Below are 204,250 nucleotides of genomic sequence, written 5' to 3' on the forward strand. Positions count from 1 at the left end.
TCGTCTTCAGCAGTTTCCTGATCGGCTACATGACGGTGCGCATGTCGACCACCGTGCCGTGGCCCGACCCGTCCAAGGTCTTCGGGCTGTCGGTGGGCGGTGTGGAAGTGCCGTTATTGCTGATCGCCATCATGACCTTCGTGCTCATCAGCAGCAGCGGCACGATGGCCATGGCCGTCAACTTCGGCTACCGGCGAGAAGCCAAACGGGCCGCGCTGCTGATGTTGGCCACGGCCTTGCTGGGCGCGGCGTTCGTGTCGATGCAGGCGTTTGAATGGACCAAGCTGATCGTGCACGAAGGCATCCGCCCGTGGGGCAACCCGCTGGGCGCGGCGCAGTTTGGCGCGTGCTTTTTCATGATCACCGGCTTCCACGGCTTTCACGTGACCTGCGGCGTGATCTACCTGCTGGTGATCGCGCGCAAGATCCTGCAGCCGGGCTTTGCCGAGCACGGCAACTTCCAGATCGTGGAGATCGCGGGCCTGTACTGGCACTTCGTCGATCTCGTCTGGGTGTTCATCTTTGCGCTGTTCTATTTGTGGTGAGGCACGTCATGGACCACACCGACCTATCGCCCGCGTCCGGCACACCCGGCTCTCATGGGCAAACGCACCCCATCGGCATCTACCTGAAGATCTGGGGCCTGCTGTTCGTGCTCTCTACGATGTCGTATCTCGTGGATTACTTCCACGTGCAGGGCATGCTGCGCTGGACGCTGATCATCGTGTTCATGATCGCCAAGGCAGGCCTCATCGTGTCGGTGTTCATGCACATGATGTGGGAGCGGCTGGCGCTGGTGTACGCCATCCTCATGCCGCCCCTAGCCTTGCTGGTGCTGATGGTACTGATGGCCGCAGAGGCGCATCACACCTTCGGGATGCGCACCCTCTTCTTTCACTGAGCGCGGCTCGGCCCGCCGTCAGGCGACGGACGTGGCGTCCAGCGCCTGCGTAAAGTCTTCCAGCAGGTCTGCCTCGTCTTCAATGCCGACCGACACGCGCACGAGCGAATCCGCGATGCCCATGGAGGCGCGGCGCTCGGCGCCCATTTCCCAGTAGATGGTCGGTGCGACCGGGATCACCAGCGTGCGCGTATCACCCAGGTGCGTGGCGCGCACGGCGTAGCGCAGGTGGTCGAGCATGTCGACGTAATCTGCGCCCTCCACCAGTTCGAAGCTCAGCAGGCCGCCGTAGCGGCGGAACAGCTCGGTCGCGCGGGCATGCTCGGGGTGCTCCGGCAGGCCGGGGTAGTACACGCGTGCCACCTTCGGGTGTGCGGCCAGGGTACGGGCCAGTGCCAGGGCGTTGCTGCAGGTGCGGTCCACACGCAGGGCCATCGTTTCGGCACCCACGGCAATGCGGTGCGCGGCATCGGCGATGAGCGTGGCGCCCTGGTCGCGCAGGCCCTTTTTGCGGATCTGCTGGATGCCCTGCATTTCCGGCTTGGCCTTGCGATAGGCCGGGAAGATGTTCGGATACGCCGTCCAGTCGAACAGGCCCGTATCCACCACCGCGCCGCCCAGCGCGTTGCCGTGCCCGCCGATGTACTTCGACAGCGAATGCACCACCAGGCTGGCCTGCGCATCGCGCCCGCGGAACAGCCACGGCGAGGTCATCGTGCTGTCGATCACGTAGATCAGGCCGCGCGCCTTGCAAATCTCGCCAATGCCCTTCAGGTCCGCCACCTGCGTGCGCGGGTTGGCGATGGTTTCCACGAAGACGAGGCGCGTGTTGGGTTGCACGGCATCGGCCACGGCCTGCGCCGACGTGGCATCGACAAACGTCACTTCCACGCCCATGTTCCGCAGCGTTTCGAACACGCTGTTGGTGTTGCCGAACAGGAAGGCGCTCGAGACCACGTGGTCGCCCGCGCGCAGCATGGTCGAAAACACTGCCACGATGGCGGCCATGCCGGTGGCGAAGCACGCGGTGGCCACGCCGTCTTCCATCATGGTGATCTTGGTTTCCAGCGCGGCCGTGGTCGGGTTGCCCTGGCGCGCGTAGGTGTAGCCGGGCTTGCCCTGGAATACGTCGATCAGCTCACGCGTCTCGGCATAGCCGTACGTGGTGGACGTGTGCAGCGGCTTGTGCACGGCGTAGTGCTCGACGCCGGCTTCGCGGTCGGCGTGCAGGAGGGCGGTGGTCAGTCCGGTCATGGCGGGGGCAGCAAAAAGGGCGGGAAAGTCCAGCATTATCGCGCGATTCCGGGGCCACCTGGGTGGGAAGGCCTGGCCGGCGTGGAACGTGCCTTGCGTCGCACCCCCGCGTTGCAAGACTGTCCGGAGCCCACGCCTGGTGACGAGCGCATCTCCTCCTCCCCCGCAGGTTGCCAGCCTGCAGCAACGCATTTTCGCGGCGCTATGGCGCGCGATCTGGCGCTACCGCAAGCGTGTGCTGGCGGCCGTGGCGCTGCTGGTGCTGGCCAAGCTGTGCGCGGTGGGGGTGCCGATCGTCCTCAAGTGGATCGTCGACGGCTTTGGCGATGCTGCCCGCGTGCGGGTGTTTCCGGCCTTCCTGCTGCTGGCCTACGCGGTGCTGCGCTTTGGGGGGACGCTGTTTGGCGAACTGCGCGACATGGTGTTCTCGCGCGTGTCGCAGCCGACCGTGGCGGCCTTCATGGCGCAGGCGTTCGAGCACCTGCACCAGTTGGGGCCGCGCTTTCATGCGAGCCGTCAGACCGGTGGGCTGATCCGCGATGTGGAGCGCGGCACCACCGGCATCGAGTTCCTGCTGGGCGTGGCGCTGTTCACGATCCTGCCGACGATGGTGGAAATCGGCTCGGTGCTCGTCATCATGATGAGCCGCTACAGCGGGTGGTACCTCGTCACCATCCTGCTGACGTTCGCGGCCTACTGCACGGCCACCGTACTGCTCACCCGCCGCCGCGTGCGGCTGCAGCGGCAGATGAACGAGTTCGACTCGCTGGCCGGCAACCGCCTGCTCGACAGCATGCTCAACCATGAAGCCGTGAAGGTCTACACCAGCGAGCGCTTCGAGGCCCAGCGCTACCGCGACATCCTGCGCCAACGCATTGAAACCGCCGTGGCCAATCAGCGTGCGCTGTCGCTGCTGCACGTGTCGCAAAGCGGCGTGATCGCGGGCGGCGTGGCCACCGTCATGCTGCTGGCGGGGCAGGACGTGACGCGCGGCGTGCTCTCGGTGGGCGACCTCGTGCTGATCAACGCGTACATCATCCAGGTGTGCCTGCCACTCAATGCGCTGGGCTTCATGTTCCGCGAGGCCAAGGACGCCGCCATCAACGCCGAGCGCCTCTTCCACCTGCTCGAACAGCGCCCCGACGTGGCGGACCTGCCCCACGGCGCGCCGCTGCACGTGACCCAGGGCGACGTGCAGTTCGACCACGTGGATTTCGGCTACGAGGCCACGCGCCCCATCCTGCACGACCTGTCACTGCATGTTCCGGCGGGGCGGACGGTGGCCGTGGTGGGCGGCAGCGGATCGGGCAAGTCGACGCTGGCGCGGCTGCTGCTGCGCTTCTACGACCCCTGGGCGGGCCGTGTGTCCATCGACGGGCAGGACCTGCGCGTGGTCTCGCAAGACAGCGTGCGCCGCGCCATCGGCATCGTCCCGCAGGACACCATCCTCTTCAACGACACCATCGCCTACAACATCGCCTACGGGCGCGAAGGCGCCACCATGGCCGAGGTGATCGAAGCAGCGCGCGCGGCCTATGTGCACGACTTCATCGCCGCACTGCCCGAGGGCTACCAGACCATGGTGGGCGAGCGTGGACTCAAGCTCTCGGGCGGCGAGAAGCAGCGCATTGCCATCGCGCGGGCGCTGCTGAAGAACCCGTCGATCCTGATCTTCGATGAGGCGACTTCGGCGCTGGACACACGCTCCGAGCGCGCCATCCAGCGCGAGCTGGACCGGCTCTCGGCGCACCGCACGACGTTGGTGATCGCGCATCGGCTCTCCACGGTGGTTGATGCCCACGAGATCGTCGTGCTGGAAAAAGGCCGCATTGTCGAGCGGGGCCGGCATACCGACCTGCTGGCCGCGGGCGGTGTCTACGCCCAACTCTGGACGCTGCAGCGCCAGCAGTCCGACCTGGAACAGGCGCAGCACCGGTTGGCGCAACAGCCGATCAACCTGGTGGCGCTGGTGGTGAGCGTGCTCGACGGCCTGCGCGAGGCGATCGAGGCGCGGCGCATCACCGTGTATTCCGTCATCCGGTCTGAGACGCCGAGCATCACCGGCGACCCGAGCCGCCTGCAGGGCATCGTGGGCGATGTGCTCAGCCACGCTGTGCTGTCCAGCCACACAGGCAGCCGCATCGAGATCGTGCTGGAACGCGTGGAAGGCATGGCGCAATTGCGCGTGACCGACACGATTGCCGTGCCGGCGGTGGCGGGTGCCGCCATTCCCACCCCGCCGCGCGCACCGGCCGCCATGGACGCCATGGAAGCAAACTCGGCGCGCTCCAACGGGGGCCTCGCAGCGGCCGCACCCGCGCCCGAACCATTCGACGTGCTGGACCCGGCCGAACCGCCCGCCACCCTGCGGCAAGAGCCGAGTCCTTTCGATACCGAGCTGCCCGACACCGCGCAGGACGTGGTGCATACCCCTGCGGCAACGCTCGACCCGCTGTGGATTCGCTCCGTGGTGGAACAGCATGGCGGGCGCTTTGCCGTCGTACCGCTGCCGCATGGCGAGGGCACGACCTACGTGATGGACTTCCCGATCCGGGCCGTCGCGCCGCTTGCGGCGGCACTGGGCGAAGCGGCTTCGGCAACGCCGCAACGGCAACCGGCGGCGGCAGACGCGGCGCTTGCGCCGCCCGACGCGCTGGCCGGGGTGCACGTGCTCATCGTCGACGACCAGGAAGACGCGCGCGAGATGCTGCAACTGCTGCTGGAAGCCTACGGCGCCAACGTCACCGCCTATGGGGCGGCCAAGCCTGCACTGGCGGCATTGCGCGCGGCGCCCGGCAACTCGTGGCCCGACGTGCTCGTCTCCGACATTGCGCTGGGCGACGACGAAGACGGCTACGCCCTGTTGCGCGCGGTGCGCATGCTGGAGAGCGAGCGCGACATGCCGCTCGATGCCCGCCTGCCTGCCGTGGCACTGTCCGGCTATGACCGGCCGGAAGACCGCACGCGCGCGTTGCTGGCGGGCTTCCAGTTGCACCTCGCCAAGCCCACCGAGCGCGGTGAACTCGTCACCGCCATCCAGAGCGTCATCCGTGTACGGCGCGCGCCCGCGCACGAATCGCACGTCTCCGCGTCTTTCCACTCAGCCCGGGAGTCTCCATGACCATGCTGGCCGATTTCGATCCTTCCCTCACCATGCAAGAACCGACCACATCCCACTTTGCCGGCGCCGATGCCGCACGCCGTGCAGTGGAGATGGCGCTGCAGCTCATCACGCAAGCCATGACCCGCCCGCAGGAGGTGGGCGACAGCGGCTTCCTGCACATCGTGGTGATGGACCCCGCACGCTCGCCGGCCGACTGCGTCTTTGATGAAGCCGTGCTGTATGAACACTCGGTCGGCGATCACACGCAATGGGATGCGGACTACGCCGCTTACGCCCGCGCCAAGGCCCGGCTGGCGTGGCAGCACGGCATGAGCACGCATGCGCTGCAGACGCTGCGCCCGCACGTGCTGCGCGCGGGCGACACCAACCTGTGGGGCAGTGCCGTGCTCGACGGCATCGTCGTCGGGGTGAGCGGCGCGCTGCCGTTCTATGACGAAGCCTTCGCGCATGTGGTGGCGGCATGCCTGCGCGCCGTTGCCAAGCAGGCCGCCGCTGCCACCGCCGGCACGCTGCGGCTGGCCTGAACGCCCAGCGGCGCACGATGAGCGTGATGCCATCGCCGCGCCGTTTCTCCTTGGGCCCCACGTAAGAATTACGCAGCGCCGCCGGCGCCATACGGTGCCGCGCGCGATGCCGCGACGGGCCTCCCCCTCGCACCACTTGCACCGCTCGCACGCTGCACGCACGCGCCGCCGTGCCGCTAACGCTTGTCCCGACAAGCGAGAAACGTCGCCTGTATCCGGATTCCAACACCGCTCGCGGAGCCCTGTCGTGCAAGGCCGCGCGCGGTGGCACGCCGGCTGCTGAGGGTGCTCGCACGTGGCTTCGACCTATCCAGCTCGCGACAGGCCACGACGATAACGAGGAGATCAGCATGCGCATCGCCATGGTCAGTGAACACGCATCGCCACTCGCCGACCTGGGCGGTGTCGACTGCGGCGGACAGAACGTCTACGTGCGCCATGTCGCGCGCCAGCTTGCGCGGCTGGGCCACCGCGTCGATGTCTTCACCCGCCGCGAGCGCCCGTGGGAGCCAGAGATCGTGCCGTTCGATGACGGATGCCGCGTCATTCACGTGCCCGCTGGGCCGGCCGCCGTGCTGCCCAAGGAAGCCCTGCTGCCGCACATGCACGCCTTCGGCCGCCACCTGCTGAACCAGTGCGCGCAGGCCCACGCCAGCGGCGACGGCTATAACGTGATCCATGCCAACTTCTTCATGTCGGGGCTGGCATCGCTCGCAGCGGCGGCACGCCTGCAACTACCGCTGGTGATGACGTTCCACGCGCTGGGCCGCGTACGCCGGTTGCACCAGGGCAGCGCGGACGGTTTTCCCGATGCGCGTTTCGCGATCGAAGACACCCTGGTGCAGCGCGCTGACCGCCTCATTGCCGAATGCCCGCAAGACCAGGCCGACCTGGAAACGCTGTACCACGCCCGCGCTGAGCAGATCGATGTGGTGCCCTGCGGCTTTGATGCAACGGAGTTTGCGCCCATCGACCGCGCCGAAGCCCGCCGCCGCCTGGGCGTGCCAGCCGACGCGTTTGTGGTGCTGCAGCTCGGCCGCATGGTGGCGCGCAAGGGGGTCGACAACGTCATCGAGGCCATCGGCAAGCTGCCGCCCGATGCACGCAAGCGCGTGCGCCTGTACGTGGTGGGCGGCAACACGGTAACGCCCGATGTGGCCGCCACACCGGAGCTTGGCCGCCTGCAGCGCATTGCGGCCGATGCCGGTGTCACGCAACAGACGGTCTTTGTCGGCAAGCGCGGACGCGCCGACCTGCGCGCGTGGTACAGCGCCTGCGATGTTTTCGTCAGCACACCGTGGTACGAGCCCTTCGGCATCACGCCCGTGGAGGCGATGGCCTGCGGGCGCGCAGTGATCGGCGCGGACGTGGGTGGCATCCGCTCGACCGTGCGCCACGGACGCACCGGCTTTCTTGTCCCGCCCAAAGACCCGCAAGCCCTCGCAGCACGTCTGCTGGAACTGATGCTGCAACCCGAGCTGTGCCGCGAGCTGGGCCAGGCCGGACTGGTGCGCGCCCGCATGCTCTACACGTGGCGGGGCGTGGCGGGGCAGCTGGAGCGCGCCTACCTCAAAGCCATCGATGCGCATGCGCGCGCCATGGCCCGCATGAACGGCTCGGCGCCCAGCGCCAACGCTTCGGCGGTTGCGGGGCTGGCCGCCTGATCTCCCGACTGATCCTCTTTCCATTGTCCAACCCCGACGCTGCCATGACCCAAACCGATTCGAACGCCCACCCCAACACTCCACCCACGCTGCGCGACCAGGTCATCGTCGTGACCGGTGCCGGGCGCGGGCTCGGTGCCGCCATCAGCCGCGTGCTGTCGGCCGAAAGCGCCACGGTGGTCGCCACCGACCACGATGCCGACACCGCCGACCGCACCGCCGCCGAGCTGATCGCCGAGGGTGGCCAATCCCACGCCATTGCGCTGGACGTGGGTGACGAAGCCGCCGTGCGCGGCGCACTCGACGAGGTGGTCGACCGCTTTGGCCGGGTGGACGCCGTCATCAACAACGCGGCCATCGACATCACGCTGCCCATCGACGAACTCAACGTGGAAGACTGGGACCGCGTGGTACGCACCAACCTGCGCGGCCCCTTCCTGCTGGCCAAGCACGCCAGCGTGCTGATGCGCAAGCGCGCGGGCGGCGCCATCGTCAACATTGCGTCCACCGCATCGCGCCGCGCGTGGCCGAATGCGTCGGTCTACCACGCCACCAAGTGGGGGTTGCTGGGGTTGTCGCACGCATTGCATGCCGAGCTGCGCCCGCATGGGATCAAGGTCTCCGCCGTGATTGCCGGCGGCATGCGCACGCCGTTCCTGCTGGACCGTTTTCCCGATATCGACGTGGGCAACCTGCAGGACCCGGCCAACGTGGCGGCCGCCGTGCGCTTCGTGCTGCTGCAGCCGGCCGAGACGGTCATCCCCGAAGTGATGGTGCTGCCGATGCGGGAGACGTCATGGCCCTGATGCATGCGCCATCGCGGCTGCCGACTTCGCCCGCGCGCGCCGCCATCTTTCTCGACAAGGACGGCACGCTGCTGCAGGACGTGCCCTACAACGTCGACCCTGCGCGCATTGCCCTCGCACCCGGCGCCGGCGACGGCCTGCGCCTGCTGGGCCGCACCGGCTTGCCGCTGATCGTGGTGAGCAACCAGCCCGGCGTGGCGCTGGGCTATTTCCAGATCGAGGCGCTGGAGGCCGTCGCGCGGCGCTTGCGCGAATTGTTCGCGGCGCACGGCGCGGTGCTCGGCGGGTTTCATTTCTGCCCGCATGCCCCCGCGCCCGACGGCGGTGCGGGCTGCTCGTGCCGCAAGCCGCACGACGGTCTGCTGCGGCAGGCCGCCACTTCGCACAACGTCGATCTGGATCGCTCGTGGATGATCGGTGACATCCTCAACGACGTGGAGGCCGGCCGGCGCGCGGGCTGCAGCACCATCCTCATCGCCAACGGCAACGAGACCCGCTGGGACCCCGGACGCCTGCGCGTGCCCGATTACATCGTCGGCCGCTTTGACGAGGCGGCGGCCATCGTCATCGCGCAGCACGCCGCCCGCATGGAGGCCGTGGCATGAGCGCAGCCGCCATCCCCGAGCGCCGCGCGGTGTGGGCCCATGCCGCGCGCATCCTGTGCGTGCGCCCGGACAACCTGGGCGATGTGGTGATGACCACGCCCGCCTTTCACGCGCTCAAGGCCAACGGCCCGGGTGGCCCCGACCGCCACCTGACGCTGCTGACCTCGCGCGCGGGCGCCTCGGCCATGCCGCACCTGACCGACATCGACGACGCGATCGCGTGCGACGTGCCGTGGGCCAAGCATGCCAATGCGGCCGACGCCGACCAGACCCGCGCGCTGGTCGACACCCTGCGCAAAGGCGCGTTCGACGCGGCGGTCATCTTTACTGTGCACACGCAGAACCCCTTGCCGGCCGCTCTGCTGTGTTTCCTGGCGGGCATTCCGCTGCGCCTCGCGCATTGCCGCGAGAATCCGTATGCGCTGCTGTCCGACTGGATTGCCGACCCGGATGCGCGCATTGCCGCCACCGCACCCGGCGACGTGCGCCACGAAGTGCGCCGCCAGCTCGACCTGGTGCGCCACGTGACCGATGTGCCGGCGCACCTGCCGCACCGTCTGCGCTTCAATGTTCGCCCGGCCGACCGCGATGCCGCGCGCAACAAGCTCGCCATGCGCGGCATCGGCCTGGACGCGCCCTGGATCGTGCTGCATCCGGGCGCGACCGCCGCCTCAAGGCGCTATCCGCCGGACCGTTTTGCGCACATCGCCCGCTCGCTGGCGCAGCGCTACGGTTGCCCGGTACTGGTGACGGGTGCGCCGGCGGAGGCCGAGCTTGTGCAGCAGGTCTGCATGCCGGGGCACGTGGCCGGGCAACGCGTGCTGAACCTGGCCGGCGCGCTCACGCTGGGCGAGCTGGCCGCGCTCATTGAAGGCGCGGCGCTGCTGGTGTCCAACAACAGCGGCCCCGTGCACCTAGCGGCGGCCACGCAGACCCCGGTGGTGGATCTCTACGCGCTCACCAACCCGCAACACACGCCTTGGGCCGTGCCGCACGCGGTGCTCTCGCACCAGGTGCCGTGCCGCTATTGCTATCGCAGCGTCTGCCCACTCGGGCACCAGGCCTGCCTGACCGGCGTGACGGAAGACGAGGTCATCGCGGCGGCGCACGCGCTTTGGCAGCCGACGCGCGTGGCGCAAGCATTGTGGCCGCCTGATGCGAGGCCCACCACCCGGGCCGTCACTCCGGTTGCCTAAGCCCCGCCTCCGCCCTATCCACCAATCGATCGATGGAGCCCTGCATGGAAGCCAAACCGCTCTATACCCTCGGCATCAACGCGGCGTATCACGATTCTTCCGCCACGCTGGTGCGTGACGGCGTGGTGATTGCCGCTGCGGAAGACGAGCGCTTCACGCACGTCAAGCATGCCAAGCGGCCGGTGCCGTTCTCCACCTGGCAGTTGCCGTATCACGCCATCGACTACTGCCTGGCCGAAGCCGGCATCGACCTGGCCCGGGTGGACCAGGTGGCCTACTCGCTGGACCCGGCACTGCTGACCGACCTGCAGGCGCAGACCCACATCGCCCTGCCGCTGCAGCCTTCCGCGCAGATGGAGTTGCCGCCCGGCGCGGCGCCGTGGGACCCGCTGTTCCTCTCGTACGTGCTGAACGCCCCGCGCCAGTTGGCGGGCGGCGCCCCGCACCACCTGCAGGCGCGCTTCGCCAACGTGAAGCACAACGGGCCGTTCCGCTGGTCGTTCGTCGAACACCACCTGGCACACGAGGCCAGCGCATTCCTGGCCGCACCGTTCGACGACTGTGCCGTGCTCACCATGGATGGCCGTGGCGAACGCGCCACCACCTCCTACGGCCTTTTTCGCAACGGCGAATACACGCGCCTGCAGCAGGTGGATCTACCGCACTCGCTGGGCCTGCTCTATGAAGAGGTGACGGAGTACCTCGGCTTTCTGCGCTCATCCGACGAATACAAAGTGATGGCGCTGGCGTCGTACGGACAGCCGCGCTACGTCGATGCCTTCCACGAGATGGTGCGGGTCGACACGGACGGCCGCTACACCGTGGCGCCGCTGCGGCTGGAAGAACGCTTCGGCCCACCGCGTCAACGTGGCGGCCCCATGGAAGCACGGCACTTCGATATCGCCCGTTCATTGCAGCAGGTGCTGGAGGAAACCGTGCTGACGATGAGCCAGTGGCTGCATCAGGCCACCGGCGCGCGCAACCTGGCCATGGCCGGCGGCGTGGCACTCAACTGCGTGATGAACGCCCGCGTGCGCGATCGTGGCCCGTTCGAACAGGTGTGGGTGCAGCCAGCCGCCGGGGATGCAGGCACGTCGCTCGGCGCCGCACTGTGGACGGACTACCACGCGCGCGGCAACAAGCAACGCCTATGGAAGATGGACCACGCCTACCTGGGCCCGGCCTACAGCGACGAAGAGATCGAGCAGTTCCTCACGTGGTCCAAGCTGCCGTTCGAGCGGCTGGACAACATTGCCGAGCAGACGGCCGAGTTGCTGGCGCAGGGCCAGGTGATCGGCTGGTTCCAGGGGCGCATGGAGTTCGGCCCGCGTGCGCTTGGGGCGCGGTCCATCCTCGCCTCGCCCATTCCGGCCGACATGCAGGCGCGCCTGAACGAGATCAAGGACCGCGAAGACTTTCGCCCCGTGGCCCCGGTGGTGATGGAGGAGCGCGCCGCCGACTGGTTTGTGGGCGCGCAGTCTGCTCCGTTCATGTTGTTCATCTTTGACGTGCGGGAAGACCGCGCCGCGCAGATTCCGGCCGTGCGCCACGTCGACGGCACCGCCCGCGTGCAGACGGTCAACCGGCGCCAGCACGCGCTCTATTTCGACCTGCTCGCTGCCTTTGAGCGGCGCACCGGCGTGCCGATCCTGGTCAATACGTCGTTCAACACGCGCGGAGAACCCATGGTATGCAGCCCGCGCGATGCGGTGGAATCGTTCTGGACGTCGCCGCTCGATGCGCTGGTGATCGGTCCGTTCCTGCTGCGCAAGACGGCCGCTCGCCGTGACGCTGTACAAGAGGACAGCGCCGTGCGCAGCGTGGGCGGCCTACGGCGTGTTCCCGGCCTGGCGGGGGTCGCATGAACCAGCCGATGCCGTTTGACGTGTCGGTACTCACACCCGTGCAGGGGGTGCCGGCCATGTCGGTGGTCATTGCCACGTGGCGGCGGCCGCAGATGCTGCAGCGCTGCCTCGATGGCCTGCTCATGCAGACGTTCGACGCGCACCGGCTGGAGCTGGTGGTAGCCGACGACGGCCCTGACGATGCCACACATGCCGTGGTGAACGCCTTTGCCGCCGTTGCCCCCGGCTGGCGCGTGCGCTACGTGCCCGTGCGCGACACGCAGGGCCCCGCCGCCGCACGCAACCGCGGCTGGCAGGCCGCCACCGGCGACATCATCGCCTTCACCGACGACGACACCATCCCCGCACCCACGTGGCTGGCCGAAGGCTGGCGCACCATGACCAGCCCCGACGAGGCTGGCGGCATGCCGCCCGACGCAGCCACCGGCGCCGTCCGCATGCCGCTGCCCATGCGGCCAACCGACTACGAGCGCGATGCCAGCGGCCTCACGCGCGCGGAGTTCGTCACCGCCAACTGCTTCGTGCGGCGCGCGATGCTGGAGCACATCGGCGGCTTTGACGAGCGCTTTCGACTCGCGTGGCGCGAAGACTCCGACCTGCAGTTCCGCATCCTCGATGCCGGTGGGCGCATCGCCCGTGCACCGCACGCGCTGATGCATCACCCGGTGCGGCCCGCACCGTGGGGCGTGAGCGTGTCGCAGCAGCGCAAGGTGTTCTACGACGCGCTGCTCTACAAGAAGCATCCGCAGCGCTATCGCGCCCGCATCCGCCCGGTGCCGCCGTGGCACTACTACGGCATGGGCGCCGCCGTTGCGGTGGCGCTGATCGCGCTCGCAACGCACCTGCCATGGCTCGCCGGAGTGGCTGCCATGGTCTGGCTGGCGCTCACGCTGCGCTTCACGGCCATGCGCCTGCAAGGCACCACGCATACCGCACGGCACGTGCTCGAAATGCTGTGGACGTCCATCGCCATTCCCCCCTTGGCGCTGTATTGGCGCCTGCGCGGGGCCTGGCACTTCCGGGTCTGGTTCCTATGACGCCGTCTGCTGAACTCCTGCGCGGCGCACGCCGCATTGCCGTCTTCCGCGCCTTGCAACTGGGCGACATGCTGTGCGCCGTGCCGGCCTTGCGCGCGTTGCGGGCTGCTGCGCCGCAGGCGCATATCACGCTGGTCGGCCTGCCCTGGGCGCGGCAGTTCCAGCAGCGCTATGCCGATCTGCTGGACGATTTTGTCGCCTTTCCCGGCGGCGAGGGTTTTCCGGAGGCCGGACCGGCTGACGCGCAAACCACGCATGCGTTCTATGCCGAGATGCGTGCGCGCTGCCTCGATGTGGCCATCCAATTGCACGGCAGCGGACCGCAGTCGACCGAGGTGGTCCGGCAATTTGGCGCGCACCAGGTCTTCGGCTTTCAGCCGGACGGCGGGATCGTGCGGCAGGGCAATACAGCGCTGTTGCCATGGCCCACGCAACTGCCGGAAGCGCAGCGCCTGCTTGCCCTGCTCGACCACCTCGGCGCGCCCGCGGTGCCTGCCGCGCCGGACTTTCCACTCACGCGCGACGACTACGCTGAAGCCCTTGCCCTGCTGCGCCGTCACGCGCTGGACCGCGATCGCCTCGTCTGCCTGCATCCCGGGGCGCGCATGCCCACGCGGCGCTGGTGGCCCGAACGCTTTGCGGCCGTGGCCGACACGCTGATCGTCAGCGGCTTTCATGTGGCGATCACCGGAGCGCCGTCGGAAGGGGAGCTGGTCGAGCAAGTCCGCCGCCGGATGCGCCAGCGCGCGACGTCGGTGGCGGGGCAGACTTCGCTCGGCGGGCTGGCCGCGCTGCTGCGGCTGTCGCGGCTGCTCATCTGCAACGACACCGGCGTGTCGCACGTGGCGGCAGCGGTGCGCGCGCCCAGTCTTGTGATTGCCTGCGGCAGCGACGTGGCGCGTTGGGCACCGGCTGATCGCACGCTGCATCGCGTGCTGGCTGCCTACCCGCCATGCCGCCCCTGCATGCATTGGACGTGTCCCACGGGGCACGAGTGTGCTGGCGATGTGACCGTGCGGCAGGCACTCGACGCCGCCTATGCCGCGCTGTTCGACCCCGACGTGCAATTGCGCGCATCGCACACCGACACGGCCACCGTACCCGCTACCCTGGAGCACCCCACGCCATGACGCACCCGACGCATCGTCCGACGCGGCGCCTGCGCATCCTGACGTGGCATGTGCATGGCAACTACCTGTACTACCTGTCGCAGGTGCCGCACGACTTCCACCTCGTGACGCGCCCGCCCGATGCTGCCGGCCGCGTGCCGCCCGGCTATGCAGGCAAGGTGGGCGCACTGCCCTGGGGCGACAACGTGCATGAAGTGCCGTTTGACGCGGTAGCGGGGCAAGCCTTCGATGCGGTGCTGTTCCAATCCCGCGCGCAGTGGGAAGACGATCGGTTCACGGTACTCAGTGCCGCCCAGCGTGCGCTGCCGACGATCTACCTCGAGCACGATCCCCCGCAGGAACATCCCACCAACACGCGCCACTGGGTGCAAGACCCGAACGTTCTGCTCGTGCATGTGACGCCCTTCAACGCGCTGATGTGGGACAGCGGCATCACGCCCACGCGTGTGATCGAGCACGGCGTGCATCTGCCCGCGCCGGCGCATTACACGGGCGAGGTCGAGCGCGGCATCGTGGTTGTCAACCATCTGCGCAAGCGGGGGCGGCGGTTGGGCGCCGACGTGTTCGACACGCTGCGCCAGCGCGTTCCTCTCGATCTGGTCGGCATGGGTGCGGAAGCCGCAGGCGGCATTGGCGAAATCGGCAACCTCGACCTGCCCGCCTTCTGCGCGCGCTACCGCTTCTTCTTCAACCCGATCCGCTACACCAGCCTGGGGCTGGCCGTGGTGGAAGCCATGATGATCGGCATGCCCGTCATAGGCCTGGCCACCACCGAGATGAGCACCGTCATCCGCAACGGCCACAACGGCTATGTCGACACGCGCCCCGAAGCGCTGGCCGGCGTCATGCAGACGCTGCTGCGCGATCCGGTGCTGGCGCGCCGCTGGGGCGACGCCGCGCGTGAGACGGCACGCACGCGCTTCGGCATCGACCGCTTTGTCGCGGATTGGCTGGACGCGCTCAGCGCCGTCATGGAAAACCGTCAGGAGGCTGCATGAGACACCACGGCGATGCGCATCACCCCGGCCACCCCCACCCGTACTCCCACCCGCACCCCCACTGGCGCGACCAGCGGCGCGTGCTGGTGACCGGCGGCGCGGGCTTTCTCGGCTCGCACCTGTGCGACCGGCTGCTGCGCGATGGGCACGATGTACTGTGTGTCGATAATTTCTACACCGGCACCAAGCGCAACATCGCTCACCTGCTCGGGCATCCGCGCTTCGAGGTGCTGCGCCACGACGTGACCTTCCCGCTGTACGTGGAGGTGGACGATATCTACAACCTCGCCTGCCCTGCCTCGCCCATCCACTACCAGCACGACCCCGTGCAGACCACCAAGACCAGTGTGCACGGCGCCATCAACATGCTGGGACTGGCCAAGCGCGTGGGTGCGCGCATCCTGCAGGCCTCCACCAGCGAGGTGTATGGCGACCCGCACGAGCACCCGCAAACCGAAGCGTACTGGGGCAATGTCAACCCGATCGGCGTGCGCTCGTGCTACGACGAGGGCAAGCGCTGCGCCGAAACGCTGTTCATGGACTACCGCCGCCAGCACAGGCTGGACGTGAAGGTCGCCCGCATCTTCAACACCTACGGCCCGCGCATGCACCCGAACGACGGGCGCGTGGTGTCCAACTTCATCATGCAGGCCCTGGCTGGCGAGCCCATCACGCTCTATGGCGATGGCCGCCAGACCCGCGCCTTCTGCTACGTGGACGACCTGATCGATGCACTGGTGCGCCTGATGCACACGCCGGCGGAGTTCGCGGGCCCGGTCAACCTCGGCAACCCGCAGGAGATGAGCATGCTCGACATCGCCCGGCAGATCGTGGCGTGCACGCGTTCGAACTCCGAGCTGGTATTCCACCCGCTGCCGCAGGACGACCCCACCCAACGCTGCCCCGACATCACGCAGGCCCGCGAAGTGCTCGGCTGGGAGCCCCATACCGCGTTGGAGGTGGGGCTGGCGCGCACGGTGGAGTATTTCCGCCAGCAGTTCTTCCTGGCCCCGATGCCGGCGTTGGCCTAACCCACCGACAGCGTGGGGATGGCGCGCTGGCGCTGGCGGTCGGCATCCATCTGGCGCCAGAGCGCCACGGTGGACGGCTGCACGGTATGCCGGCGCAGCAGTATGCGCGGCAGGCGCACCAGCGCGGCGGGCAACGCCTCGGCCAACACACCCTGCTCGGCCATCGCTCGCAGCGCACGGCCTGTGACGCGCCAGGCGAGATCCGATGGCAAACGCAGCCATGCACTGAGCACCTCATTGCGCGCCAGCAGTGCACGCCGCTGCATCACATCGCGCACCGGCGATGGGTTGTGGTGGGTGACCACCTCGCGGCAGTAGACGATGCGCCAGCCCGCATCAACGAGATCCAGCGCAAGCACGGTCTCCTCCCCACCGATGAAGAGGTCGCGCCGATAGCCGCCCACTTCGGTGAACGCGCGTGTGCGTACCACGCAGGCACCGGCCATGAAGCCCAGCAATGCGGGACCGGGCAGCCCTTCGGCGGGCAGCGTGCTGGTGGCCATCGGCTCGCAGGCCGGGTCATCGCGGCGGGTGGGGCCCACCACGACATGGGCCGCCACCACGCCCACCGACGGATAGCGCTGCAGCACGTCCACCGCCCGCCCGATCGAGCCCGGCAGCCACGCGGTGTCGTCATCGCAGAAGGCCACAAACGGGGTGTCGACCGAGGCCACACCAAAGTTGCGTCCGGCGGCGCCGTAGTTACGCGGCGCGCGCACCAGGGTGATGCCGGGGAAGCGCGCGGCGATCTGGTCGGCGGTGCCGTCGGTCGAACCGTTGTCGACCACGACGATGGGCCAGGGCTCGCCAAGCGCAGCCAGCTTGCTCAACGTGTCGAGCACCGTGGCGGCGCGGTTGTGCGTGAGCACGACGATGGAACACGGCGCCTGGGCCCGCTGAGCGTCATCCAGTGGTTGCATGGTCGGGTTCTCCTTGTTGGGTTTCGAGCAGCCAGTACCGTTCAGGCTGGTGAAGGTCTTCCACCCCGCCCGGGCCGAAGGCGCGCAACTGGCTGGCGTAACACGCCACAGCACGGCGCTTCTGCCGGCCATCGATGGCGGATGCCGGCGACACGGGCGTGGCCACGATGCCCTGCTCCGCCAGCGTGACGATGCGCTGCTGTACGGCACCGCGCCCGCGCCGATACAGCGCGTCCTCGTAACCGATCCATAGGCGGTCGGGCATCCTGCGCAGCAGCCTCAGCGCGGCCTCGTGCACCAGCACGTGATCGCTGTGAAACAGCCCGAGCGGCACGAAAACACCCTCCGCCGTGTACCGCGCCAGCAACCGTTGCAGCGCGCGCTCCAGTTCATCGGCGGTGGGCGATTGGTCGTACTGGCTGTCGCAGAAACCCAGGTGGTGCACGGTGGCGCTCACCTGCGCGTGCGCCTGCGCATCTTCTTGCCGGCGCGCGGCGACGGCGGCGTCGGAATCGGCAAAGCCGGCCTTATGGTCCCACTCGGTCTGCATGGCGGCCGTGGGTGCGCCGCCAAACACCGTGATGGTGTGGCTGCCATGGTGCGCGGCCAGCACGTTGCCGCACGAGAAGACCGCGTCGTCAAAGTGCGGCGAGATCACCAGCACGGGCCCAAGCCGGGCGACGCGATCGTGCAGCGCGCGGCTCATACACCAGCGGCGTCAGGCACGCTTGCGCCGTCCTTGGCTTGCGGGTCGCGTCTGGCCTTCCAGCGCCGCTCGCGCAGTGTCGGCTCGGGCACGTCTTCCAGACGGATGTCGCCGATGCCGTGAAATACGACAGCTTTCATAGTGGACCCCTGGTTGGATGGACAGGACCGCCGTTTTTGTGCGGCGTCGCCCCTGACACGCAACCACGGTGCCAGCCACCCGCCCGTCACGACCCGCGCACCGCCAGCACGAAGAACAGCAGCATGCTCGCGCACATGCACAGCGTGGCCGCCCACGCGGTGCCGTGCAGCAGCGGTGAACTGCGGAAGCGCCCCATCACCGCCTTGCGGCGCGACATCAGCTGCAGCATCACCATGACCGGCGTGGCCGCGACACCGTTGAGCACGGCGGCCCAGTAGAGCAGCTTGAACGGCTCGATCGGTAGAAACACCATGGCGGTGGCCGCCGCCATCACCAGCGTGAGGAACAGGTAGAACTTCGGCGCGTGATGCACCTTAGCCTCAAGGCTGCTGTGCCAGCGGAAGGCCTCGGCGGCGGCGTAGGCAGCCGAACCCGCCAGCACCGGCACGGCCAGCAGCCCCGTGCCGACCACGCCCAACGCAAACAGGGTCTGTGCGAACCGCCCCGCCACCGGCTTGAGCGCCTCGGCAGCCTGTGCGCAGGTTTCGATGTGCGTAACACCGTGGGTGTGCAGCGCATAGGCGGCCGTCAGCATGATGCAGAACGCAATGAGCGCCGACGCCACCATCCCGACCGTGGTGTCCATGCGGATGCGTGCGAGTTGCTCCGGGGCCTGCCACGGCGCCGTCTTGAGCGGCTCGTCGCCCTCCGTGAGCCGGGTTTCTTCCACTTCGCCCGCAGCCTGCCAGACGAACAGGTACGGGCTGATGGTGGTGCCGAACACGGCAATCAGCGTCATCACGTAGTCGCGCGACCACTGCAGCCTGGGCACTACCGTGTCATGCAGCGCATGCGCCCAATCCACCTTCACAACAAACGCGGTGGCCACATAGGCCAGCAGCGACAGCGCCGTCCATTGCAGATAGCGCGCATAACGCCGGTACGGCAGCCACACCTGCAGCACAAGCGACACCACGGCAAACACGCACGCGTACCACGCCGTCGAGCCGCCCGCGAGCAGGCGCACGCTGTCACCCATGGCCGCAATGTCGGCGCCGACATTGATGATGTTGGCGAGCGTGACCAGCACCACAAACGCATACGCGAGCCACGGCGAGTGATGCCGCCGGATGTTGGCCACCACCCCCGCGCCCGATACCCGCCCCAGCCGCGCGCTCACGAGCTGGATAGCGATCATCAACGGCAGCGTGAGCAACAGCGTCCACAGCATGCCGGTGCCCGCTTGCGCGCCGGCCTGGGCGTAAGTGGCAATGCCGCTCGGGTCGTCATCGGCGGCCCCGGTGATGAAGCCGGGCCCCAGCCGGCGGTACCACGGGGCGTCGTCCGCTACGGGCACGTCGGGTCAGCGATCAGCTGCGGTTGTCGGTGGGCGGTGCGTCCGGCGTCTGCTGGCCGGGGTCGTGCAGCTTGTCGCGCGTAATGCCCGGCGGCACCTCGCCCTGGCGCATGCGGCGGCCGGTGTCGTGCGGGTTCTGCGGTATGGGCGCCGTACTGCCCGGGCGGCCCACTTCAGCGTTGGCGGGGCGGTCGCCCGGCTTGCGGTGCGACTCGGCCTGCTCCCAATCGGCGTGGCGCTTTTCGGCGCCCTGGTTTTCCTTCTGCTGCTTGTCTCGCACGATCGGCTCCGGTGTGGTTTGCGCGGGGTCAGTGGCGCTTGCGGATCAGGCTCACCTGCCCGTTGCGCTCCAGGATGGCGGCCTCCACGTGGTCCAGCGTGCGCGTGCCAAGCGTCTGGCGCACGCTCTCTTTCAGGTCGCCCATGGTGAGGAGCGCTGCGTCCATCTGGGCCTGATCGATGCGGCCGTCACGGTAGACCTCGCGCTCACGGCCGGCGATCAGGCGATCGAGCCGCGGGAGCCGCACGCATGCCCAGCCCAGCAGCCGATGCACCGCCACCAGGGCGAATGACGCCGACACCGTCGCCATGAACGGCGATGCACCGACGATCGCGCGGCTCAACGTCGCGCCCAGCAGCACGGCGACCACGAAATCAAACGGCGCACGCTGCCCGAACGAGCGCCGGCCCGACAGGCGCACCAGGGCCAGCCCGATGGCGAACACCACCACGGCACGCACTGCGGTCTGTAACGGGTTGAGGTCCTTGCCTTCGCCAAACAGAAACAGCAGCGTGTCCATGGCGGCGCCTCCTGTCGCTGTGGAATCTCCTGTTCACCAGCAGAGCAAACGGCGTGCCGCGTCACATGGGTCCCCCAGGCAACATCGGCCGCAACATCCGCCCGCAGTGGCATGCCGTGTGCTGAAAGTCGGTATCTACACCCTCACAGCGAGCCTTGCCATGTCTGATCAACCCCAACAGCAACCGCCCCAGCACCAGGACCGCCAGCCCGGTACCGAAGACGAAATGACGCCGCGCCCCCGCGCCGAGATGGAGGGCTACATCGGCAGCGGCAAGCTCGCAGACAAGGTCGCCATCGTGACCGGCGGCGACAGCGGCATCGGCCGCGCCGTGGCCATCGGCTTCGCCAAGGAAGGGGCCGACGTGCTGATCGCCTACCTGGACGAACACGACGACGCCAACCAGACTTGCCGTCTCGTGCGCGCCACCGGCCGCCGCTGCGAAGCCATTGCGGGCGATCTGGGTGACGAGGCGCATGCGCTTGCAGTGGTCACGCAAGCCGTGGCCATGTTCGGCAAGATCGACATCGTGGTGAGCAACGCGGCAGAGCAGCACCCGCAATCGAGCCTGGCCGACATCGATGCCATGCAGCTCGAGCGCACGTTCCGCACCAACGTCTTCGCCATGTTCTTTCTGCTGCGCGCGGCGCTGCCGCACCTGCACGAGGGCGCGCGCATCATCACGACCACGTCGGTTACGGCGTTTCGCGGCAGCGGGCACCTGGTGGACTACGCGGCCACCAAGGGCGCGATCCTGGCGTTCACGCGTTCGCTCGCCCAGCAGCTGGCCGAGAAGGGCATCCTGGTGAATGCGGTCGCGCCGGGGCCGATCTGGACCCCGCTGATCCCCTCCACCTTCGACGCCGAGCACGTCGCCAAATTCGGCAGCAAGGAACCGCTGGGCCGCGCCGGGCAGCCCGATGAAGTGGCGCCTTGCTACATCTTTCTGGCGTCTTCCGATGCGAGCTATATGACGGGGCAGACGTTGCACCCCAACGGCGGGGAGGTGGTGAACGGGTGACCCGGCGCGCTGCGTCGGCGCCACCCGCCGTGCATCAGAAGGCGGTGCGCATGCCGATCATGGCGCCGAGCTGGCCCACGCCCTTGGCCGGCGTCGTGCCGCCCCCTCCGCCGCTCACAGAGTATTGGGCGTTGGCACTGTTCCACAGGTAGCCCGTCTGCGCGTAAAGCGCCGTGCGCTTGGACAAGGCATACACACCGCGCAGCACCGCCATGGTGGCGCTGCGGCCCTGGTCTGCGTTGACGATGCGGATGAGGCCCGCATCGAGCGTGAGCGCACCGGTGAGCGGATAGCTGCCGTTGACGAAGTAGAGGTTGGAGCGCACGTTGCCCGCCGCTGCCAGCAGATGGCGGCCGATCCATCCCACCCCGAGCTTGCCGCTGCCCAGCTTCACATAACCGTTGGCGACGATGCGGCGGTCCTTGTCTGCCGCATCGGTGAACGCAACCGGCGCACTGCCGTTGAAGAACGACGCCGTGGCACCGGCACCGCCGCGCTGCTCTTCATACGCGCCGGCCACGCCAAAGGTGGCCGCGTCGTACTTCACCATCGCCGACATGGCCCGGCATGACGATGCGTTGCCTGCCACCTCGCCCGCGCATGTGCCCGAGGCCGGCACGCCGCCCGCTGCATCGCGGCCAGACGAGTACGTGGCGCCGACCGTCAAACCGCTGAAGGTGCCCTTGTAGGCGATGGTGTTGTCGGTGCGCGCGTTGGGGATGTAGGCATCCAGCGAGCCGATCGCGTACTGGCTGGGGCCGAGGATGTCTGCGTCGGCCAGCGACAGGAAGACCATGCTGTACTGCCGGCCCAGCGTCACCGTGCCGTAGTCGCTCGCCAGCCCAACCCACGCCTGGCGACCGAACAGGCGGCCGCCCTGCCCGGACGTGCCCGTATCGGTATTGAAGCCACTTTCCAGCGTGAACACGGCTTTCATGCCGTTGCCCAGGTCTTCGGCGCCGCGCAAGCCCCAGCGCGAAGGCAGCGTGCCCGTGACGGACGGCATGCGCGTGAGGCCGTTGCCGTTGGCATTGGCGTGGCTGACGTATTCGATGCCAGTGTCGATCAGGCCGTACAGCGTCACGCTGCCCTGGGTGCTATCGGCGCGGGCCGCGCCGCTGGCAAGTGCGAGTGCTGCTGCCGCCAGACAGCACAGGCGCATGGTGGTTTTCTGCATGGGTGGCCCCCTCCTAGGGTCGAGCTGGGTCCGCCCCCCTGTTGTCTTGGCGGGCCAGCGGTTTGGAATGGTGGGAAGCGCCATCCGCAACGGGACGGCGCGACAGTGAAACGCGCTAGTCCTGCGCACGCGGCTGCTTGAGCAGCAGCAATGCCGCAAGCGCCGCGATGATGGTGACGGGGATGCTGGCCCCGATGATGGTGGTCGACTGCTGCCCCATCGCCAGCAACTGCCCGGCGAGCATCGGCCCGGCAATCGATCCCAGCCGGCCCACCGCCACGGCCGCGCCCACACCCGTGCCGCGTACTGCGGTCGGGTAATAGGCGGCCGCCAATGCGTAGAGCACCGATTGCGCGCCGATCACGAACAGCCCCGCCATGAACGCGCCCGCCGACATGGAGGCCACGCCACCCGCCCCGGCCAGCAACGACAGCGCCGCGATGATGCCGACATACATGCCCGACACCACCCAGCGCGGGCGTGCCGCATCCATCAACATGCCGATCCCCAGCGCACCCGCGCCGCCACCGATGTTGAACAGGATCTGCACCATGCCCACCTGCGGACGGCTGAGCCCCTGTGCAGCCATCAAGGAAGGCAGCCAGTTGAGCAGGAAATACAGCACGATCAACGTAAAGAAATAGCTGATCCACAGGAGCAGCGTGGCCACCAGGCGCCGCTCCTTGAACAGCGCCCACGACACCGGCGGCGGCTGGATGGCCCGGCCATCGCGCTGTGCGGCGCTGTCGAAGCGGCGCGACTCCTGCAGCGTCAGCAGCAGCGGCACGATCAGCAGCGGGCCGAAGCCGCCCACATAGAAGATATGGCGCCAGCCGGTATCGCCCGCGCTCAGCATGCCCACCACCGCCGCGATGGCCCCGCCGAAGGGGATGCCGCAATACATGATGCTGACCGCCGTGTTGCGCAGGCGTGTGGGCACCGCCTCTGCGCACAGGGCGATCAGGTTGGGCATGGCCGCGCCCAGACCCAGGCCGGTGGCCACACGGATCATCAGCAGGCTGTTGAAATCCCACACATGGGCGGTGGCCACCGAGAACACGCCGAACAGCGCCGTGGCCAGGATCAGCACGCGCTTGCGGCCGATGCGATCAGCCAGCCGGCCACCCAGCATGGCCCCGGGCAGCAGGCCGAACGTACCGGCACTGAAGGCCAGGCCCATCTGCGCAACCGACAGGCCGAACTCGCGTGCCATGCGCGGTGCGGCCACGCCGATGGATTGCAGGTCGAGCCCTTCGAGCAGCGCGACGATGAAGCACAGGCCCAGCGTCATGGCGACCCCGGGCATGGCCGTGTCCCGGGTGAGCGTGGTGGTTTGCATGGCGTCTCCTTCCCGATGTTGGGGATGTTGGAAAGCGGACGTCATTCGCAGCGGAAGCTGGATGCGTCGTTGATATTGCCGGTGCCCGTGTAGCGTGCGTTCTTGGGGTAGGCGCACAGCGGTCGGGTGCGGTCGTGGCCGGCGGCGTTCCAGTCGGCGGGCACCTCGGCGTTGGGCACAGCGTTGGACGGGCCGCGCGCGGTGGCCACCACGCTATCGGGCGCCACACCCTGCTCGACCCACGCCACCAGCGGCGTCAGCATGTCGAACTGGTCGGCCGTCGGGCCGCCCGAGCAATGGTTCATGCCGGGCACCGGGTAGAAGCGCGCGAAGTTGCCGGCATCTCCACCGTTGGCGGCGGCCAGGCGCTGGTACCAGTCCGTTGTGTCGTCAGACGAGAAGACCGGGTCGCTCGTGCCGTGGTAGACCATCAACTTGGCGCCGCGCTGCTTGAGCGTGGCCAGGTTGGTCTCATCGGGCGGCGTCATGAACGACCATGCCGACTCGGTGTACGTGGCGTCGGTGGCGAAGATCTTCGGCGCGTCGGTATCCATGTTGAACGCCAGCCCGTACGCCGTGAGCGTGGTGATGGCCGATGCCGGCTGTGGCGTGGTCGTAAAGACGAACGCCAGCGCGGCGGGATCCAGCTGGATGGAGTTGCCCTGCTTCCACGCCGCCCAGTTGCTGCCGCTGATGCCGGCATCAAACGGGAAACCCGAATACAGCGCCTGCCCTGCACTGTTGCGTGCACCGGCAAACAGGTTGGCCAGCACGGTCTTCTGCGCCGACGTCAGGCACGTGCCATCCCGAGCGCCCGTGCATGTGGGCACATCGTTGGCAAGGCTGAAGGCGGACTGGCATGCCTTGAGGTTGTTCACCATGCCGTCGGTCGCGCCGTCCAGGGCATCGCACTTGGCGAGGACGCGGCTGGCCACCATGGCGCGCTCTGTTGCGCTCAGTGCGGTAGTGATGTCGGGGAAGCCGGCCGCGGTGTTGGCCGTGGCCACCGTCGCCAGTTGCTGCGCGCTGTACACCTCGTTGATGGCCGCCTTGGGCAGGTGGAAGCCGGGGTCGCCGGCCAGGATGCCGTCATACGCGTTGGCCGAGCGCGCGGCGGCCACCATCGCATGGCGCCCGCCGTTGGAGCAGCCGCCAAGGTAGCTGCGATCCGGCGCCTTGCCGTATACCTGCGCGATCATCGACTTGGCCATCGGCGTGAGCACCGCCACGGCGTTGTAGCCGTAGTCGAGCCGCGCCTTCGGGTCCAGCCCGAAGAGCGGGTTCTGGCTGCCACTGTGCCCCGCGTCGGAGCTGATGACGGCAAAGCCCGACCCAAGGGCACTCGTGATGGGGCCGCCGCCCAGCGCGCCGAGCGCAGTCAACACCGAACCATCCAGCCCGCCGTTGGCCTGGTAGAAGAAGCGGCCGTTCCAGGCCTTGGGCAGGCGCATCTGGAAGCCGATGGCGTAGGTTTTTCCGTCCACCGGACTCACGCGGCTGTTCATCGTGCCGGTGATCAGGCAATGCTCCGGGACGGCATTGCCGCCCACGGTCAGCGTACCGGCGGCGACCGTTGAGACGGCCGTGATGCTGGTGTTGGCAAAGGCCAGCTTGCCGGCAAAGCTCTCGCACGTGGCGGCGAGATTCATGCCGGTGGCCGGGCTGAGTTGCGGAAGCGTGCTGGCCGAACTGCTGGTGGCACTGTCGTCGTTGCAACCGGCGCAGGCCAGCGCGAGGGCGAACGCCCCCAGCGCCATGCCGCGTGACATGACGGTCTTCATGAGTCTCCTCCTGGATGGATAAACCGGTCTGTGCCGGTTCGGTCTGATGCGTTGTGGGTGGGTCAGCCTGCGCGGATCACGGTCGGATCGCCTTCGCGGTACAGCGCATCGACCTGCGCCGCACGATGCGTGAGCACGGCGCGCTGGTTGAGCGAGCCCTTGTCGGTCATCTCGCCACGGTCCAGCGATGGCGGCGTGTCCAGTAACAGCAGCCGCGCCACGCGCGTCGCGCTGCCGGTGGCCGTGGCGTTCAGTTCATGCAGGAGCGCGGCAAACGCGGCACGCACGGCGGGCGTGGCCAGTACATCGGCAAGGCTCGCCGTGCCCGGCAAGCCGGACAGGCGCCGGCAGTGCTCCACCTGCGGAAACACCAGCAGGCCGATGTCGTCGCGGTTCATGCCGGCAATCACCACGTCCTGCACGTAGGGTGCACCGGCCGCGATCACGCGCGCGCGCAGGGGGCCCACACTCACGAACGTGCCGGAACTGAGCTTGAAATCCTCCGCGATGCGGCCGTCGAAGACGACCCCTTTTTCCGGCTGCGCAGGATCGAAGAAGCGCAGCGCATCGCCGCTACAGTAGTAGCCCTCGTCATCGAAGACCGGCGTGGCGGGCGTTTCGCCCAGGCGCCAGTAGCCGCGCATGACATGCGGCCCACGAAAGCGCGCCTCCAGCTTGCCGCCCACGGGCACGAGCTTGAGCTCGCAGCCTGGCGCCGGCGTGCCGACATAGCCCGAGCGCATGATCGGCCCGGTGGTGAACAGGCAGCACGGCGAGGTCTCCGTCATGCCCAGGCCCGCCATGATGCGGATGCGCTCACCGCAGTGCTGGCCCGTCACGCGTTCGAGCCGGTCCCAGGCCTCTTGCGAGAGGCCCGCGCCGCCGAAGAAGTACAGCTTCACCCGCGAGAAGAAGGTTTCGCGCAGCGCGGCGTCCCGTTCCAGCGCCAGTGCGAGTTCTTCCCACCCTTTGGGCACGTTGAAGTACGCCGTGGGCGCAATCTCGTGCAGGTTGCGCAGGGTTTCGTCGAATTTGCCGGGCACGGGCCGTCCGTCATCGATATAGAGCGTGCCGCCGTTGTAGAGCACGATGCCCACGTTGTGGCTGCCGCCGAACGTGTGGTTCCACGGCAGCCAGTCGACCAGCACCGGCGGCGCCTTGGCAAACTCGGGAATGGTCTGGCGCAGCATCTGCTGGTTGCTGCACAGCATGCGGTGCGTGGTCGGCACGGCCTTCGGTTGCCGCGTGGAGCCCGAGGTAAAGAGAATCTTCACCAGCGTGTCGGGGCCGACTGCAGCCTGTGCGGCATCGGCCGTTGTGATGGGCGTTTGCAGCAGTACATCGAATGCCGTTGCGGTGCGGCCGGGCAGCGCGCCATCGCGCGTGATGACCTCGATGCCCGCAGGCACGACGGCATCGATCGCCTTGCCAAAGGCCGCGCCATCCGCCGCATACACCAACCCCGGCGTGAGCACATCGAACACGTGCCGCAGCTTGCCGAAATCCGCCGACACCAGCGCATACGGCGGCGACACCGGCGCATAGGGCACGCCGGCCCACATGGCGCCGAAGGCCAGTTGCAGATGCTCGAGGTCGTTGCCGGACAGGATGGCCAGCGGGCGTTCAGCCGATACGCCACGGTCGATCAGCGCCTGGCCGATGGCGCGGGCGCGGTCGAGCGTCTCCTGGTAGGTCAGCTTGATCCACGCGCCATCGGGCCCGCGACGCGCCACCAGCACGCGCTCCGGATGGCGCTGCGCGCCCGCCACGAGGCAATCGGTCATGCGCTGTGGGTGGTCAGCCAGCAGCTCGGTATTGCGCACGTGCCAGACCGTGCCGTCGGTCTCGCAGCGCACGGGCGCATCGTTGATGGCAACCTCGCGATAGGGCACGCCTGCCGGGGGCGGCATGGCGTGACCGGTGTGCGCGGTCTGGGCCTGCATCTCGACGTGATTCACGTCTTGTCTCCTGAATGCGCCGCCCGTGTTGTCGTTATCGGTGGGCGGCGGTCCTGCTTCAGATGGGATAGTGACGCGGCGTGTTCTGCAGCGTGATCCAGCGCAGCTCGGTGAACTCCGCAATCGACGCCTTGCCGCCAAAGCGGCCATAGCCGCTGCTCTTCACGCCGCCAAACGGCATCTGCGCTTCGTCATGAACGGTCGGGCCATTGATGTGGCAGATGCCCGATTCGATGCGCTGCGCGACCCGCATGGCGCGCGAGACATCGCGGCTGAACACCGCCGCCGACAATCCGTACTCACTGTCGTTGGCCAGGCGGACGGCCTCGTCATCGCCGTCCACACGGGCCACCGTCACCACGGGGCCGAACGATTCTTCGCGGTACAGGCGCATGGCGGTCGTCACGCCATCAACGATGCACGGCTGCACGATGGCGCCATCCATGTGCAGGCCAACGGGAAGCGCTGCGCCCTGCGCGCGGGCGTCTTCCACCAGCGCTTGCACGCGTCTGGCGGCATCCGCACTCACCATGGCGCCAAGCACGGCTGTAGCGTCGGCCGGGTCCCCTGCCCGCAGCGTACGCGCCTTGGCGGCCAGCCTGTCGACCAGTGCATCGGCAATCTTGCGATCGACGATCACGCGCTCGGTCGACATGCAAATCTGGCCCTGGTTGAAGAACGCGCCAAAGGCAATCGCGTCCACTGCCGCATCGAGGTCGGCATCGTCCAGCACCAGCACGGGGGCCTTGCCGCCCAACTCCAGCAGCGCGGGCTTCAGGTGCCGTGCGGCATGCTGGGCAATGATGCGCCCGACATGCGTGGAACCCGTGAAGTTCACGCGCCGCACGGCCGGGTGGGCAATCAGGCGTTCGACCACCTGCGCCGCATCCGCCGGGGCATTGGTCACCACGTTGACCACGCCATCGCCCAGTCCGGCCTCATGCAGCACCGTGCCGATCAACCGGTGCAGCCCGGGGCATAGCTCCGACGCCTTGAGCACGACCGTGTTGCCACACGCCAGCGGCATCGCCAGCGCGCGCGTGCCCAGGATTACCGGCGCATTCCACGGCGCAATGCCGAGCACCACGCCGCACGGCTGGCGTACCGCCATCGCAAAGTTGCCCGGCACGTCCGACGGAATGATGCTGCCGTCGATCTGCGTGGTCATGGAGGCGGCTTCACGCAGCATGTTGGCGGCCAGCATGACGTTGAAGCCGATCCAGTTGGGCATGGCACCCGTTTCTCCGGCCCCGATGCGGATGAAGTCTGCGGTGCGCTGGTCCATCAGGTCGGCCGCCTTGAGCAGGCGCTTGCGGCGCTCGCCGGGCGGCAGCGCTGCCCACGCGGGAAACGCATCGGCCGCGGCCTGCACGGCGGCATCGGCATCGCCCAGCGTGGCGGCGGCGGCGTGCGACACCGGGGCATCGTTCACGGGGTTGCGGCGCTCGAAGGTGGCACCGTTCGCGGCCGGCCGGCTTTGTCCGCCAATCAGCAGGGTCACGTCATGCATGCGTTCGTCTCCGTAGCAGTGGCGTGGGCGGTTCAGGCGCGCTTGTACGCCTGCAGGCCCGGCTTGATGGACTTCTCATCCAGGAACTGCTTCAAACCCTGCTCACGGCCGCCTTCCGGGTCGCGCAGCGTGGCCTGATCGAGCTTGGCGTACAGGTAGTCCTCGTTCTGCTCCCAGGTCAGCTCCCGGCTGCGCTTGAAGCCGTGCTTGGCGGCGCGCAGCACCACGGGGTTCTTCTCCAGCAGCTTCTCGGCCAGCGCCACGGTGCGGGCACGCAGGTGGGCACGCGGCACGCTCTCGTTGACGAGGCCCATGGCTGCGGCCTGCTGGCCGGTGAACGTGTCGCCAGTCATGATGTAGTACAGCGCCTGGCGGTGGCCCACGGTGTCGGCCATGGCCTTGCTGACGAGGTTGCCCGGCGGGATGCCCCAGTTGATTTCCGACAGGCCGAAGGTGGCCTCGTCGGCGGCAATCGCCAGATCGCACGCCACCAGCGGCGAGAACCCGCCACCGAAGCACCAGCCGTTGACCATGGCGATGGTCGGCTTGGCATACATGCGCAGCAGCTTCCATTGCCACTGGCACGCGTCGCGGCGGATCTTCTCCTGCAGGATCTCGGGACCGGCGTCGACTTCGCGGAAGTATTCCTTCAGATCCATGCCGGCCGTCCATGCATCGCCGGCGCCGGTCAGCACGAGCACCTTGGCGTCGGCATCCAGCTCCAGCGCTTCGAGCACCTGGATCATCTCCGAATTGAGCGTCGGGCTCATGGCGTTGCGCTTTTCCGGGCGGTTGAACGTCACCCACGCGATGCCCTGGTCCACCTTCACGCCCACGGTTTGCCAGCGCCCTTGGTAATCAGCCATTTCCATCTCCTTGATCTGTCGGCTTGCTTGAGACCTGCACCGTCTGGTGTGCGATGCGTGTCAGCTTGGTGCCCATTTAATATCAGGTAGCCTGATATAACAAGGAGATTATCATTGCCGTAAACCCTAGTTCGAACGACACGTAGCAAAATGTGCGCATCTGCATGCATGCACATCACCCACATCCATGGCGGCCACAAAAACGAAGCGCAACCCAACGCAGCCCACACCGGACGCTGCACCGGCAACCTCCGCCCGACTGCCCTACCTGATTGGCCGTACCGACCGCATCGTCAAGCGCCGCCTGGGCGAGGCGCTGGCCCCGCACGGCCTGACGGTGCCCCAGTTCACGGCGCTGTCGGTGCTGCATGCGCGCGGCAGCCTGTCGAATGCGCAGTTGGCGGAGCGCTCGTTCATGTCGCCGCAATCGGCCAACGAGGTGGTCAAGACGATGGAAGCGCGCGGCTGGGTCACCCGCACGCCGGACCCGACGCATGGCCGCATCGTCATGCTGGGTCTGACCGATGACGCGCTCGCGCTGCTCAAGCTCTGCGACGAGGCCGTCAGCAAGCTCGAGACGGAAATGCTGCAGGGGATCGATGCCGCGCATGCCGAATTGCTGCACGACCTGCTGCTGCAATGTGGGCGAAACCTGCGCTGAGCACGGCCCTTCAGTTGCCATGACAATCGCCGTTATGCAATGTAATAAAGACAGATCAAAGGAACATGTTGATCGACCGGCCCCGGCGATAGAATGATTGGCCGCTATCGTCGAGCTTCGGTTCGAGCGGCTTGCACTCCCCCAAACGCCTCGCGGTTCTGAAACGCCTCCATGTGGATTGTCCAACTCGCGCTGCGACGGCCGCTGACGTTCATCGTCCTCGCCCTGCTGATCCTGCTGGCCACGCCGTTTACGCTCATGCGTACGCCAACGGACATCTTTCCGGAAATCGACATTCCGGTCGCCAGCATCATCTGGAACTACAACGGCCTGCCTGCCAAGGAGATGGCCGACCGCATCGTCTCTGTGACGGAGCGCAGCCTGACGACCACCGTCAACGACATCGAGCACATCGAGTCGCAATCGCTGGGCGGCATCTCGATCATCAAGGTCTTCTTCCAGCCCAACGCCAACATCCAGACCGCGCTGGCGCAGATCGTGGCGAGCACGCAGGCGCAAGTGCGGCAGCTGCCGCCGGGCACCACGCCGCCGCTGGTGATCAAGTATTCGGCGTCGAGCATTCCGATCCTGCAACTGGGGCTGTCGTCCAACACACTGTCGGAGCAGGAGCTCAATGACGCGGCGCTGAACTTCCTGCGGCCGCGCCTGATTACCGTGCCGGGCATCGCCGTGCCGTTTCCGTACGGCGGCAAGAGCCGGCAGATCACGGTGGACCTCGATACGCAGAAGCTGCTGGCGCAGGGCCTGACGCCCGTGGACATCGTCAACGCGGTCGGCGCGCAGAACCTGATCCTGCCGGCCGGCACGCAAAAGATCGACGCCACCGAATACGGTGTCACGCTCAACGGCACGCCCGGCAGCATCGCTGCGCTCAATGCGATTCCGGTCAAGACAAGCAACGGCGCCACGCTCTACCTGGGCGATGTGGCCAACGTCCGCGACGGCTTCTCGCCGCAGACCAACGTGGTGCGCCAGGACGGCCAGCGCGGCGTGTTGCTGTCCATCCTCAAGAACGGCGGCGCGTCTACGCTCGATATCGTCAACGACATCTACAAGCTGCTGCCGACCGCCGCCGCCGCGTTGCCGCAAGACCTGAAGATCACGCCCCTGTTCGACCAGTCGCTGTTCGTCAAGGCCGCCATTGAAGGCGTGATCCGCGAGGCGCTCATCGCCGCGTGCCTGACCGCCGCCATGATCCTGCTGTTCCTCGGCAACTGGCGCAGCACGGCCATCATTGCCGTGTCGATTCCCTTGTCGATCCTGTCGTCGATCATCGTGCTGCACCTGCTGGGCGAGACCATCAACCTGATGACGCTCGGCGGCCTGGCGCTGGCGGTGGGGATTCTGGTGGACGACGCCACCGTCACCATCGAAAACATCGAGCGCCACCTGCACGAGGGCAAGGAACCCATCACGGCCATCCTGGATGGCGCGGCCGAGATTGCCGTGCCGGCCTTCGTGTCCACGCTGTGTATCTGCATCGTGTTCGTGCCGATGTTCTTCCTCACGGGCGTGGCGCGCTACCTGTTCGTGCCGATGGCCGAGGCGGTGATCTTCGCGATGCTGGCGTCGTACGTGCTCTCGCGCACGCTGGTGCCGACGCTGGTGATGATGCTGATGACCGGCCACGCCGAGGACACCAAAAAGCCGGGCCCCATGCGCCGTATCTACGAGCGCTTCAACACGCAGTTCGAGCACATGCGCGGCAACTACGCCGCCATTCTGGGCGGGCTGCTGGAGCACCGCCGCGTGTTTGCGCTGTCGTTCCTGGGTTTTTGTGTGGCGTCGTGCGCGCTGTACTTTGCGCTCGGCCGCGACTTCTTCCCCGATGTCGATGCCGGCCAGATCCGCCTGCACATGCGCGCGCCTTCTGGCCTGCGCATTGAAGAAACCGCGCGTCTGGCGGATGAAGTGGAAACAGCCATCCGCGAGATCATCCCCAAGAAAGAGCTGTCGACCATCCTCGACAACCTGGGCGTGCCGAACTCGGGCATCAACCTGTCGTACAGCAATGCCGGCACGATCGGCACGCTCGATGGCGAAATCCTCATCGCCCTGCACGAAGGCGAGCGCAAACCCAGCGCCGAGTACATCCGCCGCCTGCGCGAAGAGCTGCCCAAGCGCTTTCCCGGTGTGGAGTTCGCCTTCCAGCCGGCAGACATCGTCAGCCAGATCCTGAACTTCGGTTTGCCCTCGGCGATTGACGTGCAGTTCTCCGGCGCCGATGTGGCAACCAACCAGCAGTTGGCCGGCATCCTGGCCAACCGTATCAAGCAGATTCCGGGCGCGGTGGATACGCATGTGCACCAGCGCTTCGACCAGCCGACGCTGGCGCTCAACATGGACCGCACACGCATCCAGCAGGTCGGCCTGGAAGGGCGCGACGTGGCGCAGAACCTGCTCGTGTCGCTCAGCTCCAGCTTTCAGACCTCGCCCACGTTCTGGCTGAACCCGCTCAACGGCGTGGTGTACCAGGTGGCGGTCACGAGCCCGCAATACCGCGTCGATTCGCTGGATGCGCTGCTGCGAACGCCCGTGGCCAGCTCGCGTGGCGGCGCTGCGCAGGCCGGCGGCCCGCAACTGCTGGGCAACCTCGTGCAGGTGAGCCCCGGCGTCCAGCCCCAGGTGGTCTCGCATTACGACATCACGCCGGTGGTGGATGTGTACGCGTCCGTGCAGGGGCGCGACCTGGGGGCCGTCGCCCGCGAAGTGCAGAAGGCCGTTGACGACATCCGTCCCAAGCTGCCGCGCGGCGCGCAGGTGACGGTGCGCGGTCAGGTAAAGACGATGGAATCGTCCTTCCTCGGCCTGGGGCTGGGCTTGGTGATGGCGATCGTGCTGGTGTACCTGCTGATCGTCGTGAACTTCCAGTCGTGGGTGGACCCGCTCATCATCGTGACGGCCCTGCCGGCGGCGCTGGCGGGCATCGCGTGGATGCTGTTCGTGACGGGGACGACGCTGTCGGTGCCATCGCTCACGGGCGCGATCATGACGATGGGGGTGGCGACGGCCAACTCGATCCTGCTGATCTCATTTGCGCGTGAGCGGCTGGCCGAAGGCATTGCACCGGTGCAGGCCGCGCTGGAAGCCGGTGCCACCCGCCTGCGCCCGGTGCTGATGACGGCGCTGGCGATGATCATCGGCATGGTGCCCATGGCACTGGGCCTGGGCGAAGGTGCCGAACAGAATGCGCCGCTGGGGCGCGCGGTGATCGGCGGTCTGCTGTTTGCGACCGTCTCGACCCTCTTCTTTGTTCCGGTGGTGTTTGCCAGCGTGCACAACCGATTGCAGCGGCGCGCCGCCCGACGCGGTAACGACTTGCGGGGAAGCGAAGGACATGTCTGAACCAACATCCGGCGCCCAGCCTGGGCACCATTCGGCACACATGGCGGACGGCCCGCCGCACCACGTCGTCACGGTGGACCCGATCGAGCAGGTGGACCGCGGCCCTGCCATGCGCCGCGCCCGCTGGGTCGTCATCGTCGTGGCCGTGCTGCTCGCGCTGGGCGCGGCACGCACGCTGATCAACCGCTACACCAACGCGCATGCGCTGGAGCGCCAGGTGAGCGCGCAGACCAGTCGCTACGTCAACACCACCGCGCCCAAACCCGCCAAGGCCAACCGCGAGCTGACGCTGCCGGGCACGCTGCAGGGCTATGTCGAATCACCCATCTACGCACGCACCAGCGGCTACGTGCTGCGCTGGTACAAGGACATCGGCGCGCATGTGGACAAGGGCGAAGTGCTGGCGCTGCTCGACACGCCCGAAGTCGACCAGGAACTGAACCAGGCCCAGGCTGCGCGCAACCAGGCGGCCGCTCGCCGCGCGCTGGCGCAGACATCCCTCACGCGCTGGCAGAACCTGCGCCAGAAAGATGCGGTCTCGCAGCAGGAGCTGGACGAGCGCACCAGTGCCGCCAACCAGTCACAGGCCGACCTGGCCGCTGCCGAAGCGAATGTGCGCCGCCTGCAGGAACTGCAGGGTTTCCGCCGCGTGGTCGCGCCGTTTGCGGGCGTGGTCACCAAGCGCAACGTCGACGTGGGCGCACTGGTCAACGCCGGAAATGCGGGCGCCAATCGCGAGCTGTTCACGCTGGCGCAGACCGATCCGCTGCGCATCTATCTGTACGTCCCGCAGGCGTATTCGCAGCAGGTGAAGGTGGGGCAGGACGTGGCCGTCACGCTGGCCGAGCTGCCGGGACAGACCTTCCACGGCACCATCGCCCGCGCTTCGGGCGCCATCGATGCCGCCACACGCACCATGCAGGTGGAAGTGCAACTGCCGAACAAGGAGGGCCGCCTGCTGCCGGGCGCGTATGTGCAGGTCGCCATCAAGGGCAAGACTACCGGTGCCGACGTTGATACCAACGCTGACGCCAGCGCATCCACCGCCTTCATCGTGCCGACCAACACGCTGCTGTTCCGCAAGGAAGGTCCGCGCATTGCCATCGCACAAAACGGCCGCGTCGACCTGCGCCCCGTCACCATCGGGCGTGACTACGGCCGCACGGTCGAGATCGTCTCCGGTCTCAAGGCGACCGATGCGCTGATCCTCAACCCGGCCGATTCCATCGAGCAGGGCGAAGCGGTGACCATCGTCGCGCCCGCACCGGCTTCGGTACCCGCGGCATCGGCGCCGCACGCATCATGAGCCGGCAACCCCGGCTGCACGCCACCGCGCTGGCGGCCTCGTTGATCGTCTCGCTGTCGGGCTGCTCGCTGGCGCCAACGTACGAGCGCCCGGCCATGGACGTGCCCGCGCACTGGCAGACCGAGGCGCCATGGCGCGCCGCGCAGCCCGCCGACGCCGCGCCCAAGGGCCCATGGTGGCAGCGCTTCAATGATCCGCAGCTCGACAAGCTGATCGCCCAGGCGCTGCAGCAAAACCAATCGCTGAAGGTGGCGCTGTCAAACCTGGAGCAGGCGCAGGCGCAAACGCGCGTGGCACGCGCCAGCCTGTTGCCGACCATCACGGCCAGCAGCAATGACGGCCGCACGCACACTTCGGCGGAACGCCCGCTGGCGTCATACACCAGCCCGACCATGTCGACCGTGCAGAACGACTTCGTGGTGCGCGCCGACGTGAGCTACGAAGCCGACCTCTTCGGCCGCGTGCGCAACACCGTCGCCAACGCCGCCGCCAGCGAAGAACAGGCCGGCGCCAACTACGAGAACTTCCGCCTGCTGCTTGCCGCCCAGGTGGCCACCACCTGGTACAACCTGCGCGAAACCGATGCGGAAATCGCCGTGGTGCAGGAGGGCCTGGCCCTGCAGCGCAAGGCACTCGACTTCGTCAACTCGCGGCACCAGGACGGCGTGGCCTCGGGGCTGGACCTCGCGCAGCAGCAAACACTCGTCGACAGCACTGCCACACAGGCCGAGCTGCTGACCAAGCAACGCGCGCAGTACGAGCACGCGCTGGCCACGCTGGTGGGCACGCCCGCGCCCGCCTTCCATATCGATCCGGCGCCGCTCCAGGGCACGGCGCCGCAGATTCCGGTGGCGCTGCCCTCCGATGTGATCGAACGCCGCCCAGACGTAGCCGCCGCCGAGCGGGGTGCCGCCGCCGCCAACGCGCAAGTGGGTGTGGCGCGCGCGGCGTTCTTCCCGAGCGTCATGCTGAACGGCGGCGCCGGTTGGGAAAGCCGCGATCTGGCCCTGCTGCTCTCGGCGCCCACGCTGCTGTGGTCGTTCGGTACGCAGATTGCGCAGACGGTGTTCGACGCCGGCCGCACGCGGGCGCGTGTGGACGTTGCCAATGCGGCCTACCAGGGCGCGATCGCCAACTACCGGCAGACCGTGCTCGGTGCGTTGCAGGAAGTGGAGGATGGTCTGGCGGGGCTGCAATCGCTCGACCGCGCCGCAAGCCAGGCCCGCTCGGCCGTGGCCAGCGCCCGCAAGGTCTACGACATTGCCAGCGTGCGCTACGAGGGCGGGCTTGCAACGTCGCTGGACGTGATCACCGCGCAGCAATCTCTACTGAACAACCAGCGCACAGCGGTGCAGATTCTCGGCCAGCAGATGACGACGAGCGTGTTCCTCGTCAAGGCAGTGGGCGGCGACTGGAACCACGCCGCCACGCCGCCGACGGCACAGCGTTAAGCGTTAGGCAATGCGGCGCAGGAAGCGCGCGCCCACAAACAGGCCGGCAAGCCAGCTCAGCGTCAGCGCCACCACAGCTAGCGCGTGAAGAAGCACCGTGGCCTGGCCACCGGGCGCGCGCAACGCCAGCGCCAGCACTGCAGCCATGAGCATACCCGCCGTGATCAGGCTGACCAGCAGCGCACCCAGCGCCGATGCCACCGTGCGCACCAGAGGCGGATGCACATGCGCCGGCGGACACAGCACCGACATGCGGGCACGCACATAGGCGGCCGTCCGGGCGCGGTCGGTGTCATCGGCGTGATGGCGCATCACGTGCACCCAGGTTTGCGTATCGAGCACCCCCGAGCTCAGCTCCTGCGTCACGCGACGCAGCGCGGCGCGTTCGCGCGCATGGTCGGTGGCATCGGTGGGCGTTTCATTGAGATTAGGCCGGTCGAACACGGCCGGCACTGCCGCCGGGTCATTGGCCCGCACGGCGTGCCCATAAGTCGCCCGCACGCGGCGCGAGCGCACGATGTACACCATCGACACCACGGGCGTCAGCAGCTGCAGCGCCAGCAGCACCGCGATCCCGGCGTCGGCGGGCGTATAGCCGAACGCGTACACGTTCCAGTGCCGCATCCAGAACGCCGTCACCAGCGCTATCGGAAGCTGCAGCGCGCAATACGCGAACCAGAGCATCGGAAACCACCGCACGAGCATGAACGCCACCGTCACCAGCCCGAGCGGGACGAGGAGCCACAACAACCCCAGCGGCAACCTGCCCAACAGGCCGCCGCTAGAAAGCGTTGCGACCAACGCAAGGATGATCGCCACAACAGGCAGCGTGTTGAGCCAAAGCAGCGTCAGCAGCCAGCCGCGCACGCCATAGAGCCGATGCGCCCGCGCGCGCGCCGCTGATATCGCAATCCAACTTCCGTGCATGAAGCTCCCCATCCGGGCCCGCCATGCTTCGCGCGTTGGCGGCACATGGCATTTCACTTTCGGCGATTGTGTCATCGGGGCAAAGCGGATGCTCCCCTCAAGAGTGGGGACAGAACCACATTGTCGTGAATGTCTTGCCGAAGCCAACGCTGGCAACGGGTTGCGAGTAATTAGCCGGTCTTAATTCTGATGTTGAAATTGCTGACTGTTGTTTCGATGCCTGAAAACTGCCCCGGGACAACGGAGCGTCTGCATGTCTGCCCCGCATACCGGCCCCAACCATTTGCATGCGATCGGAAGTGCCGATGTCCTTACACTCGCGGCATGCTGGTGGACCGCGCTACCATCGGCACTCCGTTCCCTCACGTTTCCGAATTCCCATGTCCGACATCCAACGCCTGCACACCAACGCCCGCATGAGCCAGATCGTGATCGCCAACGGCATCGTGCATCTGGCGGGCCAGGTGCCTGACGTCGATTTCAAGTCAGTCACCGAGCAGACCAACAACATCCTCGCGCGCATCGACACACTGCTGGCCGAAGCCGGCGTCGACAAGACGCGCCTGATCTCCGCCAACATCTGGCTGACCGACGCCAAGCACTTCGCCGAGCTGAATGCCGCGTGGGAGGCCTGGGTGCCGGCCGGCCACGCCCCCACGCGCGCGTGCGTGCAGTCCGGCCTGATGCGCCCGGGCATCGACGTGGAGATCGCCGTCACTGCGCTGGCCAAGGGCTAAGGAGCCACCGGCCATGCGCTTCGACACCCTTGTGCTGGGCGCCGGCATTGTCGGCGTATCGGTGGCGGTGCATCTGCAGAAACGCGGGCGTGCCGTTGCCCTCGTGGATCGCCGTGCGCCGGGCTTGGAGACGTCGTTCGGCAATGCGGGGCTGATCCAGCGCGAGGGGGTGTATCCGTATGCGTTCCCGCGTGACCTGCCGACGCTGCTGCGCTATGCCACCAATACGTCGGCGGACGTGCATTACCACCCGGGCGATCTGCCCCGGCTGCTGCCCTTCCTGTGGCAGTACTGGCGCAACTCGCACCCGGCGCGGCATGCCGCCATTGCACGGGCGTATGCACCGCTCATCGCGCACAGCGTGAGCGAGCACCGTGCGCTGGCGGAAGCGGCCGGCGCGATGCATCTGATCCGCCCGAGCGGCTGGATCAAAGTCTTCCGCAATGCGGCCACGCAGGACGAAGAAACCCGCGCCGTGGAGCGCTGGCAGCGCGAATACGGCGTCGCGTTCGAGGCGCTCGACCCCGCGCGCCTGCGCACCGTCGAGCCGCATCTGGACCCGTCGCTACTGGGCGGCCTGCGCTACACAGAAGCCGATTCGGTGAGCGACCCCAACGCGCTGGTGACAGCCTACGCAACGTATTTCCAGCAGCTCGGCGGCCAGCTCATTGAGGCCGATGCCAACACGCTGACACCCAACGCGCCGTGGCTACTGCAAACCAAGGCGGGCGAGCTGCGTGCCGACGACGTCGTCATCGCCATGGGCCCGTGGGCGGATGTATTCACCACACGCCTGGGCTACAGCCTGCCGCTGGCCGTCAAGCGCGGCTATCACATGCACTACGCGCCGGCGCAGGGTGCGCAGTTGAACCACCCCGTGCTCGATGCCGACGGCGGCTACGTGCTGGCCCCGATGGCGCGCGGCATCCGCCTGACCACCGGCGCCGAACTCGCGCACCGCGATGCGCCGAAGACGCCGGTGCAGCTGGAAGCCGTCGAACCCGTCGCGCGCAAGCTCTTCCCGCTGGCCGAGCGCGTAGATGCCGAACCGTGGATGGGCGCCCGCCCCTGCACGCCGGACATGCTGCCGATCATTGGGCAAGCACCGCACCACCCGAGCCTGTGGTTCGCATTCGGCCACGCACACCACGGCCTGACGCTGGGCCCGATCACCGGGCGCTTAATTGCAGAAATGATGACGGGCGAGACCCCCTCTGTGGATACTCGCCCGTTCCGTGCCCAACGCTTCTGGGATTCAGCGCGCTAGTCCGGCAAGGCCCGCCCTAGAACTCCATATCCAGCTCATCAATATCCTCCTTCTCGGCCTTTGCCCCGGCAATCCATTCGGCGACATGCGGGTGCGCAAGCACGCGCATGCAGTACTCGGCGATCTCCGGGTCCAGCTTGACGTCGTAGGTCAGGAATCGCATGACGACGGGCGCGTACATCGCGTCGGCCATGCTGATCTCGCCAAACAGCCAGGGGCCGCCGTACTGTGCGAGGCATTCGCGCCAGATGAGCGTGATCCGCTCGATATCGTGCTGCGCGCGCGACCAGATGCGGAAGTTCGGAAAATGTGCGCGCAAGTTCATCGGCAGTGCGGAGCGTAGAGCGCTGAAGCCCGAATGCATCTCGCCGCAGATCGAGCGGCAATGTGCGCGGGCATGCCGATCGGCGGGCAGCAGTTTGGCCTTGGGCGAGAGTTCGTTGAGGTATTCGGCAATCGCCAGCACGTCCCATACCTTGCGGCCCTCGTGCGTGAGGCACGGCACCAGAATCGACGGCGATAGCAGCAGCAATTCCGCGCGCGATGAGGCATCGATCGGCACGCTCACCGTCTCGAACGGCAAGCCGCTCAGCTTGGCGAGCAGCCAGCCGCGCATCGACCACGACGAATAATTGCGGCTGCTGATGGTGAGCGTGGTCAGGTCGGCGGATTTCATCTCGGTCCCCTGGTTATCTCGTTTTCCACCCCGTTTTCCAATCCGGTGCATGGCCGGCGCCAGGCACCTTGTCGGTGCGCCGTCTGCACCCGTGCGCTGCAAGAGCGCAGGCCACGCCGCGCCCGCATGGACGCCGCGCAAGGCCTATGCCAGTCAGCGACAACGCGACGGCGGCGCAACGACAGCACGCATGCGGGTTCACGCCCACGGGCACCTGAGTTGGCACACGTATTGCCTGCTTCGCTCGACTGCCTTGACGTGTCCTGCGACGCAATCGCCATGAACCTGCTCGCGTATCCCCTCTACCAGTGGCTCTCCGAATGCGTGCGGCCCGCGCGGGCATGGGCCTCGTTTGCACGGCTGGCGATGGCGCACTGGCCGCCATCGACCGAGCACCCGACTGGCCGCGCACTCGATGCCTGGCTCGAACTGCTGGAATGCAGCGCGATCACGCACCGCCGCCCGTCGTTCGGCATCGACAGCGTTGAGGTCGATGGTCAGACGGTGCCGGTGGTGGAAGACACCGCCATGCAAACGCCGTTCGGCACCCTCGTGCATTTCCGCAAGGCCACGCCCACCCCGCAACCGCGCGTGCTGGTTGCCGCGCCCTTGTCTGGGCACTTCGCCACGCTGCTGCGCGGCACGCTGCGCACGATGCTGGCCGATCACGACGTGTATGTGACGGACTGGCACAACGCACGCGACATTCCGGTGTCAGCCGGGCGCTTCGGCTTTGATGAATACGTCGGCCACCTGATCGACTTCATCCGCCACATCGGCCCGGACGCACACGTGCTGGCCATCTGCCAGCCGACCGTGGCCGCGCTGTCGGCGGTCTCGCTCATGGCCGCCGACAACGACCCCGCGCAGCCCGCCAGCCTCACGCTCATGGCCGGCCCCATCGATTGCCGCGTGGGCCCAACCGCGGTGAACGAACTGGCCAACAGCAAGCCGATCGAATGGTTCGAGAAAAACCTGATCGGCGTCGTGCCGCCCGGCTTTGTGGGCGAGCAGCGCCGCGTGTATCCCGGCTTCGTGCAGTTGAGCGCGTTCATGTCAATGAATTCGGATCGCCACGCGCAGTCGTTTGAAGAGATGTACTACCAGCGCGCCAAGGGCGACCCTGCCAAGGCAGACACGATCCGCGCCTTCTACGACGAGTACCTCGCCACGTGCGACCTCACCGCCGAGTTCTATCTGGAAACGGTCGAGAAGGTGTTTCAGCAATACGCACTCCCGCGCGGCGAGTTGATGGTCGGCGGCCGGCTGGTTGAACCGGCGGCAATCCATCGCACGGCGCTGCTGACGGTCGAGGGCGAGAAGGACGACATCTGCGCGGTCGGGCAAACCGTGGCCGCGCAAGACCTGTGCTCCGGGCTGCCGCCGTATCTGAAGACACACCATGTGCAAGCCGGTGTGGGGCACTACGGCGTGTTCAACGGCAGCAAATGGGAAAAGCAGATCTACCCGATCGTGCGCGCCACCATCCACGACAACGAGCCCTTCGACGCTAGCACCACCGCCAGCGGCGACGCAGACAGCGCCCACCGCGTCACGCTATGGGCGCTGCTCAATGCACAAACGCCGAGCCAGGCCGTCACGCGCGGGCGCTCGCGCAAGATGGCGGTCACACACTGACGCCCGGGTCGGTGTCAGCGAGACGTAATTTCGAAGGGCGAGTATCGAACCACGAGCGGGTCATGCTCCATCGACGTTGATCGATTCATGGAGGGTTGCGATGAACACTCACACCACGGAGTCCCAACGCGCTTCGGGCCTGTTGCATCCGGGCGGCAACCCCATCCGCCTTAATACGGGCGACTTCGTTGCCATCGATCGCCGCCAGAATGCCAAGTACGAGGCGACCTATCGGCCGCAGGCGCTGTACAGCCGCGCCGACGAAGGCTTTGCCGCCAACAACGAAGCGTTCCTGCTGCATGAAGTCGCCACCAACCGGCCGATCTACCTGGAAGACACGGGCCCGACCGATTTCCACACACATCTGCCGCCGGGCGCCTTTCAGTTCGTGCTGGTGACATCGGGCGTGTTTACGTTCGACTACGATGGCCGGCTGCATTACGTCGGCCCCGGCTCGGTGATCCTGCAAAGCGCGATCGTGCATCGGCAGCTTTTCTACACGTGGTCGGGCCTGTCCACGGAAGACAACTTGAGCACGCCGCAAACCGTGGTGCCCGACGCGCTTTCCATGGGTTGCTCGGGCAAGTTTCTCGAAGCGTTCATCACCGATCCGACCACGTTTCCCAACCCCACGATTGTGCCGCCGCCACTGATCAACGAAGCCGAAACGCCGCGCATCGCCTGGAGCCACCCGGTGCATGATCGGCCGGCAGGTGCAGGCTTCTGGGTGCAAGACCCGCTGGAGTTGAACGCGCTCTACAGGCCGTTGGCCGGCGGTTCCATCCGATCGCCCGAACCGGTGTACGTGCGTGATACCGGCATCGAAGCGCCAAGCGGCCAGCTTGTGACAGGACACCTCATCGCCACCGACCCGCGCGGCCAGTCGAGCCTGCCCAAGAGCCAGGCGGGCGCGGTGGACGCGGCTTCCTTCTCGAAGGGCGAGGTGGTCATCTATCGCGTCATTCGCGGCACGGCCGAATTCAAGGACGGCGCGGGCAAGGTGTTTGAGCTGACCGCCGGCGACGTGCTGACGGCAGGCCAGCATTCGGCCGCGCTCGTGGGCATGGGCGAAGACACGCAGATTCTCCGGCTCGGCCTGCTGCAGAACATCGAGCAGTTGCGTAGCTGGACGCGTGCGCAATGCGAAGAGATCGACGGTTTGGCGAGCCGCATCATTACCAGGACCGAGACGCGCCCGCAGCGGACCGAAGGTAAGCCGGTCGGGTATCTCTACGAAGCGGTCTCCGCATCCAACGGAAACACGGGCCGCATCAACGTGGCAAACGGAAAGCGGCTGTAGTCCGAACTCGTCACGCCACCGCCGTCGCACTCCACCACGGCCTTGGCAATCGGCACGAACACGGGCCGGCAATACATGCGCGACTTCAAAAGCACGAAGCGCGCGGCATGCGGATCCACGCCGATGTGCGTGAAGATGCCGAGATCCCAATGTTCCTGCGGCGTTTCGGTGACAACCACCTGCGCTGCGCCGATGTCGAGCAACGCGGTGCGGCCCATGCGAATGCGCTGGCCGGTGTAGGTGGGCCCGGTGATGGTGTATTCGCCATCGCTGATGGCGGCGACCTTGCCCGTCAATACACGTGAGACCGGGTACACGCCCAATTGCGTGAGCGGTACCTTGTCACCCACCGGCAGCGTGACGGTGGCGCCGACACCTGCGTCGATCATCGCGGCGACGGCCTCGGGGTCGCACACGGGCCCGACGGCGATGCCGGTCAACCCCTGCTTCAACGCTTCGTGCAGAACGTGCATGTCGTCGCACGTGCCGCCAGACATGCAGTTGTCGCCGTGGTCGAGCAGCAGCACGGGGCCTTTGCCAGGTTTGTCGGCCAGTGCAGCTGCGCGTGCGATCGATTCGGCCAGAGGTTCCGAGCGGTAGACGAAGCCTTCGCGGTCAGCCCAGATGGCATCGGCAATGCGCTGGGCGGCGGCGTCAGCGGCTTGTGCATCGCCATTGCCAACCACCACGATGGACAGGCACGGCGCGGCAATGTCCGCCAGCCCGAAGCCGGCCAGGATCGACACGGCCAGCATGCCGTCCTGCTCGGCCTGCCGGGCCAACGCCACGGCGCGGTGCATGGCCCCTTCGTCGGTACGACTGCGCAGCGTGTGCGTGACCATCGGCAGGCGGCGCCATGCGAGCACGGGGTTGGCGCGGCCGGACAGTTTGTCGAACAGCAGGCGCCCTGCGTGCTCGCCCGTCTCGTACATGTCGACGTGCGGATACGTCTTGAAGCTGACGGCAATGTCCGCCAGGTCGATGAACTTCTGCGTGAGGTTGCCGTGCAGATCGAGCGCCACGGTGATCGGCACATCGGGCACCACGGCGCGCAGGCGTTCGAGCAGATCGCCTTCGCCGTCGTCACTGTTCTCAGCGACCATCGCGCCGTGCAGGTCCAGCATCAGCGCATCACACCCCGGCGCAGCCGCGACGATGGCATCGCACAGCGTGGTGTATGCCTCGGCGGCCACGCGCCCGCTCGGGTTGGCGCCGGCGATGACGGGCACGACGATTTCCGCGCCCGCCGCCTCGGCCAGGTCGATGAAGGCACCGGCCGCCGTGCGCGTGCCCTTGGCGGCACGGTAGGCGTCGGCACCGTAGTGCGGGTGGAACGATGCCAGCGGCGTCGGCACTGGCGAGAACGTGTTGGTCTCGTGATTGAAGCGGGCGATCAGGATGCGCATGGGCGTGTGCCGGTTATGAGCGGCCGGCGGCTTGCAGCATGGCGTGCAGGAGCACGTTGCAGCCGGCTTCCAGGTGTTCGGGGCGGGCGTCTTCGATCTCGTTGTGGCTGATGCCGTCCTTGCACGGCACGAAGATCATCGCGGTGGGCGCCACGCGGGCGAGGTAGACGGCGTCATGGCCTGCGCCGCTGATCACATCCATCTCTGACAACCCGAGCTGCCGTGCGCCGTTGCGCACGGCGCTCACCAGCGCCGCATCAAACGGTTGCGGCGGGAAGTACACGACCTGCTTGAGTGCGATGTCGATGCCGCTGCGTACGCGTAGTTCCGCCACGGCGGCGTGCAGCGCGGCATCCATGTCGGAGAGCACGGCATCGTCCGCTGCACGCAAGTCAATCGTCATCGACACGCGGCCCGGAATCACGTTGCGCGAATCCGGATGCACGCTGAGGCAGCCCACGGTCGCCCGGGCGTGCGGCGGCCGCTCCAGCGCGATGCGGTTGGCAATGCCGACGAGTTCTGCGGCGGGCAGCAGCGCATCGCGGCGCAGCTCCATGGGCGTGGGACCGGCGTGGGCTTCCATGCCGGTCAGGACCACGTCGTACCAGCGCTGGCCAAGCGCGCCCGTCACCACGCCGATGGTGGTGGCGTGCGCCTCCAGCACAGGCCCTTGCTCGATATGCGCTTCGAAGTACGCGCCGACCTCCCGGCCGCCGACCGCTTCGGTGCCCGCATAGCCGATGCTGCGCAGCGCATCACCCACGGCCACGCCGTCGCGATCCTGTGCAGCCAACACCATGTCTAACGCAAATTCACCGATGAAGGCGCCGGAGCCCATCATCACCGGCACGAAGCGCGAGCCTTCTTCGTTGGTCCACACGGCCACTTCGATGGGCGCTTCGGTTTCGATGCCCGCGTCGTTGAGCGTGCGCACGACCTCGATGCCCGCGAACACGCCGTAGTTGCCGTCGAACTTGCCGCCGGTGGGCTGCGTGTCGATGTGGCTGCCGGTCATCACCGGCGGCAGTGCATTGTTGCGTCCCGGGCGGCGCGCGAAGAGGTTGCCGATGGCATCCACGTGCACGGTGCAGCCGGCGGCTTCGGCCTGTGCGACAAAGAAGTCGCGGCCCTGGCGGTCGAGATCGGTCAGCGCCAGGCGGCGCACTCCGCCCTTGGGCGTGGCGCCGATGCTGGCCTGCTGCATGAGCGTGTCCCACAGGCGCGCGCCATTGATGCGCAAGGTGGTGTCGAGAGTCGTTGTTGTCATGAGAGTTCCACTCAAGCGGCCAGGCCGACGCCGAGGTAGCGGTCCTTGATCGCATCGTCGGCGCGGAAGGCGTCGTTGCTGCCGGTGTAGACCACGCGGCCCTGTTCGATGATCACGTGGCGATCGGCCAGTTGCGTGCAGACCTCCAGGTTCTGCTCGACCAGCAGGATGGACACGCCCGCCTGCTTGATCACCTTCAACTGCGCGACGATCTCTTCCACGATGACGGGCGCGAGGCCCTCCACCGGCTCGTCGAGCATCAGCAGGCGCGGGTGATTCATCAGCGCGCGGCCGATGGCGAGCATCTGCTGCTCGCCGCCGGAGAGATTCGCGCCACCATTGCGCCGCCGTTCGTGCAGGCGCGGAAAGATGCGGTAGATGTCGGTCAGCTGCCACGGCGAATCGCGCCGCGCACCGAGCTTCAGGTTTTCTTCCACCGTCAGCAGCTTGAAGATGCCGCGATGCTCGGGCACCAGGCACAAGCCCTGCGCGGCAATGCGGTGCGCGGGCTGCCCGGCAATGTCCTTGCCGCGGAAGCGCACGTGCCCACGCGGCGTCACCACGCCGGCAATCGCCTTGAGCGTGGTCGACTTGCCCGCGCCGTTGCGGCCGAGCAGCGTCACCAGTTCGCCCTCGCCCACCGACAGCGCCACACCTTGCAGCACGTGGCTTTTGCCGTAGTAGCCGTGCAGGTCTTCAACGTCGAGGATCGTCGTCACTTCTTGCCTCCCGTGATCATGTTGCCGAGGTAGGCGGCACGCACGCGTGGGTCGGCACGCACGGCATCGGGTGTGCCCTCCATCAACACCTTGCCCTGCTGCATGACGGTGATGGTGTCGGAGATGTCCATGACGATGTCCATGTTGTGCTCGATCAGGACGACAGTGTGGTCCTGCGCCAGGCCACGGATGAGTGCCTTCATAGCGGGCAGGTCGTCCACGCCCATGCCGGAGGTCGGCTCGTCGAGGAAGATCGCGCGCGGCTTGGCGGCCAATGCCATACCCACTTCCAGCCGGCGCTGCTGGCCATGCGAAAGCGCGGCAGCCGGTGTGTCGGCCAGGCGCGGCAGTTCGAGCCGGTCGAGCACGCTGTCCACCGTATCGGTGCAGGCCAGATCGCCTTGCGGCAAACGCCAGCCATGCATGGCCCGGCGCGGTGTGGTGCCAAGCGCCGCCAGCCGCAGGTTCTCGCGCACGGACAGGCTTGGGAACAGGCTCGTCACCTGGAACGAACGGGCGATGCCGCGCTGCACGCGCTGGTAGTCGGCTTCGCGCGTCACGTCATGGCCATCGAAGACGATGGTGCCGCTGGTGATCATGCGCGTGCCCGTGAGCATGTGGAACAGCGTCGTCTTGCCCGCGCCGTTGGGGCCGATAACGGAGTGCACCGTGCCGGGCAGTACGCGCAAATCCACGCCGCCCAGCGCGGTGAACTTGCCGTACTGCTTGACGATGCCGGTGGCCTGCAGGATGGGCGTGGTGCTCATGCGCGTTCCTCCTGAACTGCCGTTGCGCTGCGCGGCGCGCGCACGCGTTGCCACAGCTTCTGCCCGAGCCCGAACAGCCCGCGCTGCATGAACAGGCTCACCGCAATCAGCAGGAAGCCCAGCAGCATCAGCCAGCGCGGCCACAGGCCGGAGAGCCAGTCCGACAGCAGCACATAGAACGCCGCGCCCAGCACTGAGGCAAACACGTTGCCCGTGCCGCCGATCACGGTCATCACCAGGATCATCTCGCTGACGTGGTAGTCGATGTTCGCCAGCGGCGCGATGCCCGTGAGCATCGCGTGCAGCGCGCCCGCCAGCCCCGTGACTGCGCCCGAGATGACGAACGCCAGCAGCTTGAAGGCCTTGATGTTGTAGCCGACGGCGAGTGCGCGCTCTTCGTTGTCGCGAATCGCCAGCAGCGTGCGGCCGAACACCGATTCCGTCACCCGCTGCACGAGAAAGAACACGACGAGGAACAGCACCGCCACGAACGCGTAGAACGCCCACGGCGAGCCCGCAAACGCAGGGCGCGGAATGTCGAGCAGCCCGTTGTCCCCGCCCGTGAGCGAGGGCGTTGTGTACGCCAGGAAGTAGAACATCTGCGAAAACGCCAGCGTGAGCATGACGAAGTACGTGCCGCGCTGGCGGATGGCAAACCACCCCACCGCTGCCGCGACGACCGCGCCCACAACCACGGCCAAGATGATCGCCACCGGCATCGGCAAGGCGAGCTGTGTGAGCCCGATCCCCACCGCATAGCTGCCCAACCCGAAGAAGATGCCCTGCCCGAACGACAGCAGCCCCGTGTAGCCGAGCAGCAGATTGCAGGCCATCACGGCCATGGCGTAGACCAGCACTTCCGTCGCCAATGTGCCGGAGGTCAGCACCAGCGGCAGCAGCAGCGTCACGCCCAGCGAGAGCCACCAGAAGCGGTAGCGCGAAAACCCTTGTAGCGTGGCTTGCATCATCCCCTCCCCAGCAGGCCGTGCGGGCGCAGCAGCAGCACGGCCGCCATCGCCACATAGATCATCAGCCGCGCGCCTTCGGGCCACAGCGTGCTCATCAGGCTCTGCACGATGCCCACCAGCAGGCCACCGACCAGCGCCCCCGCAAAGCTGCCCATGCCGCCCACCACCACCACGACGAAGGCAATACCGAGAGCCTCCACGCCCATGAAGGGCTCCGCGCCGCGAATGGGTGCAGCCAACACACCGGCCACTGCTGCGGTGGCCGCGCCGAGCGCAAACATCAGGCTGAACAGGCGGAACACGTTGATGCCCAGCAGCGACACCATCTCGGTCGATTCGCTGCCGGCACGCACCGCGCTGCCCAGCCGCGTGCCTTCCAGCAGCCACCACAGCGCCACCGCCAGCACGGCAGTAAAGCCGATCACGAACAGGCGGTACTTGGGGTAGACGAAATCGCCCCACATCACCACGCCCTGCAGCGCATCGGGCGGCGGCACATCCACGCCCAGCGGGCCCCACGCCACAATGATCAGTTCCTGCACCGCCAGCGCCAGCCCCACCGTGATGAGGATGTGGAACTCATGCGCCTGCGCATACACGTGGCGCAGCAGCACCTTCTCCGTCACCCACGCCAGCGCGCCGATAACGACGGGCGCCAGTACCAGCGCCATCCAGAAGTTCATGCCCAGTTGCAGGGCCTGGAAACAGAGATACGCACCCAGCGCATAGAACGCGCCATGGGCGAAATTGACGAAGCGCAACAGCCCGAAGATGATCGACAGCCCTACCGCCAGCAGGAAGTAGAGCATGCCGATCCCCACGCCGTTGACGACCTGGAGCAGGTAGACGTTCATTGGAGTCGCATGCGGGAAGACAACTGCAAGACAACTACGTCGCGGTTGCCCCGCGACGCGCGTAGCGCATCAAGCCAGCTTGCACTGCGTCTGTTCGACCGGTAGGAACGCCTTGCCGACTGACACCACCTCGGCAAAGTCGTCCTTGTCCTTCATGCGGCTCTTGGGCTTGCCCTTGAGCAGGTAGTAGTTCTTGAGCACCTGGTGGTCGGCCGCGCGAATCTCTTCGGGGCCGGTCAGGCCGTCGTACTTCATGCCCTGCAGCGCGGCAATCACGGCCTTCGGGTCGGCAGTGCCGGCCTTGGCCATCGCGTCGAGCAGGATCTTGGTGCAGGTGTACGAACCCGCCAGGCTGTAGTTCGGGTTGGTCTTGAACGCCGCCTGCGTGCGCTTGACCAAGTCACGGTTGGCGGGCGTATCGACGTCGTGCCAGTACTGCGCGCCGAAGTACACGCCATCGCACAGGTCCGCGCCGAGCGATTCGAACTGCTCCAGCCCCGACGCCCACGCCACCAGGATCGTCACGTTCTTCTTCATGCCGAAGCTCACCGCCTGGCGCAGCGTGTCGGACGATTGCGAGCCGAAGTTCAGGATCAGCAGCACGTCGGGCTTGGCAGCCATCGCGTTGGTCAGGTAGCCGCTGAATTCCTTCTCGGTGAGCGCGTGGTAGCTGTTGCCCACGTGCTCGATGCCCTTTTCCTTGAAGATGTTCTTGGCCGCCGAGAGCAGCCCGTCGCCAAACACGTACTGCGGCGTGATGGTGTACCAGCGCTTGGCTTTCGGCATCGATTCGATCAGCGGGCGCACGGTGCGCTCGATGGCGCCGTAGGTCGGCACCGACCAGCGGAAGGTCGCGCGGTTGCAGTCCTTGCCAGTAATCTCATCGGCCCCGGCGGTGGTGATGAACACGCCGCCGAACTTCTCCGCCTCCTTGCCCATCGCCAGCGATTCGGAAGAGAGAATGCCGCCCGCAAAGTAGCGCGCGTTCTTCTGCTGCGCGAGTTCCTGAACCTTGCGCACCGCCGTGGCAGGCTTGCCCTCGGTGTCGAGCACGCTGTAGGCCAACGGCCGGCCCAACACCTTGCCGTATTGCTCCACGGCCAGCTTCATGCCCAGGTCGGCAAACTTGCCGTTGGCGGCAAACGGGCCGGACATCGGCACCGGGCAGCCCAGCTCGATGGCATCGGCAGCAAACGCGGAACGGGCCTGCAGCACCGACGCGGGCACGGCGGACAGCGCCGCCAGTTTGAGCAAGTCTCGACGATTCAAAGCGCACTCCTTGGGTTCGTGTGAATACAGAACAGCGCTTGAGGCAATCTCCAGCGATTCCCTCCGCCATCACCGGCGATGGTTGTCGCCGACCATCACGTCGAGCAAGAACCAGACCAGTTTCTTATATTTGTTATGATAAATAGGCGAAATCATCATAGAAGCCGCATCCGCGCCACGTCAACGACGAAGCCGTCGGTGTTTACGCCAAGGTGTGTACGGGTGAGGTACCGGGCGACGATGCGGAAATGCAGTGCGTGCGCACGATCCAAGGGCATGCATGCACCACGCCGGGCAGCCCCGGGCTGCACAAGCCCGCAGTTAGAATGCGCGCAACAAGGAACGGACATCCATGGCCACACTCGGAGCAGGCAAAACGGCGTCGATCGGTATCCGCAAGCAAAAGCGCGCCGACCTCGTTGCCGAAGAACTCAAGCGGCTGATCACGCAGCGCAACCTCAAGCCCGGAGACAAGCTCCCGCAGGAGGTCAAGCTGCAGGAGACCTTCGGCGTGAGCAAGGGCACCATCCGCGAGGCGCTCAAGTCGTTAGAGGTGCAAGGCCTGGTGAGCGTGAGCACGGGGCCCGCCGGCGGCGGCACCATCGTCGAGGTGCCGCTGGACCGCACCTTCCAGCTCATGCAGAACTACTTGTTCTTCAAGGACATCGGCATTGCCGACGTCTACACCGTGCGTCGGCTGCTCGAGCCGGAGCTGGCGGCCGGCGCCGTGCCGCACCTGACCGAAGACGATTTCCACGCGCTCGAGCACACGATCGATCTGTGCGACCCGGCGTCGGCCAAAGCTGCCGCGCCGCTGGACCAGCGCCAGGAAGACCTGAGCTTTCACGACATCCTGGCCGCCGCCAACCCCAACCCGATGCTGCGGTTCTGCTGCGAGCTGATCAACGAAATGCTGCGGCAGCTGGTGGTGTTCGGCAACGAGACCTCGGCCAAGGACCACGCCAAATTTGGTGCGTCAACCGTCAAGTTCCATCGGCAGATTTACGACGCCGCGCGTGCGCGCGATGCCGAGCGTGTGCGTGAGCTCATGGCCGCGCACATGGAAGACTGCACGCACCACGTCACGCGCATGAACGGCCGCGTGCATGGCCGTCTGGTGCTCGATTCCGAGATGCCGCGCCGCAGTCGTCCGCTCATCGACGAGCATGACCACGAGCACGACGACAGCGACGACAGCGACGACGAGGCGTAACGCGTCAGTAGGTCTTGTAGGGCAGGAACTTGCCGCTCATCACGATGCGCACGCGGTCGCCCTTCGGGTCGGGCTCGCGCGTGAGGTCCATGTTGAAGTCGATCGCGCTCATGATGCCGTCGCCAAACTCCTCGTGGATCAGCGCCTTGAACGTCGTGCCATACACGCTGATGAGTTCATAGAAACGGTAGATGAGCGGGTCCGTCGGCACGGCGCTCGGCAGTGAGCCCTTGTAGGGCGTCACCTGCAGCAGGGCGATGGCCTCTGCCGGCAGCTCCAGCGCAGCACCCACGGCGTTCGCCTGCGCTTCGGTCAACGTCATCTGGCCGAGCAGTGCAGCGGTGCTCCACTCCTTGCTGTGGCCGATCACTTCAGCCAGTTGCGCCCACGTCAGCCGCTTCTTGATCTTCTGCAGGACGATCAGGTCGGTCACATCTTCGCGTTGCATATCGGCTCCTTGGTTGAGAGAAAGAAAGCGCCGCGCAGCATGAGCAAGGTCGATGCCATGCACATAGCGCCGCGCCCATCGCAGGGCTTGCCTGTCCGCCTGCGATTTCCGCATCGCAGCATCCATTCCGTTTTCCTGGCAACGCATTGCAGAGGCGCTTCGGACTAGGGCAAACCCCGAGATTGACAGCGCTGTCAATTGTGGCCATTCTTGCGTCCGTCGGCCCGCCACACTATTCAGAAGAGAACGCCGACACCGCTGTCACGCATGACAGACGGTCCAATATCAGGAGACAGTCCATGGAGCTTGAAGCCGCTCGTCCGGCCGCACGTCGTCAATTCCGCAGCAAGCGCCTTGGCGCATCGGCCATCGCTGCCGCTGTGCTGGCACTCGGTGCTGCCAGCGCCCACGCATATGACGTCACCACCAGCCCCTACCTGCTGGGCGACTGGGGCGGCCTGCGCGCCCGCCTGGCTGAACAAGGCGTGACCTTCAACCTCGGCTACGGCAGCGAAGTCGCGCACAACTTCAGCGGCGGCACCGAGCACCTCACGCGCTACACCGATCAATGGGTGATCGGCACGGCGCTGGACCTGCAGAAACTCTGGGGCTGGAAGGGCGGCACGTTCCAGGCCACCATCACCGACCGCAACGGCCGCAACCTCGGCTCCGACGCAAACATCGGCAACAACATGCTGATCCAGGAAGTCTATGGCCGCGGCCAGACCTGGCACCTGACGCAGTTCTGGCTGAACCAGAAGCTGCTCAATGACCGCCTGGAGATCAAGGCCGGCCGCGTGACGGTGGGCGAAGACTTCTTCTCGTTCTCGTGCGACTTCCAGAACCTGACGTTTTGCGGCTCGCAGCCGGGCAACCTGGTGGGTGGCTACTGGGTGAACTGGCCGACCAGCCAGTGGGGCGCCCGCGCCAAGGTGCACACCTCGGCCGAAACCTACGCGCAGATCGGCGTCTACCAGGTCAACCCGAACTATGTAGATGACGGCTGGGCGCGCCGCAACGGCTGGAAGCTGAACAACCCGGGCGGCACCACCGGCGCGCTGATCCCGCTGGAATTCGGCTGGATGCCCACCATCGAAGGCCGCCCCGGCACATACCGCGTCGGCATCTGGTACAACACGTCCAACGGCAAGGATTTGTACGAAGACGTCAACGGCAACCCGCGCGGCATCACCGGGCTGGATGCCCGCCAGCGCAGCGGCCAGTACGGCGCTTACCTGAACCTGCAACAGCAGATCACCGGCACGCCGGACGGACGCGGCGCCACGGTGTTCCTGAACTTCTCGCAAGCCGATCGCAATACCGCGCAGACCGACCACCAGCTCTCGGTGGGCGTGCAGTACAAGGGCCCGTTCGATCGCCTGCAGGACACCATCGGCTTTGCGGTGGGCGCCACGCACAACAACGGCCGCTTCGCCGATTTCGTGCGCCAGAACAATGCGCGCACCGGCTCGAATGCCGTTGCCGGTGACGGCTACGAGTACGTGAGCGAGCTGTATTACAGCTGGTCGCCGGTGAAGTCTGTGTACTTCCGGCCCAATCTGCAGTACATCCTCCATCCGGGCGGCACCACGCAAAACAAGAATGCGTTCGTGGTCGGCCTGAAGACCGGCGTCACCTTCTAAGAACACCCCTACGCACCCCAGGAGACCTTTCATGATTTCCCGCGTACTGAACACCCTGGCCGCTGCGGCGGTCCTCACCTTCGCAGCCACCTCCGCACACGCCAGCAAGGAAGCGCCGGTGATCGGCTTCTCGATCGACGACCTGCGCGTCGAGCGCTGGACGCACGACCGCGACTACTTTGTCGAAGCGGCCAAGAAGCTGGGCGCGACCGTGAACGTGCAGTCGGCCAACGCCAACGAGGCCAAACAAATCGCGCAGATCGAAAACCTGATCGCGCAGAACGTCGACGTGCTCGTGATCGTGCCGTTCAACTCCAAGGTGCTGGGCAACGCCATTGCCAGCGCCAAAAAGAAGGGCATCAAGGTGGTGTCGTATGACCGCCTGATCCTGAACGCCGACATCGACGGCTACGTGACCTTCGACAACGTGAAGGTGGGCGAGCTGCAGGCACAGGGCGTGGTCAAGCTCGCGCCCAAGGGCAACTACTTCCTGCTGGGCGGCGCCGCCACCGACAACAACGCGCGCCTGCTGCGCGAAGGCCAGATGAAGGTGCTCAAGCCGCTGGTCGACAAGGGCGACATCAAGATCGTCGGCGAGCAATGGACGCCCGAGTGGGACCCTTCAAAGGCGCAGAACATCGTTGAAAACGCGCTGACGGCAAACAGCAACAACATCCAGGGCATCGTCGCCTCGAACGACGGCACGGCAGGCGGCGCGATCCAGGCGCTGGCACGCCAGAAGCTGGCGGGCAAGGTGCCGGTGTCGGGCCAGGATGCCGATCTGGCCGCCGTGCGCCGCGTGGCCGAAGGCACGCAGGCCATGACGGTGTACAAGCCGATCAAGCAGATTGCCGGCACGGCCGCTGAAATGGCCGTGGACTTCGTCAAGGGCACCGCGCCCAAGTTCAACACGAAGCTCAACAACGGCAAGAAGGATGTCGACACCGTGCTGCTGACCCCGACGCTGCTGACCAAGGACAACCTGGAAAGCACGGTCGTCAAGGACGGCTTCTATACGCACCAGCAAATCTTCGGCAAGTAACACCGTCGAACGCAGTCGATTCATCGCAGCAGTAGGAGGCAGCCATGAGCAGCAACGGCACCCTGTTCGAGATGCGCAACATCGTGAAGTCGTTCTCCGGTGTGCGCGCGCTCGACGGCGTGAGCCTGGCAGTACAGCCGGGCGAATGCGTCGGGCTATGCGGGGAGAACGGCGCTGGGAAATCCACCCTCATGAAGGTGCTGTCGGGGGTCTACCCCTACGGCACCTTCGAGGGCGAGATCCTGTGGGAAGGTGAGCCGCTGCGCGCGCATTCTGTACGCGACAGCGAGCGCGCAGGCATCGTCATCATCCATCAGGAATTGATGCTGGTGCAGCAGCTCTCCGTGACGGAGAACATCTTCCTCGGCAACGAGATCACCAAGCCCGGGGGCCGCATGGACTACGACGCCATGCACGCCAAGGCCGAGCAGCTCCTGGCCCGCCTGCGCCTGACCGACGTGAACGTGGCCGCGCCCGTGATGAACTACGGCAGCGGCCACCAGCAGCTCTTCGAGATTGCCAAGGCGCTGGCCAAGAACGCGCGCCTTTTGATCCTGGACGAACCGACATCGTCGCTGTCCGCCAAGGAGATCGAGGTGCTGCTGTCCATCATCGAAGACCTGAAGCGCAGCGGCGTGGCGTGCGTCTACATCTCGCACAAGCTCGATGAAGTGAAGCGCGTGTGCGACACCGTCACCGTCATCCGCGATGGCAAGCACATCGGCACGCGCCCCGCTGCGGATATGAGCATCGACGACATCATCACGATGATGGTCGGTCGCGAGATGACCTCGCTCTTCCCCAAGGTGGAACACACCGTGGGCGATGTTGTGATGGAAGCGCGCAACGTCACCTGCTGGGATGTCACCAACCCGAGCCGCAAACGCGCCGACAACGTGAGCTTTGCCGTGCGCCGCGGTGAAATTCTCGGCATTGCCGGCTTGGTGGGCGCGGGACGCACGGAGATGGTGTCCGCCTTGTTCGGCGCCTATCCCGGCCGCTCCAGCGCGGAGATCACAATGGAAGGCAAGCCCGTCAAGGTGGGCTCGCCGGCAGAAGCGATTGCCAACGGCATCTGCCTGGTACCCGAAGACCGCAAGCGCCACGGCATCGTGCCGCTGATGGCCGTGGGCGAGAACATCACGCTCGCCACGCTGGCCCAGTACGCACGCGGCCTGCGCGTCGACAAGGGCGCGGAGCTCTCCACCGTCGACCGCGAAATCAAGCGCTTGCGCATCAAGACCGCCAGCCCCGCGCTGTCGATCGCCAGCCTCTCGGGCGGCAACCAGCAGAAGGCCGTCGTCACGAAGATGGTGCTGGCGATGCCGAAGGTGCTGATCCTCGACGAGCCCACGCGCGGTGTGGACGTCGGCTCCAAGTACGACATCTACAAGATGATTGCCGACTTGGCCACGGCCGGCATGGCAATCATCATGGTCTCTTCCGAGATGCCGGAAATCCTGGGCATGAGCGATCGTGTCCTGGTCATGGGCGAAGGCCAGTTGCGTGGCGACTTCGTCAACCAAGGTCTGACCCAGGAGCGCATCCTGGCCGCAGCGATCAATGCCGAACCGCAGCCCCAAGCTGCCTGAATTGCCATGTCGAACATCCTGCAATCCCAACTCGCCCGCGAGAGCCACAACGGTGGCAACGGCAGCCCGCGTCTGGACGGCCGCGCCATCCAGCAACTGTTCGTGCGCTACAAGGTCCTGGCCCTGCTGCTGGCCGTAGCGCTCATCTGGATCTTCTTCTACTTCCAGACCGGCGGCACGTTCCTCAAGCCCAACAGCATTTCCAACCTGTTCCTGCAGATGTCGGTGACAGGCATGCTGGCCTGCGGCATGGTGTTCGTCATCATCGCCGGAGAGATCGACCTGTCGGTCGGCTCGCTGCTTGGGCTGCTGGGCGGGCTGGTCGCCATCCTCACCGTCAACCTCGGGTGGAATACGTGGCTGGCGGTGGGCACGGTGCTGGTGGCCGGTGCGGCCATCGGCGTGGTCAACGGCTTCATCACGACCAAGCTGCGCGTGCCGTCGTTCATCGTCGGGCTGGGCGGCATGCTGGCCTTCCGCGGCCTGCTGCAGTGGAGCACCGACAGCGTGACCATCGCCCCGGTGCCTGACGACCTCGTCAACATCGCGCAGAGCTTTGTGCCGGCGTGGATGGCGTGGTCGCTGGCGGCCTTCATCGTCGCCATGTCGGTCGTGCTGACCGTACGCCGCCGCAGCGAGCGCGCCCGCCTGCAACTGGCGCTCACGCCGCTGTGGGCCGATGGCCTGAAGCTGCTGGCCATTGCAGCGGCCGCGTTCGGCTTCGTCGCCGTGCTCAACCAGGCCAACGGCGTGCCGCTGCCGGTGCTGATCCTGCTGGTGCTGCTGGCGGTGTTCTCGTACGTGGCCACGCAAACCGTGTTCGGCCGTCACGTCTACGCAGTGGGCGGCAACATGGAAGCCACGCGCCTCTCTGGCGTGAACGTCGGCCGCGTCAAGCTGCTGGTGTTTGTGCTGATGGGCGTGATGTGCGCCTTCGCGGGCATCATCACCACGGCCCGCTCGGCAGCGGGTTCGCCCTCGGCCGGCGTCGGCGGCGAGCTCGATGCCATCTCCGCCTGCTTCATCGGCGGCACCTCGATGCGCGGCGGGTCCGGCACGGTGTACGGCGCGCTGATCGGCGCACTCGTCATGGCTAGCCTCGACAACGGCATGCAGCAGATGAACGTCGACGCCTCGTGGCAGATGATCGTCAAAGGCGTGGTGCTGGTCCTGGCGGTGTGGATCGACGTGCTATCGGGCTCCAACCGAGGTTAAGCACCCACCGCAGCGCCAACGCAAGCACTCAGACGGTTTGGCCGTTGACGTTCCTGCCCTAGATGGCGCCTTGAATTTCTGTTGCAGGGAGGAAAAAGAAGGGAGGCCTGTCTGAGCGAAGCGAGTTTGCCTCCCTTCCCTCCCTGCGACAGAAATTCAAGGGGAAGTCGCCATCTCGGGCGCGCCTTTCTTTTGCTTACTTTTCTTTGGCAAGACAAAGAAAAGTGAGTCGGCCCCGGCAGGGGACGATACCGGGGATGGACCACCAACGCCAAACCCCGACCTCACATCTCACACACACAATCCAACACCGTGGCTGACTACCCAACCCCCGCTCGCGTTCTCGTCACCGGCGTAGCCGGCAACCTGGGCCGCAAGGTCGTCGAAGCGCTCGCCACCACCGCGTGGTGCAGCTCCATCATCGGCGTCGACTGGGTCGACCAGAACGTCACGTTTTCTCCGCAAGCCGCCCAACGCTTCCAATGGGTCAAGGCCGACCTCACCCAAGCGGATGGCGCTTGGACCGACCTGCTGAGCAACGTCGACGCCGTCATCCACCTGGCCGCGATCCACTCCACGCCAGATGCCACATGGGAACAGGCACTCGCCTCCTACGGCATGACGCTCAACGTGCTGCAGGCTGCTGCCACGCACGGGGTGAGGCGCTTCGTGTTTGCGTCATCCAACCATGCGATGGGCGCCTACAAAGACCAACCGCTGGCCGGCACCATCGGCCCGGGCCAACTCACCGCCGAACTGGCCCCGGCGCCGGGCACGCGCTGGCACAACGGCATCGAAGAGGTCTACTCGCTGGCCTACGGCACATCCAAGGCAATGGGCGAGCGGCTTTGCAAAGCGGTCGGCGCGGTGTCCGCAGCCAACGGCGGCCCGTTGTCGATCGTGTCACTGCGCATCGGCTGGGCACTGCCCGACGAGAACGACCCGAACAACATCAACCACTCCGGCACCGCCGACACGCCCGTGCCCGGCGAGGTGGCCGACGAAGCCAGCCGCATCGCACTGCGCTGGTTCCGCAACATGTGGCTGTCGAATGACGATCTGCGCCAGCTGTTCCTCTGCGCCGTCACGGCCGACCCAGCACGCTGGCCCGCACCGGCCATCGTCGTGAATGGCGTGTCGAACAACCATGGAATGGACTGGGGTCTGGAGACCGGGCGCGAACTGATCGGCTATAACCCGCAGGATGATTTGTACGAACGGATCAACGTCGCACCTTAATGCCCAAAGAAAAAGGCCCGGCATGGTAGCCGGGCCCTTTCGGTCAATGCAGGAAGATCAGGCTGCGCGAATCGGCCGCACACTCTCGTCCGGGCCAGCCTCTTCGTCGTGCGCGACAATCCCACGCCCACCCTTAGCGGCGCTAAGCTGGTCACCCAGCAGCACGATCGCGCTTCCAAGCATCACACCACCGATCAATGACAGCAGCACCAGCGCCAGCGAACCCGGGCCCGAACGGCGGTCCGGCAACGTGGGGCCCGAGACAAACCGAGCTTCCGTGATGTGCTTGGTGCGCATTTTCTCGGCAATCAACGTGATCTGGTTATAGACCTCCCGGATCTTGTCGTCCTGAAGGTCTTTGCCCGCGAAAACAGCCTGACCCGCCTTCACAAATTCAGCCAGCAATGCATGACCGGTTTTGGTCCGGCGGCTACTCTCGTCCATGCGCTCAAAAAATGCACTGCGCAGCGCATTCTGCTCCGCATCACGCTCGAGCAAGACAAGTTGCGATTTCAGATCGGCAATTTCGCTTTCAATCCCGACCAGCTGCGCCATGGGCGACAGGTAGCGCGACGCATTGCTGTCGCTGGCAGTCGACAGCAGTTGGCGGGCTTCCATCTTTGATGCTTCAGGGTACTTGCCCGCGATCGCCCGGGCGGCTTCGAGCCGGCTGGAGGCCTGGGTCAAGGCCAACTTCTTCTGGATAATCAGGTTGTCGATCTGCTGCTTCTTTTCCTTGGCTTCACCCGCCTTGGTGTAGATCGTGTCCTGCAGATCTTCACTCAGCATGGTGTCCTTGATGTAGTCGCCCAGCAGCTGGACACGGGCTTGCGCGTTTTGTGCCGACTGATCCTTGAACGTAATCGAGAAACCCAGGATGCCGACAGCGTCGAGCACCCCTTTTGCGTCGGTCATGAAGCGCAGATCGTCTTTCGACAACGGCAGGACCGCCTGCAGATGCTGCTGTACGAAAGGTTCGCTCAATTTGGCCAGCAAATACTGGCCGTTCACGTCGTCGAGCTTCTTGTTCTCATCGAGGTAGTGGCGCAGCGTTTCGCGATCCCAGAATGCCGCTCTTTCAGCGTTGTATTCTGCAAACTTGCGCGGAGCGCGCATAAACCCTTCACTGGAATATTGCCGCCCCATCCAGAAAGCGAATACGAAGATCAGCACGGCAAAACCAACAGAAAATAAAATAATCTGCCGCCGCAACTCCCAGCAGCGCGCCATCAGCGCTTGCCAATCAATATCAGCGTGGCCGCGTTCCTCATCCATCGCCGCACTACCGTTCTTCATCACGTTTTCCGTCCAAAAAAATTCATCATCGGCGGCAAGCCGCCTAACCGCATTTGTGCCTTTGTTTTCAATTCCGCCAGATTTACCCGGATACCGCTGATATCCCGGTTCTCTTGGTCGAGGGCGCACGCAACCCCCACCATGAGGCCGTGGAGACGTTACAGCTTGGTGACGCGTCGCACCTATGGAATTGAAGGACCAGCAGAAACAGACGTTGACATTTCCGCCATCATTCTGAGATTGCCCAGCCGGCCACCGGAATTCAATATGGGAGGGTACCGATCCGTTGTGCTAATAACCCAGATCGCAACATAACGTAACAGGGTGGCGTGTCACCACCCCACTGCAGGGGGACAAGTCTCCAGCGTACAAGCGGGCGTGGCCTGTACGCTTGCCCGCCCCGCGCGGTGGCCGCCTTTTAAACGGGCGGCGGGCAGGTTGATTCCCGAATCACGAGCTCGTACTGCAAGTTCTCGTGCACCGAGTGCGGCTTCAAACCCGGCAGATGCGGGCGATGAATCGCAACCAGTTGTTCCACCGCCGCATGCGCCATCGCCTGGATCGGCTGACGCACGGTGGTAAGCGCCGGCCAGAGCTGGCGTGAGAGCGGCGTGTCGTCATAGCCGCAGATCGAAAGTTCTTCCGGCACCTTGATGCCGCGCGCCTGCGCCACGCGCAGCACACCGGCGGCCATGTCGTCGTTGCCGGCAAAGATGGCGGTGGGGCGTGGCTCGCAAGAGAGCAAACGCTCCGCACATGCGACACCTGATTCGAACGAGTGCTCGCCCTGCTCCACCAGGCGCTCGTCGACTTCAATGCCAGCCTGCGCCATCGCATCCCGATAACCGAACACACGCTGGTACGCCGCGCCATGGTGTGGGTCGCACACCACAAAGCCAATGCGGCGGTGGCCCAGACCGATCAGGTGCAGCGTCATGTCCCGCGCGGCGGCGCGGTCTTCGGTATTGACGGACAAACCCTTGTGCTCGCGATCGGCCGGAGCGAGGCGCACGTAGTCAATGCCCGCTTCATCCAGCGCTGCAATCAACGATGTCACATCCGACACCGGCGGCGTCAGGATGATGCCAGCCAGCGCCCGCTGACGCGCGCTCTGGATGATCTGCTCGGCGAGGTCCGGATCGCGGTAGTTGCAGGGCGTGAGCAGCAGGCTGTAATCGAGCGCCTGGCAGGCCTCCAGCGCGCCGTGCTGGATGTTGACGATGTAGTTGTCGGACGGGTTGTCGTAGACCAGCGCGATGATGTCGGCGCGCTTGCTGGCCAGGCGCCGAGCAGCGGGATTGGGCCGGTAGTCGAGCGTCTGCATCGCCTCGACCACCTTGGCGCGCGTCTTCTCGCTGATGTTGGGCTCGTGGTTCAGCACGCGCGAGACGGTCTTGATCGACACGCCAGCATGCGCGGCCACATCATCAACGGTGACAGCTCCGGCGTTGCGCTTCATGGTCTGACGATGGTCTGGCGAGGGTGGTTCTGGAACACGGAACGGGCGCAACAACGCGCCCACCAATATGTCCGATTTTACCGCCAACCCCCATGTCGCACGGTGCAAAAAAGCTAGCGGGCGCTCAGTCCAAAACAGGGGATCGGCAGCCGCACGAGGCCCTGCGCGAGGCTGACGCGCAGCAGCACGAGGCCGGTGTGGCGGTCCCAACTTAAACCAACTGGCCTCCTCGAAAGCCGGGGCGATTCATTCGTCGACCAGACTCGCCAATAACCAGCTTGCCGTGGTCATCTGCGAAGCCAACGCAGATCCAACGCCATTCTCACAAGCTGCTTGCTGAGCTTGGCGAAGCCTTGTCCGACGCATTGTATGGGTGCCATACGCGGTATCGTCGAGTTCAATAACCGCCGTTGCAAGAGCCGTCGGACCCTAGGCGTTCCCGGCATGAGGCGCCTTCGACAGGCATTGCCCACCGCATCGCACCCTGCGGAAGATATTCCCCCTTGCCAAGGGTGAAGCGCGTATGCTGGGGATTGCCACCTGGCAAGCAATGCAACAGGAGTATCACCATGGCCAAGAGTCAATTGCGCGGCAACCGCGAAGCGAAGAAGCCTAAGCAGCCGAAGAAGCCCGCGGTGCCCGCGACTCCGTTCAGCACGGTTCAATCGCGGGTCGGGAACGACGGTGCCACCAAGAAAAAGACGTAATCGGGTTGGCCGCAGACTGCCATGCAGGACTGACGCGTAAAGCGTGACGTTCTCTATTGCGAATCCAAGCATCCGTATTGAGAGTCGAAAGCGCAGACCAATTTGGGAGGCGCATCATGATCCACCGCGACGCACATCAGACATTCCGGGGGCTTCCGCTAACGCCCGAGCAAGAGGCGGAAGTCCGTCATTACTTGAACAGGCTTCGCCGGCTGGGCAAACCATGGAATACCCCGGAGTTGCGGGCGATGCTGAAAGACATGCTTCTGCCGCCAAGCACCGAGGACGACGGCCGCAGCGACGACACTCAGGAGGCATCAGCCGCCGCGGAGCGCGCAACGACGCTCGTGGATGAAGCCATGGAGCCAATTGAGGCGCACGAGGAATGGATCGCCGCCATGGAAACCGAGAACATGAAAAATGGCGCGCACTAGGCGCAATCGGCCGACGAGTTTCGGGCCAAGAGCGATAGCTTTGTGATGGCGCGGGTACATCCGCGTCGTGCAAAGCCTGATGGCTTGCTATCAGGCAATGGATAGTTCGATGGCGTGGATGGAAAGAGCGTACAGTGGGCTACCCCTTTCAACGGAGATCGCTGTGGATGCCTATCCAACTTGCCGCTACAAGGGGTTCGATGTTTATCCCCTGATCTACCTGTTTGACGCGCCCCGTGAGTGGCATAAGCGGCGCCCTGACCGGTCTTACAGCGCCTCCGTGTTGATCTGCCTGGCAGGCGAGTCGCCAAATGCCGAGCATTCCCGCATCTTCCCGCTGCAGGCGATTCAATGGGAGAACGTCGGAACAGCCAAACGCGCGGCTGCGAAGATGGCCGAAGACATCATCGATGGATTTGTGCCCGGCCAATCCATGATTTCCCAGTAGCTGCATGAGACCTGCGGCCAGTGCCGGCGCTGCGTCGCCCTTGACTTGCCTTGGCCGACGACTGACCGGTGCTGGAGGCAGACAGCAGGAGGTCGTATGGTCCGCATGCGCTATGCGGTCGGCTTGGCTTATGAGGTGCACGACCCGACCGCCGATTTCATCTTCAATTTCCACGCCGCGCAGACGGCGCGACAGGTGGTCGTCGCCGAGTCACTGCAGTTGACCCCGGCGTTACCCGTTGAGCCCCACACGGAAGCCACGCTGCTCAATCGACGCCTACGTGTGCGGGCACCCAAGGGGCACTTCTCCGTCAACTACGCCGCAACCGTCGACATCGACCATCTGCTGACACCGCCTGAACAGCTGTTCGAAGTCCCCATCGCCGATCTTCCTCTGGATGTCATCAGCTATCTGGCCCCCAGTCGCTACTGCGAGTCGGATCGCCTCATGGAATTTGCGCTGCGGGAGTTCGGCGGCTCTCAACGTGGCTACCCGCTTGCCATCGCGATCCGGGACTGGGTCTGCGGCTATGTACGATTTGCCCCGCAATCGACGAACGAGCGCACGTCTGCTGTCAGCACGCTGGTTGAGCGAACGGGGGTGTGTCGTGACTATGCGCACCTCATGATCGCCTTGTGCCGCGCACTGAGTATTCCGGCCCGCTTCTCAAGCAGCCTCGACTACGGTGCGGATCCGCTGTTGGGTCCGCCGGATTTTCACGCGTTTGTGGAAGTGTTCCTGGGGCAGCGATGGTATCTGGTCGATCCATCGAATGCGTCGGTACCCATGGGGCTTCTGCGCATCGGTACGGGGCGGGACGCGGCGGATGTCCCCATTGCCATGGTCTTCGGCAATGTCAAATCGTCGCGACCACGGGTGGAAATTCAGGCCATTGCAGGCAGTGCATCGGGATCGAGCATGCCAATCGACACCGCGCAGGGGATCAGCACGTGGTGAGAAGTGATCGTAGCTCACCACTCGTCCGTTGCCGGCGGCTCCTCCTCAACACCAAGGATCACGTCGATCGCAGCCCGCCCAGCCAGTTCGCCAATCAAGTGCGCCCAACGTCGAGAGAAGGGGCCGCCATGGACTTTGATGCGTTTGCCGATTGCCGCGACGCCGGGGGGCTGTATTGGGCCTTCGATACAAAACCACAAATCGAACATGTCCTCGGATGTGCCTACAAGCTCCATGTGAATTTCGTAACCCCGGTATTCGGTCGTACGAGTCATTGCGCTACTCCCGTTGCTGGTCGCGATCGCATCTGGAAGAGTAGGAGCCAGAATTTTTTGCCGCAATGACTTTTGCGATGCAAACCATGAGAGCTCTGGTACGTCGAGACTGATGCCTTCGTATGCCGGACAATCCACAGCACCTAGTCCAATTGCGCAGCACCTTTTCGGACGCAAGCATGCTCGAGCAGCCGTTTCTGGCCGGCAAGTGCCCGCTCGCCGGCCAGAAGTTTGTCACCCTTCGGCCTGCTCCGCCGAGGTAGCGAACCGTGCTCTCCAGCTTCGCGTGGCCTAGCAGCAATTGCGCTGCGCGCAGGTTTGTGGTTCTTCGATACATGAGCGATGCCTTGGTCCGCCGCATAGTGTGGATGCCGCATGCCGTGTCGTTCAGGCCAATGGACGCGATCCAGCGATGCACGAGCCGGGCGTACTGACGGGTGGGCCGAGATCGCTCCGGACGGCCCGCTCCGCTGCAATCAGCGACTCGATACCGTGGGTTAGCGATACGACACCCACCTCATGAAAGACGGCGCACGGTACTATCTTCGTCGGCCCTGTCCCGTATATCCCCGTCGTATGGAACTGAAGCAGATCCAGTACTTCATCGCGCTTTTCGAAGAAGGCACCGTCACGCGCGCCGCCAGACGGCTCAACATCGCGCAACCGGCGCTCAGCATGCAAATCGCCAAGCTCGAAACGGAGATTCGGCAGAAGCTCTTCGAGCGAGGGCCGCACGGCATGGCGCCGACCGAAGCCGCACGGTTGATGTACCGCCTTTACACGCCGATCATGCGCGACATCGATCACGCACGGGAGCACCTGAGTCGTCGCGATGTCATCGTGACGGGCCGCGTGTCGCTGGGGATGGTGTCGTCGGAGGCGCAGAGCGTATTGCCCGAATCGCTCGCCCGATTCGATGCGCTTTTCCCGCAAGTCGAAGTCTCCGTTGCCGATGGCTTCAGCGCGCAACTGATCGACGCTGTCGAATCTGGCCGGCTCGATGCCGCCATCATCAACAAACCGCGCGGACGGCTGACGCTTCACGTAGAGCCTTTGCTCGTCGAAGAAATGGTGCTGGTGACGAGCGTGGTGCACGGCCCAGAACTGCCCGATGCGATCAATCTCACGCAGCAGTCGGGCATCGAATTCGTGTTGCCCACGCGCCGCAACGGCCTGCGCGGCGCGCTCGATGCCGCGCTGATGGCGGCCGACGTCGTCATCCAACCGAAGTTCGAGATCGATCTGCTCAGCACCATCGTGCAGTTCGTTGAGCAGAGCAGTGTCGCCACAATCCTGCCGCGCGTCGTGGTGCAGGCGAAAGTGGACGAAGGGCGCTTGCGCGCACGCACGATCGCGTCGCCGCCGATTGTGCGACACATCATTCAGGTGACGCATCCGAAGCGGCCGATCGGGCCTGCCGCGCAGGCATTGATCGCGATCATCACCGAGGAAATCCGGCGCGTGACGGCGGGCGCGCCGGCGCTCTCGCCGTAACGATGCGAGCGTGGATCAACCGCGGCGCGGGGTCGTCCGCTCGTGCGACGTGCGCGACGCATCGCTGCGCGTGCCAAAGAGCGTATCGCAGATCGGAAACGTGAGATTGAAATTCTGCGTCGCCATCTGCTCGGGATCGTGATGCGTCACGTGCAGGCGACGCACGGTGTTGATGAACGGCACACGGTCGAGAAACGGACTGTCCGTGACATGCGAGAGCGTGTGCAACCCTTCGTACATCAGGTAGTACGCGGCCATGGTCAAAAGCGCGATATAGCCTGCATTGCGCGAAAACACGAAGCCGATCAACAAGGCGAGCGGCGTGGCGGCGAGCACGAAAGCGACAGGCGCAAACGGCGGAAACAGTAGCGCACGCCAGTGCCTCTGTCCCTTGTACTCGAGCGTCACATGCGTGAAAAAGCGATGATGCACGGCGCAGTGACGCTTGTAGACCATGCTGAAGTATTTGGTCGGCCGATGCAGCACGTACCGGTGCGCGGCCCATTCCGCCCAGTTGCCGAACAGGAAGAGCGGCACGACCGCGAGCCATTCCGCGAACGTCGGCGCGTGGATCTGCGCGGCGCAATACAGGATCACTGCCGTCGTGAACACGAGCGTGAAGCCCAGATGCATCTCTCCGCGATACCACCACGGCGTCGCCTCGACATATTCGTCGCGGAACTTGTAGGATCGCGTGCGAACGTCCTCGTCGTATTTCATGATGAGCGTCTCCTGTTTTTTCTACCGGAAGATGCGGGCGCGTTCTTCGCGCGCCCGGTCGTGACTGCACGCTTCAGGACGGATTGCGCGCCGCGCTGTTCTCGAGCTTGCCGAGCGTCTCGGGCACGACAAACGCGCCCACGAGGAAGATCACGCTGATTGCGCCGACGAAGATGGCGAGCGTCGACGGCAGCTGGCTGGCGTCCTTGGCGACCAGTGAAACGAAGGTCGGCATCATCCCGCCGATGGCAAAGCCGATGTTCCATGAAAGGCCGGTGCCGGTCGCGCGGATCGCAGTCGGGAATCGCTCGTTCAGGAAAATCAGGATCGGCGCGTAGCCCGCGCTGCCGAGCGCGGAAAGCAGCACCGCGTACACGCCGATCATCGTGATGCTCTGCGCGGTGGGCAGCAGCAGGAACAGCCCGGGCAGTGCGATCAACCGGATGATGCCGATCCACACGAAAGTGCTTTTGCGCCCAATGAACGTGCTCAAATGCCCGGCCGCAACCGATGCGGCCACCACCGCGATGCTGCAGATCATCAGGATCGCTGCGGCCGCGCCGTTCGGCGCATGGCTCACGACCTTGAGGAACGTCGGCAGATAGCCTGACGTGAGGTAGTAGCCGCTGCCGCCGCCCACGGTGAGCAGCAGGTTCACGAACAGCACGCCCCGATAGTCGCGCGAAAAGAGCGTGCGAATGGGCGAGCGCACGACTTCGACCGGCGCGGTTTTGATCTGTGCGGCGGCTTTGGCGGCTTTTTCCGCGGCGAGCTTCTTCCACAGCGGCGATTCTTCAAGGCCGTTGAACACGAACAGACCGAGCACCGAACTCAAGATTCCGGTGAAGAACATGCAGCGCCAGCCCCATGCGTCGAAGAGCTCGCCGGGAAAGAGCGACGACATCGCGAGATACGTGAGCGACGCGAGCAACGCGCCAAGGCCTGCGCCGCCGCCCCCGATCAGCCCGGACACCGCGCCGCGATACTTCGGCGCGACAGATTCGGTACCGATCGTATGCGTCGATGCCACCACGCCGCCGACGAACACGCCCTGCACGAGACGCAGCAGCAAGAAGAGAATCGGCGCGACGAGACCCACCTGCGCGACGGTCGGCAGCACGCCGAACGCCGCCGTCGAAAGCCCGACGCCGACGACCGCGACGATCATCGCACCCTTGCGGCCATGACGGTCGGCATAAGAGCCGAACAGCGCGGAACCGAGCGGGCGCATCAGCAGCGTCACCGCGAAGGACGCGTACACCGCCGCTAGCGAGAGCATCGCGTGTTCGGACGGAAAGAACAGACGCCCGACAACCGGCGCCACATACAACAATACGAACAGGTCGAACAGGTCGAGGGCCCAGCCGAGGCACGAAGCCATCACGGCGCCCATAATCTGGCGCTGATTAACCGGAAGCACGGCGGTCGCGTCTTGCGTTGCTACGGACATTTGCATCTCCTTGTGTGTCACCGGGCATCTCTCGATCGCCCTGTGTCGCAGGCACGCTTTTCATGCGCGCTCTTGTCGAGGTTGAAAAATCGTCAGTGCGCGGCGGCGAACAGCGGTGCCACGCTCGCCCGTCGCTGGGCAACCATCGCATCGGCGATTTTCTCGGCGATCATGATGGTGGGTATGTTCGTATTCGCCGATGGCAGTCGCGGCATCAGCGATGCATCCACGACGCGCAGCCCGCGCGTGCCTCGCACGCGGCCTTCGGTGTCGGTGACGGCGTCGCGGTCCTGCGCGCCACCCATGCGGCAAGTGCCGCTCGCATGCCACACACCGAACACGTTCGCGCGAATGAAATCGGCGAGCGCGCGGTCGTCGTGGAGCAGCGAAGCCATCTTCAGACCGCGCGTAAAGAAGCGTTCGATCAGCAGACGCCGTAGCGGCGCCGGTGTGTCGAGCAGCGCGCCGAGGATCGAAGTCAAAAGCGCATTGCCTTCGCCGACCTTGCTCAGCGCCTTCACGCGCGGCGAGAAAGCCGCCGGAAAAAAGTCGCGCGCATCGCGTCCCAGACCCGATGCATCGACAATGCCCGCCAGCACGCGCACGCCCGCGGCGAGCCGTTGCAGATCGCGTTCGTCATCGAGCAGATTCAGATCGACGCGCGGTGCGGCGGCCGCATCGGGCGAGGTCAACTGCACGCGGCCACGCGAGTAAGGCCGGTTGCACCACAGGAAGAAGAGGCCGAGCCGGTTGCCGAGCGCATGCCACGCGGCGCGCGTCGCGCTCGACAGATACAGGTCCGACTCGTCGCAGCCCGTGACGCCCGAACTCATGCGGGCGGCCATCATGCTGGCGCGGCGTCGCGCGAGCGGCATGCGAAAGCGCGGCTCGAGAAAATGACAGAACGTGAGCGACGGATGATCCTGCAGATTGCGCCCGACGCCCGGCAAATCCACCGTACATGCGATACCCATCGCCCCGAGTTGGCCCGCATCGCCGATGCCGGCGCGCATCAGCATCGCCGGGGACTGCAGTGCGCCCGCGCTCAGCACGACTTCGCTCGCATCGAAACGCACGCGCTCGCCGTTCGCCGCAATCGCGACGACACCGCTCGCCGTCGTGCCTTCCATCACGATGCGTTCGACGCGCAGATTCGAATGGATACTGAGATTCGGGCGTTGGCGCGTGGCTGCATCGAGGTAGGCGATGGCCGTCGATACCCGCTTATCGTCGATGTTGGAGAACGCGCCCGGAAAAAAGCCGTCGCCGAATTCGCCGTTCTGATCCTGCAATTCAGGAAAGCCATTGGCGCGCAAACCCTTGGCGAACGCATGACAGAAGGCGGGCCAGTCTTTCGGCATGATGCGGCGGATTGGGACGGGACCATCGCTGCCGTGCAGTTCGCCGCCGGGAAAGTCGACGTCGCGTTCGAGCTTTCGGAAGTACGGCAGCACGTCGCGCCATGACCAGCCATCGGCGCCGCTGGCGGCCCATTCGTCGTAATCGCGCGGCAGGCCACGATTGCCTGACTGCACGTTGATGCTCGACCCGCCGCCCATCACGCGGCCCTGTTCGTAGACGCGCGGTGCGGCGCCCCGGGTGGCCTTCGCCTTGAGATCGGGCCAGATGTACGTGTCGCCGCAGAAGACCGGGATCGGATAGCTGTCGAGGATGGCCGCAGGCACTGCACCAGGCGGCGTGTCGGCGCCGGCCTCGATCAGCGCGACGCGCACAGTCGGCGTCGCCGACAGCCGATTCGCGAGCACGCATCCCGCCGAGCCGCCGCCCACGATCACATAGTCGAAGCGATCCGTCACCTGTCTCCCCCTTATGTTCGCCGCGCGGCGTATCAGGAACCGCGAAACACCGGCTTGCGCTTTCCGTGGAACGCTTCCACGCCCTCGCGGAAATCGTCAGACGCGCGCAGCCGGCTATAGCAATGCCCTTCGAGTTCGATCGCAATCGAGAGCGGCGAGTCTTCCGTATCGTTCAGCAGCTTCTTCGCGGTGCGCTGTGCGAGCGGCGAGAACGCGCGCAGTTCGTCGACGAGCGCATCGGTTGCCGATTCGAGTTCCGCGTCCGCGACGTAATCGACCGCGATGCCCCACTCGTACGCCTGCTTGCCCGGAATGCGGCGCGAGCGCATCACAATGTCCTTCGTGCGGCCGATGCCGACCATCGACTGCAGACGCGCCGAGCCGCCTGAGCCGGGAATCTGGCCGAGCTTCTGCTCCGGCAGCGCATAGAAGGTCGTATCGGTGACGATGCGGAAATCGCATGCCAGCGACAACTCGAAGCCCACGCCGAAGCAGAAGCCGCGATTTGCCGCGATCACCGGCTTCGAGCACCGTGCGGGCGCCGCGATGTTCCACGCGAGCTTCGATACGTGCTCCGGCGAGGCTTCCAGAAAGCCCTTGATGTCACCGCCGCTCGAAAAATGCTCGCCCTTCGCGCGCACGACGACCACGCGCACGCGGTCGTCCTCGTCGAGGGCTTCGAACACGGCGCGCAACTGCTCGCGTGCGTGCATCGAAATGACGTTGAACGGCGGCCGATGCAGGATGATGTCGGCACGCTCGCGCTGCGCGTCGATTTCGACCGAGAAGCCGTCGAGGTCTTGCAGCAGCGTCTGGCCGCGATGGTTGAGATCGCTCATTGTGGGTTACTCCTTGGTGGTTTCTGTAGGTTGCGCGACCTGCGCTTTCGAATCGGGCGTGTACTCGCCCGCTTGCAGCTTGCGGCGCAGGATCTTGCCGACCGGCGACTTCGGGATGTCGTCGACGAAGACGTAATCGCGCGGGCGCTTGAAGTTGACGAGGTCGGACTGGCGGCACCATGCATCGAGCGAGTCGGAATCGACGTACTCGCGGCGCTTGATGAATGCAACCACGCGCTGACCCCAGCGCTCGTCCTTGACGCCCGCGACCGCGACTTCATCGACGGCGGGATGCAGCGACAACACCGATTCGATATCCACCGGCGAGATGTTTTCTCCGCCGCTGACGATCATGTCGTCGACGCGGCCCGTCACGTACAGATCGCCGTCGCGGTCGAGATAGCCCGTGTCCCCGGTGAAGTACCAGCCATCGCGCAGGCACTTCGCATTCGCGTCCGGGCGATTCCAGTAGCCTTCGAAGGCTTCGTCGCCGAGCAGGTCGACGACGATCTGTCCTTCTTCGCCGACTTCGGCGATCTCATCGGGCGAGAGCGTATCGAGCTTCACGACGCGCAGCCGCGTATTGATGCCCGCACGGCCCGCGCTGCCGGGTTTCTTTGTCGCGTCCTGGTCGATGCTGAACGTGTAGACCTCGGACGAGCCGTAGTGATTGACGAAGAGCTCCGGTTCGAACGCGGCCGAGAGGCGCTTGAGCAGGCCATCGTTCATCGGTGCGCCCGCGAAGCCGAGCTTTCTGACCGACGACGTGTCCGTACTCGCGAACGCGCTGTCGGCGAGCAGATCGTGATAGAGCGTCGGCACGAGGTAGAGGCAGGTGAGCGCGTGCTTCGAGATGCAATCGAGCGCGTGCTTCGCGTTCCAGCGCCGCACGCAGACGAAAAGGCCATCGACGAGCGCCATCGCGAGCAGCGAGCGCACGCCCATCGTGTGATAGAGCGGCATCACGCCGAGCGTCCGTTCGCCGCGTCTGTACAGGTTCTGCGCGACGTGCGCTAGCGCACCCGCGCGTTCATGCCGATGCCGGCGCGGCACGCCCTTACCTTTTCCCGTCGTGCCGGACGTGTAAAGGATCAGCGAGATGTCATCGGCGGTGGCGTGCGTCGTGTCGGCCACGTCGCTGCTGCGCGTTCGTTCGACGATGAGCGCGTCGAAGGTGGTTGTGCGACCGGGCGCATCGTCGAGTCCGACGCGCGGCACTTTTTGCGCGGCGGCGCTCTGCGCGACGGAATCTGCGCTGACGGGTTCGTAGACGATCGCCGTCGCCCCCGCATCGGTCACGCAGTAGTCGACTTCTTCCGGCTTCGCGCGCCAGTTGAGCGGCACGATCACGATGCCCGCAAACTGTCCGGCCCAATGCAGCGTCGCCATTTCCCAGCGGTTTTGCAGCACAACGAGCAGCCGGTTGCCGCGTTGCAGGCCGAGCTCGCGCAGGCCATCGGCGACATTCAGGATCATGCGATGCCACTGCGCGTACGTCAGTTGCACATCGCCATCGACGAGCGCGAGCGCGTTCGGACTGCGCTCGACGCTTTGCAGGAACGTGCGTCCGAGATCAAGCATGTTCGACCTCCTTCGTGCTTGCCTCGGCCCGGCGGCGCGCCGCCACGTCGAGCACCGCGGCCACGATGGGCGTGTAGCCTGTACAGCGGCAGATATGCCCCGAGAGCATCTCGCGCACTTGCTCTTCGGACGGATCCGGCACGCGCCGCAGATAATCCGCGCACGACATCAAAATCCCCGCCGTGCAGAAGCCGCATTGCAGCGCGTGATGCCGCTGGAACGCCTGCTGCAGGTCGCCAAGCGTCTGATCGGGCGCAAGGCCTTCGACGGTATCGATACGCCGCCCATCGGCCTGCACCGCGAGCATCAGGCACGAGCGCGCCGCGACGCCATCGACATGCACGGTACATGCGCCGCACACGCCATGTTCGCAGCCGACGTGCGTGCCCGTCGCGCCGAGTTCGTGCCGGATGAAGTCCGACAGCAGTTCGCGCGGCTCGCAATCGCCGCTTCGTTCGCGGCCGTTCAGCGTCAGCGCGATGCGCCGCACTTCGCCTTGCCGCATGATGGTGCTCGACATCTTGCTCACTTTGCCTCCTCGATCACGCGCCATCCGAGTTGCCGGACCAGATTCCGGCGATATTTCGCGCTGATGTGTGCATCGTCCTGCGCGTTCAGTTTCCAGCTCAAATCGTTCAGTGCGCCGCGTAGGTCGTCGCCCCGCAGACGCGGCCATTGCTCCGTCACCGGCCGGTCCGCGACGCCGCCGACTGCAATACGGATCGACTCGGCCGTGACCACAGCCGCGCATGCGACGATCGCGAAATCGCCGTGTCGCGCAGAAAATTCCGCGAACGCGTAGCGCTCGCCCGGCTTGCGCAGCGGAAAGCGCACCGCTTCGACGAGTTCATCGGGCTCGCGCGCGGTCATCAGCATTCCCTGAAAGAAGTCCTGCGCCGCGAGCGTTCGGCGCTTTTTTCGCGAGCGCAGCATCACGTCGCCGCCGAGCGCCGCAAGCACGAGCGGCAACTCCGCGCTCGGGTCCGCATGCGCGATCGATCCGCACACGGTTCCGCGATTGCGAATCTGAAAGTGCGAGATATGCGGGAAGGCCAGCGCGAGCAGCGGCGCTTCGTCGGTGAGCGTGCTGCGCCATTCGACGCTGCCTTGCGTCGCCGCGGCATTCACGACGAGATGCCGCGCCTGCTTGTCCACGCGCACGGCATCGAGTTCAGCCGTGCGCGAGATATCGACGAGTACCTTTGGCTGCGCGAGCCGCATATTGAGCACGGCCATCAGCGACTGGCCGCCCGCCAGCACGCGGGCGTCTTCGCCGTATTGCGCGAGCGCGTCGAGCGCGTCTTGCGCGGTCATCGCGCGCACGTAATCGAAGGGTGCGGGCTTCATGCGTGTCTCCTGAAACGTGCGAGGAGTCTTGCGATCCACGATCCGTGCGCTTGCACGGGCTTGCCCGCCGCCTGCCGCCCAAGCGATTCGAACAACTGCTTCAGCACGACCTTCGCCGCGCCTTCGAGCATGCGGCCGCCGACCGCCGCCACCTTCCCTGACACCTGCGCTTCGTAGTCGTATGTAAGCCGCGTACCGGTGCCTTGCGGCGTCAGTTCGACGAGACCGCTGCCGCGCGCGCTGCCCAGCGGCGAGATTCCCGCGCCAGCGAGCCGAAGGCGGCGCGGCGCATCGATCTCCGACAAGCCGATACGCGCCTCGAAACGCGCCTTGATCATGCCGACACCGACGGTCACGTCCGCGCGATACTGGTTTGGCGCCGTCTCTTCGAGTGCGTGACAGCCGGGAATGACGTTCGCGAGTGCCTTCGGATCGAGCAGCACGGCGAACACGGCTTCCGGTGTGGCGGGCAGGTCGACCGCGCCCTGCGCCGTCAGTGCGCGACCGCCGCCTGGCGTCGCGGGCTTCGTGGTGGGCGCTTCGCGATATTCCGGGCGCGACGGTTCGGGATCGTCCATGCCGATCATCGCCATCACGCTGGGCGGCGTGAGCGGCAGACGAATGTCTTCGACGCCGATCATCGCGTCCGCCACCGCATTTGCGATGCACGGCGGCGTGCTCATGTTGTTGCCTTCGCCCAGACCCTTCGCGCCAAGCGGCGTGAAAGGCGAAGGTGTCTCCAGATGCACGATCAGCGGATCGGGCACTTCGCAGGTCGTCGGCATCAGATAGTCGGCCAGCGTGCCGGACTGGAAGCTGCCGTCCGCGCCGTAGCGGAACTCTTCCATCAGCGCCGCGCCGACGCCTTGCGCGAACGCGCCTCGAATCTGGCCATCGGCGAGTGCGGGATTGAGGATCGTGCCGGCGTCGTGCACGGTCACATATCGGTCGATGCGTACGCTCCCCGTCGCGCGATCCACTTCGACGCCGCACATGTCGAACGCGAAGCCATACGCCGCCGATGTATTGATGCGGTCCTGTTCGTCGGGCGCATCCATGTGCGGTGGCGACCAGAAGACGGTTTCGCGCAGGCCTGGCTCTTCGCCTTCGGGCAAGAGCGCGGGCGCCCAGTGCGGCGCATTGCTTGCGGCACGCGCGAACGGCAGCGCGCGGTCTTCGGCATCGTGCGGAAAGACGCGCGCGCCTTCGAAGCGCACGTCGCCTGGCGCACAGTTGAACTGCTTCGCGAGCACGCGCGCGAGCTTGTCGCGCACGCGGGTCGCGGCCAGATGCACCGTGCCCGCCACCGCGCCCGCGAAGCGGCTCGAATAATTGCCCGCCGCGACGGACCACGCGTCCTTGTGCGTATCGAATTCGACGTTGACGACGATGTCCTTCGGATCGAGCCCCAGCACATCGGCGACGACTTGCGCGCACACCGTCATGTGGCCTTGGCCCGCGGGTGTCGATGCGATCGTGACGATCACACCACCGAGCAGATCGACGCTGACGGTTGCGCTCGCGATCGCGCCGTTCTTGGGCCCGGCTTTTTTGCGTGCGTCGGCGGGCATCACGGTCGTGATGTAGCCCATGTTCGACACCGACGGCTCGACGATCGCCGCGAAGCCGATGCCATACAGCCGCCCCTCGTTGCGCGCGGCATCGCGGCGCGCAACGAGTTCCCTGTATCCGCCTTCGTCGAGTGAGCTGCGCAGCGCTTCCTGATAATTGCCCGAATCGAGCAGCGCGCCTGCCGCCGCGCGATACGGAAATGCATCGGCGGGAACAAAGTTGCGGCGATACACATCGAGCACATCGAGCTTCAGTTCGATCGCGATGCGCTGGATCAGCCGCTCTAGCGCGAAGTACACCTGCGGCCCGCCGAAGCCGCGCACGAGCCCCGTCGGCGTCTTGTTCGTCAGCACGACGCGATTGCGCACGAGCAGATTCGGGATCGCGTAAGCGCCCGTCAGGCAGCCGTGCATCCGGTAGAACGTCGCGGGCTCGGGCGCGCGCACGTAGCCGCCCACGTCTTCCATTTGATCGTAGGACAGCGCAACGATCCGGCCATCGGCTTCGACGGCCGCTTCTATCGTTGAAACACGCGCCGTCGCCGATGTGGCCGCGCTCAGGTGTTCGAGCCGATCCTCGACCCACTTCACCGGCGCGCCCGCCTTGCGCGACGCGAGGCACATCAGCACTACATACGGAAACACCGCCTGCTTCACGCCGAAGCTACCGCCGGAATCGCGCGGCGCCTTGTGACGCAGGCGATTGGCAGGCACGTTCAACGCCATTGCCATGACGGCATGCAGCGAGAACGGCCCCATGAAGTTCGACGTAACGTCGTAGCCTTCATCGCCTGACAGATACTCGGCGATGACCACACCGCACTCAATAGGCGCGCAGGTGTTGCGCGGATAATGCGCAACCAGCTTCACGCGATGCGGCGCGCACTCGAAGGCCGCTTCAGGCTCGCCGTAGCGGAAATGCCGGTCGCTGATGACGTTGCTGCCGACGCGTTCGTGCAGCACCGGCGCGTCGTCCTTCGCGGCTTGTTCAATCGACCTCACCGGATCGAGCACCGCGTAGTCGACCTTGATCAGATCGAGCGCGTCTTCCGCGAGCGCACGCGATTCGGCCATCACGACCGCGACCGGCTCGCCGACGTAGCGCACACGGTCCATCGCGAGCGCCCACTGTTCCATCGGTGATTTCACGCCGACGACGAACGGTCGCGACCACGGACGCAAATCGTCGCGCGTAAGCACGGCGCGCACGCCCGGGAGTTTCGAAGCAGCTTGCGTATCGATCGACAGGATCTCCGCATGCGCATGCGGCGAACGCAGAATCGCGGCGTGCAGCGTGCCCGGCTTGACAGCGATGTCGTCGCCATAGCGGCCACGGCCTGTCAGGATCGCCGGGTCTTCGAGGCGCTGCATCGGGCGTCCGATGTGACGCTGCGGTGCGCTCGCTTCGCGCGCCTGGTTGTCGGCGACGCGCGCATCCATGTCGGCGAATACGGTTTCGCGCTGATTCATGACGTTACTCCTCACGTGCGGCGCGGCCGCCGAATTCATCGGCGAGACCGCTCCAGCGGCGCGTAATTTCGTGGTGCTCGATGCCGAACAGATCGAGAATGCGACCGACCGTGTGATCGACCACGTCGTCGATGGTCTGCGGATGCGCGTAAAACGCGGGCACCGGCGGCATCACGATCGCGCCCATTTCCGTGGCGAGCGTCATGTTGCGCAGATGCGCGAGATTGAGCGGTGTTTCGCGCGCGACCAGCACGAGGCGGCGGCGCTCCTTGAGCATCACATCGGCGGCGCGCGTCAGCAGGTTGTCCGCGAAGCCGTTCGCGACGCCCGCGAGCGTTTTCATCGAGCATGGAGCGATTACCATGCCTTCGGTCAGAAACGATCCGCTCGCCACGGCCGCGCCGATATCACGCACGTTGTGCACGACATCGGCAACGGCCTCGAGATCACCCCGCGCGAGGCCGAGTTCCTGTGCGGCCGTCACCGCGCCCGACAACGACACGATGAGATGCGTCTCGTGGGTGCCGAGCCGGCGCAATGCGGCGAGCAAACGCACGCCGATCCTCGCGCCGCTTGCGCCCGAAATGCCGACGACGATGCGCTTCTTTCGTTCAGCCATGATCGCGCGACAGATAGGCGTCGAACGCGCTGTTGTCAGCGGCGACGAGTGCATGAAGGTCGACCGTGTCTTGCCCCGGTATGTGCACACGCGTGAACACATGCGCGGGATACACGACAGGGCGCGTCGCATCGAGACCCATCTTCGCGCTGACGCCTTGCAGGTGCGACGGCGCATCGTCGGGCTGACCGACCGTCGTGGACGGATCGAGCGGCGAACCTTGCGCGCCTGCTATCACGACCAGATCGCGGTCTGCCTGGAAGCGCGTCGCGATCGCCCATTCGATTTCGGCGGGATCGTGCACGTTCACATCGGTATCGACGACGACGACCTGCTTGATGTCGTAATGCGCGCCGAACGCGCACAGGATGACGTTCTTCGCTTCGCCTTCGCGCTTCTTGTCGAATTGCACCCACAGGTGATAGCGGCACACGCCGCCCACCGACAGATGCACGTCCTTCACGGCGGGATGACTACGCTGAAGATGCGCGAGCAACGTGGCTTCACGCGGAATCGCGCCGAGCAGCAGATGCTCCATTTCGGCGGGCACGATCGTATGAAAGATCGGATTGCGCCGATGCGTGACGGCCGTCACTTCGATGACTTCGCGTGCTTCCTTCGCGCTGTAGTACTTGGGAAATTCGCCGAACGGGCCTTCCGGCTCGCGCACGTTGGGCAGAATGCGCCCTTCGATGACGATCTCCGCAAACGCCGGCGCGTGCACGCCGTTCGTCACGCATCGCGCGACAGGCAGCGGCGCACCGTGCAGCGCGCCCGCGATTTCGAGTTCGTCGTGATCAATTGGCGTAATCGCTTGCGACGCGAGCATCGTCAGGGGATCGACACCAATCACGATGGCGACGTCGAGCGCATCGCCCGCGGCTTCCGCGTCTCGCTGGAACGCGTAGAGATGACGCGGCAGCAGCAGGATCGCCATGCGATCGGGGCCGTGCACCTGAATTCGGTTGATCGAGACGTTCTGCACGCCGGTGCGCGGATTGCGGGCGATCACGAGACCAGCGGTGATGTACGGGCCGTTGTCGTGTTCGCTGTGCGTGGGAATGGGCAGCAGCGCGTGGAGATCGATACCGCTCGTATGCAGCACTTGCTGACAGGGCGCGTCTTCACGTTGAATCAGTTTCGATGCGATCGGCGCTGCGGCCGCAGCGGAAAAATGCGCGAGCAGCGCTGATTCATCGACGCCCATCGCTTCCGCGATCCACGCGCGCTTCGACATGAAGCCGCTCACGACGGGCATCGCATGTCCGCGCGGCTGCGTAAAAAATGCAGCTTGTTCGCCGTCGAGGCGCTTTGCAATGGCGGCGAGTTCGTGCTCGAGCGCGACGGGCTTGTCGATCGTCGCGACACGGCCGGTTTTCGCGAGATGCGCGAGCCAGTCGCGCAGCGACAGCGAGCCGGTGTCAGCGTGGTCCCGTGCCCAGGTGAATGAGGGAATGCCGTGCGTTGCGGCATCGCGAGTGTTCATCAGCGTCTCCATCTATGCGCGGCACTGTAGCGAGCGCATGGGATGGAGCGTAGCCAGATCACCCCATAAGATCTAATACTGTTTTCTGATGCGCTGAATCATTTCTGCTTATATCGGTGTTCCCCCGGATGACAGCGCTCGTGTCGTTTCGTATCAATGTATCGCTCTACATGCTTAGAAAGCAGGAGCATGAAGAATCTGCGCCCTGCCTGCATGCGGGTAGCGGGATGATAATGGCGACACACATTATTAGTGTCTCTGATGCCCCGGAAAAATGGACCTCAAGCAAATCCAGTACTTCATCGCGCTGTTCGAGGACGGCTCGGTCACCCGTGCCGCGAAGCGCCTGAACATCGTGCAACCGGCCTTGAGTATGCAGATCGCCAAGCTCGAGGACGAACTGCATCAACAGCTGTTCGAGCGCGGCGCACACGGCATGGCGCCGACCGCCGCGGGACGGCTGATGTACCGTCTGTTTTTACCGATCGTACGTGACCTTGCGCACGCGCGGCAGCAACTCGTGCAGCGCGACGAAGTGGTTACGGGGCATGTCCGCATCGGGCTGATCGCATCGGTGACGGAAAGCGTGCTCGCGGATTCGCTGTCGCGCTTTCACGCGCGTTACCCCGATGTCGAAGTCACCGTCGCCGATGGCTACAGCGCGACCTTCATCGACTGGGTGGCGGGCGGGCAGCTCGATGCCGCCCTCATCAACAAGCCGCGCGCGCGTCTTTCGCTCGACTCGCGCCCGCTGCTCGACGAGGAGATGGTGCTTGCCACCAGCGCCGCGCATGGCCCCGACTTGCCGCATGCAATCGAACTCGCGCAATTGCCCCAACTGGAGCTCGTGCTGCCCACCAAACGTCATGGCCTGCGCGGCGTGCTCGACAGCGCTGCGCAACACGAGGACGTTCTGCTCGCGCCGCGCTTCGAGATCGACGTGCTGTCGACGATTCTCAAGCTCGTCGAGCACACGCGCTTTGCGACGATCCTACCGCGCATCGTCGTCGAGCGCGCCGCGCGGCACGGCACATTGCGCGCTTGCCCGATTCTGGCGCCTCGCATCGTGCGGCACATTGTCTGCGTGAGCCATCCGCGCCGCCCGCTGAGCGCGGCGGCAGAAGCCCTGATCGAGATCATCGGCGACGAGTTGCACCGCGCGTCGAACATGTCGGGCGACGAGCCCTCACACACCACCAAGGAACGTTCAGCATGAACGCACGACACTGGATTGCCGGCGAATGGACCGGCACGCCCAACATCGACAGCATCGATCCCGCAACGGGCGAGGCCATCGGCCGGTTCGCCGACGGCGGATCGTGCGAAGCCGATGCCGCCATCGCCGCCGCGCGCCGCGCGTTCGATCGCACGACATGGGCGCAGGACGCGCGTTTGCGCCAGGACGTGCTGCTCGGCTGGGCGTCGGCGCTCGAAGCCGAACACGACACCCTCGCAACGCTGCTCACGCGCGAGAACGGCAAGGCGATCGCACAATCGCGCGGCGAGATTGCAAGCGCGATATCGGAGGTACGCTATTACGCCGGGCTCGCGCGGCATATTGCCGGGCACGTGCTCGAAGCGGAACCGGGCACGATATCGACGATGCTCCGCGAAGCGGCCGGCGTTGCGGCGATCATCGTGCCGTGGAATGCGCCCGCCGTGCTGCTCGTGCGCTCGCTCGCACCCGCACTGGCGGCCGGCTGCACGGCGATCGTCAAACCGGCGGCGCAGACGTCACTGCTCACAGCCGCGATGGTGCGCTGCTTCGAACACACGGCGTTGCCAGAAGGCGCGGTGAACCTCGTCAATGAACGGGGATACGCGGCCAGCCAGCGGCTCGTCGATTCGCACGGCGTCGATGTGGTGAGCTTCACGGGATCGACGGCGACGGGCAAGAAGATCATGGCCGCCGCCGCCGACAGCATGAAGAAGCTGTCGCTCGAACTTGGCGGCAAGTCATGCTGCGTCGTCTTCGACGATGCCGATATTGCAGCGATAGCGCCCCGTCTCGCGCGCGCCGCGACGATCATCTCCGGGCAGCAATGTACAGCGGCACGCCGGGTGCTGGTTCATGCATCCCGCGCTGCGCAAATGCGCGAGCACCTCGCGTCGGCGCTTGCGTCGCTGAGGGTCGGACCGGGCATCGATCGGGCAACAGATATCGGCGCGCTCATCGACGGCACGACGCGCGATGCGGTGGCTCGGACGATCGAGCGCGCGTGCGGGATGGCCGAACGCGTGCTGCTGCGAGGCACTTGCTCGGGGCACGCGTTTCTGTCGCCGACGCTTGTCGAACATAGCGATCCGAAAGCGTTCTTTTGTCAGGACGAGATCTTTGGCCCGTTCGTCACGCTGGAAGTCTTTGAGAACGAAATGGAAGCGATCGAGAAAGCGAACGACACGGTCTTCGGGCTCTCGGCAAGCGTATGGACGCACGACGTAGCGCGCGCATTCCGCGTCGCGCGCGCGCTGCGTAACGGCACTGTGTGGATCAATGACCACAACAAGCTTTTCGCGGAAGCCGAAACGGGCGGGTATCGCCAAAGCGGACTGGGTCGGCTGCACGGCTACGAGGCGCTTGCGGACTTCACCGAGTTGAAGCATATCTGCATGTCGGCTGGCGTTGCGGAAGGCATCGCACCGTTGCGGTGAATGGCAGGGAGGCGAGGCAATGGACAGCGTGGGTCTCGAAGTCCTGAAAGGCAGCGCGCGGTGGCTGGCAGACGGGCATCGCGTGCTGCTGGGGACCGTGATGAAGACAACGCGTGGACACCGTGATGGAGATGAAGCTCGACGAACGCTGTGCGGTGATCACGTTGACGCACGATCAGAAGCTCGACGATCTCGCGCTGATGGAAGCGCTGAAAATGCCTGCGTTCTATGTGGGTGCGCTCCGATCGCGTCGCAATAACGCGGCGCGGCGCAAGCGCTTGAAGGAGTTCGATCTCAACGATGAAGAACTCGCGCACCTGCAAGGCAGCAATGTGCATTCGTCACAGTCGATCAATGTTAGTGACTGAAACTAAAGTGCCTTCTTCCTTGAGGCTAGCTTCGGATTTACATTCAACTCTCATTCTGTAAGCAACATACCAAAGGGAGCAAAGAGCCTGGCATGTCGAAATCGAAATATGCTGTCTACGGGGCCGCCGCCCCTTACTTCAACCTGGTTCGAGGAGCGCTCGATAACCTTGTCGATGGGGAGCACTTCTTTGACATCGTCGCCGACGACGTCATTTACGAAGTTCTCTATGAGCTGGGTTGGCCCCGCATCATCAAAGGACGAACCGACCTGATGGCTGCGTTCAGAGGCTACGTCGACAACATCGCGCTTCAGTCTGCCGACAAGTTAATTAGCCACAAGACAGATGACGGCCTCGTCATCGAATACGAGATCCATGGAACTATCCTCGCGACAGGCGTGAAATACGACAATCGGTTCTGCTCAATCATCAAGATCAAAAACCGAAAGATCACGCATTGGAGAGACTACATGGACTCCCATGCAGCCTGGAATGCAATGAGCGGGAAGAAATAGAACCGAACAATATGAAGCAAATTTTGATGATGGAGGTGCGCCCGAGAGGGAAGAACTCGGCTATGCATAAGCGAACGATGAGTGGTGCCGGATTACCTCATTCGCAGAGCGCTCCCGGTTGACGGGTCGCCAGTTCGCGCCGGACGACAAGCTCAGTTCACAGGCCGCTTCGTAGTGCGGATTCTCGGCTTCTGACAGTGTATCGACACGAAGGCTCACCACTTCCTCTCTTCGCATGGCACTACGTAATGCCGTCTCAGACATCAGTCCAAGTGTCGGACCAAAATTTTCTCGCTTGCACGCTTGAGCCAGTGGTGCATTTAGACATCGTTTGACATGCGCAGTACTTTCCTCTCTACGTGCCGTTTGCGCTTGCGCGAGCGGCTTCGTTTTCCCAGAGATGCGACAGAGGTTTTAGCGGATCCAATACGGATCGTCTTGTCGTTATAAGGCACCTGAAACGCTCCGCGCTCTCCTGGCACACCGTCGGCGTTCATCGCGATGTTCCGCAAGCAGGTCAGATTCTTGCCCGAGCGCTACCGCCGGGAGATGTGCGGCGAGGCTGAGCGGTGACACGCAAGGCCCGCCGCATCGGGCTTTGCGCGGCGCAACACCGCGCAAAGCCGCGCTGACACTCAAAACAATTGTGGAAATCCGCGCCACAGGCTCGTTTCGGGCCCGCCGACTGCCGTAAAATCCGCTCTGTTGCAGATTCGGAAGTCCTGCCATGCGCACACCGTGGTTCGCATCCGCCCGGATGCTGGGCAGCGCGCTGGCCCTGAGCGCGTTCGCACTCAGCGGCTGCAGTTCGCTGATGTCGGAAGGCACAACGGCCGCGGCCGGTATCGGCGGTGCGGCCATCGCCGCCAAAGTGACGGACAACGCCGCAGTGGCCACCGGCATCGGCCTGGGCGTGCAGGCCGGTGCACGGGCCGCACTGCAGGCAAGCCAGCGCGCCATCCACACCGACACACAAGATCAGATTGCCCAGGTGGCGGGCGCCCTCGCCGACAACACCGTTGGCAACTGGCAGATCCAGCACCGCATTCCACTGGAGCCCAACGAACATGGGCGCGTGGTCGTCACGCGCTCGATCAACGGGCCGCTCGTCAACTGCAAGGAAATCCTCTTCACCGTCGATGGGGCTGACGGCGCCAAAGGCGAGGCCGCGCAGGTCGACTTCTTCATCGCCTCGATCTGCCACGACGGCAAGCAGTGGAAGTGGGCCACCGCAGAACCTGCCACGGCGCGATGGGGTTCGCTGCAATGAGCGGGGCGCGCTGGCTTCTGGCAGCGTGCGCCGGCCTCGTGGCGGGATGCTCGTCGGTCGGGCCGTTGACCGGCGCAGCAGCCGGCGTGGCCACCGGCACCGTCACCGGCAACCCGGCGGTGGCCTATGGCGTGGCTGTCTCCGTCAATGCGGCGACGGACGCGTCCATCAAGTACGCAACGCGCAAATGGGCCGCCAGCGAACAGGATGCGCTCGCCACGGCAGTCGGCCGGTTAAGCGAGGGCACACCATCGCTAAACTGGTCGCTCGAGCGCGCGATGGGCTTTACCAAGTCGCACGGCCAGGTCGTGCTGGTGCGCACGTTCACCACGCCGCTGGCCACCTGCCGCGAAGCGATTCTCACCGTGCAGGAAGCGCAGGCACCCAAGAACGCACCCGGCGCCGGCTACACGATCTACGCCTGCCAGAACGGCAACACCTGGCAATGGGCCAACGCCGAGCCCGCCGTGCCGCGCTGGGGCAACCTGCAATAGCGCAGTCGTGCGCTAAGGCTTGGTCGCGAGGCGCGTCACCGCGTCCTGCAGGAACCGCTTGCTCGCTTCGACGATGGTTCGCTGCATGGCTTCGTCCGGCATGGCCCGCGCGATGTGGATGGCCCCCACCAGTTGCGCAATCATTGCCCACGCGGCATCGTCATCTCCCAGGCGCTGCGCGAGGATCGCGTGGCCCTTGCGCATCTCCTCCTGATACAGCGCGCGCACGGAAACTTCAGCACGGGCAATCTCGGCAGCAAGGCCAGGCACGGCACACCCCGCCTCGGGATGCTTCACGTGGGCGAGGCAGAGGTAGCGGTCCAGCTCGAAGCGCAGCCAGTTTGCCGCCGTGTCGTGCGGATTGCCGGCCCACATCTCGCGACTGGCGGCCAGTTCGGCCTCGATCAGCGCCTTGAGCCAATCGGACTTGGAACCGAAGTGGCTATAGAACGCGCCGCTGGTCATGCCGGCGGCCTGCGCGAGCGCGTCCACACCCGTCGCGGCAAAGCCGTTGGTCTTGACCTTGCGGCCGGTGGCTTTGAGCAGCGCCTTGCGCTTTTCTTCCTTGTGACCCGGTTGGTATCGCATCGCTTCCCCCGTACTTCCCTGCTTGACACTATGCAACCAGTAGCATAACGTTCGATGAAATAACGATCGTTATTCTATAAACGAGGTGGACATGGAGACAAGCAACAAGAAGGCAGCGCTCGTCGTGGGCGCAGGAGACGCAACCGGCGGCGCGATTGCCAGGCGCTTTGCGCGCGAGGGCTACATCGCCTGCGTGACGCGCCGTTCGGCCGACAAGCTGCAGCCGCTGGTCGAATCCATCGTTGCGGAAGGCGGCCAGGCGCAGGCTTTCGCATCCGACGCGCGCAAGGAGGACGACGTCATCAAGCTCGTCGATGACATCGAGCGCGACGTCGCGCCCATCGAGGTGATGGTGTTCAACATCGGCGCCAACGTGCCGAGCAGCATCCTGGAAGAGACGGCGCGCAAGTACTTCAAGATCTGGGAGATGGCGTGCTTCTCGGGCTTCCTGGCGGGGCGCGAAGTGGCCAAGCGCATGGTCGCGCGCGGGCGCGGCACGATTCTCTTCACGGGCGCGACGGCCGGGATGCGCGGGGCGGCCAACTTCGCGGCCTTTGCCGGCGCCAAGCACGCGCTGCGGGCACTGGCGCAGAGCATGGCGCGCGAACTCGGCCCCAAGGGAATTCACGTGGCGCACGTGGTGGTCGACGGCGCGATCGACACCGAGTTCATCCGCGAAAACTTTCCCGAGCGCTACGCGCTAAAAGACCAGGACGGCATCCTCAACCCCGAGCACATCGCCGAGAACTACTGGTACCTGCACACGCAACCGCGCGACGCGTGGACGCACGAGCTGGATCTGCGCCCATGGATCGAGCGCTGGTAACACCATCACAACACCAGGAGACATACGCATGAAGCAGGTCGAATTCTTTTTCGACGTGGGCAGCCCGTACAGCTACCTCGCCTATCACCAGTTGCCGAAGATCGCGCAGGCCAAGGGCGCGGAGATCGTCTGGCGGCCGATGCTGCTGGGCGGCGTGTTCCAGGCGACCGGCAACAGCAGCCCAGCGACTGTTCCCGCCAAGGGCCACTACTCCAACATCGATCTGGAACGCTGGGCGAAGCAGTTCGGCGTGCCAATCCAGCAGAACCCGCACTTCCCGATCAACACGCTGCAACTGATGCGCGGCGCGGTCGGCATGCAACTGCGCAGCGACGCCGAATTCCACCGCTACCTCGCAGCCATCTTCAGCGCGATGTTCGAACACCCGCGCAATCTCGGGGATCTGCAGGAATTGGCCGCCGTGCTGGAAGCCGCCGGCATCTCGCCCGCGCTGATGCTGGAGCTGGTGCAGGACGACCGCGTCAAGCAGACGCTGCGCAAAACGACCGAAGACGCCGTTGCGCGCGGCGTGTTCGGCGCCCCGACGTTCTTTGTCGGTGACGACATGTTCTGGGGCCAGGACCGCCTGCACTTCGTCGAAGCAGCGCTCTCCTGACGCCACTGCATGCGCCGGCAGGGGCCGATACCGGGGATGGACCAACAACAAAGCAAAAACAAGTTGCATATCTAACCATAACCAACTACCATCCAACTCACCATGTTCGACCACTGCCTCTACTTCAACACCACTGCGCTAGCCCGCAAGCTCGACCGAGTCTGGGCAGATGCCTTCGCGCCCTTCGACCTGACGCCCCCGCAGGGCTTCATGTTGAGGGCGATCGTGGACCGCGCGGGCATGCTGCAAAGCGAGTTGTCGGAAGCCATGTCGGTCACCCGCCCCACGGCAACCCGCGCGCTGGACGGCCTGGAAGCCAAAGGCCTGATCGAACGCCGCAAGACAGAAGCCGACGGCCGCGAGATCGCAGTCTTCCCAACGCGCGAAGCCGTCAAGATCGGGGCAGCGCTGAACGAAGCCAGCGGCGCCGTCACCGCACGGTTGAAGCGTGTGCTGGGTAGTGCCGAGTTCACCGATACGGTGACAAAGATCCGGGGTGTGCGCTCAACCCTGACCTGAGCGTCAAATTTTTTTGACTCAAATAGTTGCATTGCTAATTAATAAGGAGAACGATCATGCCTATCCTCAACGTCAAAGTCAGTGCCCAACGTTCTGCGGAGATGACGCAGAAGATCTCTGCCACGCTGCTGGAGCTCACCTCCCGCATCCTCGGCAAAGACCCGAAGGTGACCGCCATCGCCATCGACTATGTCGACCCGGCGGACTGGGTGGTCGGCGGGCAGACGCTCGCGGCGCAAGGCAAGAACAGCGTCTATTTCGACATCAAGGTGACGGACGAAACCAACACCAAGGCGGAGAAGGCACAGTACATCGCCGAGGCGTTCGCGGCGTTTGCTGAACTGCTCGGCAACCTGCATGAGGAGAGCTATATCTATGTGCAGGACGTCCGCGCTGCCGCCTATGGGTATGGCGGCAAGACGCAGGAGTATCGCTATCAGCACGCGTAATGTGCTGGCCCGGCCCCTCCACCACAGAGCAAGGTGTGACCATGAACCGCATGAGTGCATTCTTCGCGGCCAGTTGGCTGGCCGCCGCGTTGCTGTATTTCGGCCAACACTCGTTGCCGCTGACGGCGCTGGCGGGGGTGGTGTTGCTGGCGGGCTTCGATCTGTCGCGCCCGTGACGCATTCAGCCCGCGGGGTATTGCAGCGGGGTAAGCCTGGACCGCGGCAAAGCGAGGCCGGGCGGCCGTCTGTGGCGCCATTCCTGGACAACGTTGCGCCCAAACGCCAAGCCTGAGGGTAAGCCCGATGCACGCAAACGATTGCGAGGCCTCAACCTCCCCCCGCCGTTCGGCTTAAGACACAGCGCATCCGCTCCGATATAGAGTGGGAGACACATGGAATCGGCAACACCTGGGGCACGCCTCAGGCCTCGGCGCCGACTGGACACGCAAAACGCTGGAGAGGGGATGGCCGCAGGGCAATCGAGGGCTTCTGATGGCACACCTGGCACAACGCCAGGGCTATGGTCGCGGCTGCGGGGGCTGCTGTCGCCGCTCAACCTCGGGGCGGCGGCGTGCCTGCTCTTCATCTGGTCTTTCACGTCCCACCAGCTCACCCAGGAGCGCGATCGGCTGGCCCGCACCGCCCAGGCGCGCACCGAAGTCGAAGCCCGGGCCTTTGGTGAATACTCGCTTGGCAGCGCGCGTCGCGTGTCCGAGTTCCTGCTCGACCTGCGTGCAAGCTGGCTGGCCGGGCGCGAGGTGTTCGAGCAAGTCATCCACGAGCGGCAGGAAGTCGTGCGTGACCTGACCTTCCAGGTGGCCGTGATCGATGAAAACGGCATGCTGGTCTACTCCAGCATCGACCCCGTCACGCAACGCCTGGACCTGAGCCAACGCGAGCACTTTCGTGTGCACAAGGAATCGGGCGGCCGCGACGTGCTGTTCATCAGCGACCCGGTGCAGGGCAAGGTGTCAAAAAAGTGGTCGATCCAGTTCACGCGGCCGATCCTCAAGGCGGGGCAGTTTGCAGGCGTGGTGGTGGTCTCGGTCAGCCCCGAGCAGTTCGCCAGCTTTGCGAACACGCTCACCGTCGGCAGGGACGGCGTGGCCACCATCATCAAGGATTCGGGGCAGATCGTCGCCCGGGTGCCCAACCCCACCGCCGGTATCGAGAAGCCGCCGCGCCGGCGCCAGTTCAACGAAGCGGGCGCGCCGGAAACGGGCAGCTACCGTGTGGTCTCGGGCACCGATGGCGTAGACCGCATCCTGGGCTATCACCACGTGCCCGAGATCGGGATGTTCTTCCTGGTGGGGGAATCGGTGGCCTCGGTGATGGCGCCGTACGACAGCTACCGCCATACCACCCTTGTCGAGGCCGCGGCGTCCACACTGTTGATCGCGCTGCTGTATTTCACGCTGCGGCATCAGGGGGCCGAGCGCAAGCGGCATATCGAAGAAATGCGCCTCGCTTCGATGGTGTATGCGTCGAGCAGCGAAGCGATGATGGTGACCACGCTCGACGGGCAGGTAGTCGACGTCAACCCGGCATTCAGCATCACGACGGGCTATACCGCGCAGGAGTTCAAGGGTCAATCCAGCGATGCCATCCGCTCGGAGTGCAATGACAGCGTGGTGATCGACGGCATGCGCGAAGCGGTGTCCACCAAGGGCACGTGGAGCGGCGAATTCCTGATCCGCCGCAAGGACGGCAGCGAATTCCCGGCGCTGCTCACCATCGACACGTTCGCGGGCAGCGCGCAAGGCGAGCCGCGCCGCGTCGCGCTCATCCACGACATGACGGAGAAGAAGCGCGCCGAAGAAGTCATCTGGCGCCAGGCCAATTTCGATACGCTCACCGATCTGCCGAACAGGCACATGTTCTACAACCGCCTGCGCCACGAGATCGCGCGGGCCAAGCAGTCGTCCACGCAACTGGCGCTGCTGTTCATCGACCTGGACCGCTTCAAGGAAGTGAACGACACGCTTGGTCACGACCAGGGCGACATCCTGCTCAAGGAGATCGCGCGGCGCATCTCGGCCATCGTGCGGGGCACCGACACGGTGGCACGGCTGGGCGGCGACGAGTTCACCATCATCCTGTCCGACCTGACCGACCCCGGCGCGGCTGCGCCCATCATCCGCAGCCTGCTCACGCGCATCGCCACACCACTGCAGCTGGGCGAGGAGAACGTGGAAGTCTCCGCCAGCATCGGGGTGGCGATGTACCCGCGCGATGCCGACAGCGCGGAGTCCTTGCTGGTACGCGCCGATCAGGCGATGTTCGCGGCCAAGAGCGCGGGACGCAATCAATGGGCCGTCTTCACCCCGGCGCTCCAGCGCGCCGAGCAGGAGCGCCTGCGCGTCACCAGCGACTTGCGTGTGGCGCTGGCCGAGCAGCAGCTCGCCGTGCACTACCAGCCCATCGTCGACCTGCGCACCGGCAAGGTCCGCAAGGCCGAGGCGCTGATCCGCTGGACGCACCCTGCCCGCGGCGAAATCGATCCGGCAGATTTCATTCCGGTGGCCGAAGACAGCGGCCTGATCGTCGAAATCGGCAAGTGGGTCCTGAACGAAGCGCTGGACCAGCTCATGCGCTGGCATGCCACGCTCGACAGCACGCTGCAGATGTCGGTCAACAAATCGCCGGTGGAGTTCCGTGCCCACCAGTCGGGCATCGAATCGTGGACCACGGTGGTCGAGCGCCGCGGGATTCCGCCGCATAGCCTGGTCGTCGAGATTACCGAAGGCTCGTTGATGGCCGACAGCATCGAAGTGATCGAGCATCTTCGCGCTTTCCGGCGCGCCGGGATCGACGTTGCGCTGGACGATTTCGGCACGGGGTATTCATCGCTGTCGTACCTCAAGCGCTTCGACATCGACTACATCAAGATCGACAAGTCGTTCGTGCGCAGCCTCGCTCATGACCCGAAAGACATCGCGCTGTGCAGCGCCATCGTCAGCATGGCGCACGCGCTGCGCATCAAGGTCATTGCCGAGGGCATCGAGACCGAGGAGCAGAAGATGATCCTCGTGGCCGCGGGCTGCGACTACGGGCAGGGCCATTTCTTCTGCCCGCCGGTGCCGGCCGCGGCGTTCGAGTCGTTCGTGGTCGAACGCTCGCTCACGGAAACCTGAACCACAGCGCGTTCAGTTGCCGCGCACGGCGCGCTCGAATGCCTGCACCACGTCGGCCGAAGCATCCGTGATGGCCCAGTAGCCCATGCCGGCGCTACGCCAGTGCATCAGCTGATAGCCGCGCTCGGTGCGCAGGGCGGGGTCGGTATCGCCGCCGGCCTCGGGGCGCACGTACAGGTCCACCGGATGCTGCGCGGAGCGATAGACCAGCACCGCCACCGGTCGGCCGTCGATGTAGTCCAGCCGCCCGCCGATGAGCGGAAAGCCGCGCGCCGCCAGGTCCGTCACGGGTGGCGCGTAGTCGATGCGGCCGTTGAACCACGGTTTGACTGTGTGGCGATCGGATGAAAGCACGTCGGTCTCGCGCGCACCCAGCAGCGCCCGCACGTGGCTGGCGGTGATGTCGTGCGCGGTGAGCGCCACGGTGTCGGGCCGGCCCACGAACACCCCCACGCCGAGCGCCACGGCGGCCAGCGCACCGGCCCCCAAGCCCAGGCCAAGCCCCCGCGATGGCGTGATCAGCCAGCCCAGCAATCGTTGCCAGGGAGACCCGGCAGCGCTTCGCCCCCGAGTCGCTGATGGCAATGCGGGGCGCATCCCCGCTTCCGCCTGCACGGCTAGCCGCACGCGTGCAGCCAGATCGGCTGGCGCCTTTGCGTACAGTCCGGGCGCCCGCAGGCCCTGACGCAGCGCGTGCACGGTGGCATCGTGTTGCACGGCGGCATCCGTGCAGGCACTGCACGTTGCCAGATGCGCATCCATGCGCAGGCTGTCGGCCGCTCCGAGTTCGCCATCGGCGCGTGCGGCCAGCAGTGCGCGGATGTCGTCACAGCTCATGGCGGATCTCCTTGGTCGTGCTCCCCATGCTGCCCGATGCGCCAGCCGACGAACGAATCGGCGTGACGTTGGTGCGCGGCGGCGCGGTGTCTTCGGTCAACAGGCGCGCGAGCTGCTGCCGCGCCCGCGCCAGCCGCGACATGACCGTGCCGATGGGAGCCTCGACCACGGCCGCAATGTCACGGTACGGAAGGTCCTCCAGCTCGCGCAGCACGAGCACCTCGCGGTACGGCACCGGCAGTCGCTCCAGTGCGGCGTGCACGCGGCGCACGTCATCCACGCGGGCGAGCAATGCGGCAGGGTCCACGCCGTAGCTGGCGCCGTCATCCTCGGTGGCGCTGGTGGCAGCGGCGTCATCCCACGGCTGGGCGGGCGTCTGCTTGCGGCGCGCGCATTCCGAAAACCACGTGTTGCGCACGATGGCCAGCAGCCACGGGCGGCCGTCCCCACCGCGAAATCCGCCAAACAGCCGGAACGCGCGCAGGCAGGCTTCCTGGACGATGTCGTCGGCGTCCTGTGTGCTGCCCGAGAGCCAGCGCGCCAGGTTATAGGCGGCATCCACATGCGGCAGCACCGCCTGGGCAAATCGCTGCGCGTCGGTGGGCATGTCGAGGGCGGAATCTGGCAGGTCGGGCATGGCGGCCTGGAGGCGGTTGACCCCTGCAATACCGGGGGGCGATCCAGTTTATTCCCGCACCGAAGAAATGTTGTTGAAACACGCGTTTCGTGGAATACGGTGCCGGCCCCGCCGGTATGACAGACAGGACCGGCGCGCCCACCCGCCTCATCGCGCTGGAGCAACGATGCATCCACCACCCAATGCGAGGGACACCCCATGAGCAAGCAACCCGGACGACGCCAGTTCCTGCAGCTGGCCGCAGTCGGCGGCCTGGTCTACGCCTCCGGCCTGCGCGGCTGGCAGGCAATGGCGGCCGGCACCCGGCAGGACGACTTCTATTTCGTGCAGCTATCCGACACCCACTGGGGCTTCAAGGGTGCGCCCAACCCCGACGCGCGCGGTACGCTGCCCAAGGCAATTGCCGCCGTGAATGCGCTGTCGCCCGCGCCGGATTTCGTCATCTTCACGGGCGACCTGTCCCACATCAGCGACGACCCTGCCGAGCGCCGCAAGCGGCTGGCCGAGTTTCGCGACATGGCTGCCGGGATCAAGGTGCCCGTGGTGCACTACATGCCTGGCGAGCACGACGCTTCGCTCGACAACGGCGAGGCCTACTCCGAATTCTTCGGCCGCACGCATTATGCGTTCGACCACAAAGGCGTGCACTTCATCACCGTCGACAACGTGTCGGACCCCTCGGCCCGTGTGGGTGAGGCCCAGCTCGCCTGGCTGGCGGCGGATCTCCGCTCGGTGCCGCAGCACACGCCCATCGTCGTGTTCACGCACCGGCCGCTGTTCGATCTGTATCCGCAATGGGACTGGGCCACGCGCGATGGCCAGCAGGTCATCGACCTGCTCATGCCGCACCCCAACGTGACGGTGTTCTACGGCCACATCCACCAGGAGCACCACCACATGACCGGGCATATCGCGCACCACTCCGCACGCTCGCTGATGTTTCCGCTGCCCGCACCGCCGGCGCCCGGTTCGCAAGCCAAGCGCAACCCGGTTCCGTGGGATGCTGCCGCCCCCTATCGCGGCCTGGGCTGGCGCAGCATTACCGAACACGGCAAGCAGGACACCGCCACCTGGGCGCTGGCCGAACAGCCGATCCAGGCCGATGCCACCACCAAGACCCCGGAGACCACCTGACATGCGCCCACTCAATGCTTACAACCCCAAGCGGCGCCTCGCGCTGCGCCAGTTCACGGTGCTCGCGGCCGGTGCCGCACTCGCCTGCGTGGCCCACGGCGAAGGCCCGCAGGTCATACGCGTGCACGCGCGCAAGTTCACCTTCACGCCCGACAAGATCACGCTCAAGCGCGGCGTGCCCGTGGTGTTCGAGCTGACCGGGCAAGACATCCTGATGGGCTTCTCGATTCCGGATTTCAACGTGCGGGCCGATGTGGTGCCGGGGCAAACGGTGCGCCTGGCGCTCACGCCGGACAAGACCGGCACGTTCGATTTCCTGTGCGACATCTTCTGCGGCTCGGGGCACGAGACGATGAATGGGACGTTGACGGTCACCTGAAGCCCTAAAACAACCATGAAACGCCCCGACCTGTTCGGGGCGTTTTCATTTACAGATTGAGCACGCGTAACGCGTGTGCGCGGTGGCGTACAAATTCTTTGCGGCGCACGGAATAAACGGCCGACCTACTCTGTTTACTCCGCTAACACGCACGAACCCCTGTCTTGGAGGGCCCACATGTCGTCACGTTTGAAGCATCGTCCACGCACGTTGCTGTTCGCTGCACTCGCGCTCATGTCGGGCATCGTGTTTGCCCAGGAGATCACGCCACCTGCCAATCGCGAGCAAGCGTTCCTTGCCGAGAACGATGTCGCCATGACAAAGATGATGGATGGCATGGCTCCCAAACCCACCGGCAGCATCGACCAGGATTTCGTCGCGATGATGACGCCGCACCACCAGGGCGCCATCGACATGGCCGTGGCCTATCTGCGTTACGGCCAGAACGAACAACTGCGCCGCATCGCGCAGGAAATCGTCATCGAGCAGCAGCAAGAGATTGCAGCGATGCGCATGGCGCTCGGCCAGCCGCTGCCCCCTTCGGCACCTGCACCAACACAGCCAGGCCCTGCCTCCTTGACGACTGCGCCCGCATCACGTGCGGCGCATCACGCTCACACAACCCGCCAACAGGAAGATTGATGAAACACCGATTGCTTGTTGCCACGACGCTTGCAGCAGCGGCCATCACGTGCACCACGGGCGCCAAAGCTGGACAAGCCCCCAACGCGCTCGCATCACCGGACATACCCATCAGCCACAAGGATCGTGTCTATGCGGCGGAGCAGTTCTCGAACACAGTGTCTGTCACAGACCCGGCCAGCAACAAGCTGCTGGGCGTGATCAAACTGGGCGACCCCGCACCCGGCAATTTCAGCCCGCTCTATCGCGGGCAAGTGCTGGTGCACGGCATGGGGTTCTCGCCGGACCACCGGACGCTGGCCGTGGTCTCGATCGGCTCCAACTCCGTCACGTTCATCGATACGCAGACCAACGCGGTTAAGCACACCACGTATGTGGGTCGCTCCCCGCATGAAGCGTTTTACACGCCCGATGGCGGCGAGGTCTGGGTCACCGTGCGTGGCGAAAACTACATTGCCGTGCTCGACGCCAAGACGTATGAAGAGAAGACGCGCGTGACCGTGCCAGCCGGCCCAGGCATGCAGATCTTCTCGCCCGACGGCAAGTACGGTTATGTGTGCTCGTCGTTCAATCCAGAGATGGTCGTGATTGCGACGAGGGACCACAAGATCGTTGGGCACATCAAACAAGAGTCCCCGTTCTGCCCCAACATTGCTGCAACGCCCGACGGCAAGCAGGTGTGGTTCACGTTGAAGGACATCGGCAAGGTGCAGGTGTTTGATGCCAAGCCGCCGTTCAACGCAATCACCGCGTTCGAGACCGGCCCCATCACCAATCACGTCAACTTCGCGCAGAACGCCAAGGGCGCGTTTGCCTACGTGACGATTGGCGGCACGAACCAGGTCAAGGTGTTCCGGACGGACAACTTCAAACCCGTCGCGACGATTCCCGTCGGCAAACTCCCGCATGGTCTGTGGCCCTCCGGTGACGGCACGCGCATGTATGTCGGCCTGGAGAACGACGATGCGCTGGCCGTGATCGACACGTTGACGAACAAGGTCGTATCTACCATTCCGATTGGCCAGGCGCCGCAAGCGCTGGCGTACGTGCCGAACGCCGTACCGGAAGGCGAAGGCACAGAGAATCTGCAGCCGCTTGGTCTTGCTGGGCAAGTCAGCCATCTCGCACTGATGCCAGTCGCCACAGACAAGTCCGGCGCATCTGCTGCCCCCACCAGCATCGCGCTGTTCGATCAAGGACTCGTGCAGGTACTGCAGGCATCCGTGACCGGACTGCAACCGAAGCAGCCTTATGCGATTGCCTTGTCCGCACATGCAGATGGCAGCGGCCCGCTTGAAAGCCTGGCGAACTTCATGACCAATCCGGCTGGCGCTGCCATCGTGAACTCGATCGGGCAAGTTCAGCAGATCGTTGTGCCCGGCAACGCTGCCACCGACAGCACGCGCAGATATCTCGTGATTGCACCGGTTGTGTCCGGCAAGCTGGGGGCCGCCGTGCAAGTTCAAACCCCTTAGGGAATCAGCAAACGTGACCACATCAGGAAACGCCCTGATGTCTCAGGGCGCTTTCTTTGGTGATTCGGCGTCTAGGTCGATTCCGTTTCCCCGCGGGTCGCTCAGCGCCTCGGCCTCGATTTCCGGGTTGAGTTCGCCATCCCGGGTCGCAATCAACGCCTTTGGCGTCAGCGCGATCAAGGGCAGGATCAGCGCATACACCACGGTGGTGGCAATCACGCAGTACGTGAACCCGTGCGTCTGGCTGCTGTTGTAGATATGCGAACCCAGCAGATCGCCGGCACGCGCCGAGAGCGCGAGCACGCCGTCCACCAGCATCATCAACGTACCTTGCAACCCTCGCGGGCAAGACCGCATGGCAAGGTCGAAATACGCGGCCGTGGCGACACCGCCCATCAGCCCGATCGGTGCCGCCAGCACCAGCGCGAGGTCGGCGGAGTGGATGAAAGCCAGCGGCACCATCTGCGGTACGGCAATGATGGTTCCCCACCACAGCAGCCTGTTCAGCGCGACCTTCTTGCACAGCGCTCCGTATAGCAGGAAGGTCGGGATAAATGCGGCGGCAAAGATCCCGTTGTAGTAGGAATAAACGGAATCCGACGCATGCAGCGTATTGGTCAGATAAAACTGCAGCGGCGTGGCCGCACCTGGCGCGAAATTCCACAGAAAGCAGATGAGCACCGCCGGATACACGGCCCGATGCCTCACCAGCCGTCGAATGTTTCCGGCGAAATGCGTGACCTGGGCCTGCGGCTTCTCATAGGCCTGGCCGAAGACGGAAACGGGCTTCCAGAGTCCCAGCATCGCCACCACGAGCATGAGCGCCGCTGCCAGGAAAAAGGCCTGTTTGGGGGCAAGATGGTCAGAGATGATTCCCGAGGCGAACGCACTCGCAACGACCGGGACCGAACTGACCACGTTCAACAATACACTCAGGCGCCCCGACATGCGCCGCTCCTGGCCCACCAGCGCGATCAGACCTTGATAAGCTGCGGCGACAAACCGGGACGACAGCATGGCCAACAGCATCCCGAACAGCAACGCCGGGTACGACAGGCCCGCGAACGCCATCCCCATGAGCGCCAGCGCCGTGACCGGCGCAAACATCAGGAAGAAACCCCGATCCCGCAAGCCCAGCGGGTTCCATTGGTCACGCGCGAGACCAAACGCAAAGGCCACATACACCGGGACGCCCGTGACTAACCGGAACATCGCAATCTGCGTCGCACTCGCATGCAACTGATTCTTCAGCAGGTACGACGTCTGGATATCCACCAGATAGCCGGCCGGCGTGGCCAGCGTGATAAACAGTGTGATGCAGCCAAAATACAGCAGCGTCTGGTCGCGGCGCTCGAAGCAAGCATGACCGCAACGGGCAACCGCTTTAGACAGGCCGGATGATTTCGTTGCCAAGGCACGCACCCCCCATGGCGACAACCACATAGCAGGATGCGCCGCGCGGCGGGCGGGGGTCAACACGACTCGTTCGAAGAGATGAGCGTGCACGATCGAAAACACGGCCGCATGAACCATTGGCCATCAGGCGTCAACAACCGCATGCTAGGATAACTGCTCCCCCCGGCAGCCTCCCTCTTCCCCCCATGACGACCATCTACGCGACCCTCGGCGTGCAGCCAGACGCGACCCTGGACGAAATCAAGCGCGCCTACCGCCGCGCCACGATGAAGTGGCACCCTGACCGCAACCTGGGCCGCGAAGCCGAGGCACAGGCGGCGTTCCAGGAAGTCCGCGAGGCCTACGCCATCCTCTCCGACGCCGAGCAGCGCCGTGTCTACGACGAGGTCTTCGCGCAGGAAACGCAGCGCTGGCAGGCCGAGCGCGAGGCGCAGGAAGCGCAGGAGCGTGCCGCGCAACACGAGCGGGAGCGCCTGGCGCAGGAACACTACGAAAAGATGGTCGCCATCGCGATGCGCTTTGCAGGCGACGGGCACAACCGGGACGTCCTCTTCGGCGTGCTGCTCGGCCGCGACTGCGAAGCCGAACTGGCGGCACGCATCGCGAACAGCGTGTGGGCCCTGGAGGAAGCGCGACAGGCCAGCGTGCTTGCCGCGGAATCCACCAACGCGGAAGCGACCCAGGCACCCGAAGCAACGCAGGCGCCCAAACCCGACGACTCGACATCAAACCAGCGTCACCCCAGCGCCTTCGAGTCGTTCTGGCACGGCTTGTTTGGGCTGCGGCAGTAACGCCTTTCTAGGGGCGACGCGAGTCATCTCGTGCCCAACAACCGACACTCCGCGGACAGCGCCAACAGGTTCGGATCGCGCTCCCGATTGCGCTGCATCACCAGTACGATGTGCTGGCTGATCGCATAGCGCGCCGCCAGCGGAATCAACTGCACCTTGGGGCTGAAATCCGCCACGCGGCGGGGCAGCAGCGCATAGCCGATACCACCGCTCACCAGGTTCATCAGCGAGAAGATGTCGCCCACGCGCAGCGCGATCTGCGGTGCGTAACCGGCCTTGTCGAACGCCGCCATGAAGTCGTGATACGTGGCGAAGTCATCGCCGAGTGCGACAAACTTTTCACTGCGCACGGCCTGCAGGTCGATCTCCGCCGACGCGGCATACGGCGAGCCGAGCGGCGCGGCAAACAGGATCTCGTCGTCAAACATGGGCACCGTCAGCAGATCGGGATTGCGCAGCGGCTCGCCCAGCGCGATGACGATGGCGTCGAGCTGGCCGTCTTCCAGCTTGGCCAGCAGGCTGCGGTTCGAGCCCAGCGTAAGTTCGATGTCGAGTGCGGAGCGCCGCGTCTTCAGGCCGGCAAAGATGCGCGGCAGCGTACCCACCGTCATCGAATACAGGCCACCGATTTTCAGCGTCGTCGACGAAAACCCGGCCGCCTCGCGCGTGCGGCGTACGCCCGCTTCGCATTCGGCGAGGATGCGCTCGACGTGCTCGGCAAACACATAGGCGGTGGACAGAGGAATCAACTTGCGCCCGTCACGCTTGAAGAGCGGGCAGCGCAACCCCTCCTCCAAGGAATGCAGCGCGCGATGCACGCTCACCGTGCTCTGCCCGAGCGCCTCCGACACGCGCGCCATGTTGCCCAGCGTCATGAAGGACTGGAAGACCTCCAGCTTCTTCAATGTGATGTCTTCATCAATTGCCATGGTTCTGTCTCCGCCGGGCATGGGCTTGTTGCGCCGCGCTTTGCCGTGATTTTTGGTCACCTTGCCCATTGTTTCATTAACTTCAGGTTAATGAAACCGCGCCAAGGTTGATTGAAGTGCAGGGGCTTCCGGCATACGGTACAGCCCATCGAGTTCACGGTTGGAGCTGCCCACTCATGCAAGCGATGTCCACCCAAGCCATCCCGCCCCAGTGGCGCAAGCGGCGCGACGAGAAGGAACGCCGCCTGGCCGCTGCCCGCCGGATCGCCAACGGCAAGGTCATTCCCACCGGCGATATCGTCGCCGCGCTCGAAGCGCTGCTCGCCCCGGGCGACCGCGTCGTGCTGGAAGGCAACAACCAGAAGCAGGCCGATTTCCTGTCGCGCTCGCTGGCCAAGGTGAACCCCAAGCGCCTGCACGATCTGCACATGATCATGCCGAGCGTGAGCCGCGCCGAGCACCTCGATATTTTCGAAGCCGGCATCGCACACAAGCTTGACTTCTCGTTTGCCGGCCCGCAGAGCCTGCGCATCAGCCAGCTGCTGGCCGACGGTCTGCTGGAAGTAGGCGCCATCCACACCTACATCGAGCTGTATGCGCGGCTGGTGGTGGACCTGATTCCCAACGTCTCGCTGGTGGCCGGCTTCAAGGCCGACCGCCAGGGCAACATCTACACCGGCCCCAGCACCGAAGACACACCTGCGCTGGTCGAGCCCACCGCGTTTTCCGACGGCATCGTCATCGTCCAGGTCAACGAGATCGTCGATGACCCGACGGACCTGCCGCGCGTCGACATCCCCGGCTCGTGGGTCGACTTCATCGTGCAGGCTGACAAGCCGTTCTACATCGAGCCGCTGTTCACGCGCGACCCGCGCCTCATCAAGCCCGTGCACGTGCTGATGGCGATGATGGCCATTCGCGGCATCTACCAGCGACACAACGTGCAGTCGCTCAACCACGGCATCGGCTTCAACACCGCCGCCATCGAGCTGATCCTGCCGACCTACGGCGAGCGCCTGGGCCTCAAGGGCAAGATCTGCCGCAACTGGACGCTCAACCCGCACCCGACGCTGATCCCCGCCATTGAATCGGGCTGGGTGGAAAGCGTGCATTGCTTCGGCACCGAACTCGGCATGGAGCGCTACGTGGCCGCGCGCCCGGATGTGTTCTTCACCGGCCGTGATGGCTCGCTGCGTTCGAACCGCATGCTGTGCCAGTTGGCGGGGCAATACGCGGTGGACCTGTTCATCGGCGCGACGCTGCAGGTGGATGGCGATGGGCATTCGTCCACCGTCACGCGCGGTCGTCTGGCCGGTTTTGGTGGCGCGCCCAACATGGGCCACGACCCGCGCGGCCGCCGCCATGCCACGCCTGCGTGGCTCGACATGACCGAACCCGTGACGATGCTAGAGCGCGGCAAGAAGCTCGTCGTGCAGATGGTCGAAACGTTCCAGGAGGGCGGCAAACCGACGTTTGTCGATACGCTCGACGCAGTGTCTGTCGCCAAGCAAAGCGGCATGCCGCTCGCGCCCATCATGATCTACGGCGACGATGTCACCCACCTGCTGACCGAAGATGGCATCGCCTATCTCTACAAGGCCCAGTCGCTGGAAGAGCGGCGCGCGATGATTGCGGCGGTGGCGGGCGTCACGTCCATCGGCCTGCGCCACGATCCGTCCAAGACCGAGCAGATGCGCCGTGATGGCCTGATCGCCCTGCCCGAAGACCTCGACGTGCGCCGCAGCGATGCCAGCCGCGAGCTGCTCGCCGCCAAGAGCATCGCCGACCTGGTGGAATGGTCCGGCGGCCTGTACGACCCGCCTGCACGCTTCCGGAGCTGGTAATGGAAAAAACCCTGAACCGGCCCCTGCCCGCCAGCCCGAAAGCGCGTGCGAAGCGTCTGGGTGCGCTGGTGGAGTCCGCCCTCATCGACGAGGTAACGCTGTCGCCCAAACCCGGTCTCGTGGATGTGCGTGGCAACGGCGCGCATCACGATCTCGACTGGACGCTGATGGTGCATTCCGCACAGGCCCTGCGCCCCGCGTTTGAAGCGATGGCGTTGTCTGGTGCACAGATTGACTCGCCCCTTGCGCTGCGCGAGCGCATCGGCCGCCTGGGCCGCGAAGGGGAAGCGGCCATGCTCGATGCCACCGGCGGCATCAACACGCACCGTGGCGCCATCTGGGCGCTCGGACTGCTGGTGACAGCGGCCGCGCAGGCACCGCATGCATTGGCCGCCGCCGCTGTAGCGAGCCGCGCAGCACACCTGGCCAACATCCCCGACCGCTTTGCACCCGTCTCGACCGGCCACAAGGGCGAACGCGCGTGCAACGACTACGGCGTCGGCGGTGCCAAGGGCCAGGCGTGCGCAGGCTTTCCGCACGTGGTCAAGGTGGCGCTGCCGGCGTTGCGCCAAGCACGCGCCGCAGGCATCCGCGAAGACCACGCACGCGTGGACGCCCTGCTCGCCATCATAGCCACGCTGGACGACACCTGCGTGCTCGCACGCGGTGGCGCCAATGCTTTGCGCACCGTGCAAACCGGTGCAGCAACGGTACGCGCCGAAGGCGGTCTCGCCACAGCGCAGGGGCGTCGCGCCTTCCGCCTGTTGGAAAAAGACATGCTGGCGCGGCACGTGTCGCCCGGCGGCGCGGCCGATCTGCTGGCTGCCGCCCTGTTCCTCGACCGCCTGCCCGCGCATGTACACGAACATGCGCACGCATCCGACCTCGAATCCGCTCATCAGGAAACCGAACATGGAGCATCTTGATTTCCAATTCACCGGCGGCGCCCCCGCTGAGCGCCGTGCGTATGCCGGCGTGGTCGGCTCGGGCGACCTGGAGGTGCTGGTCACGCCCGGCAACACCGGCCAGATCGACGTGGCCATCACCACCTCCGTCAACGGCATGAGCGCGACGTGGCAGGCGCAGCTTGCGCGCGTGTTCGGCTCGCACGCGTGGCCGGCAACCAAGATCACGATCAACGACTTCGGCGCGACACCAGCCGTGGTGCGGTTGCGGCTTGAGCAGGCGCTCGAAGCGCTCGCACAGCCTTAAGGAGACGGACATGTCACGCAACCCGATTGAACGCGACAGCTTTATCGAACGCGATGCACGCCGCCGCGCCATCGCCCTGCTCGACCCCGGCACCTTCCGCGAGCTGCTCGACCCGTTCGAGCAATTGACCTCGCCGTGGCTGCCGCGCCAGGGCATCGTCACGCAGGCCGACGATGGCGTGGTGGTGGCGCGCGGCACGCTGGGCGGGCAGCCCGCCGTGGCGCTCGCCATTGAAGGCGCGTTCCAGGGCGGCAGCATGGGCGAGGTGTCCGGCGCCAAGATCGCAGGCGCACTGGAGCTGGCGGCGGAAGACAACCGCAACGGCATCCCGACGCGCGCCGTCATCGTCTTCGAGACCGGCGGTGTGCGATTGCAGGAAGCCAACCTCGGCCTCGCCGCTATTGCGGAGATCCACGCTGCGATCCGTGCGCTGCGCGAGTACGGGCCCGTCATCGGTATCACAGCGGGCGTGGTCGGCTGCTTCGGCGGCATGAGCATCGCCGCCGGGCTGTGCAGCTACCTGCTGATGACGCGCGAAGCGCGCCTGGGCCTGAACGGCCCGCAGGTGATCGAACAGGAAGCCGGTATCGAGGAATACGACTCGCGCGACCGCCCCTTCATCTGGAGCCTGACCGGCGGCGAGCAACGCGCCGCCACGGGCCTGGCCGATGTCTGCATCGAAGACGATTCCATCAGCATCCGCGCGCAGGTGATCGAGTGGCTGCGCGCAGGCGCACCGAAGCACCAGCGCAGCGAACAGATCGACCTGTACCTCGATCGCCTCGCCGCCGTCGACACCACGCGCCAAGTCACGGCCGACGATGTGCGCACGCTCTACGCAAAGGACCCGGCATGAGCCAGAACCCCCTTTCCACACGCGGCACCACCTGGATGCGCGCGCTCGCTGGCGGCACGCCCGTCGCCGGTTACGGAAGCACGCTGCAAGTCGTGGATGGCACGCTCGCCGGCCAACCCGCACGCTACATCGCTGTCGTGCCCGATGCGGACAACCGATTCCCGCGCGCACGCAACGGTGAAGTCGGCCTGGTCGAAGGCTGGCAACTCGCCCGCGCTGTGCGCGACGTGATGACCGAAGACGCCGGACGCGAGAACAAGCGCGCCATCGTCGCCGTCATCGACGTCGCCAGCCAGGCCTATGGCCGCCGCGAAGAGGCTTACGGCATCCACCTCGCCCTGGCTGCTGCAGCCGATGCTTATGCCGCTGCACGTCTGGCCGGACACCCGGTGATCGGCCTGATCGTCGGCCGCGCCATGTCGGGCGCATTGCTGGCACACGGCTACCAGGCCAATCGACTGCTCGCACTCGACGATGCCGAGGTGATGGTGCACGCCATGGGCAAAGCCGCAGCCGCGCGCGTGACGCTGCGCTCCGTGGCCGACCTCGAACGCCTCGCGCAGGAGATTCCGCCCATGGCTTACGACATTGCCAGCTTCGCGTCGCTCGGGCTGCTGTGGAAGCTGCTGAAGGTCAAGTCGGCCGACGCACCGGATGCAGGCGACGTCGATACCGTGCAGACGGCACTCGCAGCGGCACTGGCCGACATTGCGGCCGACCCCTCGCGCGGGCTGGAGAGCCGGCTGGGCGCACCACTGCGCAAGGCGTCATCGGAAGTGCGTGAGCGCCTGCGCGCGCAATGGAATGCCTAACCAACAGGAGATGACACCAGCGCCGACGCAAGCGCCAAGACGGTTTGGCCGTTGACGTTGATGCCCTTGATGGCGCCTTGAATTTTTGTAAGCGGGCGGAAAAAAGACGGGGAACTGTCTGAGCGAAGCGAGTTTTCCCCGTCTCCGCCCGGTTACGGAAATTCAAGGGATGGGTCGCCATCTCGGGCGCGCCTTTCTTTGCTTACTTTCTTTGGCAAGACAAAGAAAGTGAGTCGCCCCCGGCAGGGGGTGAAACAAGAATGCACCACCAACAAAAAAAGACGGCAAAAAAAAACGCCGCAAGTCCACCAAGAACAGGAGACAAAACCATGATCATCTACGGCACAACCCTGCTGGCGCTCTGTCATATCGCCGGCCTCTTCCTGGGCGACCTGCTCGGCCAGGCCATCGGCGTCAAAGCCAACGTAGGCGGCGTGGGCATTGCCATGCTGCTGCTGATCTTCGCGCGCCTCTACCTCCACAAGCGCGGCCTGATGCCCGCCGCAACCGAAGCCGGCGTCTCGTTCTGGGGTGCGATGTACATCCCCGTGGTCGTGGCCATGGCCGCCACACAAAACGTGGTGACCGCACTGCGCGGCGGCCCCGTCGCACTACTCGGTGCGATCGGCGCGGTGGTGGTGTGCGGTGCATGCATCGCCCTCATCAACCGCACCGGCAAGGTAGAGGACCGGCAACCACTGCCGCCGCTGCCCGAGTCCGAACAAGCCACCGCCTGAGGAGCCCCACCATGCTGTCAATGTTCGAAAAAGTCCTGCAGCACAACGGGCTGGTGGCCGCCTTTGCACTGGTCGGCATCGTCATGGGCCTGTCGATGTGGTTGTCCAAGAAGCTGACGTTTGGGCGTGTGCACGGCTCCGCCATCGCCATCATGATCGGGCTGGTGCTCGCCTACTGGGGCGGCGTGCAGACGGGCGGCGAGCGCGGCCTGGCTGATCTGAAGCTGTTCGGCGGTATCGGCCTGATGGGCGGTGCCATGCTGCGCGACTTCGCCATCGTGGCGACCGCCTTCGAGGTGCAGGTGACCGAGGCCCGCAAGGCGGGCCTGATCGGCGCCATCTCGCTGCTGCTGGGGACGGTGCTGCCGTTCATCGTCGGCGCCTGCGTTGCCTACGCCTTCGGGTACACCGACGCGGTGAGCGTCACCACCATCGGCGCGGGCGCGGTCACGTACATCGTCGGGCCGGTGACGGGCGCTGCCCTGGGTGCCAGCTCGGATGTGATGGCGCTGTCAATCGCCACGGGCCTTGTCAAGGCGATCCTTGTGATGGTCGGCACACCGTTCGCGGCGAAAGCATTGGGGCTGAACAACCCGCGCGCGGCCATGGTGTTCGGTGGGCTGGCCGGTACGGTCAGCGGCGTATCGGCGGGTCTCGCGGCTACCGATCGGCGCCTGGTGCCCTATGGCTCGCTGGTAGCGACGTTCCACACGGGCATCGGTTGCCTGCTCGGGCCGTCGATCTTGTTCCTGGCGACGCAAGCGCTGCTGCGATGACACAGCCGATGCTGCGCGCGCACGATCTGCTGTGGGTGTCTGAGATGCCCACGGCAGCAAGCGGCACCCCCCTGCCGGATTGGGCTGTTGCAGCGTGCAAGCATGGCGCACCGGTGGTCGTGCGACGGGCGCCGCGCGGCGCCGATGGCTCGATCCCGGTGGGCCTGCGCGGCAGTGCACGAAGCGAACGCTGCGCGGCCACTGTGGCCGTCAACACCATCACGCGCATCGTCACGCCTGAGACCCTGGCGACCACGATCATCACCATGGCCGACGATGCGCCATTCGCGGCGCTGCGTACCTTGCGTGCGTTGGCGCCTGAACTCGACGCACTTGGCTGGGCTTGGGGCCCGACCGGCGGTGCGGGCTTCGCACTCGCCAGCGGGTTGCCCGTGCTCCACACCGACAGCGATCTCGACCTCGTCGTGCGCATGCCGCATGCGCCTTCGACCGCGCAACGCGATCACCTCGTGCAGCTGCTGAACGACACCGAATGCCGCGTCGATCTGCAGATCGACACCGGCCACGGTGGCTTCGCGCTACAGGATTGGCGAAACTCGTGGCTGGCCACCCCATGCCAGACACTGCTCAAGACCGATCACGGTCCCCGCCTCGTCGCAGACCCATGGAGCGATGCCGCATGAGCATCGTTTTCATGTTCCCGGGCCAGGGCAGCCAGCGTGCGGGCATGCTTCACACGCTGCCCGCAGATCCGGCCGTCACGCAAACCCTCGCCGAAGCGGGCGACGTGCTGGGCGTGGATCCGCTCACGCTCGATACCGCGGAGGCATTGCAGTCGACCGTGGCGGTTCAACTCTGTCTGCTGATTGCCGGTGTCGCGGTGGCGCGCACGCTCGTTCAGCAGGACGCCGCACCCGATATGGTGGCCGGCCTGTCGATTGGCGCGTGGCCCGCTGCCGTCGTAGCCGGCGTGTTGGATTTCAGCGATGCCCTGCGTCTGGTCCGCCTGCGCGGCCGGCTCATGGAAGGTGCGTATCCGAGCGGTTACGGCATGGCGGCCATCGTTGGCCTGGCCGAGCCCGAAGTGGGTGCCATCGTTGCGCAAGTTCACTCGGCTGCCACGCCTGCTTACGTGGCGAACCTCAATGCTGAGCGGCAGATCGTCGTGGCAGGCAGCGATGCCGCACTCGCGCAGGTCATGGCGCGCGCGCAAGCACAAGGCGCGTCGTCGGTGGCCCGGCTGTGCATGGCGGTACCGTCGCATTGCCCGCTGCTCGATGCGCAGGCCGCCGAGCTTGCTGCAGCCGCTGCAAAAGTCACAGCGCACGCGCCGCAACGCACGTACATCAGCAGCAGCCGCGCGCGGGCGCTGTTCCGCGCCAACCTCATCGTCGAAGACCTGGCCTGGAACATGGCGCGGCCGGTGCTGTGGCATGACACGCTGCGGCATGCGTTTGAGCGTGGGGCACGCATGGCGGTGGAAGTGCTGGGCGGCGGCGCGCTGACGCGCCTGGCGCAAGGCGTGTTTGCCGACGATGCGGTGCTGAACGCCGGTGGCGAACTGGATGCGGTGCGGGTACGGATGCAGCGCCTGCGACGCTTGGACAGTCGATAACGCAAAAAAACGGGGCACTTAGCCCCGTTTCTTTTAGCCCATCGCCGCTTAGACGATCTCCCGCGTTTCCATGAACTGAATGTCCGGAAACCGCTCCTGCGTCAGCCGCAGGTTCACCTGGCTCGGCGCCAGGTAGACGTAATCGCCTGCACCGTCCAGCGCCACATTGTGGCCGGCCTTGTCGATCAGCTTGTCGATGTCTTCCTGCTTGCCGCGCAGCCAGCGGGCCGTGGAGCACTCGTGCGGCTCGAAGATGGCATCGACGCCGTATTCGTGCTCCAGGCGGTGTGCAACCACGTCGAACTGCAGGATACCGACCGCACCCAGCACCAGGTCGTTCGACGCCAGCGGACGGAACATCTGCGTGGCACCTTCTTCGGCCAGCTGCTGCAACCCCTTCTGCAACTGCTTGAGACGCAGCGGGTTGTTCAGGCGTGCGCGGCGGAAGAATTCCGGCGCAAACGACGGAATGCCCGTGAACTTGAGCGGCTCACCTTCGGTAAACGCATCGCCCAGGCGGATCGTGCCGTGGTTGGGCACACCAATGATGTCGCCGGCAAACGCCTCTTCGGTGGTGTTGCGGTCCTGCGCCATGAAGGTGATGGCGTTGTTGATGGCCACCGTCTTGCCGGTCGACACCTGCAGCAGCTTCATGCCGCGCTCGAAGCGGCCCGAGCACACGCGCACGAAGGCGATGCGGTCTCGGTGCTTCGGATCCATGTTGGCCTGAATCTTGAAGACGAAGCCGGTGAACTTCTCTTCCATCGGCTTGACTTCACGTGTTTCAGTGGGGCGCGCGAGCGGCTCCGGCGACTGGCCGACCAATGCGTCGAGCAGCGACTGCACACCGAAGTTGTTCACCGCCGAGCCGAAGTACACCGGGCACTGCTTGCCGGCCAGAAACGCCTCTTTGTCGAACGTGTGCGATGCGCCGCGCACGAGCTCGATGTCGATACGCAGCTCTTCGGCTTGCGCGCCGAGCACGCGATCGAGCTCGGGGTTGTCGAGCCCTTGGATCAAACCGGCGGTTGCACCCTTCTCGCTGTCGGCGTTCGGGTCGAACAGCTGCACCGTGTCGTTGACGAGGTGATACACGCCCTTGAACGACTTGCCCATGCCGATCGGCCACGTCATCGGCGCGCACTGGATCTGCAGCACGCTTTCGATTTCATCCAGCAGTTCGATAGGCGCGCGGCCCTCGCGGTCGAGCTTGTTGATGAACGTAAGGATGGGCGTGCTGCGCAGGCGGCAGACGTTGAGCAGCTTGATGGTCTGCGCTTCCACACCGTTCACGGAATCGATCACCATCACGGCGGAGTCGACGGCGGTGAGCGTACGGTACGTGTCTTCCGAGAAGTCTTCGTGGCCCGGGGTGTCGAGCAGGTTGACGATGTAGTCGCCGCCCTCGTTCTGGTACGGAAACTGCATCACCGAAGACGTGACCGAGATGCCGCGCTGCTTTTCCATCTCCATCCAGTCGGACGTGGCATGGCGGTTGGCCTTGCGCGCGCGCACGGCGCCAGCCATCTGGATGGCGCCGCCGAACCAGAGCAGCTTTTCGGTCAGCGTGGTTTTACCCGCGTCAGGGTGGGCAATGATGGCGAACGTCCGGCGGCGCCGGATCTCCTGTTGCAGCGTACTCACGGGCAAAAACCAAAGGGAGAAGTGATGAATTCGCCCAGGGCGTGGGCGCTGGCTGGCGGGTCATCCCGGCGGCCGATGGGTGCCCGATCGGAGTTGTCAATCCGGGGCAGCCGAGATTGTACGCGATCGGCGCCATTGCTTAGGATCAACTGACCCGAGCCACAAGCGGGGGAAACTCCCTAGGAACCGTCATCCGGACGGGGGAGACCAACCCGTTGTGGGAATGCACTGACAACCCTTTCGGAGACGGTGTTATCGAAGTTGTCATGAAGCTCCCGTATTGTGGAGGCCGTCGCGAAACCCGCTTCTGGGTACGCCGCGACGTTCAAAGAAGCAAAGAAGCAAGGAGTCCAACATCGTGCGTAGTCGAACCCCTGTCGATCCGGCAGTGCAACGCATCATCGAGACCACGCGCCGCGCGTGGCAACTCGACGAGCAAAGCGTGCGCGCGGCGCGTCAGCAGCGTGCCGCCAATCGCCGCAAACGGATCAAAGCCCTGCCGCAGGACAGCCTGCAGGCACTCGCGGCACTCGCCCTGCAAGCTGAAATCTGGGCAGCCCGCAAGACCGTGGTAACGGTCGGCTAGACAGCAATCCTCACCGTGTCGAGGGCCACAGTCGTGGCCCTTTTCTTTTGGGCGCGGCGCGCGCGTTTCAGGGCATGCCGGTTGCTTGTGATTGGGTAAAGCATGACCCAGCTCAGGAGGCACGCATGACCGAACTGACCCCCAAGCCGCCCACGAACGGCAGCAACGGTGCCACCGTCACCACGCTGCATCCGCAGATTGATCACACCGCGCAGCGCGTCAAAGATGCCACGGCCGAAGGCATCGACCGGCTGGCGAGCGTCATCTCCACCGCGCTCACGCAATTCGACAAACGCACCGAGCAATTGAAGAACCTGCACGCGAATGTGTCCGAGCAGGCCAGCGACTCCGTGCGTCAGCACCCGGTCATCACGATCGGCCTGGCATTTGTGGCAGGGATGCTGCTGGAGCAGTTGACCCGCGACTGAGCAGCAACTAAGCGGCAACCGAGCGCGCGGCTCAGCGGCTTGCACGCGTGGTGCTGGCGCTCTGGTCTGCCTCGCCGCTTGCGCGGTTCGCTGCCAGCGAGGGATTGAGCAACGCGGCCTGGGCGGCCTGCCCCGCTGCCTCGTGCTGGCGGCTGCCCAGCTGCAGCGCGTACTGGCGTGTGACCAGCGCGCCGAAGAAGAAAATCTGCGCCGAGTAATAGATCCACAGCATCAGCGCCACCACCGAGCCTGCGGCGCCGTACGACGACGCCACCGCGCTGTTGCCCAGATACAGGCCGATGAGGTGCTTGCCGAGCGTGAACAACAACGCGGTGACGATGGCGCCCAGGGCCACGTCACGCCACGCCACGCGCGTCTCCGGCAGCATCTTGAAGATGGTGCCGAACAGCAGTGACACGACGGCAAACGAGAACGCCGACGACAGCACCTCGGCCACCACCAACGCGATCCCCGAGGTCGAGCCCGACCACAGGGCGCCCCAGAAGCGTTCCACCACCGCCAGCGCCGCATTGATGGTGAGCGACACCAGCAGCAGAAACGCAAGCACCAGGATCAGGCTGAACGACAGCAGCCGCGAACGCAGCAAGCCCCACAGCCCCGGCTGCTGGCGCGGTGGCACATCCCAGAGTTCGTCCAGGCTGTCCTTGAGTTCGGAAAAGGCGGTAGTGGCGCCCACCAGCAACAGGGCAACAGCGGTCGCGGCGGCAAACGCGCCGTGCCCCGAGCGTTTGGTGGCGGCCAGCACGGCTTCCACGGCGGCAGCGCCCTGCGCGCCCACCAGGCCCTGGATCTGGCCAAAGATTTCACCGCGCGCGGCCTGTTCGCCAAAGAACAAACCCGCGATGGAAATCACCAGCACCAGCACCGGCGCCATCGAGAACAAGGTATAGAACGACAGCGCCGCGCCCTTGCTGGCGGCACGGTGCGCCGACCATTGGCGCACCGCCCCGGTCAGCACCTGGGTGGAGCGCTTGAGCAGGTTGCGGTCGAAACAGGCAGCCAAGCGCATGAGGCTTCCTCACAAGGCAACGCGGGCCGGCCCCATGCCGACCCCGAGCTTGAGCCTAGTCAGCATGCGGCACACGCGCAAGCGCCCGCGGCGCAGGGGCGCGGCGGACCGGCAGTTGGGGTAGAACGGTCTCAGTCGCGCCCGCCGCCCAGCAAGCGGCTGATGAGAAAACCGGCCCCGAAGGCCAGGCCAATCGACGCGAGCGGATGCGTGCGCATGCACTCTGCCGCACTGCTCATCAGGCGCTCTTGCGACGCGCGCCACTGCTCCCGCTTCGCAGCCGCCTCGTCGAGTGCAGTGGCGGCCGCGTCTGCGGTGCGGTCGATGGCCTGTGCAGTGGTGGCCTTGACGCGCTCCGCGGCTTCGGACACATCGCCGCGGATGAGGTTGCCATTGGCGTCGGATTTGGGAAACGGGTTGGTTTGGGACGGTTCCATCAGTCAGCGCTCCTGGGGTTCGGTGGGGTGGTTGGCATTGGCATTGTGGGAAAGAGGAGCGACGTCATCCTCTGCCGGCCACGAGGCCCCAGATGAGGCTGACAACGAACAACACCACGAAAATCATGAAGAGGATCTTGGCAATGCTTGCGGCACCGGCGGCGATACCGCCGAAACCGAGCACGGCCGCAATCAGGGCGATGACGAAAAAGACAACTGCATAGCGCAGCATGGCAACCTCCTTGTGCGGTAGGGTGGGCTTACCGCCGGTGGGGCGGATACCCCACGGTCAGCAAGCCGCGTACCGCGCGAGGAAGAGGCCGAGAGGCCGAGAGGCCAAGAGGCCAAGAGGCCGGCGTTATGCCTCGGTGGCATGCGTGCGGCCCGAGCGGCCGCTGTTGTCGTCACCGCCGTCGCCGCCATCGCCGGCATTGCTGTTGCCGTATTCCTCCAGCCGGTTGTAGAGCGTCTTGAGGCTGATGCCGAGCAGCTCGGCCGCACGCTTCTTCACACCGCCGCATTGCTCCAGCGTGGCCAGGATGAGCTTCTTGTCTGCGCTGGCAAGCGACGTGCCCACCGAGATCGTCAGCGTGGAACCCGATGACACCTGCGTGCTCGACACCTGCAACGGCACGTTGGCGGTGTCGATGCCGGCGTCGTCAGACAGGATGTACGCGCGCTGCACGTAATTGCGCAGTTCGCGCACATTGCCGGGCCAGTTGTAGGCGCGCAGCGTATCCATGGCCGGGGGCAGGAATGCCTTCTTGGTGTTGCTCTGCGCGTTGAGCTGATCGAGGAAATGCTGTGCGAGCAACTCGACGTCCTTGCCACGCTCGCGCAGCGGCGGCAGCTGCAGCGGAAACACGTTCAACCGGTGGTACAGGTCGGCACGCAGCTTGCCCTCGGCGACGGCCTCTTCCGGGTCGCGGTTGGTGGCGGCAATCACGCGCACGTCCGAGTCGATCTCGCGGTTGGTGCCCACGCGCATAAACACGCCGGTTTCCAGCACGCGCAGCAGTTTCACCTGCAGCTCGATCGGCATCTCCGTAATTTCATCGAGGAACAACGTGCCGCCGTTGGCGCGCTCGAAGTAGCCCTTGTGCTGGCGGTCGGCGCCGGTAAAGCTGCCCCGCTCGTGGCCGAACATTTCCGACTCGATCAGGTTGGGCGAAATGGCGCCGCAGTTGACGGGCAGGAACGGTTGCTTGCGGCGCAGGCTCAGGTCGTGGATGGTCTGCGCGGCCAGCTCCTTGCCGGTGCCGGACTCGCCGATGAGCAGCACGGTCGCCTCGGTAGGCGCCACGCGGCTGACTTGGTCGTACAGCGTCTGCATGACCGGCGAGTTGCCGAGCATCTGCCCGAAGAGGCCCAGCCGGCGCAGTTCGCCGCGCAGGTTGCCGATCTCCGCCTTCAGGTCACCCGCGCGCGGAATGCGCGCCAGCACGGATTTGAGCCGCTGGAAGTTGACCGGCTTGACCAGATAGTCGGCCGCGCCCATGCGCAGCGCTTCGACGGCGGTTTCCACGCTGGCGTGGCCGGTCATGACGATGATCTCGGTGCCGGAGTGCGGCGGAATGTCTTCCATCAGATCCATGCCGTTGCCGTCGGGCAGGACGAGGTCGATCAGCACGGCATCGGGGCTGTGACGCGACATCTGAATGCGCGCATCGCGCAGCGACCCGGCCAGCGCAGTGGTGAAGCCTTCCGCACCGACCAGCTCACCGAGCGCGGCGCGTGCGTTGGCATCGTCTTCGACAATCAGGATATGTGGCATCTCAATTCGAGTTGGATACGCCGGCGCGAGGTCGGCAATCAGGCGATACGTGCGTGGCGCTACCGCGCGGGCCTATGAGGATGGGTGGCAGGTGCAAAAAGTATTCCAGCGAATACCCCTTCGGCAACGCATGGCCAAACCCACGTTGCGCATGCGGAGATGTGTAACTTTTACACGTCCCTGTGCAAGAAAAGGATTGCATGCGTCACTCGCGCCGCCGGTCGTCTGGACCTGCGGTGCAGTCAGCATAGTTGAGAAGGACAACGCTGCGCCACCCGCCCGCCGAAATAGGCAGGCAACGAGACACGCCATGCCACATAAGGATGTGAAACCCGCGCTGCATCTTCGTTTTGGGCGCGTTTCTTGTCAGCGTTTGGCCGACAGGATGGCCGAAACGTCAGCGCATGCCCGACATACAACCCGCTCGGGCGGCGCTGATAATGGCTCAACTTTTCAACACAATGTGACGGGATGACGACGTACCAAGCCTTCCGGACGCGGCATCGCTAGGGCGATGCGGCCGCTCGCCAGGACGTCGCCCGTCGCGACCGACCACGAGGGAGCCATGTCCTTGAGCGAAGCCTTCGCCGACGACCGCGCAGTCACAGTCGGGCGCACGCCCTACCCCCCTGCCCTGGCGGATTTTGACGACACCGAACGCGTGCCGTCCGACGCCGAAACCTCCCCTGCCCAGCCGATTGCCAAGCCGGATTTTGGGCACCTCTACGGGCGCTCGCCGGTGATGCGTGCGCTGTACGATCAGATCGGCAAGGTCTCCGGCACGCTGGCCACCGTGCTCATCATGGGCGAATCCGGTACCGGCAAGGAACTGATTGCCCGCACCGTGCACGACATGAGCCCGCGCGCCGACCAGGCCTTCATCGCCGTGAACTGCGGCGCCATTTCGCCCAACCTGATCGAGTCGGAGCTGTTCGGCCACGAGAAGGGCAGCTTCACGGGTGCGGGCCAGCGGCATATCGGCTATTTCGAGCATGCCTGCGGCGGCACGATCTTCCTGGACGAGATCACCGAGATGCCGGTGGAAATGCAGGTCAAGCTGCTGCGTGTGCTGGAGACCGGCGTGTTCATGCGCGTGGGCGGCACCGAGCCGATCCAGACCCGGGCACGCATCATTGCCGCCACCAACCGCAACCTGCACGAAGCGGTAGCCGATGGCGCCTTTCGCGAAGATCTCATGTATCGCCTGGCGGTGGTACCCCTGCAGGTGCCGCCGCTGCGGGATCGCGATGACGACATCGAAGAACTGGCCCTGCACTTCCTTGCGCAGTTCAACGCCGCGCACCAGACCGACAAGGTCTTCTCGCGCGCCGCGCTGGGCGCGCTGCGCGGCCATGCGTGGCCCGGCAACGTGCGCGAATTGCGCAATGCCGTCCAGCGCGGCTACATCCTCGGTGAGAAGACGGTGGAATTGGCGATGCCGCTGGCGCCGGCACGTGGCCCTGCGCGGCCGAGCGTGAAGGAAGGCATGCTGAGCCTCTCAGTGGGGGTGACGCTGGCAGAGGCGCAGCGCGCGATGATCCTCGCCACGCTGGAACACTTCCAGGGCGACAAGCGGCAGGCCGCCAAGACGCTGGGCGTGAGCCTCAAGACGCTGTACAACCGGCTCGATCTCTACCAAAGCGCCGCGGCCGCTGCCATGGCGGCCTGACGGCACACGGCACCGCGCCTCCCGGCGCAAGCCTTCCTTCATTCCATGCTCGCTACATCCGCGCTGAGGTTCTAGCGCGGATGCGCGTGCGTGCGCTCGCCCGGATGTTCATGGCGGCGGCGCTCTAGCGGTGCGGGCGCGGGCCGGCGCGGCGCGGGTTCGGTCTCGGCGCGGGCCTGCGGGCCCGTGTGCGCCACGGTCGTGGGTGTCATGGGCATGGCGGGACTCCTTCTGCGTTACTGCCCCTGCTTCGAGCTGCCCGGCATCGAATTGCCGGTGCTCGTCGCAGCGTCGTTGCCACCGGACTGCACGCCCGAGTGCGACATGTCGCCCGCGCTGCTGGTGCCGCCTGGCTCGGTCGACTTCGCCTTCTTGTGGTGGCGATGCTTCTTGTGCATCGGCTTGGTGGTGTCGCTGCTGTCCATGGCGGGCGCCGCCTGGTCGCCCGCCGCTGCATTGGCGCTGCGGTCGGGGCTCGATGACGGCGGGTCGGTGCGCTTGCCCGGCGCCTTGGTGGGGTTGGTGTTGGGCGTCTGCTCGTTGTCGGCGGGGGCGGGGGTGGTCTGGGCAACGGCCGAACCGACGCCCAGGCAGAGGATCGCGCTGGCAAGGGCGGCAGTCAGTAAACGTGTTCGCATGGTGATGTCTCCGAGGATGTGACGGTGTATGCCGAAGGGTCGACAGGCGTGCAATGGAAGCGCACCGCGACGCATCTTCCATTGCCGTCCACCGCAGCAACGCATGTACCTGCGGTGCCACCTGCCCGCATGTGCTGCTGCAGCAGGCGTGCGCCGGGGTGCTGTCATGTGCCGGCAACACTGCGCATATAAAAACGACATGACCATGTAGAAACGGCGTGCCAGCCACCCGTAAAGCCTTGTGGCGATTGGCTTGGTTGACATGGCATAGCCTTTGCATCGATGCGGTGAGTAGTCGACGGAAGTGTCGACGCCCACTCACCAAAGGAGGCAAGGCGAATGGTCAAGGCCGCTCTGGAAATGCGTGCGAAGCAGCATCTCGCGCTGACGCCGCGGCTGCAGCAGTCCGTCAAGCTGCTGCAGTTGTCTGCAACCGAATTTGCGCAGGAAATGCAAGAAGCGCTCGCAAGCAACCCCTTCCTGGAAGAAGTCGAGCAAGAAGCCGGTGCGCAACCGGCAGACGACACCCTCGTGCGCACGGGTGACGTGGCCGCTTCTGCCGATCTGGACGGGGCTGCGGCTGACCACACGCCCGTTGACGAAGCCCCGCTGGAAACCACCACCAGCGCCATCGAGACCGACCCGACCCTGGCCGCCTCGGAAGATTTTCCAGGCGACTTCAGCACGTACTACAGCCACAGCGGCGGCCACCACGGCGATGGCGAAGACAGCGATATCGGCGAATGGGTGCACGCGACCCCGACCCTGCGCGAGCACCTGCGCCAGGAACTGAGCAGCTATCGGCTCTCCGACCGCGACAGCCTGCTCGCGCAGACGCTGATCGAAGCGCTGGACGACGACGGCTACCTGCGCCAGCTGCTCTCTGAACTGATACCGCTCGCACCCGTGGAGCCCGCACCCAGCGAGAAGGAGATGCAGATTGCGCTGGCGCTGGTGCAGAGCCTGGACCCGCCGGGCGTGGCCGCGCGCGACTTGTCGGAATGCCTGCGCCTGCAGATCGAAGCCCGCCCCGCCGACACCGAAGCCGAAGAGCGCATTCAGGAGATTGCCCACGACATCGTCCGCAGCCACCTGCCACGGCTGGCCAAGCGCGAGCTCATGCAGATGCGCCGCGCGCTGGGCTGCACGGAAGACGAACTGCGCGATGCCTGCGCGTTGATCCGCATGCTGGATCCGCGCCCCGGGCTGCGGTTCTCACAGGCGCATGCGGGCTACATCGTGCCGGACGTGATCGTTGCCAAGATCAAGGGCAAGTGGGTGGCCGTCACCAACCCGGCGGTGGCGCCCTGCGCGCGCATCAACAAGGTCTACGCCGAACTGTTTGCGCAGACGCGCGGCCACCACCGCACGCCGCTGGCGCATCAGTTGCAGGAAGCGCGCTGGTTGATCCGCAACGCGCAGCAGCGCTTTGCCACCATCCAGCGCGTAGCCGAGGCCATCGTTGCGCACCAGAAGCACTTCCTGGAATACGGCGAAGTGGCGATGAAGCCGCTGGTGCTGCGCGATGTGGCTGAAGAGCTCGGCCTGCACGAATCCACCATCTCGCGCGCGACGGGCAACAAGTACATGGCCACACCGCGCGGCATCTTTGAGTTCAAGTATTTCTTCTCGCGCCAGCTCGCCACCGACACGGGCGGCGCATGCTCGGCCGCTTCGGTGCGGGCGCTGCTCAAGGAGATGATCGAAGCCGAAGATGCCGACGCACCGCTCTCCGATGTGTCGCTGGCCAAGATGCTGGCCGAGCAGGGCGTGATCGTCGCGCGCCGCACGGTGGCCAAGTACCGCGGGCTGATGCGCATTGCGCCGGCGGAAATGCGGCGCCAGGTTTAAGGCGCCCGCCACCCACGGAACAACGGGACACCCGTGCGCAAGCTGCCGACCCACTCCACGTTCTCGCACCCGTCGCACCACGCCGACGACGCCACGATGGCGTCACTGCACCTGGCCGACGTGACGATGTTCTGGGCGGCGGAGAGCGGCGGCGTCAAGCGTTACCTGCGTGCGAAGCACGATTTTCTGCGCTCCACCCACTGGCGCCACACGCTGGTAGTGCCGGGTACGGCAGACGATGCAACGAACGAGATCGCTGTGGTGCCCGGCGTGCCGTTGCCCCTCTCGCACGGCTACCGCATTCCGCTGCGCAGCGGGCCTGCCGAGCAGGCGCTGTGTGCGCTGTCGCCGGACCTGATCGAAGCAGGCGACCCGTACCGGCTGTCGTGGGCAGCGCTGCGTGGCGGTGCGCGGCTGCAGGTGCCGGTCGTGGCGTTCTATCACTCCGATCTACCGGCGTTCTTCCGTCGCCTGGGCGGGCCGCCCGCTGAACTGGCGGCAGCGGCCTATGCGCGCAAGCTGTATCCGCACTTCGATACCGTGTTCGTGCCCAGCCGCTACATCGCAGAGAAGGTGGCGGATCTGGGCGTGCAGCGCATCGAACTGCAGCCGCTGGGCGTGGACACCCGCCTGTTCCACCCCGCGCGGCGTTCGCTGCGCTGGCGCGAACAGCTCGGCCTGCCGCGCGATGCGCGCGTGCTGCTCTATGTCGGCCGCTATGCGCCAGAGAAAAACCTGCGCGTGCTCTGCGATGCGGTGGACAAACTGGACGACGGCAGCGTGCTCGTCACCATCGGCTCGGGCCCGACGCCACCGCACGGCAAGCACGTGCGCGCGCTCCCTTACGAAGGCGATGCGCAGCACCTCGCCGCCGCCATGGCCAGCGCCGACGTGTTCGTGCACGCGGGCGACCAGGAAACCTTTGGCCTGGTCGCACTGGAAGCCATGGCCAGCGGCGTGCCCGTGGTGACCTGCTCCGCCGGGGGCCTGGGCGAGTTGGTGAACGAGCACGTCGGCTACGCCGTCCCGCATTGCCGTGCGGACGATTTTGCCGACGGCCTGCACGCGTTGCGCCAGCGCGATCCGGTGGCGCTGGCTCACGCCGCGCGCCGCCACGCCATGCAATACGACTGGCGCGTCGTGCTGCCCCAACTGCTGCGCCGCTACCTGACGCTGCTCGGCCGCCAAGCCAGCGCGCGCCCCGAAACCTTTCCACCGGCCCATGAACGCTCGCGTGCAGCGCGCGGCCGATAACCCCGCTCCATCATGTCGCGCTACCTCATTCTTGCCATGCACGATGTCACGCCCGCCACGTGGCCGGCGTGCAAGGTCCTCCTCTCTGCGTTGGACGAGGTGGCGCGCGTGCCGAAGTCGCTGCTGGTCATTCCGAACTTCTATCGCGGGCCGACGGCGCGCAACAGCGAGCGCTTCTGCCGCCTGATGACCGAATGCCTGGCCGAAGGCGATGAGCTCGTGCTGCACGGCTATGCGCACCTGGACGACCAACCGCCCGGCGGCGTGATCGACCAGTTGATCCGCACCCGTTATACCGCCGGCGAGGGCGAGTTCTCGGCGATTCCGCTGTCGACGGCGCGTGCGCGCATCGCAGCCGGCGCCGCCTGGTTTGCCGCCAACGGCTGGCCGCTGCACGGCTTTGTCGCGCCGGCCTGGCTGATGAACCCCGCAACGTGGCAGGCGCTCGACAGCCTGCCGCTACGCTACACGACCACGCTGCGGCGCTTCTATCTGCTGCACCCGCGGCGTGCGCTGAAAGCGCCCTGTCTGACATACAGCGTGCGCACGCCGGCACGCCGGCTGCTCTCGCGCTACTACCTGCGCTGGCTGGCGCAGCAGCATGCCGAGACACCGCTGCTGCGCCTGGGCCTGCATCCGGCCGATGCCGCCCATCCGGACGTCATCCGCCATTGGCAGAACCTGCTCGCGGCCTGCCTGGAAACACGCACGCCCGTCACCAAGAACGGCTTTGCACAGGTGCTGGCCCAGGCGTGGATGGGCAGCCCGGACACCACCACTGGGCAGGCGCAAACGTCTTACTGAACCGAGGCGCCCGTCGCCAAGCCGAGGGCGCCCTCCGCAGCACCGCGCCTGAAGCGATCGTTCTCCTCCATGCGGCGGCACATCACTCCACCACCGCGTCGTCCTCCGACGTCTTCCTGCCGCGGCTGAAGCGCGCCGCCAACGCCTTGCGCGCCGCATCCAACCCCTCGCCGTGGCCGGCGACCTTCAACAGGGCATAGCCCTCCATCGCGCCGCTCATCACATCGCTGCCCAGCGCCAGTTGCGAATCCGACATCCGCTCATGGAGCCGCGTCAGGCGCACCAGGCGGCTGCGCAGCAGATCAAAGCCCGCCAGGTCGCGGCGCAGTTCAGCAAGGTCGAAGTTGCCGGGCAACACCTTGGGGTTGGCGTTCAGCACGTCCACGGCCAGGCGGGCAAACGCTTCGGACTTGTCGCCCATCTTCACCAGCGTCCGGCGTTGGTCGGGCGACAGGTCGATCAGGCTCGCGAGCCGGTCTTCCAGCATCTTGAGCGCGGTATCCACGGCGGCCAAGTCGGCGGGGGTGAGTTGAAACGAGATCAGGTTCTGGGGCATGACATTCCTCACGAGCGGTTGCAGGGCCGTACCGACAGGACGGCCGCGCGAGCTTGGCCGCTACGTCATCGGCCCGCAATATCGGAGGCGCGCTTTGCGTGAAGAATCAGAAAGGTCCGACGTCCGGGTTCACAACTCGAAACATCCGGCTTTTTGCTCGGCGGCCCGAGCTCGACGCTCGACACGCGGAGCCTTTTGCTCGGCGGCCCGAGCTCGACGCTCGACACGCGGAGCCTTTTGCTCGACGGCCCGGGCTCGACGCTCGACGTGCGGAGTTTTTTGCTCGGCGGCCCGGGCTCGAAGCTCGACGTGCCGAGCTTTTTACTCGGCGGCCCGAGCTCGGAGCTCGACACGCGGAGCTTTTTGCTCGACGGCCCGAGCTCGGAGCTCGACACGCGGAGCTTTTTGCTCGACGGCCCGAGCTCGGAGCTCGACGCGCAGAGCTTTTTGCTCGACGGCCCGAACAAGGCGGACCAGCGCGGACACCCTGGGTCAGAACAACCACACCGACAGCCCACCGATCAGCATCCCCAGCCCCGCCCCCGCCAGCACATCGCTCGGATAGTGCAGGCCGAGCACCACGCGCGAGACCGCCACCATGAGCGTGAACGGCACCAGCGCGAGCGCCATGCGCGGGTAGTACGCCGCCATCACGATGCTGAACGACACGGCATGCAGCGTGTGGCCGGACGGAAAGCTGAACTGGTCGAGCACGCGCCCGCACAAGTGGATCTCCTGGCACGACAGATACGGCCGTGGCCGGCACACGCCGCGCTTGAGCAGGATGTAGATGACGAGCGACAGCAGCCCGGTCAGGCCCATCTGCTTGGCGCATTCCCAGCCGGTGTCGCCGCCCACCACGGGCAGCGCCGCCATGAGCGCGTACCAGAGCATGCCGTCGCCCAGGCGGCTGACGCCGCGATAAAAGCGGATGGACGACGCATCGCCCGCCACGTGGTTCAGCGCGACGGCCAGTTGGCGGTCGCGCTCGCGCCAGCGCTTCCAGTCAGGCCAGACGTGGGTCGCCATGGTAGGCCTCCCCGGTGGTGGCGGCGTGGTGCACGGCGACGAGCGCAGCCTCGAAACGTTCGAGCACGCGCGGCCAGTCCAGGCTCTGCGCGGTCAGCCGTGCGGCGTGGCCGAGGCGTTGCTGCAAGCCTGCATCTGCGGCGAGCGCGACGGCGGCGCGGGTGAACGCAGCGGCATCGCCGAGCGGGGCAAGGCAACCGTTCTCGTTGCTGCGCACATGCATGCCCGCGGCGGCGGTATTGAACGCGACCACGGGCAAGCCGCTGGCCATGGCTTCGACCACCACGTTGCCGAAGGTCTCTGTCAGGCTGGGAAAGAGAAACAGGTCCGCCGACGCATAGTGCGCGGCCAATGCCTCGCCGTACTGCGTGCCGGCAAACACGGCATCGGGACAGCGCCGGTGCAGCGCGCTGCGTTGCGGGCCATCGCCCACCATGACGAGCCGCGCGCCGGGCATGCGCGCACGCACCGCATCGAACGTATCGAGCACGACGCCCAGGTTCTTCTCCACCGCCAGACGGCCGACTGTCAGCACCACGGGGGATTCGGCATCAGCACCCCACTGGGCGCGCAGCGCCTCGCTGCGGTAGTGCGGTGCGAACTGGCCGGCATCCACGCCGCGCGTGCTGACGGTGAGGCGTTCGAAGCCGAGTTCGCTCAGTTGCCTCTGCAGCTCGCGCGTAGGCACGAAGGTGCGATCGGTGCGGTTGTGAAAGGCGCGCAGGTAGGCGCGTACCAGCGTCGCGGCGCCATCCCATGCGTAGTGTCGGCCGTACTCGTCAAAGCGCGTACGGACGTCCGAGGTGACAGGCACGCCCAGTTGCCGTGCCGCGCGGATGGCCGACCAGCCCAGCGGCCCTTCGGTGGCCACGTGCACGAGATCGGGCCGATGTGCGTACCACGCGCGCAGCAGCCGGCGGCGCACGGGCAGGCCCATGCGCAGGTCCGGATACAGCGGAATCGGTACGCCGGGCACCCGGAGCGTGTCGTCCGCCAGCCCGGGCTTGCCGGCATCGATGGCTTGCTGGCGTGGGCGCACGAGCATCACGTCGTGCCCCTGCGCATTCAGGAAGGCCGCGGTGCGCGCGGCAGTGAGCGACACACCGTTGAGTTCCGGCGGCCAGGTCTCGGTCACGTAGGCGATGCGCATGGCCGATCAACCTTGACGCTCGTCGCGGTGACGCGATGGCGTGGCCGATGGCCCGACCGTTTGGCCGCGCTTGTCGGCAAGATCGTCCGCGCTGCGGTTGGCGACCTGGCGATCGCTGTCTTGCGTGTTGGCGGCATGGCGTTCGCGCACGACGCGCTCGACGCCGGGCGTGTTGTGCAGGTCGGTATCGAGTTGCCCGCTTTCGATATCGCGCGCGGCCTGCTCGACATTGCTGCGCGGCTCGGAACGCTGCTCTTCGAGGTTCTGGTCGCGTTCGTGCGGCAGCCTGTCCCGCTCACCTGGAAGCGGCTTGCCTTGCGGCTCGGGCTTGCCGAGTACGGCATCCACCTGTTCGGCGGCCTTGCCGGCATCGGGCGCGCGCGGAGGCGCAGCACCCGAGGTTCGCTCATCACGCTGGTCGGGGCCGCACACGATGGCACGTGGCTGCGCGTTCATGGTGCCCTCCTGCGGACATGGTCTGGATGCCTTGCGCACCGCAACCGGCGTGCCCAACGCGCAGGCATACACCGCACGGCAGACAAGAGCTGCACGGCCACTGCGCCACCGCGCCACCGGTATGCGACTGCCTGCCGATGCAGGTATCGGGTTGGTTGCGTAATGGTTGCGTAATGGTTGCGTAAGGGTTACATGCGCGCTTGTAACGCTTGCTGTGCAAGGTGATTCAGCGCCGGCGCGCCCGGTCCGGGTTCCGTATAGACCAACGTGCGGGCCAACGTGTGGGGCGACGTGTGGGGCGGCCGCGCAGGCGGTCCAGCAAGCGCTGTGACACGCCGGCTGGCGCGTCGGTGGTGCCCAGCAGCGTACCCAGCGGGCGCAACCGTTCAACGTGGTCGCACACCACCTTGATCATTGCCGTGACGGAGGTGCCGAGCAGCAGCCCCCACACACCCCACAGCCAGCCCCACAGCAGCAGGCCGATGTAGACGACGCAGGGGTCGAGCTTGGACGCTCGGCTCTGCAGCCACGTCACCAGCAGCGTGCCGATCAGGGTCGCCAGCAGCAGCGTGGTGCCGGCCACGACAAGCGCGTCCGACCACGTGCCCATCTGCAGGTACGCGCCGATACCGCTGGCCACGGCAATCACCACCGAGCCCAGGTAGGGCACGAAATGCAGGACGGCGCTGGCCAGCCCCCAGACTGCGGCGTCCTCCATGCCGAGCAGCACAAAGGCCACCGTGGTGAGTAAGCCCAGGACGATGTTGGTCACGAACAGCACCAGCAGCGAATACTGGATCTGCGTGCCGATGACCGCCATCATGCGCACCGCGCGCTTCTTCTCGCTGAGGGTGGTGCCCACCGCGCGCACCCATTTGCGCTTGAGTGCCTGGCCCGATGCGAGCAGGAAATAGACGAGGAACGACACCACCACGAGTTGTCCCGCGAGGGCGAACAGATTGGCGGAGCCCGTCCACAGAAACTCGCGCAGCGGCAGCACCGGCTGCGCAGGCGGCTCGGCGGAAGCTGCGGGCGCGCGCTTGGCGGGTGGGGGCGCCGGTTTGCCCTGTACGCCTTCAGCGGCGTGCTCCAGCGCGACGGTGACCTCGCGCATCTTGTCGAATGCGCCGCCCACGTGGCCGCGCATGTGGTCGACCGATTCCGCCATGCGCTCGGCCGCAATCGGAAGGCGCGCGGCCATGGCCGACACGCCGTCCTGCATGCCGAAGACGAGCGCCGCGCCACCGACCCACAGGCTAAGCACGACGATGGCCGCTGCAATCGGCCGCGGCACGTAGCCGCGCTGCAGCCACACCACCAGCGGATTCAACGCAAACGCCAGCACCACGCCAATCGTGAACGGCACCAGAAACGCCCGCGCCCACTGCAGAAAGACCAGCGTGCCGCCAATGGCCACCAGCACCATCGCGACGCGCCACGCCGGCTGCCGCAGGCCGTCGAGCAAATGCATCTGCGGCGGTGCGGGTTCGCTGTGGGACAGCAGGGTCGGCGGGGTAGTGGGGTCGTCCGGCATGGCAGGGAAAGTGGTGCAGTCTTCTCTGCGCAAGCGCCGTGCCTTGGCGCGCTAAAACGGCGCTATATCGCCACCCCGAGCTTGGCGAGCGTGCGCAATGTGCGCACCAGGTCGTATGGCGAGACCGGCTTGATCAGATGCTCATGAAAGCCGCTCGCCAGCGCACGTGCGCGATCGTGGGGCTGCGCGAAGGCGGTCAGGGCAATCGCGGCCATCGGCTCCCCGTCGGCTTGCGGGTGCGCACGTTCCCACGCACGGATGTTCTGCAGGATGGCGTAGCCGTCTTCATCGGGCAGCGCAATGTCGCACACCAGGGCGTGCGGGCGGCCCAATTCGCCCCAGGCATCCAACTGCGACAGTGCCTCGCGGCCGGAGCCCACACTGCCCACGTCCGCACCCACCTGGGTCAACAGCGTCGCCAGGGCATCGCGCGCGTCCGCCTGGTCGTCCACCAACAGCACGCGCAGGCCCGACAGCGAGGGCAGCGGCCCGCTGCGTGCCGGGTCTTCGGTCAGCGGAGCAGTCAATTCGGCACCGGCATGCAACGGCAGGTACACGGTGAACGCGGCGCCCTGCTGCTCGCCATCGCTGCGCGCATAGATGCGCCCGCCGTGCAGTTCGGTCAGCCGCTTGACCAGCGCCAGCCCGAGCCCGAGCCCGCCGGTGCGCCGAGTGTGCGCGCCCTCGGCCTGCCGGAACGGGTCAAACAGATAAGGCAGGAACGCGGGCGCAATGCCCCGGCCGTTGTCGCGCACCACAATGCGCGCCACTTCGCCCACCAGTTCGGCCGACAGCCAGACGTCGCCACCTTCCTGCGTGAACTTGATGGCATTGGTCAGCAGGTTCCAAAGGATCTGCTGAACGCGGTCGGCATCGCCGTCGATCTCGTGTTCATTGAGGGCACTCTCCACATGCAGCGTGATGCCGCGTTCGGCCGCCAGGGCGCGGACGCTGTTGAGCGCGCTCTCGAGCGCGGTACGCAGCACGAACGGTTTGCGCGTCAGACGCAGCTTGCCGCTCATCACGCGCGTCGCGTCGAGCAGGTCTTCGATCAGCCGCACCTGCTGTTCCACACCGGTTTTGATACCAGCCAGCGCGCGCTGCATGAGCGGCGCGCCGCCCGCGACCTGGCTCTCCAACACATAGGCCCAGTTCTGAATGCCGTTGAGCGGCGAGCGCAATTCATGCGACACCACGGCTAGGAACTGGTCGCGCGCGGCCGCGGCTGCTTCGGCCTGGGCACGCGCGGCCTGCTCGCGCAGCAGCAACGCATCGCGTTCGCGCTCGGCTTCGGTGCGCTCGGTCACGTCATAGACGATCAGCAGTGCCGATTCCGTCGCGCCCGACCGGTCGGCCTCTGGAATCACGCGTGCGTTGTAGTGCACAACGCGCGGGCGCCCCGTGCTCTCCAAATGCAGCGTGAGCGTCTGTTCCGCACCTGAAGCAAAGGCGCGGCGCGCGGCGTCCTCCAGCGGGCCGGTCACGTCAGCCGACAGCGGCGACGCCGTCAGCGCGCTCCCGATCAGCGCGGCCGGTGTCACGCCAAAGGCTTCGGTCACGGCGCGGTTGACATACACGCAACGCAGTTCGCGATCGAGCCGCGCGATCACGTCGGGTGCGTTCTCCACCAGCGTGACGAACTCGCGCTGATGCCGAAAGCGCTCGCGCTCGGCGTCCTTGCGTTCGGTGATGTCGTCTTCCACGCAGACGAGCGCCTGCACGCTGCCGTCCGCCCCGCGCTGCGGCGAATACGCGGCATGCATGAAGCGGCGGCCAATCGCGCCGGGGTACGTCAGTTCCATCTCGAAATCGACGCGCCGGCCCGCGAAGGCCTCTTCAAGATGCGAAAGCACGCGCGCATACGCAGCATCGCCCATGAGTTCACGCACATGGCGGCCGAGCACCTCTTCCAGCGCAAGGCCAAAGCGCTGCGCGTACGCGTGATTGGCGAAGCGCACGCGATGCCCGGCGTCGATCTGCACGAGCGGGAATGGCACGCTCTCGGTCAGCCATTGCAACTGGAATTCCGATTCGGTGAGGTCGGCCAGGGTCTGCTGGCGCTGCGTCACGTCTTCGACCATGCCCACGGCATGGGCGGGCGCGCCGTGGGTACACGGCATCAGGAAGCCGCGTTCGCGCACGCGGCGCTCGGCAAGGTCGGCACCGATCCAGCGGTATTCGAGGCTGAAGTCCTGCCCGCGCGCCAAGCCATCCCACGCGGCGCGCAGCGCGGCATGGTCGTCCGGGTGCACGTGGACGAGCCAGTGCTCGCGCACGCCACATAGCGCGTCGGCCCGCACCCCCCACGTTTGCGCGACAGCGCTCACGTGCAGGCGGGTTCCCGTCAATGGATCATCTACCCAGAACACATCCACGGCCTTTCGGGCAGCCGGCTCGATGCGCGCTGGGCGCACAGGTGCCGACCCGATTGTTGCGAATTCACTCATTGCGCCCTTGCGTAGCAGTTTTCGTTCCCACGGCCATGGTCGAAAAAGAAGCGGTGCCGCAGCACCGCATCACGAGGGATGGTGCCGATTTACTGCGCGGGCAATTCGCTCGCTGTCTGCGAGGCGCCGTTGGCTTGGGCCACCAACACGCGAATGGCGTTGGGCGTCACCGCGCCCACGCCGCCGGCGGGCAGCGTGGTGATCAGCCAGTCCGCGTTGTTGGCCAGGTTGAATGGCTGCGAAGCAAAGATGACCGTCTTCGTGCCCGCGGTCGTCACGCGTATCTGATACGTGCCGCCATCGACGTAGATCGAGTCCTGCGTGCTGACCGGAGACGCCGCACCATATGCAGCACCGCCCATGGTCGGCCCGGTGGTCGAGATATCCGCGTTGGGCGCCGTCACATAGACATCGACATTGGGAGCGTTATACGAGGCGTTGAAGGTACGCACGCGCGCCTTGTCCGAGAGGATCGACTTGTTGTACGGATCGTCGATAAGCGCGAGGCTGGTGGCCGAACCGTTGGCCCCCACGATGGCCAGCCCGGTGTAGCGGTGGCCGTTGACGGGGCTGAAGTTGGCCGAAGCCAGCGGCGTGGTGCTGCCCGAATTCGACACCGTGGCCTTGGTGGCGGTCGAGTCGATGCCGAAATAGTTGCTGACGTTCTTGAAGCCGACGTTGGTGACCTTCACGGTACCGTTCACCGCAAAGTCGACGTTCGAAATGAACGGATTGGCGTGCACCGTTCGGTACTGTGGCGAGCTGGTGCCGATGATCTGCCCGATGTCGTCGCTACCGCCGCCGCACCCGGCAAGCACGGCCAACGAACCCAGCGCCAGCACGGCGGCGATCTTCCTGATCTGTATCTTCATCTTCCACCTCAGAGGGAGAGTCGTGTCATGTACCGGGCCACACGCTTGCCGTGCCCGTGTACGTTGTTGTCGACATGTTGGACCGACGATAGCCATGCATTTGCGACGCGCCTATCGAGCCGATTCCGATCGCCTTGTCGGAGCGCTCCGACACACGAAGCGACGTACCGCAATGAGCATGGCGCGTGCCCACGCCGCTTGAATGCCTGTTCCAATCCTGCAGGAGCGACGTTGCGCGGACGTGGCTCGCTATACTTGCGCGATCCGCTTTTTCCTTGTGCGCCACGCGCTTTCCGCATGTTCGAACCGCGCCCGGCAAATGCCGCGCTCCCGCCCCCGCCTCCACCCGACAACGCCGCCTCCCAGGCCGATCTGCAGGCATTCGCCCATGAGCGCGAACGCGTGCAGGCATGGCTCGATGCGCGGGCTTCGGGCGCGCGCGCGGTGAGTGCCTCCACGCTGTCGCAATACCGCGTGGAAGCCGAACGTGTGTGCTGGTACGCGCGCACGTTCGGTAAGCCAATCGCAAGTTGGCAACGCGACGACGCGTCGGCCTATCTGCGCTTTTTGCAAGAACCGCCCGTCTGGGCGGTCAGCGCGCGCGGCATTGGCCGCGACGATGCCAACTGGACGCCGCTGCGCGGTCCGCTCTCGGCACGCTCGACACGGCAGAGCAGCATCATCGCGGCCAACCTGTGCGGTTGGCTGCAACGCACCGGCTACCTGCGTGCGAACCCGTTTCTTGACGACGACGCCATCGTCATCACCGTGCCCGGTGCGCAAACACCGGCATCGCAGACCGCAACGTCGGAACCCGACAGCGCGTTGGGCGCGGCGGACATGGCGCTGGTAGTCGACGCCGTGCGCGTGCGGGTTGCCCTCGGCCGCGAAGCGCGCCTGCGCCAGGCACGCGATCACTTCCTCGCCGTGCTGCTCGCGCATGCGGGCATGCGTGTGGCGGAGCTTGTCGGCGCGCGCATGGGCGATGTGGCACTGCATGCGGTACCGGCTTCGCAGTTGGCATCCGATCCATCGCTGCCGGCATCGGTCTGGCTGCTGGCGATCGGCAGCGGGCACACACAGCGCTGGCTGCCATGCGAGGCGCTGATGACCGCATTGCGGGAATACCGCACGGCGTTCGGCTTGTCGCCGCTGCCGCTGCCGGATGAAGCGACGCCGCTGCTGCTGTCGGTGCGCAAGCGTTCGCCACGACGTGCGGACGGCAGCATCATCGACTCCCCCGCCCTGCGCCGCGATTTTGGCGAACGCAAGGGCATCGCCTCACGTTCGCAGCTGCTGCTCATTGTCAAGGCCATGCTGGACGAGGCCGCTGAGTACGCGCGCGCCATCGGCCATGCCGACGCCGCTGCACGGCTCTCGCATGCCTCATTGCGCGGCGTGCGGGGCGCCCATATGCGAGAGCGGCTCGCTGCCGGCGAAGCTGCAGCCGACGTGGCACATGCACTGGGCTTGGCCGCCCTGCCCACCGTGGCCGTGCGCGCGCGCGAGGCCGATCTGGCCGCCAGCATTGCGCAAGCCGCACGCCAATTGGCCACGCCGTCGGCCTGACATTCCTCCACACATCGCGCAGAAACGGGTACGCATCGCTTATCTGAGCGGTGCGCTGGCGTCTTGTCGGCATCGATAATCGCGGCGCTTGCAGCAACAGTTGCCGCTCACATCGTCCGCAGAATTGGGTACGCACCTGTGGCGGGATCGTTCACGATGGCACGCAGAAACGGGTACGCCCGCTCCCGCAATCGCACGCAGAAATGGGTACGCTTTCATGCAAATGCAAAAAAAAAACGCGGACTCGAAAGTCCGCGTTTGCGATTGGGCACCGTGCGTTCAGTGTCCGCCCGACAGATAGAAGAAGCGGAACAGGAACACCGCCGAGATGATCCACACGATGATCGGCACCTCGCGCATGCGGCCCGTGAACAGCTTCAGGCCCGAGTACGTAATGAAGCCGAATGCGACGCCGTTGGCGATCGAGTACGTGAAGGGCATCATCAGCGCCGTCAGCACAGCCGGTACGGCTTCGGTGGTGTCTTCCCAGTTCAGTTCGACGAGCTCGCGCAACATCAGGCATGACACGTACAGCAGCGCGGGCGCTGTCGCATAGGCCGGCACGACACCCGCCAGCGGCGAGAAGAACAGGCACAGCAGGAACAGCACCGCCACCGTCAGCGCGGTCAGGCCCGTGCGGCCGCCAGCCTGCACGCCGGAAGCGCTCTCGATATACGCGGTGGTCGACGACGTGCCCAGTAGCGAGCCCGCCATGATGGCCGTGCTGTCGGCCAGCAGCGCCTTGTTCAGGCGGTCCATCTTGCCTTGCTTGAGCAGGCCCGCGCGGTTGGCCACGCCCATCAGCGTACCGGTCGCATCAAACAGCTCCACCAGGAAGAACACCAGCACCACGTTCAGAATGCCCACCGACAGCGCGCCCATGATGTCGAGCTGCAGCAGGGTAGGCGCCAGCGACGGCGGCATCGACACCACGCCGTGGAAGGTGTTGCCGGCAAAGAAGAAGCTCGCCGCCGTCACGACCAGGATCCCGATCAGGATGGCGCCCTTCACACGCAGGTGGTCCAGCGCCACGATCACGAAAAAGCCGATCACCGCGAGGATGACCGACGGCTGATGCACATCGCCCAGCGACACCAGCGTCGCCGGATTGCCGACGATCAGCCCCGCGCCACGCAGCGACACAATGCCCAGGAACAGCCCGATGCCCGCCGTGATTGCCACGCGGATGGAATGCGGAATCCCGTTGACGATCATCTCGCGGATGCGGAACACGCTGACCAGCAAGAACAAGCAGCCCGAGATGAACACCGCGCCCAGCGCCGCCTGCCACGTAAAGCCCATGCCCTTGACCACGGCGTACGCAAAGTACGCGTTCAGGCCCATGCCCGGCGCCATCGCGATGGGGTAGTTGGCGTACATCCCCATGATGATCGTGCCGATCGCCGCCGCAATGCAGGTGGCGACAAACACCGCGTCATGTGGCATGCCCGCGTCGGCCAGGATGTTCGGGTTGACGAAGATGATGTACGCCATCGTCAGGAACGTCGTCAGCCCGGCGAGCACCTCGGTGCGGACATCGGTCTGGTGCTCCTCGAGCTTGAAGGTGCGCGCGAGCCAGGTCATGCGGATTCTCTCCTCTTGGTGTGAAGTGCCATCGCCGGCCAGCCCTGCGGATGGCACGGCTCCCCAGGCACGCCACCACCAAGCGCCGCGACGCCGGGCAGAACGCCGGCGCCAGGAGGCTGCGCGGCCAACATAGGGGCATGCGAATGCCGGGATGGAAAACGCGGGAGCCGGGCCTGAGGCCGGCGCGCGGGATGCGCATGATGCCCGAAACATCAAGCGTCTGCACGCTCTGTCAGAGCGGATTCAGTAGCCACCAAACGCGCTTCGGGCCGCGACGATCCGTACCCGTTTCTGCGAAAGCTTGATACCACGAGGCCTGCGTAGCGATTGGCGTACCCGTTTCTGCGGGCCAGCTCGCAGAAATGGGTACGGGTTTCGCATGATCGAAGACGACGGGAAGAACAACTCGCGTCCGTACCCGTTTCTGCGAGGCCAGATCAAACCGAACCGTACCCGTTTCTGCGCAAGGTCGAAGCACTTCCTCCCGGTAAAGCGAACCCGTTTCTGCGAAAGAACGCCCGCTCGGGCGTACCTGTTTCTGCGCACACCTTCGCAGAAATGGGTACGCATCCCGTGCAACGCTGTACGCCAAGCCATTGGTAAATAAGGGTTTTTACCCGCAGAAACGGGTACGCCGGCAATGGTCCGGCCTCGCCGCACGTGACGCAGCCCTCGGATGCCGCTCCGGTTTCAGCGATGAAAGTTCTGAATCGCGATGGCGCCAAACGCTCTGTAAGCACGCCTCTCGAATGGTCGCCACACCCATCTCCGCAGAAACGGGTACGCCCGAAATCCATCCCGCCAAAACGAAGCTGGTGCTCGCTTTTTCGCAGATGGCGACAATGCAAGAAGTGGCAAACCGAAAACCCGCATGTGTACGCAGATTCGGGTACGCATGAGGAGCACCCATCACGCCACCGTGCGCAGAAACGGGTACGCTTGGGCGGCCGGAACGCACGCCAAGCCGGAAAAATCCCCATGATCTGACGCAGAAACGGGTACGCAGTCCCGAAAAATCGATCGAAGGTGCCGCCCAGCGGCCATTTTCTGTGGATAACACTGTGGACAACATGATGTTGTCCCCGCAGATTCCGGTACGCACAGTGCGCAGAAGCGGGTACGGTTTCGCGCAGAAGCGGGTACGCACCCACGCAGAATCTGGTTCGGAGGTCCGCAGAATCTGGTTCGGTTTACCCCTCTGAACCCAGGCCTGACAAGGCTTTGCGGGGGCCGTATACGGTTTACCTGTAGTAAACGTAGAAGGTATATATGACTTGTAGTGAGGAAAGGTCTTCCGTGGACAACCCTGCAGGTTGCCCACCGACGCCCTTCCCGCGACGACGATCAAAAAAAGGAAAACGTACCCAATTCTGCGTGACAAGGCGAAGGCGTTTTAGTACAAAGGCTCTGAACAAATTTTGCTCACCATGGTCACGAAACGCCTCACACCCAATGGGAAACCGGACGATGATTCGCCCGGCCGCATCATCGTCCCCTCGGGAGGGCAAGTCATTGCCGCGCCGGAGAAATTCCAGCGCCTGTTCGATGAAGCCCAGGCGATGGAACGCGAAGATGCCTGGCAAAGCGGCGAGGTCGGCTTTCTCAGCCGTGCCAGCGTGCAGGTCACGCTTCCCTATCGCGCGCCAAAAGGTGCGCCACCCGTCTGGACGCGGTCCAGCGGCAACATCTCGCTGATGATCCAGCCCGGCTACTTCACGCAGCAGCGCTCCGAGCGGGCCAGCAACGGGCGGCAGCGGATCGTCTCGGAGACCGTTTCGTTCGGCTATCCCTATGGCTCGTATCCGCGGCTGATGCTGGCGTGGATCGGCAAGGAGATCATGGCCAAGAAGAAGCGGGGCGAGTTCCAGGGTACGGTGGAAGACCGGCGTATCTCGCTCGGCAATTCGTTGTCCGAGTTCATGTACAACCTTGGCATTCCGATGGCCACGGGCGGCAAGCGCGGCACCATGACGCTGGTACGCCAGCAGATGATCCGCCTCTTCTCGGCGACGATTGCCATCGTGCAGAACAAGTCGGCGCCGAGCAGCCAAAACCAGAATCAGGAACCGCTCTCCATCGACCGTATCGGTTACCTGCTGGCCGACCAACTGTCGACCTGGTGGGATCCGATGCAACCCGGTCAGGGGTCGATGTTCGAGAGCTTTGTCGTGCTGTCCGAGCCGTTTTTCAACGAGCTCGTGAACCGCCCGGTGCCGGTGGACATGCGTGCGCTTAAGGCGCTCAAGCAGTCGCCGTTTGCGCTTGACGTGTATTCGTGGTTGACCTATCGCTTCTTCACGATTCAGAAGCGTACTGAGATCCCCTGGGAAGCACTGCAGATGCAGTTTGGTACCGAGACCGAGAGCGAGCGGAAGTTCCGTGCACTGTTCCGCAAGGCATTGAAGGATGTGTTGGTGGTGTATCCGGACGCCAAGGTGGACGCGGATTCATCGAAGGCGCTGATTCTGCAGCCTTCGCGCACGAGTGTGCGGAAACTGGCCTGACGCGGGGTCAGCAGCAAAGAGAAAGGGGAGCCGAAGCTCCCCTTTTTTCATCTCAGGCGAACAGCCCGAAACTTATTCCGGCTTGATCCCCGAGGCTTGCAGACCCTTCGGGCCTTGCTTCACCTCGAAGGAGACCTTCTGGCCGTCCTTCAGGGTCTTGAAGCCCGAACCCTGAATTTCGGAGAAGTGCGCGAACAGATCAGCGCCGCCGCCATCCGGAGTGATGAAGCCGAAGCCTTTGGTTTCGTTAAACCATTTGACAGTACCCGTGGCCATGCAAAAATTCCTTTAAAAAACAAAAAACACGTCGTCCAGCCGGTCCGGACATCGCACGAAGAACCGGCTGATTCCGAATCCTGCGTAGACAAAGTCTTCAGACGACTGTCTAAGCATCATAACCAGTTTGAGGCACAGTGTCGATGGGCGGCATTTTTTTGGAATGTCGCTTTTATGCATCCCACTGGTAAACACCTAGGACTCGGTAAATACCGGCGAAACGCATGACGTTATGCGCTAAAGGCCGCATTTACATCTCAATTTAGGCGAGCTGAACACCACCGGCTCAGCTGTTTCACCCGTCGCCGATCTTCTGAAATTTATATTAATTGAAATTAATCGATCTTGTGTTTTCATGCGGTCTTCCCTAAGATAGGCGCTACTGACTTTCAGCGCTGAAAGTGGAGGACCAGTGAGCGCCAAGATCGTAACGGTATTCAATCAAAAGGGCGGCTGCGGCAAGACCACGGTCAGCATGCACATCGCCGGCACCCTTGGTTTGCGGGGAAACAAGACGCTGCTGGTCGACATGGACGAGCAAGGAACGGCGACCCGTTGGGCGGCGCAGGCGTCTGACGAGAAGCCTTTTCCGGCATCTGTAATCGGTTTGGCGCCCTCTGGCGGCGCTATGCATCGAGAGGTCCGCAAGTTTGTGTCGGACTATGACTTTATCGTGGTCGACTGCCCCCCCGCAGTTCATTCACCATCGTCTTCCAGCGCTTTGCTGATTTCGGACATCGCGTTGATTCCTGTTGTGCCCTCGCCGCCCGATTTATGGGCTGCAGTGGCCGCCAAGGCGCTGGCTCAGCAAGCGCAGGTGACCAACGAGACGCTGCGCATCCGTGTGCTGGCGAACATGGTGCAACGACGGGTGTCGCTCGCCAAGCAAGCCATCGAGATCCTAGGTGACGATGGCGATATCCCGTTGATGGCATCCATGATCGGGTCGCGTTCGGCGTTTCGCGAATGCCAAGCGATTGGTGCGACCGTCCATGGCGTATCGGGCGCCCGGGAGGCCGTCAGCGAAGTCGACACCATGGTCGACGAAGTGTTGCAGTTGTTGCAGGAGGAACGTGTATGAGCGCGAAGTTGAAATCGCTCAAGGACGGCATGCTGGCCGGCATCGCCGCAGAGAAAACCAAGGCGGCGCCGGTTGATCGCTTCGCTTTGGCGGAAAAGGCGATCACATCGCATCCTCGTGGCTTGCTTGGGCAACCCGTCGCGCCCGCTTTCAGCGCTGAAAGTCCGACCCCTGCGAATACTTCTGAGCGCCGGGTAATCAAGATTCCACTTGAGCGACTGCAGGAGAATCCGCTCAACGCCCGCCGCATCTACGATCCGCAAACCGTCCAGGAGCGCGCTGCTTCAATCGCCACGCATGGCCAGCAGACCCCTGGGCTGGCGGCGCCCGACCCCGCCAAGCCGGGCTGGTATGTCCTGATCGATGGCCACTACCGCAAGCGAGCCTTGGCCGCTGCCGGTAAGGCGGAGATGGATTGCTTCGTCGAGGATGGGTTATCGGACATCGATTTCTACCGCTTATCGTTTGTGCTGAACGAGCAGCGGTCCGGGCAGTCGGTGCTGGACAACGCCATCGCCTGGCGGCAGCTGCTGGACGAAGGAAAAGTAAAAAAAGAAGAAGATATTTGCGAGATTACTGGCGTATCGGCCGGTACCGTCAACAAGACACTGGCATTGCTGAAGCTGCCGGAGTCAGTTCTTGAGGTGATGAAAGAGCGCCCCGCCGGCATCGGTATCGCAACGGGCTATGAGCTGACGCTGTACTTCAAGAGCGCCGGCGAAGACCGCACGCGCGAGTTGGTGCATCGTGTGCTGGAAGAGGGCCTTTCCAGCCGAGACGTCGAACAGATTCGGAAAGTCGCCCAGGAAGGGCGCACACGCAAGGTCAAGGAAGTCAGCCGACAGTACAAAATTCGCAGTGCTGAAGGTGATCTATTAGGCACAATCAAGGAGTGGGATTCTGGCCGCGTCATGCTGGATGTGAAATTGGAAGACCGCGGCGCCCGAGAATCCTTGCTCGAAGCGCTGAAAAGCCGCTTTGGCTTGGACGTCGCGTTGCTGTAGTTTTCCCCTCACACGCCACTCAAGCGCCCGACCGGGCGCTTTTTTTTTCGCCCTTATATGGCGCTCCGAGGTTCGACGAGGCGGCAAGCGTACCCGTTTCTGCGTGACTCCGTCCTCCCGCCGGGCAGTCCCTGCGAGCCTTGGTCCCTACTCCCGAATGAGGGAGGAAGAGGGCTCTTTGGCTCGCTGTAGGCACTTCCAGTGTTACGAAACACGACTGGAACTACAAATATATAGTATGCAAATAATGATCTACACATGACTCGTATTGATGTTTTTAACCCTTGATGTACACTATATCGACATCAAAGAGTCCTCATGGCACGTCCCGGCCTTCATTTCTCGTCAGAGCAGCAGCAGCGGATCGTTGAAGCGATCCGTCGGCTGGATGTCGCCTTCCCTCATGACAATGCGGTGTTCCTGGATGAGGTGATCGAGGCGGTGCATGCCGTGACGCGCCGCGTCTATGGCGCACGGCGATATGTCCAATGGTTGGCCGAGGCAGGCGTGCGTCGACGGCCGAGCAATACGACGCTGCAGAAGGCGGTGGATCGGGCGCGGGGCCGCGGTGACACAGGCGCGGTTGTCGCAGACGCAATCGAGCCCTGGCCGATTCCGTGGGCGCTCGCAGAAACGGGTACGGTTTCGCCGGCGCCGGGCCATTCGGCACGTGAAGAACGCAACCGGATTGCGTCGCGCGCCATTGGTGCTCCGGGGGCTGGCGCTGAATGGATGGAGGCCCGCATCCGTGCCGAAGTCGCGGAGCGCGCGTTGGAGCATGAAGCCGCCCGCAATCGGCAACTGCAGGCGGCCATGGCCGACTTGGAGCGCCGCCTCGGCGAGGCGCTCGCCACGGCGCCGGCTGCCCCGCCCAAGTTGACCGATGCAACGCTCGAGCGCCTGGAACAGACCATCGACACGGTCACTCGTCTGGAAGGTGCGGCCAGCGCGCTGGCGGGCACGGAGCGCTTCCTGCGTCTGCAGAACGACGCCGTGCGCCAGCAAACGCAAAACGAAGCCGATCAACTGCGCCAGCGCATTCGCACACTCGAGGCCGAGGTCACCCAGCTGCGCACACAGATCGATGCCTACCGGCGCGCGCCCGAGCGCACCGCACCGGTCTCGCGCGGCTGGGTCAAGCCATCTCCCTGAGGTGTCGGCACACTGATCGCGCGTACGGACTGAGTCGGTGGGCCGCTAAACCGCGTCGTGGCCTCGCAGAATTGGGTACGCTTTTCCAACTTTCGGCGCTGAAAGTCGGCAACGGATTGCAACCGGTTGTAGGAAAGGACGCCGCCGCAGTGTGTCAGGCATGGCCGAGCCCGCTCCATCAAAGGGCTGACGCACTGGCATATGACTTGCTCATGACGCTAGGTCTCACCAATGGAGTCGTCATGAACGAGAAGATCACCAAGGCCGTGTTTCCCGTGGCGGGGCTCGGTACGCGTTTTCTGCCCGCCACCAAGGCCAGCCCGAAAGAGATGTTGCCGATTGTCGATAAACCGCTGATCCAATACGCGGTGGAAGAGGCGGCCGCCGCGGGTATTACGGAGATGATCTTCATCACGGGCCGCGCCAAGCGCGCAATCGAAGACCATTTCGACAAGGCATATGAGCTCGAATCCGAGCTGGCCGCTAAGAATAAGCAGGCGCTGCTGGAGATGGTGCAGTCGATCAAGCCCCCCGGCGTCGAGTGCTTCTACGTGCGCCAACCCGAAACGCTGGGCCTGGGTCATGCCGTGTTGTGTGCGCAGAAATTGGTACGCGACGAACCCTTCGCCGTGATCCTGGCCGATGACCTGCTGGACCACGAGCCGCCCGTCATGCAGCAGATGACGGAGCTTTACGATCACTACCGCTGCTCGATCGTCGGTGTTGAAACCATTGCGCCGGACGCGTCGCGCTCGTACGGCGTGGTGGCGGGCCGCGAATGGGACGACCGCCTGGTCAAGCTCGACGGCATCGTTGAAAAGCCGGCGCCGAAGGATGCACCGTCCAACCTGGGCGTGGTCGGGCGTTACATCCTCACGCCGCGCATCTTTGATCACCTGCGCAACCTGACGCCGGGCGCCGGCGGTGAACTGCAATTGACCGACGCCATCCAGAGCCTGTTGGCTGAAGAGCAGATCCTCGCCTATCGCTACCGGGGCCAGCGATTCGATTGCGGCAGCAAGTTCGGCTATCTGCAGGCGACCGTTGAATTTGCGCTGCGCCATCCGGAAGTGCGTGCTGACTTTGAGGCGTACCTGTACGAGCGCCTTGGCTTGCCTCAGTCGCATGAGCCCGTGGCTGCCGAGGTGGACGCGCTGGTGCGCGACACCATTCCGCTGGGCGTGGCTGCCTGAGCCTCGACCCGTTTTCAGAATCGGCCGTGCGGGATTTCGCACAGCCTGCCCAGCCGATTCTGGGAAACCGCACACTCCTCCCATCCCCCGCCGTTCCGCTGATTTCCCGCAAAGCCTTGTGCCAAGGGCTTTTACGGCAGATCGCTGCGCCTGTTTTCCGCATGGAATGCTTCTTGAGTAAGAGCGACCACCCATAAACCGGCGGGCCGCCCGCGTGTCGCACTCGGGTTCTGTGTGCCGACACGTGACGGGCAAAGGCCGCCGCCAACGCTCCAAGGAGACACCATGACTCAGCCTCAGGCTGGCGCGGTCACGGGCGCGCATTTGCCCACTCACGCGCCCACGCACACGCCCACCCAAGCCCCCGCCAAAGACACGCCCGCCGACGTACGGCGCCGTCTGCGCTCGATCTTCTCCGGCTCGATCGGCAACCTGGTCGAGTGGTACGACTGGTATGTGTACTCGGCATTTGCGCTGTACTTTGCCAAGTCGTTCTTCCCCAAGGGGGATCAGACCGCGCAGCTGCTGAACGTGGCGGCGGTGTTTGCGGTGGGGTTCCTCGCGCGTCCGGTGGGCGGCCTGCTGATGGGCATCTATGCCGATCGCTATGGCCGCAAGCGCGCGCTGCTGATTTCAGTGGTGCTGATGTGCCTGGGCTCGCTCACCATCGCGCTCACGCCCAGCTACGCGACCATCGGTGTCGCCGCTCCGGTGTTGCTGGTGTTGGCGCGGCTGCTGCAGGGCCTGTCGGTCGGCGGGGAATACGCGACGTCGGCTACGTACCTGAGCGAGGTTGCCAGCAAGGAGCGCCGCGGCTTCTATTCGAGCTTCCAGTACGTCACGCTCATCGCCGGGCAACTGACGGCGCTGGGGCTGTTGATCGCGCTGCAGCAGTTCGTGCTGTCGCCAGCGCAGCTGGAGGCATGGGGCTGGCGCATTCCGTTCCTGATCGGCGCGCTGGGTGCGTTGGTGGCGATGCGCATGCGCTCGAGCATGGAAGAAACGCAGTCCTTTACCGAGGCCGCGACGAAGAACAAGAAGCGCGGCACACTGGCCGAACTTGCCAAGCATCCCCGTGCACTGGCCACCGTAGTGGGCCTGACGCTGGGCGGTACGGTCGCGTTCTACACGTACTCGATCTACATGCAGAAGTTCCTGGCCAACACGGTGGGGCTGACGAAGGACGTGGCAACGCTGGTGTCGGGCGCCTCGCTGCTGCTATTCGCCATCCTGCAGCCGATCGTGGGCGGGTTGTCCGACCGCATCGGCCGTCGCCCGATCCTGATTGCGTTCGGCGTGCTGGGCACACTGTTGACCGTGCCCATCATGACGGGCATCAGCCAGACCACGAACCCGTGGGTGGCCTTCTTCCTGATCATGGCCGCGCTGGTGATCGTCTCGGGCTACACGTCGATCAACGCCGTGGTGAAGGCCGAGCTGTTCCCGGCGGAAGTGCGCGCGTTGGGTGTGGGTCTGCCGTATGCGCTCACGGTGTCGATCTTTGGGGGCACGGCCGAGTACATCGCGCTGTGGCTCAAGCAGGCCGGTCATGAGTCGCTGTTCTACTGGTACGTGACGGGCACGATCCTGCTGTCGCTGCTGGTGTACGTGTTCATGCGCGATACTCGCGAGCATTCCCGCATCGAACACTGACGGAACACGGATCCATGTCGCCATCCGACGGCCACGCCGAGCTTGCCCGCCCCGCTCACGGGCGGCGCTGGCGGCTGGCCGTTGCGCTGGCCATGGCCGCATGCTGCATGGCCGCAGGGTGGGGCGCCTACGCCATCGCCCTGCAGCGCTACGTTGCCACGCGCGCCGAAGAAGCCGGCCAGCGCACCACCTTCTACGCACAGAACCTGCGCAGCACGTTGGCGCGCTATGAATCGCTGCCGCGGCTCGCTGCGCTGGAGCATGTGCTGCACGTCGCCCTGCAGGCGCGGCATCCACCTGCCGATGCCGCATTGCGCGGTGCCGCCAATGCCTACCTGAAGCAGGCCCAGAGCGCAGCCGACCTGACCGCCATCTACCTGCTGGACACTACGGGCCTGACGCTCGCGGCCAGCAACTGGGATCTGCCGTCTTCGTTCGTTGGCCAGAACTACGCCTTCCGCCCGTACTTTGACGAGGCCATGCGCGAGGGCCTTGGGCGTTTCTACGGCGTGGGCAACACGACCGGCGAGACGGGCTACTTCCTGGCGGCTCCCGTGCGCGAGAGCGGCAAGCCGATCGGCGCCGTCGTCGTCAAGATCAACCTCGACGCGTTCGAGGCGACGCTCTCGCGCAGCGGCGACACCGTGTTGCTGGTCGATCGCCATGGCGTGATCTTTCTGTCGTCCGTACCCGAGTGGAAATACCGCACGCTCGGCACCTTGAGCGCCGATCAGCGCGCCGCACTCGACGCGACGCGCCAATATGCGCCGCACACGCTCACCCCGCTCGATCCCCAAGCCGGGGGCGTACCCTTTTCTGCGGACCAACCACCCCAGACGGTGAAGGCCGCGTTGCCCGGAAAATCGGTTTCGACGCTGCGCGTGCAGTACCGCCCGGTAGACCTGCTCGGCTGGCAGGTCGCGGTGTTGATCGATCCGCGCGACGAGCAGCGCACCGCGCTGGTGGCCGGTGCCAGTGCCGCATTTGCGATGGCGTTGATCTTCGCCGTGCTCGTTGCCTTGCGCCTGCGTACCCGCCGACGCGAAGAACAGCACCGCGCCCGCGCTGCGCTGCGTGAAGTCCAGCGCGATCTGGAAGCGCGGATCGCCCAGCGCACCGCCGAACTCACGTCTGCCAACACCGCGCTCGCCGGCAAGGTCGAGGCGCTCGACGCCGCGCAGCGCATCCTGCGTGAAACCCGCGACTCGGCTGTGCAGGCGGGCAAGCTCGCCGTGCTCGGCCAGATGGCCGCCGGCATCACGCACGAACTCAACCAGCCGCTCACCGCACTGACCACGCTGTCCGACAACGCCAACCAGCTTGCCGAACGCGGCCGCATCGACGAGGTGCGCGGCAACCTCACGCACATCAGCCAGCTTGCCGAACGCATGGGCCGCATCGTGTCGCACATCAAGGCGTTCTCGCGCAAGGGTGATGCGGCGCGTGCGGCGGTGTCGGTGGACGAAGCCATCCGCCAGGCGCTGATGCTGGTGGAAACGCGCCGCCGCCAGGCCGGCGTGGCGGTGAATGCCCCAACGATGCCGGCGGACCTGTCCGTCTGGGCCAATGCCGTGCGGCTCGAGCAAGTGCTCGTCAACCTGATCCGCAACGCCATCGACGCCACCGTCGAGGTGTCCCAACCCACCTCCGCCACCGTGGATGTGCGCGTCGACTCCATCGAGAATTGGGTACGCATCACCGTGCGTGACTTCGGCCGAGGCATTCCTGCCGATGTGCTTCCGCGCCTGTTCGAGCCGTTCTTCACCACCAAGGACGACGGCTTGGGCCTGGGCCTCGGGTTGGCGATTTCGCTGGCGATCATCGAAGACTTTGGTGGCCGCCTCGTCGGCCGCAACGCACAGGATGGCTCCGGCGGCGCAGAATTCATCATCGAGTTGGAACGCGTCGTAAAACCGCATGCCTGAAAACGTTTCTCCCAACCTCGCTTCTGCTGACCACGCGCTCGTCTTCCTGATCGAAGACGACGACGTCGTGCGCCTGGGCTGCGAGCAAGCGCTCACGCTGGCGGATGTGCCGGTGCAGTCCTTTGCCGACGCGGAAAGCGCACTGGCCGCACTCGCCACGCAAACGCCTGCGGTGGTGGTCACGGACGTGCGTCTGCCGGGCCGAGACGGCCTGGCCGTGCTGCGCGAGATGCTGCAGCACGACCGTCAGCTGCCCGTCATCCTCATCACCGGCCATGGCGACGTGACGATGGCCGTGGCCGCCATGCGCGCCGGTGCGTACGACTTCATGGAGAAGCCGTTCCACTCCGAACGCCTGGTCGACGTGGTACGGCGCGCGCTGGAAAAGCGCCGGCTCACTTCCGAAAACCTGCGCCTGCGCGAGGCGCTCCAGGGCCGCCAGGCGTACCCGCTGATCGGCCAGAGCGCGGCCATGCAGAACGTACGCCGGCTCGTCACCGCGCTTGCGCCCACCGATGCCGACATCCTCGTCACCGGCGAGACCGGCTCGGGCAAGGAAGTGCTCGCGCGTGCCATCCACGATGGCAGCCGCAGGCGCGGGCCGTTCGTTGCGCTCAACTGCGCGGCGCTGCCGGAATCCGTGTTCGAGAGCGAAATGTTCGGCCACGAGGCAGGTGCCTTCACCGGCGCCAACCGTCGCCGTATCGGCAAGATGGAATACGCCGATGGCGGCACGCTGTTCCTGGACGAGATCGAATCGATGCCGCTGGCGCTGCAGGCCAAGCTGCTGCGCGCGCTGCAGGAGCGCAGCATCGAGCGGCTGGGCAGCAACGCGAGCGTGCCCGTCAACTGCCGCGTGGTGGCCGCGGCCAAGGTGGATCTGAAAGATGCGTCCGACCGCGGCGAGTTTCGCGCGGATCTGTACTACCGCCTGAATGTCGTCTCGATCGCGCTGCCGCCGCTGCGCCAGCGCGCGGAAGACATCCCGCTGCTGATGGCGTACTTTCTGCAGCAGGCCGCCGTGCGCTACGAGCGTGCCGCGCCCGACTGGTCAGCGCAGGACATGATGCGCTGGCAGCACCACGACTGGCCCGGCAACGTGCGCGAGTTGAAAAACGTGGCCGAGCGTTTCTGCCTTGGTCTCGACGATGGCCTCGTCGCGTCGGAAGCGAGCCAGCACTCACTGGCCGGCCGCATGATGGCGGTGGAACGCACCACCATCGAAGAGGCGTTGCGCGCTACCGAGGGCAACGTCGCCCGCGCAGCCGACTTGTTGGCCGTGCCACGCAAGACGCTCTACGACAAGCTCAACCGGCACGGCATCGAGCCGGACCGATTCCGCGGCCACTGACTCCTAACGCAGCGACGATTCGCCGATCTTTCGGCCACCCTGTGGTGGCCAGCACGTTGCCGCCAGCAGCACGGCGATGGCGGCGTAGATGGCTTCGGTCACGGCCAGCGGCATCACGCGTACCTGGTACAGCGCGGCGGGCAGGTCCGCCAGCGCATGCAGCAGCACCGCCAGCACGACGATCACAAAGCGCCGTTGCCGCACCGCGTGCCACACCACCAGCGTGAGCGTGAACTGGATCAGCATCGCGGCGATGCGTTCGGCGAATGCGCCGGCCGCCAGCCACGGCGAGAGCTGCGCGAGCATCGCGTGGATCGTGCCGGTCATGGCTTCGGCGCCGCTGGCCGCGAGGCGCGCGTCCAGTTCGCCACGGTTGGCGGCGATGCCGAACATCACCATCTGCGCCTGTGATGCCGTGCCGATCAGCCACGCCTCGATGCCCGCGTGCCCGAGCGCATACGCCACGGGCGTGGCGGCGCCGCCGGGCTTGCGGGTGAGAAAGCGCAGGCCGAGCCAGCGGCCGGTCTCTTCAAAGAGCCCTGCCATCAGCGCGCCGTAGATCACGAACAGCGCCGGCATGCGCAGCCATTGCGCCGTCACCGGGTTGAGCTGCAGCAGGTACAGGTGAAGCGTACGTTCCAGCCCCAGCGCAAACACCACAAACACCGCCGCGCCGACGCCAACGTCGCGCCACGCCAGGTCAAAGCGCCGGCGCAGCCAGAACCACGCTCCGATGGGTGCGCAGGTGATCAGCAAGCCCGCGACGGCGTGGGCAGCAAGGGCGGGCAGGGCAACGGTGGGCATAGCGGATGGCGCCAAGGGGCAGATGTGGCTGTCGGTTGGGCCGCATGCTACCCGAGGCTTGCGGGCGCGTGTCTTGCGGGCGGATTGTTACAATGGGTGCATGCGGCAGCAACTGCCGCGTCTAGATATGGCAGGGCAGACGGTCGTGAAACGCTTGATGTGGCAGTGGATCTGGATATGCGGAGTCGGCATGAGCGCGTTCAGCGTGGCAGCGCCTGCCCAGGCTGCGCGCTGGCACGAATACCTGACGACGACCTCGGTTTCTGCCTCCATCGATCGCACGTCGCTGCGCTCCAGCCATACCGGACACAAGACCTTTCTCGCGCGGACGGTGCTCAAGCGCAGCGAGCGCCGAGCCCACGGCGCCCGCTACCGGCCCGGCACGATGATCCTCTCGCGCCAGGAAATCGACTGCCGCCGCCAGCGCATCCGCCTGGTCGACTACGTCGTGCGCGGCCCGGACGGTGCCAAGCTGGACTCCGACACTGCTGCTGGCGCGCACTGGATGCGCATCCGCCCCGGCACGCTGGCGGCACGGTCGGCCGCGTATGTCTGCGCCCGCCGCTAGGTTGCTCGACAATCCCCGGCGGGCATAGCACTATGGCGCTTGCTCTCCTATTACAAGGTACCGGCCGCGAGGGGCGCCGGTGCCAGCCGACCGTCCGATGAAACTCACCCTGAAGTCGCAGGCGGCCATCATGGCGACCGTCATCAGCGTGACGCTGGTGAGCCTGTTCGGCTGGTCGCAGCGCGAGCCGATCCGCCGCGAAGTGATGGCACAGATCAAGGTGCAGCAGACGGCGCTGGTCAAGGAATCCGCAGACGATCTCAAGCAGCGGCTGGACACCTACCTGGGTGTGCTCGAGCGCACCGCGCAGCAGATGCGCACCGTGCGGTTCGATACACCGCAGCAGGAGGCGGCGTTCTTCCAGTCCATCCAGCCCGCCGCTGGCCTGTTCAACAGCGTGTTTCTCGCTACGGCCGAAGGCACGGTGACGTCGTTGCGGCCGTACCGCGAAGGCGTGGTCGGCATCGATATCGCGGACCGCGACTACTTCAAGCAAGTCATGGTGGTGGACCAACCGACCATCTCCGCGCCGCTGCGCAATCGGGTCGGCGGCGAGCCCATCATCATCCTGGCCGCGCCGGTGCATGACCAGGAGGGTCGCCAGGTCGGGCTGATCGGCGCATCGCTGTACCTGCTCCAGCCGAATTTTCTGGGCAACCTGCGCGACATGCATATCGGCCAGACAGGGCACGTCTATCTGGTGGCGCACGGCCCGACGCCTGTGTTCGTGATCCACCCCGAGGCCGACAAGATTCTCGCGCCGGTTGATGTCGATCCGGCCATCGCAGCCGCCTTCCGCGCCGACCCCTCGGCCCTGCCGGAGCCCGGCGGCGATGTGGTGACCAAGCAGGACGTGATTGCCGCCGGCTGGACGCTGGCCGCCGTGCTGCCGGGTGCCGAAGCCAACCGGCAGCTTTTCATTATGCGCCAGCGCTTTCGCCTTTCGCTTCTGGCGTTGGCCGCGCTGATCGGCGTATCGGTGTGGGGGGCGATGCTGTGGCTGCTGCGCCCGCTGGGCCGGCTGCATGCCGCCATGACCCAGCTCTCCGCCACCGACCTGCGCGACGCACCGCCGCTTGAGTTGCCGGGGGCATCGGAAGAAATCGAAGCCGTATCCACGGCGTTCCACAAGCTGATGGGCGAAGTCGTGCGCCAGCGCGCCGAGCTGGAAGCCGTGAACGATGCCTCGCCGCTGGGGTTGTTCCGCACCAATGCCGAAGGGCGCACCGTCTACACCAACGCGGCGTATCGGCGGCAGCTCGGCGCCACGCCCGAGGAGGCGCTGGCCGACGTGTGGCTCGCGCGGCTGCATCCGTACGATGTGGAAGCCACCACCGCCGGCTGGCATGACGCGGTGGCGCACGGTATCGGCTATAGCGCCGAGCAGCGCGTCATCGTGCCCGGCGCGGGCGAGCGCCTGCTCATCGTCAACACGGCGCCGGTGCGCGTCGATGGCGAGGTGATCGGCCACGTTGGGGTCATGGAAGACATCACCGTGCGGGCGCGGGCGCAGCAGGCCTCGCGGGTGCTGACCAAGATCCTGGATTCCACCACCGACTTCGTCGCCCAGACCGATGTGCTGGGCAACATTACCTACATGAACCCGGCCGGACGCCGTTTTGCCGGCCTCGCGCCGGATGTGGACCTCAATGGCTTTACGGTGGCGGACTTCTATCCGCCCGAGACGATGGACTGGCTGCGCGAGGTGGCCGTACCCGCCGCCGCGCGCGACGGCGTGTGGATCGGCGAGACCACCGTGCGGGGTGGGGAAGGGCAGGTCGTGCCGATCAACCACATGATCATCGCGCACCGCGATCCGGCTGGACGCATGGAGTACTTCTCGTCCGTCATGCGCGACATCACTCAGGACAAGGCCGCCAAGGAGGCCCTGCAGCGCAGCCGCGAAACCCTGCAGACCGTGACCGACGCGCTGCCGGCGCTGGTGGCCTTCATCGACACCGACGAGCGTTTCCGCTTCCTGAATGCCGCGTACGAGAAAGCCTACGAGCGACCCACGGCCAGCATGCTCGGGCAGACCGTGCGCGACGTCGTTGGCATCGATGCCTACGGCATCCTGCAAGGCGCGCTGCGGCACGCGCTGGCCGGCGAGACCATCGTCTTCGAGCGTGAGGTCCGCGGCCGCGATCTGTACCGCTGCGAAGAGATCAGCTACCTCCCGCAGTTCGACGCCCACGGCGGCGTAACCGGCGTGCATTCGGTCACGCTCGATATCACCGAGCGCAAGAAGCAGGAGCTCCGCCTGCGTGCGCTGACCACCACCGACCACCTGACCGGCCTGCTCAACCGCGCTGGCTTTGAAGAGCGCCTGCTGGCCGCGCTGGACCAGGCGCGTGTGAGCAGTTCGATCGGCGCGCTGTTGCTGCTCGATCTCGATGGCTTCAAGGTCGTCAACGATACGTACGGACACGCCGTGGGCGACACACTGCTGCGCACCTTCGCGCAGCGCTTGGCGCGCGCCGTGCGTCCATATGACGGGGTGGCGCGCTTTGGCGGCGACGAGTTCGCCGTGATCCTGGAGCACCTGTCGCGCCCGGACGACGCCAAGGCGGTTGCCACCCATATCCTCAGCGCCTGCAACAGGCCGTTTCGCCTGAGTGAGACGATGGTGCAGGTGGGCGCCAGCATCGGCATCGCGGTGTTTGATTCGCGCACGCTGGCGCAGAGCGTCGTCTTCGAAGCCGCCGACGAGGCATTGTATGAGGCCAAATCGCGCGGCAAGGGCCTGTTCGTCAGCGCGGACGAGCTCTCGACGGGTTGATTTTGCGGTGCCGCACGTCGAGCGCCCCGCACGCAGAAACGGGTACGCTTTCGTTAGAACAGGACGTATTGCACAGGCAATATTGCGCCGCAACATCCGCCCCCCAGGCCGGGCGGCGGACAATTCCCTATCGCACGGTCGTGCGCTTTCCGGTAAAGTCCCGCGACTGACTGCACGCGCTGGCGACCCCGGCGCGTCGCATAAGAGCGCTGTACCCATGGCGCCTTCGCTTCACTCTCCGACGCAACGCTCCGTCGCACGCGCCTGACCTGGCACCGTGCATCGGTTTGGTTTGCCGATGTTTCGCCCGTCCATTGCGATGGCGCGAGCCACGGCAAGCGAGCGGCCGGACGCGATGCAGGGCGCATGGGGGAGCGACGGTGTTGGGCCAACGCACTCTTCAAGACGGTCGCAATCGCGACGGACAAAAAGGAGCAGGTTCGCATGAAAAAAATGGTCAAACAGCTGCTGTTGACGGCAGTGGCTGCGGGGGCGGCAATCGCAACGGGCGCGGCAACCGCGGCCCAGGACATCAAGATCGGCGTGGCCGAAGCGCTGTCGGGCGGCGCTGCCCAGTACGGCGTGGCCATCCGCAACGGCTTCCAGCTGGCGGCTGACGAGATCAACGCCGCCGGCGGCATCAACGGCAGCAAGATCGCGCTGGTGATCGAAGACGAGCAGGGCAAGAAGGAAGAGGCCATCAACGTCTTCAAGAAGCTGATCTTCCAGGACAAGGTGGCCATGGTGTTCGGCCCCACGCTGTCCAACTCGGCCCAGGCGGCTGACCCGATCGCGCAAGCGGCCAAGACGGTCGCGTTCGGCACGTCCAACACCGCCGACGGCATCACCAGCATCGGCGACTACGTCTTCCGCAACTCCGTGACCGAAGCTGACGTGCTGCCGGCCACGATCCAGACCGTTGTGAAGAAGGCTGGTGTGAAGAAGGTGGCCGTGCTGTACGGCAACGACGACGTCTTCACCAAGAGCGGCTACGACAACTTCAAGAAGGCGCTCGAAGACCTGAAGATCCCGGTGACGACCACCGAAACCTTCGCCAAGGGCGACGTGGACTTCAAGGCCCAGCTCACCAAGATCAAGGCGACCAACCCGGATGCGATCGTGCTGTCGGCACTGATTGCCGAGGGCGGTCCGATCATGGTGCAGGCACGCCAGCTCGGCCTGAACGTGCCCATCATCGGCGGCAACGGCATGAACTCGGTCAAGATCTTCGACCTGGCCAAGGACAAGTCCGACAACCTGTGGGTGGGCAGCCCGTGGTCGATCGAGAACCACACGGCCGAGAACAGCAAGTTCATCACCGCCTACACGTCCAAGTACAAGGCCGCGCCGGATCAGTTTGCAGCGCAGGCGTATGACGCCATGTACATCGCGAGCAAGGCGCTGAAGACGGTCAAGTTCAGTGGCAACCTGGAAGCCGATCGCAAGGCCATCCGCGATGCGCTGCCGGCGGTCAAGCACACGGGTGCAACCGGCGCGTTTGCGTTCCGCCAGGTGACGGCGCGCGGCAAGCCGGCCGGCTACGACGCCGTGCAGACGCCGATCGTGAGCGTGACCAAGTCGGGCAAGTACACGATCGAGAAGTAATCTTCGGTTGGCTTTGAACCCAAAGCTGACCAACAGGCGGGGCGTAGCTAAACCTACGCCCCATCGCTTTTTTTGTGGCCGCTTTGGTGACATCGGCCACACTCTTATCCTGACTCATCATGTTGGAACAGCAACTTGTCAACGCGCTGTCGCTCGGCTGCGTGTATGCGCTGTTTGCTCTGGGGTTCACGCTGGTTTTCGGCATCCTGGGCGTGATCAACCTGTCGCACGGCGCGGTGTTCATGCTCGGCGCCTATGCGGCGCTGCAGGTTGTGACCCATTTCGAACTGCCGCTCTGGGCAGCATTGGCCGTCGGTTTTGTCGTGAGCGGCGTGGCCGGGCTCATCATCGATGTGCTGCTGCTGCGCCCCCTGCGCCGTCGCAACGCACCTCACCTGATCCCGATGATCGCGACCATTGGCGCGGGTATCGCCATCAACAACGCCATGCAGGGCGTGTTCGGCGCGGAGAACCTGCGCTTTCCATCGGGGCTCGTGTCGGATGCCTCGCTGGATCTGGGCGGCATCCACCTTACCCCGCTTGAACTCGGCATCATCGTGCTGTCGTTCGCGCTGATGACCGGGCTCATGCTGCTGCTCAAGCGCACGCAACTCGGTCGCGCGTTGCGCGCGATTGCGGAGTCGCCGAAAGCCGCTGCGCTGCTCGGTATCAACGTGGAGGGGCTCTTTCTGCTGACCTCGTTTGCCGCGGCTGCATTGGGCGGGCTCTCGGGCGTGCTGATCGGCCTGTACTCCAACGCCGTGTTCCCGCTGATGGGCCAGCCGATGCTGCACAAGGGCATTGCGGTCATCATCCTCGGTGGCTTGGGCGACATTCGCGGCGCCATGCTGGGCGGGCTGTTCCTCGGCTTTGCGGAGGTGCTGTCGGTGGCCTACATTGGCTCAACCATGCGCGATGCGGTGGCGTTCGGTCTGCTGTTCTTGATCCTGCTCGTGCGGCCGCAAGGGCTGTTCGGCAAGGTGCTGGAACGCAAGGCATAAGGAGACCGACGACATGGAATGGTTCGACAACTTCTGGTCGGTCTACAGCAACCTGGTGCTGACACTCGGCATCAACGCGCTGTTGGCGCTGTCCATCTATCTCACGCTGTCGTGCGGCTTGCTCGCGATGGCGAATGCGGCCTTCATGGGCATCGGCGCCTACACGGCATCGCTGCTGACGATGAATGCCGAGATGCCGTTCTCGGTGGCATTGGCCGGTGGCATGGCGGCGCCCGCTGTGGTGGCGCTCGTCATCGGCGTGCCGGTGCTGCGGCTGTCGGGCGTGTACCTCGCCATGGCGACGTTGGGCTTTGGCGAAGTGGTGCGTGTGCTGATTCTGAACACCGAGGATTGGACCGGCGGCGCGCTGGGCCTGAACGGCATTCCGCAACTCACGCAGTGGTGGCATGTGGCGCTCGCCGTGTTGCTGACGCTGTTCGTGCTGGCACGCATGCGCCGCTCGAAAGTGGGCCGCGCGTTCGAGGCCATCAAGGAAGACGAAACCGCCGCCGGCCTGATGGGCATCAACGTGGCGGGCACCAAGCTGCTGGCGTTCACGCTGGGTGCCGCCATCGCCGGGCTGGCAGGCGCGCTCAACGCGCACCTGACGTTCTTCATCGGCCCGAACGAATTCGGTTTCGACCGCGGCGTGGAAATCCTCACGATGACGATCCTGGGCGGCACCAATGGCCTGACGGGTCCGGTGCTCGGCAGCCTGATCCTGTCGCTTCTGCCGGAGTTGCTGCGCGCATTCAAGGATTTCCGCCTGGTCGTCAACGGCGTGATCCTGATGGTGATCGTGCTGTTCCTGCCCAAGGGCATCTGGGACCCGGCGCGTTTTGCGCGCTGGTTTGGCATCAAGCGCGGGGGCACCATGCCCGGCGCGGCTGCTTCCAATGAATCGCACTGAGGCCGCCATGCTGAAACTTGCATCCATTTCCAAGCGCTTTGGCGGCCTGTCGGTGCTGCAGGACGTCAATATCGAAGTACCGCAGGGTTCGATCTTTGGTTTGATCGGCCCGAACGGCGCCGGCAAGACGACGGTGTTCAACCTGATCACCGGGCTGCTCGCACCCACCGGTGGCTCGCTCACGTTCAACGGCGAAAACCTCGTCGGCAAGAAGCCGCACCAGATCACGCAGATGGGCATCGCCCGCACGTTCCAGAACATCCGCATCTTCAAGGAGATGACGCTGCTGGAAAACGTGGTGGTCGGCATGCATCGGCATCTGGATTACGGTGCGCCGGGGCTGCTGTTCTCACTGCCCAAGTACCGCGCTGCGGAGCGCCGCGCGCGCGACCGTGCGCTGGAGCTGCTCTCGTGGGTCAAGCTCGACCACAAGGCGCACGACCTGGCCGACAACCTCTCGTACGGCGACCAGCGCAAGCTCGAACTCGCACGGGCGCTCGCCACCGAGCCCAAGCTGCTGCTGCTTGATGAGCCTGTCGCCGGCATGAACACCGGCGAGAAGGTCGACCTGATGGCCGAGATCGAGAACATCAAGGCGCGCGGCTACACGATCTTCATGATCGAGCACGACATGCGCTTCGTGATGGGCCTGTGCGAACGCATTGCGGTGCTCAATTTCGGCCGCATCATCGCCGAGGGACCGCCTGAGGCGATTCGCAACAACCCGCAAGTCATCGAAGCCTACCTGGGGCGCGATGATGACGATGAGGTGGCAGCATGACGACACTGCTGGAAGTGAAGGGGCTGGACGTGTCCTACGGGCATATCGCAGCCGTCAAGGGCATCGACTTTGCGCTCAAGAGCGGCGAGATCACCTCGCTGGTGGGCGCCAACGGGGCTGGCAAGTCGACCACGCTGCTGGCACTGTCGGGGTTGATCCCGAAGTCGCAGGGCGCGGTGCGCGGCCAGATCCTGTTCGAGGGCGAGGACGTCACGCAGTGGTCCGCCCACAAGCGGGTGGAACGCGGCATCGTGCAAGTGGCGGAGGGTCGCGCGACGCTCACCACCATGACTGTGCGCGAAAACCTGGAGCTGGGCGCCTACACGCGCAAGGACAAGAGCCAGATCGCCTCGGACCTGGAGCGCGTGTTTCATCTGTTCCCGCGCCTGAAGGAGCGCATCGATGGCCTGGCCGGCAACCTCTCGGGCGGCGAGCAGCAGATGCTCGCCATCGGCCGCGCGCTGATGGCCCGCCCGCGCGTGCTGCTGCTCGATGAGCCGTCGATGGGCCTGGCGCCGATCATCGTGCAGGAGATCTTCCGCATCCTGCGCATGATCAATGCCGAAGGGCTGACGATCTTCCTGGTCGAGCAGAACGTGCGGCAGGCGTTGAAGATCGCGCAGCACGGCTACGTGCTCGAGACGGGCCAGATCGTGCTGGCGGACAGCGGGAAAAACCTGCTCGGCAATCCGCGCGTGCTCGAAGCCTACCTGGGCGGCTGAGCGCGCTGCGCACAACCGGCGCCATCCCCTGGCGCCGGTTTTTTCGCAAAAGCGTACCCGTTTCTGCGTACGTTCAATTCCCTGCCAACACGTGTCGCTGCGCGTCGAACAACGCGATCAGCGCGTCGGCGACGGCCCGCACGCGCGGTGATCGACGCACGTCGGGGTGAATCACCAACCAGATTTCTCGATGCAACGCGGGGTCGTCGACAGGCAGCCGGCGCAAAAGCGTACCCGTTTCTGCGGGCGCGCCCAGGAAGTGCGGCAGCGCTGCAACGCCCAATCCGGCCAACGCCGCCTGATGGATGGCCGCCAGGTCGCTGCACCGTAGCACCACGCGGCGCTCACCCGCGTACTCGTCCAGCCAGCGTTGTTGCGGCACGTGGCGCAGGCGTTCGTCGTAGCCGATGAACTCCCATTCCGCTTCGGGCTGTGTGAGCACCTCGCGCGTTGCATAGAGGCCGTAGCCGAGATCGCCGAGCTGCCGGGTAGCGAGTGTGGATGCGGTGGGGCGCGACAGCCGGATGGCGAGGTCGGCCTCGTGCGCCATCAGGTTCGCGTTGCGCGTTTCGCCCAGCAGCACCAGGCTGATACCCGGCCACTGGCGTCGCAGTGCCGCCAGGTGCGGTGCGATGAAATGGCTCGCAATGGTGGGCGGCGCGGAGATGCGCACCGTTCCGCGCAGGCTGCCTGCCCCCGCCGCCGCGCGCGCAAAGCCCGCGGCCTCCTGCTCCATGCGTTCGGCGCGTTCAGCCAGGGCGTTGCCTTCGGCGGTCAGGCGCCAGCCGCGCGGCAGGCGGTCGAACAGCCGCACGCCCAGCGATTGCTCCAGCGCTTCGGCCCGTCGCGCCACCGTGGTGTGTTCCACCGCCAGGCGCCGTGCCGCGGCCGACAGGCTGCCCTCGCGCGCCAGCACGAGGAAGTAGCGCACGTCATCCCACTGCAAGGAAGAAGAAGGTTCGGCCGCTGACGCCCGCGCACGGGCGGAGGTTTTCTTTGGCCGATCTGGGCTTTTTTGCACAGAAGGTGGTCAGTTTTTGTGAATTCCCGGGTGATTCTGAACGGAATACGCTTGTTTCACAACGTGACGAACGCAGTGCCTGTCATCACGAAAACCGAAAAGCGTACCCATTTCTGCGAGGACTTTTGCCATGCATGCCAAGGTGATTCAACTCCGCGAACCCGGACCGGCATTGGGTTTGCAGCCCGCCAGCCTGATGTTGCCGCCGCCAGCGCCCCATGCGTTGACGGTGCGGCACACCGCCATCGGCGTGAACTTTGTCGACGTGTATCACCGTGCCGGGCTGTATCCGGTGCCCGCGTTTCCTGCCGTGCTCGGTGTGGAGGGCGTCGGTGTGGTGGAAGCCATGGGTACGGAGGTGCGCGGCTTTGTGGTTGGCCAGCGCGTAGCGTGGGCGGGGCTGATGGACGGTGCACCCGGCGGCTACACCAGCCACCGCAACATCCCGGCCGAACGGGCGATTGCCTTGCCTGATGCATTGGACGACGAAACCGTGGCCGCCACGTTGATGCGCGGCATCACCGCGCACATGCTGCTGACGCGGGTACGCCAGGTCCGTGCCGGCGATAACGTGCTCGTGCACGCCGCCGCCGGCGGCCTCGGTGTGCTGCTGGTGCAGTGGGCCAAGCGCCAGGGCGCGCGCGTGATCGGCACTGTCGGCAGCGAGGCGAAGGCCGCCACCGCCCTGGGCCACGGCGCGGATCACGTCGTGCAGCATCGCCAGCAGGACGTGCGCGAAGCCGTGCTGCAGCTCACTGGCGGGGACGGCGTCGACTACGTGATCGACGGTGTTGGCGGCGCGATGCTGCAGACCTCGTTGGCGGTGACGCGGCCCTTCGGCATGGTGGCGAGCATCGGCCAGGCGGGCGACGTGAGCAATGCGCAAACGAGCGCCATCGACCTCGCGGCGCTTGGGCCGTCACGCTCGATCGCGCTGGCGCGGCCCGGGGTGTTTCGCTACATGGCCGATCTGTCGTGCTACCGGGCGGCTGCCCAGGCTGCGCTGCAGCGCATGCTCGACGGTGTGCGCGTACCTGTGGGCGGGCCGTATGCACTCGAAGACGCTGCCGCCGCGCACACCGCATTGGAGGCCGGTCAGACGTCCGGCGCGTTGCTCTTGCGGCCCTGAATCACGCAAAGCGTACCCGTTTCTGCGAGACCTTTTTAGGCGCTTGGCGCTGTCGTCGTGTCTCGCATGTCGGTGTTTTTCTTCACTCAGCAAAGGAGTTGTCACATGCTGTACTTGATTCTTTTCACCTATACCGCACCGCTCGAAGCCCTGGATCGCGTGTTGCCCGCGCATCGCGCGCACCTGGATGCGCATTACGCGAGCGGACACTTTGTGATGTCAGGACCGTTCTATCCGCGTGAGGGCGGCGGGATCCTGGCGCGCGCCGATTCGCGCGAGGCCATCGACGCCATCGTCGCGCGCGACCCGTTTGTGATCGAGAACCTGGTACGGGTGCAGGTGATTGCGTGGGGTCCGAATCGCCGCAGCGCGGATGTGCCCCAGGCGTGGTTGCCCGACGCGCACGTCGCCGTAGCGACATAAGGCGCGCGAGGCGTCGCGTGATGGCACGACCGCCGTTCGGGCGCGAGCACCTGCTGTTTGTGATTGCCGGGATGATCGACTGCGCGGGGTCGCTGTCGACGATCCTGTTTCGCCAGTGCTTGCGCCACCTGCAGTGGTGGCTGTCGGACCGACCTGGCGGGGCGGCCACAGCGCGCGCTGCCGTGGTGGGCGCGCCTGCGCGCGGGCATCACCTTGCAGGTCGCCCTGAAGTGTGGATCCCGCGCAAGGGCGCCTGAAGACGATATGGAAGCCATTGCCGTGGGCGATGGCGTACTCGGTGCGCGGCAGAGCCTGGTACGCAGCGCGCCGGCGCTGTGTTCGGTGGCCGGCGGCGCGTCCATCAGGCGCGAAGGGCCGACGTGCCGTCGGTATATGCGCGCTGCGCGGGCCCGCAATCGAGAAGACGCCGGAGATGACGCACAGCACCTTCCCGCAGGTCCGAAGACACGCAGAAATAGGTACGCTTTTGGCCCGTCGCAGCGAATTCCTGCTGCGCTTGGCCATCAATTCCCCGCAACGAGCGCCGTGCGAGGCAATACCCACCTGCGTTTTGCGTTTTGCGGTGAGCTTAGCGGCCCGAACGGCGATACAGCTCGGCCATCATGCCGCAGCTTTCCACGTGCAGCGCGATGGCGCGGCTGGCTTCACGGCGCACGACTTGCCAAAAACGGGCGAAGCGGGAGACGGGAGCAGCATTGAGGGCGACGGTGTTCATGGCGATTCCTTCTGAGGACTGATTTAGGGATAACCCTAGTAGGGAATACCCGAATATTAGTTCGGATATTGCGACGCAGCAAATCGAATTCGCAGGTGTCGCCTCATCGCCACATGCGTGTGAATGAATCGTCACGTTTTTTCGAACGGCTTCTTCGCCATCGTCTTTGTAGAATCGGGACATCTTTTCCACGTGGAAACCGACATGTCTGAACTGCGCACCCTGTACCCGCCCATCGAACCGTTTGAGACCGGCATGCTCGACGTGGGTGATGGCCACACGATCTATTACGAGCGCGTCGGCACGCCCGGCGCCAAGCCGGCGGTGTTCCTGCATGGCGGGCCGGGCGGCGGCGTCTCGGCGGACCATCGCCGCGTGTTTGATCCGGCACGCTACGATGTGATGCTGTTCGACCAGCGCGGCTGTGGGCGCTCCACGCCGCATGCGGGGCTGGAGGCCAACACGACGTGGCACCTCGTGGCCGACATCGAACGCCTGCGCGCGATGGTGGGTGCCGAGCGCTGGCTGGTCTTCGGCGGTTCGTGGGGTTCGACGTTGGCGCTCGCTTACGCGCAGAAGTATCCGCAGCATGTGAGTGAACTCGTGCTGCGCGGCATCTACACCGTCACGCAGGCGGAACTGCGCTGGTACTACCAATATGGCGTGTCGGAGATGTTTCCCGAGAAATGGGCACGCTTTCAGGCGCCCATCCCCGAGGCCGAGCGTGGCGACATGATCGCGGCCTATCGCAAGGTCCTCACCGGTACCGACCTCGCCAGACAGATCGAAGCCGCCCGCGCGTGGAGCGTGTGGGAGGGCGAGACCATCACGCTGCTGCCCGACCCGAGCAACAGCGCCAAGCACGCCGACGACCATTTCGCGCTGGCCTTCGCGCGGCTGGAGAACCACTACTTCACGCACCACTGCTGGCTGGAAGAGGGCCAGTTGCTGCGCGAGGCGCACAAGCTGGCGGGTATTCCGGGCGTGATCGTGCATGGCCGCTACGACATGCCGTGCCCCGCGCGCTATGCCTACGCGCTGCATCAGGCGTGGCCGGATTCGGACTTCCACCTGATCGAAGGCGCCGGCCACGCGTGGTCCGAACCCGGCATCCTCGACCAGCTTCTTGCGGCGACGGACCGTTTTGCCGGCAAGTAATCGGATCGACCCGTGACCGACTCTGCCGACCTGCGCTTCCTGCTCGCCATCCAGGACAACGGCAGCCTGGTGGCGACGGCGCGCGCGCTGGGCCTGACGCCATCGGCTGTCTCCCAGCGGTTGCAGCAGTTGGAGAAGAAGCTGGGGACACGGCTGTTGGATCGCTCTGCGCGCAGCCTGCGCTTCACGCAAGAGGGCACGCTGCTGTGCGAGCGCGGCGCGGAGCTGATCCGCCAGCTCGATGCCCTGTCGGACGATTTGCACTCGCGCCGGGGCGGCCTTGTCGGCACGCTCAAGGTCAACGCGCCGCTGGGGTTTGGGCGGCGCTATGTGGCCCCCCTCATTGCCGATTTTCAGCGGCAACATCCCGACGTCGATATCGAACTGACGCTTTCCGATGCGCCGCTCACGGAAGCGGCCGACCGCTTTGATGTGGTGGTGCACATCGGTGCGCTGCAGGCGTCGAACCTGGTGGGTTATGCGATTGCGCCGAATGCGCGTTTTGTCTGCGCGTCACCGGCGTTCGTAAAGCGCTTCGGCCTGCCAGAAACGCCCGATGACCTGGCCGCGCTGCCGTGCATCGTGCTGCGTGAGAACAAGGAAGACGTGTCGCTCTGGCACTTCAGCAAGGGGCGCACGAGCCGCAGCGTGCGTGTGCCGAGCCAGCTCATCTGCAACGATGGCGACGTGATCCGCCAGTGGGCGGGCGAAGGGCGCGGGGTGATCCTGCGCTCTGAATGGGATGTGGCCGACGACCTGCGCGCGGGCCGGCTGGTGCGGTTGCTGCCGGGTTGGAAGGCACCGGACGCCAACGTGATCGCGCTCACGCACAACCGGGCGGGGCTGCCGCAGCGTACGCGTCATTTCATGCAGGCACTGCAGAGCCGCTTTAAGCCGCAGCCGCCGTGGCGCGCATGATGTAGCCAGACTGAATCTTTGAATCAGACTGGCTTCACCGAAAGCCGGCGCGCGGTACCTACAATCGGCTGCAACGATCTCCACTGATTGGCAGGTGACCAGCGTGACGTCTTCCCCTTCTTCTTCCGGCTATCCCAAGGCCATCCTGTTCGATCTACTGACCGCGCTGCTGGACTCGTGGTCGCTATGGAACCGCGCGGCCGGTTCGGAACCGGCGGGCCGCACGTGGCGCGCCGAGTATCTGCGGCTCACCTATGGCTGCGGGAAGTACGTCCCCTATGAAGCGATGGTGCGGCAGGCGGCGCAGAACGTGGGTTTGCCCGCTTCAGCGCCCGACGCACTGGAAACCCACTGGCAGCAGCTCACACCGTGGAGCTGCGCTGCAGAGGCGCTGGCCCAGCTCCAGCCGCACTGCAAGCTGGCCGTCGTCACCAACTGCTCGGAGCGATTGGGCCGGCAAGCTGCCGCGTTGCTGCCCATCACGTGGGATGTCGTCATCACGGCCGAGCAGGCGGGCGTGTACAAGCCCGACCCGGAGCCGTACCGCATGGCGCTCGAACAGCTTGGCGTGGACGCAGCCGATGCGGCGTTCGTGGCCGGCTCCAGCTACGACATGTTCGGCACCGCCGCCGTGGGTCTACGCACGTACTGGCACAACCGCATCGGCCTGGCGCCGGTGGAAGGTGCGCAGTTGCCGGAAATCACCTCGCCCACGCTCGAAGACCTGTTGCCCTGGGCCCGCCGTTTTGCCGCATAAGGACGCAACCATGACGACCGACACGCTGGATACGCTCGACACCCCTGCAGCCCTGATCGACCTGCCCCGCATGCAGCACAACATCGCGCGCATGCAGCACCGCATGAACGCGCTGGGCGTGAAGTTTCGCCCGCACGTGAAGACTACCAAGTGCCTCGACGTCGTACGCGCCCAGGTCGCGGCCGGCGCGCAGGGCATCACCGTATCGACGTTGAAGGAGGCCGAGGCGTTCTTTGCCGCCGGCATCAAGGACATTCTGTATGCAGTGGGCATCGTTGCCACCAAGCTGCCGCGTGCGATGGCGCTGCGCAACCGCGGCTGCGACCTGAAGCTCGTGGTTGACAACGTGGAGGCCGCGCAAGCCGTGGTCGACCATGCCCGCGCGCATGGCGAACGCTGCGAGGTGTGGATCGAAGTCGATACCGATGGCCACCGCTCCGGCATCACGCCCGAGCAGGACGCGCTGCTGGAAGTGGGACGCATCCTGCAAGACGGCGGCATCGACGTGGGCGGCGTGATGACGCACGCCGGTTCCAGCTACGACTTGAACGACCACGCCGCGCTGGCCGCATTGGCCGAGCAGGAGCGCGCCGGCTGCGTGCGCGCGGCGCAGCGCCTGCGCGAGGCGGGTGTGCCGTGCGCGGCGGTCAGTGTCGGCTCCACGCCGACTGCGCTGGCCGCCGAGCACCTCGAAGGCGTGACCGAGGTGCGCGCGGGCGTGTACGTGTTCTTCGACCTCGTCATGCACAACGTGGGCGTGTGTGCGATGGACGAGATTGCCCTGAGCGTGCTGACCACCGTGATCGGCCATCAGCTCGACAAGGGCTGGGTGATTGTCGATGCCGGATGGATGGCGATGAGCCGCGACCGCGGTACCGCCAAGCAGCCGCGTGACTTCGGCTACGGGCAACCCTGCGCGCTCGACGGCACGCTGCTCGACGGGCTCATGCTGATTGGCGCGAACCAGGAACACGGCATCCTCGCCGCCAGCGATGGCTCGGTGCGGCACGATCTTGCGCAGCGCTTCCCGGTCGGCACGAAGCTGCGTGTGCTGCCGAACCATGCATGCGCCACCGGGGCGCAGTTTCCGGAATACCAGGCGGTGTCGTCGCGTGGTGTGCAAACGTGGGGGCGGTTTCAGGGGTGGTGAGTCGTCGGCTTCCGGGGGGGCGTTTCTTCAGGCAGCGAGCGACGGAAGATGCAGCGTGATGCGTGTCGAGCCCGGCGAAGACTGGATGTCGAACGTGCCGCCCAGTCTGCCGACGCGCGCGCGCATGCTGTGCATGCCGGTTCCGTGATGGACTGGAGCTGCGTGAGCCGCAAGCCCAACGCCATTGTCGTGGACAGTCATTCGCAAGCCCTGCTCGCTGTAATGCATCTCAACGTCAACGTGGCTCGCACGGCTGTGCTTGAACACGTTCGTCAACGCTTCCTGCAGGACCCGCATGATCTCCAGGCTCTTCGCCGGCGGTAGCGTGCAGGCCTCGAGGCCGACCGGATGCCAGCGGCATTCGATGCCCTGCGCGTCGAGCAGGCGCGTGAGTCGGTGCCGCAATGGCGCGATCTGGTCGGCCAGCGTGGTCTCGCCGTAGTGCTGGCTGGCGGCCGAGTCGATGATCATGCGCAGGTCGTCGCGCAGCTCTTTCAGAATGGACAGGAACCGCTGGGGCGGGACATCGGCTGGCGTACGCTCCAGCGCCACGATGCTGCTGACCAGCGTGCCGCCCAGGCCATCGTGCAGGTCATGTGCAAGGTTGAGCCGTTCGCCCAGGCGCGCGTTGGCAATCTCCAGTTCATGCTGGCGTTCCAGCGTGCGCGTCAGTTCGGACCGGGCCGCGTCCACGCTTCGCTTCAGGTCTTTGTTGAAGCCCTCGATACGGTGCAGGTTTGCGACAAACTGCCGGCCCAGGACGAGGGCCATGCCAACCACCAGCACCTGCGACATCAATGCCGTGTAGTAGGTGTTGTCGTGAACAATCGTGAGAACGGCCAACAGATCATGCAAACCTGCGACCACGAAGACGAGCACGCAATAGCCAAGGATGCGGTGTTCGGCGCGCCCGTATCGGAATGCAAAAACCACGAAGGCCAGACTGGCTGCAAAGAACTGGCAGGCTTGTGCGATGAACAGTACCGACCGTACGTCCTCAACGTGCGGGTGCGGTGTGCAAATCAATGCTGCGCTGGTCAGCGCGACAACCAGCCACAGCACCCGCTCAACACGCGGCCAGCGTCGCTCGCAGAAGCGCAGCGTAAAGACGGTGTGCGCGGTGCAGTAGACCGAGAAAGCAATAGCGTTGGCAATCTCCCAAGCATCGGTACTGGCAAACGGCCACGTGCTGGTTGCGATCTGGTTGTAGCCGACCGCCCACCACGCAAGCGTTGTGAAGGCAAACCAGCTATAGACGGATTCCCGACGCCGCATCATCCACATCGCGAGGAAGAAGCAGCCCAGCGTGGCGTTGACCGCAAGGCTCGCCAACTGCATATCGAACCGGACCCAACGTGCAGCGTCAAACCGGGTTTGCATTTGCGCGGGCGGGCCCAGCGAGGCCGGCCCCAAGCCGGCTTGATACATGGCTATTCCGGAAACACGCACCAGCAGCGTATTCGTGCCATCGCGCAGCAGCGCCGCCGGCAGTAGAAGATAACGCGGCGTGTTCCAGGCGCGCGAGAGCGGCTCCGCGAGCTGCGTATCGCGATGCAGCAGCGTGCCATTCAGGTAAATCGCCCCCGACATGTTGAGGTAGTCGAGCAAGGCAGCAACGGGCGTATCGACGTGCGCCTGTTGCCAGCTCAGCCGATACCACACCACGCCATCAAAACCAGGCCAGCGGCTCGCCCAGAAATCGGGAAGTTTGACGTCGACCCAGCCGGTGGCCGGCGGGCGGTCCTGCTCGACCGGGATGGCAGGTTGTGCGTCCAACGCGTAAGCCCGGACGGCCTGGATGCTGGAAAACGCTGGCGCCTGCGCTGCGGATGTCGACGGTGTCGCTGCCCATGACGCGGAGGCTAGCGCCCACGCGCAAACTAAGGCAGCCAGCCATTGGAGCGCGCTTCGAAGATCGCTTGCGTACGCGAATTGACGGCGAGCTTCTTGTAGATATTTCTGATGTGGCATCCGACCGTCAGCTTCGACAATGACAGGACATCGGCGATTTCGCGGTTGGTCAGCCCCTTGGACACCAGCGAGAGAATCTCGATCTCGCGCCCGCTCAACGGTGACGCGACATGGTCTCGTGGTGCACTGGGCTGTTGATTGGCCAGCAGCGTTCCCCCGGTACCGATCAGTTCAAGGATGCGCTTGGCGACAAACGGATCGATCGGTGCGCCGCCGCGCAGTGCGCTGCGGATCGACATCGAAATCTCGGCATCGTCGCGCTCCTTGAGCAGATAGCCGGTGGCACCCGCCTGCAGCGCCGTCACGACCACCTGTTCGGTATTCCAAGTCGAGATTACCAGAATCGGTAGTGTGGAATCACGCTGGTGCAGCACCCGGATGAGGTCGATGCCGTTGCCGTCGGGCAGGCCCACATCCACCAGGGCCATGGCCACCGGTTGTTCATCGAGAAGCCCGCGTGCCTGCGCAATGCTGCTCGCAAACAGCAGCGCTTCATGCGTGTAGCCGAGCGACATCAGCAGGTCTCGCAATCGGGCTTGCATCAATGGATCGTCTTCCACGATCAGCATGGGGCCGGGCAGCAGCGAATCGTCGGGATTCGGGTCGGGGTGGGTCATTGGCGAGTGTGGGGTGCCGCGCGCGGTTGGGTCGTGTCTGCTCACTTTTGCAAGAGGCGCGCGCCAGAGATGAAGGCAGGCCTCGGCCTTGCTCGGCAGCATAGCCACGGGCGCGCGAGGTGCAATACCTCATTTGTGGGATGAGGCGCCTTGCCTGCGAAACCGGCAGGGGCGGTGGCACGCCCGCCAGTCGATACCGTTTTTTAGGTATTCGTTGCCATGGCTCCGTGTCCTACCATCGGGACGCGGATGACGCTCTGAGGCTGGCTCGAAAGCGGGGGGATCGAGCAGCACGACGGAACGCATCGAACGGGGAGTCCGTCGCCCAGCCGGGGCGATGGCAGCGTCGTGATCGAGATGAGCGGCTCGCGGGGGCGGCGTTTCCAGCCGACTTTCCGCGAGCCGTCGACACGGCGGACAACAAAACAACGACGGTGCGTATGGCACCCCCCCCTTCTCAGGGCGATCAACGCCGACCTCATTCTCGTCATCGTGCCTGCGGTTGAGCGGAGGCTGCCGGGCGGTGGCGCGGAGATCCTTGCGTGGGCGGTTCCAGAGAGGCGCGCTGTAGACCAGAACATGAACAAAAAGCGGGGGAAAGCATGAATCAGGTGTATCGGATCGTCTGGAATGCGGCACGAGGGGCGTGGCAGGCGGTGTCGGAGGTGGCGCGCTCGCGGGGCAAAGCATCGGGCAAGGCCGTTGTTGCCATCGGTTTGCTGTTTGGTGGCGTGCTCGCTCCAACGGCAGGGGTCTATGCCCAGGTGTCTCTGCTCGTTGGTAGTGGGGGAAGCGGCGGTAGCGCCGGCACTTTCGGCGCCGGCTCCGGCGGCAGTGGCGGACTCGGGGGAGGCGGTGGCGGCGGTCTTCCCAACAGCGGTGTTTATGGTGGCGGAGGCGGTGGCGGCTTCGGTGGTGGTGGCGGCGGTAACTTTGGCATCTACGCTACCAACCTTGGCTACATTGCGGGCAACGGCGGCGGCTCGGCCGGCGGCATCGGCGATACCACTGGCAATGGTGGTGGCGGAGATTCAGGCGGGGCCATCGGCGGTAACGGATCGAGTGGTACAGGTGGTAATGCCGGCAGCGGTACGGTGGTCGGGAGCATCACGACAGTACCCAGTTCGGACACGATTTCCACGGGTTCAAGCCAATCCAACGTTTATAGCTATGCCGGGGTTGGCGGCGGCGGCGGTGGTGGTGGTGGTGTTGGTGGCAACGGCGGTACAGGCACCGCCGGCTCTCTTTCGGTTACCGGTGCCGGTGTCGGATTGACGCTGACCTCGGGTATGTTGGTTGGAGGCGGAGGAGGCGGTTCTGGTGGCGAGGGTGGGCTAGGCGGTGCTGGTGGTACTGGTACGGTCGTCATCGGCAGCAACGCGACGCTTTCTGCGACCACCTTGCAGGTGGGTGGCGGAGGCGGTGGTGTTGGCATTGTTGGCGGTGCCGGTGGTGCTGGCGGCGCTGGCACGGTCACGATCGACAGTGGTTCCACACTTTCCGCGACCACTTTGCTGGTGGGCGGGGATGGGGGTGGCGGCGGCACCTCAACAGGCAGCAGCGGCGGTGCCGGCGGTACAGGTACGGTGACCATCACGGGCAATTCGACAGTCAACGTTACCGGATCGCTCGTCCTTGGCGGATATGCCGGCAGCTCCGGTACTTTTGGCAATGCTGGCGCAGGCGGCACGGGCATATTGAATCTGGGTGGCGGCAGCGCGCTGAACCTGTCCGGCGCATCGTTCACCATCAACAGCAACGGGACGTTCAACCTGGGTGATGCGACCGTCAATGGCTCGACCGGCGGCACGATCACCGGGCTGAGCAGCCTCACGAACAATGGCCGGATCCAATTCAATCAGACGGACACGTCCACGATCTCGGCCAATATCAGCGGCGCGGGCAGTGTTGGCCAGAACGGCAGCGGCACGACGATCCTGACCGGCAATAACACCTACACGGGCGGCACGACCATCACCGGCGGTACGCTCGCGATTGGCAGTGGCGGCAGCTTGGTGGCGGGCGGTGGGGTGAACCTTGCCGGCTCGGGGGCACGCTTTGACATCAGCGGGAGCGGCGCCAATCAAACGATCGGTGCATTGAGCGGCGTTGCCGGATCTTCCATCGTGCTGGGCGCCAACACACTGACATTTGGCAACGCAACCAACCAGACCTTCGCAGGTGGCATTACCGGTACCGGTGGCGCGGTCAAGCAGGGTAGCGGCACGCAGACGCTGACCGGCACCAACATCTACACGGGCGGCACGACCATCATCGGCGGCACGCTGGCCCTCGGCGCGGGTGGCAGCCTGGCTTCGGCCGGCGCGGTGAACCTGGCAGCTTCCGGAACGCGCTTCGACATCAGCGGGGGCGGCAACCAGACCATCGGCGCGCTGCGCGGCGTGGCCGGATCGAACGTCGCGCTGGGCGCGAGTGTGCTGACATTTGGCGACGCAACGAATCAGACATTTGCCGGCACCATCGGCGGTTCCGGCAGCATCGTCAAGCAGGGCAGCGGCACGCAGACGCTGATGGGCACCAACACCTACACGGGCGGTACCACCATTGCTGGCGGCACACTGACGCTTGGCGCAGGCGGAAGCTTGGCCGCTGGTGGTGCGGTGAACCTTGTCGGATCCGGGGCAGATTTTGATATCAGCGGCAGCGGCGCCAACCAAACGATCGGTGCATTGAGTGGCGTGGCTGGATCAAGCCTCGTGCTGGGCGCGAACACGCTGACGCTCGGCGATGTGACCAACCAGACCTTCGCGGGCGCCATCATCGGTACCGGTGGCGTGATCAAGTCGGGCAGCGGGACGCAAGTGCTGTCCGGCAACAACGCTTACAACGGCACAACGACCATCAACGGAGGCACGCTTTCACTGACAGGGGCAGGCAGCATCGCCAGTTCGAGCGGTGTGGTCAATAACGGCACGCTGGATATTTCTGGCACGACCAGTGGGGCAACCATCACCAGTCTGTCGGGAAACGGTGCGGTCGCGCTCGGCAGCCAGACGCTCGCGTTGTCCAACGCCAGCGGCACGTTTAGTGGCGCAATCAACGGTACGGGCGGCTTGACGCTCACGGGCGGTTACGAAACGCTGTCGGGCAACAATGGCTACGGCGGGGTCACGACGATCAGCGCGGGCACGCTCGCACTGACCGGCGCCGGTAGCATCGCGCGTTCAAGCGGCGTGGCCAACAACGGTACGTTGGATATTTCCGGCACCACCGGTGGTGCGACGCTCGCCAGTCTTTCGGGCAACGGGACGGTCAATCTCGGTAACCAGGTACTCACGCTATCCAACGCCAACGGTGTGTTCAGCGGTGCAATCAACGGCGCAGGTGGCTTGACGCTTGCAGGCGGTGCTCAGACCCTGTCCGGCAACAATGGCTACAGCGGTACTACGACGATTATCGGCGGCACACTTGCATTGACCGGTATGGCCAGTATCGCCAGCTCGAACAGCGTGATGAACAGCGGCACGCTCGACATCTCCGGTACAACCGGCGGTGCGGCGATCCGCAGCCTTTCCGGCGGCGGCACGGTTAATCTTGGTAGCCAGGCGTTGACCCTGTCCAATGCTACAGGCACCTTCAGCGGCGTCATCAACGGTGCAGGCGGACTAACGCTTGTACGCGGCAGCGAAGTGCTGGCTGGTGCGAACGCCTACACGGGCAGTACGTCGATCGGCGCAGGCGGCACACTCGCGCTCACCGGCGCGGGCAGCATCGCCAGTTCTAGCGGAGTCGTGAACAACGGCACGCTGGATCTCTCCGGCACGAGCAACGGCGCAACGCTTGCCAATCTTTCTGGGAGCGGCGCCGTCAATCTCGGCAGCCAGACGCTCACGCTTTCCAACGCCAGCGGAACCTTCAATGGCAATCTGGCCGGCTCGGGCGTGTTCGACAAGCAGGGGTCGGGCTTGCTCATCCTGAACGGCAACAGCTCGGCGTTCCGGGGCACGACGCAAGTGGGTTCCGGCACGCTTGAGGTGGGCGATATCAACACGCCTGCGGCTACGCTGGGTGGCACGGTCAATGTGGGCACCAACGGCACGCTGCGCGGCCACGGCACGGCGCTGGGCGATGTCATCAACGGCGGGACCGTCGCGCCGGGTGGTTCCATCGGCACGCTGAGCGTGGGGGGCAACTACACGCAGGCGAGTACGGCCACGCTGGCAGTCGAGGTCAGCCCCACGGCTGCCTCGCAGTTGCGGGTGGCCGGCTCTGCGGCCCTCAACGGCACGCTCGCGATTCTCTATGCCCCGGGCACGTATGGGCCGACGCAGTACACGCTGTTGACTGCCGCGAATGGGGTTACCGGCACATTCAGCCGTGTGACCAGCAACGGTGCGGAGAATCTGAACGTTTTGACGCCATCCGTCGCCTACGGCGCGAACACGGTTCTGCTGACATTGGCCGCCCCGGTGATTGCACCGACCAACACGAGCATCTACACCGCCGTTGGCACAGCGGCGATGCTGGGCGCGCAGGCGGGCAATGCCACATTGCTTGACCGGCTCGATCGCGCATCGTCGACCACGGAGGCCTCTTCGTCTGGGTGGGTCGTTGCCAACGGCAGCCACACCAAGGTGGGTGGTTCGAGCGGAGCCCCCGGCTTCCAATCCAACCGCTATGGTTTTCTGGCGGGGCTCGACCGGCGGGTAGGTGATGACACAGTTGGTGTGGCAGCCGGCTATGCACACACCGATATCAACGAGGAGACAACCGGCGATTCCGGTGCCGCTGACACGCTGCGCGCAGCGCTGTACGCCAGCCGGCCAGTGGGGCCAGTGCAGTTGGCAGCGACCGTCGGCGCCGGGCTCGATTTCCTGTCGCAGAAGCGTCCGTTTGGCGCGCTGGGCACCGCCAAGGGCGATCACGTGGGTCAGGAGGTCACTGCGGGCGGCCAAGCCAGCTTGCCGATGCTGCTTGGCGGGATCGCCGTCACGCCCCGGTTGGGTGCGCGGTTTGCCTACTTCCACGCCAACGGGTTTGGGGAAAGCGGTGCGGGCGGGCAGAGCCTGAACGTCGGCACCGACAACCTTCGCAGCCTGCAGCCGTATGTGGGCGTGACACTCGATAGGACATTTGGCGATGCGCATCCGGTGGCTGCGCAGTTGCGGCTCAGCTATGCCCGTGAGGTGCTCGATGCAAACCGAGCCCTGAACGTGGCATCGCAGGACGGTACGCTGTTTGCCGCGCCGGGCACCAGCTTGCCGCGCGGCTACCTGACTACCGGTGTGAGCTTGAGCCTGCGGTCGAGCAAGGCGTTGTCCATCTCGCTGGGTTACGACGTCCTGCTCAACACCTCACACGTGTCCGCGCAGGCTGCAAACCTTAAGTTTGACTATAGGTTCTGATCGGCCGGCTAGGCTCACGCTGGCTTTTGCGCCTTTGGTGCCTGTGCCAGCCGGACCGAAGCTGGAAGGCGCATCCGTTGCCTGTGCCGCGCGTCCATCGACTCATCCGGACAACAAAAAACCCGCGAAGCTCATCGCCACGCGGGTTTTTGTTCGTCCCTGAACAGCTTGGGACTGTGTTTGGTGCCCAGGAGAGGACTCGAACCTCCACGGAGTTACCCGCTAGTACCTGAAACTAGTGCGTCTACCAATTCCGCCACCTGGGCTAGGTGAGCGGCGCATTCTACCGATCGCCAGAAAATTTGCAAGCCCTTCTTGTCCAGACGGATATTCCGCCCGAAGCGCCAGCGTTACAGCCGTTACGCCCGCGGCGGTCTACGCGGGAACAACTGCGCTGCTATGCTGCCGCGCAGCTTTTCCCCCCCCCTCACGAGGTTGTTCGATGATGAAACTCCGCCACGCCGCCACCGGCGCCCTGCTGGCCGCGCTGGCCACCTTCGCCCATGCCGAGCACACGATCTGCACGGTCGTTGCCGATGCCGCCACGGGCAAGGTGGTTCTGCACGAAGGCCGCTGCGACGAGCGTGTCACCCCGGCGTCCACCTTCAAGCTGGCGCTGGCCGTCATGGGCTATGACCATGGCTTTCTGAAAAACCCGCACGCGCCGGTCGAGCACATCAAGCGCGGTGACCCGGATTGGGGCGGCGAGGCCTGGCGCCAGCCGGTCGACCCGACGCTGTGGCTGCAGTATTCGGTGGTGTGGTACTCGCAGCGCATCACGCATGCAATGGGCGCGCAAGCGTTCCAGGCCTACGTGCGCAAGCTCGACTACGGCAACATGGATGTGAGCGGCGATCCGGGCAAGAACAACGGCCTGGACCGCTCGTGGATCACCTCGTCGCTGAAGATCTCGCCGCAGGAGCAGGTCGGTTTCCTGCGCAGGCTGGTCAACCGGCAACTGCCGGTGTCGGCGCAGACGTACGAGAAGGTCGAGCGCACCGTGCAGAGCTGGCAGGTGCCGGGCGGCTGGGCGGTGCAGGGCAAGACGGGCATGGCCGGACCGGCGCCGGGCAATACGTCGCCCGATGGCACGTGGGACCAGGCACACGCCTATGGGTGGTTTGTGGGCTGGGCGAAAAAAGGCACGGGTGCCGACAGTCGGACTTACGTGTTCGCCAACCTGATCCAGGACGACAAGGTGGAGCCGACTTCCACAGGCGTGCGCTCGCGCGATGCGATGCTCGCGCGCCTGCCGGAAGTGCTGGCCTTCGCTGGCCACTGAGCCATCGCGTTACGCATGGCGGTGCACGGCCTCGCCGCGCACCGTCGCTTCATGGCGCAAGCCACCGCTGAAGCTTTGCCGCATTTGCAATGTCGCCAAAGTTTGCGACGGTTCGTCGCAGGCGCGGCAGCTTGCCGCACGCCCAAAAAAAGACCCGGCGAGGGGAATGCCGGGCTAAGTGGGATAGGAATGCGCGCGATGAAAGCACCTTACAAGTATTTCAGCATACAGATTGAAAACAAATTGAAAACACCACACGATTTTGAGGATTTACTCTAAAGAAACAGGCGATTGAACGCGAACCCTGACTACGGGTTTTTCCTTAGAACCAAGCCGTTTGCGGGCGATTCCTGAGGCAACTCCGCGCGAATTCATCCATTCAAAATGGATGTCGGATAAATAAAAAACATATAAAGCGCGCGTGAATAAAACGGGTTTTCCTTGGTTAAAGAAAGGAAATATAAATCGCGTTTTGATTCTGAATTTCGGCAAAGCCTATTGACCGCCCGGCGCCCTTCGGCAACCTGAGTAATGCCTGAGCAGGTTTTTGCATTTGTTGAATTTTGATGCGCTGTGCTTGCCCAGAATTCACCGCAAGCAACGACTCAGGGTCGCCATGCACTCCCAGGTGGATCGTGCAGCTGAATCGTTTGCGGAGCAGGAGCCGCCGTCAGAGCGGCCCAATCGCTCCACCGGTCGCCGCACTGGCGTACCGGATCCGGCGGCAATGAACGGGAAGTTCGTATCCATCCATCCACCCTGTGTTTCTCGGAGCGGTGTCTGCTCCGCGGGCGAACCTTGGTGTGTCGGGTCCAGCGTTGTCATTGCAGCGTGGCGCGGTATGCAGAGGTGTCGTCGGCGGTGCGCAGGCACGGGAAAAACAATATGCCGACGACATCTCTACGCCGCCGCGAGCGGCAACGCATGCTTTCCATGGCGCTGGTCGCGTCGCCCCTGACGCTGTTTGCCATTGCAGCCAAGGCAGCCTGCGTGACGACTGGCGCCACCACCACGTGCGACGCCACTTCTCCCAATCCGTGGTCGCAGACGGTTGGCACCGGCAACAACGCTGCGGAAGACAACCGCACGGTGACCGTGCAATCGGGCAGCACGATCAGCGTGGGCAGCGCCAACGCGATCAGCCTGCGCGACGGCGCCAACATCAATGTGCAGAACGGCGCGACCGTCAGCAACAACGCCACCAGCGGCCCAGGCCTGTTCGGCACCGGCAACAACACCATCGAGTTCCGCAGCAACGGCACGCTCACGGTGGACCAGGGCGGCAGCGTGCTGTCCAATGGAAGCCAGCGGAACGGCGAGGCCGTCAACGTGATGGGCTCGGGCAACACCGTCATCAACAACGGCACGATCCGCTCGAACACCGCCGCCGCCATCTGGTTCGACAACCTGAGCGGCAGCACACCATCATCAACAATGAGACCGGCGTCATCCAAGCGAACGGCAACGTGATCGGCAGTTCGGGCAACGCCAGCGTCGACTTCACCAACAAGGGCGCCGTGATCGGCAACCTGGTGTTTGCCGGCGGTAACGACACGCTGCGCCTGTACACCGGCTCGACCATCACCGGCAATTTCAACGGCGGTGGGGGTTCCAACACGATCTACCTGAGCGGCGCGGGCGACAGCGCACTGCCCGGCAACATCAGCAACTTCCAGACGCTCATCAAGAACGACACCGGCACCTGGACGCTGACCGGCACCGTGAGCGGCGTGAAGAACGCCACCGTGCAGCAGGGCACGCTCATCCTTACCGGCAACAACGCCGCTTACACCGGCAACATCACCGTGGATGCGGCGGGCACGCTGCAGGGGCGAGCGCAGAGCCTGATGCCGACCATCGTTAACAACGGTCTCGTACGCTTTGACCAACCGGATACCGGCACGTATGCGGGGCTCATCTCCGGCGCGGGCGCGGTGGAGAAGACCGGCGCCGGCACGCTCACGCTCGCCCCCACGGCAGCTGGCGGCAACACGTATGCGGGCGGCACGCGCATCAACGGCGGTACGGTGGCCATTGGCGCCGACAACGCACTGGGCGCGGCGACCGGCGGCGTGTCGTTTGACGGCGGTACGCTGCAGCTCACGCAGAACGTCGACCTCGCAGCCGCGCGTGCCGTCACGCTCAACGCGGGCGGCGGCACGATCGATACGCAGGGCTTTGCCTCGACGCTGTCGCAGGGCATCACGGGCAGCGGCGCGCTGACCAAGCTCGGCAGCGGCGTGCTCACCCTGAATGGCAACAACAGCGTGGGCGGTGGCACGACCGTCGCGGCCGGCACGCTGGTGGTGGGCGATGCCACGCACGCCAATGCGTCGCTTGCGGGTGGAACGCTGGTCAACAGCGGCGCCACGCTGGGCGGCTTCGGCAGTGTGAGCGGCAGCGTGCGCAACGATGGCACGCTGGCTGTGGCCGATGCCGTGCCGTCGCTGGCGGGCGGCGGCAGGGGCACGTTCACCATCAACGGCGCGCTGTTCAACACGGGCACCCTGCAGGTTGGCGGCGCAGGCGTGGGCAATCGTTTGGCGGTCAACGGCAGCTTCATGGGGGCCGGCAGCACGCTGGCGCTCAACACACAGCTGGGTACCGACAACTCGCCCACCGACCAGCTCGTGCTGTCGGGCGGAGGCGCTGCGGGCAACACGGCGGTGCGCGTCACCAACGTGGGTGGCGCGGGCGCGCAGACCACGGGCAACGGCATCCAGGTCATCGCGGCCGTGAATGGCGCGACCACGCAGGCCGGTGCGTTTGCGCTGGCCGCCCCTGTGGTGGCAGGTCCGTACGAATACACGCTGCACCGTGGCGGTACGGGCTCGGCTGATAGCTGGTACCTGCGTTCGACGCGTCCGGCCCCGGACCCGGACCCCACGCCGAACGTGACCCCGGATCCGACCCCGAACCCGAATCCGAATCCGCCCACGCCGGACGTCACGCCGGACCCGAACCCCATCACCCCGCACGAGGTGCCGAACTACCGCCCCGAGGTGTCGCTGTACACCGCCGTGCCGTCGATGGCGCTGATGGTTAGCCGCGCCATGCTCGACACGCTGCACGAGCGCGTGGGTGACGAGACGCTGCTGCGCACCGGCGTGCCCAATGGCGACAAGAATGGCGGCAAGGCCTTCAACGGCGCCTGGGCTCGTGTGATCGGCCAGAAGGGCAGCCGCATGTCGGACGGCGGCATCTACGGCGCTGACGGCCCGGCCTTCGACTACCAGCTTGCCGCCGTGCAGCTCGGCAGCGACCTGTACCGTGCGCAGAACGCCGACAACAGCCGCGACCACGCCGGCGTGATGTTCTCCACCGGCCGCATCACGGGTGACGTCACGCATGCCGACGGCACCAATGCCGGCAGCAACGGCATCAACGCCACCACCGTCGGCGTGTACTGGACGCACTTCAGCCCCAGCGATTGGTACGTCGATGCCGTCGCGCAGGGCACGCGCTACGACGTGAAGTCGTCGCCGACGCGCATGGCGGGGCTGACCTCGCATGGCCTGGGCTATGCGCTGTCTCTGGAAACGGGTTACCCGATCGCGCTGGACAACCGCTGGCGCGTCGAACCGCAGGCGCAGTTGATCTATCAGCGCATCGGCCTGGCCGATGGCTCGGACCCGGCGGCGCAGGTGCGCTTCGGCAACGTGCAATCGCTGCTCGGCCGCGTTGGCGTGCGAGTGGCGAAGGACTGGGGCGACACGCCGGAGCGTCCGCGTTCCACGTGGTTCCGGGCGAGTGTGTGGCAGGAGTTTCGCGGTACGAGCACGACATCGTTCTCGTCGGCCGACGGCTGGGTGCCGTTCACTTCGAGCATGCCCGCCACCGTGCTCGACCTGCAGGCCGGCGTGACGGCGCAGTTCACGCGCACGGCATCGTTCTATGCCAGCGTGGGGTACCAGATCAGCTCGGACGGCCGCCTGCACGGCTACGACGGCAAGCTCGGCGTGCGCTGGAACTGGTAAGGCAAGCATGCCGTGCCATGCAGTAACCCTGTGGATGCCAGGGCTTCCTGCTGCACCACAACAATCAACGGGGAGCCCAGGTGGCTCCCCGTTGTGCTTGGTGCCAAGCCATCGGCAGTGGCTTGCGAATGTTGCTCACGCAAATCGGCTGTTGTTTGCCGCTACAGGAATTCGTGAAAACCCTAGGAAACCCGCGCCAGTCTTAGCGATTGGTTATTTTGCGCGAAAAGCCTACGCTTACTGCGTAGTTCTACGTGTGGCGATTGCGTACAGGTGCGAATGGTCTTGGAGCACGGGCGGGATCAGAGTGCGCCCACAACGACAAGACGGAGCCTGACTCCGGAAGCATCCGCCCGCAATCTCTTGCGTGGCACCTCACCGGTTCAAAACAACATCCGAAGTCCCCATCAGGAGACAACCATGAAGTTCTTGCTCGCACTGCCTTTCATCGGCCTGCTGTGGGTGCCGTTCTACAACCAGGAAACGCCCATGCTGTTCGGCTTTCCGTTCTTCTACTGGTACCAGTTCATGTGGGTGCCGATCACCTCGCTGCTGATCTGGATCGTCTTCAAGAACGGTCAGAGCAAAGGAGAAGAATGATGGACGGACAGATCAACTGGACCGCGCTCGCCGTCTTCATCTTCTTCTTCGCACTCGTCACGGTGATGGGTTTCATCGCCTCGCGCTGGCAGCGCGGCGATTCCGACAAGGGCGCGCACATCGACGAATGGGGCCTGGGCGGCCGCAACTTCGGCACCTGGATCACGTGGTTCCTGGTCGGCGGCGATTTCTACACCGCCTACACCGTGATCGCCGTGCCGGCACTCGTGTATGCGGTCGGCGCGTATGGCTTCTTCGCGCTGCCGTACACGATCCTGGTGTACCCGATCGTGTTCCTGATCATGCCAAAACTGTGGAAGGTGGCGCATGCCAATGGCCACGTCACGGCGGCTGATGCGGTGTACGGCCGCTACGGCTCACGCTCGCTGGAGTTTGCGGTGGCGCTGACCGGCGTGGTGGCGACGATGCCCTACATCGCGCTGCAGCTCATCGGCATGGAGGTCGTGATCAAGGCGCTGGGCCTGACGGGCGAGCTGCCATTGGCGGCCGCGTTTGTCATCCTGGCGCTGTACACGTACTCCGCCGGCCTGCGTGCACCGGCACTCATCGCTTTCGTCAAAGACATCATGATCTACATCGTGGTGCTGGTGGCAGTGGTGCTGGTGCCGGCCAAGCTCGGCGGCTACGGCGCGGTGTTTGCCTCGGCGCATGACGCGTTTGCCGTGAAGGGCGGGGCCACGGGCCTTACGCTCAAGTCTGCGCAGTTCCTGCCGTTCGCCACGCTGGCCATCGGCTCGGCGCTGGCTGCGTTCATGTACCCGCATACGCTCACCGGCGTGTTTGCGGCGCGCAGTGCAGACACGGTGCGCAAGAACGCGGTGTTCCTGCCGGCCTATACCGTGCTGCTGGGTTTGATCGCGCTGCTGGGCTTCATGGCGTATGCGGCAGGCATCAAGGTCACCAACAACAACGACGTGGTGCCCGCGCTGTTCAACGCGTTGTTCCCGAGCTGGTTCACCGGGTTTGCGTTCTCGGCCATCGCCATTGGTGCGCTGGTGCCGGCGGCCGTCATGTCGATTGGCGCGGCCAACCTGTTCACGCGCAACTTCTGGAAGCCGTATGTGGCACCAGACATCACCGCCGCCGGCCAGGAAAAGGTGGCCAAGGTGATCTCGCTGATCGTCAAGGCGGGCGCCCTGGTGTTCATCCTGTTCCTGCCGACCAAGTTTGCGCTGGATCTGCAACTGCTGGGCGGTGTGTGGATCGTGCAGACCTTCCCGTCGGTCGTGTTCGGGCTGTTCAACATCTCCAACCGCTTCCGCGCACCGGCACTGCTGGCCGGCTGGGCGGCCGGCATGATCAGCGGCAGCTGGCTGGCGTTTTCTGATGGCATCAAGCCTGTGCACACCTTCGTGATTGGCGGTGACAAGTACACCGTCTACACGGGCCTGGCGGCACTGGTCTTCAACATCGTCGTGGCGGTGGTGGTACAGCTGATTTTCGGCAAGCGCGGGGAAGAAGCGCCCGCGCTGCGCAAGTCGGCGGGTTGATTGACGCGACGCGTTGCGTAGACACAGGGCCGGTGCCGAAGGGTGCCGGCTCTTTTGTTTGGGGCTTTGCGTTTGAGCGGATCGAATATGGCCGGTCAAGCGTTGATGGAACGACAGGCGGACTGGTGGCCGATCTTCCGGCATGGATCCTGACCAACCTGTGTTTGGGGTTGCGGTCACCCCGGCAACCTAGCGGCGTTGCAGGCCAATTGCGCAGGTAACGTGGCCCACCACACCGACGGGCGCAACCTGCAGTGGCAGCGTGATCACACGGCGAAGCCGAATTCCGTTGGGGGTGCCCGTCTATGAGATACGCGAGACTCGATCTGGTCAGAGGGGGCAGTGCGCTGATCGTTGTTGCGGAGCACCTCCGTAACGCGACCATGGTGGACTTCCAGCGTGCCTCGCAGAGTCCCGCCTGGATCAAGGGCTTCTACTTTGTGACGGGGCTGGGCCATCAGGCCGTGGTGGTCTTTTTTGTTCTCAGCGGATTCTTCGTGGGGGGCGCAGCGCTCAAGGCCGGCATACAGTTCCAGTGGACCACGTACCTGTCCGCACGCCTGTCCAGGCTCTGGACCGTACTCATTCCCTGCCTGTTGCTCACGTATGTGGTCGACAACGTTGTCTGGGCCACCGCACCCAGCGTGCTTGATGGCGCGTTCGCCGAAACATGGCATTCTGCTCCGCAATCGGGTGCCTATGACGCGAGCCTCGCAACAGCCGTGGGCAACCTCTTGTTCCTGCAGACCATCGTGGTCCCGGTCTATGGCTCCAACGGCCCGCTCTGGAGCCTGGCCAACGAGTTCTGGTACTACATGCTGTTCCCGTTGATGGCGATGGCGGCGGCGAAAATCGGCGAGCGCCCTACGGTGATGCGCCGATTGGCATGTGCGCTGCTGGCTGTGCTCGTCCTGTGTTTCATACCGTTTTCGATGCTGTCCGGATATATGGTCTGGCTCCTCGGCCTGGCCGTGTTTGCGGCAAGACGCGAACTCGTGGCGTTTATGGCATGCCATTTTCGCGCCGCGGCGGCGGGGTTGTTCGGGCTGTTTGCCGCATGCCTGGTGTTGAGCCGGCTGCGCATCATTCCCGGTGTCGCGTGGGGTCTTCCCGATCTTCTGCTGGGCTCTGCGTTTGCCGCGGTTTGCGCGGTGTTGATCGTTCCCGGCGCGCAGCATGCGGCTGAGAGCCGCTTCGACCAATTCTCGAGCGCCCTGGCGCAGTTGTCCTACACCCTCTACTTGTCGCACTTCCCGCTTGTCATGCTGATCGGCGCCGAGTTCTACAGGAATGAGCGCATGCCGGCCAACGGCGCCAGTGTGCTCGTCTTCACGGGCTGGCTTGTCCTGCTGCTGTGCGTGTGCTGGGCCCTGTGGTGGCTATTCGAGAGGAACACGTCGGTGGTGAGGCAATACGTCGATCTGCTGGTCGGACAGGTTTCAGCCGCACGGCGCCGCAGTCGCATTTGATGGCGAGCGGCTCTGGGCTCGCCATCAGTGCGGTATCAGGCGCCTGCACGCCCCTGGCGCTGCAACACGACATGCATCGCCTTGTCGGAAGCCACGGATTCAACGCACACGTATCCCAGGGCCCGCAAGTCGATCCCCTCGAACAGCGGCTCTCCGCGACCGAGCAGCACTGGCGAGATCGCAAGGTGCAACTCGTCGATCAGCCCCTCGCGCAGATACTGCCGGATCGTGCCCGGCCCACCGCCGATGCGCACATCCATGCCGGCGGCGGCCTCGCGTGCCCGGTCGAGCGCTTCGTGAATGCCGCCGGTGATGAAGTGGAACGTCGTGCCGCCTTCCATCTCAATGGACGGGCGCGCGTGGTGGGTCAGCACGAAGACGGGCACGTGATACGGCGGGCTGTCTCCCCACCAGCCTTTCCACTTGGTATCCGGCCAGTCGCCACGGATGGGGCCGAACATGTTGCGTCCAAGGATCCACGCCCCGACGTTCTGAAAGCTGCGGGCGGCGAAGCCATCGTCCACCCCCGTTGTGCCGCCGTCCTTGCCGAACAAGGCTCGCTGGAATGTGCGTGTCGGCACCAGCCACTGGTGCAGCTCCGTCCCGCCCACGCCGAGCGGATTGTCGATGTCCTGATCCGGCCCCGCTCCGTAGCCGTCGATTGAGAGGGTGAAGCCTGCAACGCGAACGTGTGTCATCGTGTGCCTCCGGTTAGGGGCCGGCAGGTCATCCACGCATGCCGGCGTCCGGACATGCATCTTAGTACCGCGCCGTTGTTTGCAGGTACCTACAGCGATTGGCGGGGAAGTGCCGCTGTCATTTAAAATCGCGCACTTTGCCCGTACTCCCATGTGGTTCAAGAACCTTCAGCTTCATCGTCTTCCGGCACCCTGGGCCGTGACCCCCGACCAGCTTGAAAAGTGGCTGGCACCGCACGCGTTCCAAGCGGGCAACAGTGTCGAGAAACAGACCTCCGGATGGGCGTCGCCGCGCGATGACGGTGCGCTCGTGTATTCCGTCAACCGGCAGATGCTGCTGGTGTTTCGCTCGGAAAAGAAGTTGCTGCCGGCGTCGGTCGTCAATCAGGTGACCAAGGCCCGCGCGCTTGAGATGGAAGAGCAGCAGGGCTTTAAGCCCGGCCGCAAGCAACTGCGTGAACTCAAGGAGCAGGTGACCGACGAGTTGCTGCCGCGCGCGTTCAGCATCCGGCGCGATACCCGCGTGTGGATCGACCCGGTCAACGGCTGGCTCGTCATCGATGCCGCTTCGCAGACGCTTGCCGACGACATTCGCGGCCTGCTCGTCAAATCGATCGATCAGCTGCCGCTCACCAGCGTGCGCGTGGCGTATTCGGCCGTGGCCGCGATGACGGAGTGGCTGCTCTCCGGTGAGGCACCGGGCGGATTCACCGTGGACCAGGACGCCGAACTGCGCTCAACCGGTGAGGGCGGCGCCACGGTGCGCTACGTCGGCCACGCGCTCGAAGCCGACGATATGCGGCGCCACATCGAAGCCGGCAAACAGTGCATGCGCCTCGCGATGACGTGGGACGACCGGGTCTCGTTCGTGCTGACGCCGTCGCTGACGATCAAGCGCGTCACGCCGCTCGACGTGATCAAGGAAGCGGCCGACCCGACCGCGCAGAACGACGACGAGCGCTTCGAATCGGACGTCACGCTGATGACGGGTGAGCTGGCCAGGATGCTGGCCGATCTGGTGGAGATCCTGGGCGGCGATCAGAACGACACGGTGCAGCAGGCGGCCGCCTGAACTGCATTGGCCGTCGACGCCGTCATCCCTGAACATCGGTGATGGGCGCGGCGATCTGCGGCCACACCAGCCGCTCGAACGTAGCGGCCGGCACTGGCGTGGAGTAGAAAAAGCCCTGGGCGAAATCACAATCGACGGCCTTGAGGAAATCCCGCTGCTCGGCCGTCTCCACACCCTCGGCAATGACTTCGAGCCCCAGTTTATGCGCGAGAACGACCACCGCCTCGCAAAGCGCCTGGTTGTCGACGTCAAGGCTCAGGTTGTGGACGAACGAGCGATCGATCTTCAGGTAGTCGACGTCGAAGCGCTTGAGATAGGCGAGCGACGAGTAACCGGTCCCGAAATCGTCGATCGAGATCCCGATGCCTGCGTCGCGCAAGGTCAGCAGCGTTTCGTCATTTCGCGATTCGGCCTGCAATAGCAGCCCTTCGGTAATTTCCACCACCACGCTCTGCGCGGGCATGCCTTCGCGCGCGAGAAAATCCGACCAGCGCGCACACAACTGGCTGTCCTGCCGCATCTGGACCGGCGACATGTTGACGCTGATCTGGAACGACGGATCGAAGCGGTCGCGCCATTGGCGGGCCTGCTGTACCGCTTGCCGGAACACCCAATCGCCAATGGGGACGATGAGCCCCGTATCTTCCGCCAGAGAAATGAAATCGAGCGGGCTGATCGTGCCGCGCTCGGGATGCCGCCAGCGGATCAGCGCCTCCGCCTTGCAGACCTCGCCCGTCGCCAGGTCGATGATGGGTTGATAGCAGACCTCGAACTGCTCGCTGGGCAGCGCGACGCGCAAGTCGCTGGTAAGCCGCAGGCGCCGTTCGGTCTCGACCTGCATGTCGGGCGTGAAGTAGCTGAAGCGGTTGCGCCCGGCATTCTTGGCCGCATACATGGCCTGATCGGCGTTCTTGAACAGCACGTCGAGATCGTGCGCGTCGTCGGGGAAGAACGTGATCCCGACGCTGGCGGAAATGAACGCCTCGTCCGCGCCGAGCTGAAATGGGTCGGCCAGTCTGCCGATGATGGTTCGGGCGATTCGCTCAACGTCCTGGGCGTCGTCCAGGCGGGGCAAGATGATGGTGAACTCGTCGCCGCCAAGACGGGCAACCGTATCCGATGGGCCCACGCACGCACTGATGCGCTTGCCGGCCTCGATCAGCAGCCTGTCTCCCGTGTCGTGCCCAAGCGAGTCGTTGACCTCCTTGAAGCGGTCGAGGTCGATCAGCATCAACGCCATGCGCCGCCTGGAGCGGCCCGGTTGCCTTGCTTCGTGCGCGAGCCGTTCATGGAACATCTGGCGGTTGGGCAAGCCCGTCAGTGCATCGAAGTTGGCCTGTTTCCAGATGGTGGCCTCGAACGCCATCCGGTCGGAAAGATCGCGGCCGACCGCCAGCACGGAAGTCACATTGCCGGACCGGTCGACCTCCGGCGTGATTCGGATGTGCGAGCATTGTTCCCGCCCATCCCTGCCGGCCCATTTCAGTTCGAAATGGGCACTCGTTCCACTGGAAATGACTTCGCTGATGACGCTTTCATAAATGCGTGCGTTGGCGCCGCCGGGCAGTTCCGAGGGCCGCTTGCCGAGCGCCTCGGCCAAGCTGCATCCCAACGCGGTACAGAACGCCGGATTGGCATAGATGCGGCGGAATGCGCGGTCGTAGCGGGCAATGGTGTCGGGCGAGTTCTCGATCAGCGTGCGCGATTCGCGCTCGCGTGCGACCAGTTCCGCCGTCCGCTCGACGACAGTTTGCTCGAGCGAGGCGTTGATCTCGTTGATCTTCTGGATCTTCTGCTGGATCGCATCGCGCATCTTTTCGAAGCGCTGCGCGAGCCTGCCGAGTTCGTCCCTGGCGCGTGGCCCGGCACCTGCCTGCGCCGCTTCGTCCAGCTGGGCGCCTGCATCGTCGCCGGTGTCGTGCACCTTGCGCACCAGCTCCCTGAGCGGCGCGGAAATGCTGTGCGAGATGAAATACGCCAGGAAGATCGACAGCAGAAACCCCGAGATGCCGACCAGGACAATCTGGTTGCGCACCGCCTGCGCCTCGACCGTCAGCGTTTTCTCGGCGATCGTGCTGACCACGAACCACGTCGTGCCCGGGATTCTCGCGTAGGCAGCCAGGTAGCGTCCGCCGTGTTCGCCAGCCACTGAAACGAGGCTGCGCACTTCGCCCGATGTCGCGTTGTGCGCGATGTTCTCCAGCAGGCGGGGTTCCGGATTCGCGCCGGCGTTGTCCGATGCGTCATCGGGCCGGATGACCACCTTGTTGCCGTTGGTATCGAGAATGTAGATCTGCGTGCCGCTGCCCGTGGCCACGTCGTTGAAGATGGTCGAGAAATAGGCCGGGCGGACGATCAGCACCAGATTGCCGAGCTGCTGGTTGCTGTTCTTGCTGATGATGGCGCGTACCACCCCCAGGTTTTGCTGGCCGACACCGTTGTCGTAGCTGCCCCAGTAGGTTCGCTCGTTCGTGTTCTGCGCTTGCCTGACCAGGTTTGTCACGCCCTGGGTCAGTTGCGCGGCCGCCTGGGTATCCAGAATCCGGTTGTCCTTGTCGAGCAGGTACTTCTGGTTGATGAAATCGACCGATCCGTAATGTTCGAGAAGCAGGCGTGCCATGTCCTGGCGAGCGTCACTCTGTTCCTTGGCGTTGCCGCGCTCGGCCCGGGAGAGCGCGTCCTGAACGCGGTTGGAGAGCACCAGCAGGTTGCTTTCGGTCTCGATCTGCTGCATGCGCAACTCGATGTTTCTCGAGACTTGCTTGACCACCTCCTTCGAGAAAATCTCGGCATTCTCCTGGATCGCCGCGATCGATTTCACATACGAGAGGCAACCCGAAATGAAGATCGGCAGCAGGGCAAGCAGGATGAAAGCGGCAATCAGCCGGTACCGGATCTCAACACGGCGAAGCAGGTCCTGTGAGAGATAGTCGAGCGCGCGTGCCAGCAACCTCGTGATGGAATTCATTTGTAGTGCATCTTCGCTTCATTCTTGACCGATTGGTCGAGGTGCTTCGCCGCCTGCCTGGGCGTCATCTTCTTGAGCAGCACGTCCTGCATCAACCCGTGCAGTGACTCGAGCGTGTTCGATGGCAGCGTTGAGTAATACGGGCTGGCCGTCACCGGGTAGCGGCTGGCTGCGTTCGTATAGTCGACGATTTCCCGGTCGCTGACGGCTGTTTCCGCGTCGTGCTGGAATGGCGAGATGTTGTGGCGCTTCTTCTGCAGGATCGGGAAACCCTTGCCGGCGATGAATTCAAGAAAGCGCATCGCGGCCGCCTTGTTGGGGGTCTCGCTCACGGCAAAGCCCGTTTCGCTGCCGAGCACGGGCACCACCGGTTCGCCTCGCGCATTCCATGGCGGAATGAACACACCCGTCGCAAAGCGGTTGCCATGCAGCAGCAGACCCGCCGCCCAGCTGCCCTGAAAGGTCATGGCCACCTTGCCTTCCTTGAAGAGCTGCATGCCGTCGTCGTAGCCGGTCGACATGAATGCGGGCTGGACGTAGCCGCGCTCCGGCAGCAGCGCCATCTTGGCGAAGATATCTGCAACCTGCGCAGTGTCGAGGTTCAGCGTGCCCTCGGCCATCTTGCTTTTCCAGTTCGGCTCGTGCGCGACCACGTTGTTGGCGAAACCTGAAGCAAACGGCCCGTTCCCGAGCATGTTCGGAAAGCCGCCATTCAACATGATCGGCGTGAACCCAGCGCGTTTGAGCTGCGCACACACGCGCAGAAACTCGTCGAAGTTCGTGGGCACCTTCTCGACGCCTGCTTTCGCGAACATATCCCGGTTGTAGTAGATCATCGTCGTCGCGACGCCACCCGAGATGCCGAACGCCGTGCCGTGGCGGCTCGTCCAGTCGCGCCTGAGCGGTGCCAGCACGTTCTGCCACGCCACTGTCTGGCTCACGTCGGCAAGCACGTTCTGGTCGGCCAGCTCGGCTGAATAGGCGTTCGGGTTGACGCTCAGCACGTCGGGCAGCATGCCGGCGGCGACGCGCGGTTTGATGTTCTCTTCGACCGAGTTGCCGATCATGAACTGAACGTCCACGCGCACATCGGGATTGAGCGCGCTGAACTCCGCCGCGATCTGGAGCATCTGTTCGGGCCAGTCCGGCGCCCAGATCAGTGCGGTAATGGTGGTTCGGTGCGGCGGGGTGGAACGGGGGGTGGCGGCGTCCTGCTGGTGGCAACTACACAGCGCCAGCAAACCGATCAGGCCGGATAGCAGCCGGATAAAGTGGCTTCGTTGCACGTCACGCTCGCTTTCAGGTTCGGTAGGAGCCGGTCGGGCGCGCGACGGGGAAATGCATCGCGCGGTCGCCCGTCGATCAAAGCGCTCGATATTGCCGCCTATGCGTTGCCTGCGGATGACCAAAAGTGCCAGTCACGGCGGCCAGGCTGCGAAGTCCGTGCGGGAGCCAGAATGCGGAGAGGGAATAGGACGGCAAGCAAGCTGATTGACCGCAACAGACGCCAACCTGCATATCGGCAGCGAGCACGAATCCTTTAATTCGCAAAGGGGCGTCGATGCGTGTTTCTCCGGTAGGCGCGACGTGGCCAGGCGCGTGAATTCTCGCTTCGTGCGAAGGTGGCCTGCCGAAGCGGAAACGTTTGGTGCCGGAGGATCAGATCTTCAACCGGCCTGCAGCCTTGTAAGTACAGAGGTTCACGCCAGACGGCGTTGTCTGTGTCTTGACGGGTTCGAATGCGCACGGAGGCGTTCCCTCCGCAAAGAAGCGCTTCCCGGCACCCACCAGGACGGGATAGACGATCAGCAGGAGTTCATCCACCAGCCCGTGTTCGAGCAACGTCGATGTCAGCGTGGAACTGCCCCACAGAATCAGGTCTGGGCCTGCCTGCGACTGGATGCGGCGAATGCCTTCGACAAGGTCCGGGCCCACCCACTCAAACGGGCCCCATTCAAGACTTTCCGGACGATGCGTTACGACGTATTTGGTGGCCGCATTCAAGCTGTCCGCCATCGGGCTGCTCGGTGCCTTGGGCCAGTAGGCCGACCATATGTCGTAGGTACGACGGCCGAGCAGAAGATCGAAGTGCGCCCCATGCTCGGCGAGGACAGCATCCCGGCCTTCGGGGGTCCGATAGGGCGCGGTCCAGTCAGCGTAGGGGAAATCGTCCTCGCCGGAGGTCTGGATTACACCGTCCAGCGAGATGTGCTCCATGAGCTTGAGGTTTCGCATGGTGTCTCCTGCATGGTGGCCGCTCCGGTCTTTTGTCTGCTTATGGCCGGGTTCAGACTAACCTTCTTCACATACCAACGTCGTGCTTGCCCTTAGCCTTTCACATAGGAACGCGGAGCCCAGCATCGAGCTGAGCTCTGCGTTTCATTTCGCGGTCCTGCCTCTCTTTGCCTCACTAGCATCACAGGTCGCGAGCCCGCTGACGCATGACGGCGCGTAACAGCGGGCGCCGTGAGGGGATCCGTCGCACAAAGCCACTACAATAGCGCCCCTTTGCCGGTGGCGCCCGCTCCTGATATCCCGTGCAGGCGCGTGCCTCCCGCTGCACTCGAGAAGCCACAATCCTATGATGTCAAACGCTTGCGGCGTCGATTTCGGTACGTCCAACTCCACCGTCGGCTGGCTGAGATCGGACGCACCCACCCTGCTGCCGCTCGAAGACGGCAAGGTTACGCTGCCTTCCGTCATCTTCTTTCACGCCGAAGACCCGCTGGTCAGCTACGGCCGTGCCGCGCTGACCGACTATCTTGCCGGCTACGAGGGGCGCCTGATGCGCTCGCTCAAGAGCCTGCTCGGCACGTCGATGATGGATGACAGCACCGAGGTCATGGGCCAGGCCATGCCCTTCCGCAAGCTGCTGGCGCATTTCATCGGCGAACTCAAGAGGCGCGCCGAGCGCGCCGCCGGCCATGAATTCCGCCGCGCCGTGCTGGGCCGCCCGGTGTTCTTCATCGACGAAGATCCCAAGGCCGACCAGCTCGCCGAAGACACGCTGTCGGAAATCGCGCGCGACGCCGGCTTCGACGAGATCGCCTTCCAGTACGAGCCCATCGCCGCCGCGTTCGACTACGAGGCCGGCATCAGCGGTGAAGAACTTGTGCTGGTGGCGGACATTGGCGGCGGTACGTCGGACTTCTCGCTGGTGCGCCTGTCGCCCGACCGCGCGAAACGCCCTGACCGCCGCGAGGACATCCTCGCCAACGGCGGCGTTCACATCGGTGGCACCGACTTCGACCGCGCCTTGAGCCTAGCCAGCGTGATGCCGCTACTGGGCCTGAACAGCACGCTGCGCAACGGCAAGGCGATGCCGTCCGGCCAGTATTTCGACCTGGCGAGCTGGCACACCATCAACCACGTGTACACGCGCAAGGCGTGGGCGGTGGTGATGGACAATTACCGAGATGCCGCCGACACCGAAAAACTCGACCGCCTAATCCGCCTGATCCGCGAGCGGGCCGGCCACTGGCTGGCCATCCAGGTGGAAGCCGCGAAGATCGCGCTGTCGGACGCTCCGGTGGCGGAGATCGACCTGCACCGCATCGCGCCCGCGTTGAAGCAGCCCGTCACGCGCGAGGACTTCGACCAGTCGATTGGGAAGCTGGTCGGCAAGACGGTCTCCACGGTGCAGGCGATGCTGAAGACGGCGGGCGTCGCAGCGGAAGCGGTCGATACCATTCTCTTCGCCGGCGGCTCCAGCGGGGTGCCGTTGCTGCGCGAGCAACTGGCGCAAGTGCTGCCGTCGGCGCGGCGCGTCGAGGGCGACCTGTTCGGCGGGATCGGTTCCGGCCTGGCGCGCGATGCGGCGCGCAAGTTTGGCTGACGGGCTGAAAGGCTGGGGGCGGCAAGACGTTTTGAGCGTAGTCGACGTGCTGACATTGGAACCCCGGAGATGCAGCTCACCTTGAGACTGGGGTGGTCACCGGCGCGGCGAACGACCGCTTCTGGCCGAATGTGGACATCGGCGTCCGCCCGCCAGGACTTCCGCGCTTGATCCGCGCGACAGCGTATGAATAGCGACCCAGGGCGTTCAACGATCCGACCGCTCGACGACGACCTCGCTGACCTGGAGCACCGGCGTGATGTCGGTGTAGTTGGCGATGTCGCCCAGGATCTCGGCGCGGTGCTCTTGTATGGCAGCCTCGTAGTCTTCGACCGAATCACAGAAGAACGCGCACATCGCCACGAAGGCGGGCGGTGCACCGGGCGCTCCGCCGGCCAAGCCTTTTTCGACGGTGTAGTACGCGCAGGCACCGCCCAGCCGGGCCTTCACCATCGGCATGTGCCGGTCGCGGTAGTAGGCGTGGTCGAAGCGCGCGCCTTCGGTGTACGGGTACATCACGTTGACTTTGATCATGCGGTTCTCCTTGCCATCATTGGCGTCGGCGCCCCGAGATTCTCGTGACTGCCGACGATCCGACCGGCCTGAACCCGTTCAGGCTCCTCCGGCATCCATCGCGGATTCACGCTTGCCAGACTGCATACCCGTCCTCGCGCAATCCGATCGACAACTCCACTTCCATCTCCCGTGCTGCCTCGTAAGGCATCGGGTTGAAGCACTCGTACAGCTCCGGCATCAAGCGCAAGCCATACTCCCGCACAAACCGGTTCGCTTTCAGCCCCGCCTTGTGTTTGTCAAAGCGCACGTCCGGTGATTGCCCTGTCATGCCGACATAAACGCAAGGCTTGTCGCCAAGGTAATCGGGATTGGCTTTCACGAAGCGCGTTTCGGCCAACACTTGCCGCGACAGCTCGACGACGTAGACGTGGTGATGGTGACGTGGCATTGAAGAAGTCTTCGACAGCGAAGAAGCGGACTGTGAGCATTGATCGTAGCGCCAAGACACTTCTTCGGCCACTGCGAGTCGAACATCGGGTCTCGGCGTGCCCGTAATGCATCGCTCCGGACAGTGGAAGCGGAACGATGAATGGCCGAAACTTGCCGACAGCGGTCATCGGCCGCTTCTATCAATAAACCGCCCTTGCCTTAAACTCACCGCCTCCCGCAACACCGAGCTAACGATATGAAGAAGGCAGGACGAATCAAATCCTGGAATGCCGAGAAAGGCTACGGCTTCATCGACGTGCATGCGGACCTCAAGGATGTCTTCTTCCACGTTACGGCATTGCAGACGCGTTCTGTTCAGCCGAAGCCGGGTGACCGTGTCAGCTTCGAGCTGACGCGAGGAAAGGACGGCCGGATGCAAGCCGTTGGCGTCGTGATTGCGGGCGCCCCGAAGTCGAGCAAGGACACAGGCGCAAGCTGGCTGCCCCCGCTTCTCGGCTTGGCTGCTCTCGTGGGCATCGTCGTGAGCGCCCTTGGCGGCTATCTCCCCCGGCAGGTGGGCATCGCCTGCGTTGTTGCCAGCATCGTTGCGTTTGTGGCGTATGCCGTCGACAAGGCACGCGCGAGTCGCAACGCATGGCGCATTCGCGAGACCGATCTTCACCTGATCTCGCTTTGTGGTGGCTGGCCGGGCGCGCTTGTCGCCCAGCACTTGCTTCGACACAAGAATCGGAAGCAAGAATTTCAGGTCACCTTTTGGACCACCGTTGCCTTGAACATTGGCGCGGTCGTGCTCTGGAAAACGTATTTCTCAGCCTGAATAGTCATCCTGCTGCGAACAAAAAAAACGCCAACCCATCGGGTTGGCGTTTTCGCTTTGGGTACAACCAGTTTTTAGTGGAACTGGTTCATCGTGTTGTCCTTACCCGCGGCCTTCAGCGCTGCTTCACCGCTGAAGTATTCCTTGTGGTCGTCGCCGATGTCCGAGCCCGACATGTTCTGGTGCTTCACGCAAGCGATGCCCTGACGGATTTCCTTGCGCTGCACGCCAGCCACGTAGCCGAGCATGCCCTGGTCGCCGAAGTATTCCTTGGCCAGGTTGTCGGTCGACAGCGCAGCGGTGTGGTACGTCGGCAGCGTGATCAGGTGGTGGAAGATGCCGGCTTCGCGCGATGCGTCTGCCTGGAACGTGCGGATCTTCTCGTCGGCTTGCTTGGCCAGTTCGGTGTCGTCGTACTCGGCGCTCATCAGTTGGCCGCGCTCGTAGGCCGACACGTCCTTGCCGGCTTCCTTCATGGCGTCATACACCTGCTGGCGGAAGTTCAGCGTCCAGTTGAACGACGGGCTGTTGTTGTACACCAGCTTGGCGTTCGGGATGACCTTGCGGATCTCGCTCACCATGCCGCCGATCTGGCCGATGTGCGGCTTCTCGGTTTCGATCCACAGCAGGTCAGCGCCGTTCTGCAGCGAGGTGATGCAATCCAGCACGCAGCGTGCTTCGCCCGTACCGGCGCGGAACTGGAACAGGTTGCTCGGCAGGCGCTTGGGGCGCAGCAGCTTGCCGTCGCGCTTGATGACCACGTCACCGTTGCCCAGCTGATCCGCCGACAGCTCTTCGCAGTCGAGGAACGAGTTGTATTGGTCGCCCAGGTCGCCCGGCTCGTTGGTCACGGCGATCTGCTTGGTCAGGCCAGCGCCCAGCGAGTCGGTACGCGCCACGATGATGCCGTCGTCCACGCCCAGCTCCAGGAATGCGTAGCGGATCGCGCGGATCTTGGCCAGGAAGTCCTCATGCGGCACGGTGACCTTGCCATCCTGGTGGCCGCACTGCTTCTCGTCCGACACCTGGTTCTCGATCTGGATGCAGCATGCACCCGCTTCGATGAACTGCTTGGCCAGCAGGTACGTCGCTTCAGCGTTGCCGAAACCAGCGTCGATGTCGGCAATGATGGGCACGACGTGCGTGACGTGGTTGTCGATCTTCTCTTGGATGGCGGCGCGGGCGGCGGCGTCCTTGGCAGCGTCCAGCTCGCGGAACAGGCCGCCCAGTTCACGGGCATCAGCCTGGCGCAGGAAGGTGTACAGCTCGCGGATCAGCGCGCTGACCGACGTCTTTTCGTGCATCGACTGGTCCGGCAGCGGGCCGAACTCCGAGCGCAGCGCAGCGACCATCCAGCCCGACAGGTACAGGTAACGGCGTTCGGTGCTCTTGAAGTGCTTCTTGATGGAGATCAGCTTCTGCTGGCCGATGAAACCGTGCCAGCAACCCAGGGACTGCGTGTACTTGGCCGGATCCGCATCGTAGGCGGCCATGTCGGCGCGCATGATCTTGGCGGTGTACTTGGCGATGTCCAGGCCCGTCTTGAACTTGTTCTGCGCGCGCATGCGGGCAGCGTACTCGGGGTTGATCGCGTTCCATGCGCTGCCGTGGTTCTCTTTCAAACCGGCAACTGCCTTGATGTCGTCTTGATACTGGGCCATGTCAATTTCCTGGAAGTAAAGCGCGTTGGAGAGGAAAGGGTTGCGTGTTCGGGTGCGTCTATCGAAGCAAGCAGCGTGGAATCATTGTAGGGCGGATTTGGTGCGGCGCGACAAGGTCTTATATAAGACATAAGACTTATGTTTTCTTTATTTTTCAATGGGTTATGCGATGAATTTTGCGATGCGGAATGCTTTTTCAGAAAACGGGAAGGCGGCGTCGGGAAATTCCGGCGCAAATTTCGCAATGTGAAACGCGCTTTCAGGGTCGGAGATGGTGCCCGTGCAATGGCGGTCGACTTTCGCGGCGCGTTCAACAAAAAAGCCGCCTTGAAGGCGGCTTTTCCTGCTCGAGATCGGCATGGACCTTTCTGCGGCTAGATCAACGTGGAATCATCATCAGAGTAATCACTACCGCCCAAATCGCTATCGTCGAGCAGACCCAGGCTGTTGTCATCGCGCGAGGCCGTGTTGCGATTGCCGCTGTCGCCGTCGTAGTAGTTGTTGATGACCGTTTCCGTGGTGCCACCCATCAGCGGCTGCTGACCAAAGAAGCCGCCGCTGCTGTTGTGGTGGAACAGGTTCTCGATACCCTGGAACAGGAGCGCGCCGCCTGCCACGCCGGCTGCCGTGGTGGCGATGCCGCCCAGCGTGCTGCCCAGGCCACCGCTCAAAAAGCCGGGGCGCGCGGGTTGGGCCGGGGCCGGTTGGGCGGGGGCGGGCATCGGCATGGGTGCGGCTTGCGGCTGCGCATACCCGGGGTTGGGCGCGGCACCCGTGGCGTGGCTGCCCCAGTTGTTGGCCGAATCCATGAACGACGTGTTGCGGGCGGCCTGTGCTGCCTGCAACTGGCTCTGCAGCGCGGCAATCTGCGCCTGGGCCGATGCCAGTGCCTGGTCGAGCAGCATGGCGCGCTGCACGAGCAGGTAGGCGGCATCCGGCTGGCGGGCGGCCGCTTCCAGAATGCGGGCTTCGGCCTGCGGGTCTTTTGCCCCGGCGCGGGCTTGCGTGAGTTGGGCCAGGAAGTTGTCCAGGGCTTGCAGTTCTTGCGGGGACATGGCGCGGGTTCCTATCAGGGTGGGTGCGACGTGTCCAAGGTAGGGGCCAAGTCTTAAACCACAATTAAGGCCGGGCGGGTTCTTGTGTAACGGCCTGTAACGCTAGGACGCGGCCCGATACTGGCTGGGGTTGGTGCCCGACACCTTGCGCATCAGGCGCCGCAGCGCGGTGGCATCTTCATACCCCACGGCTTCGGCCACGCGGTCGATGGTCATGCGGCTGGATTCGATCAGCATGCGGGCCCGGTTCAGCCGCACGCTCTGCACCAGGGCGAGGGTGCTTCTGCCGGTGGCCTCCCGCACGTGCCGAGACAGCGTGCGCTGCGACATGGCAAATTCGTCGGCCAGGGTTTGCACGCTGGGCGGGTTGGGCAGGGCGGCTTCAATGCGCGCCACCAGCCGGGCGACGAGCGCGTTGCCATTGGCCAGCATGGCGGGCACCACAAACGGCGCCTGCGCGTGGCGCCCGTCGATCAGCAGCACGCGCCCGACGGCATCGGCCAACGCCACGCCAAAGCGCGTGCGCAGCAGGTGCAGCATCAAGTCTGTCTGCGCAAAGGCGGCGCCAGCAGTGCTGATCGGGCCATCGGCGCAGACCATGCGGTCGGCATCGACGGTGCATGCGGGTTCCAGTTGCCGCAACGTGGCGGCCAGCCACCACGACGTTGTGACGCAGCGCCCCGGCAGCAACCCCGCTGCCTGCAGCAGAAACACCGCCGAGCACGATGCCGCCACCTGCCCGCCGGCCGCTACCTGTGCGGCCAGGGCGCGTGCGGCCCGGAGGGCGTCGTCTTGCGCCAGGCGCGTGGCAATCACACCGGCATGGTCTAGGCCCAGGCCGGGCACGATCCAGGTACTGCCATCGGGGCGGGGGCGTTTGGGCAGCGTCGCCGCCTCCACCTGCATGCCGCTGCTCAGGCGCACGCTGGGCGCGTCGGCCGATACCACGCGTCAGGTGGGGCGTGCGGCCTTCGTGCGTGGGGCAAGCGTGGACGCCGCCTGCAGCACGTCCAGCGTGGCCGCCACGCTGGTGGCATACGCGCCGGAGAGTACGAGGATGGTGAAATCCGTCATGACCAAATTTGCCTGAAAGATGTCGAAATCGACACTGCCAGTCTAGCGGCCGAAGGCGTTCAATGCAGGCATTTCCACAGCACGCACGGTTGCCCGCATGCCGAACATTCTCGTCAAGATTCCCGCAGACACCTTCAATGGCGCCGCCCGCGCAGCGCTTGCACGCCGCATCACCGCCGCTGCCGCGCAGGCCGAACAGATTCCCGATGACCCACGCAGGCGCGCGACAACCTGGGTGGTGATCGAGGAGGTGCCCGCCGGGTCGTGGTGGTGCGGCGGGGGGGAGGTGGCAACGCAGATGGTGCCGTGCATGGCCATCGCGCACGTGCCGGCGGGCGTGCTGGATGCCGCTGCGCGGGCGCTGTTCGTGCAGCAGATGCACGAAGCCTTTGCGCAGGCGCTGCCGACGGCCGATGGCCGGCGTGTTGTGACCTCTGTGATGTTGCACGACGTGGCCGACGGCACCTGGGGTGTGAACGGTGCGCTGTGGGCGCTGCCCGATTTCGCCAGGGCAGCGGGCTATGCGCACTTACAGCACCTCGTGGCCTAACCCTGAGCCCATCAACCGGAGCCCGCGCATGACACACCACCACCCGCAGGAAGACGACCGCCTGGAAGACTTCACCCGCCGCCAGATCACGTTGGATGGCACCACCAAAACCGTGTACGTGGCCGGCACCGGCCCAGGCGTGATTGTCATGGCGGAGATGCCCGGCATCAGCCCGCACGTGGCGCGGTTCGCGCGCTGGGTGCGCGATGCGGGGCTCACCGTCTACATGCCGTCCTTGTTCGGCCGCGATGGCGCGGTGCCCGAGGCGGACGCCGGCGCGGAGGTCTTCCGCCACGCGTGCGTGAGTGCGGAGTTCCGCGCGTTTGCGGCCAACCAGTCGAGCCCGGTTACGCAGTGGCTGCGCGCGCTGGCGCGGCTGGCCCATGCGGAGTGCGGCGGCCCCGGCGTGGGCGCCATCGGCATGTGCTTCACCGGCAATTTTGCGCTGACGATGATGCTGGAGCCGGCCATGCTGGCGCCGGTGTTGTGTCAGCCGTCTTTGCCGTTGAACGAGCCCGGCGGCATCGAGATTGCGCCGGAGGACGCTGCCGCCGTGCGCCAGCGGCTGGAGCGCGAAGACCTGACCGTGCTGGCTTACCGGTTTGAGGGTGACCGCTTCTGCCGTACCCAGCGCTTTGCCGCCTATGCCGAGGCGCTGGGGGATCGGTTCGTGGCGCGGGTGTTGCCCGATAGCGCCGCGCACCCGAACCCGCCGCCGTTTTTTGCGCAGCATGTGCCTTGTCCGCACAGCGTGGTGACCGCGCACCTGATCGATGTGGCGGGCCAGCCTACGGTGGCCGCGCGTGACGAGATTCTGGCGTTCTTCCGGCAGCGGCTGGCTTGAGTAGGGACTCACCTACTGGTGTGCACCCGCCGCCACCTATTTGGTGTAAACCCCCGGGGCGACGTCCGAGCAAATTACTTTACAACTAAACTATTCATGACTAATGTAATACCGCACTGAACGCGGAGCCGTTGTCATGAAGATCGTCTGTATTGGTGGTGGGCCGGCTGGCCTGTACTTTGCCCTGCTGATGAAGCTGCAGGACCCGTCACACGACATCACCGTGGTGGAGCGCAACCGGCCGTATGACACCTTCGGCTGGGGCGTGGTCTTCTCTGACCAGACGCTGGGCAACCTGCAGCGTGCCGACGCCAAGAGCGCCGCGCAGATTCTCGATGCCTTCAACCATTGGGACGACATTGAAGTCCACATCCGCGGCCAGGTGGTGCGCTCGGGCGGCCACGGTTTCTGCGGCATCGGGCGCAAGCGCCTGCTGAACATCCTGCAGGCGCGCTGCGAGGAAGAGGGCGTCAAGCTCGTCTTTGAAACCGATGTGCAGGATGACACCACCTATGCCGATGCCGACCTCATCATCGCCAGCGATGGCCTGAACAGCCGCATCCGCACCAAGTACGCGGCCACGTATCAACCCGATATCGACACGCGCCGCTGCCGCTTTGTCTGGCTCGGCACGCACAAGCTGTTCGAGGCCTTCACCTTTGCGTTTGAAGAAACCGAGCACGGCTGGTTTCAGGCGCATGCGTACCGCTTTGACGACAACACCTCCACCTTCATCGTGGAAACGCCGGAAGAGGTGTGGCGCGCGGCCGGGCTGGAGACGATGGAGAAGGAAGACGCCATCGCCTACTGCGAGCGTCTGTTCGCCAAGTACCTCGATGGCAACAAGCTGATCTCCAACGCCACGCACCTGCGCGGCTCGGCGCAGTGGATCCGCTTTCCGCGCGTGGTGTGCCGGCATTGGGTGCATACCAACGAGAACAACACGCCGGTGGTGCTGATGGGCGATGCGGCGCACACGGCGCACTTCTCGATCGGCTCGGGTACCAAGCTGGCGCTGGAAGATTCGATTGAGCTCGCGCGCAGCATCGGCCAGCACCCGGGGGACCTGAAAGGCGCGCTCGAACACTATGAAGCCGTGCGCAGTGTGGAAGTGCTGCGCATCCAGAACGCGGCGCGCAATTCGACCGAGTGGTTTGAGAACGTCGACCGCTACGCCAGCCTGCCGACCGAGCAGTTTGCGTATTCGCTGCTCACGCGCAGCCAGCGCATCAGCCACGAAAACCTGCGCCAGCGCGACAAGCGCTATCTCGAACAGTTTGAAGACTGGATTGCCGAGCAAGCCGGTCTACCGGGTAGAAGCCGCGCGCCCGAGCACGGCCCCGTGCCGCCGATGTTCACGCCCTTTACGGTGCGTGGCGTCACGCTCAAGAACCGCGTGGTGGTGTCGCCCATGGCCCAGTACTCGTGTGTGGATGGCCAGCCGGCGGACTACCACCTCGTGCACTTGGGCGCGCGCGCCATGGGCGGTGCGGGGCTGGTGATGGCCGAGATGACCTGCGTGTCGCCCGATGCGCGCATCACCCCGGGCTGCCCGGGTTTGTGGAACACCGAACAGCGTGATGGCTGGGCGCGCATCGTGCAGTTCGTGCATGCCAACAGCGATGCGAAGCTCGGCGTTCAGCTGGGCCACGCGGGCGCCAAGGGCTCGACGCGCGTGGCGTGGGAGGGCATCGACCTGCCGCTGGATGAGGGGCAGAACTGGCCGCTCATCTCGGCATCTCCCCAGCAGTATCTGGATGGCGTGAGCCAGTGGTCGCACGCCATGACGCGTGACGACATGGACCGTGTGCGTGATGACTTTGTCCACTCCGCACGCTTGGCCGCCGAGGCCGGTTTCGATTGGCTGGAGCTGCACTGCGCGCACGGCTACCTGCTGTCGTCGTTCATCTCGCCGCTTACCAACCAGCGCAATGACGAATACGGCGGCTCGCTGGAAAACCGCCTGCGCTTTCCGCTGGAAGTTTTCCAGGCGGTGCGCGAGGTGTGGCCGAGCACCAAGCCGATGTCGGTGCGCATCTCTGCCCACGACTGGGTGGAAGGCGGCATCACGCCGGACGATGCGGTGCAGATCGCGCGCATCTTCAAGGCCGCGGGCGCGGACATGATCGACTGCTCGTCGGGCCAGGTCAGCAAGAAGGAGCAGCCGGTGTACGGCCGCATGTTCCAGACGCCGTTTGCCGACCGCGTGCGCAACGAGGCGGGCATCGCCACGATTGCCGTGGGTGCCATCTCCGAGGCGGACCACGTCAACAGCATCATCGCCGCCGGCCGGGCGGACCTGTGTGCCGTGGCGCGTCCGCACCTGGCCAACCCGGCCTGGACGCTGAACGAAGCTGCGCGCATCGGTTACCTCGACATGCCGTGGCCCAAACAGTACCGCGCGGGCAAGCTGCAACTGGAGCGCAACCTGGAGCGCGAACGCGCGATGGCGGCGCAGGCGGCGGGGTTGTCTCCGCTGGAACAGGCCAACCGCATGCAGGGGGTCTGACGTGACGATGCTCGCAGGACACCACGCGGTTGTAACGGGCGCAGGCCGGGGGATTGGCGCGGCGATTGCCGCACAACTGGCCGCGCAGGGCGCCACGCTCACGCTGATGGGCCGCAACGCGGCGGTACTGGAGGCGACGGCCAAGACGTTGCCCGACAGCGCCCGCGCGCAGGTCGTCACCTGCGACGTGACGGACGCGGTAAGCGTGTCGGCGGCGTTTGAGTCGGCGCGCGCTGGGCTCGGCCCCATCTCCATCCTCGTCAACAACGCAGGCCAGGCCGAGAGCGCACCGTTTGCCAAGACCACGCTCGACCAATGGCAGCGCATGCTGGCCGTCAACCTGACGGGCACGTTCCTGTGCACGCAGGCGGCGCTGGCCGATGTGCAGGTCTCGGGCCGTGGCCGCATCGTCAACATTGCGAGCACGGCGGGGCAGCGTGGGTATGCGTATGTGTCGGCGTATGTGGCGGCCAAGCATGGGGTGATTGGCCTCACGCGCTCGCTGGCGCTGGAGCTGGCCGCGCGCGGCGTCACCGTCAACGCGGTGTGCCCCGGCTATACGGAAACCGACATCGTGCGCGAGAGCATCGACCGCATCGTCGCCCGCACAGGCCGCAGCGCAGAGGAAGCGCGGGCCGAGCTGGTGAAGGGCAATCCGCAGGGCCGGTTGATCGCGCCCGATGAAGTGGCCAATGCCGTGGTGTGGCTGTGCTCGGATGGCGCGTCGTCGATTACCGGGCAGGCCATCTCGGTCTCGGGCGGGGAGGTGATGTGAGCAAGCCGCGCAAGACTGCACTCGCCACCCGCACATCCGGCTATCACGCTGTCGCGCAAGCGCTGGGCGACGAGCACATCGGCCTGGAAGCCCGCGCGCATGTGGACGACCACATCGACGTGAAGATCTGGCTGCGCTTGCTGGCGTGCAGCACGCAGATCGAACAGCAGATCCGCCAGCGCCTGCGCACGCGCTTCAACACCACGCTGCCGCGCTTCGACTATCTGGCCCAGCTCGATCGCCACCCGGAAGGCCTGCGCATGAACGTGCTGTCGCGCTATCTGATGGTGACGGGCGGCAACGTCACCGGCCTGACCGATCAGTTGGAGAAGGAAGGGCTTGTCAAACGTGAGGCGGATCCGGATGATCGCCGGTCCTTTCGCGTGCTGCTGACCGACGCCGGCCGCCGCCACTTTGCCGAAATGGCTGCCGAGCACGAACGCTGGCTGATCGAGATGTTCGACGGCCTGGGCGTTGCCAACAAAGACGCGCTGTATGCGCAGCTCGGCCACCTGCGCGTGCACCTCGCGCAGCGCGAGGAAGAGCTGGACGCCCGCGACGATCAACCCTGAACGAACCCGACCCAACCATGACCGACCGCATCGATCCGGCCCTGCTGGCCGGCAACCGCCGCCCGCTGGCGGGCTATCAGGCCAAGCATTTCCTGTGGAGCGTGGCAGGCGGCGTTGCCACCATCACGCTCAACCGGCCCGAGCGCAAGAACCCGCTTACCTTCGATTCGTACGCCGAACTGCGCGATCTGTTCCACCAGCTCAAGTGGGCAGATGACGTGAAAGCCATTGTGCTGGCTGGCGCGGGCGACAACTTCTGTTCCGGCGGTGACGTACACGAGATCATCGGCCCGCTGGTGCAACTGAAGGCGCCCGAGCTGCTGATGTTCACGCGCATGACCGGCGAGCTGGTGAAGACGATGCGCGCGTGTCCGCAGCCGATCATCGCCGCCATTGATGGCGTGTGTGCTGGTGCAGGGGCCATCTTGGCGATGGCATCGGACCTGCGCCTGGGCACCGCGCGCAGCAAGACGGCATTCCTCTTCAACCGTGTCGGCCTTGCGGGCTGCGACATGGGTGCGTGTGCCATCCTGCCGCGCATCATCGGCCAGGGCCGCGCGAGCGAGTTGCTCTACACGGGCCGCTCGATGAGCGGCGAAGAGGGCGAGCGCTGGGGCTTCTTCAACCGCCTGTGCGACCCCGCCGAGGTGCTTACACAAGCGCAAGCGCTGGCTGCTGATCTGGCCGCCGGCCCGACCTTCGCCAACGGCATCACCAAGACCATGCTGCATCAGGAATGGACGATGACGATCGAGCAGGCGATCGAGGCTGAGGCACAGGCACAGGCCATCTGCATGCTGACCGAAGACTTCTCGCGTGCGTACCACGCGTTTGTCGCCAAGCAAAAACCCGTCTTCGAGGGGAACTGAGATGAGCGACAAGGACTACCTGCAGTGGCCGTTCTTTGACGACAAGCACCGCCAGCTCGAAGCTGAGCTGGATGCCTGGGCCACCAAGCACATCCCGCACGATCACGGCCCCGATGTGGATGCCGAATGCCGCGCGCTGGTGAAATCGCTGGGGCAGGCCGGCTGGCTGCGCCACGCGGTGGGCGGCACGGCACACGGCGGCGCGGGCGAAACCATCGACACACGCGCCATCTGCCTGATCCGCGAAACGCTGGCGCGCCATTCCGGCCTGGCCGACTTTGCGTTTGCGATGCAGGGGCTGGGCTCGGGCGCCATCTCGCTGCATGGCACGCCGGAGCAGCGCGAGCGCTATCTGACGAAGGTAGCGCGCGGGGAGGCAATCTCTGCGTTTGCGCTGTCCGAACCGGACGCCGGCTCCGACGTGGCCGCCATGGCCTGCGCCGCGCGTGAAGACGGCACCGACTACGTGCTCGACGGCGAGAAGACGTGGATCTCCAACGGCGGCATTGCGGATTTCTACGTCGTGTTTGCCCGCACGGGCGAGGCACCGGGTTCGCGCGGCATCAGCGCGTTCATCGTTGAGGCGGGCACGCCGGGCTTTGAGATTGCCGAGCGCATCGACGTGATTGCGCCGCACCCGCTCGCGCGCCTGCGCTTTACCAATTGCCGCATCCCGGCCAGCCAGCGCGTGGGCGCGGCGGGCGAAGGCTTCAAGGTGGCGATGCGCACGCTCGATGTGTTCCGCACGTCGGTGGCTGCGGCTGCGCTGGGCTTTGCGCGCCGTGCATTGGACGAGGCACTGACGCGCGCTACCACCCGCAAGATGTTCAACGGCGTGCTGGCCGACTTCCAACTCACGCAGGCCAAGCTCGCGCAGATGGCCACCGCCATCGACAGCGCCGCGCTGCTGACCTACCGCGCCGCGTGGCAGCGTGACCAGGGCCGCAACGTGACGCGCGAAGCCGCCATGGCCAAGATGACCGCCACCGAAAACGCGCAGCAGGTGATCGACGCCGCCGTGCAGATGTGGGGCGGCCTGGGCGTGGTGAGCGAACAGCCGGTCGAACGCCTGTACCGCGAGATCCGCGCGCTGCGCATCTACGAAGGTGCGACCGAAGTGCAGCAGCTCATCATCGCGCGCGAGTTGCTGCGGGCGGTTGCCCCTGCCAAGCACTGACCGAACCCGTACCGCCAAGAGACGGAGAGCCCGCCATGCCCAGCGCCCATATCGACACCTTCGCTCGCGATCGCTTGCCGCCGCCCGAGTTGCAGCCGGTCTACCGCTTCGATCTGCCGGCATTGCAGTTTCCGGCGCAGCTCAATTGCGCGACGGAACTGCTCGACCGCCGCGTGGCGGCAGGTGAGGGTGGTCGCCTCTGCATCCAGGCCCCCGGCATCCGCTGGACGTATGCGGACTTGCAGGAACACGCCAACCGCATCGCCAACGTGCTGGTGAACGAGATGGGCGTGGTGCCAGGTAACCGCGTGCTGCTGCGCTCGCCCAACAGCCCGATGCTGGCGGCGTGCTGGTTTGCGGTGATGAAGGTGGGTGCGATTGCCGTCGCCACGATGCCGTTGCTGCGCGCCAAGGAGCTTGGGCAGATCATCGCCAAGGGCGAAATCGGCTTTGCGCTGTGCGATGCGCGCCTGGTCGACGAGCTGAACGATGCTGTTGCACAGGCTGCCAGCCCTGTGCAGGTGCAGAACTTCCACGATGACACGCCGGAAGGGTTGGAAGCGGCCATGGCGCGCCAGCCGGCCGCCTTCACCAACGTTGACACCGCTGCGGACGACACCTGCCTGCTCGCTTTCACCTCCGGCACGACTGGCGTGCCGAAGGCGACGATGCATTTTCACCGCGACATCATGGCCATCTGCGCATGCTGGCCGCCGCATGTGCTGAAAGCCCGAGCGGACGACATCTTCATCGGCAGCCCGCCGATGGCGTTTACGTTTGGGCTGGGCGGCCTGCTCCTGTTTCCGATGAGCGTGGGGGCGTCGACGGTGCTGCTGGAGAAGGCATCACCGAACGACCTGGTGGAGGGCATTCGCAACTTTGGCGCGACGGTGCTGTTCACCGCGCCCACTACGTACCGCAACATCGCCGCGCGTGGGGACGAACTGCGCGCGACGCCGCTGCGCCGCTGTGTGTCCGCCGGCGAAGCGCTGCCCGTGGCCACGCGCACGCTCTGGAAGAACGCCACCGGCATCGAACTGATCGACGGGATTGGCGCGACTGAGATGCTGCACATCTTCATCTCCGCCGCTGATGACGACGTGCGCCCCGGCGCCACCGGCAAGGCTGTGCCGGGCTATGTCGCGCGTGTGGTGGACGACGAGGGCAACCCCGTACCGCCGGGTACGGTCGGGCGCCTTGCTGTCCAGGGCCCCACCGGCTGCCGCTACCTGGCTGACGACCGCCAGCGTGCCTATGTGCGCGACGGCTGGAACCTCACGGGCGACGCCTACGTGATGGACGAGGAAGGCTACTTCCACTACCACTCGCGCACCGACGACATGATCATCTCGTCGGGCTACAACATTGCCGCGCCCGAGGTGGAAGACGCGCTCATGCAGCATCCGGCGGTGGCCGAGTGCGGTGTGATCGGCGTGCCCGATGATGAGCGCGGCCAGATCGTCAAGGCTTTCGTGGTGCTGCATCCGGGCCACACGGCAGGGCCGGAGATGGTGAAGACGCTGCAGGATTTCGTGAAGCAGACGGTGGCGCCGTACAAGTACCCGCGCGCCATCGAGTTCCGCCCGAGCCTGCCGCGCAGTGAAGTCGGCAAACTCTTGCGCTATCGCCTGCGTGACACCGCTAAATCATGAGCTACCACTTCGAGCGCGCCGCGCGCATCCGCTTCGGGCATTGCGACCCGGCCGGCATCGTCTACTTTCCGCAGTACCTCGTACTGTTCAACGGGCTGGTCGAAGACTGGTTTACCGATGGCCTGGGCATTTCGTATGCGCAGATGCTGGGACCGCGCCGCATCGGCTTGCCCATCGTCAAGCTGAGCTGCGAGTTCAGCGCCATCAGCCGCATGGGCGATGACGTGCAGTTCAAGCTCAAGCTCGAACGGCTCGGCAATGCATCCATGACGCTGGGCCTGGATTGCTGGGCCGGCGACGAACAGCGCGTGCGCTCGCAGCAGGTGCTGGTGTTTACCGATCTCAATACGCATCGCGCCGTGGCGATGCCGCCCGACGTGCGGCAGGCCATCGAGGCGTGCGTTCAACTACAGAACTAGAAGGAACTGAATCATGCAAGCTCTCCTCCCTCCCGGCTGGCCGCGTCCGAAGGGTTATGCCAATGGTGTGTCCGCACGCGGACGCATGATCTTCGTGGCCGGCATGATCGGCTGGGACGCGCAAGGCGTGTTCCACACCGATGACTTTGCGGGCCAGGTGCGCCAGGCGCTGCAGAACATTGTCGAAGTGCTGGCCGAAGGCGATGCCAAGCCCGAGCACATCGTGCGCATGACCTGGTACGTGACCGACAAGCAGGCGTACCTGGCGGCCTATAAGGAGATCGGCCAGGCCTTCCGCGAGCTGATCGGCAGCTTCAGCATCGCCATGACGGCAGTGGAGGTGTCGGCGCTCGTGGAAGACCGGGCGAAGGTGGAGATCGAGGTGACGGCCGTGGTGCCGGACTGAAGAACGGCGTTTCGCTGCTACACAGCGATCTCGCCAAGCCAATCAGGCAGTACCGCGTGTCCTGCACTTGGGGCGTGCCAGACCTGGCGCGCGGCAGCGATCACGCTGTCGACCAACGGCACAGAAACATGGTCTTGCAGGCGCTGCGCCAGCCCGCCCAGGCCAGCGCCGCCGAGCACGATTGCATCAACCCTCGTATGCCGCAGCACAGAGGCGCAGGCGTCCAGCACAATGCGTTCGGCCGCATTCGGTGCGGCGTGCAGCGCTGCGCCGTCGAGTTCGACGGTATGGATGTCGCGGACCGCGTCGCCATGCGTGAGCGTTGGCAGCAAGCGCTTGAGAATGGGCCCCCACGCGTGTCCGCCTGTGATCACCGCGCACGTGCCGTGCGTCGCGGCTTCCATCAATGCCGCCTCAGCCAGACCTGTGACGCGGCATGGCGCGATTTCGCGCAACGCAAATAGCCCTGGGTCGCCAAAGCAGCCGATGATTACGGCATCGGGCGCGGGCTGCTGCCGCAGCGCGATTGTCCAGGCGTCGAGTGCGGCGTGGGCCGCCACCGCATGGCCAGCCTCACTGGCGATATAGGCGGCGCCGAAACGTGCCGTCATGGACTCCACCACCACGTTGCTCGGCAACACGGATTCCATCTGCCGTGTGACGTCGTGCGTGAGCGCAACGGTGGTGTTCGGGTTGATCAACAGCAGCCGGCGAGGCCGGGATACGGGTTCAGCGGTGGACGATTGGGTGGTGACGACCATCGTGCTGCCTCACCCGTTCACACGGCCCACACGACCAGACTGACGTTTGCGCAGCCGCGCAATGGCCAGCAGCGTCAGCCCCATCACCAGGAACGACACCACGGTGGTGAGCGTGCCCAGCGCGTAGATGGCCGGCGTGGTGACGGTGGTGGTCAGCCCCTGCAGTTCGAGCGGCAGCGTGTTGACGTCGCCGATGGCCTGCGAGGTCCGGGCGATTTCATCCCAACTGAGCGTAAAGCCGAACATGCCCACGCCGATGAGCGACGGCGCGATCAGCGGCAGCACGACGTGGAGGAAGGTCTGCCAGGGCGTGGCACCGAGATCGCGCGCCGCTTCTTCATAGGCCGGGTTGAAGCGGTTGAACACCGCAAACATGATCAGCAGCCCGAACGGCAGCGTCCACGTGAGGTGCGCGCCGAGCGCGGAAGTCCACAACCCCAGCGAAGAGCCGAAACTGTCCGCCTGTTCGCCCATGCCCCACGCACCGAGCAGCGCCTTGATGCCGGTATCGATCAGCCGGAATTGCAGGCCGATACCGAGCGACACCACAATCGACGGCATGATCAGGCTGGCCACCGTCACGTAGAACAACGCCCCGCCGCCGCGCAGCCGCTTGCGAAAGGCCAGTGCTGCGAGCAGCGACAGCACCATCGTCAGCGCCATCACCATCGCACCCAGCGCGAGCGAGCGCCGGAATGCCGCACCAATGTCCACCGTGCCGAGCCCTTCGGCAAGCTGGCGATACCAGTGCAGCGAGAAGCCGTTCATCGGAAACGTCAGCCCGCCTTCCGGTCCCTGGAAACTGAGCGTGAAGATCGTCAGCATCGGCCCATAGAGGAACAGCACGAATAGACCGAATAGGCACGCCAGCGGCCAGAAGCCGGGGGCGCGCGGTTCACGAAAGCGCTTGGCCATCTCAAAGCTCCTTGCGGATATCGACCACGCGGGTCAGGCCCCAGATGATCATCAGCACCGTCAGCAGCAGCACCATGGCGTTGGCGGCCGCCAGCGGAAATTGCAAGTACGACGTCTGCACCTGGATCATCTTGCCGACGGAGGCAATCTGCTGCCCGCCCATCACCCCCACGGTGACGAAGTCCCCCATGACGATGGTGAAGATGAAGATCGAGCCGATCAGGATGCCGCTGCGCGACAGCGGCACGATCACGTTCCACAGCGTCTGCCACGTGCTGGCACCAGCATCGCGCGCGGCTTCGATGAGCGAGCGATCAATGCGCATCATCGAGTTGAAGATCGGCACGATCATGAACATGGTGTACAGGTGCACATAGGCCAGCAGCACCGAGAAGTTGGAGTACAGCAGCCACTCCAGCGGCTGGCTGGTCAGGTGCATGGCCTGCAAGGTCTGGTTGACGAGGCCGTTGCGGCCCAGCAGCGGAATCCACGAAATCATGCGAATCACGTTGGACGTCCAGAACGGCACCGTGCAGATCACGAACAGCAGTGTCTGCACGGCGGTGGAACGCACGTGGAAGGCCAGAAAATACGCCAGCGCAAAACCCAGCACCAGCGTGAGCAGCCACGTGCCGAGCGCAAAGCGCAGCGTCGACAGGTACGTCGACACGGTCACGCACAAATCACCGTATTCGTTGAGACGGCTGCAGCCTTCCCACAGCTTGCCGTAACTGCGCAGGGTGAAGGTCGGCAGCAGCGCGTACTCGTTGAAATCCCAGAAGCTGACCATGGCGACCAGCCCCAGCGGGATGAGAAAGAACACGACGAACACCGCCGCAAACGGCAGCGCCTGAAGGCCGGGGCCGACTGAACGCGAGGTGCCGGCGGAGGTCGGGTCGGATGGAGCGGTGGTCGTCATGATCAGGTGGTGTGGAGTGACGAGGTCGGGTCAGGCGGCAACGAATTCGTTCCACTTGCGGACCATGTACTCGTTCTCGTCCATGACCGCGTTCCAGCAGGCGATGCCGCCCATGCGCTGCTCGTAGCTGCCGCCGTCGCGCACGCTGCCGGCCTTGGCGAGCAGGTCGCCGTGGGGGCTCTTGATGTCTTTTGCGGCGGGTTTGCCTTCCATCCAGTAGGCCCATTCGTACGCTTCCATCTTGGCGCGGGCAGTGTCGAGCACGGCGCTGTAATAGCCCTGGCGGTTCAGGTACGCACCGGCCCAGCCGTCGAGGAACCAGTTGATGAATTCGTATGCGGCGTCGAGCTTCTTGCCCGACACCGTCTTCGGAATGCCGAAGCCCGCGGCCCATGCGCGATAGCCTTCCTTGAGCGGCTGGAACACGCAGTCGATGCCCTTGCCGCGCACGGCCGTCACCGCCGGGCTCCACATCGACTGGATCACCACCTCGCCCGAGGCCATCAGGTTCACGCTTTCGTTGAAGTCCTTCCACAGCGCGCGGAACTGGCCGGCCTTCTTGGCTTCGATCAGCGTCTTGATGGTCAGGTCGATTTCGGGCTTGGTCATGTTGCCCTTGTCGGCGTACTTGTGGAGGCCCATCGCCTCCACCACCATCGCCGCATCCATGATGCCGATCGAGGGAATGTTCAGGATCGACGCCTTACCCTTGAACTGCGGGTTGAGCAGTTCGGCCCACGAGCTGATCGGGCGCTTGATCAGGTCAGGGCGGATGCCCAGCGTGTCGGCGTTGTAGACGGTCGGGATCAGCGTCATGAACTGCGTGGGCGATGCCGAGAACGTGGTGGCATTCGCAGCGGGCAGATACATCACCTTCTTCGGCGCGGTGCCCTGGTCGCCGACCTTCTTGCCGGCCACTTCGCCCTTGGTGAAGAGCGAGGTGATCTTGTCGGCGTTCTTGATGCGGCGTGCGTCGATGCCCAGCAGGTTGCCGGTCGGCACGATCTTCTTGAGCGAGAAGTACTCGGTGTCGATCAGGTCGAAGCTGTTGGGTGCGGTGACGGCGCGCTTGGTGACTTCATCGGTGGTCACGGCCACGTATTGCAGGCGGATGCCGGTGTCGGCCTCGAATTTCTCGGCGATGGCCTTGTCCTGGTTGACCGCGGTACCGAGGTAGCGCAGCGTTGGTTTTTCCTGCGCGAGGACGACGGGCGCCACGCCGGTGGCCAGAATGGCGGCCATGCCCTTGAGTGCGGTGCGGCGGCCAGCCTTGAAGTCGATGGAATCGTCAGACATGAAGCAACCCCTGTGGTGTGAAGGTGAAGGCATCGCCTGAGGCCGTCAGGCTGCGGATGGAAATTTGAAAAGCAGGCTCAAGCGGGCAGGGCCGGCAACCGGTGGGCCTGCGCGGCATCCCACGAGGCCCAGATCGGCTGATGCAGCGACAGGTGCGCGATGGTGGTGTCGGCTTCGGGCAGGCTCACCGTCAGGCGTTGCGAGGGCGAGGTCTGCACGCCAACGAGCACATGCGTGCCCTGGTATTCGATGTCGCAGATGCGCCCCGCCACGCGTGGGCGGTCGCCGGCGGCGGCGGCATCGCCGTGCAGAGCCATGCGGTCGATGCGCACGGCCACCGGGCCGTGGGCGTCTTCCAGCAGGTTGTGTCCGCCGATGAAGGTGGCCACGAACGCAGTGGCCGGCTGGTTGTAGACCTCGCGCGGGCTGCCCGCTTGTTCGATGCGGCCGTGGTTCATGACCACCATCTGGTCGGCCAGCGCCATCGCTTCTTCCTGCGAGTGCGTGACGTGGATGAAGGTCAGGCCCAGCTCCTGCTGCCAGCGCCGCAGTTCGGCGCGCATCTGCGTGCGCAGGAACGGGTCAAGCGCGGAGAGCGGCTCGTCGAGCAGCAGCACGCGCGGCTCCATGATGAGTGCGCGCGCCAGCGCCACGCGCTGTTGCTGGCCGCCGGACAATTCGCCTGGCCGGCGCTGTGCCAGGTGGCCCATCGCCACGCGCTCCAGCAACGCCTTGGCGCGCTGGCGGCGCTCGTTGGCGCTCACGCCGCGCATCTTCAGGCTGAAAGCCACGTTGTCGAGCGCGCTCAAATGCGGGAACAGCGCGTAGCTCTGGAACATCATGGCCGTGCCGCGCGCTGCGGCGGGCAGGTTGGTGATGTTGCGATTGCCGAGAAGGATGTCGCCTTCGGTCACGGTTTCGTGGCCGGCAATCATGCGCAGCGTCGACGATTTGCCGCAGCCCGATGGCCCGAGCAGGCAACAGTAGCTGCCGGCCGGCACGCGCAGGTTGATGGCGTCGACCGCCACCCCGTCGTCGGAGTAACGCTTGGTCAGCGCGACGAGTTCCAGAGAGATAGCCGAGTCGGTGGGTAAGCGCGTCATGTCGGGGCGGTGCAAGAGGTATGCCTGCTTGTGCGCGCTGCATGTGTTGCGAAGCGAGCGCTTGGCATGGGTCGATCTGGTGCGTGAGGTCGCATGGGTGGGCAGCCGTGCCACATACCTGGGCAGATGGCGCGGCTGGCTCCGTACGGCTTAGAAGGCGTGGCGCACGCCCAGCGTGACCGAGGTCTGCGTCATGCCGGGCACGCCGCCGCCAATGGCGCCTGACGAGGTATTGACCAGTGCCTCCGTGGCGCCCGACGAGTTCTTCAGATGCGCCACGTTGGCCAGCAGCGTGGTGCGCTTGGACAGGCTGTATTGCGCCAGCAGGCGATAGACCATCGTGCTGTTTGACAGTGTGGAGTTGTGCCGGTACAGCACATCGCCCGAGAGGGTGAAGGCCTGAGTGAAGGCGTAGTCCACGCCGCCTTCGACGACCGTGGCCTTGCGCGCCGACATGCTCGGGATCGACTGGAACGTGCCCGCGCCGCCCAC

The 204,250-nt window shown here is 65.3% G+C and carries 186 protein-coding genes, 1 tRNA gene and 4 pseudogenes (1 of these 191 running past the window's edge); 110 read left to right on the forward strand and 81 right to left on the reverse strand.

Annotated elements, in window-relative coordinates:
- A protein-coding gene (locus NG900_RS19870; RefSeq protein ID WP_252683084.1) for a heme-copper oxidase subunit III family protein crosses the window boundary here: on the forward strand, positions 1-545 show its 3' portion. It extends 148 nt beyond the left edge of the window; the window shows 545 of its 693 coding nt (coding positions 149-693); its start codon lies beyond the left edge, outside the window; the stop codon is at positions 543-545.
- A gap of 8 nt (positions 546-553) precedes the next feature.
- Positions 554-901 (forward strand): cytochrome C oxidase subunit IV family protein, encoded by a 348-nt coding sequence (locus NG900_RS19875; protein ID WP_252683085.1) that lies wholly within the window; start codon positions 554-556, stop codon positions 899-901.
- Between the two features lie 18 nt (positions 902-919).
- On the opposite strand, the gene NG900_RS19880 is transcribed toward NG900_RS19875, so the two are convergent.
- Entirely contained in the window at positions 920-2,191 is a 1,272-nt protein-coding gene (locus tag NG900_RS19880) for a cystathionine gamma-synthase family protein (RefSeq protein ID WP_420804173.1), read from the reverse strand.
- Positions 2,192-2,294: 103 nt separating this feature from the next.
- Between NG900_RS19880 and NG900_RS19885 the strand changes: the two genes are divergently transcribed.
- From NG900_RS19885 to NG900_RS19935, 11 genes are all read left to right on the forward strand, one after another.
- Complete coding sequence (locus NG900_RS19885; protein ID WP_252683087.1) at positions 2,295-5,276, forward strand: ABC transporter transmembrane domain-containing protein; 2,982 nt, start codon at positions 2,295-2,297, stop codon at positions 5,274-5,276.
- Entirely contained in the window at positions 5,273-5,803 is a 531-nt protein-coding gene (locus NG900_RS19890; RefSeq protein ID WP_420804174.1) for a hypothetical protein, read from the forward strand. Before NG900_RS19885 ends, NG900_RS19890 begins: the two co-directional genes overlap by 4 nt.
- Before the next feature lie 350 nt (positions 5,804-6,153).
- Entirely contained in the window at positions 6,154-7,467 is a 1,314-nt protein-coding gene (locus NG900_RS19895; RefSeq protein ID WP_252683088.1) for a glycosyltransferase, read from the forward strand.
- A 44-nt stretch (positions 7,468-7,511) separates the two neighbouring features.
- Positions 7,512-8,273, forward strand: coding sequence for an SDR family oxidoreductase (locus tag NG900_RS19900; protein WP_252683089.1), 762 nt, complete (start codon positions 7,512-7,514; stop codon positions 8,271-8,273).
- A complete protein-coding gene (locus NG900_RS19905) occupies positions 8,264-8,878 on the forward strand; it encodes a D-glycero-alpha-D-manno-heptose-1,7-bisphosphate 7-phosphatase (protein WP_252683090.1) in 615 nt (204 codons plus the stop codon). Before NG900_RS19900 ends, NG900_RS19905 begins: the two co-directional genes overlap by 10 nt.
- Entirely contained in the window at positions 8,875-10,074 is a 1,200-nt protein-coding gene (waaF, locus tag NG900_RS19910) for a lipopolysaccharide heptosyltransferase II (RefSeq protein WP_252683091.1), read from the forward strand. Before NG900_RS19905 ends, waaF begins: the two co-directional genes overlap by 4 nt.
- Before the next feature lie 44 nt (positions 10,075-10,118).
- Positions 10,119-11,939, forward strand: coding sequence for a carbamoyltransferase family protein (locus NG900_RS19915; RefSeq protein WP_252683092.1), 1,821 nt, complete (start codon positions 10,119-10,121; stop codon positions 11,937-11,939).
- The gene (locus NG900_RS19920; RefSeq protein ID WP_252683093.1) at positions 11,936-12,976 is read left to right on the forward strand and encodes a glycosyltransferase family 2 protein; all 1,041 of its coding nucleotides are present in this window, start codon (positions 11,936-11,938) and stop codon (positions 12,974-12,976) included. The genes NG900_RS19915 and NG900_RS19920 overlap by 4 nt, the downstream gene beginning before the upstream one ends.
- Positions 12,973-14,106, forward strand: a complete 1,134-nt coding sequence (locus NG900_RS19925; RefSeq protein ID WP_252683094.1) for a glycosyltransferase family 9 protein — start codon at positions 12,973-12,975, stop codon at positions 14,104-14,106. Before NG900_RS19920 ends, NG900_RS19925 begins: the two co-directional genes overlap by 4 nt.
- On the forward strand, positions 14,103-15,104 hold the full coding sequence (locus NG900_RS19930; protein WP_252683095.1) for a glycosyltransferase family 4 protein: 1,002 nt from the start codon (positions 14,103-14,105) through the stop codon (positions 15,102-15,104). Before NG900_RS19925 ends, NG900_RS19930 begins: the two co-directional genes overlap by 4 nt.
- Positions 15,101-16,135, forward strand: coding sequence for a UDP-glucuronic acid decarboxylase family protein (locus NG900_RS19935; protein WP_252683096.1), 1,035 nt, complete (start codon positions 15,101-15,103; stop codon positions 16,133-16,135). The genes NG900_RS19930 and NG900_RS19935 overlap by 4 nt, the downstream gene beginning before the upstream one ends.
- Here the strand turns inward: NG900_RS19935 and NG900_RS19940 are convergent.
- The 6 genes from NG900_RS19940 to NG900_RS19965 form a co-directional block, all read right to left on the reverse strand.
- The gene (locus NG900_RS19940; RefSeq protein WP_252683097.1) at positions 16,132-17,055 is read right to left on the reverse strand and encodes a glycosyltransferase family 2 protein; all 924 of its coding nucleotides are present in this window, start codon (positions 17,053-17,055) and stop codon (positions 16,132-16,134) included. The genes NG900_RS19935 and NG900_RS19940 overlap by 4 nt on opposite strands.
- Positions 17,039-17,761 (reverse strand): PIG-L deacetylase family protein, encoded by a 723-nt coding sequence (locus tag NG900_RS19945; RefSeq protein ID WP_252683098.1) that lies wholly within the window; start codon positions 17,759-17,761, stop codon positions 17,039-17,041. The genes NG900_RS19940 and NG900_RS19945 overlap by 17 nt, the downstream gene beginning before the upstream one ends.
- Positions 17,758-17,901, reverse strand: coding sequence for a hypothetical protein (locus NG900_RS19950; protein ID WP_252683099.1), 144 nt, complete (start codon positions 17,899-17,901; stop codon positions 17,758-17,760). The genes NG900_RS19945 and NG900_RS19950 overlap by 4 nt, the downstream gene beginning before the upstream one ends.
- An 86-nt stretch (positions 17,902-17,987) precedes the next feature.
- A complete protein-coding gene (locus tag NG900_RS19955) occupies positions 17,988-19,259 on the reverse strand; it encodes an Nramp family divalent metal transporter (protein WP_252683100.1) in 1,272 nt (423 codons plus the stop codon).
- 13 nt (positions 19,260-19,272) lie between these two features.
- Positions 19,273-19,539, reverse strand: a complete 267-nt coding sequence (locus NG900_RS19960; protein ID WP_252683101.1) for a hypothetical protein — start codon at positions 19,537-19,539, stop codon at positions 19,273-19,275.
- A gap of 28 nt (positions 19,540-19,567) precedes the next feature.
- Positions 19,568-20,059 carry a DUF421 domain-containing protein gene (locus NG900_RS19965; protein ID WP_252683102.1) on the reverse strand — a complete coding sequence of 164 codons (492 nt, stop codon included), beginning with the start codon at positions 20,057-20,059 and terminating at the stop codon, positions 19,568-19,570.
- Between the two features lie 160 nt (positions 20,060-20,219).
- Between NG900_RS19965 and NG900_RS19970 the strand changes: the two genes are divergently transcribed.
- The gene (locus NG900_RS19970) at positions 20,220-21,080 is read left to right on the forward strand and encodes an SDR family oxidoreductase (RefSeq protein WP_252683103.1); all 861 of its coding nucleotides are present in this window, start codon (positions 20,220-20,222) and stop codon (positions 21,078-21,080) included.
- 34 nt (positions 21,081-21,114) lie between these two features.
- Here NG900_RS19970 and NG900_RS19975 read toward each other — a convergent pair whose 3' ends face one another.
- From NG900_RS19975 to NG900_RS20000, 6 genes are all read right to left on the reverse strand, one after another.
- Positions 21,115-22,257, reverse strand: coding sequence for a porin (locus tag NG900_RS19975; protein ID WP_252683104.1), 1,143 nt, complete (start codon positions 22,255-22,257; stop codon positions 21,115-21,117).
- A gap of 115 nt (positions 22,258-22,372) precedes the next feature.
- Positions 22,373-23,596, reverse strand: coding sequence for a 3-(3-hydroxy-phenyl)propionate transporter MhpT (gene mhpT, locus NG900_RS19980; protein WP_252683105.1), 1,224 nt, complete (start codon positions 23,594-23,596; stop codon positions 22,373-22,375).
- A 41-nt stretch (positions 23,597-23,637) separates the two neighbouring features.
- The gene (locus NG900_RS19985) at positions 23,638-25,377 is read right to left on the reverse strand and encodes a tannase/feruloyl esterase family alpha/beta hydrolase (RefSeq protein WP_252683106.1); all 1,740 of its coding nucleotides are present in this window, start codon (positions 25,375-25,377) and stop codon (positions 23,638-23,640) included.
- Positions 25,378-25,439: 62 nt separating this feature from the next.
- The gene (locus tag NG900_RS19990; protein WP_420804178.1) at positions 25,440-27,320 is read right to left on the reverse strand and encodes a feruloyl-CoA synthase; all 1,881 of its coding nucleotides are present in this window, start codon (positions 27,318-27,320) and stop codon (positions 25,440-25,442) included.
- A gap of 73 nt (positions 27,321-27,393) precedes the next feature.
- Positions 27,394-28,845, reverse strand: coding sequence for an aldehyde dehydrogenase (locus NG900_RS19995; protein WP_252683107.1), 1,452 nt, complete (start codon positions 28,843-28,845; stop codon positions 27,394-27,396).
- A 32-nt stretch (positions 28,846-28,877) separates the two neighbouring features.
- Positions 28,878-29,711: a p-hydroxycinnamoyl CoA hydratase/lyase gene (locus NG900_RS20000; RefSeq protein WP_252683108.1), complete on the reverse strand. Its 834-nt coding sequence runs from the start codon at positions 29,709-29,711 to the stop codon at positions 28,878-28,880.
- 187 nt (positions 29,712-29,898) lie between these two features.
- Between NG900_RS20000 and NG900_RS20005 the strand changes: the two genes are divergently transcribed.
- From NG900_RS20005 to NG900_RS20020, 4 genes are all read left to right on the forward strand, one after another.
- A complete protein-coding gene (locus tag NG900_RS20005) occupies positions 29,899-30,372 on the forward strand; it encodes a MarR family winged helix-turn-helix transcriptional regulator (protein ID WP_252683109.1) in 474 nt (157 codons plus the stop codon).
- A gap of 171 nt (positions 30,373-30,543) precedes the next feature.
- Complete coding sequence (locus tag NG900_RS20010) at positions 30,544-33,738, forward strand: efflux RND transporter permease subunit (RefSeq protein WP_252683110.1); 3,195 nt, start codon at positions 30,544-30,546, stop codon at positions 33,736-33,738.
- The gene (locus tag NG900_RS20015; protein ID WP_252683111.1) at positions 33,731-35,044 is read left to right on the forward strand and encodes an efflux RND transporter periplasmic adaptor subunit; all 1,314 of its coding nucleotides are present in this window, start codon (positions 33,731-33,733) and stop codon (positions 35,042-35,044) included. Before NG900_RS20010 ends, NG900_RS20015 begins: the two co-directional genes overlap by 8 nt.
- On the forward strand, positions 35,041-36,495 hold the full coding sequence (locus NG900_RS20020) for an efflux transporter outer membrane subunit (protein WP_252683112.1): 1,455 nt from the start codon (positions 35,041-35,043) through the stop codon (positions 36,493-36,495). The genes NG900_RS20015 and NG900_RS20020 overlap by 4 nt, the downstream gene beginning before the upstream one ends.
- Positions 36,496-36,498: 3 nt before the next feature.
- Here the strand turns inward: NG900_RS20020 and NG900_RS20025 are convergent, their stop codons facing one another.
- Entirely contained in the window at positions 36,499-37,422 is a 924-nt protein-coding gene (locus NG900_RS20025) for a hypothetical protein (RefSeq protein ID WP_252683113.1), read from the reverse strand.
- 380 nt (positions 37,423-37,802) lie between these two features.
- Here NG900_RS20025 and NG900_RS20030 point away from each other — a divergent pair, with 380 nt between their 5' ends.
- Together NG900_RS20030 and NG900_RS20035 are read left to right on the forward strand one after the other, a co-directional pair.
- Positions 37,803-38,159, forward strand: a complete 357-nt coding sequence (locus NG900_RS20030; RefSeq protein ID WP_252683114.1) for a RidA family protein — start codon at positions 37,803-37,805, stop codon at positions 38,157-38,159.
- Positions 38,160-38,172: 13 nt separating this feature from the next.
- On the forward strand, positions 38,173-39,426 hold the full coding sequence (locus NG900_RS20035) for an NAD(P)/FAD-dependent oxidoreductase (RefSeq protein WP_252683115.1): 1,254 nt from the start codon (positions 38,173-38,175) through the stop codon (positions 39,424-39,426).
- A 16-nt stretch (positions 39,427-39,442) separates the two neighbouring features.
- Here the strand turns inward: NG900_RS20035 and NG900_RS20040 are convergent, their stop codons facing one another.
- On the reverse strand, positions 39,443-40,102 hold the full coding sequence (locus NG900_RS20040) for a glutathione S-transferase family protein (RefSeq protein WP_252683116.1): 660 nt from the start codon (positions 40,100-40,102) through the stop codon (positions 39,443-39,445).
- Positions 40,103-40,381: 279 nt separating this feature from the next.
- On the opposite strand from NG900_RS20040, the gene NG900_RS20045 reads away from it, so the two are divergent.
- Positions 40,382-41,740 (forward strand): polyhydroxyalkanoate depolymerase, encoded by a 1,359-nt coding sequence (locus tag NG900_RS20045; RefSeq protein WP_252683117.1) that lies wholly within the window; start codon positions 40,382-40,384, stop codon positions 41,738-41,740.
- Between the two features lie 100 nt (positions 41,741-41,840).
- Complete coding sequence (locus tag NG900_RS20050; protein ID WP_252683118.1) at positions 41,841-43,040, forward strand: cupin domain-containing protein; 1,200 nt, start codon at positions 41,841-41,843, stop codon at positions 43,038-43,040.
- Here the strand turns inward: NG900_RS20050 and NG900_RS20055 are convergent.
- From NG900_RS20055 to NG900_RS20085, 7 genes are all read right to left on the reverse strand, one after another.
- Positions 42,971-44,446 (reverse strand): M81 family metallopeptidase, encoded by a 1,476-nt coding sequence (locus NG900_RS20055; RefSeq protein WP_252683119.1) that lies wholly within the window; start codon positions 44,444-44,446, stop codon positions 42,971-42,973. The two genes, NG900_RS20050 and NG900_RS20055, sit on opposite strands and share 70 nt — an antisense overlap.
- A 13-nt stretch (positions 44,447-44,459) precedes the next feature.
- A complete protein-coding gene (locus tag NG900_RS20060) occupies positions 44,460-45,713 on the reverse strand; it encodes a Zn-dependent hydrolase (RefSeq protein WP_252683120.1) in 1,254 nt (417 codons plus the stop codon).
- A gap of 11 nt (positions 45,714-45,724) precedes the next feature.
- Positions 45,725-46,423 carry an ABC transporter ATP-binding protein gene (locus tag NG900_RS20065; RefSeq protein ID WP_252683272.1) on the reverse strand — a complete coding sequence of 233 codons (699 nt, stop codon included), beginning with the start codon at positions 46,421-46,423 and terminating at the stop codon, positions 45,725-45,727.
- 5 nt (positions 46,424-46,428) lie between these two features.
- A complete protein-coding gene (locus NG900_RS20070) occupies positions 46,429-47,199 on the reverse strand; it encodes an ABC transporter ATP-binding protein (RefSeq protein WP_252683121.1) in 771 nt (256 codons plus the stop codon).
- Positions 47,196-48,164 (reverse strand): branched-chain amino acid ABC transporter permease, encoded by a 969-nt coding sequence (locus NG900_RS20075; RefSeq protein ID WP_252683273.1) that lies wholly within the window; start codon positions 48,162-48,164, stop codon positions 47,196-47,198. The genes NG900_RS20070 and NG900_RS20075 overlap by 4 nt, the downstream gene beginning before the upstream one ends.
- On the reverse strand, positions 48,164-49,021 hold the full coding sequence (locus NG900_RS20080) for a branched-chain amino acid ABC transporter permease (RefSeq protein WP_252683122.1): 858 nt from the start codon (positions 49,019-49,021) through the stop codon (positions 48,164-48,166). The genes NG900_RS20075 and NG900_RS20080 overlap by 1 nt, the downstream gene beginning before the upstream one ends.
- A 69-nt stretch (positions 49,022-49,090) precedes the next feature.
- Positions 49,091-50,290 (reverse strand): ABC transporter substrate-binding protein, encoded by a 1,200-nt coding sequence (locus NG900_RS20085; protein WP_252683123.1) that lies wholly within the window; start codon positions 50,288-50,290, stop codon positions 49,091-49,093.
- A gap of 352 nt (positions 50,291-50,642) precedes the next feature.
- Here NG900_RS20085 and NG900_RS20090 point away from each other — a divergent pair, with 352 nt between their 5' ends.
- Entirely contained in the window at positions 50,643-51,503 is an 861-nt protein-coding gene (locus NG900_RS20090; RefSeq protein ID WP_252683124.1) for a FadR/GntR family transcriptional regulator, read from the forward strand.
- Positions 51,504-51,507: 4 nt separating this feature from the next.
- Here NG900_RS20090 and cynS read toward each other — a convergent pair whose 3' ends face one another.
- Entirely contained in the window at positions 51,508-51,951 is a 444-nt protein-coding gene (gene cynS / locus NG900_RS20095; RefSeq protein ID WP_252683125.1) for a cyanase, read from the reverse strand.
- A 299-nt stretch (positions 51,952-52,250) separates the two neighbouring features.
- Between cynS and NG900_RS20100 the strand changes: the two genes are divergently transcribed.
- The 5 genes from NG900_RS20100 (at position 52,251) to NG900_RS20120 (ending at position 58,682) form a co-directional block, all read left to right on the forward strand.
- Positions 52,251-53,594: a carbohydrate porin gene (locus tag NG900_RS20100; RefSeq protein WP_252683126.1), complete on the forward strand. Its 1,344-nt coding sequence runs from the start codon at positions 52,251-52,253 to the stop codon at positions 53,592-53,594.
- Positions 53,595-53,625: 31 nt separating this feature from the next.
- Positions 53,626-54,636 carry a D-xylose ABC transporter substrate-binding protein gene (gene xylF, locus NG900_RS20105; protein ID WP_252683127.1) on the forward strand — a complete coding sequence of 337 codons (1,011 nt, stop codon included), beginning with the start codon at positions 53,626-53,628 and terminating at the stop codon, positions 54,634-54,636.
- Positions 54,637-54,680: 44 nt separating this feature from the next.
- Positions 54,681-56,228, forward strand: a complete 1,548-nt coding sequence (locus NG900_RS20110; protein ID WP_252683128.1) for a xylose ABC transporter ATP-binding protein — start codon at positions 54,681-54,683, stop codon at positions 56,226-56,228.
- 6 nt (positions 56,229-56,234) lie between these two features.
- A complete protein-coding gene (locus NG900_RS20115) occupies positions 56,235-57,443 on the forward strand; it encodes a sugar ABC transporter permease (RefSeq protein WP_252683129.1) in 1,209 nt (402 codons plus the stop codon).
- A 312-nt stretch (positions 57,444-57,755) separates the two neighbouring features.
- Positions 57,756-58,682 carry an NAD-dependent epimerase/dehydratase family protein gene (locus NG900_RS20120; RefSeq protein ID WP_252683130.1) on the forward strand — a complete coding sequence of 309 codons (927 nt, stop codon included), beginning with the start codon at positions 57,756-57,758 and terminating at the stop codon, positions 58,680-58,682.
- 57 nt (positions 58,683-58,739) lie between these two features.
- Here NG900_RS20120 and NG900_RS20125 read toward each other — a convergent pair whose 3' ends face one another.
- Both NG900_RS20125 and NG900_RS20130 read right to left on the reverse strand, forming a co-directional pair.
- A complete protein-coding gene (locus NG900_RS20125; protein WP_252683131.1) occupies positions 58,740-59,978 on the reverse strand; it encodes a GumC domain-containing protein in 1,239 nt (412 codons plus the stop codon).
- A 418-nt stretch (positions 59,979-60,396) separates the two neighbouring features.
- On the reverse strand, positions 60,397-61,437 hold the full coding sequence (locus NG900_RS20130) for a LacI family DNA-binding transcriptional regulator (protein ID WP_252683132.1): 1,041 nt from the start codon (positions 61,435-61,437) through the stop codon (positions 60,397-60,399).
- A 569-nt stretch (positions 61,438-62,006) separates the two neighbouring features.
- On the opposite strand from NG900_RS20130, the gene NG900_RS20135 reads away from it, so the two are divergent.
- The 4 genes from NG900_RS20135 to NG900_RS20150 all read left to right on the forward strand — a co-directional run bounded on the left by NG900_RS20135 (position 62,007) and on the right by NG900_RS20150 (position 63,983).
- On the forward strand, positions 62,007-62,144 hold the full coding sequence (locus NG900_RS20135) for a hypothetical protein (RefSeq protein WP_252683133.1): 138 nt from the start codon (positions 62,007-62,009) through the stop codon (positions 62,142-62,144).
- 116 nt (positions 62,145-62,260) lie between these two features.
- Positions 62,261-62,578 (forward strand): hypothetical protein, encoded by a 318-nt coding sequence (locus tag NG900_RS20140; RefSeq protein WP_252683134.1) that lies wholly within the window; start codon positions 62,261-62,263, stop codon positions 62,576-62,578.
- Between the two features lie 109 nt (positions 62,579-62,687).
- Positions 62,688-63,026, forward strand: coding sequence for a hypothetical protein (locus NG900_RS20145; RefSeq protein WP_252683135.1), 339 nt, complete (start codon positions 62,688-62,690; stop codon positions 63,024-63,026).
- Positions 63,027-63,122: 96 nt separating this feature from the next.
- On the forward strand, positions 63,123-63,983 hold the full coding sequence (locus NG900_RS20150) for a transglutaminase-like domain-containing protein (protein ID WP_252683136.1): 861 nt from the start codon (positions 63,123-63,125) through the stop codon (positions 63,981-63,983).
- A 14-nt stretch (positions 63,984-63,997) separates the two neighbouring features.
- Here NG900_RS20150 and NG900_RS20155 read toward each other — a convergent pair whose 3' ends face one another.
- On the reverse strand, positions 63,998-64,258 hold the full coding sequence (locus tag NG900_RS20155; protein ID WP_252683137.1) for a hypothetical protein: 261 nt from the start codon (positions 64,256-64,258) through the stop codon (positions 63,998-64,000).
- Between the two features lie 253 nt (positions 64,259-64,511).
- Positions 64,512-64,697, reverse strand: a pseudogene (locus tag NG900_RS20160) (tyrosine-type recombinase/integrase); the annotation flags it as partial.
- A gap of 137 nt (positions 64,698-64,834) precedes the next feature.
- On the opposite strand from NG900_RS20160, the gene NG900_RS20165 reads away from it, so the two are divergent.
- On the forward strand, positions 64,835-65,752 hold the full coding sequence (locus tag NG900_RS20165) for a LysR family transcriptional regulator (protein ID WP_252683138.1): 918 nt from the start codon (positions 64,835-64,837) through the stop codon (positions 65,750-65,752).
- 15 nt (positions 65,753-65,767) lie between these two features.
- On the opposite strand, the gene NG900_RS20170 is transcribed toward NG900_RS20165, so the two are convergent.
- From NG900_RS20170 to NG900_RS20215, 10 genes are all read right to left on the reverse strand, one after another.
- A complete protein-coding gene (locus NG900_RS20170) occupies positions 65,768-66,472 on the reverse strand; it encodes a sterol desaturase family protein (RefSeq protein ID WP_252683139.1) in 705 nt (234 codons plus the stop codon).
- 73 nt (positions 66,473-66,545) lie between these two features.
- On the reverse strand, positions 66,546-67,922 hold the full coding sequence (locus NG900_RS20175; RefSeq protein ID WP_252683140.1) for an MFS transporter: 1,377 nt from the start codon (positions 67,920-67,922) through the stop codon (positions 66,546-66,548).
- Positions 67,923-68,014: 92 nt separating this feature from the next.
- Positions 68,015-69,739 (reverse strand): GMC family oxidoreductase, encoded by a 1,725-nt coding sequence (locus tag NG900_RS20180; protein WP_252683141.1) that lies wholly within the window; start codon positions 69,737-69,739, stop codon positions 68,015-68,017.
- 32 nt (positions 69,740-69,771) lie between these two features.
- Positions 69,772-70,578: an enoyl-CoA hydratase/isomerase family protein gene (locus NG900_RS20185; protein WP_252683142.1), complete on the reverse strand. Its 807-nt coding sequence runs from the start codon at positions 70,576-70,578 to the stop codon at positions 69,772-69,774.
- Positions 70,579-70,584: 6 nt separating this feature from the next.
- A complete protein-coding gene (locus tag NG900_RS20190) occupies positions 70,585-72,159 on the reverse strand; it encodes an AMP-binding protein (RefSeq protein WP_252683143.1) in 1,575 nt (524 codons plus the stop codon).
- A complete protein-coding gene (locus NG900_RS20195; RefSeq protein ID WP_289813892.1) occupies positions 72,152-72,679 on the reverse strand; it encodes a (2Fe-2S)-binding protein in 528 nt (175 codons plus the stop codon). Before NG900_RS20195 ends, NG900_RS20190 begins: the two co-directional genes overlap by 8 nt.
- A gap of 5 nt (positions 72,680-72,684) precedes the next feature.
- Positions 72,685-73,506, reverse strand: coding sequence for an FAD binding domain-containing protein (locus tag NG900_RS20200; protein ID WP_252683145.1), 822 nt, complete (start codon positions 73,504-73,506; stop codon positions 72,685-72,687).
- Positions 73,503-76,547, reverse strand: coding sequence for a xanthine dehydrogenase family protein molybdopterin-binding subunit (locus tag NG900_RS20205; RefSeq protein ID WP_252683146.1), 3,045 nt, complete (start codon positions 76,545-76,547; stop codon positions 73,503-73,505). Before NG900_RS20205 ends, NG900_RS20200 begins: the two co-directional genes overlap by 4 nt.
- Positions 76,548-76,551: 4 nt before the next feature.
- Complete coding sequence (locus tag NG900_RS20210) at positions 76,552-77,166, reverse strand: UbiX family flavin prenyltransferase (RefSeq protein ID WP_252683147.1); 615 nt, start codon at positions 77,164-77,166, stop codon at positions 76,552-76,554.
- On the reverse strand, positions 77,159-78,652 hold the full coding sequence (locus NG900_RS20215; protein ID WP_252683148.1) for a UbiD family decarboxylase: 1,494 nt from the start codon (positions 78,650-78,652) through the stop codon (positions 77,159-77,161). The genes NG900_RS20210 and NG900_RS20215 overlap by 8 nt, the downstream gene beginning before the upstream one ends.
- Before the next feature lie 274 nt (positions 78,653-78,926).
- Between NG900_RS20215 and NG900_RS20220 the strand changes: the two genes are divergently transcribed.
- From NG900_RS20220 to NG900_RS20250, 7 genes and pseudogenes are all read left to right on the forward strand, one after another.
- Complete coding sequence (locus NG900_RS20220) at positions 78,927-79,868, forward strand: LysR family transcriptional regulator (RefSeq protein ID WP_252683149.1); 942 nt, start codon at positions 78,927-78,929, stop codon at positions 79,866-79,868.
- A complete protein-coding gene (locus NG900_RS20225; RefSeq protein WP_252683150.1) occupies positions 79,865-81,304 on the forward strand; it encodes an aldehyde dehydrogenase family protein in 1,440 nt (479 codons plus the stop codon). The genes NG900_RS20220 and NG900_RS20225 overlap by 4 nt, the downstream gene beginning before the upstream one ends.
- A gap of 116 nt (positions 81,305-81,420) precedes the next feature.
- Positions 81,421-81,630: pseudogene (locus NG900_RS20230) on the forward strand (XdhC family protein); the annotation flags it as partial.
- Positions 81,631-81,764: 134 nt separating this feature from the next.
- Entirely contained in the window at positions 81,765-82,187 is a 423-nt protein-coding gene (locus tag NG900_RS20235) for a nuclear transport factor 2 family protein (protein ID WP_252683151.1), read from the forward strand.
- Between the two features lie 477 nt (positions 82,188-82,664).
- Positions 82,665-82,760: pseudogene (locus NG900_RS20240) on the forward strand (AraC family transcriptional regulator); the annotation flags it as partial.
- A gap of 154 nt (positions 82,761-82,914) precedes the next feature.
- Complete coding sequence (locus NG900_RS20245) at positions 82,915-83,457, forward strand: hypothetical protein (RefSeq protein ID WP_420804175.1); 543 nt, start codon at positions 82,915-82,917, stop codon at positions 83,455-83,457.
- Positions 83,439-83,951 carry a hypothetical protein gene (locus NG900_RS20250; RefSeq protein WP_252683152.1) on the forward strand — a complete coding sequence of 171 codons (513 nt, stop codon included), beginning with the start codon at positions 83,439-83,441 and terminating at the stop codon, positions 83,949-83,951. Before NG900_RS20245 ends, NG900_RS20250 begins: the two co-directional genes overlap by 19 nt.
- A gap of 12 nt (positions 83,952-83,963) precedes the next feature.
- Here the strand turns inward: NG900_RS20250 and NG900_RS20255 are convergent, their stop codons facing one another.
- The gene (locus NG900_RS20255) at positions 83,964-84,539 is read right to left on the reverse strand and encodes a TetR/AcrR family transcriptional regulator (RefSeq protein WP_252683153.1); all 576 of its coding nucleotides are present in this window, start codon (positions 84,537-84,539) and stop codon (positions 83,964-83,966) included.
- Positions 84,540-84,630: 91 nt separating this feature from the next.
- Here NG900_RS20255 and NG900_RS20260 point away from each other — a divergent pair, with 91 nt between their 5' ends.
- The 6 genes from NG900_RS20260 to NG900_RS20280 all read left to right on the forward strand — a co-directional run bounded on the left by NG900_RS20260 (position 84,631) and on the right by NG900_RS20280 (position 90,083).
- Positions 84,631-85,365, forward strand: coding sequence for an SDR family oxidoreductase (locus NG900_RS20260; protein ID WP_252683154.1), 735 nt, complete (start codon positions 84,631-84,633; stop codon positions 85,363-85,365).
- 28 nt (positions 85,366-85,393) lie between these two features.
- The gene (locus tag NG900_RS20265) at positions 85,394-85,981 is read left to right on the forward strand and encodes a 2-hydroxychromene-2-carboxylate isomerase (RefSeq protein WP_252683155.1); all 588 of its coding nucleotides are present in this window, start codon (positions 85,394-85,396) and stop codon (positions 85,979-85,981) included.
- 102 nt (positions 85,982-86,083) lie between these two features.
- Positions 86,084-86,500, forward strand: a complete 417-nt coding sequence (locus tag NG900_RS20270; protein WP_252683156.1) for a MarR family winged helix-turn-helix transcriptional regulator — start codon at positions 86,084-86,086, stop codon at positions 86,498-86,500.
- Between the two features lie 56 nt (positions 86,501-86,556).
- Positions 86,557-86,949 (forward strand): tautomerase family protein, encoded by a 393-nt coding sequence (locus NG900_RS20275; RefSeq protein ID WP_252683157.1) that lies wholly within the window; start codon positions 86,557-86,559, stop codon positions 86,947-86,949.
- Between the two features lie 41 nt (positions 86,950-86,990).
- Positions 86,991-87,125: a hypothetical protein gene (locus NG900_RS26635; RefSeq protein WP_289813893.1), complete on the forward strand. Its 135-nt coding sequence runs from the start codon at positions 86,991-86,993 to the stop codon at positions 87,123-87,125.
- A 288-nt stretch (positions 87,126-87,413) separates the two neighbouring features.
- Complete coding sequence (locus NG900_RS20280) at positions 87,414-90,083, forward strand: bifunctional diguanylate cyclase/phosphodiesterase (protein WP_252683158.1); 2,670 nt, start codon at positions 87,414-87,416, stop codon at positions 90,081-90,083.
- A 12-nt stretch (positions 90,084-90,095) separates the two neighbouring features.
- Here NG900_RS20280 and NG900_RS20285 read toward each other — a convergent pair whose 3' ends face one another.
- Both NG900_RS20285 and NG900_RS20290 read right to left on the reverse strand, forming a co-directional pair.
- Positions 90,096-90,920 carry an anti-sigma factor family protein gene (locus NG900_RS20285; RefSeq protein ID WP_252683159.1) on the reverse strand — a complete coding sequence of 275 codons (825 nt, stop codon included), beginning with the start codon at positions 90,918-90,920 and terminating at the stop codon, positions 90,096-90,098.
- The gene (locus NG900_RS20290) at positions 90,910-91,557 is read right to left on the reverse strand and encodes an RNA polymerase sigma factor (protein ID WP_252683160.1); all 648 of its coding nucleotides are present in this window, start codon (positions 91,555-91,557) and stop codon (positions 90,910-90,912) included. Before NG900_RS20290 ends, NG900_RS20285 begins: the two co-directional genes overlap by 11 nt.
- Before the next feature lie 198 nt (positions 91,558-91,755).
- Here NG900_RS20290 and NG900_RS20295 point away from each other — a divergent pair, with 198 nt between their 5' ends.
- From NG900_RS20295 to NG900_RS20310, 4 genes are all read left to right on the forward strand, one after another.
- Positions 91,756-92,691: a metallophosphoesterase family protein gene (locus NG900_RS20295; protein WP_252683161.1), complete on the forward strand. Its 936-nt coding sequence runs from the start codon at positions 91,756-91,758 to the stop codon at positions 92,689-92,691.
- 1 nt (position 92,692) lies between these two features.
- The gene (locus tag NG900_RS20300; protein WP_252683162.1) at positions 92,693-93,070 is read left to right on the forward strand and encodes a cupredoxin domain-containing protein; all 378 of its coding nucleotides are present in this window, start codon (positions 92,693-92,695) and stop codon (positions 93,068-93,070) included.
- 177 nt (positions 93,071-93,247) lie between these two features.
- Positions 93,248-93,712, forward strand: a complete 465-nt coding sequence (locus NG900_RS20305) for a DUF305 domain-containing protein (protein WP_420804176.1) — start codon at positions 93,248-93,250, stop codon at positions 93,710-93,712.
- A complete protein-coding gene (locus NG900_RS20310) occupies positions 93,712-95,187 on the forward strand; it encodes a YncE family protein (RefSeq protein ID WP_252683163.1) in 1,476 nt (491 codons plus the stop codon). The genes NG900_RS20305 and NG900_RS20310 overlap by 1 nt, the downstream gene beginning before the upstream one ends.
- A 42-nt stretch (positions 95,188-95,229) precedes the next feature.
- On the opposite strand, the gene NG900_RS20315 is transcribed toward NG900_RS20310, so the two are convergent.
- The gene (locus tag NG900_RS20315) at positions 95,230-96,663 is read right to left on the reverse strand and encodes an MFS transporter (protein WP_252683164.1); all 1,434 of its coding nucleotides are present in this window, start codon (positions 96,661-96,663) and stop codon (positions 95,230-95,232) included.
- Positions 96,664-96,788: 125 nt separating this feature from the next.
- Here NG900_RS20315 and NG900_RS20320 point away from each other — a divergent pair, with 125 nt between their 5' ends.
- Positions 96,789-97,394: a J domain-containing protein gene (locus NG900_RS20320; protein ID WP_252683165.1), complete on the forward strand. Its 606-nt coding sequence runs from the start codon at positions 96,789-96,791 to the stop codon at positions 97,392-97,394.
- 23 nt (positions 97,395-97,417) lie between these two features.
- Here the strand turns inward: NG900_RS20320 and NG900_RS20325 are convergent, their stop codons facing one another.
- Positions 97,418-98,323 (reverse strand): LysR substrate-binding domain-containing protein, encoded by a 906-nt coding sequence (locus NG900_RS20325; RefSeq protein WP_252683166.1) that lies wholly within the window; start codon positions 98,321-98,323, stop codon positions 97,418-97,420.
- Positions 98,324-98,499: 176 nt separating this feature from the next.
- Between NG900_RS20325 and mdcA the strand changes: the two genes are divergently transcribed.
- The 9 genes from mdcA (at position 98,500) to mdcH (ending at position 106,136) form a co-directional block, all read left to right on the forward strand.
- Positions 98,500-100,167 carry a malonate decarboxylase subunit alpha gene (gene mdcA, locus NG900_RS20330; RefSeq protein ID WP_252683167.1) on the forward strand — a complete coding sequence of 556 codons (1,668 nt, stop codon included), beginning with the start codon at positions 98,500-98,502 and terminating at the stop codon, positions 100,165-100,167.
- Positions 100,167-101,093: a triphosphoribosyl-dephospho-CoA synthase gene (locus tag NG900_RS20335; RefSeq protein ID WP_252683168.1), complete on the forward strand. Its 927-nt coding sequence runs from the start codon at positions 100,167-100,169 to the stop codon at positions 101,091-101,093. Before mdcA ends, NG900_RS20335 begins: the two co-directional genes overlap by 1 nt.
- Entirely contained in the window at positions 101,080-101,379 is a 300-nt protein-coding gene (locus tag NG900_RS20340) for a malonate decarboxylase subunit delta (RefSeq protein WP_252683169.1), read from the forward strand. The genes NG900_RS20335 and NG900_RS20340 overlap by 14 nt, the downstream gene beginning before the upstream one ends.
- A 10-nt stretch (positions 101,380-101,389) precedes the next feature.
- A complete protein-coding gene (locus tag NG900_RS20345; protein ID WP_252683170.1) occupies positions 101,390-102,235 on the forward strand; it encodes a biotin-independent malonate decarboxylase subunit beta in 846 nt (281 codons plus the stop codon).
- Positions 102,232-103,047, forward strand: coding sequence for a biotin-independent malonate decarboxylase subunit gamma (gene mdcE / locus NG900_RS20350; RefSeq protein WP_252683171.1), 816 nt, complete (start codon positions 102,232-102,234; stop codon positions 103,045-103,047). Before NG900_RS20345 ends, mdcE begins: the two co-directional genes overlap by 4 nt.
- Positions 103,048-103,376: 329 nt before the next feature.
- Entirely contained in the window at positions 103,377-103,784 is a 408-nt protein-coding gene (madL, locus tag NG900_RS20355) for a malonate transporter subunit MadL (protein ID WP_252683172.1), read from the forward strand.
- An 11-nt stretch (positions 103,785-103,795) separates the two neighbouring features.
- The gene (gene madM / locus NG900_RS20360; RefSeq protein ID WP_252683173.1) at positions 103,796-104,560 is read left to right on the forward strand and encodes a malonate transporter subunit MadM; all 765 of its coding nucleotides are present in this window, start codon (positions 103,796-103,798) and stop codon (positions 104,558-104,560) included.
- On the forward strand, positions 104,557-105,204 hold the full coding sequence (locus NG900_RS20365) for a malonate decarboxylase holo-ACP synthase (protein WP_252683174.1): 648 nt from the start codon (positions 104,557-104,559) through the stop codon (positions 105,202-105,204). The genes madM and NG900_RS20365 overlap by 4 nt, the downstream gene beginning before the upstream one ends.
- Entirely contained in the window at positions 105,201-106,136 is a 936-nt protein-coding gene (mdcH, locus tag NG900_RS20370) for a malonate decarboxylase subunit epsilon (protein WP_252683175.1), read from the forward strand. Before NG900_RS20365 ends, mdcH begins: the two co-directional genes overlap by 4 nt.
- Positions 106,137-106,184: 48 nt before the next feature.
- Here the strand turns inward: mdcH and NG900_RS20375 are convergent, their stop codons facing one another.
- On the reverse strand, positions 106,185-107,780 hold the full coding sequence (locus NG900_RS20375; protein ID WP_252683176.1) for a peptide chain release factor 3: 1,596 nt from the start codon (positions 107,778-107,780) through the stop codon (positions 106,185-106,187).
- A gap of 358 nt (positions 107,781-108,138) precedes the next feature.
- Between NG900_RS20375 and NG900_RS20380 the strand changes: the two genes are divergently transcribed.
- Entirely contained in the window at positions 108,139-108,366 is a 228-nt protein-coding gene (locus NG900_RS20380; RefSeq protein ID WP_252683177.1) for a hypothetical protein, read from the forward strand.
- A gap of 125 nt (positions 108,367-108,491) precedes the next feature.
- Positions 108,492-108,794, forward strand: a complete 303-nt coding sequence (locus NG900_RS20385; RefSeq protein WP_252683178.1) for a hypothetical protein — start codon at positions 108,492-108,494, stop codon at positions 108,792-108,794.
- A gap of 31 nt (positions 108,795-108,825) precedes the next feature.
- Here the strand turns inward: NG900_RS20385 and NG900_RS20390 are convergent, their stop codons facing one another.
- The 4 genes from NG900_RS20390 to NG900_RS20405 all read right to left on the reverse strand — a co-directional run bounded on the left by NG900_RS20390 (position 108,826) and on the right by NG900_RS20405 (position 112,035).
- Entirely contained in the window at positions 108,826-109,824 is a 999-nt protein-coding gene (locus tag NG900_RS20390) for a YihY/virulence factor BrkB family protein (RefSeq protein WP_252683179.1), read from the reverse strand.
- A 131-nt stretch (positions 109,825-109,955) separates the two neighbouring features.
- A complete protein-coding gene (locus tag NG900_RS20395) occupies positions 109,956-110,261 on the reverse strand; it encodes a hypothetical protein (protein ID WP_252683180.1) in 306 nt (101 codons plus the stop codon).
- Positions 110,262-110,325: 64 nt separating this feature from the next.
- Entirely contained in the window at positions 110,326-110,493 is a 168-nt protein-coding gene (locus tag NG900_RS20400; RefSeq protein ID WP_252683181.1) for a DUF1328 domain-containing protein, read from the reverse strand.
- 126 nt (positions 110,494-110,619) lie between these two features.
- Positions 110,620-112,035 (reverse strand): sigma-54-dependent transcriptional regulator, encoded by a 1,416-nt coding sequence (locus NG900_RS20405; RefSeq protein WP_252683182.1) that lies wholly within the window; start codon positions 112,033-112,035, stop codon positions 110,620-110,622.
- A 565-nt stretch (positions 112,036-112,600) separates the two neighbouring features.
- Between NG900_RS20405 and NG900_RS20410 the strand changes: the two genes are divergently transcribed.
- Complete coding sequence (locus NG900_RS20410) at positions 112,601-113,704, forward strand: sigma-54 interaction domain-containing protein (protein ID WP_252683183.1); 1,104 nt, start codon at positions 112,601-112,603, stop codon at positions 113,702-113,704.
- Positions 113,705-113,775: 71 nt separating this feature from the next.
- On the opposite strand, the gene NG900_RS20415 is transcribed toward NG900_RS20410, so the two are convergent.
- The gene (locus NG900_RS20415; RefSeq protein ID WP_252683184.1) at positions 113,776-113,922 is read right to left on the reverse strand and encodes a hypothetical protein; all 147 of its coding nucleotides are present in this window, start codon (positions 113,920-113,922) and stop codon (positions 113,776-113,778) included.
- Between the two features lie 18 nt (positions 113,923-113,940).
- Positions 113,941-114,342 (reverse strand): hypothetical protein, encoded by a 402-nt coding sequence (locus tag NG900_RS20420; RefSeq protein WP_252683185.1) that lies wholly within the window; start codon positions 114,340-114,342, stop codon positions 113,941-113,943.
- 339 nt (positions 114,343-114,681) lie between these two features.
- Here NG900_RS20420 and NG900_RS20425 point away from each other — a divergent pair, with 339 nt between their 5' ends.
- Genes NG900_RS20425 through NG900_RS20435 form a run of 3 tightly spaced genes read left to right on the forward strand, consistent with a single transcriptional unit; the run spans position 114,682 to position 118,251 of the window.
- On the forward strand, positions 114,682-116,193 hold the full coding sequence (locus tag NG900_RS20425; RefSeq protein ID WP_252683186.1) for an RNA polymerase factor sigma-54: 1,512 nt from the start codon (positions 114,682-114,684) through the stop codon (positions 116,191-116,193).
- A gap of 33 nt (positions 116,194-116,226) precedes the next feature.
- Positions 116,227-117,447 (forward strand): glycosyltransferase, encoded by a 1,221-nt coding sequence (locus NG900_RS20430; RefSeq protein ID WP_252683187.1) that lies wholly within the window; start codon positions 116,227-116,229, stop codon positions 117,445-117,447.
- 12 nt (positions 117,448-117,459) lie between these two features.
- Positions 117,460-118,251: a DUF2334 domain-containing protein gene (locus NG900_RS20435; protein ID WP_252683188.1), complete on the forward strand. Its 792-nt coding sequence runs from the start codon at positions 117,460-117,462 to the stop codon at positions 118,249-118,251.
- A gap of 82 nt (positions 118,252-118,333) precedes the next feature.
- Here the strand turns inward: NG900_RS20435 and NG900_RS20440 are convergent, their stop codons facing one another.
- The 7 genes from NG900_RS20440 to NG900_RS20470 all read right to left on the reverse strand — a co-directional run bounded on the left by NG900_RS20440 (position 118,334) and on the right by NG900_RS20470 (position 126,295).
- Complete coding sequence (locus NG900_RS20440; protein WP_252683189.1) at positions 118,334-118,807, reverse strand: hypothetical protein; 474 nt, start codon at positions 118,805-118,807, stop codon at positions 118,334-118,336.
- Between the two features lie 492 nt (positions 118,808-119,299).
- Entirely contained in the window at positions 119,300-119,836 is a 537-nt protein-coding gene (locus NG900_RS20445; RefSeq protein WP_252683190.1) for a phosphatase PAP2 family protein, read from the reverse strand.
- The gene (locus NG900_RS20450) at positions 119,814-120,986 is read right to left on the reverse strand and encodes a glycosyltransferase family 4 protein (RefSeq protein WP_252683191.1); all 1,173 of its coding nucleotides are present in this window, start codon (positions 120,984-120,986) and stop codon (positions 119,814-119,816) included. The genes NG900_RS20445 and NG900_RS20450 overlap by 23 nt, the downstream gene beginning before the upstream one ends.
- Positions 120,987-120,992: 6 nt before the next feature.
- On the reverse strand, positions 120,993-121,442 hold the full coding sequence (locus NG900_RS20455; RefSeq protein WP_252683192.1) for a hypothetical protein: 450 nt from the start codon (positions 121,440-121,442) through the stop codon (positions 120,993-120,995).
- A 226-nt stretch (positions 121,443-121,668) separates the two neighbouring features.
- Positions 121,669-122,976, reverse strand: a complete 1,308-nt coding sequence (locus tag NG900_RS20460; protein ID WP_252683193.1) for an AI-2E family transporter — start codon at positions 122,974-122,976, stop codon at positions 121,669-121,671.
- A 62-nt stretch (positions 122,977-123,038) separates the two neighbouring features.
- Entirely contained in the window at positions 123,039-125,423 is a 2,385-nt protein-coding gene (locus NG900_RS20465; RefSeq protein ID WP_252683194.1) for a hybrid sensor histidine kinase/response regulator, read from the reverse strand.
- Between the two features lie 89 nt (positions 125,424-125,512).
- On the reverse strand, positions 125,513-126,295 hold the full coding sequence (locus tag NG900_RS20470; protein ID WP_252683195.1) for a DUF4397 domain-containing protein: 783 nt from the start codon (positions 126,293-126,295) through the stop codon (positions 125,513-125,515).
- A 297-nt stretch (positions 126,296-126,592) separates the two neighbouring features.
- Here NG900_RS20470 and NG900_RS20475 point away from each other — a divergent pair, with 297 nt between their 5' ends.
- The gene (locus NG900_RS20475) at positions 126,593-127,864 is read left to right on the forward strand and encodes an integrase (protein WP_252683196.1); all 1,272 of its coding nucleotides are present in this window, start codon (positions 126,593-126,595) and stop codon (positions 127,862-127,864) included.
- 279 nt (positions 127,865-128,143) lie between these two features.
- Here NG900_RS20475 and NG900_RS20480 read toward each other — a convergent pair whose 3' ends face one another.
- Complete coding sequence (locus NG900_RS20480; RefSeq protein WP_252683197.1) at positions 128,144-129,448, reverse strand: NCS2 family permease; 1,305 nt, start codon at positions 129,446-129,448, stop codon at positions 128,144-128,146.
- A 1,430-nt stretch (positions 129,449-130,878) separates the two neighbouring features.
- Here NG900_RS20480 and NG900_RS20485 point away from each other — a divergent pair.
- Complete coding sequence (locus tag NG900_RS20485) at positions 130,879-131,955, forward strand: replication protein RepA (protein ID WP_009240208.1); 1,077 nt, start codon at positions 130,879-130,881, stop codon at positions 131,953-131,955.
- 72 nt (positions 131,956-132,027) lie between these two features.
- On the opposite strand, the gene NG900_RS20490 is transcribed toward NG900_RS20485, so the two are convergent.
- Entirely contained in the window at positions 132,028-132,231 is a 204-nt protein-coding gene (locus tag NG900_RS20490; RefSeq protein ID WP_011003323.1) for a cold-shock protein, read from the reverse strand.
- Between the two features lie 412 nt (positions 132,232-132,643).
- On the opposite strand from NG900_RS20490, the gene NG900_RS20495 reads away from it, so the two are divergent.
- From NG900_RS20495 to NG900_RS20525, 7 genes are all read left to right on the forward strand, one after another.
- Positions 132,644-133,312 (forward strand): AAA family ATPase, encoded by a 669-nt coding sequence (locus NG900_RS20495; RefSeq protein WP_252683198.1) that lies wholly within the window; start codon positions 132,644-132,646, stop codon positions 133,310-133,312.
- Positions 133,309-134,316 (forward strand): ParB/RepB/Spo0J family partition protein, encoded by a 1,008-nt coding sequence (locus NG900_RS20500; RefSeq protein ID WP_252683199.1) that lies wholly within the window; start codon positions 133,309-133,311, stop codon positions 134,314-134,316. Before NG900_RS20495 ends, NG900_RS20500 begins: the two co-directional genes overlap by 4 nt.
- A 318-nt stretch (positions 134,317-134,634) precedes the next feature.
- Entirely contained in the window at positions 134,635-135,468 is an 834-nt protein-coding gene (locus NG900_RS20505) for a DNA-binding protein (protein WP_252683200.1), read from the forward strand.
- Between the two features lie 242 nt (positions 135,469-135,710).
- A complete protein-coding gene (gene galU / locus NG900_RS20510; protein ID WP_252683201.1) occupies positions 135,711-136,661 on the forward strand; it encodes a UTP--glucose-1-phosphate uridylyltransferase GalU in 951 nt (316 codons plus the stop codon).
- A 285-nt stretch (positions 136,662-136,946) separates the two neighbouring features.
- The gene (locus NG900_RS20515) at positions 136,947-138,314 is read left to right on the forward strand and encodes an MFS transporter (RefSeq protein ID WP_252683202.1); all 1,368 of its coding nucleotides are present in this window, start codon (positions 136,947-136,949) and stop codon (positions 138,312-138,314) included.
- A 14-nt stretch (positions 138,315-138,328) separates the two neighbouring features.
- Positions 138,329-140,239, forward strand: a complete 1,911-nt coding sequence (locus tag NG900_RS20520; RefSeq protein WP_252683203.1) for a sensor histidine kinase — start codon at positions 138,329-138,331, stop codon at positions 140,237-140,239.
- On the forward strand, positions 140,232-141,590 hold the full coding sequence (locus tag NG900_RS20525; RefSeq protein ID WP_252683204.1) for a sigma-54-dependent transcriptional regulator: 1,359 nt from the start codon (positions 140,232-140,234) through the stop codon (positions 141,588-141,590). The genes NG900_RS20520 and NG900_RS20525 overlap by 8 nt, the downstream gene beginning before the upstream one ends.
- A 3-nt stretch (positions 141,591-141,593) precedes the next feature.
- Here NG900_RS20525 and NG900_RS20530 read toward each other — a convergent pair whose 3' ends face one another.
- Positions 141,594-142,394 carry a YhfC family intramembrane metalloprotease gene (locus NG900_RS20530; protein WP_252683205.1) on the reverse strand — a complete coding sequence of 267 codons (801 nt, stop codon included), beginning with the start codon at positions 142,392-142,394 and terminating at the stop codon, positions 141,594-141,596.
- 127 nt (positions 142,395-142,521) lie between these two features.
- On the opposite strand from NG900_RS20530, the gene NG900_RS20535 reads away from it, so the two are divergent.
- The 7 genes from NG900_RS20535 (at position 142,522) to NG900_RS20565 (ending at position 150,760) form a co-directional block, all read left to right on the forward strand.
- Positions 142,522-142,962 (forward strand): surface-adhesin E family protein, encoded by a 441-nt coding sequence (locus tag NG900_RS20535; protein ID WP_252683206.1) that lies wholly within the window; start codon positions 142,522-142,524, stop codon positions 142,960-142,962.
- 97 nt (positions 142,963-143,059) lie between these two features.
- Entirely contained in the window at positions 143,060-145,741 is a 2,682-nt protein-coding gene (locus NG900_RS20540; protein WP_252683207.1) for a diguanylate cyclase domain-containing protein, read from the forward strand.
- A 444-nt stretch (positions 145,742-146,185) separates the two neighbouring features.
- Positions 146,186-147,346: an ABC transporter substrate-binding protein gene (locus NG900_RS20545; protein WP_252683208.1), complete on the forward strand. Its 1,161-nt coding sequence runs from the start codon at positions 146,186-146,188 to the stop codon at positions 147,344-147,346.
- Between the two features lie 119 nt (positions 147,347-147,465).
- A complete protein-coding gene (locus tag NG900_RS20550) occupies positions 147,466-148,347 on the forward strand; it encodes a branched-chain amino acid ABC transporter permease (RefSeq protein WP_252683209.1) in 882 nt (293 codons plus the stop codon).
- 13 nt (positions 148,348-148,360) lie between these two features.
- Positions 148,361-149,257 carry a branched-chain amino acid ABC transporter permease gene (locus tag NG900_RS20555; RefSeq protein WP_252683210.1) on the forward strand — a complete coding sequence of 299 codons (897 nt, stop codon included), beginning with the start codon at positions 148,361-148,363 and terminating at the stop codon, positions 149,255-149,257.
- Positions 149,258-149,264: 7 nt separating this feature from the next.
- The gene (locus NG900_RS20560) at positions 149,265-150,038 is read left to right on the forward strand and encodes an ABC transporter ATP-binding protein (protein WP_252683211.1); all 774 of its coding nucleotides are present in this window, start codon (positions 149,265-149,267) and stop codon (positions 150,036-150,038) included.
- A complete protein-coding gene (locus NG900_RS20565; RefSeq protein WP_252683212.1) occupies positions 150,035-150,760 on the forward strand; it encodes an ABC transporter ATP-binding protein in 726 nt (241 codons plus the stop codon). Before NG900_RS20560 ends, NG900_RS20565 begins: the two co-directional genes overlap by 4 nt.
- A 73-nt stretch (positions 150,761-150,833) precedes the next feature.
- Here the strand turns inward: NG900_RS20565 and NG900_RS20570 are convergent, their stop codons facing one another.
- Complete coding sequence (locus tag NG900_RS20570; protein WP_252683213.1) at positions 150,834-151,706, reverse strand: LysR family transcriptional regulator; 873 nt, start codon at positions 151,704-151,706, stop codon at positions 150,834-150,836.
- A 205-nt stretch (positions 151,707-151,911) separates the two neighbouring features.
- Between NG900_RS20570 and NG900_RS20575 the strand changes: the two genes are divergently transcribed.
- The 3 genes and pseudogenes from NG900_RS20575 to NG900_RS20585 all read left to right on the forward strand — a co-directional run.
- On the forward strand, positions 151,912-152,910 hold the full coding sequence (locus tag NG900_RS20575; RefSeq protein WP_252683214.1) for a quinone oxidoreductase family protein: 999 nt from the start codon (positions 151,912-151,914) through the stop codon (positions 152,908-152,910).
- 105 nt (positions 152,911-153,015) lie between these two features.
- Positions 153,016-153,333 carry a YciI family protein gene (locus NG900_RS20580; protein WP_252683215.1) on the forward strand — a complete coding sequence of 106 codons (318 nt, stop codon included), beginning with the start codon at positions 153,016-153,018 and terminating at the stop codon, positions 153,331-153,333.
- 20 nt (positions 153,334-153,353) lie between these two features.
- Positions 153,354-153,711 (forward strand): annotated as a pseudogene (locus NG900_RS20585) (ClcB-like voltage-gated chloride channel protein); the annotation flags it as partial.
- Positions 153,712-153,922: 211 nt separating this feature from the next.
- On the opposite strand, the gene NG900_RS20590 reads toward NG900_RS20585, so the two are convergent.
- A complete protein-coding gene (locus tag NG900_RS20590; protein WP_252683217.1) occupies positions 153,923-154,069 on the reverse strand; it encodes a hypothetical protein in 147 nt (48 codons plus the stop codon).
- Between the two features lie 204 nt (positions 154,070-154,273).
- On the opposite strand from NG900_RS20590, the gene pip reads away from it, so the two are divergent.
- From pip to NG900_RS20610, 4 genes are all read left to right on the forward strand, one after another.
- Complete coding sequence (pip, locus tag NG900_RS20595; RefSeq protein ID WP_252683218.1) at positions 154,274-155,227, forward strand: prolyl aminopeptidase; 954 nt, start codon at positions 154,274-154,276, stop codon at positions 155,225-155,227.
- Between the two features lie 12 nt (positions 155,228-155,239).
- Positions 155,240-156,145 carry a LysR family transcriptional regulator gene (locus NG900_RS20600; protein ID WP_252683219.1) on the forward strand — a complete coding sequence of 302 codons (906 nt, stop codon included), beginning with the start codon at positions 155,240-155,242 and terminating at the stop codon, positions 156,143-156,145.
- Between the two features lie 94 nt (positions 156,146-156,239).
- Entirely contained in the window at positions 156,240-156,902 is a 663-nt protein-coding gene (locus NG900_RS20605; RefSeq protein WP_420804177.1) for an HAD-IA family hydrolase, read from the forward strand.
- Positions 156,903-156,912: 10 nt separating this feature from the next.
- On the forward strand, positions 156,913-158,052 hold the full coding sequence (locus NG900_RS20610; protein WP_252683221.1) for a DSD1 family PLP-dependent enzyme: 1,140 nt from the start codon (positions 156,913-156,915) through the stop codon (positions 158,050-158,052).
- A 27-nt stretch (positions 158,053-158,079) separates the two neighbouring features.
- On the opposite strand, the gene NG900_RS20615 is transcribed toward NG900_RS20610, so the two are convergent.
- On the reverse strand, positions 158,080-159,828 hold the full coding sequence (locus NG900_RS20615) for a sensor histidine kinase (protein ID WP_252683222.1): 1,749 nt from the start codon (positions 159,826-159,828) through the stop codon (positions 158,080-158,082).
- 104 nt (positions 159,829-159,932) lie between these two features.
- Positions 159,933-160,640, reverse strand: coding sequence for a response regulator transcription factor (locus NG900_RS20620; RefSeq protein ID WP_252683223.1), 708 nt, complete (start codon positions 160,638-160,640; stop codon positions 159,933-159,935).
- A 602-nt stretch (positions 160,641-161,242) separates the two neighbouring features.
- Between NG900_RS20620 and NG900_RS20630 the strand changes: the two genes are divergently transcribed.
- Complete coding sequence (locus tag NG900_RS20630; protein WP_289813895.1) at positions 161,243-166,006, forward strand: autotransporter-associated beta strand repeat-containing protein; 4,764 nt, start codon at positions 161,243-161,245, stop codon at positions 166,004-166,006.
- A gap of 181 nt (positions 166,007-166,187) precedes the next feature.
- Here the strand turns inward: NG900_RS20630 and NG900_RS20635 are convergent.
- Positions 166,188-166,272 (reverse strand) — tRNA-Leu (locus NG900_RS20635).
- Between the two features lie 176 nt (positions 166,273-166,448).
- Here NG900_RS20635 and blaOXA point away from each other — a divergent pair.
- The 7 genes from blaOXA to NG900_RS20670 all read left to right on the forward strand — a co-directional run bounded on the left by blaOXA (position 166,449) and on the right by NG900_RS20670 (position 174,845).
- Positions 166,449-167,288 carry an OXA-22 family class D beta-lactamase gene (gene blaOXA / locus NG900_RS20640; protein ID WP_252683224.1) on the forward strand — a complete coding sequence of 280 codons (840 nt, stop codon included), beginning with the start codon at positions 166,449-166,451 and terminating at the stop codon, positions 167,286-167,288.
- Positions 167,289-167,303: 15 nt separating this feature from the next.
- Positions 167,304-167,567, forward strand: a complete 264-nt coding sequence (locus NG900_RS20645; protein WP_252683225.1) for a hypothetical protein — start codon at positions 167,304-167,306, stop codon at positions 167,565-167,567.
- A gap of 606 nt (positions 167,568-168,173) precedes the next feature.
- On the forward strand, positions 168,174-168,758 hold the full coding sequence (locus tag NG900_RS20650) for a hypothetical protein (protein WP_252683226.1): 585 nt from the start codon (positions 168,174-168,176) through the stop codon (positions 168,756-168,758).
- Positions 168,755-171,265 (forward strand): autotransporter family protein, encoded by a 2,511-nt coding sequence (locus tag NG900_RS20655; RefSeq protein ID WP_252683227.1) that lies wholly within the window; start codon positions 168,755-168,757, stop codon positions 171,263-171,265. Before NG900_RS20650 ends, NG900_RS20655 begins: the two co-directional genes overlap by 4 nt.
- A gap of 420 nt (positions 171,266-171,685) precedes the next feature.
- Positions 171,686-171,865 carry a DUF3311 domain-containing protein gene (locus NG900_RS20660; protein ID WP_252683228.1) on the forward strand — a complete coding sequence of 60 codons (180 nt, stop codon included), beginning with the start codon at positions 171,686-171,688 and terminating at the stop codon, positions 171,863-171,865.
- On the forward strand, positions 171,865-173,376 hold the full coding sequence (gene mctP, locus NG900_RS20665) for a monocarboxylate uptake permease MctP (RefSeq protein ID WP_252683277.1): 1,512 nt from the start codon (positions 171,865-171,867) through the stop codon (positions 173,374-173,376). The genes NG900_RS20660 and mctP overlap by 1 nt, the downstream gene beginning before the upstream one ends.
- A 305-nt stretch (positions 173,377-173,681) precedes the next feature.
- Positions 173,682-174,845, forward strand: coding sequence for an acyltransferase family protein (locus tag NG900_RS20670; protein WP_252683229.1), 1,164 nt, complete (start codon positions 173,682-173,684; stop codon positions 174,843-174,845).
- A gap of 35 nt (positions 174,846-174,880) precedes the next feature.
- Here the strand turns inward: NG900_RS20670 and NG900_RS20675 are convergent, their stop codons facing one another.
- Complete coding sequence (locus tag NG900_RS20675; protein WP_252683230.1) at positions 174,881-175,543, reverse strand: dihydrofolate reductase family protein; 663 nt, start codon at positions 175,541-175,543, stop codon at positions 174,881-174,883.
- 151 nt (positions 175,544-175,694) lie between these two features.
- Between NG900_RS20675 and NG900_RS20680 the strand changes: the two genes are divergently transcribed.
- Positions 175,695-176,615: a recombination-associated protein RdgC gene (locus NG900_RS20680; protein WP_252683231.1), complete on the forward strand. Its 921-nt coding sequence runs from the start codon at positions 175,695-175,697 to the stop codon at positions 176,613-176,615.
- 22 nt (positions 176,616-176,637) lie between these two features.
- Here the strand turns inward: NG900_RS20680 and NG900_RS20685 are convergent, their stop codons facing one another.
- The 3 genes from NG900_RS20685 to NG900_RS20695 all read right to left on the reverse strand — a co-directional run bounded on the left by NG900_RS20685 (position 176,638) and on the right by NG900_RS20695 (position 181,818).
- The gene (locus tag NG900_RS20685) at positions 176,638-179,583 is read right to left on the reverse strand and encodes a bifunctional diguanylate cyclase/phosphodiesterase (protein WP_252683232.1); all 2,946 of its coding nucleotides are present in this window, start codon (positions 179,581-179,583) and stop codon (positions 176,638-176,640) included.
- Positions 179,580-180,869 carry an ABC transporter substrate-binding protein gene (locus tag NG900_RS20690; protein WP_252683233.1) on the reverse strand — a complete coding sequence of 430 codons (1,290 nt, stop codon included), beginning with the start codon at positions 180,867-180,869 and terminating at the stop codon, positions 179,580-179,582. The genes NG900_RS20685 and NG900_RS20690 overlap by 4 nt, the downstream gene beginning before the upstream one ends.
- A 373-nt stretch (positions 180,870-181,242) precedes the next feature.
- The gene (locus tag NG900_RS20695; RefSeq protein ID WP_252683234.1) at positions 181,243-181,818 is read right to left on the reverse strand and encodes a dihydrofolate reductase family protein; all 576 of its coding nucleotides are present in this window, start codon (positions 181,816-181,818) and stop codon (positions 181,243-181,245) included.
- Between the two features lie 346 nt (positions 181,819-182,164).
- Between NG900_RS20695 and NG900_RS20700 the strand changes: the two genes are divergently transcribed.
- On the forward strand, positions 182,165-183,418 hold the full coding sequence (locus NG900_RS20700; protein ID WP_252683235.1) for an Hsp70 family protein: 1,254 nt from the start codon (positions 182,165-182,167) through the stop codon (positions 183,416-183,418).
- A 207-nt stretch (positions 183,419-183,625) separates the two neighbouring features.
- On the opposite strand, the gene NG900_RS20705 is transcribed toward NG900_RS20700, so the two are convergent.
- On the reverse strand, positions 183,626-183,952 hold the full coding sequence (locus tag NG900_RS20705) for an EthD family reductase (RefSeq protein ID WP_252683236.1): 327 nt from the start codon (positions 183,950-183,952) through the stop codon (positions 183,626-183,628).
- A gap of 106 nt (positions 183,953-184,058) precedes the next feature.
- On the reverse strand, positions 184,059-184,382 hold the full coding sequence (locus NG900_RS20710) for a hypothetical protein (RefSeq protein ID WP_252683278.1): 324 nt from the start codon (positions 184,380-184,382) through the stop codon (positions 184,059-184,061).
- A gap of 237 nt (positions 184,383-184,619) precedes the next feature.
- Here NG900_RS20710 and NG900_RS20715 point away from each other — a divergent pair, with 237 nt between their 5' ends.
- Positions 184,620-185,201, forward strand: a complete 582-nt coding sequence (locus NG900_RS20715) for a DUF1294 domain-containing protein (RefSeq protein ID WP_252683237.1) — start codon at positions 184,620-184,622, stop codon at positions 185,199-185,201.
- 74 nt (positions 185,202-185,275) lie between these two features.
- Here NG900_RS20715 and NG900_RS20720 read toward each other — a convergent pair whose 3' ends face one another.
- The 5 genes from NG900_RS20720 to NG900_RS26640 form a co-directional block, all read right to left on the reverse strand.
- Complete coding sequence (locus NG900_RS20720) at positions 185,276-186,862, reverse strand: isocitrate lyase (RefSeq protein ID WP_252683238.1); 1,587 nt, start codon at positions 186,860-186,862, stop codon at positions 185,276-185,278.
- Positions 186,863-187,024: 162 nt separating this feature from the next.
- Positions 187,025-187,222: a hypothetical protein gene (locus tag NG900_RS20725; RefSeq protein WP_252683239.1), complete on the reverse strand. Its 198-nt coding sequence runs from the start codon at positions 187,220-187,222 to the stop codon at positions 187,025-187,027.
- 14 nt (positions 187,223-187,236) lie between these two features.
- Complete coding sequence (locus NG900_RS20730) at positions 187,237-187,917, reverse strand: DUF2076 domain-containing protein (protein WP_252683240.1); 681 nt, start codon at positions 187,915-187,917, stop codon at positions 187,237-187,239.
- A 102-nt stretch (positions 187,918-188,019) separates the two neighbouring features.
- Positions 188,020-188,841, reverse strand: coding sequence for a GlxA family transcriptional regulator (locus tag NG900_RS20735; protein WP_252683241.1), 822 nt, complete (start codon positions 188,839-188,841; stop codon positions 188,020-188,022).
- Positions 188,842-188,868: 27 nt separating this feature from the next.
- Positions 188,869-188,991, reverse strand: coding sequence for a hypothetical protein (locus tag NG900_RS26640; protein WP_289813896.1), 123 nt, complete (start codon positions 188,989-188,991; stop codon positions 188,869-188,871).
- A 97-nt stretch (positions 188,992-189,088) separates the two neighbouring features.
- Here NG900_RS26640 and NG900_RS20740 point away from each other — a divergent pair, with 97 nt between their 5' ends.
- From NG900_RS20740 to NG900_RS20785, 10 genes are all read left to right on the forward strand, one after another.
- Complete coding sequence (locus tag NG900_RS20740) at positions 189,089-189,541, forward strand: tautomerase family protein (RefSeq protein WP_252683242.1); 453 nt, start codon at positions 189,089-189,091, stop codon at positions 189,539-189,541.
- Between the two features lie 28 nt (positions 189,542-189,569).
- A complete protein-coding gene (locus NG900_RS20745; RefSeq protein ID WP_252683243.1) occupies positions 189,570-190,385 on the forward strand; it encodes a dienelactone hydrolase family protein in 816 nt (271 codons plus the stop codon).
- Positions 190,386-190,521: 136 nt separating this feature from the next.
- Positions 190,522-192,894 (forward strand): bifunctional salicylyl-CoA 5-hydroxylase/oxidoreductase, encoded by a 2,373-nt coding sequence (locus tag NG900_RS20750; protein ID WP_252683244.1) that lies wholly within the window; start codon positions 190,522-190,524, stop codon positions 192,892-192,894.
- Between the two features lie 7 nt (positions 192,895-192,901).
- A complete protein-coding gene (locus NG900_RS20755) occupies positions 192,902-193,669 on the forward strand; it encodes an SDR family NAD(P)-dependent oxidoreductase (RefSeq protein WP_252683279.1) in 768 nt (255 codons plus the stop codon).
- On the forward strand, positions 193,666-194,241 hold the full coding sequence (locus NG900_RS20760) for a MarR family winged helix-turn-helix transcriptional regulator (protein WP_252683245.1): 576 nt from the start codon (positions 193,666-193,668) through the stop codon (positions 194,239-194,241). The genes NG900_RS20755 and NG900_RS20760 overlap by 4 nt, the downstream gene beginning before the upstream one ends.
- 17 nt (positions 194,242-194,258) lie before the next feature.
- Positions 194,259-195,110, forward strand: coding sequence for an enoyl-CoA hydratase family protein (locus NG900_RS20765; RefSeq protein ID WP_252683246.1), 852 nt, complete (start codon positions 194,259-194,261; stop codon positions 195,108-195,110).
- Between the two features lies 1 nt (position 195,111).
- On the forward strand, positions 195,112-196,287 hold the full coding sequence (locus NG900_RS20770; protein WP_252683247.1) for an acyl-CoA dehydrogenase family protein: 1,176 nt from the start codon (positions 195,112-195,114) through the stop codon (positions 196,285-196,287).
- A gap of 35 nt (positions 196,288-196,322) precedes the next feature.
- On the forward strand, positions 196,323-197,939 hold the full coding sequence (locus NG900_RS20775) for an AMP-binding protein (RefSeq protein ID WP_252683248.1): 1,617 nt from the start codon (positions 196,323-196,325) through the stop codon (positions 197,937-197,939).
- On the forward strand, positions 197,936-198,358 hold the full coding sequence (locus NG900_RS20780; RefSeq protein WP_252683249.1) for an acyl-CoA thioesterase: 423 nt from the start codon (positions 197,936-197,938) through the stop codon (positions 198,356-198,358). Before NG900_RS20775 ends, NG900_RS20780 begins: the two co-directional genes overlap by 4 nt.
- Before the next feature lie 13 nt (positions 198,359-198,371).
- A complete protein-coding gene (locus NG900_RS20785) occupies positions 198,372-198,764 on the forward strand; it encodes a RidA family protein (RefSeq protein ID WP_252683250.1) in 393 nt (130 codons plus the stop codon).
- A 17-nt stretch (positions 198,765-198,781) separates the two neighbouring features.
- On the opposite strand, the gene NG900_RS20790 is transcribed toward NG900_RS20785, so the two are convergent.
- The 6 genes from NG900_RS20790 to NG900_RS20815 form a co-directional block, all read right to left on the reverse strand.
- Positions 198,782-199,525, reverse strand: coding sequence for an aspartate/glutamate racemase family protein (locus NG900_RS20790; protein ID WP_252683251.1), 744 nt, complete (start codon positions 199,523-199,525; stop codon positions 198,782-198,784).
- A 9-nt stretch (positions 199,526-199,534) separates the two neighbouring features.
- Positions 199,535-200,440: an ABC transporter permease gene (locus NG900_RS20795; RefSeq protein WP_252683252.1), complete on the reverse strand. Its 906-nt coding sequence runs from the start codon at positions 200,438-200,440 to the stop codon at positions 199,535-199,537.
- 1 nt (position 200,441) lies between these two features.
- The gene (locus NG900_RS20800; protein WP_252683280.1) at positions 200,442-201,362 is read right to left on the reverse strand and encodes an ABC transporter permease; all 921 of its coding nucleotides are present in this window, start codon (positions 201,360-201,362) and stop codon (positions 200,442-200,444) included.
- Positions 201,363-201,389: 27 nt separating this feature from the next.
- Positions 201,390-202,655: an ABC transporter substrate-binding protein gene (locus tag NG900_RS20805; protein WP_252683253.1), complete on the reverse strand. Its 1,266-nt coding sequence runs from the start codon at positions 202,653-202,655 to the stop codon at positions 201,390-201,392.
- Positions 202,656-202,732: 77 nt separating this feature from the next.
- Positions 202,733-203,758: an ABC transporter ATP-binding protein gene (locus NG900_RS20810; RefSeq protein ID WP_252683254.1), complete on the reverse strand. Its 1,026-nt coding sequence runs from the start codon at positions 203,756-203,758 to the stop codon at positions 202,733-202,735.
- A gap of 150 nt (positions 203,759-203,908) precedes the next feature.
- Positions 203,909-204,250 (reverse strand): porin (locus tag NG900_RS20815; RefSeq protein ID WP_338001377.1); only part of this gene is annotated, 342 nt, incomplete at its 5' end.

The sequence above is a fragment of the Ralstonia soli genome (assembly GCF_023955655.1).
Classification (GTDB): Bacteria; Pseudomonadota; Gammaproteobacteria; order Burkholderiales; family Burkholderiaceae; genus Ralstonia; species Ralstonia soli.

Excerpts from the sequence above, each read along its gene's own strand:
- NG900_RS20565 (WP_252683212.1), top strand. The coding sequence starts at position 150,035 with ATGACGACACTGCTGGAAGTGAAGGGGCTGGACGTGTCCTACGGGCAT.
- NG900_RS20420 (WP_252683185.1), bottom strand. The coding sequence starts at position 114,342 with ATGCGAACACGTTTACTGACTGCCGCCCTTGCCAGCGCGATCCTCTGC.
- NG900_RS20025 (WP_252683113.1), bottom strand. The coding sequence starts at position 37,422 with ATGCACGGAAGTTGGATTGCGATATCAGCGGCGCGCGCGCGGGCGCAT.
- NG900_RS20155 (WP_252683137.1), bottom strand. The coding sequence starts at position 64,258 with ATGACTCGTACGACCGAATACCGGGGTTACGAAATTCACATGGAGCTT.
- NG900_RS20545 (WP_252683208.1), top strand. The coding sequence starts at position 146,186 with ATGAAAAAAATGGTCAAACAGCTGCTGTTGACGGCAGTGGCTGCGGGG.
- NG900_RS20060 (WP_252683120.1), bottom strand. The coding sequence starts at position 45,713 with ATGACAACAACGACTCTCGACACCACCTTGCGCATCAATGGCGCGCGC.
- NG900_RS20145 (WP_252683135.1), top strand. The coding sequence starts at position 62,688 with ATGGCGTGGATGGAAAGAGCGTACAGTGGGCTACCCCTTTCAACGGAG.
- NG900_RS20490 (WP_011003323.1), bottom strand. The coding sequence starts at position 132,231 with ATGGCCACGGGTACTGTCAAATGGTTTAACGAAACCAAAGGCTTCGGC.
- NG900_RS20450 (WP_252683191.1), bottom strand. The coding sequence starts at position 120,986 with ATGCGCATCGCCTACGTGACCGAGACCTGGCCGCCGGAACTCAACGGT.
- NG900_RS20295 (WP_252683161.1), top strand. The coding sequence starts at position 91,756 with ATGAGCAAGCAACCCGGACGACGCCAGTTCCTGCAGCTGGCCGCAGTC.
- NG900_RS26635 (WP_289813893.1), top strand. The coding sequence starts at position 86,991 with ATGAACCGCATGAGTGCATTCTTCGCGGCCAGTTGGCTGGCCGCCGCG.
- NG900_RS20575 (WP_252683214.1), top strand. The coding sequence starts at position 151,912 with ATGCATGCCAAGGTGATTCAACTCCGCGAACCCGGACCGGCATTGGGT.
- NG900_RS20340 (WP_252683169.1), top strand. The coding sequence starts at position 101,080 with ATGGAGCATCTTGATTTCCAATTCACCGGCGGCGCCCCCGCTGAGCGC.
- NG900_RS20805 (WP_252683253.1), bottom strand. The coding sequence starts at position 202,655 with ATGTCTGACGATTCCATCGACTTCAAGGCTGGCCGCCGCACCGCACTC.
- NG900_RS20265 (WP_252683155.1), top strand. The coding sequence starts at position 85,394 with ATGAAGCAGGTCGAATTCTTTTTCGACGTGGGCAGCCCGTACAGCTAC.
- NG900_RS20235 (WP_252683151.1), top strand. The coding sequence starts at position 81,765 with ATGTCGAAATCGAAATATGCTGTCTACGGGGCCGCCGCCCCTTACTTC.
- NG900_RS20320 (WP_252683165.1), top strand. The coding sequence starts at position 96,789 with ATGACGACCATCTACGCGACCCTCGGCGTGCAGCCAGACGCGACCCTG.
- NG900_RS20775 (WP_252683248.1), top strand. The coding sequence starts at position 196,323 with ATGCCCAGCGCCCATATCGACACCTTCGCTCGCGATCGCTTGCCGCCG.
- NG900_RS20645 (WP_252683225.1), top strand. The coding sequence starts at position 167,304 with ATGGCGGTGCACGGCCTCGCCGCGCACCGTCGCTTCATGGCGCAAGCC.
- NG900_RS20365 (WP_252683174.1), top strand. The coding sequence starts at position 104,557 with ATGACACAGCCGATGCTGCGCGCGCACGATCTGCTGTGGGTGTCTGAG.
- NG900_RS20200 (WP_252683145.1), bottom strand. The coding sequence starts at position 73,506 with ATGAAGCCCGCACCCTTCGATTACGTGCGCGCGATGACCGCGCAAGAC.
- NG900_RS20220 (WP_252683149.1), top strand. The coding sequence starts at position 78,927 with ATGGACCTCAAGCAAATCCAGTACTTCATCGCGCTGTTCGAGGACGGC.
- NG900_RS20000 (WP_252683108.1), bottom strand. The coding sequence starts at position 29,711 with ATGGCTGATTACCAAGGGCGCTGGCAAACCGTGGGCGTGAAGGTGGAC.
- NG900_RS20255 (WP_252683153.1), bottom strand. The coding sequence starts at position 84,539 with ATGCGATACCAACCGGGTCACAAGGAAGAAAAGCGCAAGGCGCTGCTC.
- NG900_RS20015 (WP_252683111.1), top strand. The coding sequence starts at position 33,731 with ATGTCTGAACCAACATCCGGCGCCCAGCCTGGGCACCATTCGGCACAC.
- NG900_RS19940 (WP_252683097.1), bottom strand. The coding sequence starts at position 17,055 with ATGCAACCACTGGATGACGCTCAGCGGGCCCAGGCGCCGTGTTCCATC.
- mdcA (WP_252683167.1), top strand. The coding sequence starts at position 98,500 with ATGCAAGCGATGTCCACCCAAGCCATCCCGCCCCAGTGGCGCAAGCGG.
- NG900_RS20650 (WP_252683226.1), top strand. The coding sequence starts at position 168,174 with ATGCCGACGACATCTCTACGCCGCCGCGAGCGGCAACGCATGCTTTCC.
- NG900_RS19875 (WP_252683085.1), top strand. The coding sequence starts at position 554 with ATGGACCACACCGACCTATCGCCCGCGTCCGGCACACCCGGCTCTCAT.
- NG900_RS20205 (WP_252683146.1), bottom strand. The coding sequence starts at position 76,547 with ATGAATCAGCGCGAAACCGTATTCGCCGACATGGATGCGCGCGTCGCC.
- NG900_RS20725 (WP_252683239.1), bottom strand. The coding sequence starts at position 187,222 with ATGCCGATCTCGAGCAGGAAAAGCCGCCTTCAAGGCGGCTTTTTTGTT.
- NG900_RS20075 (WP_252683273.1), bottom strand. The coding sequence starts at position 48,164 with ATGCAAGCCACGCTACAAGGGTTTTCGCGCTACCGCTTCTGGTGGCTC.
- NG900_RS20050 (WP_252683118.1), top strand. The coding sequence starts at position 41,841 with ATGAACACTCACACCACGGAGTCCCAACGCGCTTCGGGCCTGTTGCAT.
- NG900_RS20795 (WP_252683252.1), bottom strand. The coding sequence starts at position 200,440 with ATGGCCAAGCGCTTTCGTGAACCGCGCGCCCCCGGCTTCTGGCCGCTG.
- NG900_RS20695 (WP_252683234.1), bottom strand. The coding sequence starts at position 181,818 with ATGCGAAACCTCAAGCTCATGGAGCACATCTCGCTGGACGGTGTAATC.
- NG900_RS20125 (WP_252683131.1), bottom strand. The coding sequence starts at position 59,978 with ATGAAGAACGGTAGTGCGGCGATGGATGAGGAACGCGGCCACGCTGAT.
- NG900_RS20390 (WP_252683179.1), bottom strand. The coding sequence starts at position 109,824 with ATGCGCTTGGCTGCCTGTTTCGACCGCAACCTGCTCAAGCGCTCCACC.
- NG900_RS20470 (WP_252683195.1), bottom strand. The coding sequence starts at position 126,295 with ATGAAGATACAGATCAGGAAGATCGCCGCCGTGCTGGCGCTGGGTTCG.
- NG900_RS20525 (WP_252683204.1), top strand. The coding sequence starts at position 140,232 with ATGCCTGAAAACGTTTCTCCCAACCTCGCTTCTGCTGACCACGCGCTC.
- NG900_RS20785 (WP_252683250.1), top strand. The coding sequence starts at position 198,372 with ATGCAAGCTCTCCTCCCTCCCGGCTGGCCGCGTCCGAAGGGTTATGCC.
- NG900_RS20225 (WP_252683150.1), top strand. The coding sequence starts at position 79,865 with ATGAACGCACGACACTGGATTGCCGGCGAATGGACCGGCACGCCCAAC.
- NG900_RS19985 (WP_252683106.1), bottom strand. The coding sequence starts at position 25,377 with ATGAAGACCGTCATGTCACGCGGCATGGCGCTGGGGGCGTTCGCCCTC.
- NG900_RS20170 (WP_252683139.1), bottom strand. The coding sequence starts at position 66,472 with ATGAAATACGACGAGGACGTTCGCACGCGATCCTACAAGTTCCGCGAC.
- NG900_RS20720 (WP_252683238.1), bottom strand. The coding sequence starts at position 186,862 with ATGGCCCAGTATCAAGACGACATCAAGGCAGTTGCCGGTTTGAAAGAG.
- NG900_RS20115 (WP_252683129.1), top strand. The coding sequence starts at position 56,235 with ATGTCGAACATCCTGCAATCCCAACTCGCCCGCGAGAGCCACAACGGT.
- NG900_RS20245 (WP_420804175.1), top strand. The coding sequence starts at position 82,915 with ATGCGCACACCGTGGTTCGCATCCGCCCGGATGCTGGGCAGCGCGCTG.
- NG900_RS20535 (WP_252683206.1), top strand. The coding sequence starts at position 142,522 with ATGGCAGGGCAGACGGTCGTGAAACGCTTGATGTGGCAGTGGATCTGG.
- NG900_RS20110 (WP_252683128.1), top strand. The coding sequence starts at position 54,681 with ATGAGCAGCAACGGCACCCTGTTCGAGATGCGCAACATCGTGAAGTCG.
- NG900_RS19895 (WP_252683088.1), top strand. The coding sequence starts at position 6,154 with ATGCGCATCGCCATGGTCAGTGAACACGCATCGCCACTCGCCGACCTG.
- NG900_RS20530 (WP_252683205.1), bottom strand. The coding sequence starts at position 142,394 with ATGCCCACCGTTGCCCTGCCCGCCCTTGCTGCCCACGCCGTCGCGGGC.
- cynS (WP_252683125.1), bottom strand. The coding sequence starts at position 51,951 with ATGCAACGCGAAGATGTGACCGACCTGATCGTCCTGCAGAAGATCAAG.
- NG900_RS19975 (WP_252683104.1), bottom strand. The coding sequence starts at position 22,257 with ATGCAGAAAACCACCATGCGCCTGTGCTGTCTGGCGGCAGCAGCACTC.
- mctP (WP_252683277.1), top strand. The coding sequence starts at position 171,865 with ATGGACGGACAGATCAACTGGACCGCGCTCGCCGTCTTCATCTTCTTC.
- NG900_RS20290 (WP_252683160.1), bottom strand. The coding sequence starts at position 91,557 with ATGCCCGACCTGCCAGATTCCGCCCTCGACATGCCCACCGACGCGCAG.
- NG900_RS20040 (WP_252683116.1), bottom strand. The coding sequence starts at position 40,102 with ATGAAATCCGCCGACCTGACCACGCTCACCATCAGCAGCCGCAATTAT.
- NG900_RS20500 (WP_252683199.1), top strand. The coding sequence starts at position 133,309 with ATGAGCGCGAAGTTGAAATCGCTCAAGGACGGCATGCTGGCCGGCATC.
- NG900_RS20620 (WP_252683223.1), bottom strand. The coding sequence starts at position 160,640 with ATGACCCACCCCGACCCGAATCCCGACGATTCGCTGCTGCCCGGCCCC.
- NG900_RS19890 (WP_420804174.1), top strand. The coding sequence starts at position 5,273 with ATGACCATGCTGGCCGATTTCGATCCTTCCCTCACCATGCAAGAACCG.
- NG900_RS20305 (WP_420804176.1), top strand. The coding sequence starts at position 93,248 with ATGTCGTCACGTTTGAAGCATCGTCCACGCACGTTGCTGTTCGCTGCA.
- NG900_RS19900 (WP_252683089.1), top strand. The coding sequence starts at position 7,512 with ATGACCCAAACCGATTCGAACGCCCACCCCAACACTCCACCCACGCTG.
- mdcE (WP_252683171.1), top strand. The coding sequence starts at position 102,232 with ATGAGCCAGAACCCCCTTTCCACACGCGGCACCACCTGGATGCGCGCG.
- NG900_RS19945 (WP_252683098.1), bottom strand. The coding sequence starts at position 17,761 with ATGAGCCGCGCGCTGCACGATCGCGTCGCCCGGCTTGGGCCCGTGCTG.
- NG900_RS20515 (WP_252683202.1), top strand. The coding sequence starts at position 136,947 with ATGACTCAGCCTCAGGCTGGCGCGGTCACGGGCGCGCATTTGCCCACT.
- NG900_RS20540 (WP_252683207.1), top strand. The coding sequence starts at position 143,060 with ATGAAACTCACCCTGAAGTCGCAGGCGGCCATCATGGCGACCGTCATC.
- pip (WP_252683218.1), top strand. The coding sequence starts at position 154,274 with ATGTCTGAACTGCGCACCCTGTACCCGCCCATCGAACCGTTTGAGACC.
- NG900_RS20275 (WP_252683157.1), top strand. The coding sequence starts at position 86,557 with ATGCCTATCCTCAACGTCAAAGTCAGTGCCCAACGTTCTGCGGAGATG.
- galU (WP_252683201.1), top strand. The coding sequence starts at position 135,711 with ATGAACGAGAAGATCACCAAGGCCGTGTTTCCCGTGGCGGGGCTCGGT.
- NG900_RS20400 (WP_252683181.1), bottom strand. The coding sequence starts at position 110,493 with ATGCTGCGCTATGCAGTTGTCTTTTTCGTCATCGCCCTGATTGCGGCC.
- NG900_RS20135 (WP_252683133.1), top strand. The coding sequence starts at position 62,007 with ATGGCCAAGAGTCAATTGCGCGGCAACCGCGAAGCGAAGAAGCCTAAG.
- NG900_RS20730 (WP_252683240.1), bottom strand. The coding sequence starts at position 187,917 with ATGTCCCCGCAAGAACTGCAAGCCCTGGACAACTTCCTGGCCCAACTC.
- NG900_RS20685 (WP_252683232.1), bottom strand. The coding sequence starts at position 179,583 with ATGAATTCCATCACGAGGTTGCTGGCACGCGCGCTCGACTATCTCTCA.
- NG900_RS20455 (WP_252683192.1), bottom strand. The coding sequence starts at position 121,442 with ATGAACGCGCAGCCACGTGCCATCGTGTGCGGCCCCGACCAGCGTGAT.
- NG900_RS20765 (WP_252683246.1), top strand. The coding sequence starts at position 194,259 with ATGACCGACCGCATCGATCCGGCCCTGCTGGCCGGCAACCGCCGCCCG.
- NG900_RS20005 (WP_252683109.1), top strand. The coding sequence starts at position 29,899 with ATGGCGGCCACAAAAACGAAGCGCAACCCAACGCAGCCCACACCGGAC.
- NG900_RS20310 (WP_252683163.1), top strand. The coding sequence starts at position 93,712 with ATGAAACACCGATTGCTTGTTGCCACGACGCTTGCAGCAGCGGCCATC.
- NG900_RS20740 (WP_252683242.1), top strand. The coding sequence starts at position 189,089 with ATGCCGAACATTCTCGTCAAGATTCCCGCAGACACCTTCAATGGCGCC.
- mdcH (WP_252683175.1), top strand. The coding sequence starts at position 105,201 with ATGAGCATCGTTTTCATGTTCCCGGGCCAGGGCAGCCAGCGTGCGGGC.
- NG900_RS20035 (WP_252683115.1), top strand. The coding sequence starts at position 38,173 with ATGCGCTTCGACACCCTTGTGCTGGGCGCCGGCATTGTCGGCGTATCG.
- blaOXA (WP_252683224.1), top strand. The coding sequence starts at position 166,449 with ATGATGAAACTCCGCCACGCCGCCACCGGCGCCCTGCTGGCCGCGCTG.
- NG900_RS20505 (WP_252683200.1), top strand. The coding sequence starts at position 134,635 with ATGGCACGTCCCGGCCTTCATTTCTCGTCAGAGCAGCAGCAGCGGATC.
- NG900_RS20100 (WP_252683126.1), top strand. The coding sequence starts at position 52,251 with ATGGAGCTTGAAGCCGCTCGTCCGGCCGCACGTCGTCAATTCCGCAGC.
- NG900_RS20705 (WP_252683236.1), bottom strand. The coding sequence starts at position 183,952 with ATGATCAAAGTCAACGTGATGTACCCGTACACCGAAGGCGCGCGCTTC.
- NG900_RS20680 (WP_252683231.1), top strand. The coding sequence starts at position 175,695 with ATGTGGTTCAAGAACCTTCAGCTTCATCGTCTTCCGGCACCCTGGGCC.
- NG900_RS20385 (WP_252683178.1), top strand. The coding sequence starts at position 108,492 with ATGACCGAACTGACCCCCAAGCCGCCCACGAACGGCAGCAACGGTGCC.
- NG900_RS20630 (WP_289813895.1), top strand. The coding sequence starts at position 161,243 with ATGAATCAGGTGTATCGGATCGTCTGGAATGCGGCACGAGGGGCGTGG.
- NG900_RS20190 (WP_252683143.1), bottom strand. The coding sequence starts at position 72,159 with ATGCTTGATCTCGGACGCACGTTCCTGCAAAGCGTCGAGCGCAGTCCG.
- NG900_RS20280 (WP_252683158.1), top strand. The coding sequence starts at position 87,414 with ATGGCCGCAGGGCAATCGAGGGCTTCTGATGGCACACCTGGCACAACG.
- NG900_RS19925 (WP_252683094.1), top strand. The coding sequence starts at position 12,973 with ATGACGCCGTCTGCTGAACTCCTGCGCGGCGCACGCCGCATTGCCGTC.
- NG900_RS20445 (WP_252683190.1), bottom strand. The coding sequence starts at position 119,836 with ATGGCGACCCACGTCTGGCCTGACTGGAAGCGCTGGCGCGAGCGCGAC.
- NG900_RS20055 (WP_252683119.1), bottom strand. The coding sequence starts at position 44,446 with ATGCGCATCCTGATCGCCCGCTTCAATCACGAGACCAACACGTTCTCG.
- NG900_RS20475 (WP_252683196.1), top strand. The coding sequence starts at position 126,593 with ATGTTCGAACCGCGCCCGGCAAATGCCGCGCTCCCGCCCCCGCCTCCA.
- NG900_RS20175 (WP_252683140.1), bottom strand. The coding sequence starts at position 67,922 with ATGTCCGTAGCAACGCAAGACGCGACCGCCGTGCTTCCGGTTAATCAG.
- NG900_RS20405 (WP_252683182.1), bottom strand. The coding sequence starts at position 112,035 with ATGCCACATATCCTGATTGTCGAAGACGATGCCAACGCACGCGCCGCG.
- NG900_RS20410 (WP_252683183.1), top strand. The coding sequence starts at position 112,601 with ATGTCCTTGAGCGAAGCCTTCGCCGACGACCGCGCAGTCACAGTCGGG.
- madM (WP_252683173.1), top strand. The coding sequence starts at position 103,796 with ATGCTGTCAATGTTCGAAAAAGTCCTGCAGCACAACGGGCTGGTGGCC.
- NG900_RS20755 (WP_252683279.1), top strand. The coding sequence starts at position 192,902 with ATGCTCGCAGGACACCACGCGGTTGTAACGGGCGCAGGCCGGGGGATT.
- NG900_RS20700 (WP_252683235.1), top strand. The coding sequence starts at position 182,165 with ATGATGTCAAACGCTTGCGGCGTCGATTTCGGTACGTCCAACTCCACC.
- NG900_RS20030 (WP_252683114.1), top strand. The coding sequence starts at position 37,803 with ATGTCCGACATCCAACGCCTGCACACCAACGCCCGCATGAGCCAGATC.
- NG900_RS19930 (WP_252683095.1), top strand. The coding sequence starts at position 14,103 with ATGACGCACCCGACGCATCGTCCGACGCGGCGCCTGCGCATCCTGACG.
- NG900_RS20550 (WP_252683209.1), top strand. The coding sequence starts at position 147,466 with ATGTTGGAACAGCAACTTGTCAACGCGCTGTCGCTCGGCTGCGTGTAT.
- waaF (WP_252683091.1), top strand. The coding sequence starts at position 8,875 with ATGAGCGCAGCCGCCATCCCCGAGCGCCGCGCGGTGTGGGCCCATGCC.
- NG900_RS19920 (WP_252683093.1), top strand. The coding sequence starts at position 11,936 with ATGAACCAGCCGATGCCGTTTGACGTGTCGGTACTCACACCCGTGCAG.
- NG900_RS20140 (WP_252683134.1), top strand. The coding sequence starts at position 62,261 with ATGATCCACCGCGACGCACATCAGACATTCCGGGGGCTTCCGCTAACG.
- NG900_RS20010 (WP_252683110.1), top strand. The coding sequence starts at position 30,544 with ATGTGGATTGTCCAACTCGCGCTGCGACGGCCGCTGACGTTCATCGTC.
- NG900_RS20150 (WP_252683136.1), top strand. The coding sequence starts at position 63,123 with ATGGTCCGCATGCGCTATGCGGTCGGCTTGGCTTATGAGGTGCACGAC.
- NG900_RS20560 (WP_252683211.1), top strand. The coding sequence starts at position 149,265 with ATGCTGAAACTTGCATCCATTTCCAAGCGCTTTGGCGGCCTGTCGGTG.
- NG900_RS20670 (WP_252683229.1), top strand. The coding sequence starts at position 173,682 with ATGAGATACGCGAGACTCGATCTGGTCAGAGGGGGCAGTGCGCTGATC.
- NG900_RS20300 (WP_252683162.1), top strand. The coding sequence starts at position 92,693 with ATGCGCCCACTCAATGCTTACAACCCCAAGCGGCGCCTCGCGCTGCGC.
- NG900_RS19995 (WP_252683107.1), bottom strand. The coding sequence starts at position 28,845 with ATGCATGACGTGACCCTGCTGATTGGCGGACAAAGCCGGCCGGCCGCG.
- NG900_RS19990 (WP_420804178.1), bottom strand. The coding sequence starts at position 27,320 with ATGCAGGCCCAGACCGCGCACACCGGTCACGCCATGCCGCCCCCGGCA.
- NG900_RS20555 (WP_252683210.1), top strand. The coding sequence starts at position 148,361 with ATGGAATGGTTCGACAACTTCTGGTCGGTCTACAGCAACCTGGTGCTG.
- NG900_RS20610 (WP_252683221.1), top strand. The coding sequence starts at position 156,913 with ATGACGACCGACACGCTGGATACGCTCGACACCCCTGCAGCCCTGATC.
- NG900_RS19905 (WP_252683090.1), top strand. The coding sequence starts at position 8,264 with ATGGCCCTGATGCATGCGCCATCGCGGCTGCCGACTTCGCCCGCGCGC.
- NG900_RS20790 (WP_252683251.1), bottom strand. The coding sequence starts at position 199,525 with ATGGTCGTCACCACCCAATCGTCCACCGCTGAACCCGTATCCCGGCCT.
- NG900_RS19950 (WP_252683099.1), bottom strand. The coding sequence starts at position 17,901 with ATGAAAGCTGTCGTATTTCACGGCATCGGCGACATCCGTCTGGAAGAC.
- NG900_RS20020 (WP_252683112.1), top strand. The coding sequence starts at position 35,041 with ATGAGCCGGCAACCCCGGCTGCACGCCACCGCGCTGGCGGCCTCGTTG.
- NG900_RS20195 (WP_289813892.1), bottom strand. The coding sequence starts at position 72,679 with ATGTCGAGCACCATCATGCGGCAAGGCGAAGTGCGGCGCATCGCGCTG.
- NG900_RS19880 (WP_420804173.1), bottom strand. The coding sequence starts at position 2,191 with ATGCTGGACTTTCCCGCCCTTTTTGCTGCCCCCGCCATGACCGGACTG.
- NG900_RS20750 (WP_252683244.1), top strand. The coding sequence starts at position 190,522 with ATGAAGATCGTCTGTATTGGTGGTGGGCCGGCTGGCCTGTACTTTGCC.
- NG900_RS20675 (WP_252683230.1), bottom strand. The coding sequence starts at position 175,543 with ATGACACACGTTCGCGTTGCAGGCTTCACCCTCTCAATCGACGGCTAC.
- NG900_RS20285 (WP_252683159.1), bottom strand. The coding sequence starts at position 90,920 with ATGAGCTGTGACGACATCCGCGCACTGCTGGCCGCACGCGCCGATGGC.
- NG900_RS20435 (WP_252683188.1), top strand. The coding sequence starts at position 117,460 with ATGTCGCGCTACCTCATTCTTGCCATGCACGATGTCACGCCCGCCACG.
- NG900_RS26640 (WP_289813896.1), bottom strand. The coding sequence starts at position 188,991 with ATGACGGATTTCACCATCCTCGTACTCTCCGGCGCGTATGCCACCAGC.
- NG900_RS20395 (WP_252683180.1), bottom strand. The coding sequence starts at position 110,261 with ATGGAACCGTCCCAAACCAACCCGTTTCCCAAATCCGACGCCAATGGC.
- NG900_RS20460 (WP_252683193.1), bottom strand. The coding sequence starts at position 122,976 with ATGCCGGACGACCCCACTACCCCGCCGACCCTGCTGTCCCACAGCGAA.
- NG900_RS20045 (WP_252683117.1), top strand. The coding sequence starts at position 40,382 with ATGAACCTGCTCGCGTATCCCCTCTACCAGTGGCTCTCCGAATGCGTG.
- xylF (WP_252683127.1), top strand. The coding sequence starts at position 53,626 with ATGATTTCCCGCGTACTGAACACCCTGGCCGCTGCGGCGGTCCTCACC.
- NG900_RS20090 (WP_252683124.1), top strand. The coding sequence starts at position 50,643 with ATGGCCACACTCGGAGCAGGCAAAACGGCGTCGATCGGTATCCGCAAG.
- NG900_RS20270 (WP_252683156.1), top strand. The coding sequence starts at position 86,084 with ATGTTCGACCACTGCCTCTACTTCAACACCACTGCGCTAGCCCGCAAG.
- mhpT (WP_252683105.1), bottom strand. The coding sequence starts at position 23,596 with ATGCAAACCACCACGCTCACCCGGGACACGGCCATGCCCGGGGTCGCC.
- NG900_RS20485 (WP_009240208.1), top strand. The coding sequence starts at position 130,879 with ATGGTCACGAAACGCCTCACACCCAATGGGAAACCGGACGATGATTCG.
- NG900_RS19965 (WP_252683102.1), bottom strand. The coding sequence starts at position 20,059 with ATGGACACGCTGCTGTTTCTGTTTGGCGAAGGCAAGGACCTCAACCCG.
- NG900_RS20780 (WP_252683249.1), top strand. The coding sequence starts at position 197,936 with ATGAGCTACCACTTCGAGCGCGCCGCGCGCATCCGCTTCGGGCATTGC.
- NG900_RS20210 (WP_252683147.1), bottom strand. The coding sequence starts at position 77,166 with ATGGCTGAACGAAAGAAGCGCATCGTCGTCGGCATTTCGGGCGCAAGC.
- NG900_RS20465 (WP_252683194.1), bottom strand. The coding sequence starts at position 125,423 with ATGAGTGAATTCGCAACAATCGGGTCGGCACCTGTGCGCCCAGCGCGC.
- NG900_RS20770 (WP_252683247.1), top strand. The coding sequence starts at position 195,112 with ATGAGCGACAAGGACTACCTGCAGTGGCCGTTCTTTGACGACAAGCAC.
- NG900_RS20070 (WP_252683121.1), bottom strand. The coding sequence starts at position 47,199 with ATGAGCACCACGCCCATCCTGCAGGCCACCGGCATCGTCAAGCAGTAC.
- NG900_RS20165 (WP_252683138.1), top strand. The coding sequence starts at position 64,835 with ATGGAACTGAAGCAGATCCAGTACTTCATCGCGCTTTTCGAAGAAGGC.
- NG900_RS20520 (WP_252683203.1), top strand. The coding sequence starts at position 138,329 with ATGTCGCCATCCGACGGCCACGCCGAGCTTGCCCGCCCCGCTCACGGG.
- NG900_RS20080 (WP_252683122.1), bottom strand. The coding sequence starts at position 49,021 with ATGAACGTCTACCTGCTCCAGGTCGTCAACGGCGTGGGGATCGGCATG.
- NG900_RS20260 (WP_252683154.1), top strand. The coding sequence starts at position 84,631 with ATGGAGACAAGCAACAAGAAGGCAGCGCTCGTCGTGGGCGCAGGAGAC.
- NG900_RS19935 (WP_252683096.1), top strand. The coding sequence starts at position 15,101 with ATGAGACACCACGGCGATGCGCATCACCCCGGCCACCCCCACCCGTAC.
- NG900_RS20715 (WP_252683237.1), top strand. The coding sequence starts at position 184,620 with ATGAAGAAGGCAGGACGAATCAAATCCTGGAATGCCGAGAAAGGCTAC.
- NG900_RS20415 (WP_252683184.1), bottom strand. The coding sequence starts at position 113,922 with ATGCCCATGACACCCACGACCGTGGCGCACACGGGCCCGCAGGCCCGC.
- NG900_RS20590 (WP_252683217.1), bottom strand. The coding sequence starts at position 154,069 with ATGAACACCGTCGCCCTCAATGCTGCTCCCGTCTCCCGCTTCGCCCGT.
- NG900_RS20215 (WP_252683148.1), bottom strand. The coding sequence starts at position 78,652 with ATGAACACTCGCGATGCCGCAACGCACGGCATTCCCTCATTCACCTGG.
- NG900_RS20440 (WP_252683189.1), bottom strand. The coding sequence starts at position 118,807 with ATGCCCCAGAACCTGATCTCGTTTCAACTCACCCCCGCCGACTTGGCC.
- NG900_RS20425 (WP_252683186.1), top strand. The coding sequence starts at position 114,682 with ATGGTCAAGGCCGCTCTGGAAATGCGTGCGAAGCAGCATCTCGCGCTG.
- NG900_RS20710 (WP_252683278.1), bottom strand. The coding sequence starts at position 184,382 with ATGCCACGTCACCATCACCACGTCTACGTCGTCGAGCTGTCGCGGCAA.
- NG900_RS20345 (WP_252683170.1), top strand. The coding sequence starts at position 101,390 with ATGTCACGCAACCCGATTGAACGCGACAGCTTTATCGAACGCGATGCA.
- NG900_RS20250 (WP_252683152.1), top strand. The coding sequence starts at position 83,439 with ATGGGGTTCGCTGCAATGAGCGGGGCGCGCTGGCTTCTGGCAGCGTGC.
- NG900_RS20325 (WP_252683166.1), bottom strand. The coding sequence starts at position 98,323 with ATGGCAATTGATGAAGACATCACATTGAAGAAGCTGGAGGTCTTCCAG.
- NG900_RS20660 (WP_252683228.1), top strand. The coding sequence starts at position 171,686 with ATGAAGTTCTTGCTCGCACTGCCTTTCATCGGCCTGCTGTGGGTGCCG.
- NG900_RS20480 (WP_252683197.1), bottom strand. The coding sequence starts at position 129,448 with ATGACCTGGCTCGCGCGCACCTTCAAGCTCGAGGAGCACCAGACCGAT.
- NG900_RS20580 (WP_252683215.1), top strand. The coding sequence starts at position 153,016 with ATGCTGTACTTGATTCTTTTCACCTATACCGCACCGCTCGAAGCCCTG.
- NG900_RS20130 (WP_252683132.1), bottom strand. The coding sequence starts at position 61,437 with ATGAAGCGCAACGCCGGAGCTGTCACCGTTGATGATGTGGCCGCGCAT.
- NG900_RS20810 (WP_252683254.1), bottom strand. The coding sequence starts at position 203,758 with ATGACGCGCTTACCCACCGACTCGGCTATCTCTCTGGAACTCGTCGCG.
- madL (WP_252683172.1), top strand. The coding sequence starts at position 103,377 with ATGATCATCTACGGCACAACCCTGCTGGCGCTCTGTCATATCGCCGGC.
- NG900_RS19970 (WP_252683103.1), top strand. The coding sequence starts at position 20,220 with ATGTCTGATCAACCCCAACAGCAACCGCCCCAGCACCAGGACCGCCAG.
- NG900_RS20745 (WP_252683243.1), top strand. The coding sequence starts at position 189,570 with ATGACACACCACCACCCGCAGGAAGACGACCGCCTGGAAGACTTCACC.
- NG900_RS19915 (WP_252683092.1), top strand. The coding sequence starts at position 10,119 with ATGGAAGCCAAACCGCTCTATACCCTCGGCATCAACGCGGCGTATCAC.
- NG900_RS20185 (WP_252683142.1), bottom strand. The coding sequence starts at position 70,578 with ATGAGCGATCTCAACCATCGCGGCCAGACGCTGCTGCAAGACCTCGAC.
- NG900_RS20335 (WP_252683168.1), top strand. The coding sequence starts at position 100,167 with ATGGAAAAAACCCTGAACCGGCCCCTGCCCGCCAGCCCGAAAGCGCGT.